The 230,686-nt window shown below is 50.4% G+C and carries 190 protein-coding genes, 18 tRNA genes and 1 pseudogene (1 of these 209 only partly in view); 61 read left to right on the top strand and 148 right to left on the bottom strand.

The features are described from left to right. Positions 1-44: 44 nt before the first annotated feature. The 7 genes from ACJJIM_RS06000 to ACJJIM_RS05970 are packed head-to-tail and all read right to left on the bottom strand — an operon-like array spanning position 45 to position 5,082. The gene (locus ACJJIM_RS06000; protein WP_444912664.1) at positions 45-1,211 is read right to left on the bottom strand and encodes a glutathionylspermidine synthase family protein; all 1,167 of its coding nucleotides are present in this window, start codon (positions 1,209-1,211) and stop codon (positions 45-47) included. 3 nt (positions 1,212-1,214) lie between these two features. Next, positions 1,215-1,829 (bottom strand): DUF1190 domain-containing protein, encoded by a 615-nt coding sequence (locus tag ACJJIM_RS05995; RefSeq protein ID WP_282933397.1) that lies wholly within the window; start codon positions 1,827-1,829, stop codon positions 1,215-1,217. 12 nt (positions 1,830-1,841) lie between these two features. Next, entirely contained in the window at positions 1,842-2,258 is a 417-nt protein-coding gene (locus ACJJIM_RS05990; protein ID WP_282933398.1) for a DUF350 domain-containing protein, read from the bottom strand. A gap of 14 nt (positions 2,259-2,272) precedes the next feature. Then, positions 2,273-2,926 (bottom strand): YjfK family protein, encoded by a 654-nt coding sequence (locus ACJJIM_RS05985; protein WP_413665198.1) that lies wholly within the window; start codon positions 2,924-2,926, stop codon positions 2,273-2,275. Beyond that, positions 2,911-3,981, bottom strand: a complete 1,071-nt coding sequence (locus ACJJIM_RS05980) for a potassium channel family protein (RefSeq protein WP_413665197.1) — start codon at positions 3,979-3,981, stop codon at positions 2,911-2,913. The genes ACJJIM_RS05985 and ACJJIM_RS05980 overlap by 16 nt, the downstream gene beginning before the upstream one ends. 4 nt (positions 3,982-3,985) lie before the next feature. Further along, positions 3,986-4,681 (bottom strand): PspA/IM30 family protein, encoded by a 696-nt coding sequence (locus ACJJIM_RS05975; RefSeq protein ID WP_282933401.1) that lies wholly within the window; start codon positions 4,679-4,681, stop codon positions 3,986-3,988. Further along, positions 4,678-5,082 carry a DUF2170 family protein gene (locus ACJJIM_RS05970; protein ID WP_108732689.1) on the bottom strand — a complete coding sequence of 135 codons (405 nt, stop codon included), beginning with the start codon at positions 5,080-5,082 and terminating at the stop codon, positions 4,678-4,680. Before ACJJIM_RS05970 ends, ACJJIM_RS05975 begins: the two co-directional genes overlap by 4 nt. Positions 5,083-5,230: 148 nt before the next feature. Here ACJJIM_RS05970 and ACJJIM_RS05965 point away from each other — a divergent pair, with 148 nt between their 5' ends. Next, positions 5,231-5,545, top strand: coding sequence for a DUF6471 domain-containing protein (locus ACJJIM_RS05965; RefSeq protein ID WP_108732688.1), 315 nt, complete (start codon positions 5,231-5,233; stop codon positions 5,543-5,545). 123 nt (positions 5,546-5,668) lie between these two features. Here ACJJIM_RS05965 and ACJJIM_RS05960 read toward each other — a convergent pair whose 3' ends face one another. The 7 genes from ACJJIM_RS05960 to ACJJIM_RS05930 all read right to left on the bottom strand — a co-directional run bounded on the left by ACJJIM_RS05960 (position 5,669) and on the right by ACJJIM_RS05930 (position 16,931). After that, complete coding sequence (locus ACJJIM_RS05960; RefSeq protein WP_282933402.1) at positions 5,669-5,971, bottom strand: hypothetical protein; 303 nt, start codon at positions 5,969-5,971, stop codon at positions 5,669-5,671. Between the two features lie 85 nt (positions 5,972-6,056). Continuing rightward, a complete protein-coding gene (locus tag ACJJIM_RS05955; protein ID WP_444912663.1) occupies positions 6,057-8,783 on the bottom strand; it encodes a DEAD/DEAH box helicase in 2,727 nt (908 codons plus the stop codon). 77 nt (positions 8,784-8,860) lie between these two features. After that, positions 8,861-9,412 (bottom strand): GmrSD restriction endonuclease domain-containing protein, encoded by a 552-nt coding sequence (locus ACJJIM_RS05950; RefSeq protein ID WP_413665195.1) that lies wholly within the window; start codon positions 9,410-9,412, stop codon positions 8,861-8,863. A gap of 239 nt (positions 9,413-9,651) precedes the next feature. Continuing rightward, complete coding sequence (locus ACJJIM_RS05945) at positions 9,652-11,853, bottom strand: hypothetical protein (protein ID WP_413665194.1); 2,202 nt, start codon at positions 11,851-11,853, stop codon at positions 9,652-9,654. Positions 11,854-12,149: 296 nt separating this feature from the next. Beyond that, positions 12,150-15,257 (bottom strand): efflux RND transporter permease subunit, encoded by a 3,108-nt coding sequence (locus ACJJIM_RS05940; protein ID WP_413665193.1) that lies wholly within the window; start codon positions 15,255-15,257, stop codon positions 12,150-12,152. A 43-nt stretch (positions 15,258-15,300) separates the two neighbouring features. Further along, positions 15,301-16,365 (bottom strand): efflux RND transporter periplasmic adaptor subunit, encoded by a 1,065-nt coding sequence (locus ACJJIM_RS05935; protein WP_413665192.1) that lies wholly within the window; start codon positions 16,363-16,365, stop codon positions 15,301-15,303. Between the two features lie 38 nt (positions 16,366-16,403). Beyond that, positions 16,404-16,931, bottom strand: coding sequence for a TetR/AcrR family transcriptional regulator (locus ACJJIM_RS05930; RefSeq protein ID WP_444912662.1), 528 nt, complete (start codon positions 16,929-16,931; stop codon positions 16,404-16,406). 152 nt (positions 16,932-17,083) lie between these two features. Here ACJJIM_RS05930 and ACJJIM_RS05925 point away from each other — a divergent pair, with 152 nt between their 5' ends. Further along, positions 17,084-17,473 carry a YchJ family protein gene (locus tag ACJJIM_RS05925; RefSeq protein WP_282933410.1) on the top strand — a complete coding sequence of 130 codons (390 nt, stop codon included), beginning with the start codon at positions 17,084-17,086 and terminating at the stop codon, positions 17,471-17,473. Positions 17,474-17,494: 21 nt separating this feature from the next. On the opposite strand, the gene ACJJIM_RS05920 is transcribed toward ACJJIM_RS05925, so the two are convergent. Then, positions 17,495-17,683 (bottom strand): hypothetical protein, encoded by a 189-nt coding sequence (locus ACJJIM_RS05920; RefSeq protein WP_413665191.1) that lies wholly within the window; start codon positions 17,681-17,683, stop codon positions 17,495-17,497. Between the two features lie 79 nt (positions 17,684-17,762). Then, on the bottom strand, positions 17,763-18,971 hold the full coding sequence (locus ACJJIM_RS05915) for an RtcB family protein (protein ID WP_413665190.1): 1,209 nt from the start codon (positions 18,969-18,971) through the stop codon (positions 17,763-17,765). 429 nt (positions 18,972-19,400) lie between these two features. On the opposite strand from ACJJIM_RS05915, the gene ACJJIM_RS05910 reads away from it, so the two are divergent. Next, positions 19,401-20,132 (top strand): pseudouridine synthase, encoded by a 732-nt coding sequence (locus ACJJIM_RS05910; RefSeq protein ID WP_444912661.1) that lies wholly within the window; start codon positions 19,401-19,403, stop codon positions 20,130-20,132. A 38-nt stretch (positions 20,133-20,170) separates the two neighbouring features. On the opposite strand, the gene ACJJIM_RS05905 is transcribed toward ACJJIM_RS05910, so the two are convergent. The 7 genes from ACJJIM_RS05905 to ACJJIM_RS05875 form a co-directional block, all read right to left on the bottom strand. Beyond that, positions 20,171-21,064 carry a polysaccharide lyase gene (locus ACJJIM_RS05905; protein WP_413665188.1) on the bottom strand — a complete coding sequence of 298 codons (894 nt, stop codon included), beginning with the start codon at positions 21,062-21,064 and terminating at the stop codon, positions 20,171-20,173. 658 nt (positions 21,065-21,722) lie between these two features. After that, positions 21,723-22,985, bottom strand: a complete 1,263-nt coding sequence (locus ACJJIM_RS05900; RefSeq protein ID WP_282933415.1) for a patatin-like phospholipase family protein — start codon at positions 22,983-22,985, stop codon at positions 21,723-21,725. A 159-nt stretch (positions 22,986-23,144) separates the two neighbouring features. Then, on the bottom strand, positions 23,145-24,158 hold the full coding sequence (locus ACJJIM_RS05895; RefSeq protein ID WP_413665187.1) for a YhdH/YhfP family quinone oxidoreductase: 1,014 nt from the start codon (positions 24,156-24,158) through the stop codon (positions 23,145-23,147). 40 nt (positions 24,159-24,198) lie between these two features. Beyond that, the gene (gene sohB, locus ACJJIM_RS05890; RefSeq protein ID WP_413665186.1) at positions 24,199-25,344 is read right to left on the bottom strand and encodes a protease SohB; all 1,146 of its coding nucleotides are present in this window, start codon (positions 25,342-25,344) and stop codon (positions 24,199-24,201) included. Positions 25,345-25,392: 48 nt separating this feature from the next. Further along, complete coding sequence (locus tag ACJJIM_RS05885; RefSeq protein ID WP_413665185.1) at positions 25,393-26,043, bottom strand: cation/multidrug efflux pump; 651 nt, start codon at positions 26,041-26,043, stop codon at positions 25,393-25,395. 45 nt (positions 26,044-26,088) lie between these two features. Beyond that, on the bottom strand, positions 26,089-26,904 hold the full coding sequence (gene nudC / locus ACJJIM_RS05880) for an NAD(+) diphosphatase (RefSeq protein ID WP_413665184.1): 816 nt from the start codon (positions 26,902-26,904) through the stop codon (positions 26,089-26,091). Between the two features lie 14 nt (positions 26,905-26,918). Next, complete coding sequence (locus ACJJIM_RS05875) at positions 26,919-28,625, bottom strand: hypothetical protein (RefSeq protein WP_444912660.1); 1,707 nt, start codon at positions 28,623-28,625, stop codon at positions 26,919-26,921. A gap of 381 nt (positions 28,626-29,006) precedes the next feature. Here ACJJIM_RS05875 and nhaB point away from each other — a divergent pair, with 381 nt between their 5' ends. After that, positions 29,007-30,542 (top strand): sodium/proton antiporter NhaB, encoded by a 1,536-nt coding sequence (nhaB, locus tag ACJJIM_RS05870; RefSeq protein WP_444913384.1) that lies wholly within the window; start codon positions 29,007-29,009, stop codon positions 30,540-30,542. Between the two features lie 116 nt (positions 30,543-30,658). Here nhaB and dnaQ read toward each other — a convergent pair whose 3' ends face one another. Genes dnaQ through ACJJIM_RS05855 form a run of 3 tightly spaced genes read right to left on the bottom strand, consistent with a single transcriptional unit; the run spans position 30,659 to position 32,670 of the window. Then, positions 30,659-31,384: a DNA polymerase III subunit epsilon gene (gene dnaQ, locus ACJJIM_RS05865; RefSeq protein ID WP_444912659.1), complete on the bottom strand. Its 726-nt coding sequence runs from the start codon at positions 31,382-31,384 to the stop codon at positions 30,659-30,661. A gap of 14 nt (positions 31,385-31,398) precedes the next feature. After that, on the bottom strand, positions 31,399-31,836 hold the full coding sequence (rnhA, locus tag ACJJIM_RS05860; RefSeq protein ID WP_413665181.1) for a ribonuclease HI: 438 nt from the start codon (positions 31,834-31,836) through the stop codon (positions 31,399-31,401). Positions 31,837-31,878: 42 nt separating this feature from the next. Then, positions 31,879-32,670, bottom strand: a complete 792-nt coding sequence (locus ACJJIM_RS05855; RefSeq protein WP_444912658.1) for a class I SAM-dependent methyltransferase — start codon at positions 32,668-32,670, stop codon at positions 31,879-31,881. Positions 32,671-32,824: 154 nt separating this feature from the next. Here ACJJIM_RS05855 and gloB point away from each other — a divergent pair, with 154 nt between their 5' ends. After that, positions 32,825-33,604, top strand: a complete 780-nt coding sequence (gloB, locus tag ACJJIM_RS05850) for a hydroxyacylglutathione hydrolase (protein WP_444912657.1) — start codon at positions 32,825-32,827, stop codon at positions 33,602-33,604. A gap of 196 nt (positions 33,605-33,800) precedes the next feature. Next, positions 33,801-35,363 carry a LysM peptidoglycan-binding domain-containing protein gene (locus tag ACJJIM_RS05845; RefSeq protein ID WP_444905765.1) on the top strand — a complete coding sequence of 521 codons (1,563 nt, stop codon included), beginning with the start codon at positions 33,801-33,803 and terminating at the stop codon, positions 35,361-35,363. Between the two features lie 79 nt (positions 35,364-35,442). On the opposite strand, the gene ACJJIM_RS05840 is transcribed toward ACJJIM_RS05845, so the two are convergent. From ACJJIM_RS05840 to ACJJIM_RS05790, 11 genes are all read right to left on the bottom strand, one after another. Then, positions 35,443-37,326: a SurA N-terminal domain-containing protein gene (locus tag ACJJIM_RS05840; RefSeq protein WP_444912656.1), complete on the bottom strand. Its 1,884-nt coding sequence runs from the start codon at positions 37,324-37,326 to the stop codon at positions 35,443-35,445. Positions 37,327-37,445: 119 nt separating this feature from the next. Next, the gene (locus ACJJIM_RS05835) at positions 37,446-37,775 is read right to left on the bottom strand and encodes an HU family DNA-binding protein (RefSeq protein WP_255422880.1); all 330 of its coding nucleotides are present in this window, start codon (positions 37,773-37,775) and stop codon (positions 37,446-37,448) included. 199 nt (positions 37,776-37,974) lie between these two features. After that, complete coding sequence (gene lon, locus ACJJIM_RS05830) at positions 37,975-40,380, bottom strand: endopeptidase La (RefSeq protein ID WP_413665176.1); 2,406 nt, start codon at positions 40,378-40,380, stop codon at positions 37,975-37,977. Between the two features lie 267 nt (positions 40,381-40,647). Next, a complete protein-coding gene (gene clpX, locus ACJJIM_RS05825) occupies positions 40,648-41,934 on the bottom strand; it encodes an ATP-dependent Clp protease ATP-binding subunit ClpX (protein WP_282933429.1) in 1,287 nt (428 codons plus the stop codon). A gap of 162 nt (positions 41,935-42,096) precedes the next feature. Further along, positions 42,097-42,738 carry an ATP-dependent Clp endopeptidase proteolytic subunit ClpP gene (gene clpP / locus ACJJIM_RS05820; protein ID WP_282933430.1) on the bottom strand — a complete coding sequence of 214 codons (642 nt, stop codon included), beginning with the start codon at positions 42,736-42,738 and terminating at the stop codon, positions 42,097-42,099. Positions 42,739-42,926: 188 nt separating this feature from the next. Beyond that, positions 42,927-44,240 (bottom strand): trigger factor, encoded by a 1,314-nt coding sequence (tig, locus tag ACJJIM_RS05815; RefSeq protein WP_413665175.1) that lies wholly within the window; start codon positions 44,238-44,240, stop codon positions 42,927-42,929. Positions 44,241-44,425: 185 nt separating this feature from the next. Then, positions 44,426-44,510, bottom strand: a tRNA-Leu gene (locus tag ACJJIM_RS05810). Positions 44,511-44,692: 182 nt separating this feature from the next. After that, a complete protein-coding gene (gene fadA, locus ACJJIM_RS05805) occupies positions 44,693-45,868 on the bottom strand; it encodes an acetyl-CoA C-acyltransferase FadA (protein WP_413665174.1) in 1,176 nt (391 codons plus the stop codon). Between the two features lie 11 nt (positions 45,869-45,879). Continuing rightward, a complete protein-coding gene (gene fadB, locus ACJJIM_RS05800) occupies positions 45,880-48,036 on the bottom strand; it encodes a fatty acid oxidation complex subunit alpha FadB (protein ID WP_444912655.1) in 2,157 nt (718 codons plus the stop codon). A gap of 299 nt (positions 48,037-48,335) precedes the next feature. After that, on the bottom strand, positions 48,336-48,920 hold the full coding sequence (locus ACJJIM_RS05795; RefSeq protein WP_444912654.1) for a helix-turn-helix domain-containing protein: 585 nt from the start codon (positions 48,918-48,920) through the stop codon (positions 48,336-48,338). Between the two features lie 76 nt (positions 48,921-48,996). Next, a complete protein-coding gene (locus ACJJIM_RS05790; protein ID WP_444912653.1) occupies positions 48,997-50,853 on the bottom strand; it encodes a beta-ketoacyl synthase in 1,857 nt (618 codons plus the stop codon). Between the two features lie 139 nt (positions 50,854-50,992). Between ACJJIM_RS05790 and ACJJIM_RS05785 the strand changes: the two genes are divergently transcribed. Continuing rightward, positions 50,993-51,979, top strand: coding sequence for a GlxA family transcriptional regulator (locus ACJJIM_RS05785; protein WP_413665170.1), 987 nt, complete (start codon positions 50,993-50,995; stop codon positions 51,977-51,979). Here the strand turns inward: ACJJIM_RS05785 and ACJJIM_RS05780 are convergent. Further along, positions 51,959-52,612, bottom strand: coding sequence for a class I SAM-dependent methyltransferase (locus ACJJIM_RS05780; RefSeq protein ID WP_444912652.1), 654 nt, complete (start codon positions 52,610-52,612; stop codon positions 51,959-51,961). The two genes, ACJJIM_RS05785 and ACJJIM_RS05780, sit on opposite strands and share 21 nt — an antisense overlap. A gap of 1 nt (position 52,613) precedes the next feature. Further along, positions 52,614-53,090 (bottom strand): Hsp20 family protein, encoded by a 477-nt coding sequence (locus ACJJIM_RS05775; protein WP_444912651.1) that lies wholly within the window; start codon positions 53,088-53,090, stop codon positions 52,614-52,616. A 146-nt stretch (positions 53,091-53,236) separates the two neighbouring features. Here ACJJIM_RS05775 and thpR point away from each other — a divergent pair, with 146 nt between their 5' ends. Beyond that, a complete protein-coding gene (gene thpR / locus ACJJIM_RS05770; RefSeq protein WP_444912650.1) occupies positions 53,237-53,821 on the top strand; it encodes an RNA 2',3'-cyclic phosphodiesterase in 585 nt (194 codons plus the stop codon). Positions 53,822-53,917: 96 nt separating this feature from the next. On the opposite strand, the gene ACJJIM_RS05765 is transcribed toward thpR, so the two are convergent. Then, the gene (locus ACJJIM_RS05765) at positions 53,918-54,847 is read right to left on the bottom strand and encodes a hypothetical protein (protein ID WP_444912649.1); all 930 of its coding nucleotides are present in this window, start codon (positions 54,845-54,847) and stop codon (positions 53,918-53,920) included. Positions 54,848-55,386: 539 nt separating this feature from the next. On the opposite strand from ACJJIM_RS05765, the gene ACJJIM_RS05760 reads away from it, so the two are divergent. Then, a complete protein-coding gene (locus tag ACJJIM_RS05760) occupies positions 55,387-55,743 on the top strand; it encodes an HPF/RaiA family ribosome-associated protein (protein WP_444912648.1) in 357 nt (118 codons plus the stop codon). Positions 55,744-55,830: 87 nt separating this feature from the next. On the opposite strand, the gene gorA is transcribed toward ACJJIM_RS05760, so the two are convergent. Beyond that, positions 55,831-57,189 (bottom strand): glutathione-disulfide reductase, encoded by a 1,359-nt coding sequence (gene gorA / locus ACJJIM_RS05755; RefSeq protein ID WP_444912647.1) that lies wholly within the window; start codon positions 57,187-57,189, stop codon positions 55,831-55,833. Between the two features lie 241 nt (positions 57,190-57,430). Here gorA and ACJJIM_RS05750 point away from each other — a divergent pair, with 241 nt between their 5' ends. Beyond that, positions 57,431-57,931, top strand: coding sequence for a hypothetical protein (locus ACJJIM_RS05750; RefSeq protein ID WP_444905776.1), 501 nt, complete (start codon positions 57,431-57,433; stop codon positions 57,929-57,931). Positions 57,932-58,009: 78 nt separating this feature from the next. On the opposite strand, the gene ACJJIM_RS05745 is transcribed toward ACJJIM_RS05750, so the two are convergent. The 4 genes from ACJJIM_RS05745 to ACJJIM_RS05730 form a co-directional block, all read right to left on the bottom strand. Continuing rightward, positions 58,010-59,134 (bottom strand): TIGR01620 family protein, encoded by a 1,125-nt coding sequence (locus tag ACJJIM_RS05745; RefSeq protein WP_444912646.1) that lies wholly within the window; start codon positions 59,132-59,134, stop codon positions 58,010-58,012. Further along, the gene (locus ACJJIM_RS05740) at positions 59,131-60,600 is read right to left on the bottom strand and encodes a YcjX family protein (protein ID WP_444912645.1); all 1,470 of its coding nucleotides are present in this window, start codon (positions 60,598-60,600) and stop codon (positions 59,131-59,133) included. Before ACJJIM_RS05740 ends, ACJJIM_RS05745 begins: the two co-directional genes overlap by 4 nt. Before the next feature lie 127 nt (positions 60,601-60,727). Next, complete coding sequence (locus ACJJIM_RS05735; protein WP_444905779.1) at positions 60,728-61,537, bottom strand: GIN domain-containing protein; 810 nt, start codon at positions 61,535-61,537, stop codon at positions 60,728-60,730. Between the two features lie 131 nt (positions 61,538-61,668). Next, entirely contained in the window at positions 61,669-62,091 is a 423-nt protein-coding gene (locus ACJJIM_RS05730; protein WP_413665159.1) for an HIT family protein, read from the bottom strand. 336 nt (positions 62,092-62,427) lie between these two features. Here ACJJIM_RS05730 and ACJJIM_RS05725 point away from each other — a divergent pair, with 336 nt between their 5' ends. From ACJJIM_RS05725 to tcdA, 4 genes are all read left to right on the top strand, one after another. Then, positions 62,428-62,787, top strand: coding sequence for a hypothetical protein (locus ACJJIM_RS05725; protein WP_444896694.1), 360 nt, complete (start codon positions 62,428-62,430; stop codon positions 62,785-62,787). Between the two features lie 138 nt (positions 62,788-62,925). After that, entirely contained in the window at positions 62,926-63,390 is a 465-nt protein-coding gene (locus ACJJIM_RS05720) for an FKBP-type peptidyl-prolyl cis-trans isomerase (RefSeq protein WP_413665157.1), read from the top strand. A gap of 49 nt (positions 63,391-63,439) precedes the next feature. Beyond that, positions 63,440-63,889, top strand: coding sequence for a thiol-disulfide oxidoreductase DCC family protein (locus ACJJIM_RS05715; protein WP_444894339.1), 450 nt, complete (start codon positions 63,440-63,442; stop codon positions 63,887-63,889). After that, on the top strand, positions 63,876-64,676 hold the full coding sequence (gene tcdA, locus ACJJIM_RS05710; protein ID WP_282933452.1) for a tRNA cyclic N6-threonylcarbamoyladenosine(37) synthase TcdA: 801 nt from the start codon (positions 63,876-63,878) through the stop codon (positions 64,674-64,676). Before ACJJIM_RS05715 ends, tcdA begins: the two co-directional genes overlap by 14 nt. Here tcdA and ACJJIM_RS05705 read toward each other — a convergent pair. Then, positions 64,673-65,557 carry a LytR/AlgR family response regulator transcription factor gene (locus ACJJIM_RS05705; RefSeq protein ID WP_444912644.1) on the bottom strand — a complete coding sequence of 295 codons (885 nt, stop codon included), beginning with the start codon at positions 65,555-65,557 and terminating at the stop codon, positions 64,673-64,675. The genes tcdA and ACJJIM_RS05705 overlap by 4 nt on opposite strands. Positions 65,558-65,695: 138 nt before the next feature. On the opposite strand from ACJJIM_RS05705, the gene ACJJIM_RS05700 reads away from it, so the two are divergent. After that, a complete protein-coding gene (locus ACJJIM_RS05700) occupies positions 65,696-66,892 on the top strand; it encodes an acyltransferase family protein (RefSeq protein WP_413665153.1) in 1,197 nt (398 codons plus the stop codon). 1 nt (position 66,893) lies between these two features. On the opposite strand, the gene ACJJIM_RS05695 is transcribed toward ACJJIM_RS05700, so the two are convergent. Further along, positions 66,894-68,552, bottom strand: a complete 1,659-nt coding sequence (locus tag ACJJIM_RS05695; RefSeq protein WP_282933455.1) for an aminotransferase class V-fold PLP-dependent enzyme — start codon at positions 68,550-68,552, stop codon at positions 66,894-66,896. Continuing rightward, positions 68,549-69,337, bottom strand: coding sequence for a TatD family hydrolase (locus tag ACJJIM_RS05690; RefSeq protein WP_413665152.1), 789 nt, complete (start codon positions 69,335-69,337; stop codon positions 68,549-68,551). The genes ACJJIM_RS05695 and ACJJIM_RS05690 overlap by 4 nt, the downstream gene beginning before the upstream one ends. 61 nt (positions 69,338-69,398) lie before the next feature. Between ACJJIM_RS05690 and ACJJIM_RS05685 the strand changes: the two genes are divergently transcribed. Further along, positions 69,399-70,019, top strand: a complete 621-nt coding sequence (locus tag ACJJIM_RS05685) for a LysE family translocator (protein ID WP_413665151.1) — start codon at positions 69,399-69,401, stop codon at positions 70,017-70,019. A gap of 65 nt (positions 70,020-70,084) precedes the next feature. On the opposite strand, the gene ACJJIM_RS05680 is transcribed toward ACJJIM_RS05685, so the two are convergent. Further along, a complete protein-coding gene (locus ACJJIM_RS05680; protein WP_444912643.1) occupies positions 70,085-70,564 on the bottom strand; it encodes a hypothetical protein in 480 nt (159 codons plus the stop codon). Between the two features lie 507 nt (positions 70,565-71,071). Between ACJJIM_RS05680 and ACJJIM_RS05675 the strand changes: the two genes are divergently transcribed. Further along, a complete protein-coding gene (locus ACJJIM_RS05675) occupies positions 71,072-72,196 on the top strand; it encodes a M14 family metallopeptidase (protein ID WP_444912642.1) in 1,125 nt (374 codons plus the stop codon). Between the two features lie 53 nt (positions 72,197-72,249). Here the strand turns inward: ACJJIM_RS05675 and ACJJIM_RS05670 are convergent, their stop codons facing one another. Together ACJJIM_RS05670 and ACJJIM_RS05665 are read right to left on the bottom strand one after the other, a co-directional pair. Continuing rightward, positions 72,250-73,128 (bottom strand): hypothetical protein, encoded by an 879-nt coding sequence (locus tag ACJJIM_RS05670; protein ID WP_444912641.1) that lies wholly within the window; start codon positions 73,126-73,128, stop codon positions 72,250-72,252. 165 nt (positions 73,129-73,293) lie between these two features. After that, positions 73,294-74,808, bottom strand: coding sequence for an MFS transporter (locus ACJJIM_RS05665; protein WP_444912640.1), 1,515 nt, complete (start codon positions 74,806-74,808; stop codon positions 73,294-73,296). A 297-nt stretch (positions 74,809-75,105) separates the two neighbouring features. Between ACJJIM_RS05665 and ACJJIM_RS05660 the strand changes: the two genes are divergently transcribed. Continuing rightward, positions 75,106-76,305 (top strand): phosphatidylinositol-specific phospholipase C domain-containing protein, encoded by a 1,200-nt coding sequence (locus tag ACJJIM_RS05660; protein ID WP_444912639.1) that lies wholly within the window; start codon positions 75,106-75,108, stop codon positions 76,303-76,305. 244 nt (positions 76,306-76,549) lie between these two features. Further along, positions 76,550-78,301, top strand: a complete 1,752-nt coding sequence (locus ACJJIM_RS05655; protein ID WP_444912638.1) for a M28 family metallopeptidase — start codon at positions 76,550-76,552, stop codon at positions 78,299-78,301. 183 nt (positions 78,302-78,484) lie between these two features. Here ACJJIM_RS05655 and ACJJIM_RS05650 read toward each other — a convergent pair whose 3' ends face one another. From ACJJIM_RS05650 to ACJJIM_RS05590, 13 genes are all read right to left on the bottom strand, one after another. Continuing rightward, entirely contained in the window at positions 78,485-80,122 is a 1,638-nt protein-coding gene (locus ACJJIM_RS05650) for an AMP-binding protein (protein WP_282933464.1), read from the bottom strand. Positions 80,123-80,272: 150 nt separating this feature from the next. After that, positions 80,273-80,608, bottom strand: a complete 336-nt coding sequence (locus tag ACJJIM_RS05645) for an SCP2 sterol-binding domain-containing protein (RefSeq protein ID WP_282933465.1) — start codon at positions 80,606-80,608, stop codon at positions 80,273-80,275. 81 nt (positions 80,609-80,689) lie between these two features. Next, positions 80,690-82,483, bottom strand: coding sequence for an acyl-CoA dehydrogenase C-terminal domain-containing protein (locus ACJJIM_RS05640; protein ID WP_413665143.1), 1,794 nt, complete (start codon positions 82,481-82,483; stop codon positions 80,690-80,692). Between the two features lie 178 nt (positions 82,484-82,661). Continuing rightward, on the bottom strand, positions 82,662-83,732 hold the full coding sequence (locus tag ACJJIM_RS05635; RefSeq protein ID WP_282933467.1) for an AraC family transcriptional regulator: 1,071 nt from the start codon (positions 83,730-83,732) through the stop codon (positions 82,662-82,664). 3 nt (positions 83,733-83,735) lie between these two features. After that, the gene (locus tag ACJJIM_RS05630; RefSeq protein WP_282933468.1) at positions 83,736-83,936 is read right to left on the bottom strand and encodes a hypothetical protein; all 201 of its coding nucleotides are present in this window, start codon (positions 83,934-83,936) and stop codon (positions 83,736-83,738) included. A 261-nt stretch (positions 83,937-84,197) separates the two neighbouring features. After that, positions 84,198-85,583, bottom strand: coding sequence for a class II fumarate hydratase (locus ACJJIM_RS05625; RefSeq protein WP_444912637.1), 1,386 nt, complete (start codon positions 85,581-85,583; stop codon positions 84,198-84,200). 58 nt (positions 85,584-85,641) lie between these two features. Continuing rightward, positions 85,642-86,088: a DUF4399 domain-containing protein gene (locus tag ACJJIM_RS05620; protein WP_282933470.1), complete on the bottom strand. Its 447-nt coding sequence runs from the start codon at positions 86,086-86,088 to the stop codon at positions 85,642-85,644. 252 nt (positions 86,089-86,340) lie between these two features. Then, the gene (locus ACJJIM_RS05615; RefSeq protein WP_282933471.1) at positions 86,341-86,775 is read right to left on the bottom strand and encodes a hypothetical protein; all 435 of its coding nucleotides are present in this window, start codon (positions 86,773-86,775) and stop codon (positions 86,341-86,343) included. Positions 86,776-86,952: 177 nt separating this feature from the next. After that, positions 86,953-89,004: an NAD-dependent DNA ligase LigA gene (gene ligA, locus ACJJIM_RS05610; protein ID WP_444912636.1), complete on the bottom strand. Its 2,052-nt coding sequence runs from the start codon at positions 89,002-89,004 to the stop codon at positions 86,953-86,955. 151 nt (positions 89,005-89,155) lie between these two features. After that, positions 89,156-90,172, bottom strand: coding sequence for a cell division protein ZipA (gene zipA / locus ACJJIM_RS05605; RefSeq protein WP_444912635.1), 1,017 nt, complete (start codon positions 90,170-90,172; stop codon positions 89,156-89,158). A gap of 26 nt (positions 90,173-90,198) precedes the next feature. After that, positions 90,199-93,702, bottom strand: a complete 3,504-nt coding sequence (gene smc / locus ACJJIM_RS05600) for a chromosome segregation protein SMC (RefSeq protein ID WP_444912634.1) — start codon at positions 93,700-93,702, stop codon at positions 90,199-90,201. 304 nt (positions 93,703-94,006) lie between these two features. Next, positions 94,007-95,236: a c-type cytochrome biogenesis protein CcmI gene (ccmI, locus tag ACJJIM_RS05595; RefSeq protein WP_444912633.1), complete on the bottom strand. Its 1,230-nt coding sequence runs from the start codon at positions 95,234-95,236 to the stop codon at positions 94,007-94,009. Beyond that, a complete protein-coding gene (locus tag ACJJIM_RS05590; RefSeq protein WP_444912632.1) occupies positions 95,233-95,760 on the bottom strand; it encodes a cytochrome c-type biogenesis protein in 528 nt (175 codons plus the stop codon). Before ACJJIM_RS05590 ends, ccmI begins: the two co-directional genes overlap by 4 nt. A 176-nt stretch (positions 95,761-95,936) precedes the next feature. Here ACJJIM_RS05590 and ACJJIM_RS05585 point away from each other — a divergent pair. The 6 genes from ACJJIM_RS05585 to ACJJIM_RS05560 all read left to right on the top strand — a co-directional run bounded on the left by ACJJIM_RS05585 (position 95,937) and on the right by ACJJIM_RS05560 (position 97,252). Then, positions 95,937-96,012: transfer RNA gene (locus tag ACJJIM_RS05585), tRNA-Val, on the top strand. 49 nt (positions 96,013-96,061) lie between these two features. After that, positions 96,062-96,138 (top strand) — tRNA-Asp (locus ACJJIM_RS05580). Positions 96,139-96,535: 397 nt separating this feature from the next. Beyond that, positions 96,536-96,611 (top strand) — tRNA-Val (locus tag ACJJIM_RS05575). A gap of 48 nt (positions 96,612-96,659) precedes the next feature. Then, positions 96,660-96,736, top strand: a tRNA-Asp gene (locus ACJJIM_RS05570). A gap of 314 nt (positions 96,737-97,050) precedes the next feature. Continuing rightward, positions 97,051-97,126: transfer RNA gene (locus ACJJIM_RS05565), tRNA-Val, on the top strand. A gap of 49 nt (positions 97,127-97,175) precedes the next feature. Next, positions 97,176-97,252 (top strand) — tRNA-Asp (locus ACJJIM_RS05560). Positions 97,253-97,322: 70 nt separating this feature from the next. Here ACJJIM_RS05560 and ACJJIM_RS05555 read toward each other — a convergent pair. From ACJJIM_RS05555 to ACJJIM_RS05545, 3 genes are all read right to left on the bottom strand, one after another. Further along, positions 97,323-97,802 (bottom strand): GFA family protein, encoded by a 480-nt coding sequence (locus ACJJIM_RS05555; protein WP_444912631.1) that lies wholly within the window; start codon positions 97,800-97,802, stop codon positions 97,323-97,325. Positions 97,803-97,944: 142 nt separating this feature from the next. Beyond that, positions 97,945-98,454, bottom strand: a complete 510-nt coding sequence (locus ACJJIM_RS05550) for a GNAT family N-acetyltransferase (RefSeq protein WP_444912630.1) — start codon at positions 98,452-98,454, stop codon at positions 97,945-97,947. A 63-nt stretch (positions 98,455-98,517) separates the two neighbouring features. After that, positions 98,518-99,408 carry a patatin-like phospholipase family protein gene (locus tag ACJJIM_RS05545; RefSeq protein ID WP_444912629.1) on the bottom strand — a complete coding sequence of 297 codons (891 nt, stop codon included), beginning with the start codon at positions 99,406-99,408 and terminating at the stop codon, positions 98,518-98,520. A gap of 101 nt (positions 99,409-99,509) precedes the next feature. Between ACJJIM_RS05545 and ACJJIM_RS05540 the strand changes: the two genes are divergently transcribed. From ACJJIM_RS05540 to ACJJIM_RS05530, 3 genes are all read left to right on the top strand, one after another. Beyond that, positions 99,510-100,025, top strand: a complete 516-nt coding sequence (locus tag ACJJIM_RS05540; protein ID WP_282933480.1) for a PH domain-containing protein — start codon at positions 99,510-99,512, stop codon at positions 100,023-100,025. Positions 100,026-100,084: 59 nt separating this feature from the next. After that, positions 100,085-100,801 (top strand): esterase/lipase family protein, encoded by a 717-nt coding sequence (locus ACJJIM_RS05535; RefSeq protein WP_444912628.1) that lies wholly within the window; start codon positions 100,085-100,087, stop codon positions 100,799-100,801. An 84-nt stretch (positions 100,802-100,885) separates the two neighbouring features. Continuing rightward, a complete protein-coding gene (locus tag ACJJIM_RS05530) occupies positions 100,886-101,344 on the top strand; it encodes a GNAT family N-acetyltransferase (protein WP_444912627.1) in 459 nt (152 codons plus the stop codon). A gap of 73 nt (positions 101,345-101,417) precedes the next feature. Here the strand turns inward: ACJJIM_RS05530 and ACJJIM_RS05525 are convergent, their stop codons facing one another. From ACJJIM_RS05525 to ACJJIM_RS05500, 6 genes are all read right to left on the bottom strand, one after another. Further along, positions 101,418-102,926: a PepSY-associated TM helix domain-containing protein gene (locus ACJJIM_RS05525; RefSeq protein WP_444912626.1), complete on the bottom strand. Its 1,509-nt coding sequence runs from the start codon at positions 102,924-102,926 to the stop codon at positions 101,418-101,420. A 27-nt stretch (positions 102,927-102,953) separates the two neighbouring features. Further along, positions 102,954-103,532, bottom strand: coding sequence for a hypothetical protein (locus tag ACJJIM_RS05520; protein WP_444912625.1), 579 nt, complete (start codon positions 103,530-103,532; stop codon positions 102,954-102,956). Between the two features lie 110 nt (positions 103,533-103,642). Further along, complete coding sequence (locus ACJJIM_RS05515) at positions 103,643-105,775, bottom strand: TonB-dependent siderophore receptor (RefSeq protein ID WP_444912624.1); 2,133 nt, start codon at positions 105,773-105,775, stop codon at positions 103,643-103,645. Between the two features lie 347 nt (positions 105,776-106,122). After that, entirely contained in the window at positions 106,123-107,691 is a 1,569-nt protein-coding gene (locus ACJJIM_RS05510) for an AbgT family transporter (protein ID WP_413665127.1), read from the bottom strand. 80 nt (positions 107,692-107,771) lie between these two features. Continuing rightward, on the bottom strand, positions 107,772-108,779 hold the full coding sequence (locus ACJJIM_RS05505) for a tryptophan--tRNA ligase (RefSeq protein WP_282933487.1): 1,008 nt from the start codon (positions 108,777-108,779) through the stop codon (positions 107,772-107,774). Between the two features lie 121 nt (positions 108,780-108,900). Further along, entirely contained in the window at positions 108,901-109,899 is a 999-nt protein-coding gene (locus ACJJIM_RS05500; RefSeq protein ID WP_444912623.1) for a helix-turn-helix domain-containing protein, read from the bottom strand. 324 nt (positions 109,900-110,223) lie between these two features. Here ACJJIM_RS05500 and ACJJIM_RS05495 point away from each other — a divergent pair, with 324 nt between their 5' ends. Both ACJJIM_RS05495 and ACJJIM_RS05490 read left to right on the top strand, forming a co-directional pair. After that, positions 110,224-110,634, top strand: coding sequence for a rhodanese-like domain-containing protein (locus ACJJIM_RS05495; RefSeq protein WP_413665125.1), 411 nt, complete (start codon positions 110,224-110,226; stop codon positions 110,632-110,634). A gap of 100 nt (positions 110,635-110,734) precedes the next feature. Continuing rightward, positions 110,735-111,115 (top strand): hypothetical protein, encoded by a 381-nt coding sequence (locus tag ACJJIM_RS05490; RefSeq protein WP_413665124.1) that lies wholly within the window; start codon positions 110,735-110,737, stop codon positions 111,113-111,115. 256 nt (positions 111,116-111,371) lie between these two features. Here the strand turns inward: ACJJIM_RS05490 and csrA are convergent, their stop codons facing one another. Further along, positions 111,372-111,551 (bottom strand): carbon storage regulator CsrA, encoded by a 180-nt coding sequence (csrA, locus tag ACJJIM_RS05485; protein ID WP_413665123.1) that lies wholly within the window; start codon positions 111,549-111,551, stop codon positions 111,372-111,374. A 725-nt stretch (positions 111,552-112,276) separates the two neighbouring features. Between csrA and ltrA the strand changes: the two genes are divergently transcribed. Then, complete coding sequence (ltrA, locus tag ACJJIM_RS05480; RefSeq protein ID WP_413662121.1) at positions 112,277-113,575, top strand: group II intron reverse transcriptase/maturase; 1,299 nt, start codon at positions 112,277-112,279, stop codon at positions 113,573-113,575. A 993-nt stretch (positions 113,576-114,568) separates the two neighbouring features. Here ltrA and ACJJIM_RS05475 read toward each other — a convergent pair. Together ACJJIM_RS05475 and ACJJIM_RS05470 are read right to left on the bottom strand one after the other, a co-directional pair. Next, entirely contained in the window at positions 114,569-116,278 is a 1,710-nt protein-coding gene (locus tag ACJJIM_RS05475; protein WP_444912622.1) for a histidine kinase, read from the bottom strand. Positions 116,279-116,648: 370 nt separating this feature from the next. Next, complete coding sequence (locus ACJJIM_RS05470) at positions 116,649-116,849, bottom strand: hypothetical protein (RefSeq protein ID WP_444912621.1); 201 nt, start codon at positions 116,847-116,849, stop codon at positions 116,649-116,651. Positions 116,850-117,308: 459 nt separating this feature from the next. Between ACJJIM_RS05470 and ACJJIM_RS05465 the strand changes: the two genes are divergently transcribed. The 3 genes from ACJJIM_RS05465 to ACJJIM_RS05455 are packed head-to-tail and all read left to right on the top strand — an operon-like array spanning position 117,309 to position 119,684. Further along, positions 117,309-117,809 (top strand): hypothetical protein, encoded by a 501-nt coding sequence (locus tag ACJJIM_RS05465; protein ID WP_444912620.1) that lies wholly within the window; start codon positions 117,309-117,311, stop codon positions 117,807-117,809. Continuing rightward, positions 117,806-118,528 (top strand): 4'-phosphopantetheinyl transferase family protein, encoded by a 723-nt coding sequence (locus ACJJIM_RS05460; RefSeq protein WP_444912619.1) that lies wholly within the window; start codon positions 117,806-117,808, stop codon positions 118,526-118,528. Before ACJJIM_RS05465 ends, ACJJIM_RS05460 begins: the two co-directional genes overlap by 4 nt. Positions 118,529-118,580: 52 nt before the next feature. Further along, positions 118,581-119,684 carry a 3-deoxy-7-phosphoheptulonate synthase gene (locus ACJJIM_RS05455; protein WP_444912618.1) on the top strand — a complete coding sequence of 368 codons (1,104 nt, stop codon included), beginning with the start codon at positions 118,581-118,583 and terminating at the stop codon, positions 119,682-119,684. Positions 119,685-119,872: 188 nt separating this feature from the next. Here the strand turns inward: ACJJIM_RS05455 and ACJJIM_RS05450 are convergent, their stop codons facing one another. From ACJJIM_RS05450 to ACJJIM_RS05420, 7 genes are all read right to left on the bottom strand, one after another. Beyond that, positions 119,873-120,364: a GNAT family N-acetyltransferase gene (locus ACJJIM_RS05450; protein ID WP_444912617.1), complete on the bottom strand. Its 492-nt coding sequence runs from the start codon at positions 120,362-120,364 to the stop codon at positions 119,873-119,875. 137 nt (positions 120,365-120,501) lie between these two features. Next, complete coding sequence (locus tag ACJJIM_RS05445) at positions 120,502-120,990, bottom strand: GNAT family N-acetyltransferase (protein ID WP_413665117.1); 489 nt, start codon at positions 120,988-120,990, stop codon at positions 120,502-120,504. Between the two features lie 241 nt (positions 120,991-121,231). Continuing rightward, complete coding sequence (locus tag ACJJIM_RS05440) at positions 121,232-121,738, bottom strand: GNAT family N-acetyltransferase (protein ID WP_413665116.1); 507 nt, start codon at positions 121,736-121,738, stop codon at positions 121,232-121,234. Positions 121,739-121,892: 154 nt separating this feature from the next. After that, complete coding sequence (locus ACJJIM_RS05435; RefSeq protein ID WP_413665115.1) at positions 121,893-122,504, bottom strand: DUF998 domain-containing protein; 612 nt, start codon at positions 122,502-122,504, stop codon at positions 121,893-121,895. Between the two features lie 1,094 nt (positions 122,505-123,598). Then, positions 123,599-124,117 carry a MaoC family dehydratase gene (locus tag ACJJIM_RS05430; protein WP_413665113.1) on the bottom strand — a complete coding sequence of 173 codons (519 nt, stop codon included), beginning with the start codon at positions 124,115-124,117 and terminating at the stop codon, positions 123,599-123,601. A 30-nt stretch (positions 124,118-124,147) separates the two neighbouring features. Further along, complete coding sequence (locus tag ACJJIM_RS05425) at positions 124,148-124,675, bottom strand: MaoC family dehydratase (protein WP_413665112.1); 528 nt, start codon at positions 124,673-124,675, stop codon at positions 124,148-124,150. 56 nt (positions 124,676-124,731) lie between these two features. Then, positions 124,732-125,583 carry an HpcH/HpaI aldolase/citrate lyase family protein gene (locus ACJJIM_RS05420; protein ID WP_444912616.1) on the bottom strand — a complete coding sequence of 284 codons (852 nt, stop codon included), beginning with the start codon at positions 125,581-125,583 and terminating at the stop codon, positions 124,732-124,734. A gap of 279 nt (positions 125,584-125,862) precedes the next feature. On the opposite strand from ACJJIM_RS05420, the gene ACJJIM_RS05415 reads away from it, so the two are divergent. Beyond that, complete coding sequence (locus ACJJIM_RS05415) at positions 125,863-127,062, top strand: CaiB/BaiF CoA transferase family protein (protein ID WP_444912615.1); 1,200 nt, start codon at positions 125,863-125,865, stop codon at positions 127,060-127,062. A 5-nt stretch (positions 127,063-127,067) separates the two neighbouring features. Here ACJJIM_RS05415 and ACJJIM_RS05410 read toward each other — a convergent pair whose 3' ends face one another. From ACJJIM_RS05410 to ccmA, 8 genes are all read right to left on the bottom strand, one after another. Continuing rightward, complete coding sequence (locus ACJJIM_RS05410; RefSeq protein WP_444912614.1) at positions 127,068-127,667, bottom strand: IMPACT family protein; 600 nt, start codon at positions 127,665-127,667, stop codon at positions 127,068-127,070. Then, positions 127,630-128,214: a DsbE family thiol:disulfide interchange protein gene (locus ACJJIM_RS05405; protein WP_444912613.1), complete on the bottom strand. Its 585-nt coding sequence runs from the start codon at positions 128,212-128,214 to the stop codon at positions 127,630-127,632. The genes ACJJIM_RS05410 and ACJJIM_RS05405 overlap by 38 nt, the downstream gene beginning before the upstream one ends. 15 nt (positions 128,215-128,229) lie before the next feature. Next, a complete protein-coding gene (locus tag ACJJIM_RS05400; RefSeq protein ID WP_444912612.1) occupies positions 128,230-130,221 on the bottom strand; it encodes a heme lyase CcmF/NrfE family subunit in 1,992 nt (663 codons plus the stop codon). Beyond that, on the bottom strand, positions 130,218-130,667 hold the full coding sequence (locus ACJJIM_RS05395; RefSeq protein WP_444912611.1) for a cytochrome c maturation protein CcmE: 450 nt from the start codon (positions 130,665-130,667) through the stop codon (positions 130,218-130,220). Before ACJJIM_RS05395 ends, ACJJIM_RS05400 begins: the two co-directional genes overlap by 4 nt. A gap of 87 nt (positions 130,668-130,754) precedes the next feature. Continuing rightward, entirely contained in the window at positions 130,755-130,997 is a 243-nt protein-coding gene (gene ccmD, locus ACJJIM_RS05390) for a heme exporter protein CcmD (protein ID WP_444912610.1), read from the bottom strand. 1 nt (position 130,998) lies between these two features. Continuing rightward, positions 130,999-131,742, bottom strand: coding sequence for a heme ABC transporter permease (locus tag ACJJIM_RS05385; RefSeq protein WP_282933518.1), 744 nt, complete (start codon positions 131,740-131,742; stop codon positions 130,999-131,001). 14 nt (positions 131,743-131,756) lie between these two features. Next, a complete protein-coding gene (gene ccmB, locus ACJJIM_RS05380) occupies positions 131,757-132,470 on the bottom strand; it encodes a heme exporter protein CcmB (protein WP_282933519.1) in 714 nt (237 codons plus the stop codon). Next, entirely contained in the window at positions 132,457-133,131 is a 675-nt protein-coding gene (gene ccmA, locus ACJJIM_RS05375) for a cytochrome c biogenesis heme-transporting ATPase CcmA (RefSeq protein ID WP_444912609.1), read from the bottom strand. Before ccmA ends, ccmB begins: the two co-directional genes overlap by 14 nt. Before the next feature lie 298 nt (positions 133,132-133,429). Between ccmA and ACJJIM_RS05370 the strand changes: the two genes are divergently transcribed. After that, positions 133,430-134,122: a 2OG-Fe(II) oxygenase gene (locus ACJJIM_RS05370; RefSeq protein ID WP_413665103.1), complete on the top strand. Its 693-nt coding sequence runs from the start codon at positions 133,430-133,432 to the stop codon at positions 134,120-134,122. Between the two features lie 339 nt (positions 134,123-134,461). Here ACJJIM_RS05370 and ACJJIM_RS05365 read toward each other — a convergent pair whose 3' ends face one another. Then, the gene (locus tag ACJJIM_RS05365) at positions 134,462-134,641 is read right to left on the bottom strand and encodes a PA3496 family putative envelope integrity protein (protein WP_108735213.1); all 180 of its coding nucleotides are present in this window, start codon (positions 134,639-134,641) and stop codon (positions 134,462-134,464) included. 410 nt (positions 134,642-135,051) lie between these two features. Between ACJJIM_RS05365 and ACJJIM_RS05360 the strand changes: the two genes are divergently transcribed. Then, a tRNA-Arg gene (locus tag ACJJIM_RS05360) sits at positions 135,052-135,127 on the top strand. A 301-nt stretch (positions 135,128-135,428) separates the two neighbouring features. On the opposite strand, the gene hdeA is transcribed toward ACJJIM_RS05360, so the two are convergent. The 3 genes from hdeA to ACJJIM_RS05345 all read right to left on the bottom strand — a co-directional run bounded on the left by hdeA (position 135,429) and on the right by ACJJIM_RS05345 (position 137,756). Continuing rightward, entirely contained in the window at positions 135,429-135,857 is a 429-nt protein-coding gene (gene hdeA, locus ACJJIM_RS05355) for an acid-activated periplasmic chaperone HdeA (protein ID WP_282933522.1), read from the bottom strand. Between the two features lie 338 nt (positions 135,858-136,195). After that, a complete protein-coding gene (locus ACJJIM_RS05350; RefSeq protein WP_444912608.1) occupies positions 136,196-136,876 on the bottom strand; it encodes a hypothetical protein in 681 nt (226 codons plus the stop codon). Positions 136,877-137,255: 379 nt separating this feature from the next. After that, positions 137,256-137,756, bottom strand: coding sequence for an HNH endonuclease family protein (locus tag ACJJIM_RS05345; RefSeq protein ID WP_444896639.1), 501 nt, complete (start codon positions 137,754-137,756; stop codon positions 137,256-137,258). A gap of 263 nt (positions 137,757-138,019) precedes the next feature. Here ACJJIM_RS05345 and ACJJIM_RS05340 point away from each other — a divergent pair, with 263 nt between their 5' ends. The 8 genes from ACJJIM_RS05340 (at position 138,020) to ACJJIM_RS05305 (ending at position 145,268) form a co-directional block, all read left to right on the top strand. Further along, positions 138,020-138,718: a hypothetical protein gene (locus tag ACJJIM_RS05340; RefSeq protein WP_444905826.1), complete on the top strand. Its 699-nt coding sequence runs from the start codon at positions 138,020-138,022 to the stop codon at positions 138,716-138,718. Positions 138,719-139,396: 678 nt separating this feature from the next. Next, the gene (locus tag ACJJIM_RS05335) at positions 139,397-140,275 is read left to right on the top strand and encodes a CPBP family intramembrane glutamic endopeptidase (protein ID WP_444912607.1); all 879 of its coding nucleotides are present in this window, start codon (positions 139,397-139,399) and stop codon (positions 140,273-140,275) included. A gap of 88 nt (positions 140,276-140,363) precedes the next feature. Next, positions 140,364-140,861 carry a T6SS immunity protein Tdi1 domain-containing protein gene (locus tag ACJJIM_RS05330; protein ID WP_444905829.1) on the top strand — a complete coding sequence of 166 codons (498 nt, stop codon included), beginning with the start codon at positions 140,364-140,366 and terminating at the stop codon, positions 140,859-140,861. Positions 140,862-140,934: 73 nt separating this feature from the next. After that, the gene (locus ACJJIM_RS05325; protein WP_444912606.1) at positions 140,935-141,552 is read left to right on the top strand and encodes a LysE family translocator; all 618 of its coding nucleotides are present in this window, start codon (positions 140,935-140,937) and stop codon (positions 141,550-141,552) included. A gap of 121 nt (positions 141,553-141,673) precedes the next feature. Further along, a complete protein-coding gene (locus ACJJIM_RS05320) occupies positions 141,674-143,482 on the top strand; it encodes a hypothetical protein (RefSeq protein ID WP_413665095.1) in 1,809 nt (602 codons plus the stop codon). Between the two features lie 29 nt (positions 143,483-143,511). Beyond that, positions 143,512-143,811, top strand: coding sequence for a hypothetical protein (locus ACJJIM_RS05315; RefSeq protein ID WP_444912605.1), 300 nt, complete (start codon positions 143,512-143,514; stop codon positions 143,809-143,811). Between the two features lie 34 nt (positions 143,812-143,845). Then, positions 143,846-144,475, top strand: a complete 630-nt coding sequence (locus tag ACJJIM_RS05310; RefSeq protein WP_413665094.1) for an HAD-IA family hydrolase — start codon at positions 143,846-143,848, stop codon at positions 144,473-144,475. Between the two features lie 277 nt (positions 144,476-144,752). Then, positions 144,753-145,268, top strand: coding sequence for a hypothetical protein (locus tag ACJJIM_RS05305; protein WP_444912604.1), 516 nt, complete (start codon positions 144,753-144,755; stop codon positions 145,266-145,268). A gap of 697 nt (positions 145,269-145,965) precedes the next feature. Here ACJJIM_RS05305 and ACJJIM_RS05300 read toward each other — a convergent pair. Together ACJJIM_RS05300 and ACJJIM_RS05295 are read right to left on the bottom strand one after the other, a co-directional pair. Beyond that, positions 145,966-146,053, bottom strand: a tRNA-Ser gene (locus tag ACJJIM_RS05300). Between the two features lie 881 nt (positions 146,054-146,934). After that, positions 146,935-147,022: transfer RNA gene (locus tag ACJJIM_RS05295), tRNA-Ser, on the bottom strand. A gap of 889 nt (positions 147,023-147,911) precedes the next feature. Between ACJJIM_RS05295 and ACJJIM_RS05290 the strand changes: the two genes are divergently transcribed. Then, a complete protein-coding gene (locus ACJJIM_RS05290; RefSeq protein ID WP_413665091.1) occupies positions 147,912-149,309 on the top strand; it encodes an adenylate/guanylate cyclase domain-containing protein in 1,398 nt (465 codons plus the stop codon). A 29-nt stretch (positions 149,310-149,338) separates the two neighbouring features. Here ACJJIM_RS05290 and cyoD read toward each other — a convergent pair whose 3' ends face one another. The 13 genes from cyoD to ACJJIM_RS05225 all read right to left on the bottom strand — a co-directional run bounded on the left by cyoD (position 149,339) and on the right by ACJJIM_RS05225 (position 179,287). Continuing rightward, positions 149,339-149,659, bottom strand: a complete 321-nt coding sequence (gene cyoD, locus ACJJIM_RS05285) for a cytochrome o ubiquinol oxidase subunit IV (RefSeq protein WP_444912603.1) — start codon at positions 149,657-149,659, stop codon at positions 149,339-149,341. Beyond that, entirely contained in the window at positions 149,652-150,278 is a 627-nt protein-coding gene (locus tag ACJJIM_RS05280) for a cytochrome c oxidase subunit 3 (protein ID WP_444894403.1), read from the bottom strand. The genes cyoD and ACJJIM_RS05280 overlap by 8 nt, the downstream gene beginning before the upstream one ends. Beyond that, the gene (locus ACJJIM_RS05275; protein ID WP_444894404.1) at positions 150,279-152,354 is read right to left on the bottom strand and encodes a cbb3-type cytochrome c oxidase subunit I; all 2,076 of its coding nucleotides are present in this window, start codon (positions 152,352-152,354) and stop codon (positions 150,279-150,281) included. Then, positions 152,351-153,316 (bottom strand): cytochrome c oxidase subunit II, encoded by a 966-nt coding sequence (locus ACJJIM_RS05270; RefSeq protein WP_444912602.1) that lies wholly within the window; start codon positions 153,314-153,316, stop codon positions 152,351-152,353. Before ACJJIM_RS05270 ends, ACJJIM_RS05275 begins: the two co-directional genes overlap by 4 nt. A gap of 255 nt (positions 153,317-153,571) precedes the next feature. After that, positions 153,572-154,153, bottom strand: a complete 582-nt coding sequence (locus tag ACJJIM_RS05265; RefSeq protein WP_282933540.1) for a hypothetical protein — start codon at positions 154,151-154,153, stop codon at positions 153,572-153,574. Positions 154,154-154,187: 34 nt separating this feature from the next. Continuing rightward, on the bottom strand, positions 154,188-155,720 hold the full coding sequence (locus ACJJIM_RS05260) for a DcaP family trimeric outer membrane transporter (RefSeq protein ID WP_444912601.1): 1,533 nt from the start codon (positions 155,718-155,720) through the stop codon (positions 154,188-154,190). A 179-nt stretch (positions 155,721-155,899) separates the two neighbouring features. Beyond that, positions 155,900-156,730, bottom strand: coding sequence for an NADPH-dependent 7-cyano-7-deazaguanine reductase QueF (gene queF, locus ACJJIM_RS05255; RefSeq protein ID WP_444912600.1), 831 nt, complete (start codon positions 156,728-156,730; stop codon positions 155,900-155,902). Between the two features lie 7 nt (positions 156,731-156,737). After that, positions 156,738-157,511 carry an ABC transporter permease gene (locus ACJJIM_RS05250; protein WP_444912599.1) on the bottom strand — a complete coding sequence of 258 codons (774 nt, stop codon included), beginning with the start codon at positions 157,509-157,511 and terminating at the stop codon, positions 156,738-156,740. Next, positions 157,508-158,443 (bottom strand): ABC transporter ATP-binding protein, encoded by a 936-nt coding sequence (locus ACJJIM_RS05245; RefSeq protein ID WP_282933543.1) that lies wholly within the window; start codon positions 158,441-158,443, stop codon positions 157,508-157,510. Before ACJJIM_RS05245 ends, ACJJIM_RS05250 begins: the two co-directional genes overlap by 4 nt. Before the next feature lie 203 nt (positions 158,444-158,646). Next, positions 158,647-158,722: transfer RNA gene (locus ACJJIM_RS05240), tRNA-Gly, on the bottom strand. A gap of 33 nt (positions 158,723-158,755) precedes the next feature. Then, positions 158,756-158,831, bottom strand: a tRNA-Glu gene (locus tag ACJJIM_RS05235). Positions 158,832-159,631: 800 nt separating this feature from the next. Continuing rightward, positions 159,632-178,720, bottom strand: coding sequence for a CARDB domain-containing protein (locus ACJJIM_RS05230; RefSeq protein ID WP_444912598.1), 19,089 nt, complete (start codon positions 178,718-178,720; stop codon positions 159,632-159,634). Positions 178,721-178,894: 174 nt separating this feature from the next. Continuing rightward, a complete protein-coding gene (locus tag ACJJIM_RS05225) occupies positions 178,895-179,287 on the bottom strand; it encodes a hypothetical protein (RefSeq protein ID WP_413665081.1) in 393 nt (130 codons plus the stop codon). Between the two features lie 340 nt (positions 179,288-179,627). Between ACJJIM_RS05225 and ACJJIM_RS05220 the strand changes: the two genes are divergently transcribed. Next, complete coding sequence (locus tag ACJJIM_RS05220; RefSeq protein WP_444912597.1) at positions 179,628-180,629, top strand: transposase; 1,002 nt, start codon at positions 179,628-179,630, stop codon at positions 180,627-180,629. 482 nt (positions 180,630-181,111) lie between these two features. Further along, entirely contained in the window at positions 181,112-181,975 is an 864-nt protein-coding gene (locus ACJJIM_RS05215; RefSeq protein ID WP_444912596.1) for a transposase, read from the top strand. A gap of 203 nt (positions 181,976-182,178) precedes the next feature. Here the strand turns inward: ACJJIM_RS05215 and ACJJIM_RS05210 are convergent, their stop codons facing one another. The 22 genes and pseudogenes from ACJJIM_RS05210 to msrB all read right to left on the bottom strand — a co-directional run bounded on the left by ACJJIM_RS05210 (position 182,179) and on the right by msrB (position 205,643). Further along, on the bottom strand, positions 182,179-182,739 hold the full coding sequence (locus ACJJIM_RS05210) for a hypothetical protein (protein WP_444912595.1): 561 nt from the start codon (positions 182,737-182,739) through the stop codon (positions 182,179-182,181). Positions 182,740-182,754: 15 nt separating this feature from the next. After that, on the bottom strand, positions 182,755-193,155 hold the full coding sequence (locus ACJJIM_RS05205; protein ID WP_444912594.1) for an RHS repeat-associated core domain-containing protein: 10,401 nt from the start codon (positions 193,153-193,155) through the stop codon (positions 182,755-182,757). A 377-nt stretch (positions 193,156-193,532) separates the two neighbouring features. After that, the gene (locus ACJJIM_RS05200; RefSeq protein WP_413665076.1) at positions 193,533-194,021 is read right to left on the bottom strand and encodes a hypothetical protein; all 489 of its coding nucleotides are present in this window, start codon (positions 194,019-194,021) and stop codon (positions 193,533-193,535) included. Then, complete coding sequence (gspG, locus tag ACJJIM_RS05195; protein ID WP_413665075.1) at positions 193,996-194,412, bottom strand: type II secretion system major pseudopilin GspG; 417 nt, start codon at positions 194,410-194,412, stop codon at positions 193,996-193,998. The genes ACJJIM_RS05200 and gspG overlap by 26 nt, the downstream gene beginning before the upstream one ends. Before the next feature lie 16 nt (positions 194,413-194,428). Beyond that, positions 194,429-194,815 (bottom strand): type II secretion system protein, encoded by a 387-nt coding sequence (locus tag ACJJIM_RS05190; RefSeq protein WP_444912593.1) that lies wholly within the window; start codon positions 194,813-194,815, stop codon positions 194,429-194,431. A 49-nt stretch (positions 194,816-194,864) separates the two neighbouring features. Then, the gene (locus ACJJIM_RS05185; protein WP_413665910.1) at positions 194,865-195,221 is read right to left on the bottom strand and encodes a hypothetical protein; all 357 of its coding nucleotides are present in this window, start codon (positions 195,219-195,221) and stop codon (positions 194,865-194,867) included. 48 nt (positions 195,222-195,269) lie between these two features. Further along, positions 195,270-195,344: pseudogene (locus ACJJIM_RS05180) on the bottom strand (prepilin-type N-terminal cleavage/methylation domain-containing protein); the annotation flags it as partial. Positions 195,345-195,407: 63 nt separating this feature from the next. Further along, the gene (locus tag ACJJIM_RS05175) at positions 195,408-197,639 is read right to left on the bottom strand and encodes a secretin N-terminal domain-containing protein (RefSeq protein ID WP_444912592.1); all 2,232 of its coding nucleotides are present in this window, start codon (positions 197,637-197,639) and stop codon (positions 195,408-195,410) included. Then, positions 197,636-198,154 carry a hypothetical protein gene (locus ACJJIM_RS05170; RefSeq protein WP_444912591.1) on the bottom strand — a complete coding sequence of 173 codons (519 nt, stop codon included), beginning with the start codon at positions 198,152-198,154 and terminating at the stop codon, positions 197,636-197,638. Before ACJJIM_RS05170 ends, ACJJIM_RS05175 begins: the two co-directional genes overlap by 4 nt. Then, positions 198,154-198,708 carry a hypothetical protein gene (locus ACJJIM_RS05165; protein ID WP_444912590.1) on the bottom strand — a complete coding sequence of 185 codons (555 nt, stop codon included), beginning with the start codon at positions 198,706-198,708 and terminating at the stop codon, positions 198,154-198,156. The genes ACJJIM_RS05170 and ACJJIM_RS05165 overlap by 1 nt, the downstream gene beginning before the upstream one ends. Beyond that, on the bottom strand, positions 198,689-199,228 hold the full coding sequence (locus ACJJIM_RS05160) for a hypothetical protein (RefSeq protein WP_444912589.1): 540 nt from the start codon (positions 199,226-199,228) through the stop codon (positions 198,689-198,691). Before ACJJIM_RS05160 ends, ACJJIM_RS05165 begins: the two co-directional genes overlap by 20 nt. A gap of 2 nt (positions 199,229-199,230) precedes the next feature. After that, positions 199,231-200,073, bottom strand: a complete 843-nt coding sequence (locus ACJJIM_RS05155) for a hypothetical protein (RefSeq protein ID WP_413665069.1) — start codon at positions 200,071-200,073, stop codon at positions 199,231-199,233. Further along, positions 200,051-201,541, bottom strand: coding sequence for a GspE/PulE family protein (locus tag ACJJIM_RS05150; RefSeq protein ID WP_413665068.1), 1,491 nt, complete (start codon positions 201,539-201,541; stop codon positions 200,051-200,053). The genes ACJJIM_RS05155 and ACJJIM_RS05150 overlap by 23 nt, the downstream gene beginning before the upstream one ends. A gap of 1 nt (position 201,542) precedes the next feature. Further along, positions 201,543-202,733 (bottom strand): type II secretion system F family protein, encoded by a 1,191-nt coding sequence (locus tag ACJJIM_RS05145; protein ID WP_413665067.1) that lies wholly within the window; start codon positions 202,731-202,733, stop codon positions 201,543-201,545. A gap of 802 nt (positions 202,734-203,535) precedes the next feature. Next, positions 203,536-203,611 (bottom strand) — tRNA-Gly (locus ACJJIM_RS05140). A gap of 33 nt (positions 203,612-203,644) precedes the next feature. Then, a tRNA-Glu gene (locus ACJJIM_RS05135) sits at positions 203,645-203,720 on the bottom strand. A 118-nt stretch (positions 203,721-203,838) separates the two neighbouring features. Continuing rightward, positions 203,839-203,914, bottom strand: a tRNA-Gly gene (locus ACJJIM_RS05130). Between the two features lie 33 nt (positions 203,915-203,947). Then, positions 203,948-204,023, bottom strand: a tRNA-Glu gene (locus ACJJIM_RS05125). Between the two features lie 118 nt (positions 204,024-204,141). Continuing rightward, positions 204,142-204,217 (bottom strand) — tRNA-Gly (locus ACJJIM_RS05120). 1 nt (position 204,218) lies between these two features. Further along, positions 204,219-204,294: transfer RNA gene (locus ACJJIM_RS05115), tRNA-Glu, on the bottom strand. Between the two features lie 159 nt (positions 204,295-204,453). Continuing rightward, positions 204,454-205,230 (bottom strand): DUF1499 domain-containing protein, encoded by a 777-nt coding sequence (locus ACJJIM_RS05110; RefSeq protein ID WP_282933544.1) that lies wholly within the window; start codon positions 205,228-205,230, stop codon positions 204,454-204,456. Continuing rightward, complete coding sequence (msrB, locus tag ACJJIM_RS05105; protein WP_413665066.1) at positions 205,227-205,643, bottom strand: peptide-methionine (R)-S-oxide reductase MsrB; 417 nt, start codon at positions 205,641-205,643, stop codon at positions 205,227-205,229. Before msrB ends, ACJJIM_RS05110 begins: the two co-directional genes overlap by 4 nt. 186 nt (positions 205,644-205,829) lie before the next feature. Between msrB and ACJJIM_RS05100 the strand changes: the two genes are divergently transcribed. Further along, on the top strand, positions 205,830-207,044 hold the full coding sequence (locus ACJJIM_RS05100; RefSeq protein WP_444912588.1) for a pyridoxal phosphate-dependent aminotransferase: 1,215 nt from the start codon (positions 205,830-205,832) through the stop codon (positions 207,042-207,044). Beyond that, on the top strand, positions 207,044-207,445 hold the full coding sequence (locus ACJJIM_RS05095; protein WP_444912587.1) for a hypothetical protein: 402 nt from the start codon (positions 207,044-207,046) through the stop codon (positions 207,443-207,445). Before ACJJIM_RS05100 ends, ACJJIM_RS05095 begins: the two co-directional genes overlap by 1 nt. Before the next feature lie 34 nt (positions 207,446-207,479). Here the strand turns inward: ACJJIM_RS05095 and ACJJIM_RS05090 are convergent, their stop codons facing one another. From ACJJIM_RS05090 to ACJJIM_RS05070, 5 genes are read right to left on the bottom strand one after another with little or no spacing between them, the layout of a single operon-like run. After that, a complete protein-coding gene (locus tag ACJJIM_RS05090; protein ID WP_444912586.1) occupies positions 207,480-208,421 on the bottom strand; it encodes a class I SAM-dependent methyltransferase in 942 nt (313 codons plus the stop codon). Positions 208,422-208,424: 3 nt separating this feature from the next. Then, positions 208,425-209,576 (bottom strand): ATP-NAD kinase family protein, encoded by a 1,152-nt coding sequence (locus ACJJIM_RS05085; RefSeq protein ID WP_444912585.1) that lies wholly within the window; start codon positions 209,574-209,576, stop codon positions 208,425-208,427. Next, positions 209,567-210,688, bottom strand: coding sequence for a 4-phosphoerythronate dehydrogenase (locus ACJJIM_RS05080; RefSeq protein WP_444912584.1), 1,122 nt, complete (start codon positions 210,686-210,688; stop codon positions 209,567-209,569). Before ACJJIM_RS05080 ends, ACJJIM_RS05085 begins: the two co-directional genes overlap by 10 nt. Next, a complete protein-coding gene (locus ACJJIM_RS05075; protein WP_413665061.1) occupies positions 210,685-211,578 on the bottom strand; it encodes a 5'-3' exonuclease in 894 nt (297 codons plus the stop codon). Before ACJJIM_RS05075 ends, ACJJIM_RS05080 begins: the two co-directional genes overlap by 4 nt. After that, positions 211,575-212,159: an elongation factor P hydroxylase gene (locus ACJJIM_RS05070; RefSeq protein WP_413665060.1), complete on the bottom strand. Its 585-nt coding sequence runs from the start codon at positions 212,157-212,159 to the stop codon at positions 211,575-211,577. The genes ACJJIM_RS05075 and ACJJIM_RS05070 overlap by 4 nt, the downstream gene beginning before the upstream one ends. 293 nt (positions 212,160-212,452) lie before the next feature. On the opposite strand from ACJJIM_RS05070, the gene ACJJIM_RS05065 reads away from it, so the two are divergent. Beyond that, on the top strand, positions 212,453-213,139 hold the full coding sequence (locus ACJJIM_RS05065; protein ID WP_108732560.1) for a hypothetical protein: 687 nt from the start codon (positions 212,453-212,455) through the stop codon (positions 213,137-213,139). A 75-nt stretch (positions 213,140-213,214) separates the two neighbouring features. Here the strand turns inward: ACJJIM_RS05065 and tusA are convergent, their stop codons facing one another. Further along, entirely contained in the window at positions 213,215-213,445 is a 231-nt protein-coding gene (tusA, locus tag ACJJIM_RS05060) for a sulfurtransferase TusA (RefSeq protein WP_282933554.1), read from the bottom strand. Between the two features lie 118 nt (positions 213,446-213,563). On the opposite strand from tusA, the gene ACJJIM_RS05055 reads away from it, so the two are divergent. Beyond that, positions 213,564-213,851, top strand: a complete 288-nt coding sequence (locus tag ACJJIM_RS05055) for an antibiotic biosynthesis monooxygenase family protein (protein WP_413665059.1) — start codon at positions 213,564-213,566, stop codon at positions 213,849-213,851. Here ACJJIM_RS05055 and ACJJIM_RS05050 read toward each other — a convergent pair. From ACJJIM_RS05050 to ACJJIM_RS05035, 4 genes are all read right to left on the bottom strand, one after another. Beyond that, on the bottom strand, positions 213,826-214,464 hold the full coding sequence (locus ACJJIM_RS05050) for an alpha/beta family hydrolase (RefSeq protein WP_444912583.1): 639 nt from the start codon (positions 214,462-214,464) through the stop codon (positions 213,826-213,828). The two genes, ACJJIM_RS05055 and ACJJIM_RS05050, sit on opposite strands and share 26 nt — an antisense overlap. Beyond that, positions 214,457-214,681, bottom strand: a complete 225-nt coding sequence (locus ACJJIM_RS05045; protein ID WP_444912582.1) for a YheU family protein — start codon at positions 214,679-214,681, stop codon at positions 214,457-214,459. Before ACJJIM_RS05045 ends, ACJJIM_RS05050 begins: the two co-directional genes overlap by 8 nt. Before the next feature lie 62 nt (positions 214,682-214,743). Beyond that, a complete protein-coding gene (locus tag ACJJIM_RS05040) occupies positions 214,744-215,556 on the bottom strand; it encodes a class I SAM-dependent methyltransferase (RefSeq protein ID WP_282933557.1) in 813 nt (270 codons plus the stop codon). Positions 215,557-215,572: 16 nt separating this feature from the next. Next, positions 215,573-215,878 (bottom strand): MTH1187 family thiamine-binding protein, encoded by a 306-nt coding sequence (locus ACJJIM_RS05035; RefSeq protein WP_282933558.1) that lies wholly within the window; start codon positions 215,876-215,878, stop codon positions 215,573-215,575. A gap of 131 nt (positions 215,879-216,009) precedes the next feature. On the opposite strand from ACJJIM_RS05035, the gene ACJJIM_RS05030 reads away from it, so the two are divergent. The 4 genes from ACJJIM_RS05030 (at position 216,010) to mnmC (ending at position 219,652) form a co-directional block, all read left to right on the top strand. Further along, the gene (locus ACJJIM_RS05030) at positions 216,010-216,540 is read left to right on the top strand and encodes a glycine cleavage system protein R (RefSeq protein WP_282933559.1); all 531 of its coding nucleotides are present in this window, start codon (positions 216,010-216,012) and stop codon (positions 216,538-216,540) included. A gap of 82 nt (positions 216,541-216,622) precedes the next feature. Next, on the top strand, positions 216,623-217,096 hold the full coding sequence (gene trmL / locus ACJJIM_RS05025) for a tRNA (uridine(34)/cytosine(34)/5-carboxymethylaminomethyluridine(34)-2'-O)-methyltransferase TrmL (RefSeq protein ID WP_444905851.1): 474 nt from the start codon (positions 216,623-216,625) through the stop codon (positions 217,094-217,096). A 14-nt stretch (positions 217,097-217,110) separates the two neighbouring features. Then, positions 217,111-217,650: a flavodoxin FldB gene (gene fldB, locus ACJJIM_RS05020; RefSeq protein ID WP_444905852.1), complete on the top strand. Its 540-nt coding sequence runs from the start codon at positions 217,111-217,113 to the stop codon at positions 217,648-217,650. 13 nt (positions 217,651-217,663) lie between these two features. Beyond that, positions 217,664-219,652 carry a bifunctional tRNA (5-methylaminomethyl-2-thiouridine)(34)-methyltransferase MnmD/FAD-dependent 5-carboxymethylaminomethyl-2-thiouridine(34) oxidoreductase MnmC gene (mnmC, locus tag ACJJIM_RS05015; RefSeq protein ID WP_444912581.1) on the top strand — a complete coding sequence of 663 codons (1,989 nt, stop codon included), beginning with the start codon at positions 217,664-217,666 and terminating at the stop codon, positions 219,650-219,652. Here mnmC and ACJJIM_RS05010 read toward each other — a convergent pair. Further along, positions 219,645-220,280, bottom strand: coding sequence for a DUF502 domain-containing protein (locus ACJJIM_RS05010; RefSeq protein WP_108732551.1), 636 nt, complete (start codon positions 220,278-220,280; stop codon positions 219,645-219,647). The genes mnmC and ACJJIM_RS05010 overlap by 8 nt on opposite strands. Before the next feature lie 9 nt (positions 220,281-220,289). On the opposite strand from ACJJIM_RS05010, the gene ACJJIM_RS05005 reads away from it, so the two are divergent. Beyond that, positions 220,290-221,102 carry a glutaminyl-peptide cyclotransferase gene (locus tag ACJJIM_RS05005; protein WP_444896609.1) on the top strand — a complete coding sequence of 271 codons (813 nt, stop codon included), beginning with the start codon at positions 220,290-220,292 and terminating at the stop codon, positions 221,100-221,102. Here ACJJIM_RS05005 and ACJJIM_RS05000 read toward each other — a convergent pair. Then, on the bottom strand, positions 221,086-221,514 hold the full coding sequence (locus tag ACJJIM_RS05000; RefSeq protein ID WP_157953964.1) for a hypothetical protein: 429 nt from the start codon (positions 221,512-221,514) through the stop codon (positions 221,086-221,088). The genes ACJJIM_RS05005 and ACJJIM_RS05000 overlap by 17 nt on opposite strands. A gap of 153 nt (positions 221,515-221,667) precedes the next feature. Here ACJJIM_RS05000 and recQ point away from each other — a divergent pair, with 153 nt between their 5' ends. Next, positions 221,668-223,473, top strand: coding sequence for a DNA helicase RecQ (gene recQ, locus ACJJIM_RS04995; RefSeq protein WP_444912580.1), 1,806 nt, complete (start codon positions 221,668-221,670; stop codon positions 223,471-223,473). A gap of 98 nt (positions 223,474-223,571) precedes the next feature. Beyond that, positions 223,572-225,083: a CoA-acylating methylmalonate-semialdehyde dehydrogenase gene (locus tag ACJJIM_RS04990; RefSeq protein WP_444912579.1), complete on the top strand. Its 1,512-nt coding sequence runs from the start codon at positions 223,572-223,574 to the stop codon at positions 225,081-225,083. Positions 225,084-225,155: 72 nt separating this feature from the next. Here ACJJIM_RS04990 and ACJJIM_RS04985 read toward each other — a convergent pair whose 3' ends face one another. Beyond that, the gene (locus tag ACJJIM_RS04985; RefSeq protein ID WP_444912578.1) at positions 225,156-227,081 is read right to left on the bottom strand and encodes a cytochrome c peroxidase; all 1,926 of its coding nucleotides are present in this window, start codon (positions 227,079-227,081) and stop codon (positions 225,156-225,158) included. Between the two features lie 377 nt (positions 227,082-227,458). Here ACJJIM_RS04985 and ACJJIM_RS04980 point away from each other — a divergent pair, with 377 nt between their 5' ends. Beyond that, the gene (locus ACJJIM_RS04980) at positions 227,459-227,701 is read left to right on the top strand and encodes a hypothetical protein (protein WP_413665048.1); all 243 of its coding nucleotides are present in this window, start codon (positions 227,459-227,461) and stop codon (positions 227,699-227,701) included. A 114-nt stretch (positions 227,702-227,815) separates the two neighbouring features. Here ACJJIM_RS04980 and ACJJIM_RS04975 read toward each other — a convergent pair whose 3' ends face one another. The 3 genes from ACJJIM_RS04975 to djlA all read right to left on the bottom strand — a co-directional run bounded on the left by ACJJIM_RS04975 (position 227,816) and on the right by djlA (position 230,231). Then, positions 227,816-228,661, bottom strand: coding sequence for an OmpW/AlkL family protein (locus ACJJIM_RS04975; RefSeq protein ID WP_413665047.1), 846 nt, complete (start codon positions 228,659-228,661; stop codon positions 227,816-227,818). Between the two features lie 429 nt (positions 228,662-229,090). Then, positions 229,091-229,399, bottom strand: coding sequence for a BolA family protein (locus tag ACJJIM_RS04970; RefSeq protein WP_282933570.1), 309 nt, complete (start codon positions 229,397-229,399; stop codon positions 229,091-229,093). 46 nt (positions 229,400-229,445) lie between these two features. Continuing rightward, entirely contained in the window at positions 229,446-230,231 is a 786-nt protein-coding gene (gene djlA, locus ACJJIM_RS04965) for a co-chaperone DjlA (RefSeq protein WP_413665046.1), read from the bottom strand. A gap of 236 nt (positions 230,232-230,467) precedes the next feature. On the opposite strand from djlA, the gene ACJJIM_RS04960 reads away from it, so the two are divergent. Continuing rightward, positions 230,468-230,686: the beginning of a hypothetical protein gene (locus ACJJIM_RS04960; RefSeq protein WP_444912577.1), read on the top strand. Its footprint extends 387 nt past the window's final position; only the first 219 of its 606 coding nucleotides appear in the window; it begins with the start codon at positions 230,468-230,470; its stop codon lies off the right edge, out of view.

Below are 230,686 nucleotides of genomic sequence, written 5' to 3'. Positions count from 1 at the left end.
GCAGGCGCCGGCTTGATGTCGGCGCCTGCAGTCGTTGGCGGGCCCTAGAGGATGATATGCGGCAGATAACGGCTCATATCCTGGGTGATCAGGTTTGGATCTTCCCGGATAGACATCCCCGCTGCCAGGTCATCAACAAGCCAGCTTCCCACCAGGGTATGGTTCTTCCCAAACTTGGGGAGAGGATGCAGAGCCTGATAGATAAATCCTTCTTGCCCATAGGGGCCATCGGACAGCAAAGTGGTATCCGCCCCTTTTACTACCGAAATATTCGCCCCTTCTCGTGAAAAGATTGGCTTCTTAACTAACTCCGGGAAATCCGCAGCCTTGTCCAGCTCATCCTCAAAAAAAGAGGGAAGGAGATTCGGGTGCTCTGGAAAAAGCTTCCACAACATTGGCAGAAGCGCCTTATTGGAAATAATCGCCTTCCAGGGCGGTTCCAACCAACGGACATTACTTCCTGCCAACAGGGTCCCGAACTCCTCGCGGAGCATAAATTCCCATGGGTACAGCTTAAACATCCAGGTAATTACCTGATCATTCAAATCGGTAAACTGACCCACTTCATCCCGACCAATATCTTCGATAAAGACAAAATGATTATTGATCCCCGCTTCGGAGGCACAATCCTGTAAATATTGAACCGTGCCCCGGTCCTCTTCCGTATCTTTACAGCAGGCGAAATGCAACTCCCGCCCCGGGGTCAGGAACTGTAAATCATGGAAGCGGTTAACCAGCTTTTCCTGCAGGCTATTGAACTGATCAGACTGTAGCGGCAGAGACCTGCGATCGACATTGTCCTGCAGCCACAACCACTGCCAGAAGCCGGTTTCATACAGAGAAGTGGGAGTATCAGCATTGTTCTCATAGAGCTTTGCCGGCCCCTGTCCGGAATAGGCAAAGTCCAGGCGAGAATAGAGACTGGGGTCGCCGTTACGCCAGGATGTTCGCACAAAGTCCCAGTGCTGCTCGGGTATACAGAACCGCCTCAGCAACTCCTCATCCTCTAGCACACGGGCAACGACATCCAGGCACATCTGGTGAATTTCTTCAGTGGGATCTTCAATGTGCTTTTCTATCTGCTCCAAAGAGAATTGATAGTAGGCGCTTTCATCCCAGTAGGGTTCGCCATACATGGTATGGAAGTGAAACCCAAACTCCTGCGCTCGCTCTTGCCAACGCGGGCGCTCACCAATCGGCAACCTTAGCACAAATCAACCTCCCCAGCCGCGCGAACCACCACTGCTGGAGCGACCCCCTCCCCAGTTGGATTTGGCCGATGCCACTGCACCAAAGCCTCCACGGGAAACAGTTTTGGTAACTTTAGGCTTAGGCGCCGTAGCGCTTTTATCCACCTTATAAGATGAACGGCCATAATCGCCAATGATGCCGCCGTCAGCTGTCATCAGCTTGTCGCGGTAACGGGAACCTGAATAGCGGTAGACCGGGTTGTAGTAGCCATAGTTATAGTGGCGATCCCTGTCATTGAGCATGGAGCCAACCATAAAGCCCGCCATCAGAGGCATCCAGACGCCGCTACTGGTCTCTTGGCAGCTACCGAACTCAGCCTCACACTGAGAGAGACGGGAATACTTGGGCCCGGTGCGCTCCGCTTCCTCAACCGCGCGCTGATAAGCTGCTTCACATTGAGCTTCGTCCAGCTGGGTATTGGCCACACAGTCATCTACTGAAGAGACAACTTTAACTTCCTCATCTGAGGAGCAACCGACCAGGGCAGCCGCTACACCTAAGGCAAGTGGGCGCAGTAAAAAATTGGAGCCACCGCCCTTGCGCATCCTTGCCAGGTTAATATTCTTGGTACGCTTCATTACCACCCCCAATTAGTAGCTCATGCAAGCCGCATTCAATACGCCAACAGCGATTGTAGTTGCAGCCAACATAACACCGGCACTCACCTCTCCATCTTCGATGCGCTCAACAATACGCGGCATAAACCCAAAGCGGATAATGGCAAAAGCAATTAACTGGGCGATCAATGCAACCAAGGCCCAGATGGCGAAATCGACAATAGAAATAGAGTTACTTGCAGCACCACCAACGGCAATTGCAAAACCCAAAACAGCACCACCAAAACCAATAGCGGCAGCCGTATTCTTATCTTCGCGGATCAACTTCCACTCATCGTGAGGCGTCACCAGTGCGTATAAAAATTTAAACGCGATCAAAAGTACCAGCGACAGGCCAAAGTAGGCCGCAAAATGCAAGATACCAGTCAGTAAATCATAAGGCTGGTCCATTAAATATCTCCTTATTATCCGTGTATTGTTATTTGTGAGGGGGTCAGAGTAATGCCGGTGCTAATCACCAGGCTGCGGCTTAAGTAGCCTGCATCCTCTTCTTTCTCTTCAGCTGAGAGAAAAAGGGATTCGGTTTGCTGATCAGACAATTCGCGTTCGAAAAGCATGGTGAATTGATCCGTTACTGAATAATCACCATCTTCATCGTAAGTCTTCTCGGCCATATGCACTGGGTTGTGGTAGTCCCCTGCTGCGGTCCATACACGGCTATAAGAGCGATCCTGAAGGTGATAACTGGGTGCGCCAATATCACTCTTTAACAATTTATTCCAAGCCTGCTCCGAACCAACATCCAGAGTGTCGTAAAAATGGAACAGCTTTACATCGACTACATGCTCATCCCGCTGACCGCCCTCAGCAATCACTTGCAGCCAGGCATCATCATCAGTGTAAAAGCGATAAATCCAGGTACCATCTAGTTCGACAACACCGGCCGCTTTGATGATCTGGGTCGGTGAACAGGATTCAATGGTCAATTCATCGAGTATCAGACGGATGGCCAAAGGGTCCAACTCAAAACTCGCCCCCATTCGCAAGCCCATAATTTCTGGAGTCTTGACCTTTGGAGCGTCCTTTCCCTTTATTTTATTTATCAGTTTGGTAAACATGTACCAACACCTTCTTCATTACTTTTTATATCGAAACAGCTTTTTTCATCGAGCCGCTTTGCAGAGATATAATACAGCATGTCGCCCTCGGTGACTTGATCGGTAAGCCCCGGGTTCACATCAATTTTAACCACGCCCTTTCTACGTACCGCAATTAAGGTCGCGGAGAGATCCCGCTTAAAATGGTCAAATAATTCACCGACAGGAAGAGGCTTCTCACCCCGATATTCAACGCTGTATTGGGTCATGCCGTATGTGCTATCGAGCAACTGTCGGTGCAACCTTGCGGAACCGGGGTCAAGCGAGGATTTTGCCAACATCTCTACAGCGACAGAGGGAATACATTCGATATTGGGACAGTGGGCACGGAGCAATTCACCCACATTTTCATCTTGGAAATAAGCCGTTTTATGGCTGTTCGGGCTGAGCTTGTCGCAGAATAAGGCGGTTGTAAGGGTTACATCATCCAGAGGGTTGTCGATAATAATTCGAGCGGCATCGGCCAACCCTGCCCTCTGCATACCTTCCCCGTGGGAAAACGATTCCACCCGGACAAAATCAATCTTACCCGGCATCGGATTTTCGATATCGGCTTCAACACAGAGGACAATCTCTGCTGCGCTACCGTTTGTTTTGGAGAGTAGCAACTCAATCAAACGGAGCGTTCTGGTACCGTTCCAGCCGATAATTACTGTGTGATCAATATGGTTTGTCATACGCAAGCCCTTCTTGCCGCGATGCACAAATTCTGAAACCGCAAAGCCAATTCTTGTGACCACCATGGCAAACAGGCTGAGGCCCACTGGGATCACCCAAGCGGCAACTACGACTTTACCCTCAGGGGTTACCGGGGAGAAATCGCCGTAACCTACTGTCGATGCGGTAACGACCAACCAGTAAAAGAAATTCTCGCCCGCGACAATATCAGCTTCACCGGCAATTTTGAGCAGCCAATAGGAGATGAAAACATAGCTGCCTACAGCTATGAGAATGGTGGTTACATTTGCCCGAATGAAAAGCGACGCCAGAAGGCGTCGCACTCGATAAAGCAGCACTGTGTTAAGCCTTTTCGCGGCCCGCTAACAGTTGAGCCAACTTATCGCTGCCACTTTTCTGGCCGCCGGGCTTGATGCCCGCCGCTTTCAGCTTGGCATCCAGGCTGGAACCGGTTTCCTCTGAAGCCAGCTCTTCCGCAGCTTCAAGCTCAGCAGCACGCTGCTCCTGCTTGTTTTTGATGCGATCCAGGCTGTCCAGCGCTGTTTTGATCTTGCTGTTCGCACCCATGTGGCGGGAAGAAACCGCTACCTGTGCTTTTTGAACAGACTCAGTCGCTTTGATCTGGTCAATCTGCTGCTCCATACGGCGCACATTGGTTTTTGCCTGGGTAATATTACCTTTCAGCGTACTCTCTGAACTCAGGAATCCATCCAGGATGCTGCGCTCAGTTTCCAGCTGGCTTTCCAGCTCGGTAACACGCTCTGCACACTCAAGAGCGAGTTCGTTATCGCCCTTTTCACTCGCGTTGATTGCGTGAGTGCTATAGGTTTCAACGTCGGCTTGCAGCGCTTGGACCTTACTCTCAGTAAGTTTGCGCTTCGCCATGATTTTGGTCAGATTTTCATCGCAAGCTTTCAATTCTTCCTTCGCCTCGCGCAATTCTTGGTCAAGAATACGAATCGATTGGCTATCCGCTACTGCTTCTGTTCCTTCGTTAACTGCGCCTTTCAAAGCAGTCCAAATTCTCTTAAGGCTCATGCTACACCCTCCGTTTCAAAATGATCGGCAAATAAATCCAGGAAGTCACCCACATTGGAAAACAGGGTCTCAACCTCCTCGATAACAACTTCGTCCTTGCTGGACACCGACAGAGCACCGAAAGCGACGTAGTAGTTCTCACCACCAATATTCTTAATCGCAATGGCTGTCAGGGGCACCAGCTGATGTGTTTGCAGAACCATTTCATTGAGCGCTGCCACATCATCTACCTGGCTCACGGGAAACAGAATGCTCTCTACAACTATCTGCTTCTCGCCAACATAGACAAACGCATCGACGCCTTCATCGTTGGAAATACTGAGGCAATCCCCCTCAGATTCGACCACCCATCCGGAGTGGTTTTCCGCCAATTGGCGCAGGTTCTCATTGTTCCAGGTCATCTCAACTCCCTCGCTGTGGAATATTGGTCACAAATATAGCACCAAAAAATCTGCGGTCAATAACTTATTACAAACTAATGTTGCAAATAATACACACAAAGATAATATTTACCACATTGGTGATAGTGAATAGGACGGAGTAGAGCCCATGGACCACAAGCAAAGCCTGAGCAACCAGCAAGCACTGACCCCTTACAAGCAGGCAATTGCTCGCTATGTGCGCGCATCAATGGCACTAAAGGGCATGCGTTACGGAGATCTCGCCCAAGCACTGGCCGAGAGAGGAATTTCAATGACACCGGAAAACCTGCGCAGCAAAGTCAGCAAGTGCATGTTTTCAGCAGATCTGCTGGCAGCCATCATCGATGCCATGTCGGTGGAGGACAGCGCCATGCTTGAAATCCTCAAACAGGCCCGTGAGCTGCAAGATCGAGGACTCTATGCCGAGCAGGAGAAAAGCTAACACGCCACTTCCTTGGACACCAGTACACGCGATCACACTTTGACTCCGTCGTCAGTAATCAAGCTTACCCGCTGAAGAACCGGGGTATCCACGACTCACCTGCACAGCTCCTTTACAGGTGAGTTAGTAGTGATGCAATTTGACGACTGGCTCACCATTACCACACTTTCCGACAACCTCAGGCTCTGAAAGCTTGGCCCCTGCAGGAATAATCTTATTCGTTGGCCACCAAACAAAGCAGGCATACCTGAAATTGACTGCCCAGTTACAGTAGAGGCGTCCGTCCTCTTCCTCATAGAACCGCGCCTGGCAGAAACTTAAAGTGGGACTTCGCACCCCTTGAACCTGCTGGGGATCAGCCAAAGAAACTTGCACTCCGGCAATTGCAACCACAGAGAGGGAGAGAATCAGCAACCAGGATTTCATAGATCTACTCTGGAATTTTGCTCAAATCTCCTTGAAGACTAGCAGCTGCGGCGTAACTTTCATCTCTGAGCCCTAAGCAGCGGCACTAACCGTCAGGAATAGCAGCTTCAGATACAGGCACTTTTTCCTGCTGAAGGATCGTCAATAACTGCTCGATGCAGCCCTGCCGGTCTTTTAGCCAGTTAATATACGGCAGGGGAAAGACCGGAATGCCCGCCCGATACAATGCCTTGTAGACCTTTACACTAAAGTAAGACTCGTAGTCGCCGGGATACCCAATCAGGTCAATACCGATAAAACGCCCGCTCACAGCACAAACCACATCTACAATCTGCCCAGCCACAGGAAAGCCCACCCAATGGGGAATTTCGTGCTGGGTTAATAAATGGCTAACTTCACTCGCAAAACGACATACGATTTCATCACCCTGCAAATGACTGCCAACGGAGTGTGGAAACTCAACATATTGACGCAAGAGATGATCCGAAGGGAGAGTTTGGGGCTCAATCGACAACGCAACCAACTGCTTTTCTTTTGCCCTGGTAATTGCGACATTAAACACATCCGCCCGGTTTAAGTAGCTGGCTGCCCGCAACGATTGACTATCAATAGCCATGGAGATAAGCATTAAATCTCGCTCCTCTCCTTGAAAACCATAGGGCGTGGCAACGCGCACAGAAAAACTCTGTAACTTCTGCGAGGAGAAGACCTTAATCAACTCCCCTTCCAAATAATCAGCCTGATCCCGATAGGGAGACAAAACACCGACCGACGGCCGAATTGCAGCATCGGCATAGCGCTCGAAATGCGCTTTCAATTGCGCAATAACCCAGTCGCGCTCTACGGTGTTTCTCCCATTTTTTCTCCGGCGCCCTGGCAGTTGATAAAATTCCAGCGCCGACTCTGGTAATGGTTTGGGCCTGGCCCTCATAACTTTCAAGCGGCCGGAGTAAAAAGCATGGTTACTGAATGCGATCAGCTCTGGATGGCTGCGAAAGTGCTCATCCAGCATCACAATAGCTTGTTGAGTGGGGATCACGTCTGAAGCCAAATCCAAAAGTGATTGATCCCTATAGCTCAGTTTTGGCGGCACCCCGGCATCTTTTATCACTCCCTGCCAGATACTTTGCTGCCGCTTGCGGGAAAGAAATGAAACATGCCGCAGTTGTTTACTGTCACCGACAATCACTGCCCGCTCAGCTCTAAACAGGGCCGACAGTGAACTTGCAATATCACACTGGGTTGCCTCATCAAAGACCACCAAATCGAACATGGCGGGCGATAACGGCAGCACTTCATTGAGTTCATCTGCCTCCACCAGCCATATGGGAAACGCCTGCATTACCACCCGCATATCAGTTTGGGCAAAGCGCTCCGCCTGTACTTTTGAAGTTCGAGATCGCAAGGCTTGATTGAATTGGCTCAGGGTACCCCGATTCTTTTCCAGCAGTCTGTGCAATGTATCGCGGCGATAAGTATTCAAATACTGACTTGCCAGGCTTTCAAAGTTGCGCCGACAATCATCAATCGCACCTTGTGATTGCCACAGACTTTTAACACTCAATCGATTTGCAAAGAAGCCCCAGGCATGTCGCGCTACCCACTGAGCAAACCGACCTACACTAACAGCGCGCGCCAATCCCAGCTCTTTGGAGAAGCGCTTCTCCAAGCCCCTCAAGGCTCGATAAGCCCTCTTCAGCTCCCTCTTCACCTGGGCAGGCTTTCTCTCTGGAGGCCCCACCCCCTCTTTCAGCAGCCTATCCAGATGAGCTTTTAAGCTGGGGATAAAACCCCGCTCCTCTCGATGTACATACCCCTGAGTCAGACCGTACTCATCTCGCAACTTATCCCGCACCACATCCAATGCTTGCTGGTTTTTCGATACCACCAAAACACTTTCACCATGCAGCACTCGATCGAGAACCATAGCGGCGATCGTAAAACTCTTTCCCGTACCGGGCGGACCTGAAACTAGGCTAAGAGGAAAGCGAGCCGCATTTTCCAGTGCCCTCTCCTGTGCCCCACTCAACAGACCCGGCAGCATATCCGGCTCACACGCTTTCTGTGCCGTTTCCCAGTGGCACTCTCCCAGCAATGCCTGTAACGGAGGAGATAATCTTTTTTCCCTGCCTAAAAGTTGTAATTCGTGCAGCACTCCACGAGAACCCCTCGATCTATCTGCAAGAATTACCGCACCCGCCGAGACCAGGGACAACTGAATACCCTTCGATACACTTTCAACAGCTGCCTTATCACTCAGGTTAGGCCAGCGCCCCAATTCCTCCACATTTTCCAAAATAGTGTAATGGGCTAGCCAGCGGCCGACGTCAGCCAGCTGTGTCGAGGACAGCGGCGAAGTAAGCACCGGGAAACTATCTGTTATTGAGGACTCAACATCAGGTTTAAGCAGTTGACGTAAAACAGGGAAATTAACGTGAATGTTTGCAGAGTTGATCTCTACAAAACAATCCTCATCAAAATGTAGCTTGGCGGGAAAATAAAGTAGTGGTGCACAGAGCTTGCGTTTTGCGCTTAGTCCAGATTGGAGAGCGTAGTTACCACAAATAAACAGGCAACCATAAATCAGCCGCCGCTCCTTTCGGTAAACATCCACTTGTTCCAGCAGTTTTGCTCCCGCAGTAGCGGAGACAGGTATACGTGGTAACTCATCAGCCCCCAAATAGTCCCGCTCATCTAAGAACAAACGCCGATTCGATTTGAGATTTAGAATATTGTTGAGGGAGAGGTCGTAACTGTCAGCTTGATAGCAGCGCCGAAAGTATTCGATTAACTTCTTGGGGTGGTGCTGCATTGCAAATAACTCCTAGAGGACAACAAAATTCTAACGGATGCCGGAACCTTGTTATACCCCCCGGAGATTACTTGTCCTCAGCCATCCGCCATTAGCGATTGATATTTGCGGCGCTCGCCCGCACTCAGCTGAAGGTCATACTTATCTACGATTGCCATAAACCGCTTGAGGTAAACTTGCTTGACCGGTCCATAGGGCGGCATCCACTTGTCCGGCCCTTTGTGGCCTTTACTTTGGTTACGACCGTCATCAACCAGCCATAAATTCTCGATGTCCTCAGCAAACCGCTGCTTTCGCTTGCGCGTCCAATCAGCTCCCCCGTGATCGTGCGCCCACTTCAGCGGCACAATATGTTCCACATCAAGATCTGAAGCTTTTACAAAGAAGCCGCCTGTGTAGGGATCCAGCCACAAACCGGTGTCTACTTTGCAGTGATTGGAGCGGGTATAGGTTACCGGGGATAGTGAATAGCGAATTAACAACTCATGGCGGGTATCCTGGCAATCCCGATCGGAATCAGACCACTTGGGCAGCCACTCCGCCCGATCATAGGACGCTGCAAAAGCGGAAAAACTGAAGGAGAAAACTACAGCAATGGAAGAAAGCTTAGAAACTGACCGAACGCTCATACATCAACTACCAATCAAACCAGAGCGCTAGGTTACAAGAAAGTGTGTACCAATTGTATGCGGCGGTTCAAATCAATAAGAAATGGTTCAAACGTTATACAAAACACCCCAAATGAAAAAATAGGGCTATAGCAAGAGTAATGAAGAGCAGGATATTTCGATCAATTTTTTTACACCTAATAAAAATGCCCTGCCTGATTAACGCTTGACAGGGCATAATTTATCAATGATAGATTTTGCTACTTGTCCAGCCCTACCGCTTGAGGGATATAGATTGCGTGCAACTGTCCTCCGGCCATCATTTCCTGAATCAATTGTGTAGAGGGACCATTTTTTTGGTCACGCACATTAAAGGAATTCAGGTAACTATCCACTCGACCTTCAAAATCATAGTGAAACTGGGTTGAACTCAAGAACCAACCATCACCCAGAATATCGCCCACATAAATAACCCCGGATGCTTCAGCATCGGTAGAGAGCGCAGCCTCTATCCCGGTATCATCCAGCCCACTGCGAACCTTGGAGGATTGTGAGTAGTATTGACGGTAGGGCTTACTCTCCACATGCTCTTCCAGCAGTGCTTGGTATTCCTCATCGGTAGGCTCAGCTTCCAATTCTCCACTTGCCAGCTGTTTCTCGATCTTCAGATCGAGCTCGTCTTCACTATCGCCAATAATTTCTGGGTTAAATTCGGCAACACGAATCATCTCTCCGGTTTCAGGGTCGAGAACGTAGATTGGTGAGTAATAATTAGATTTATCAAATTGCAACACCAGGCGAGTCTTATTATCGACACCAGCAACCGCTGCCATATTGTCGAAATTCTCATAGTTGTCAGTTATATCGCCATCGGATTTGCTACTCACTACTCTCTTGATGATTCCACCATCTGTTGGATTGGTGATATCCGCAAACTCAAGCTGGTATACACCGTACTTGGCTCCAAAATAAAAGCTATTGGGATCCAATGGGTCCCAATCACCATCTTCCGGAGAACGCCACTGGGAGACCTCCATTCCAGTGGTATGAATACGGAAGGCCTCCTGGCTCATATCGCGAATATCTTCTGGCTTCCCATCTCCGTCGGTATCCTGGCTGGAAAGTTGTACCAACTCAAACATCAATTCGCTATCGTCAAACAGCGCTCGATTGTCACTATCACTAAAATCAACCACCGGCGCGCCATCGCTATCCAAAACCCGAACCGCATACAGCTCACCATTGGTCAAGCCAGCCTTATCAATTTCACTGCCTTCATTGGTTTTTTCACCAACATAAACTGTGAGAAAACCTCCATTGCGATAAGCATCATCTTCATCACCCCGAGGCCGTTCATCATCGACAGACAGCAATATGGTTTTATCCTGTGCTTTATAGTTGGGTACGATATTCTCAAAGCGAGATTTACCAAGTAGTGGCAATTCATAAGCATCACCAGCATTGTCTCCGGTTGTCAAAACAGCGATACCGCGACCGATATAAATTTCCGATTTGTCGTACTCGTAGACAGACTCGATCTCACTCTTGGCTTTCGCCTCACCACTGATGCTACCAAAAGCATCAAATCGAAGGCCTTCATAACCACGCTTCTCAACCAAACCATCGTAATAAGTTTTGAGGCTCTCGCCACCGTCACTCTCTTCGCCGGTCAAGAACATCCGCACCTGGGTACCTTTGCCGCTCTCCGCATTATAGAAAGCAGTTTCAGCTGGCAGAGTTGCGGAGCAGAAACGTTCGAATGCTCCCGTATTCACAAGGTCCCCATCCGCATCAAAATAAGGTTTCATTTGTGTTACGTAGGTATATCCTGGAGATTCAGCAACCTCACCATCCGTGTCATACAGGGTACGCCGCCAGGCATAAACACCTTTAATCAGATCCTCACCACCCTCAATTTCCCCGGAGGTTTTATTGATTACCCACTTTGAAATGAAGGTGCCTGTCGATCGGAGACTGCGATTTGAGTTCTCCAGCACCACCCCGTCACCGCCAACAAAGTTGTAGTGTTCCTGGTTCATAAACAGGGTAAATGTACCGTCGTCATTATCCAGGTACCCCAAACCATCGGGCTCTCCAGACAATACATAAAGGCCATCCGTATCCGCAGCATCGAGACTCGGGTGCTCCTCGAATATAGGAAGCATATCCTGTTGGGGAACATTTTCACTGGAGTAATCAGTGGGGAGATAACCATTGCTAAGCAGATTAATTACCTTAACGTTTTCAGCCGTGGCGACAACATGTGGTACCTGTATTGTTGAAGGACCAATATGCGCAGCAGCCTCAGAAGCAGCAACTGATTCAAATAGACTGACTTCCTCTGGCACTTCCGGATCTGGAGTTACCACTACCGGATCATCATTATCGTCACTACAACCAGCCAAGATTGCCGGTATAACGATAGCTAACGCTGCTCTCTTGAAAAATTTATGATTTTTCATTGCCACTCCAATGCGTTGATTCCCCACCCGAAGGCAGTTCCAGTTATAAAGGCGGCATAGAGTAGTTGTGCTAAATGACAGACTTAATAAGGTTTGATTACAGACGAAGAATAATTTAGTTCAATAAATTTAATTTTCTGCACGAAGGTCTTCATATATTTCAATGGAAAGCTCCCTATCAGAAAACAACCCTATAATTAGTGGATAAAAAACGAAGACAAAAAAAATCCCGTACCAAGCGAATAGTAACTTGGCACGGGACTCTTAGATTAGCCCCAAATTAGGGCTAGCATGTTTTAAACGGATACAGGTTCGCTAATAACCGACTCTTTGCGTTTCTCTTTGGTTTCAGGTTCCCCACCGATTACTTCGTTGGGTCTCACTTTGTGGAATACCGCGTAGAACACAGGGATTGCAATCAGTGTCAACACCGTAGCAAATCCAAGCCCACCCATAATTGTCACCGCCATATCCGCAAAGAAAGCGTCGAATAGAAGCGGGGACATTCCCAAAATAGTAGTGACAGCGGCAAGGAAAACCGGACGCAAACGGCTAACGCTGGCCCGCTGGATAGCTGTCAATCTCGGTAGGCCCGCGTGGGTCTGAACCTCAATCTCATCCACCAATACCACGGCATTTTTAATCAACATACCAGACAAGCTGAGGACACCGAGAAGAGACATAAATCCAAATGGTAATCCCGTCGCCAACAATCCGACAACAACACCGACGAGACACATAGGTACAACCAGCCAGATGATCACCGGCTCACGAACAGTACCGAACAGCAGTATCGACACCAGGATCATAATCAGGAAGCCCAAGGGTAAACCTTTACCTAACGACTTCTGTGCATCGGTAGAACTTTCGTACTCACCACCGAATTCAACCTTGAAGCCTGGTGGCAACTTCATCTCTTCAACCCAGGGACGTATGCGACCAAAGGCTGCCATTGCCGTAACACCTTCAGGCGCATCCGCACTGATGGTAATAGTCGGTACCCTGTTGCGTCTTTGGATCAATCCTTCATCAGCGGTTAACTCGAAATCAGTAATCAACTGTCCTGCCGGAATATAACCCTGCTCATTGGGGCTCCATACCAAGCGGTCTTCCAGTGAACCCACCTGATTGCGATCTCCCTCTGGCATACGGGCAACAATAGGGATAATACGGTCACCGCTTTCAAAGTCGCCAACGGTGTAACCCGCAGTGGCAAACTGAATCATACGACTGACATCAGCATTGGTAACCCCGGCAACTCGCGCCCGCTCATCATCCAGATGTGCGTGCAGAGTAGGCTCTCTGCTGCGCCAGTTGTGACGAATATCTTCCAGTTCTTTTTCACGGAACTGCTGTTCTACACTGACCGCCAAGGTACGCAGTGTCTGGTAATCCGGACCTGAAATACGCACTTCAACATCCGATCCGCCACCGGGACCAAACACCAGGCGTTTGAAAGTAATCAATGCTTCCGGCTGCGCTACACGCAACTTCGCCTTGGCACTCTCTATCAACTGGGGGATTTGCTCCCGGTTTTCAGTGCGAACAATCAACTGGCCATAAGACGCATTGGGTGGCTCGGGAGCATAGGTCAGCATAAAGCGATCGGCCCCGCGACCAGCTACCGCCGTTACGGAGACAACTTCATCCTGTTCCTGGAAGAATGCAGTCGCTTCCTGAAGCGCCTTATCAGTACGATTAATATCACTGCCCTGAGGCATGAAGTAGTTAACATAAAAAAGAGGAGCATTTGAATTTGGGAAGAACCCCTGCTTCACAAACCCGAAAGCAAAGTAGCTGGCCAGGGTCACCACAATAAGTACTGCAATGGTTAGGCCCCTGCGCTTCAACGCTCCTGATAAAGCACCGGAATACATGTTGTAGAAGCGGCCATCGTACGGATCATCCGAGTCGGCTTGCTTACCCGGCTTAAACAGGTGATAACCCAAGTAAGGGGTAATAGTAATTGCCAGTATCCAGCTGAGTAGCAGGGAGATACCAATTACCGCAAACAGGGAGAAAAGGAATTCACCAGTAGCATCATCGGACAGACCGATACCGGAGAAGGCCATAATACCGATAATGGTCGCACCCAGCAGTGGCCAGAAAGTCTGGCGGACTACGCGCCTGGCAGCACTCTTAGGCTCTTCTTTTCTCTGAACCCCCATCAGCATCCCTTCGGCAACCACGATGGCATTATCAACCAACATACCCATGGCGATAATCAGGGCACCGAGAGAGATCCGCTGTAAATTCAAACCAAACAGGTTCATGATTAACACGGTGCCCAAAACGGTCAAACCGAGGACAGTGCCAACCACAACGCCGGAACGCCAGCCCATAAATACACAAAGTACTAGAGTAACGATCACGACAGAAGAAACCAGGTTAAAGAGGAAACCGTCAACACTCTCCTCTACTACCTGATGCTGCTCGTAAATAGGATGGATTTCTACACCCAGGGGCAATGCCTGCTTAATCTGCTCCAGCCTGGCCTCTACCGCCTTGCCAACGTTCACGATATTGGTATTTTCCGCACCGGCCACACCCAGCAGAATGGCCTGCTTACCATCAAATCGGGCAATAAAGCTTGGGCTTTCATCGTAACCGAGAGAAATATCGGCGATATCACGAACGGCCAGCATCGCGGTAGAACCGGGCACGCCGACGAGAATATTACGAATGGATTCCAGGTCACTCGCAGGATTATCAACCAGTATGCGGGTACGTAAATCCTGACCTCCAATCTCGCCAACTTTCTGGGTCGAACTTTCAGATTGCAGTACCTGCGCTAAGTCATCCAGGGAAAAACCAAACTGGGCCAGGCGGGATTCATCAATATCCAGGTAAGCCACTTCGTCGATAATGCCTGAGCGGGAAACCTTGGCAACCCCCTCAACTCCCAGTAACTCCCGGCGAATCGCTTTGGTAATTTCACGCATTTCAGTCAGCGAAAACCCTTCTCCGGTAATCGCATAATAAATACCGTAAACCTCACCAAAGTCATCATTCACAATGGAGGGTAAAGCACCGCTGGGCAGGTCACTTTGAGCATCATTAACCTTGCGCCGCAATTCATCCCAAACCTGGGCAAGTTCCTGCGAGGCATACTGATCTTTGATTTCCACCCGAATTTCAGACATTCCCGGACTTGAGGTGGAAGAGACCTTGTCCAGCTGTCCCATTTGTTGGATGGCCACCTCAAGCTTTTCGGTGACCTCCTCTTCTACACGCTGGGCGCTGGCGCCTGGGTAGAAGGTGTAAACACGGGCTTCCTTGATCGTAAACGCAGGATCTTCGAGGCGGCCAATATCTGAAAGTCCCCAAAGACCACCGATTAAGCAAATCAGCATCAACAGCCAGCTATAAACTGGCTTTTCTATAAATATGTCAGAAATCTTCACAACATTTTCCCTACTGTTAACAGGGCCAGAGCTAACACACTAATTAGTGCTGTGCGTAATTGCGTACTTTTGCACCGTCATAAAGGTGCTGGCCGCCGGTAGCAACCAGTTTCATAGCCGGGCTAATGCCATCTTTAATCTGAACCGACTCACCATCAGTACGCCCGAGGGTCACGGAAGCTTTGGAAACAGACTGGTCTGCATTAATTTGCCAAACATAGGGCTTACCTTCCGGGCCAGTCTGCACTGCTGAAAGGGGAACCCACAGGTCACCACTCGCTTTATTCAACTTCACACTAACGCGAGCGGTCATGCCGGGAAGGATCTGTACATTTTCGGGGCGGGGCATTCCAAACTCGACAACGTAAGTCTGGGTAACGCTGTCTGCCTCAGCCTGGTGCTCACGGTAAGTAAGTGGGAACTCCTTGCCCGGCAAAAATTCAAATTCGGCGGTCATGGAGTTGACTTGCTCTTCATTAACCGTGGCCAACAGCTTTTCAGGCACGGAGATTTGAATTCGAACTTCAGAAATATTCTGCAAACGGACAATTGCCTGGCCGGCCTGGACGTTGGTGTAATTCTCTACCAGCTGGCGAGTTGCCAAAGCATCGAAAGGAACCCTTAGCTGTGTATAAGCCAGGTCCTGCTCAGCACGTTCCAGGGTCACTTTAGCCAAGTCAAAGTTACTTTTCGTTTCATCCAGCTGCTGCTGTGAAATAACTTTTGACCCTGCCAGAGAGCGCTGACGATTGAGGGTTTTTTCCAGCAACTCTACATTTAATCGGGCTTCTTTTACCCTGCGCAGGTAATCCCGCTGATCAAGCTCTGCTATCAGGGTTCCCTTTGGAATAATTTCACCTTCGCGAATTGTGAGCTTGTCCAGCTTCCCACCGACCTGGAAAGATAGATCGACACTCTGCACTGCCTTAACACGACCGGCAAACTGTCGATCTTTGACCTGGTTATTACTGGCAACGGTAGCTACTTTCACGGGCCAGACGTGCTCTGCCTGCGCCTGCTCCGTCTTCGATTCGGAGCATCCTGCCAGAACTGCAACTGCTGCGATCAAAACGGCCAATGAGAAACGCGATCTTGGCGATATATTCATATTCATCATCCACAAACTGTATTAACTGGGGCTGACCTTTAGTTCAGGTCGGCAGAGAGCGCCAGCAGACGTCCCTGTAAACGTTCAATAATCGGGTCTTCAGACTCAACCACACCGAGTACGCGACCCAGGAACATGCCCTGGGCCGCCAGGATTAGCAGTTCCGCCATTTCCGGGTCACGATACGCATCGCAGATATCGCGACGCTGCTGCTCCTCTTTGTCTTTTACCGGTCCCAGCAACATGGGGTCTTCGGCCACGGCGGCGATCAGTGAGCGAGGCAGCCCCTTGTCGTCCTCCATCAATTCAAAAATGCTCTTCAAGCGCGACACCAACAAGCTGTCCCCCGAGGACACAAAAGTGGCAACACTGTCATCTTCACGAGCTATTGCCGCCTCCAGCATCGCCTTCAGGAGTGACTGCTTAGTTCGAAAATGATGAATCAAACCGCCCTTGCTGAGCCCGCACTGTGCAGCCACCGCATCCAGGGTCAACTTGCGCGCCCCGCGATCCCGGACTACTTCTTCTGCTGCTCGAACAATGGCAGCTTTGTCGATTCTCGACACATGACCTCCTGGGCACCATCAATCAAAACCAACCGGTTGGTCGGTATCTTAGCGGCAACATTTCAAAGGTCAAGCTATGCTACGCTCCCTCACCAGAAAACATGGTTAAAAAGTGTTACGAGAGCGTTAAGTTCACGCTGGAGAGATGATTTATGACGGATCGGTACTGCCCCTGTGGATCGGGCAAGCCCCTTGATACCTGCTGCGGACTCTATTTGTCGGGAAAGGCTTACCCCAATAATGCAGAAGCGGTTATGCGCAGTCGCTATACGGCCTTTGCAACCGGAAATTTTCGGTACCTGAAAAAAACCTGGCATCCCGACACCTGCCCAGAACTGCAAGCTGAGGATATTGAAACCCAGTGGACACAATTGGAAGTTATTAAGAGTAAGGCGGGACTAAAAAAATCGATTGTGGAATTTAAGGCTTGGTATACAGAAAATGACCAAGAACACCTGATTCACGAAATTTCACTATTTAAGTTATTTAAGAAGCGCTGGGTATATTTGGAAGCTCTACCCAACTGGCCTGATGGGAAATAGGCTAGCAGAAAACACGGCTAGCTAAAGAGGCGATATCAAAGAAAAAATAGCAGCAAAAGCCTGGGGGCGGGAGTCGCACTCCCGCACCTCTTTACGTAGCTTCTGCTTGCTAGCGAAACGCCCCGAAGATTTTGCCTTTACGTGGGCACCGCCCTTTCTCATTAGCGGATTACGCGCAACATAACTACGAATTTTTTCTTTCTTTTTCATAAAACTTCACCTTTTACTTTTAGTAGATCCACTCTTCCAAATATCTTCTCACTCAAAACTTGTATTGATACCTCCATATTTACCCCTTGATACAAATTACCTGGCGTAGCGTGTGCACCACTTCCACAAGATCGGACTGGTTCTCCATCACCTGGTCAATATCCTTATAAGCAGCAGGAATCTCATCCAGAACGCCCTTATCTTTACGGCATTGCACACCTCGGGTCTGATCTTCCAAGTCCTTTCTGGTAAAACGCTGGCGAGCCGCTGTACGACTCATTTTTCGACCAGCTCCGTGTGCACAGGAATAAAAAGATTCCTTATTGCCAAGCCCACGCACGATAAATGACTTAGCCCCCATAGAGCCGGGAATAATTCCCAACTGATTTCTCTGAGCACTAATAGCCCCTTTGCGAGTCACGAATACATCTCTATCAAAATGGCGCTCGCGAACAACATAATTGTGGTGGCAGTTAATTGCCTCTGTGGTCAAAGTAAACTTTGGCAAGCTTACCTTCAGGCATCCAAGCACAAGCTTCATCATTTCCTGCCTGTTCCAGCGCGCATATTCCTGCGCCCAATTAACCGCCTCAATATAATCGTCAAAATTCTGGCAGCCTTCTGAGAAATAGGCCAGATCCTTATCCGGAAGATTGTGCATATGCCCAACCATATCCCGTCGGGCCAACTGGATAAAATGCTGACCAATAGCATTGCCAATCCCTCGACTCCCTGAATGCAACATCACCCAGACAGCACCACTCTCATCAATACAAACTTCGATAAAGTGATTGCCACCCCCTAATGTACCCATTTGGGTCACCCAGGTTTTTTGTGGCTGATGCAGCTTCTTCAGTAGCCCTGGATGCTTTGAAAACAATCTATCCACACCGGGAGCTAAAAGTTTGCAGGCAGATTCCCTGGCGCTGATCAGTTTATGTCGTCCCTGACCAACCGGCACTTTCACCTCAATGGCGTCCCGCAGTGCTTTCAGATTGTCTGGCAGCTGATGGGCTTGTAGCGAAGTTCGCACCGCATTCATTCCACAACCAATATCCACCCCAACGGCAGCAGGAATTATCGCACTTACCGTTGGGATCACCGATCCTACCGTTGCCCCCTTTCCCAAATGCACATCCGGCATAGCAGCAACATGGGAGTGCACAATAGGAAGCTGGGCAATATTCTTTAACTGCTGCATTGCCTTGGGCTCGATATCATCGGTATAGATTTTTACCGGTACCGTGCCAGGCGGTGCATTTCGATTCAACACTGTTTTTACAGGCATATTTTATCCCTGGATTAATCCACTTAACTGAAACGGCAATCCAAGCTAAAACAAAAAAGCCCCGGCATTTGCCAGGGCTTTTGGAAGGTCTGGCTTGGAAAGCAATATCACTTTCCAAGCTCAAGCACGTGAAAAGTGATTAAACAAATAAACTCTTGATATCTACATTTCGCATTTCACGGCTCCTTAGTGGTGCGATCCACTTCAAAAATACTGCCAATTAGAATGCCAACCTTGAAACTAGATCAGCAATGGAATTTAGGTGCAGTTTATTCTCATTTGGTACCATGTCAAGCCTGTTTTTTGCCTATCGATAAAAATTCTACCCTGAATTCACTAACCAACTTTTACTTTTCAACATAGCTTGAGGGCTCGCTATGCCATAAAATCGTGCTACCGAAATTACAGTCCAGTCGCCACGCCCCCAAAATGACCACTCAAGAACCTACCATTCTCTTTGAAGACGACTACTTACTTGCCGCTTATAAACCAGAGGGGTGGCTTGTTCACAGATCAGAAATAGACCGCCATGAAAAGCGTGTACTTTTGCAATATTTGAGGGACCTATGTGGCAGCTTTCTTTATCCAGTACATCGACTGGATAAGCCTACCTCCGGTGTTATTATTTTTGCGAAAAGCAGCGAGATTGCTGCGCAGGTACAGCAGCAGCTGGAAAGTGATTTATCATCAAAAAAATATATTGCTGTATGTAGAGGGTATAGCCCGGAAGAAGGTGTCATTGACTATGCCCTCCCCCCCGTTGCCGACTTCAAACACCAGAGGAAGCGACCTAAAACGGATCTGCCACGTCAGCAAGCTGTTACACTGTACCGACGCTTGGAGACTATTGAGTTACCTTATGAGGTTGACCGCTACCCGACCAGCCGGTATTCCCTAGTAGAAATCCAATTGAAAACAGGGCGGCGCCATCAAATAAGAAGGCATTTCAAGCATATCCACCACCCTCTAATTGGCTGCCCGAAATATGGAAAGTCAACCCATAATCGTTTCTTTGCCAATAGGCTCGAGTGCTCTCGACTGCTTTTGCATGCATCTGAACTTAAGCTTGAACATCCGGTGAGCGGTTCTCAGCTGAAAATACAATGCGAAATACAGGGAAATTTCTTGCAATTAATTCAGCGATTTAAATGGAAACTTTAATTTATAAAGCGTCCAAGTTACTCAGAAGCCCTCAAGCCTTACATAGTGCATGGGGCGACCTGCCCAGGATAGGAGCACAATGGCGCTGAATTAATAATTTCCGATGTGCAGCAGGCTGAGCTTCCACCATTTAATTGGCCGCATCCGGGGCCGCCACAGGCCCCACACGAGCTGGAACAGCAAGCTCCCGACCCATTGTATATTCCAGCTTTCTCATTTTCGCATACAGCCCCCTTAAGGCCATATATCTTTCTCCCTTGCTTCACTGAAATATTGTCAAAGTAGGCATAGACTTTTTTGGAGGGTGACCACAAAGCTGAACTACCGCCATGAAAAGTACTGAACTGAAATTTATCAATAGCTACCCTATCACTACCAGTCAGCCGCAACCCTTGTTCCTCTACAATTTTTTTTCCATTTATAAACAGCTCGATATATCCGTCAGCATTATTTGCACTGCTATTTAATTGCACAAACAACTCAATCCGATACCAGGTATCCCGCTCAAATCTAAAGCTGTCATTCCCTTGATACCCATCTCCACACCGAGCGACTCTATCCTGATGATAGGTATAGAGCCCAACCCTACCCTCCGCACCAAACTTAACCCGCACACTCCAACTCTTCGGATCAATAGGTACGCATCCTGAAGCCTGTCCCCCACCAGCAAGGCCGTGTAGCTTACCTCCCTTAACAAATTCGAAGTTCCGATGAAACTTCACATCGTAAGCGAGAGTTGCCGATGAAACAGATTTGGCTAACTGGGTTGATGTACTAATTCTCTCCGAACCCTTCTCATAAGGAATATACTGAGCTTCCAGTGCATGCCCATTACCGGGCATTGGAATTAAATTTAAATGCTGATCATCAAACGTAGCCAGTGGCTGCAAATCAAAAGTTCTTCGCAACAAGGTAATATCGGTATATTTCATGTAGGGGATCCCGACCCGATATCTACCAGAATTTGAAATTGCACTGAATCTGCCTTGATTTGATGAAAACCCATATACATAGATCTTCTTTCTTACAAATTTTTTCATTTCCTCATAATTCAAATAGAACTTGAATCCATGGGGAACGCCCTGAGTATCACATATATTGGCAATTCCTTTTGACGACGCCTGATCAGCTCTGGAAATTTTTAATGGAAACCCGCTTCTACTATCGCTACCTAGATAAAGACCAACAGAAACTGACTTGAATACTCCTTTCTGACAAGCCCACCCAGAAACAACCAAGCCTCCCCCCAAATATTCAACCCGATCAACCCTACCGATCATCTGGGCGAAATCCTGATTACCTGTACTAAATGAAAAAAGAGTCACGAGTAAAAACACAGAAAACATCTTGAATAATACCCGACAGCATTGACATCACTATTAAATATAGAAGCTACTTGTTCGGATGAGTAAGGGCGCACATAGCCCGAGAAAATCATAAGAAAGCGCAAACTAAATGCTAAAGGCTTCCTCCGCCTTGGCGGAATAATAATGGATTCAAGGGCGTTTAACGCCCTTTAGAAACTTGAAGAAAAAATATTCACTAAGATGAAAGGCGCTAGTCACGCCAATGAGGGGAGAGAAACTAAGGTCAGTGTTCAGAATTACCGTGAGAAGCCTCTTCTTGAGATTTACTGCGAATCCCAAAGAGCCCCTTGCGCTCAGTTTTACCTTCCGGCTCCGGCTGTAGAAAACTGCGCAATTTATCTTTTTCCCACATGGCATCCTGATAGCCGAGATCGATAAGTTCTTCGATATATGGCCTTTCAAATAATAAATAACTGGCTGCAGAAACACCGCCACCGGGATTGGTCGCACCCGTTGAGCGGAATAACCAGCGTAGCGCCGAGGGAAGGTGACCAAGTTTTCTGCCACTAAGACGCCCTAAACTCTGCGAGGGCTCAATAACAACCGACTCTACCGAACGCAACAATTTCAAATCGGAATGATCTGTTGGATCCACATAGTCAAGTAACATATTTACTCGATCCAGATGCTCCAAGTCTGCCTCCAAGCTATCGATAAATGCGGCATTGAATAACTGAGCAGCTATTTGCGCCATCGAAGGGGACTCCATCTGCGCAGGACTGTTGCGACTCCCCCAATGGGCTGGAGAACGGTTGTCCGACACACCCACCACAAAGACACGCTTGGCACCGAGATGCAGTGCGGGACTAATCGGGGCCATCAGACGAATGGCACCATCGCAAAAATAAACCCCATCCAATTTGACCGCCGGGAAAATGGCAGGAATTGCTGCTGATGCCAATAGGTGGTCCGAGGTTAATTGAGTGGGCACTCCAAAGCGACGAAACCGCTGCCATCCTTTAACATTCTCCGCTCCCTGAAAAAAGCTGACGGACTGCCCTTCACTATAAGAAAGCGCATTAACACTTGTGGCATGCAAATGCCCAGCCGAAATATTTTTTTGAATATTGTCAAAGTTTATCTCGCGCTCAACCAAGCTGCGCAGCGGACTGTTATCCAGGAGTGCCAAAGGTTTTTGTCTACCCACACCTTGGTTCAAGAGCGAACGACTGATAGAAAACAGATTTCCAAGCAAACTACGCCAACTGGTGCGATAAACCTGCTCAACACTAAGCTGCAACCAAACTGAGCACATTCTGTCGACAGCTTCTTTAAAGGTACCTGTATGAGAGGCGAGAAGCATCGCGTTCATAGCTCCTGCAGAGGTGCCGCAGATTATTTGAAAGGGCCGAGGATTATCTTCTGGAACCAGTTCCGCAAGCGCCCTTAAAACGCCCGCTTGATAGGCGGCACGCGCACCTCCCCCAGAGAGAACCAGAGCGTTACGCTGGCCAGGTTTGTTACTTTCACTGTTACTTGTCGACAAAGTTTTCTTCCAATACAACAAGCCCGCAAACAACAGAGTCCGCTTAAAGGCTATTGAGAAAAAAGCCCATATACAACTCAGATTCAGAGTTGTCGGGGATATTTGGTAAGATAAATAGAATCTTTTAAGTGTACTTATTATTCTAAATCGATAGATCTATTAGAGAGCCATATCTACAACGTAACGACCTATTCCATGCCCTCTATTTAAGCGCGCAAGAAACTCTGGAGCCTGATCAAGGCTAATATTCTCCGCAATACTGTCGAGCTTATCGCCGATATACCACTCACTGCCCAACCGCTTCCATACTTCTGCCTTCTTTTCTATTGGCAAAACAGCGCTATCCACACCCAACAAACTAATACCGCGCAAGATAAATGGAAATACATTGGCGTGAAATTGAGCACCTGAAGCCATACCACAAGCAGCCACTCCGCCGCCGTAGCGCAGGGATTTAATGACATTAAAAAGCGTTTCCCCCCCCACAGTATCTACAGCCCAAGCCCACAATGGCTTGGCCATCGCCTTATTGGCAAAAGGGGCCAGTGTATCCCGGTCGAGAACCTTCCATGCACCCAATCTCGCCAAATAATCAGCAGACTCCAACTTTCCCGTCACTGCTGCGACACGAAAGCCTAGCTTCGCCAGCAAGGCGACGGCAACAGAGCCGACGCCCCCGGTTGAACCTGTTACCAGAATCTCTCCATCCTCAGGAGATGCACCGGACTCCAGGAGTTTTTCAACACAAAGCGCGGCGGTAAAACCAGCCGTACCCAGTGCCATAGACTCCCAAGCTGTTAGGCCCTCGGGGACTGGCAAGGCCCATTGCGGAGGAACGGCAATACGCTCTGCAAGTCCACCAGAAGTATTCATGCCCAAATCGTAGCCATTGACCAATAATTCGGCACCCGGTTGAAACGTCTTGCTCCGATCGAACAGCACTTTGCCCACCGCATCAATACCCGGGGTATGGGGGTAAGTATTAGTAATCCCACGATTGCCAAACGCAGATAAAGAATCTTTGAAATTCAAGGATGAATAACTTACGGCCAACAGCAACGGGTTATCGGGAAGCTCAGAAAGTTGACGCTCAACAACAGACTGGTCAAACTTTCCCGAAGCTACTTCGGCAACCTGAATTGCCCGAAATTTTTCATCCCTATCTATTTCCATGGGGTATATCCCGCAACACTATCAACCTGTAACGTTACAACTATTGAGCCTGATGACGCAGAGCTGCCAGCCGTGAAAAGAGACGAGTGACCGCCGATTCCACACCGGCTTCTGCCGCCAGCCCTATTTTCTTAGCAATATTTTTCCGCTCTTTGAATTCCACCTGATATAAGTCGCAGTCCTTAGCACAACTGGTCAAGTATTCATCTGATGTTTTCAGCTCATCGACCAGTCCCAAGGATAGGGCTTTTTGCCCGAACCAAACCTCGCCCGTGGCAACTTTGTCGACGTCGAGTTTTTGACGGTACTCCCCGACAAAGTGCTGAAACAGAATATGGATCTCATCTAAATCCTCTTGGAACTTCTGTTTACCTTCCTCAGTATTTTCACCAAACATGGTTACAGTGCGCTTGTACTGGCCCGCAGTAAACAGTTCGTAATCGATATCATTGCGCTTCAGCAGGCGGTTAAAATTCGGCATCTGAGCTAAAACACCAATAGAGCCCAACATCGCAAAGGGTGCTGCCAGGATACGATCTGCAACACAGGCCATCATGTAGCCCCCGCTGGCAGCCACTTTATCGACAGCAATAGTCAAATGGATACCTGCACTACGAATCCTGGTTAACTGGCTGGCGGCCAAGCCATAGTTCGCCACCATGCCCCCAGGGCTTTCAAGACAAAGGAGAACTTCATCTCCGGACTCTGCCACTTGAAGAATGGCCGTCACCTCTTCACGCAAATGGGAAAGAGCACTCGCTTTGATATCCCCATTAAATTGCATAACAAAGACACGCTTGCGCTCGGAGACCAACTCCCCTTTTATACCCTTAGACTCACGCTCTCCTTCCTCTTTAGCAACGTCGGAAGAAGTAGCAGCACTTTTTTCAGGCTGCTTTTTGCTCTCAGCTTTATGTTTTTTAGCTAGGGCTTTTTCCTGAGTTTTCTTCTCTTTCGCCATTTGCTTTTTACGACGGGCGAATTCGTGCTTATCCATCACAGCTTCAAGCAGTGTTTCTTTAAACTGCTCATAGCGATCATTCAAATGTGTAACTGTGATATGACCCTGAACACGCTCTTTCAGCTGCTCTCGATTTGCAAAAATAAAACCTATCAACACCATTAAGGCCACGACAACCGTAACAATTTTGGCTAGAAAAAGGCCGTATTCAATTAAAAATTCCACTTAGACTCCATTTTCCGTCTTAACTAATTTTTATTTAGCTTCAGTATTTTACTGCCAACCTTCCAGGGCGGAAGTTGCTCGCTGATTAAGGGGGCGAGCCAACAAACCGCTGTGGCTAATACGCACCTCGTAAACCGCACCGTCCTCCATAGGTAGAAATGTGGCACTGCCATATACCGCATCAACAAAGGGCAACTTGCGATCAACACCGCGTACAAACTGCCAGACATCCACGCCATAGTTCGCTCCCTCTATTTCGTGGACAGAACGCTCGCGAGCTCGCTCATCCTGTAGCGTGAGATAGCGACCACTCAACCTGTCCAGACGATAAGCGGGCTTAATTCCCCAGCGGGCTAATGGACCCTGCCACTTGAGCATTCGGGCATCCAACTGCCACTGATCCCCAAGCAATTCAAACTTTTGCGCTATACCATCCGCATCAGAAAACTTGACTTCAAATTGCTGCTCGGCAATTTTTCGAAACGAAACAATGCCAACACTGTGCTCTTCAGCCAGATTTCTATAGCTGTAAACATCTGCAGCAATCAGAACAATCCAAAGGGCAGTTGCAAAAAGAAAAAGACCGGCGGAACCACGTATAAACCCCAGGAACCAATTTCCCGATAACAGGACTCGCGCGCCCCAAAACACAAACAACAACGCCAGGATGGCAATAATAAAGGTAATCGCTATATACATTATGATTTCTACTCCCTGATACTGCGCAACATCTTTAAACCAAGCTTACGGGCGGTTCTTCGCTGCAGCCTTTTCGACAAAAGTGTGGATCAAGCGGCCGGACAGGGTTTGTATGGGCGGTATAGCTGGCAATGAACTGTAGTGGAACCAGTTTGCCTCTTCTATCTCATTGGGGTCCAAGCACAATCCCCCACCTTGCCACTCCGCCAAATACCCGATCATCAACTGCCCGGGAAAAGGCCAGGATTGGCTCCCCACATACTCCAGGGCACCCACTTTGAGCCCCACTTCCTCATAGACTTCACGCACCAGCGCTTGCTCTGCACTCTCACCGGGCTCTATAAACCCAGCGAGGGCCGTATAAGTTGCATTTCCACGCGAGGCATGACGAGCCAAGAGACACTCATCTCCCCGGGTAACAAGCATAATTACACAGGGGGAGATTCTGGGGTAGACAGTGAGATCACAAGCCGGGCAGGTGCGAGCGCGATCATTAGAGTGATAGATGGTAGGAGTGCCACAACGACCGCAAAATCGATGTTGGCTATCCCAATGGGAAATCTGTAGCGCCCGCCCAGCCAATGCAAACATCGGCTCCTCAACCAAAGTCAGCAGGCTGCGCAGGTTTCGCCATTCATAGCCGGCAATTTCAATCTGACGAGACAAAACGTGGACACCACACGCCCGCCCACTTAGCTCTCCCAGATAGTGGCTGGATTGAACAGCCTCCGCTACCAATACCTGGGCGTCATGGAGGAAAAAATCTCCTCGGCAGAGAATCAGCCCATCAGCAATCAGGATATGCTGGGAAAATTCCGGGACTGCCCACACATTACCTGCTGGGACAAACTTATCTACCAAGGAGACCTCCTTAATTATGCGGCCTCAACGGGATAACCCAGAGCAGTCAAGCTTTCGATAGCGAGACTGAGGGATTGAATATCTGCTTGCCTATGCAGCTTTACCTCTCCCAGATAGTATTCAAGGCTGATAATCGCATCGGCAAAAATATGCAAAGATTGCTCTACTTCAGGACCGGCATCATGACGGTCGATAACAGTTTCAACAAAGTTCAGCAAACCTTCAACTACGGCCGCCGCTCTACTTAAGTTGAGAACGATCAAGCCTCCGCGCACTGAGTTCAAAGTAGTGGAAACATTGCGAATATGGCCATGATCAAAGTCGGACTCTGCATAGGCCGCCAGCGCTCTCTTAATCAACGCCAAACCGGCTTCTGCCTCTTTAAGTACAGCCACTTCCGCTTCTGCCAACTGGCTGTGCTCAAAGGCAATATCCGCATGACCGTATTCATCCAGATCAATAGAAGTACTCTGCTTGAGCGCTCTTACCGTGCTATCGACCATCAACACCTGGCCTGTCAGTTTCTGCAGTGCGCTGTCCGCTATGGAACCACCCGCGCCGGAGGCACTCTGGTAATCCGCAACTGCGCTGCGCAGGCTCTCTCCAACCCGCTTGAAGTTGAGCATCTGCAAGGTACCGGCCACTCTCTGTAGAGAAGAAGCGAGGCCATCTTCTGCATCCAAGGTAGTAGTACCAATTAACTCAGCGTCATCCAACATCCGGCGCACACCGGACAACTCTTCCTCTAAGGCGTTAGCAACTGCGGTAATTGCCGTGGCGCCGGGGCCTCCAAGGGTGGCCCGCTCCCGCTCTAATTCTTCTTCGCTGTAATCAAGAGCCTCTGCGGAGAAGGCTTCCAGCAACTTGCCACCAAAACCCTCGGGCTTGGAAAGAGTCAGCCAATAGAGGCACTCTTTCAGCAAAATCGGTGGCGCAGGCTGATCTAAAGCTGTATCACACTCTTTTTGCAAAGCTCGTAGCCAGCGATCAAACATACTGAAAACCATCACTCGGGATCGGCTGATGCGCATTTCCTGGGAGGCCATGCCTGCAAGTGCCGCCCCTGCTACCACCCATAAACGCCCGTTTGGGCGCCCCATGGTGATGCTTGCGATTCTCTCAAGGGCGCGAGACATCATCGTGTACGCTGGGCCCCGAGGTTTACCTCGCAACAGAGCCAACAAACCAACCTGGTACATATGGCGGAATCGGCGAACAAAACTATTCAAGTCTTCCGACATTACCGCAGAAGCCCCGGCACCAGGCACAGCCCCCTCCAAATTACAACGGAAAAAATGACTTTCCGGCACAGGGGGCTGAGACCGGGCCGCACGCAAATTATTGATATAGGGAATCAGCAATTCTGGACGGGCAATGGCACGACTTTGGACAAAATCCAAGTAGCGTCCCATTACGTAAAAACCTGTACCCAGCGCTTCCATCAATTCTTCTGAGGCGCTCTGTCTCTCCTCCAACACCTCTGTAAGCGCTTTGATTTTCTCTTGGGCGAGGAGCTCAGCTGCCTGGAGCTGCACCATCTGCAATACTCCACTGACCTGCCTGAGTGCAGCCAAACTCTGTTCGAGAGCCTGCTTTTGGGAAGTATCCGCGGCAAATTTATCCAAGTGTGAGGCGGCATTATCGATGGTAGCTACCAGCTCATCCTTCACTACATTGACAGAAGTGATATTGATCTTGCGCAATTCAGTCTTTGGCTGCACCGCTGCATTCTTCCTATAATCGAACAAAAAACAACCAGATCCGGATGATTCTGGCCTCATTAAGGGCAATTTACCCCAATAAATAAAAGAGTCCACCTTTCGCCAAACAATTTCCACCGAATAATCGACAAATAACCTAGCGGCGGGGCTGAAGCCCCTAAATTACTTGAATTTTCCAGAAAACCCAGTAGCGTTTGCTACTTTCAAGTTTAAAGCTGTACGTTTTTTTGTGTTAAAGAACAAAAACCAATCAATCTGTGCACAATAAACCCGGGGAAGCACGCAGCGATAATTGAGCTCAGGTATCTATTTCGCATACACCGCCAATTCCCAAAGATTCCATTTTGACCCACACCAATGGGTTAACCAAGGAAGTAAATGATGAACACTTACAACAACACCATTGCGGCATCCGGCGGCGGATTTGGTCGCGCCTTTGCCGAAAATTTTCTCGGCGAAGCGCCTGATTGGTACAAATTGACCATAGCCGCCTTTTTGCTTCTCAACCCATTAATACTGTATGTATCGGGGCCTTTTGTAACAGGCTGGGTCCTTATTGGTGAATTCATTTTTACCCTGGCGATGGCCCTGAAGTGTTACCCACTTCAACCCGGCGGACTACTCGCAATTGAAGCCGTATTGATGGGTATGACAAGCACCGATGCCGTCTACCACGAGGTAGTTGAGAATATCGAAGTTATTCTGCTGCTAATGTTTATGGTGGCCGGCATTTACTTCATGAAGAGCCTGCTTCTATTTGTATTCACTAAAATTTTGATTAATGTGAATTCAAAATCTCTGCTGTCACTACTTTTCTGTGCTGTATCTGCAGTACTGTCAGCATTCTTAGATGCCTTGACCGTAACTGCTGTTCTGATTGCGGTTGCCGTAGGCTTTTACTCAGTCTATCACCGGGTCGCCTCCCAGCAGCCACACCACCACAACGACCACGACCACTCCAACGATGAGCATGTCGTGGAGTATCACCGCGAAGACTTGGACCAGTTTCGAGCCTACCTTCGCAGCCTGATCATGCATGGCGCCGTAGGCACTGCTCTCGGTGGTGTTTGCACCTTGGTTGGAGAACCGCAAAACCTACTGATCGCTGAGAAAGCCGGGTGGGAATTTGTACAGTTTTTCCTGCAGATGGCCCCAGTAACCATTCCAACATTCTTTGCCGGCCTAGTTACTTGTTTCTTTTTAGAGAAAATTAAAATGTTTGGCTATGGAGCCCAGCTCCCTAGCGCCGTACGTGAGGTACTGGTTAATTTTTCCAAAGAGGAAGAAAAGAAGCGCACCTCGGCTCAGGTTGCCGAGCTGTGGATTCAGGGCATTGTCGCTGTGGTTCTGGTTTTTGCCCTGGCATTTCATGTTGCCGAAGTCGGTATCATTGGCCTGATGATTATTGTACTTCTGACCTCGTTTAACGGCGTTGTTCAAGAAGCTAGAATCGGCCACGCGTTTGAAGAGGCACTGCCATTTACTGCACTGCTCGTGGTTTTCTTTGCAATTGTTGCAGTGATTCACCAGCAACACCTATTCGAGCCTGTAACCAACTTCGTTCTCGCACAAAAGCCCGAACAGCAGCCAGGATTGCTATTCATGGCAAACGGTATCTTGTCGATGATTAGCGACAATGTTTTTGTGGCAACGGTTTATATTAACGAAGTTAAAGCTGCCCTCACTGCAGGCGACATTACCCGAGAACATTTTGACAAGCTGGCCATTGCCATCAATACCGGAACCAACCTACCCAGCGTTGCCACTCCCAATGGACAAGCTGCATTTTTGTTCCTGCTGACATCGGCCCTGGCACCTCTCATACGCCTATCTTATGGCCGCATGGTGATCATGGCTCTGCCCTACACCATCGTACTGAGTATTGTTGCTTTGATTTGCGTGGTCTACGCGATCTAAAGAGAGCTTGTATTAGAGACTATCTGGATGGGTGGGGATTGATAATTCCCACCCACTCAGGAAAAGAAAAGCACAATAAACATCAAGGTTAAAGAGAACACCTCTTCATTGATGTGCTACCAGAAGTGTTTGCCCGCTGATTTCTCCAGCAAACCTAGCATCGATTGATGCGCTTCAGCTTCCTGTGGCGTAGCACGCGCTACTAGCAGGGGCGCGCGATCTGCCGATAGGCGACGAATGGCTTCACCCGCCACATCATTTTCCGCCTTCTTACCTTCCTCCCCTTCCGAGGAATCACCCTGTGCCAACACCAAATCGGTTTGGCCACCGGTCATCATCAGGTAGACGTCGGCAAGAATCTCCGCATCCAGTAATGCGCCGTGCAAATCCCGCTGGGAGTTATCGACAAAGTAGCGCTTACAAAGGGCGTCCAGATTGTTTTTCTGCCCAGGGTGCTTTTCCCGGGCCATTGTCAGGGTATCCAAAACCCCACAATGCACATTGACATTGCGCCAGCGCGGATTACCCAGCAGCCTCAGCTCAGCATCAATAAAACCGACATCGAAGGGCGCGTTGTGAATAACCAGCTCTGCACCTTCACAGAAGGTCATAAATTCATCGGCGACCTGAGCGAATACGGGTTTGTCCGCCAGGAATTCATTAGTAATTCCATGGACCTCAATAGCCCCATCTTCCACTTGTCGCTGCGGGTTGATGTACTGGTGATAGTGACGGCCAGTCAACTTCCGGTTAACCAGCTCTACGCAACCAATTTCAATAATACGATGGCCGCTTTTGGGATCGAGACCTGTTGTCTCTGTATCGAGAACCACTTGACGCATATGCAATATTCCCCTCAGGACTCCAGCTCATCGACGCCGCGATTTGCCAACTGATCGGCCCGCTCATTGCCTGGGTGGCCGGCATGACCTTTAACCCAGTGCCACTCCACATCATGCTGGGAGACGCTCTCATCCAACTGCCGCCATAGGTCTGCATTTTTGACAGGCTTCTTACTCGCCGTTTTCCAACCGTTCTTTTTCCAGTTGTTAATCCAGCCGGTAATGCCCTGGCGCAGGTACTGTGAGTCAGTATGTAAATCAACTTTGCACGGCTGTTTAAGAGCCTCCAGAGCTTTGATTGCAGCTAACAATTCCATACGATTATTGGTGGTATGCGCCTCCCCACCAAACAACTCTTTCTCCCGCTCACCGTACACCAACAGGGCACCCCAACCGCCGGGACCAGGATTACCGCGACAAGCGCCATCTGTATAGATAGTAATTTGTTTCAAAACTTACGCCAAAATTAGATATGGGGCCGATTTTCAGCGAAATCAGCGCTTTTGATGCTTCCCGCGTGCTGCAACGCGAGGGCTCGACGGGGTGGCAACCAAAGCGGGCTTTCTCTCGGCCCGCCAATTGATTTTAATAGTGCGAACACGTGCCACTTCTTTGCGGGCGACTATGATGTAAAAGCCCCCCCATGGCAAGTGCAAGCGGGAGCCAAGGCGCTCCATCCAAGCCGTCTTGGAAAGCAATTCCTTTTGCTGTAATGGCAAGCGGAAGAAGCCGCGATCTACCCTCTCAGCCTGCAAGTCCAACAGATTCATCCAGTCGGCAATTCGAGCAGCACGCAGTTGATTTCCGCGCTGGTAAGCCCCCCTGGAAAATAGCAGGCGGGACAAGCCGAGCAAGGAAAACGGGTTAAACCCGACTAGCAGCATATGACCACCGGGTATCAAAACCCTGGCCGCCTCTCTCAATACTTGGTGGGGATGACTGGAAAAGTCCAAAAGGTGATGCAGCAATACTACATCGATTGAATCGGCGGGGAGGGGCAGTTGCTCGAACTCCACTATCGCAGCCCCGCCCTGCTCAGAAGTTGCCCCCAATCGAAAACGATGATTGATACGACTGAAGGCGCCAAAATCAACGGATTGGGTCACGCTGGCCTGTAGAAAGTGATAACCGAAAAAGCCCTCCACTAAGGGTTGGGCCAATGCCAGCTGTTGCGAGAGAATCTCCTCTCCCAGCGAACTGGAAAACCAATGGGATAGCGCTGGGCAGACCTTACCAAGAGGGGATTGCTCCTCATCATTACCAGGCCTGCTCTTTCCGGTCATCATATCTCCATTGATCAATCTAACAGCTACTCAATTCTACACTCGGGCGATGTTTCCAGGGCCTTACTCTAAGTAAACCAGTCCTCAGGTAACAATTCACACCGTCTCACGCCTTCCATGATATTGTTCTGCTATTCAGCGAAAAGACGATTCGATTATGCTATCCATCACGCCAATCCCCGCCTTTAATGACAACTATATCTGGCACCTGCAAAAAGATGGTCAGCACTGGGTAGTCGACCCTGGTGATGCTGTGCCAGTAGAAAAGGCCCTACAGGGGACCAGGCTCAGCGGCATTCTCATTACTCATCACCACTATGACCATACCGGCGGCATCGAAACGCTTTGTCGCCAGTACCAGTGCCCTGTCTATGGCCCCGAGCACATACCTGGTGTCACTCACCCCATTGCCGGTGGAGATTCCTTACAGGTCCTTGGCATGCCCTTCCAGGTACACGCTGTTCCGGGGCACACTCTAGACCACTTAGCTTTGGTTTTGAATGAAACCACAGCAGCAGGCGGTGAACAATTACACCTTTTTTGTGGTGACACTCTTTTTTCCGCTGGCTGCGGCAGGTTGTTCGAGGGCACTCCAGAGCAGATGTACCATTCTCTGCAAAAGCTCAGTAAATTACCCGCCGCAACTTTTGTTTATCCTGCACACGAGTACACACTCGCCAACCTGAAGTTTGCCCAAACGGTAGAGCCTAACAATCAAGCCATTGAGGCAAGGGTTGCTCAGTGCAAAGCCCTGAGAGTAGAAAACAAGCCAACTTTGCCTTCAACTATCGCCCTTGAGCTAGACACCAACCCATTTCTTCGCTGTCAGTATCCGGAAGTTAGGCAGACAGCTATCAATTCGAGACCGGAGTTAAATGACGGAAGCGATAACGTAGATATTTTTGCGAGCTTGCGCGGCTGGAAGGACAACTTCTAAACGCCCAACTTCACCTAAACTCCTCTCAGGCTGGGTGATAAACTAGCAATTCGCATACTTTTTAACCGTCAATATTGACCGAAACTAATTTGCCTAATTAGAATCAAAAGTAATTGACCAAATGCCTGGCGCTTTACCAATAATTGTTCTGAAATGCGTCAGGATGAATTACAAGAAAGACTCGCGGATATCACACATGGTTCACAAGAATTTTGCCGTAGCATTACTAGCCGCTACGGTAGGGGCCTGCTCGCAATTACCGGAACAGGCCTCTGCGCCTGAAACTGAAAATATCCCTGCAGAGGAAACCTCTGTCGCGAGTGACCGAGCTGTTAAAAAACACGAACCCTCTGAAGCGGTCCCTCCCCCCGTAGACATCTGGGCAAGACTTCGTCAGGGTTTCGCCCTGGATCACCACACCAGCGACCCCAAGGTTAAGGAATATATTGCTTACTTCGCCCGCAATGAGGGCTATATGGCTCGGGTAACCGAGCGCTCTCGCCGCTATATTTTCCATGTTGCAGAACAGCTGGAACAGGCAAATCTCCCACTTGAATTAGCGCTGCTCCCCATTGTCGAGAGTGCATACGACCCCTTCGCCTACTCCCACGCACGGGCTTCCGGTATGTGGCAGTTTATCCCGGCCACCGGGCGCTCTTTCGGGCTCGAGCAAAACTGGTGGTATGACGGACGCCGCGATGTCCATGAATCCACCCAGGCTGCGGCAAAGTACTTCAACTACCTGCACGATCGCTTTGATGGGGACTGGGAGCTGGCACTCGCTGCTTACAATGCCGGTGAGGGAACGGTTCGCAGAGCCGTAGAGCGCAATCGTCGCAACGGGCTTGGCACCAGTTATTGGGATCTCAAACTGCCGCGGGAAACCAAACGCTATGTGCCCCAGCTGCTGGCTCTGGCGGAGGTTATATCCCGCCCGGACCATTACAAAATCCCACTGCATGATGTCTCCAACGAGCCCTACTACGCCCGTGTCGATGTAGGCAGTCAGATCGATCTGGCCCAGGCTGCAGAACTTGCAGAAATTGAGATTGAAGAGCTGTACCTACTGAACCCAGGCTATAACCGCTGGGCAACCGACCCCAACGGAAACCACCAACTACTGATTCCAATAGAGACCCAGGAAAAGTTTGAGAGCGCCCTGGCACAACTTCCCAAGGAAGAGAGGGTAAGCTGGCAGCGCTACACCATTGCCCGAGGCGACACCCTCTCCACTATCGCTCGCCGCTACCAGACCACCGTCGGAGCGATACGCGAGACAAACAAACTGCGCAGCAATAATATTCGCGCCGGAAAAACACTGTTAATCCCCAGCGCATCGGGCCCCGCAGGACAGTATGCCTACGCACTCGATCAGCGCGTTAAACGCAAGCAGTCTTCCGGCAAGGGCCAGAAAGTTAATTACACTGTACGCCCTGGCGACAGCCTTTGGGGGATTTCACGCAAGCTGGATGTGACCGTAAAGCAACTGGCCAGCTGGAACAGCATGGCACCGGGAGACACCCTGCGCCCTGGACGCACCCTGGTGGCTTACAACGGCTCCCCCGCAGTATCAGAGAACAACCGCACTACCCGCAAGGTTTCTTACCGGGTACGCAGCGGCGACTCTCTATATCGGATAGCCAATAAATTCAGTATCGAAATCGATGATATTCTCCGCTGGAATAAGATAAATAAGTCCAAGTATTTACAACCCGGACAGCGCTTAACCTTATTTGTGGATAGTGCCAGCAACACTTAAAGCGCACACTACCTTACAGGGAGTTAGCCATAAAAAAACCCGGCAATTGCCGGGTTTTTTTATCGCTCAATAACAACCGTCACTCGGCAGAAGAGGCCAGATCGATTTTTGCCTGATCGGACAAGTAGCGCTGGATAGCTGCTAACTCGGCCCCACCATTTACAGAGGCCAATTGCTGCATCAGTGCCTGACGCTGCTCTTTGCTCTGCTTGGACAGTTCGCCCGGGCGCACGCTGCGCAGATCGAGAACTACCAGATCACCATTATTTGTAGCGAAGCTGGTTACTTCATCTTTGCCAGCAGATGGTGCAGGCAATGCAAATGCCTTGGCATTAATCTCACCGCGCTGAGCAAAACCACCGCGACGAGTTTTATCACTGGTCTCCAGGGTTAAACCTTGCGCTTCCGCCAGTTCTGCAAAACTAGTACCAGTAGCGAGCTTCTCTTTAAGCTCTTCCGCTTGCTTAGCCAATTGCTCACTGGCCTTATCACGCTTCAAACGGTCAACAATTTGCTGGCGAACCTCTTCCAGAGGGTAGGTACCCGCGGGCTTAGAGTCGGTGACCCGCAAAACGACAGAATGCTCATTGTTCAGGTTGATCACATCTGAAGTATTGCCATCTTCCTTCACTTCCACAGAGAAAGCAGCCTCGATAACCTGCCCGTTAGAAAGGACGCCAGATGCGCTCTCGCGCGAAAACAGATTGGCAGTCTTCAGGGGAACACCCAACTCTTCAGCGGGCTCAGCCAGGTTGTCCGCGTTGTATGCCAGATCGGCGAGACGGGACAAGGCGTCAACAAACTCGCGCTCGGCAACGGACGCACGCAGTCGCTTTTCGATCGCCACTTTTTGCTCTTCGAAGCTCGGCGGTTCACTCTGCTCTACTTCCAACAACTTGATAAAGTGAGTTCCACTATCGGTGGTCACTGGAGCAGAAACCTGACCCACTTCCAGCGCGGCCAAGGCCTGCTCGAATGCCTCTGGGAATACATCACCTGTGGTGTAACCCAACTCACCGCCTTCCTCCGCAGAGCCTACGTCTTGGGAGTAAGTCTTTGCCAACTCGGCGAAATCTTCGCCGGCATCCAGTTTGCTCTGAATCTCAGCAATTTTTTCTGCGTCAGCTTCTTCAAGCAAAATATGTGCAGCACGACGGCGAAGTTCCGATGCGAAACCTTTCAGCTCTTGCTCGTACTGAGCGCGAACATCGCTTTCAGAAATATCAATGTTACCGGCAAATACTTCAGGAGTTAGCTCAATATACTCAACCGCCACCTGCTCTGGACGCTGGTATTGCCCTTGATTCTCCTGGTAGTACTGTTCTACTTCAGCATCCGAAACCTGAATCTCTGCTAGCAGGCCTTCAACTGGCATCACCACGTAATCAAAATCACGCTCTTCCATAGAGGCGGCAACAATCTGTTCTGCATCCGCCTGGGTAGTAAAAGCACTTTCAACCACACTATTTGCGTACTGCTCCAGCGCCATATCATTTTCCATAATCTGGCGGAAGCCTGCAGGGCTATACCCCATACGACGCAAAGCATCGCGGTACATTTGCGGATCAAAACTGCCGTTCACCTGAAAAGCCGGAATTCCCACGATCGCTCTGTCGACCGCCGCAGAGCTCATCACCATACCGCTGTCCTGAGCAGCTTGGCGCATCACAGCACTGGAAACCAACTGGCGTAAAACTGGCTCACGCAACTGCTCATCGCTGATTAAATCAGCGGGCACATCTTCGCCGTACTGACTAATGATCATATTGCGGCGATTTTGAATTGCGCGTTGCAAATCCAAGTTTGTAATTTTTTCGCCATTAACCTCGGCTACCGCATCGGCAGCACCTCCACTGGCACCGGTGAAGAAATCAATTCCCCCAATGACCATAATAAAACCGAAAAAGGCTGCGACAATAATCGCGGCTGTCCCTTTCAGGTTGTCACGCATGGACTGAAGCATGCTCAGCTCCGAAAATTAATTGTTTTTAACTACTATCAGATACAAAAAAGGCGCATCCCAACTGACACGCCTCTTTGACATTCAGACTCTTTTACAAAGTCTCAAAGCCTGCTGAAAACTTAGTTTACAGCGTCTTTCAGGGCTTTACCGGCCTTGAAGTTAGGAATTTTTGCCGCAGCGATTTCAATGGGATCGCCAGTGCGAGGATTGCGACCAGTACGAGCTGCACGCTCTTTCACAGCAAAGGTACCAAAGCCAACGAGGGCAACTTGATCACCTTTTTTCAGGGCATCAGTGATGCTATCAACCATTGCGTCCAAAGCACGGCCAGCTGCTGCTTTTGGAATATCTGCAGATGCGGCAATTGCTTCAATCAGTTCGGACTTATTCACGCTTAATCCCTCTGTTCTTTTTAAATATGCTTCGGGTGGTCTACAAAAGACACCCATACTTTAAATTTTTTAGCCTTCGGCAATTTACGCGCCGGGCAATAAGCCCCGTTTTATACCAACTGCCCAGAAGCGGGTCAAGGAACCATGCGGGTTTCCGGGCAGATGCACACTTTTCAAGCAGCGTAGATAGCCTGATTGGCGAAGTTTTGGCCTTGCAAGTTGTAAAGGGGCGACAAAAGTCACCCCATTACAAGAGTCAGTGAGTTTGGATTCCTCGCTGCGAGCGCTCCTCTGCCTTTTTCTGTAAGGCGGAATACTCTTCATCAGACAGGGATTCAGGCTTGTGTTCGAGCGCCAGCTCAAGTACCTGATCGATCCACTTAACGGGCCTAACTACCAAGTCCTGAAGAATATTATCGGGAATATCCTTCAGATCTCGCTCGTTATCAGCAGGAATCAGTACAGTTTTTATACCGCCCCGATGCGCTGCCAATAACTTTTCTTTAAGACCACCAATTCTTAAAACTTCTCCACGCAGAGTAATTTCTCCAGTCATCGCCACATCTGAGCGAACGGGAATATCCGTTAACACAGACACCAAAGCGGTGCACATGGCAATACCCGCCGAAGGGCCATCTTTGGGGGTGGCACCTTCAGGCACGTGGATATGAATATCCCGGGTCTCGTGGAAGTCCGGACCTATTCCCAGTGCCTGGGAGCGAGAACGCACAACCGTCAAGGCCGCCTGAATAGACTCCTGCATAACATCGCCGAGGGAGCCGGTTTTGATCATGCGCCCTTTACCCGGCACAGCTGAAGCTTCAATGTTAAGAAGCTCACCACCCACCTCGGTCCAGGCGAGACCGGTAACAATTCCGATTTTGTCCTCTTCCTCCGCACGGCCAAAATCAAATTTGCGAACACCGAGAAGCTCTTCAAGTTGCTCTGGCTGTATTACAGCCTTCTTCTCTGAAGGATTGCGAACGTGCTCCGTTACTACCTTGCGGCAGATCTTGGCAATCTCCCGGTCCAGGCCACGCACACCCGCTTCACGGGTGTAGTAGCGGACAATATCTCGGATACTGTCATCGGAGAGATCCAGCTCATCATCTTTAAGGCCGTTGGCCTTGCGCTGCTTCGGCACAAGATAGCGCTGAGCAATATTCAGTTTTTCGTCCTCGGTATAACCGGGGATTCGAATAACTTCCATACGATCCAGCAACGGGCCTGGAATATTCATTGAGTTAGAGGTGCAGACAAACATCACATCGGAAAGGTCGTAATCCACTTCCAAATAGTGATCATTGAAGGTTTTATTCTGCTCTGGATCCAAAACCTCAAGAAGCGCTGAGGCGGGATCGCCGCGCTGATCCATCCCCATTTTGTCAACCTCATCGAGCAGGAACAGGGGATTTTTCACTCCAACTTTCGAAATTTTCTGAATCAGCTTGCCCGGCAGTGAGCCAATATAAGTGCGTCGATGCCCGCGAATCTCGGCTTCATCGCGAACGCCGCCCAGGGCCATACGCACATACTGACGATTTGTTGCTCGGGCAATAGATTGACCGAGGGAGGTTTTACCCACCCCGGGAGGACCAACCAAACATAAGATCGGCCCTTTCACTTTCTTCACTCGCTTTTGTACCGCGAGGTATTCCAGAATCCGCTCTTTAACCTCTTCCAAGCCGTAGTGTTCTTTCTCGAGAATTTCCTCGGCTTTAACCAAATCGTGTCTCACCCGGCTGGCTTTTTTCCAGGGCAGGCTCAACATCCAGTCGATATAACTGCGTAAAACCGAAGCTTCCGCAGACATAGGCGACATCATTTTCAATTTAGCCAGCTCAGCGCGGGTTTTCTTCTCTGCCTCCGCACTCATGCCGGATTCGGCAATTTTGTTTTCCAGCTCTTCAATTTCATTGGGCTCTTCGGTGATCTCGCCCAACTCTTTTTGAATCGCCTTCATCTGCTCATTGAGATAGTACTCGCGTTGGCTTTTCTCCATCTGCTTTTTCACACGCCCACGAATGCGTTTTTCCACCTGAATCAGGTCGATTTCAGCATCCATAAGGCCCAGCAAATGCTCCAAACGCTCTTTAACACTGAGAGTCTCCAGAAGCTCTTGCTTCTGAGCCAACTCAAGGGACATATGTGCAGAAATGGTATCTGCCAAGCGGCCAGGTTCATCAATTCCCGACAGAGAGGTAATAACCTCATTGGGGACTTTCTTACTTACAGAAACGTACTGTTCAAACTGAGACATCACAGAGCGCACAAGGGCATCTGCTTCGCCTTCCGGCAACTCCTGCGTCTCCATCGGCGAAACGGTCGCCTCGAAATGGTTCTCCCTCTCCATCACTTCGTGGATATTTACGCGCTCCCCCCCTTCTACTAGCACCTTCACAGTGCCATCGGGGAGTTTGAGTAACTGCAAGACACTGGCAATAGTGCCCACGCGATAGATATCGTCTGCACCTGGGTCATCCTCAGATGCCTTTCGCTGCGCCACAAGCAATACCTGCTTATCCCTGCGCATGGCCTCTTCCAGGGCCTCTATGGACTTTTCCCTGCCGACAAAAAGCGGGATCACCATATGGGGGTAAACAACAACATCGCGCAATGGCAACAACGGATATTCAAGTGTGGTGTCGGATGACTGATCCATAGAACTCCTCTCGGCCCTATCACTGGGTATTTGGCGCGGCATCATGCTGCTGTTGGAATTGACAGCTTAACCTGGGCCACCGCCCTTCAGATGCTAGTAATGGGGGGGAAGGGCCCGAAATACAAGTCTAATCTCGCGACCAATTTGTGCCGAGCTAAGAGTGCTATTCGAGCCAGGAATACCCAGACAGGTAGTTAGATACCCGGGTAATCAGAAAAAACTATAAAAAAAGCCCCAATATTGGGGCTTTTTGAGGTGGGATTTGAACTACTCTTCCGGCGCCGCCTTCTGCGGCTGGGACTCACTCTCATAAACCAGCAGCGGGGCTGATTCGCCTTTAATGACCGCCTCGTCAATCACAACTTTCACCACATTATCTGTGGATGGGATGTCATACATGGTCTCCAACAATACGGACTCCATGATAGAGCGCAGGCCACGGGCGCCTGTTTTCCGCTCCATTGCCTTGGTGGCAACTGCATCCAACGCATCGGGGCGGAAATCCAGTTCTACATCTTCCATCTCAAACAGTTTTGCGTACTGTTTGGTCAAGGCATTGCGTGGCTCGGTGAGAATCTGTACCAGAGCCTCACGGTCCAGCTCCTCCAAAGTTGCGGTCACCGGTAGGCGTCCAACAAACTCCGGGATCAGCCCGTAACGAACCAGGTCTTCAGGCTCCAGGTCGCGCAGGATCTCACCAAAATTACTGGTGCCATCCTTTGATTTAACCTCGGCACTGAAACCAATTCCACCCTTCTCCGAGCGATCGCGGATAACCTTATCTAGCCCCGCAAAAGCGCCGCCACAAATAAACAGGATATTGGAGGTGTCGACCTGCAAGAATTCCTGCTGCGGATGCTTGCGTCCACCCTGCGGCGGCACAGACGCCACAGTGCCTTCAATCAACTTCAGTAGCGCTTGCTGCACACCTTCACCGGACACATCACGGGTAATTGAAGGGTTGTCTGACTTGCGCGAAATTTTGTCGATCTCATCGATATAGACGATACCCTGCTGGGCTTTTTCTACATCGTAATCACACTTCTGCAAAAGCTTCTGGATGATATTCTCAACATCCTCACCCACATAACCAGCTTCGGTCAGGGTGGTTGCATCGGCAATAGTGAAAGGAACATTGAGCAGGCGAGCCAGGGTCTCGGCAAGAAGGGTTTTACCACTACCGGTTGGGCCTACCAGCAAAATATTAGACTTACTGAGCTCTACTTCATCCTTACTTTTAACACCAGACTTGGTGCGCAGACGCTTGTAGTGATTGTATACGGCAACAGCCAGCACACGCTTGGCTCTCTCCTGCCCAATCACATACTGATCGAGGATTTCAGTAATCTCACGGGGTGTCGGCAGGCGCCCTTCAGGCCCCTCCGCAGTCTCTTGTACTTCTTCACGAATAATGTCGGTACACAGCTCGACACATTCATCGCAGATAAAGACTGACGGCCCAGCGATTAACTTCCGCACTTCCTGTTGGCTCTTGCCACAGAAAGAGCAGTACAGCAATTTTCCGCTGTCTTCTCCGCTGCTTTTGTCGGTCATCAAAATACTCCGTCGTCACTGGCCGGCCAGGGCCCTAAATTCAGCTTACCCAGCAAGATGCTGCCTTTTGGCGTGATTTTCAAGTCCCAACGAAAGCCAGCCTGTCAAAAAAACTAACTTTCGCTGAAATCCGCCTCCGGCAAACTTTTAATGTAGAAAAATCTACTTATCGAATGCCTGTCGGCGAGACAATACATCATCGACCAAGCCATATTCCTTGGCTTCATCGGCGCTCATAAAGTTGTCGCGCTCTGTATCCCTCTCAATATCACTGACTGGACGTCCAGAGTGATGCGCCATGAGCTCATTCAAACGATGACGAATCTTGAGAATTTCCTGGGCGTGAATGTGGATATCGCTCGCCTGCCCTTGGGCCCCACCGCTGGGCTGGTGAATCATCACACGGGAGTTTGGTGTTACGAAGCGTTTGCCTTCAGCACCGGCAGTCAACAAGAAGGCGCCCATACTACAGGCCTGCCCAATGCACATAGTGCTGACGTCAGGCTTAATGAACTGCATGGTGTCATAGATAGACATGCCGGCAGTTACCGAACCGCCCGGTGAATTAATGTAGAGGTGAATATCCTTATCCGGATTTTCTGCCTCGAGGAAAAGCAGCTGCGCAACAACCAGGTTGGCCATGTGGTCTTCTACAGGCCCGACCAGGAAGATCACACGCTCTTTTAACAGGCGAGAATAAATATCAAATGAGCGCTCCCCTCTGGCGGTTTGTTCTACCACCATGGGAACTAAACCTGATGCTGAGGGCTCTATCGAAGCTTTTGGAAAATCAATTCGTGCCATAGGTACCATTGCTTCCTTTTGTGGCGTATTCGGCAGGCCAGCGAATAGGCATCGTATGCCCATGCTGAAAAATTTGGTTTTCAGAGCTTAACCGGTCAGGCGAGAGAAAGCCAGCCGGTAAAAAGGAAGGAGATGTAGGGGCGTCACGCTTGAGCGGACGCCACCATACACCTGAATGAAGTGAGAGATTAGCTTTGTTTTTGCGGCTTAATCACTTCGTCGTAGCTGCTGTCAACTTCAGATACTTTAGCTGAAGCCAGTACGTGATCAACAACCTGGTCTTCCAGTACAACAGACTCAACACCAGAGAGCAGCTCACGGTTGCTGTAGTAGTAGTCAACCACTTCTTGCGGCTGCTGGTAGGTAGAAGCCAGCTCTTCAACTTTCGCCTTTACGCGATCGGCATCAACAGAAAGTTCATTCTGCTTAACAATCTCACCGACTACCAGACCGAGAACTACACGGCGTTTTGCCTGCTCTTCGAACATAGTGTCAGGCAACATGCGCTCGGCATCTTCAGCCTTGATCTGACCACCAAACTGCTGAACCATTTGACCACGCAGGGTAGTTACTTCACTGGCAACCAGAGCGGATGGCAGATCAACTGGATGCTTCTCGAACAGCTGATCCATGATCTGGGTCTTAACTTTGTTCAGAGCGGCATTTTTCAGCTCACGCTGCATGTTGTTGCGAACTTCCTCACGGAACTTCTCTTCGCCACCTTCCTGAACACCGTAAGCTTTGAAGAACTCCTCGTTCAGCTCGGGAAGTTCAGGTTTCTCGGAAGAAGTCACCTTGATATTAAAGGTAACAGCAGCACCGCGAAGCTCTTCTGCCTGGTAATCTTCCGGGAAGGTCAGATCAATGTCTTTCTCTTCACCGGGCTTCATGCCCAGAATGCCTTCTTCGAAGCCAGGAATCATCTGGCCGGAACCCAGTACCAACTGGTGGCCTTCGGCCTTACCGCCTTCAAACTCTTCGCCGTCTTTGCGACCAACAAAGTTGATAACAACACGATCGCCCTTTTGAGCTTTGCGCTTGGTATCTTTCCAGGAAGACTGTTGCTTACGCAGAACATCGATCATGTTCTTCACGTCAGCATCAGTAACTTCTGCAACAGGACGCTCTACAGCGATCTCAGCCAGATCAGCGAGTTCAACTTCAGGGTAAACCTCGAAAGTAGCAACGTACTCCAGATTTTCGCCAGCAGCAGTCTGCTTAGCTTCGATGCTAGGCTGGCCGGCAGGTTTAACCTCTTCCTTCTGTACCGCTTCGTAGAAAGAACGGCTCATTACTTCACCCAGAACTTCCTGACGAACGCCGGCGCCAAAGCGCTGACGAACAACCTTCATCGGCACCTTGCCTTTGCGGAAGCCATTGATGCGAACAGTCTTAGCAGCCTGCTGGAGACGCTTATCCACTTCTTTGTCGACAATTTCTGCCGGCAAGTTGACCGTTAAGCGACGCTCCAGACCGGAAGTAGTTTCGATGGAAACCTGCATGTTTATCCTCGTGAGACTATCTCTGTAATCGCGCCGCAGCGCCAACGAATACCGGGTCACCGAGACTTAGTCAGTAACCTCGTAGGCCCAGCACCAAAACAATACTTTTGTGCTGCCGCCAAATACACAAGAAGCCCGCACCTACCCCTCCAGGGCAAGTCACACGGACTTCAAGGCTTTTAATTTGGTGGGGACGGGGAGACTCGAACTCCCACACCTTTCGGCACCAGAACCTAAATCTGGCGTGTCTACCAATTTCACCACGTCCCCAAATCGAACCTGTCGCTAACTCTTTGATATTTAAGCGCTTTCGCTACTTTTTTAGAGCCCATCGCGACAAGGGGTGCAGATTGTGCCACAGCATTTTGGGGTCTTCAACACTTTACTGAACACTTTTCTCATAAAATAAAAAAAGGCGCCTCAAAGGCGCCTTTTTTCGGGGTCTAATTTCCTTAGACTCGCTCTACAACAGTGGTAATACCCTGCCCCAGACCGATACACATGGTAGACACACCCAGGTTGCCGCCCTCGTTCTGCATAACGCTCAGCAGGGTGCCGGTAATGCGCACGCCAGAGCAGCCGAAGGGGTGACCCAGGGCAATAGCGCCACCGTACAGGTTGACCTTCTCATCCATCTGCTCGAGCAGATCCAGGTCTTTCAGCACCGGCAGCGCCTGCGCCGCAAATGCTTCATTCAGCTCAAACTTGTCGATATCACCAACAGTTAGACCCGCTCTCTTGAGCGCCTTCTTGGTAGAGGGCACCGGGCCATAACCCATAATGGACGGATCAACACCAGCCAGCGCCATTTCCTTCACGCGGGCAATAGGAGTCATACCCAAAGCCTGAGCGCGCTCAGCGGACATTACCAGCATCACAGAGGCACCGTCGGTGATCTGAGAGGAGGTGCCAGCTGTTACCTGACCGTGCTTCGGATCGAATGCTGGCTTCAGCTGAGCCAGACCTTCCACGGTGGTGTCCGGACGGATGGTTTGGTCCGTCTCAACCAGGAAAGGTACGCCGTCATCGTCATGACCTTCAATAGCGATAATTTCGCGATTGAATTTGCCAGCCTTGGTAGCTTCAGCCGCGCGATGGTGAGAGCGTGCACCGAACTCATCCATCTGCTGACGCTGGATACCGTGCATCATCGCCAGGTATTCAGCAGTCATACCCATGGAGCCGGCAGCTTTAGCCATATAGCGACCCAGCATTGGGTTGGGGCTAACATGCTCCATCATGTTTAGGTGGCCCATGTGCTCAACACCACCCACAACGTACACATCGCCAACGCCAGCCTGGATGTTGGCAGCTGCAGTATGCAGGGAGGACATAGAGGAGCCGCACAGGCGGTTGACGGTTTGCGCCGGGATAGTGTGTGGCAGACCAGCGCGCAGCAGGATAAAGCGAGCTACGTTAAAGCCCTGCTCATCGCGCTGCATAACACAGCCCCAGATCAGGTCATCGATCTCGGCGGGATCGAGCTTGTCATTGCGCTGCATGAACTTTTTCAGCAGCTCAGCGGACATATCATCGGCGCGAACATGGCGATATACGCCATTCTTCGAGCGACCCATGGCCGTACGCGCGTAGTCGACGATTACGGCATCTCTAGGATTTAAACTCATCGCTATTCTCCTTACTTGTCGCCGTAGTAGGTTTTGCCACTTGCGGCCATTTCACGCATGCGATCGGTCGGCTTGTACAGCTCACCCAGATCGGCGTACTTATCGGCAATCTTCACGAATTCATCCAGACCAATGCTGTCCAGCCACGCGAAGATTCCACCGCGGAACGGAGGGAAGCCAATGCCGTAGATCAGCGCCATATCAGCTTCAGCTGGGGAATCCACGATACCCTCTTCCAGGCAGCGAGCCAGTTCGGTTGCCATAGGCACCATCATGCGCTCGATAATTTCGTCTTTTTCAAACTCGCGACGTTCAGCAACGTGCGGCTTAAGCAGCTCGTAGGACTCTTCGGTAGCCACTTTCTTCGGGCGACCTTTTTTGTCCTGCTCGTAGTTGTAGAAGCCTTTGTTGTTCTTCTGGCCGTAACGACCCGCTTCATACATAACGTCGGAAGCAGCGGTAAAGGTTTTACCCATGCGATCGGGGAAGCCTTCAGCCATTACGCTCTCTGCGTGAACACCGGTATCGATACCGACAACGTCCATCAGGTAAGCGGGGCCCATCGGCCAACCCCAACGCTCCATCACCTTGTCAACGGCCTGGAAGTCAGCGCCATCGCGCACCAGCATGGAGAAACCGGCAAAGTAAGGGAAGAGAACGCGGTTAACCAGGAACCCAGGACAGTCGCGTACAACAATTGCCTTCTTGCCCATCTTGTTTGCGTAGGCAACAACGCGAGCTACAGCGGTGTCGGAAGTTTTCTCTCCGCGAATCACTTCAACCAGCGGCATTTTGTGCACTGGGTTGAAGAAGTGCATACCGAGGAAGTTCTCCGGACGAGAGAGCGGCTCAGCCAGCTGGTTAATAGAAATAGTGGAGGTGTTAGAAGCGATTACAGTGTCTTCGCTTACTTTGGTTTCCACTTCTTTCAATACTGCATGCTTCACCTTGGGATTTTCAACCACCGCTTCCACAACAACATCGATATCGTTGAAGCCGTCGTAGCTCAAGGTAGGCTCGATACGGTTGAGCACTTCACCCATTTTAACGGGGGTCAGGCGCTTGCGATCAACCAACTTGGACAGCAGCTTGTTCGCCTCATTCAGACCAAGATCGATACCCTTCTGGTCGATATCCTTCATCTTGATCGGAGTGCCTTTGTAGGCAGACTGGTAAGCGATACCGCCACCCATAATGCCAGCACCCAATACTGCCGCACGCTCAACCGGCTTATCGGCCTTCTTCTCCCAACCTTTGGCAACTTTACCAATTGCCTGGTCAGCCAGGAACAGCCCTACCAGAGACTTTGCAGTGCCGGTCTGCGCGCAGAAAATGAACTTCTCCTGCTCGATTTTTAGCGCTTCATCACGGCTCAGCTTGTAGCCCTGCTCGATTGACTCAACCGCAGCTACGGGAGAGGGGTAGTTTTTACCCGCCTGCTGCCCCACAAATGCCTTGGTGGTAAAGAAGGCCATTAGCGCTTCAGTATCATTCAAGGGGATTGGAGATTTCTTCAGCTCGCGAATGGCTTTATAGTCCAACTCACCATTAATAGCGCGCTCAAGCAGCTTGACCGCTGCATCTTTGAGCTTGGCAGTGGGGATCACCGCATCGACAGCGTGAGCCTCCAGAGCGGCGGCAGGCTTCTGCTCTTTACCCGCTGCAATCCACTCAGCAGCAACATCAACACCCACTACACGCGGCAGGCGAACAGTGCCGCCCCAGCCCGGAATCAAACCCAGCTTAACTTCCGGAAGGCCAACTTTGGCCTCTTCGCCCATCAGGCGGAAGTCACAGCCAAGACACACCTCAAAACCACCGCCGAGCGCGTAGCCATTAATTGCTACCGCGGTCGGTACCGGAAGGTCTTCCAGGCGGTTGATATTTTCGTTGTTCTGATTCATCAGATCAGCAACGCCCTCTGCACCTGCAGAGAAGGCACCACCAAACTCAGTGATATCAGCACCAACAATAAAGACGCCTTTACCGCTGGTCAGCAGTACACCTTTTACACCATCCGCTGCTTCGATAGCATCCAGCGCTTGGGAGAATTCAGAAACCGTCTGACGGTTAAATTTATTGACGGATTCGCCTTGCAGGTCGAATTTGAGCTCGACGATGCCGTTGTCCAGCATCTGTACCGTGAGCGCTTTGCCACTAAATAACATTGATTGACCTCTTTTATTCTGGGCCGCGATCCTGGGCCCGGGGTCGGAATTTTTGTGCAACCAAGGGCCGCCCCGCACAGCGCGGTGACACTTAGGCCCAATTTGGTCAGCCGTAGTATAGCCAGATTCAAACGATTGTTTGAATACTATTTCTTACAAATGGAGTGGCACCAGGGGTGCCAAAGTACAGAAATTCGCCAGTTTGCGAACGGAATGAAATTAAAGCTGGGCTAGTCTATCTCGGATCGTGCCGCCTTATCAGCCACTTGGCACGAACTCCCTCTTTTCTAAACCATCTTTCAGGAATTGGGCTCTTGAAGGTCGGGATGCCCATAAGCCGGCATCATTGCGCTGACAACTACACAGTCACAGCGACCTGTATTTCGAAAGCGGTGCGGACGCTGAGCATCAAAATAATACCCATCACCGGCACTCAGCAGGGCAAAGTCGGAGCCAACCGTAACCTCCAGGTCACCACTGACAACCACCCCACCAATCTCCCCCTCAGCAGATTCGAGAGAAAAGCCGGTGTCATCCCCAGCCGGAAATACTTTCCACAATAGCGACATGCCGCAGCTTGCTTTTGCCCCTCCAAACAAACGGCAGGACACAGAGCCGTGACCGATCTCAGGCACTTCATTTCCGCGAAAAAAAATTTGCTTTGCGCCCGATATTTCCAAGGAAAAAAAATCGGTTAGCGGCATAGGAATGGCGCCCAATATTTTTTTTAAGGAGCTTACGGAAGGGCTAACCTTTCCCAATTCAATAAAAGAAATTGTTGCGTTGGTTACCCCAGCCCGTCTCGCCAACTCCCTCTGTGAGATACCGTAAATGTGGCGCACCATTTTCAAGCGGGCGCCAACATCCTCTTCAGGATCATCCATGCTCCCCATTAGCTCCTTTTGTGCAATCTCCCTTCAGGTAAAAATCACCGAAATTGAGGCATTATGTAAAAGCCAATCACACCATATCTTCAAAGGGATTTCCATTTGGCAGCTTCACCGGCGGCATTCCGGGTAAACAAATTTCTTCTTCTGAGATAGTTATCTCACTTTCATTGATCATGCCCTCACCAAATCGATAAATAACATCAAGCTCACCACGAGAAGCCTTGGTGTTGTACTTTTCGCTCTGCTCTACAATCTTCTCGTTCAACGCTTGAGACGCCACAATAGCCGATTTGCCATGACGCTTTTCCATCATTGATTTTGTGATCTGCGGGGACAAAATTGTTGCCGTCGCATTATTTCCGCCAAAACCTTTCGAGTTTAAGAACGCTAAATCAAGCGCACCCCTGCCCCTATCGGTATGCTCAAGGGAAATATCCAAATGCTTACAATGAACATCATCGGCGATGTGATCAACGGTGGTCACTCCCGGGAGAATGCCGCGATCAAATACACCTAACGCTGTAACTAACTGATCTCCACTGGCTGAAGCGACGGTATGCCCCAAAAAGGCCTTGACCGCACAAATCGGCCACTCGGCAATGCCAAATGCGCCGGCCAAACGATCAAAAATGGCGGACTCAGTAACCCGATTTTGCGGCGTACTGGAGCCATGGGCCTGCACAAAGCTGCGACGCCGCAAACTTTCCTCGCCCACAATTGCCCGCGCCTCCGCCATTGCCCTGGCCATCGTCAGGTAATTCCCGGGACCCGGCGCAGAAATCGATTTCTTTGTACCGTCGGCATTGGTAAACACACCGGCAACCGAACCATATACGGAAGCACCCAACTCAAGCGCCAGAGCATCATCCATTAAGATGACCCACTGGGTACCCTCACCCAAGGTAAAACCACAGTTCTCACCGAACGGACGACTGGTGCGTCGATAATCAATTTCACCAGGGAAAAGCTTGCGTAAATTCTCGGTAGTGGCAAGAGCACCCATCGTTGAATAACCATCGACAACTTCAGGCACAAGGGGCGCCTCAGCCGCACCAATTACAGCGACCCGCGCCCTACCCGAGCGAATATCTTCAACGCCAGCGCGAAGGTTGTACAGGAAGGTTGCGCAAGCACCGGCAACAGCGCCAGTAGAACCGACATTTCCGAGCACATAAGCGTTAACAAAATCCGCTGGCATACTATTTAGACCAAGCGCTAACTGTTTAGAGCTTACGCGACCACCTCGCAGGCGGGACTGCAATAGACCACCGTTGCCAAATGGGTCCAGCTGACTCATTGCCGAGGCGGCATAGAGTGAAATATTTCCTGGCCCAGCCGCAGATACAACGGTATCCCAATCAACCCCCAAAGACTGCACAGCATCTGATGCACCCAAGAGGGCCAACTGCAGTCCCCTCGGGTGAAATCGAGAATTATATTTAGTGCCCGGTTCAAATCCGGTTGGGAGCTGGCCGGCAGCAGCCACACTTATCTCGCGGTGGCTATCCAACAAAACTGACAGCTCAGCTGTGGTGACACGAACCCTGCCGCCCTGGATATGCTCCAAGTGCCAATGAGCGGGCACAGGCTGCGGAAGCTGCCGGGTGGAAATTTCGAATGTCAGGCCCTGGGGGTTTGCGAGCTGGGCAGACTGATGGAAATGGCACTTGCGGTAGTCGTAATAGCGACTCTCTAGTTCGCGCACCAAAGTACCATCCAACACCTGCTGCTCAAGGGCAGGGTCCAAAATGCCTTCAGCATTGTCTCCGGTACGCAAGCCCATCAGGGCGGCCAGGTCGGAAAGAGTGCTATCCCTCTCTTCCTTACCCAGTTTATCTAGCACGAGGCGAGAGTACCCCCTATGGAAAGAACTACGTCCAGCAGGGTTGAATCCACCGAATGCGGTGATTACGGGAAGGCGCTGCATCCTGACCTCCAGCCAAGCACTTAACACTATAAAAATAAGAGATGCGAGTGTAGGGGGTGGCGATTCTGTCCAGTTATGGGCATACTGGCCAGCAAAATTGAGTGTTTTGGCCAATAGCGCAAGTGCGCATAGATGTGTAATGCGAACAGTAACTTTTCTACTTATCGACCAGATGCTGGCAACCGGTACCGTTCTCCCACTTGAGATGCTCCGCGGTGCGGAGAGTCGCGCCAGGGTTGAGGGCATCAAGGGCAGCCTAAAACTGGTGACCGCCAGTTTGGATGGGGCACCAGTAAATACCCGCTGCGGGTTTACCCTTCAACCGGACGTCGCTCTTAGCGATGCACCAGATAGCGACCTAATCTACATCCCGACCATGTGGCGCAACCCCCGCCCCGCCCTTAAGCGAGGCGGAAAAATATTGGAATGGCTGCGCCAACAGGAAAAACAAGGAGCTGCAATTAGTGCTGTGGGTACCGGAGTTTGCTTTTTGGCCGAAGCGGGCCTCCTTAACGGAAAACCTGCAACCACCCACTGGCATTATTTTGATCAATTTAGCTCAGACTATCCAGAGGTAAAATTAAAACGTCAGTATTTTATTACCCAGGCAGACAAACTTTTCTGCGCGGCCAGCGTCAATGCCCTCGCCGACGTAACGGTTCATATGATCCGTCAACTGTATGGACCGGCCATCGCCAGTCATGTGGAGCGCAATTTCTCTCACGAAATTCGCCGCCCATTTGAAGAGATAGCCTACTCAGAAGGATCTGTTCACCTACACCCAGACGAAGATATCGTTCAAGCCCAGGCCTGGCTCAAAGAACATTGCAATACCGAGGTACGCCTTAGCGAAGTGGCGCAACTTTTCGATATGAGTGTACGATCGTTCAATCGCCGGTTCAAACTTGCTACAGGACAGACACCATTGCAGTATTTGCAAAATGTCAGGGTTGACATGGCGCGCGAGCTTTTACAATCAAGCAATTTATCGGTCAATGAAATTGCTGAAAAAGTTGGTTACCAGGATATGGGGCATTTCACAGCGCTATTTAAAAAATTCCTGGCAACAACTCCAAGTGAATATCGCACCACGGTGCGAGCCAAGCTATTCAGGGTCAATACTTAATTTTCTTAGAAAAATAACATCACTGTGGACAAACTGGAGCTCGGCACCGAGTGACCGAGCTAACCATTCAAATGTCTTCACGCTAAAGAAGCAAATATGTGTAGGGTCTCTGATATAGTGCCAATTGGCGAAGCGCTCTGCAGAAATAACCAGTTTCGTCATCAGGGCCAAAACTCCCCCTGTGCGAAGCCTTTGCCAAAGGTTTTCAAGTTCCTCTCCTGGCCTCACAAGATGTTCTATCACTTCTGTAGCAACAATAAAGTCGTAACTCCTATGCAGCGCCTTCCTGGCCGGCATGTAAAAGTGATCATACAGGTCCACCCGGTGTCCACTCTCCGCCAAAATTCTGGCCAATAAAGGCGCCGGGCCACAACCAAAGTCCAGGCCATGGCATGCTCCACTCAATTCTTTCAGTAACGGCTGCGCGCAACGACTGAGAAATTGATGGTAACCATCATCCTCCATCGAATTTTCATGAAGGTCGTAATAAGCTCTCTCTTTTTCAGGTGTCAGATGGTATTGCGGCGGCACAAAAACGAGCGCGCAGTTATCACACTGATGATAACTACGGAATTTATCCTGATGGTAAAGCTGTACCGCACTTTGGCGGCACAGCGGGCAATGAAGTGACAACTTACGCTACTGCAGCAGTGGATTTAGTCTCACTCTCTTTGTGCTGCAGCACATTACCTTCTGTAATCGAAATTTTTCGTGGCTTCATCGCTTCAGGTATTTCGCGTACCAATTCTATATGTAACAACCCATTAGCCAGTTTTGCATCGGTCACTTTCACGTGATCGGCAAGTTGAAAGCGCCGCTCAAAATTTCTTGCGGCGATACCCCTGTGTAAATAATTTCCCTGGCTATTACTTTCTGGCTTAGTACCGCTAACCACTAAACGATTTTGCTCCACCTGAATATCGAGTTCAGACTGCTCAAAACCAGCGACAGCCATGGAAATTCGGTAGCTATCCTCGCCGGTCAACTCTATATCGTAAGGGGGGTAGGATGGTTGTTTTTGCTCGCTTGTGGTCATTGCATCGAGCAGACTGGCCATACGGTCAAAACCAATTGCAGAGCGATAAAGTGGAGAGAAATCAAAATTACGCATTATCATATCCTCAATTCAGAGCAATATTTAAAACTACGTCCGTCAAATGACCGGACTCTATTCAGGGGCACTTTTCATTGAAGCTACCACCTGTACAACAGAGATATGGGCAGAGGTTTCTAATTCAAGGGTGACAGATAAATTTTATGCCAAAAAATCACAAAAAACCTTTAGAGCCCACTTGTCGAATCTTTATCGGCATCCAGCTGGATAAAACAACACAAGAATTTTTAAATTATTTAACAAGCCTCATCACGGAAAAACAAAGCGCCTTATCCTTAGCCAGCACCCGCTTGATAACCTATAAGAATCGTCATATCACTCTTTGTTTTTTAGGCCAGGTTCCAATAAAAACAATACCGCCGCTAAAAACCGGCCTGACCTCAATCGCTCGAAACACGACCGAGACGAAAACCCGCCTATTTAAACTTGATACCTTCCCAGGCAATGATGCTCATCTAATCGCCGCAGAAATCACAGACACCAAACAATTGGCGACCTTGCATATGTCCGTCAAACGCCTCGCAGAGAGCCTTTCCATACCGACAGAAAACCGGCGCTATCGCCCACATATCACCCTGTGCAGAAACAGGAAGCAATTTCACGGATTTTCTCCAATCGACCTAGAACACCCAATAACAATTAACAATATTACTCTCTACCAAAGTCAACCAAGTCCAGCAGGGAGCCTTTACACCCCTCTACAAACAAACATTCTACAGTCGCGGTAAAACTCCTCCCCACTGGTAACATCTATTTTCTGAAACCCCAAAAAGCAAAAAAGCGAGCCTTAGGCTCGCTTTTTTATTTACTTGTTCACTGAACAATTAATTCAATTCTGACAGCACATACTCTGGGTACATAACCAATCTTGGTCGAGATAGGCGACGCGCATCAAAAATAAAGACATAGCGAGCCCCATCATCCTCAGCCGGAATTGTACGGCGGAATTTCCAAGTGTTAATTTTATAGGTTTGGCGGCCTGACTCAACGGTAGTCACCAAGCGATATTGATTTTCCCCCAAAAACTCAAAGGGCACTCTTTCTCCCCCAATTGGCCGCAACTCAAGATCCCGGAACGTTTTTCTATCATTACCTTCTTCGTCAGCCAGGAGATCACTCAGGCGCGCTGTCTCACGCTTTACATAATCCAATAGATCAGCATCGATCTCACGCTTGGCTACAGTTTTCACTTTAGCGGGCTCCTCGCGCTTTGGCGGCTCGACCTGAGCTTTAATTTGCGGGGGCTTTGGTTTCTCATTAGTAGCAGCAGCTCGTGCCATAGCTGCCCTTCTCTCGGATGCTTCAGCCTTTGCCAGCATATCCTCAACCATCTTGCTAATTTTGTCCTGCTGGGCAGAAATCTTAGCTTTGGCATCAGCAATTGCCTGTTTCTCTTCAGCCAGTTTTTGTTGAAGCTGCTGATGATTTTCTTTAATAAACTCGAGACGGCGTGAACGGCTATCGACACCTCTCTCCGCCATAGCGAAGGCATGCTTAGCCTTCTTCAGGCGACGCTCAGTATCTGAATTGGGATTTGATTCATTAGCCCGGGTCGCTTGATTGAGCTCCTGGCGACTCGCCTCGTATTCCAGGCGTAGGTCATCGAGAGATTTCTGGGCCTGCTCGAGCTTATATTCATAGGAGAGCAGCTCATTTTCGACATCCTCGAGCCCAACACTCCTATTTTCAAGTGACTGCTCCAATCGCGCAAGACGGTTCTTCTCCGCCGTGAGGGGCGTCTGCGCTTGTGCCACTGCCCCACCCATAACTACTAAGCCCGCCAAAAGGAGCGAGCAACACCGCTTTACCGCCATCGTCGTGAACCCATTTCTCGAATTGATGTGTTTCGTGTTTTGGAAGCGCAGCGACTCTGAATCTACGACAGAGTGAAGCTACTGCGCAATATGGTCAATTTTACGCAGGGTGCAAGCTATGAGCAATGACCTTGCGTTCACCTGAGCCAACCAGCTGATCAATAAACCTTCAAATCCACAATATTGAGTCACCACAGTGACATCACTCCAAAATTTATATGAAATTTTTCTGCGATAGCGCTTGATTTTTTTTTTGGCGGGAGCATTATGGATAGCAGGGAGAAGATCGCTGGACTCAGCGGAAACCCGACCCGGACGTAAAACACCCTAAGCTGCTTTGTCAGCAAATAATCGTTGCGATTCCGGCAGCTCGGCGCTTCAACTGCAGCCTCGAACCCTCCCACTAGGGCGCCCTACCTTCTTTACAGCAAACCGCAACAGCGGCCTGCATGGTTTCTTTTAACCGGAGGTATGTGCCCATGAAATCAGCGCCTAACGATAACATTGTGTTCCGCGACATCGACAAGTCAGCCGCCCTGGCGACTACCGTATCCAAGAAGTTAGACAAGCTGGAACGTTATTGTGGCGACATCATACATAGTCGCGTAGTCCTCGAAGCTCCCCATCAACACAAAACTAAAGGTAGACACTTCAAGGCATCACTAGAGCTTGCGATTAGTGGCAATCCCGTGACTATTAGTAGTGAGAACGAATCCATACACCGAGCGGTAAACGACACATTCGCCTCCGCCGAGCGCTGTCTGAAAGAGCGTAGTGAACGCAAGAAAACACGGCGGCACCAAGCCCTACAAGAGGTTGTAGAAGAACCCAGCTAAAAACTGGGGGTCACAAAAAAGGCGGCAAAATGCCGCCTTTTTCATTATTCACAACTGCAACTTATATCTACAGCGTAACAACAGCACCTAACCTGCAACTGGAGTTCTCATGGTTACAAACTCCTCAGCAGCAGTGGGGTGAATTCCAATCGTTGAATCAAAGGTGCTTTTGGTAGCTCCTGCCTTAAGTGCTACGGCCATCCCCTGAATAATCTCCCCTGCGTCATCGCCAACCATATGCACGCCAATCACCTTGTCGTTGGACGCATCTACAACCAGCTTCATCAATGTCCGCTCTGTATTCCCACTCACAGTGTGACGCATTGGTCTGAATTCCGACTTATAAATAGTGACGTCGAGTCCAGAGTCCCGTGCCTCTTCTTCAGACAACCCCACAGTTCCGATATTCGGCTGACAGAAAACCGCTGTAGGAATGTTGTTATAGTCAATTTCAGCCGTCTCTCCCGTGCGCCAATGCTTAACCAAGGCCATAGCCTCCGCCAAGGCAACAGGAGTAAGCTGAGGCTCACCCGTTACATCTCCCAGCGCATAGATTGACCGCACACTAGTTCTAAAATTATCGTCCACAGAGATTGTGCCATCCTTGTGCAAGACAACACCCTGCTCCTCTAGCCCCAACCCTTCAACATTTGCTACGCGCCCAGTAGCGTAAAGCACCATATCCACATTAATACTGGAACCATCATCGGCATGAGCGAGCAAACTGCCATCCTGAAGCTTCTCAATAGAAACAACGTTGTGGTTAAACTTTAAATCAATATTTTTCTTCTGCATCTCATCGCGAACAAAAGTGCGAATATCCCGATCGAATCCTCGCAAGAATAAATCTCTTCGATAAGAGAGGTGCACGTTTGCGCCGAGGCCAGCAAAGATGCCTGCAAATTCAACGGCAATATAACCCCCACCAACAACCAAAACTCGCTTGGGAAAGTTCTCCATTGAGAACACTTCATTGGACGTCAGCGCAAATTCCCGTCCCGGAATATTCGGAATAAATGGCCATCCGCCTGTCGCCACCAAAATACGCTTTGCAGTAATTTCTTTGCCGTTAACAATAACACTGTGAGGACCTTTGATGCTGGCTCTGCCATTTAGGGTTTCCACCCCAGAGTTATCCAGCAAATTGCGATAAATCCCATTGAGTCGAGCAACTTCTTTTGCGTTGTTATCCCGCAGTGTTGGCCAGTCAAACTCAACTCCCCCGCTATTCCAGCCATAGGCTCGAGCATCAGAAAAGCCTGCGGAATAACCACTCGCATAAACAAATAATTTTTTGGGAACACAACCTACATTTACACAGGTCCCCCCCATATAGCGGTCTTCAGCCACAGCGACCTTCATTCCTTGTGCAGCAGCCATCCTACTTGCACGCACGCCACCAGAGCCGGCACCAATAACAAACAGATCAAAATCATACTCAGCCAAAATAAACTCCCACTCAGCTATGCTTCGAATAATTTTTAAACAGCCCGACAATAAGTTTTCTGTGAACAACCATCTCAAGCTGACAATTCTTACTTAATAACCGTTGACACTTGACTTCGCTTTGGATATTCATGTGACTGCTGTCACAGATATCAGCCCGCCAGAGGAAATTGCACAACAAAAAAACCTGAGGCGGATAAAATAACAGTCATTAATAAGAGCAAAACCTATGGGCAATAATATGAAATACCCAAATGCAGTGATGCAGCGCGCCCTATTGCTTACCTCTCTACTGCTCATCAGCAATTTAAGCAGCGCAAAGTCTCATCCATCCTATCTGTCAGAAAAATACTGTGGCGATGTGGTTGAACAATTTGTCGGCTCGGGCATGCGTAGCCTCGACAAGTATATCAACCATAACTTCAACCCCGAATACACCGGGGGAATTCGCAATACCATACAGTTTCTCGAACAGAGGTTGGACTGGCTGAGCGAGTGCGATGATTACTTGACAGACACCACAAAAAGCTCAGTATTTCACAGCAAAGACGACACACAAAAGATCTTCACCGCCATCAGAGAGTTAGCCAAGGAGCTCCAACACGTCCGGTCTGGTGTTGAATATCGGGATGAATCGGGAAATAACAACCCCGCCCCCTTCATACAGCGCCGCTATGAAGCCCTGGCCCAGCTGGTTGATCAACATCACACCCGCATGTTGATGAAAAAACAGTTTCAATAAGTTGCTGACTAAGGGGGCAGATTTTCGCCCCCCTACATCAAATAGTCAGCCCAAGAGATTTGCTTACGATCCCAGTAGCTACTCGGTACCCGCCTTCCGAACCCTTGCTTCCTTTCGCGAGCTAAGCCCAACCATAGAAAACAACTCGGGCATCCTCTCTTTAAGGCCACCCCCAATACGGGCCATAACTGATCTCAGGCGAGGGCGCTGCTTTTCAGTAAAAGGGATTGGCCGACAGCTTTGCATTGTCGCCAGGCCGATACGCGCAACAAACAGACTGGCTCCGACCCCCTGCCCCAAACGCACAGATACTGTACTCAGCATGCTATCGCCAACAAGTTCCGGCCACATTTCACTGATCGCATACTCACTCGCGCCAGTGTAGGCGACCAAAGACAAAACCCTCTTGAACAAGCGCCATCGCACCACAAGAGACGGCTGCACGCCATAAATCTGCGCTACATCATCAATCATTCGCAGTGACTGCCTCAGGGCAACCAGAATATCGATACTGGCAAAAGGGCTCAGCCCAACCAGTGCACCAGTGCTCGTTGAGTGGCGCACGACTCTCCTTAGAGCCTCTTGGTCAAGGGCATTTAAGAAGGTAACCTCTAAATGCTCTAACAACTCACTGCTATCGTAATAGTCAGCTGCCTCATCTAGAACTCGATTGAGCAGTACACCTTGGGGCTTACCGGCAAAATGCTCCTGCAAATTGCGCCTGAATACTTGCGCCTCTTGGTGACTGCGGCAGTCTCGGGCCTCGGCAGCCATTGCCTGAGTTTTTTCAAGCTTGTTCAGTGGGCGCCCCGCTCGGAAAAACTCCCAAACGGAACTACCAATGATTGCACTGAAGCCCGCCATCAAAACAGCCACAAAAAGTCCCAATCCCCAGTGTTTATCGACCGCCCATTGATAAAGTCCATAAAACTCCCATCCGACCACGGCCACCACTACTGCAAGCGCAGAGAGCACTGCTGGCTTTAGCCACTTAAACCGGAAAGTGGGTAGGCGCAACTCGGAGAAAGCAATCCGATCTGGAAGAGACTCTCCAGTGGTTATTGACCTAGGAATCTCCGCTGACTCATCCGCAAGCGGTTCCACCCGCGTCGCATCTCTGTGCGGGACCTCCTGTCCAGGCTCATCTAGCGACTCGATACGTGTTTCGCGACGGTACTCAGTATTTTTATCACTATTAATCAAACCTTATCTCCCAACAGAAGGTTCAAAAGAGCATCCACCCGTATATGTGGAATATGTCCTGCCTGCATTCCCACTGGAGGCCGCAGCTGTGGTGGTGCAGCTCCCGCATAGTGGCTCCACCCCTGCTCTTCATAGGGCGCCTGGGCAAAAATTTCCGCATTCTCAAAACCCAAATACTGCCCTTCGAGGTCATAACCCATCAGCATTCTCCGTCCATTCTTCTGCCCCTCTCTAGAACAGCGAACCGCGGCAATCGCCTCACTAAATACCGGCAAACCCCGGTGACGGGCATCGGAGAAAGTCTGTTGTAACTGCTGGCCTAGAAGCTGCCTCAAAGCATCGTGGTCGGCAGCAAGTACCTGATCGACTTTAGTCGCAGCAAAAAGGAGTCGATTAACCTTTGGGCGCCATAGCTTGCTTAAAAACCCCGATTCGCCATAGCGGAATGTATCGGCAATATGAGCAAATGCCAGACGCATATCTTCCAGGGACTGTTCACCAGCAAATAGAGTGCCAATCATATCTACCAGTACCAGCTGTCGATCGATATGTCGAAAATGGCTGTCTACAAAGGGTTTTACCTTCGTCTGTACATAGCGTTCGTAACGCGCCTGCAAAACCTTAAAAACACTACTCTCAGACAAAGCAGCTAACTGCCCAGCATCTAAACCACGCAAATCCAGGAGTGGAACTACCCCGTACGCCTCCTCGTCTAGCAGCGCTCTACCAGGCTGTAAATAACTGAGATTCAACTTGGTTCGGCAACTCAGGAGATAAGCTCGGTATTCCCACCATAATTCGTCTAAATTTACTTCACTGGCATTCGCCTGGGGGGGCAGTGCTGCCAGCTGAGCTATCAACCGGGGGGCCAGCATTGATCGCGCATCTGTAGAAAATAGGTGTGCTTGATGACGACACCACTCTGCATAGTCCATACGCAATAGCGGCAAGTCCATCAACCATTCCCCTGGGTAGTCACGCAACTCCACTACCAACGTCTTTCTACCATTACCCCGAAAACGGCGCCGGCTGCGTAAATGGATGTGTAACTCCATAGCCGAAGCATCTCTAGTGCTCTGTGGCCAACTAGGTGGCTCAGCCATCAGTGCTGACAGGCAGGTCTGATAGTCAAACGGCGCCAAACCAGAGTCCAGCGCTGGCTTCAACTCTGCCCCCAACAGATCGCCATTGAGTGCAGGGGCAAAACCAGGTAGTTGAGACTTCTCCGGATTGCAGAGTTGGTATATCAGACTGGTGAGAAACGTGGACTTGCCAGCACCACTGAGCCCAGTGATACCGATACAGATGCGTCGGTCCAACAAGCGCTCGGCGGCCCAGTGGGATTTATCCTGGGCCTCTCGGCTCCAGCGCCGTAGCTTTTCTTTTAGTTGTGGGCGAGATTGACTCTCGCGAGACATAGAATCTTCGCGATCCAGCGACACACACTCTGTCACTTTGGGTTCCATATAAAGCTGACTTCCAGAAATGGGGATAGAGAGGATGATGGAAGCTCAAGGATGCCCCCAAAAAGAAATAGGCGCACAGCCTTACTGGCCGAACGCCTTAGATGCAAGGGGGCTCAGGAGCCGCCGCTTAGTCGACCAGCGCTACGTCTCCCGACCCCATTACTGAGAAAGAGTCAGTTCCAGGTCGTTTCAAGACAATATCACCCGACCCCATTATTGAACCGCTGGCATTATCGGCGCGCAGACTGCGGCCAATAAAATCACCTGAACCCATGAGGCGAACGTTCACATCGGCAACTCGCCCGCCAACCAACATATCGCCGGAACCTTGTATCTCCGCAAGTAAACTCTCACCGGTAATAGTACTTATCTTCATGTCGCCAGAGCCAGTCACCGCTACTTCCCCTTTGACAGTCAATGCCTTGTTGAGGAACAAATCACCGGAACCAGTAACATACGCTTTCAAGGATTCTGCGGCGACCTTGTCGATATTGATCATTCCCGAGCCCGTCACCCCCAAAGTTAGGCCTTCACTCTCAACACTTGAAGATCTAGCCTCACCAGAGCCAGTCACCTTAAGAGCCTCAATTTTAGGCATCGTCACGGTGAAGTTAACTTCATCTCCCTGCCCTCGGGATATGGTGACAAATCCAAAAAGATTCTGGGTGTTTTCCTCAACGGATAACTCCAACCTTTCCCCTTTTACCTCAACTTTGACGTAGGGCATTGTGCTGACAGGGCCGACAGCGACAACTTCAAAACTGTCTCCCTGAATCAACTTCAAGTGAGAACTTCCCTTAAGAGACACCTGAGTGAACCCTTCCATATCGAAACGCTTAGTTTCCATTTCTTCTGCCTGGGCATTAGTGCAAAACGCAGCGACTGTGGCGAGGACTACTACCAGCGGGGCAAAGAGTGTCTTCTTCAAAATCATCATTAGAGGAATCTCATCGTTATTACCAGTTCATACCTATGTGACTCAGTAAGCGGGGGACTTGGATGCAGTGTCCCACAAATATTTTGGGGACACCATATGACCATGCAGTCTAAAAAATCAATCTTAACGACCTAGCCGCACTCCGCCTCGCTAAAGCCCAGCTCCTTTAGGGATTGTCGAATCTTTTCCGCCTCATGTGCCAACTGCTCTGAAGAAGCAGGCTTTTGCTTAGAGAAGTCAAAGTCTGACAATTCATCTACGGGTATCAGGTGGATATGGGTATGTGGCACTTCAATCCCAGCGATCATCACGCCCACTCGCTTCGGTGAGTAAGTTGCTTTCAGCCCTTTCGCCACCTTTTGCGCAACCAGCATTAGATGACTCGCCAGCTCCTCCGGAACATCATCCCAATGATTAATTTCCTCAACAGGGATGACCAAACAATGACCAGCCTTAATGGGTGAAATGGTCAAAATAGCTACGACCTTTTCATCTCTCCAAATAAAATTGCCAGGTAAATCGCCATTAATTATCTGAGTAAAAATACTTGCCATAAATTATCTCAAAAGGTTGAAATTTATTATTTGGTGCAAGCGTGCAGTCTAACACCAAGAAGAAAAAATAAAGTGTAAAGGCTTAGAAAATACTTGCGCAAACATAGATTTTCTTCTTTGGCGAAATAAACCCCCAATATGTGACAACCTGTCGAACAGAATGACAATTTTCTTAAACCAAGTTGGCATACTGAAAGAATATGTCTTAGGCTCGTCACCAATTAATGTTGTACCGCCATTGAGCCAATGCACATTGTGCTTCTCGTTACCAAAATACTTTTTCGGCTCTGCGGATAAACTTTAAATCAGTGCCAACTGCTCACCGGGGGGAGAGATATGGAAAGCCTGTTGGATCAGGTCGGTGGTGCTAAATTTGTCAACCGTACAGTCAGTGAATTTTACGGTGCTCTCAGCCACCACCTTTCAGCCTACGAAACTTGTGATTTCCGCAAACAATTAAGTCGTCAAGCTCAGTTTTTGAGCCATGCGTTGTCATCTACACCGGAACCAGACCGGAGTAGTCGCGCCCGTTTTTTAGCCAGGGGGTTAAACCCAGAGCTATTCGATTCAATGCTGGAGTATTTCGAGGGTCGCCTATTGGAGTTGGGCTATCGCCCTGACTTCAGCACACAACTGGTTGCGATCGTAACCAATCTCTATGGAGGTTGTGAGCAGGACCTGTCAATCGCTTGCTAATCTTTATCAGCGGCGCGCACGCACAAGTTGCGGCGCGCCCGCCCTGTCAATACAATTGCGCTTCACAGCCTTTACCCCCCGTTTTATTGCGCAGCGGTAAGCGCTCATTCACATACTCTTTTATATCAGAGATTATTCATGAAGATTGCCAACCACACAGTTGTGGAGATCCACTACACCCTGAAAGATGCTGACGGAACAGTCATTGACTCCTCAGCCAATGGAGAGCCGCTCAAATATCTGCAAGGGGTTGGTAATATCATTCCTGGGCTTGAGCGCGAGATGCTGGAAAAGGCACCCGGTGATAAATTTACTGCGGTAATCGCACCAGAAGACGGTTACGGCGAGCAAAACCCGGAGCTGATCCAAACCATGCCGCGCAGTGCCTTTGGTGGTGTTGAAGAGTTATCTGTAGGAATGGCATTCCGTGCAGAGAGCACCGAAGGTCACCCGATTGAAGTCGAAATTATCGACATCGACGGCGACGAAGTCACTATCAATGGCAACCACCCCCTCGCCGGCGTTGAGCTGCACTTCGAAATTGAAGTTGTTTCTGTACGCGAAGCGACTGCCGAAGAAGTTGATCACGGCCACGTGCACTGATCCCATGATATGAAACGCCGCCAGCCGCGCGGCGTTCCCCCCTTCCCCAATGTCATTGCCAAACAACATCATCCTGTTTGATAGCATCTGCAACCTGTGCAATAGCTGGAGTCAACTAATACTCAAGCGCGACAGAGAGCAGCGCTTTACCCTGTGCCGAGTGCAGTCCAATGCAGGCCAGCACTTCCTTAAACAGCTGAACCTGCCGCTGGACACTTACCAGACCATGATTTTGCTGGAACGACATGGTGGCACTTACCAATCCTTTTACAAAAGTGAAGCGGCACTGAGAATTGCCAGCCGCCTACCACAACCCTGGCGTTTATTGGCCATTTTGCGCTACATTCCCCGCCCGGCAAGGGATTGGCTCTACGACTTGGTTGCTCGAAACCGCTATCGCTGGTTTGGTCAACGGGAAAGTTGCCTATTGCCGTGTGACGCTGACAAACAGCGGTTTTTGGAAGATGTACCTGAAGAGACCCCAGATGAGCTTGTCTGACCAGTATTTACAGCGATTTGGCGGCATTGCTCGCCTGTATGGCGATAAGGCCCTCGAAATTTTATCCTCTGCTCACATATTGGTGATCGGTATTGGTGGCGTAGGGAGCTGGACCGCAGAGGCCTTGGCGCGAAGCGGCATTGGCCAGTTGACGCTAATAGACTTGGATGACGTCTGCATCACCAATACCAATCGTCAGAGCCACGCACTCGCCGATACTGTAGGCCATATCAAGGTCGAGGTGATGGCAGAGCGCCTACGGCAGATTAACCCGGAGATTACAGTTCATACGGAAGAGGACTTTATCGCTAATGACAATTTCTCAGAGCTGATCAATCCTGATATACACCCTATCGATGTGGTGATTGATGCAATAGACTCCGCACGGGTAAAAGCCGCCCTGATCGCTTACTGTAAAGCCCGAAAAATACGCTTGATAACGGTTGGTTCCGCAGGAGGTAAGCGCTCCCCCGATCGCATTGAGTGCGCCGATCTCGGCCGTACAATTAATGATCCGATGCTGGCAAAAGTCCGCCAACATCTATACCGCTTTCACAACTTCCAGAAGAGTCGCAAGCGCCAGTTTGGCATCGATGCGATCTTTTCCACTGAAGCAATGGTATACCCGCAGCCAGATGGGCAAGTATGCCAGCAGAAGAGCGCTATGCAGGACGGTGTTAAATTAGACTGCAGTGGCGGCTTTGGTGCGGCAACTATGATTACCGGCACCTTTGGGTTTTTGGCCGCCAACCGGGCCATCGAGCGACTTCTCCAGGCAAAAAACTAAGCCGGGGTTAATTGAGCCCTCAGCTGATCGCGGTAGCGCCTGCTCACCGGGATCAGCTGGCCGCCAACCAAGTGAATACGCGCATCACCGCTCTCCAGGGGTTCAATCTCCGCAATAGAGTCCAAGCGCACAATATAGGAGCGGTGGATGCGAGCGAATGACCCTGGATCCAAACGCTCCAGTAACTTGGTCATAGTCTCTCTCAGGGGGTAAATTCTATCGCCCAGGTGCAGATTGACATAGTTGCCAGCAGCTTCCACCCATTCGATATCCTGCACATTAACCAGAAATTCTTTTCCCAGCTTTTTCACCAGAAGACGCTCCGGCCTTTCTACTGGCTCAGCAGCATCTCCCTCATCTGGCTCTTCTAGTAAGCGCGCCTCACCCTGTAAACGTACCAATAAGAAGCGGTACAAATAAACAGAGCTTAAAAGAGCGGCATAGGTTTGAATATCTTTGAGATATTCATAGAAAAATTCTACAGGCCAGTTACCAAAGTTATAGGAACCGTCATTAAGGTGGTAAATGACCGTCCTCATAAACACCATGCCGGAAACGTGGACCAAGGACCAAGGCAAAGTGAAAAATAAATGTATGGCCAAGTTCTGCCGAACTATCCCCTTGCGCAGGGGAAAATAATGATCAAGAAGCAATATCAACGGAAATAAGATTGCGATCATTAGGATACTGGTTCCCTCCCACACCAGAAATTCCCATGGCTGAAAAATAGAACCCCAGCGGCGGTGATCAAAGTATGCCAAAGCGAACTGAACAAGCCACTGGCCGACAAAAAACAACACCCAGAACCCCACCTCAAACTGTCGCCGGTGCGTCAAATACTGCTGAACCGTCATTGCTCCTGAACCAGTATAAAAATTCATCGGCAGTCTACCCCCGATTCACCCCCAAAAACCACCACTGGCCCCTAATACCCTACAAATCGGCACTTTGGGATAGCTAATGGCAAATACTAACGGGAGCATAGCAAGCGACTAAAACAGCCTCGAACGACGAAACCTATGCATTCAATAACACAGAGACGCCACGATATTGACGCCCTTCGTGTACTAGCCTTTGGCCTACTTATTCTCTACCACCTGGGAATGGCCTATGTCGCGGAATGGGGGTGGCATGTAAAAAGCAGCTACCAAAGCGAGCCACTACAACTGGTAATGCTAGCGGTTAACCAGTGGCGGATGCCGTTGTTGTTCCTGATTTCAGGTGCAGCCAGCTATTTTCTCTTCCACAAGCTGGGCACTGGGGATTACTTACTGAGAAGAATGAAACAGCTATTGATTCCGCTGGCATTTGGAATGCTGGTGGTGGTTCCACCCCAGGCCTACTATGAAGCGCTAAGCAACGGCATTATTGAGCCTGGATACTTATCATTCCTGCTGAAGTACTTCTCGTTCAGCCCCTGGCCAGAGAATGCCTTTGCTGGAAGTGAGTTTGGCCTGACCTGGAACCATCTGTGGTATCTACCCTATCTGGCATGCTACACCCTGGCCCTTATTCCTCTAGCCCTGTGGTTTAAACACCAACGGTGGCTGGGCCGATTCATGGAGAATATGAAATCTTGGCAACTGCTAATTCTACCGCTTGTACCCATGATGGTGTACGGCCTGGTCCTATTTCCGCGCTTTGGTGGGATAAACTATGCCGTCGTCGACGACTGGTACACCCATGCCAGATTTTTTACTTATTTCTTCTGCGGCTACTTGCTAGTCAGCAGTAGCGCCCCCTGGGAAATACTGGCAAGACTGCGCAATCGCCTGGTTATTGCAGCGCCCCTCACTTTCGCCCTATATCTATTATTTGATCGAGTACTACCTGATAGCAGTATTCCCGCCCAAAAAATACTGCTTTTTATTGTTATCTATACAAATCGATGGGTATGGCTCCTGGCTGTTTTAGCCTGCGCTTATCAATTTCTCAATAAGCAATTCCGTTGGTTACCCTATGCCACTGAAGCGGTTTATCCCTGGTATATCCTCCATCAAACCATTACCGTAATCGCTGTGTATCAACTGGGGCAACTCGCCCTGGGGGCCATCCTGGAGCCCTTGCTAGTATTATTAATCACTATTTTCGGCTGCTGGGCTTCATATGAATTTATCATCCGAAGAAACCCAGTTTTACGGCCGCTGTTTGGTTTAAAGCCTATTTCCAATATCGGGCCTATTGCGGTGGAGGCCCCCATACCCCGCTCCAGTTAAGTTAATGGGAGGTCTGCTCCACCAGATTCAAAGCACGTTGCAGCAATGCGTAAAAACCATTGCTGCGCGATTCACTTAAGTGCTTTCCGAGCCCCAGCTCAGCAAATAACAGGGAAAGATCTCTCTCTCTAATCTCAGTAGCCGTGCGGCCATCGATTTGTGAAAGTAATAACGCACCCAGGCCTTTTACAACCCGGCTGTCGCTTTCCAATCCAAAATAGTGCCTACCACCCTCTGTCCGGTGCGCTAACCAAGCTGCAGACTCACAACCCCGCACCAGGTTTTCCTCGGTACGTATCTCGGGCTTTCGGGCAATAGTTTTACTCCACAGCATTAATTCTCTATAACGTCCCTGCCAGTTGCGCTGGGAAACCAAACTCTCTAGCAATAACGAGGAAAAATCATCCCTGGCCCATTCATCACTCTGAATACTATCCCCCTGTTCAATTGACTTCTGGATCTCACAATACTCTTCCAGGGCCTGCAAAAAAGCCTGAATATCACTATCGGTATTGTAGGCTGCGACTGATGCTCGGACCGTCACCAAATCACCGCTCTCTTTACCTAACAATTGTGCACAGTGATGGCCTACTCTCACTGCAATATCGCGCTCGTCCAGCCAGTGCATTAAATCGGCAGCGCTACCATGAATAGGCACAAAAGAGACAATACCCAGATTGTGGCGCACTTGGCTGATAACCCTAAAATTGGGGGACGCTATCAGTTCGCGATGTATCCATCGCACCAATTTCTGCTCATGCGCCGCTATTGCGACCCTATCTTGCTGCTCAAGAAATTCCAGTGCCGCTCCAAGACCCGCTATTGCCGCCAGCGGAGAAGTGCCTGCCTCAAATTTGTGCGGCAAGCCTGCATAATGACTCGTTTCAAGTTCAACGTCGGAGATCATTTCTCCACCACCCAGCCATGGCGGCATAGATTCCAAAAGTGTTTCCCTACCGTATAAGAAACCAATTCCTGACGGGCCATAAAACTTATGAGCTGAGGAAACAAAAAAATCACAGCCAATTTTCTGCACATCAATCACTTCATGAGCTGCCAACTGGGCGCCATCAACAATCCACATCAAGTGCTTTCTGCGCAGCAATTGCCTCACCGCAGCCAGGTCCGGCCGCAATCCAAGTGCGTTGGAACCACCGGTCAGGGAAACAATCCTTGTGCGCTCATTCAGCACTTCTCCCAGGCGATCAAATTCCGGGACACCCGCTACATGGGGTACATAGCGCAAACTCAAATTGAAACGCTTGGCCGCCATCTGCCAAGGGATAATATTGGCATGGTGCTCCGCTGTTGAGATGACAATCTCGTCCCCAGCCTGCAACTCACTACACAGGCTGTGCGCCAACAAATTCAATGCCTCAGTAGCACCGCGACAAAATACAATTTCCCTTGTGCTGGCAGCATTAACAAACTGTGCCGCTTGGCGACGCACTCGCTCCACCATTTCTGTAGCCTTACGCGCCAGACGATGACTGGAGCGGTGCGTATTGGCATTGCTATGCACATAGTAATCGCGTACAGCATTAATCACTGCCTCTGGCTTCTGCGTCGTTGCAGCATTATCCAGGTATACCAACTCCTTATTCTCCTCTTGAGCAAAGAGGGGAAATGACTGCCTGAATGATTCAGCGGAAAAACTCATAGGGAAAATAACTTCTCAGTATTTCGACAGGTAGCATTGGCGATTTCCCGCACGGAAACTCCCCGCAAATCAGCCAGTGCTTGTGCAATTTTAGAAAGGTTTTCAGGGCTATTACGCATACCCTGCTGACCTGAAAGGGGCATATCCGGGGCGTCCGATTCAAGCAGTAAACTCTCCAGCGGCGCAAGTGACACAGCCCGTCGGGTTTTCGCTGCCCGTGGGTAAGTAATTGTTCCACCGATACCTAGATAGAAGCCGCGCTTCCAGTACTCTTGCGCCATTTGCTCACTGCCACTGAAAGCGTGGATCACACCTCCCCGGGGGAGCTTGAATTGCTTTAACAGCCTCAGGAGTTCATTGTGGGCCCGGTGAACATGCAGAATAATCGGCAGTTCATGGTTACTAGCAATCTCCAAATGAAGCTTGAGAATATCTTCCTGCTTATTCAAGTCAGTGCCGATAGAGGCATCCAAGCCACACTCTCCAACAGCGACACATGAGTATTTTTCAAGGCTCTCACTAAGCCGTACTCCCAACTCCATCAGGTTTTCCCGCCAGCGGGAATCTTGCGGGATTTTCTTCACCCACCAAGGGTGAACACCAGCAGCCATCATCCAACCGGGCTGTTCCGATACCAGAGCGCCCAACGACTGCCACTGAGCCTCGCAAACGCCGGGGATAATAACCCTATCTATTCCGGCATTGAGACATCTTTGCCACACCTGATCCCGGTCCAGAGAAAAAACCTCAAAATCAAAGTGGCAATGGCTGTCTATAAATTTCACTTGTGATACCCATTATTCGCGCGCATATTAGCATGAAGTCGCCTTTTCCTCTGGTACACCTGTGATTGAATCTCTTTTGCCGATCGCCCTTTTTGCTTTCTCAGCCAGTATTACACCGGGCCCTAATAACCTGATGATTATGTCCTCAGGACTCAATCACGGCATCTACAGTTCAACACCTCACCTACTGGGAATTTGGCTGGGATTTCCCGCCATGGTGGTTGCCATTGGCTTGGGACTGGGAACCGCCTTCAATCACTTCCCTTTTCTGCATGAAGTTATTCGCTGGGCAGGCATTGCCTATTTACTCTACCTGGCATGGATAATTGGTTCGACCCGGGAAATGGGTTCTGGAAATTCAAGCCAACCCCTGAGCTTTACCCAGGCGATGGCTTTTCAGTGGATCAATCCCAAAGGCTGGATTATGGCCACTGGAGCACTGGCTGCTTTCACCAGTCCCGGCACAGAAATATGGTCGGGAGTTGTTAAGGTTGCACTGGCATTTATCACCATTGGCGGGCCTTGTGTTGCCATTTGGCTATTCTTTGGCGTTGGGCTAAAACGATTCCTGACTGAACCACGCTACTTGCGAAGCTTTAACATTGCTATGGGATTGTTGCTTGCTGCAAGCGTTATCCCCTTGGCGCTCGAGGGGCTTACCCCCTTTGGCGCAGCCACCTGAAAGGTCTCTTCAACAGCTTAAGCTCGGGAGCCTTCAACTCCCGAGGCGCTCAGAGTTAGGAAAAACTAGCGAGACGCAGCCTGGAAACGGCTTACTGCACGAAGCTCGGCCGAGTCCTGTAACCAAACAATATCTTCAGCTTCTACTTGCTGCCCTGTTATCCCTGATAACTGATCACTGAGTACTTCTAGTCGGGTATTCTCATCGACGCCTTCCACCGGAAGTCGAATCCAGACCTGCCCCTCTTCGTCTGTAACCTCCGCAGGTGCCCCCTGTTCAGTGCGGCTTAAATGGCGATCAAACACCGAGCTGTGACCTGGCGGCAAATAAATAGTGCCATTGGTAATATCGACAGCGAAGGCCACTATGCCCGGCAGCAAGCCAAATAGCAGGCCTGCGCCGTCCAAGATTACGACCGCAGGATCAACTCGCCCACCCGCCTGCCCTTTGCGCTCCGGGTACAGGAAATAGCCACAGGCGCTCAGATTCATCACTGTTACAAGCGCAGCGGATGCCACGATACTTCGTTTAATCACTCTATTCATGGTGTCACCTCTCACGAAAGCCCCCTATGCGGAGCTATTACTTGTTCTTTCTATTCCCACTAATGCCATGGGATCTATTCTCTATCTGTACAAATTCACGTCAGATAGCCCTGAGACAAAAAGATCATCAAATTTACGCCGATCGAAACGTTCGTACAACATCAAGCAGGCTCGATTGCCTAAACTTTAACCAGCACTTGCTGCGGGATGTTAAGGAGATTTACTAATTTCTGACAGTGTGGAGTGACGCACTTGTGATCTGACCGGGCAGTAAGCAGTCGCCTGGGGTCCGACACCGGAAATTTCAGGGAGCAGTAGTCGTAGCAGGTGCCGCCAGGGATTGGCTAAAGCACGGTATCCTTATCGATGCCGTGCTTTTCTATTTCACTAAATAAAGGAGATTTCGTCCTATCGCACCCAAAATTGGCGAGATCCCCTACCTTTCTTCCTGGAAAATTCCCCCTACCGCTGTATCCTGCGCCCAAGAACAAGAGTGGAGCTCTCTACATGTATATCAGCAGCGCCTTTGACAGCGGCAATATCGAAGTTATCAATACCGACAGCAATCCAATTGAGCTAGCAATCCGTCAGGACAACAATTCTGACTTCTACCAATGGTTTCACTTTCGTCTGGAAGGCGATATTGGCACCAGCTATCCCTTGCGCATCGTTAATGCCGGCAAATCCGCCTACCCGGAAGGCTGGGAAAACTACCGCATCTGTGCCTCATACGATCGTCAAAATTGGTTCAGAATTGGCGCCAACTACGACGGCAATACTCTGGACTTCACTGTAACCCTGGATGAACCCAGCATCTATCTCGCCTATTTCGCCCCCTACTCCTGGGAACGCCACCTGGATCTGCTCGCTTGGGCGCAGAGCCACGACCTGGTCAAACTGCAAACTCTCGGTAAAACCCTTGATGAGCGCGATATGACCATGCTCACGGTTGGCAATGCCGACACCGCGAAACATCGTGTTTGGATGATTGCCCGCCAACACCCAGGAGAGAGCATGGCGGAATGGTTTGTTGAGGGCTTCCTGGAAACCTTGCTCGACCATGCCAACCCTACTGCGCAAAGCTTGCTGGCAGATACCGTATTTTATGTAGTACCCAATATGAACCCCGACGGCAGCGTTCGCGGGCATCTGCGCACTAACGCTGCGGGCGCCAACCTGAACCGCGAGTGGCTCAACCCCACAATGGAGCGCAGCCCGGAAGTCTTTTTAGTCAGGGAGAAGATGCTGGAGCTAGGCGGGGATATCTTCCTGGATATTCATGGTGATGAAGCCCTGCCCTATAACTTTGTTGCGGCTTGTGAAGGTATTCCCGGCTATGACGAACGCCACGCCAAGCTGGAAGAGACATTTAAGCAAGCTTATGAGGCCGTCAGCCCCGACTTCCAAACGGAGCATGGATATGAGCTGGATAAACCCGGCGAAGCAAATTTGACAATTGGTACCGCCTGGGCTGGACATCAATTCCGCACCCTGGCTCTAACATTGGAGATGCCGTTTAAAGACAATGATGACCTCCCCGACTTGATCGAAGGATGGTCCCCGGCGCGAAGCCAACAACTCGCTCGCGATATTCTTTTCCCAATTCGCGAAACGCTAAAAACTATGTCTTAATCAGCCCAAGAGCCCCTAGCTTAAAGAGCCAAGGGGCTTTTGCCGACCAAGACTTAGTAAACAGGCTTTTCTATAAACCAAATTATATCGATATGATTAGCCTGCTGACGGCTAATATCCCCGCTTTCAGTATCCAACCAAATTACATCTAGCTCCCCTGAAGAACTTAACTTCGCTCCCCATACCATACTGTTTGAAGTAGGTGGAACCATACCTAATTTTGAAAATTCATCTGATCCGAGATGATGAGGCAACTGCGCAGTAATTTCTCCCCCATTAGATATATGGGCAACAACAGGTATTGCTTGCTCTGCCTCAATAACTGTTCTCTTTTCGGTCTCGGTATTAACACTACCTAACCAACTAATTCGTACTGCTAACCTTCTGCGTATAGCATCCAATAGATTAGAGATCCCTCCAGCAACAACCCTTCCACTATGGTCTTTCTGAAAAGCAACTTCCCAGTTTCGTTTTGGGGGAGTAGTGAAACACCAAACTGAATGTACACGGTCGCTATCTACCCTATTAGAGTGCTCAAAACGCCCTAGTAAAATACCTCGGCTATCTAGTAAACCGTGCCACCGCCCAAACTCAGAAGAAAGCTCTATCCTTGTATCATTAATTCTAGGAACCTGCCGATGAACAGACTGAACTTTTGTTGCCACTTCTCCAGACATAACAGTTGTAAACTGCGCGTCAGACCAATGTGTAAGATCAGACTCTTTATCTCCATTAAAATCCAAATCCCACCCTACTCGTATTGGCACTCCACTTAAGGCAACCCTGGATAGTTCTTTTTTAGAGCCCGCCACTACCACACCATCAAAGTCGACCTCCAAAATAGGATCGTTACAGCTTGCCATCTGTTCAGCATTAACCTCAATCGCCCTTGCTAAAAAGAAAGTCAAAAGTAGCCAACTTTTACTTTTCATCACTATCACCCATGCATACTTTATTTGCCATTGTCGCCTTTAAATGTTACCCACTAAAGAGCTGTTATATTTATACCCCAGCAGTAAGCCCCCTCATCTAAAGAAGGGATAAAAGCAGCATTTTATGAGTTGAATTGACTTTCTATGGTTAGTTTACGCAAGCCTTTACCCTTTTTCTTTTGCCATCTTCAATAAAGCAAGCACAGCCAAAAAAAGAAGAAAAGTAAATACAACCAACCCCCACATCACCGACTGAAAAGCCTGGGCAAAAGCCTCATTAAACATGTTAGCGATGCGACTGTGCAGAGCAGCAGACACCCCAATTGCGCCACGCTCTATCCTTTCAGGATTAATCAGCAATGCATCGATATATTTTTCCAGTGCACTGGTAATCTGCACCCCACTTTCCTGCAATTGATTTAGCAAACTCTGTTTTTCCATTATTCGGAATACAGTACCCACTACAGCCAAACCAAGTGCTGCGCCTATGTTTTGTATGCCCCACAACATACCGGTTGCTATACCTGCACTATTAGGTGGCAAAGCGCCAATAGCGATTGGGGCTGTCGCACTAAATACAAACCCCCAAGCCACACCGAAAGGTATAAAAGCCAGCAAAAGCGTCGAAAAATTGGTATCCACTGAGAATTGTGTCATTACGATTGCCGCAATCAAAATACATATGACACCAATTAAGATTGGAGCCGCAGGTGCGGAATTGGCCGCCATTCTGCCCGCCACAGGAGATACCAAAGCCATCACCAAGGTAATAGGGAGCAAAATCAAGCCGGACATTACCGTTGTATCCTGACGCACAATATGCAAATAAAATGGCAATAAAAAGAAAGCAGAAATGAGAAATATCAACAAGCTGAAATTAGTTAAAACACAAGCGGAAAATAGCGAATTCTTAAAATAGGCAAAATGGATCAACGGTTGCTCCAGTTTTCGCTCAACACGAAAAAGGGCAATAAAACTTAATATAGAAATAACCAGTAACAACAGTATCGGCCAGCTCAACCAACCCACTTGCGCCCCTTCAACTACTAACACCACTAGCGAACCCACACTAAGCGCAAGGAGCATCATTCCACGCCAATCAATATAACTTTTTTCTTTATCTAAATTTTGCGGGCTCCGCATCACAAAAAGACCAAGCACCATACTAACCAACACAAAGGGGATATTAATAAAAAAGATCGACCTCCAAGATAAATACTCACATAGGACCCCACCCAATACCGGACCAAGAGCAAAGCCGACAGCCAATACCGACATCCACCATCCCATTGCAAATCCGGCTTCTTTTTCTACAAAAGTGTGGGACAGCAAAGCAATATTATTCGGCACGATTATGGCAATGGAGACACCTTGAAAGGCCCGCCAGACAATTAACCAAAGTGGATCCTCAGCCAATCCCGCGAAAAGGGAGCTAACTGCAAGTAATACCCATCCAATATTGAGCATCTTCAGGGAGCCCACAATATCCCCCAATCTCCCCATACTGGCCATCAGGATACATAGCATCAACATAAATATATTCATAACCCACTGGGCTTGAATAAAGGATGCACCTAAACTTTGCTGGATTGTCGGCAGTGCAATACTGACAATGGTGTAGTCCAACCCCAATATAAAGGTGGCTGGAAAGGAGCCAAGCAAAACAACCCACTTATTCATTAGTCGCATAATTCCCCTTATGCAGCTTGTTAATTAAAGCAAGGAAAGATCCTGAATAATTTATCGGCATTTATTGCTGAGAGAGCTACACAATCCATCCATTAACAATAGAATTAAGATGTCGCCAGAAAACAACAAGAAACCAACCCTCATCACATAGACAAAAAAGTCCAATTCGTAGTAAAAAGCAAAAATAATAAAACGGTACCTTAAGGCACCGCACACCAATAAAAATTAAAAAATATTCACTAGCGTCTACTGCAAAGGTAGCGCATCTACTCAGTCCGGAGAAAAATAATGAAACACACTATCAGACAGATGATCCTATCGATTCTATTTGTACTTTCCTTCGCCTCTCCCCCCCTTTGGGCCGATAGCATTTCTGATTTCCAAAACAGCTGGACAGGCACAGCCTTGGATCTACAGCGTCAAATAGACAACCACACTCCCATGAGTGAAAACAATATTTTGGGGACACACAATTCTTACAACTCAGAAGTGTATCGCGCCTGTAACTTCTCAGTGGGATGCCGCTACCTGGACCCTCAACAGGAGCATTCCATAAAAGATCAATTGCGCATGGGAGCTCGCTTTATAGAGCTGGATGTCCATTGGACAACGAAAATGGAGAGCCTTTTTTCCTACCCAAAAAGATTACTTCTGTGCCATGGGCTCTGCAGCATCAATGATAAGTATGCGACTGAAGGATTTAACGAAATAAAGGACTGGCTAAATGACAGCGCCAATCAGGACGAAGTCATCATTTTATATATCGAGGACCACTCTGATGGGCGCCATCAAGATCTCTACAACCAAATAACCGATCGATTCGGGGATAAGATTTTCTACAGCGGCGGCTGCCAGAGTATTCCCAGCAATCTGACAAAAAATGATGTGCTTGCTGCAGGGAAACAAGTCGTCGTATGGAAAGATAGCGGCTGCTCTGGAAATGGTGACATGAAGAACATGGCCTTCACCGGATTAGGGGAAATCGGTCGAGTGTGGGAAGACAGCACCACTATTGGCACCATAGGGGAAATTTTTAGCGGTGGTATTGAACGAATCACAGCCGATGATGTTCGCAATGGCTTTGCTATAGGTCACAACATAATCAACCTCGATAATATGAATACGACTGATGGCCGCATCGCTGCAGCTATTTGGTCATGGGATCAGAATGAGCCAAATAACTTGAACAATGAGGACTGCGCCATGCAGTGGGGCAACGGGCGCTGGAATGATGCCAACTGCAGCAACCAATATAGCTTCGCATGTAAGAACACGGCTGACGGTAGCTGGCTGGTCAGCGCCTCCACAGGCCCATTCTCTTATGGTGCCGGGGTGTGCCAGGCACTGGGCAATGACTATGTGTTTTCCGCCCCCACCAATAGCCAGGACAACCAAGCCCTTAAAAATGCCAAGGAAACCACTGGCTATGACAAGGTGTGGATTAACTATCAGGACCAGATAACTGAGGGCCAGTGGCAGCACAATTAACCTCAAAAATCTCGACTTGAAGATTTAGACTGGATAGGAGGTTAAACCCGAGCCTCCTATCCAAGGCGAATTTTATTGAACCCTCTCAAACACAAACCCTGTCACCATATTCAACTAAATTACCAAAACGGGAATATAGCTCTGAGCCCAGTCACACTCTACTCTCCACTGATCGCTGATATGTCGTTAGTTAAGACAAGATCAGGCATAATCTGCCTCCTAACAAGACTGTCAGGACAAAATTATGCGAATTCCTACCACCTGGCGCCGCCTTGGCTTGGCTATAGCCATCGGCGGTGTTATCAGCGGTTGTAGCAAGGGCAACGAAGAAGTCAGCTCACAAGCGCACTCCCATAAAGAACATATCGAGCACAGCACTGAAAAGCTCGATCTAGAAGCTGCTGAGAAGGCACAAATTGATACTGTCGCTGCCGACCTGCACAAGCATGTCGCCGTATTGGCCTCCGATGAATTCGAAGGCCGCGCTCCCGCCAGTAAAGGTGAGGAGCTGACGGTAAACTATCTGGCAGAGCAATTTAAGGCGCTCGGACTTACCCCTGGTGCTGTAGATTCCGACGGTAACCCCAGCTGGTTCCAGGAAGTCCCCATTGTAGAGATGGATATTCAATCCACCCCCCTTACTATTCAGGGCGAAGGTGTAGGCCAGGTTCTAAAACCGATTGACGACATGGTCGCGTTTACCCAGCGCCAAACCAGCGCATCCAGCCTTAATGAGAGCGAATTGGTTTTTGTCGGTTACGGCATCGTAGCTCCAGAAAACAACTGGAATGACTACGCAGGTCTGGATATGGAAGGCAAAACCGCAGTCATTCTGGTGAATGACCCCGGCTATGCCACCCAAGATGAGGCTCTATTTAATGGCAATGCCATGACCTACTACGGTCGCTGGAGCTACAAGTTTGAAGAAGCTGCCCGTCAGGGCGCCGCAGGGGCCATTATTGTCCATGAGAATGGCGCTGCCGGTTACCCCTGGGAAGTAGTGAGCGGCTCCTGGTCTGGCGCCCAGGTAAGCCTTGAAGCAGAAAACAAGAATATCGATCGCGTGGCGATTGAGGCCTGGATCACCAACCAGGCAGCGAAGGATCTGTTCCAGGCAGCAGGTCTCGACTTGGCCGAAGAAATGGCAGCGGCAAAAGCATCGGGATTCAAGCCTAAGTCACTGGAACTCAAAGCCAGCATCGAACTCAGCAACAGCCTTGAGAAGTCCAACTCTCGCAATGTTATTGCTAAGTTACCCGGCAAAAAGTACGCAGATGAAACCATTGTTTACACTGCCCACTGGGACCACTTAGGGGTCAACCGAAACGCTTCTGGCGAAGACCATATCTTCAATGGCGCAGTGGACAATGCCACCGGCACCGCTGGACTACTTGCTCTTGCAGCCCAAGCAGTAAAAGAGGATCAAGCTGATCGCTCCCTAGTATTCGTTGCAGTAACTGCTGAAGAGTCCGGTTTACTCGGCTCCAAATACTATGCCGCCAACCCAGTTGAACCTCTGGAAAAGACAGTTGCCGGCTTTAACTTTGACGCTATGAATGTCTTGGGCCCCACCAAAGACATCACCGTCGTAGGCTTCGGCAGCAGCGAGCTGGAAAATCTCTTAGAAGCAGCCGCCAAAAAGCAGGGCCGCTACCTGGCTGCTGAAGAGCACCCGGAACGCGGCTACTTCTATCGCTCAGATCATTTCAGCCTGGCAAAAGAAGGCGTGCCAATGCTGTATTTTGATTCTGGTAGCGAAAACCATGAGCACGGCCGGGAGTGGGCACAATCCAAGGACAAGGAATATCTCAGCCAGCACTACCACAAGCCCGGAGATGAATACGACTCCAACTGGAACCTGAAAGGCGCCGCTATGAACTTGCAGCTGGGCCTACAATTGGGCCTGAAGCTGGCAAACAGCCGCGACTGGCCCAACTGGTATGAAGGCAATGAGTTCCGCGCTATTCGCGACGCCAGTGCCGAAAGCCGCAAATAACCAAGCAGGATAAACATCCCGCTCTTCCTTGGTGGCACCTCCTCGGTGCCACCAAACTTCCCTCCCCAAACATCAACCCTGCATTAGCTGCAGGTGCCTCTCCGTGAATCGAAACCAATAAAAAAGCCCCACTGTCTCCAGCAGGGCCTTTTATGCGGTTGAACTCTTTAGCTAAATAGCGACTTAAGCAGCGCTAGTAGCCTCAAGCTTTTTCAGCTCTTCATCGCGAAGTTCACGGCGCAAGATTTTGCCCACATTAGTTTTGGGCAAGTCCTCACGGAACTCAACATGCTTCGGCACTTTATAAGCCGTCATATGCTCACGGCAGTAGGCGACAACTTCATCTTCGGTCAAAGATGGATCAGCCTTCACCAGGAAGAGCTTCACCTGCTCACCACTTTTCTCATCCGGGATACCAATAGCGGCAGCTTCAGTGACCTTCGGATGCGCGCTGATCACGTCTTCAATTTCATTGGGATATACATTGAAGCCGGACACAATAATCATGTCCTTCTTGCGATCCACGATTTTGATGTAACCATCATCCTGAATTACGGCCATATCGCCGGTATTCAACCAACCTTCACTGTCGATGGTATCCGCTGTCGCTTCCGGACGCTGCCAGTAGCCTTTCATCACCTGAGGTCCGCGCACGCACAGCTCGCCAGGAGAGTTGTTTGGCAGGTCATTGCCATTCTCATCGACAACCTTGACCTCAGTACCGGGAACAGGAACGCCCACTGTACCCAGCTGAACACCGTCAGTGGGGTTAAATGAAACAACCGGGGAGGTTTCAGTCATACCGTAACCTTCCATGATCATACAACCGGTCATTTCCTCCCAGCGCTTAGCCGTATCGCGAGTTAACGCCATGCCACCAGAAGCTGTTGAGTGCAATTTGCTGAAGTCCAGTTCAGCAAAATCCTTGTTGCGCATCAGGCCATTGAACAGGGTATTGAGCCCAACAAATCCAGTGAAACGCAGGCCTTTCAGCATCTTCACAAAACCCGGAATATCCCTCGGGTTGGGTACTAACAACGAGTGGTTGCCCGTGGAGAAAAGGCACATGCAGTGGATGGTAAATGCGTAGATATGGTAAAGAGGCAAAGGTGCAATATAGAACTCCTCACCTTCTTTCATACCACTGGCAAATGCGATACGAACCTGCTCCATATTCGCAACCAAATTACCATTTGTCAGCATTGCCCCTTTGGCAACTCCGGTAGTACCGCCGGTGTACTGCAGAACCGCAATATCTTCTTTGGTGCGCTCAACATCCTTATGAGGACGCTCAGCGCCTTTTGCCATGGCATCGCGAAAGCTAACCTCATTGGCAAAAGAAAATTCAGGCACCATTTTCTTAACGTACTTTGCCACACTGTTGATCAAGGTACGCTTCAGCGGACTGTGCAGATCCGCAATCTCAGTAACAATAACTTGTTTTACATCAGTTTCAGCAACCACCGCAGCAGCGGTATCGGCAATATTCGCCAGTACTATCAGAGCCTTGGCCCCTGAGTCATTCAGCTGATGCTTAAGCTCGCGCTGCGTGTACAGCGGATTGGTATTTACTACAACCAAACCTGCGCGCAGTGCACCAAAAACAACTACCGGGTACTGCAGCACGTTGGGCAGCTGGACAGCGATGCGATCGCCGGGCTTCAAGTCGGTATGATTTTGTAAATAAGAGGCGAATTTTCCACTTAGCGTGTCAATATCATTGATTGAAAGTGTACGCCCCAGGCATGTGAAAGCCGGCCGGTCACCGAATTTGGCGCAAGCGCCTTTAAAGACATCAAGTATGCTGCGATCAATGTCCAACTCTCTTCTCCCATTCCTGATTGTTGTCGTCGCTTGCCCACAACTTCCGTCTCCATAGGCGAAAGCTGCCATATCTCTTGGCGAGCGAGAATTTATTTATTGTTTGTAGTATCTTTGAGACGGTGAAAAAGAAGGGTTTAAAACCTCTCTTTACCGATCTCCCTCTTCACTATTCGCAGGAAATAAACCTGCCAATGCTGCGGCCAATTCGCGATTTCCAGAATATTGAACATCCCCCAAAAGGAAGGCGTGACGCCCACTTAATTGACCGTCCAATATAGCACTGAGAGTGCTGTTTTCCATTTCCAATGTTAGTTCTGGATTATCAGTCTGACCAAATTCGGAAATCACTTTGTAATTTTTAGATACTTCGGTGACATAAACATAGAAGTCACAGGCATCTGGCAGCCGGAACTGTACCCGAGCCAGCGGGTACGAACAAGCTAAGTGACACAGGCGCTCTTGAACTGAATCCGGCAATTGCATCGGAAATTCTCCGTTTAAGCCGCTTTATTACTCACAAAAAAACCGCCGGCATTTGCCGGCGGTTTTCATTTCAGAGCGGGATCAGAATGCAAAATGCTCGGCATCCAATTCCATCAAGTTGCCTGCTCCACTCAACATGGACGTTGCGTGGCTGGAAGTGCGAGGAAGGATACGCTCGAAGAAGAAACGCGCGGTAGTAATTTTCGCCTTGTAGAAATCTTCTTCTCCAGTGCCCGCTGCCAGTTTTTCATTGGCAACTTTAGCCGCCTGTGCCCACAGGAAGGCCAGCACGGTGTAACCGGAGAACATCAGGTAATCTACAGAGGCAGCACCGACTTCGTCTGGGTTTTCCATAGCTTTGCCGCCAACGTGCAAGGTCAGGTCGCCCCACTGCTTGTTAAGCTCCTGCAATTTAGCAACGAAAGGCGCCAGTGCTTCGTTATCAATTTCCGCCTGGCAGAATTTGTGAACCTGCTTGGTGAAACCGCGCAGCAATTCACCCTGGGTCATCAGAACCTTACGGCCCAACAGGTCCAGAGCCTGTATACCTGTGGTACCTTCATAGATAGTGGAGATACGCGCATCACGAACGTTCTGCTCCACGCCCCACTCGGCAATATAACCGTGGCCACCGAAGCACTGCATACCCAGGTTGGCAGATTCAAAACCGGCTTCAGTCAAAAACGCTTTTGCAATCGGCGTCAGGAACGCCAGCATATCGTCAGCGGCTTTCTTCGCGTCAGCATCGCCTTTGTGAGTGATATCAACCAGCTGTGCGCACTTAACAACCAGCATACGACCACCTTCAGAGAAGGCTTTCTGGGTCATCAGCATGCGGCGCACGTCAGGGTGAACAATAATCGGGTCAGCCGGGCCTTCCGGGTTTTTCACGCCGGACAGAGAACGCATTTGCAGGCGATCTTTTGCGTAAGCCAGGGACTTCTGGAAACCGATCTCGGAGTGAGCCAGGCCTTGCAGAGCAGTGCCCAGGCGCGCAGTATTCATAAAGGTGAACATGTAGCTCAGGCCTTTATTCTGCTCGCCGATCAGGAAGCCTTTAGCACCGTCAAAGTTCAGCACTGCAGTGGCGTTGCCGTGAATACCCATTTTGTGCTCAAGGGAGCCACATACCACGCCGTTGCGCTCACCGGCAGATCCGTCAGCGTTCGGCAGGAACTTGGGTACGATAAACAGGGAGATACCCTTGGTGCCAGCAGGTGCGTCTGGCAGGCGGGCGAGTACGATATGAACAATGTTGTCAGTCATGTCGTGCTCACCGGCGGAGATAAAGATCTTGGTGCCGGTAATCGCGTAGGAGCCATCGTCATTTGGCTCGGCCTTGGTGCGCAGAATACCCAGATCGGTACCGCAGTGAGGCTCGGTCAGACACATAGTGCCAGTCCAGCTACCTTCAACCAGCTTGGTCAGGTAAACCTGCTTCTGCTCTTCAGTACCGTGCTCTTCCAGGGTGTTCATGGCACCGTGGGACAAGCCGGGGTACATGCCCCAGGACCAGTTGGCGGTGCCAACCATCTCGCTCATGATAGTGCCGAGCGAGGGCGGCAGGCCCTGGCCACCGTACTCAGGATCGTGGGGCAGCGCAGCCCAGCCACCCTCTACAAACTGCTGGTAGGCTTCTTTAAAGCCTTCCGGAGTAGTAACTTCACCGTCTTTCCAGGTGCAACCTTGCTGGTCGCCAATTTGGTTCAGCGGTGCAATAACGTTTTCACAAAACTTTGCACCCTCTTCCAGGATGGCATCCACGACATCAGGAGTAGCCTCCTCATATCCAAGTGACTCATAATGCTTTTCTGAGTCCAGCATCTCGCGCATTACGAAACGCAAATCACGCAGTGGCATTTTGATATCGGTCATCCTGATAACCTCAATTCGCTTATGTTTGGGACCGGAGGCAAAACCATCCAGTCATATTTATGACTAATTTCTAAGATTGGTTCATCATAGTAGTAAGCGAGCAGCCCCCTCTATGGCCAAACCCGTCCAAAGCGGTGACAAATCGAGGCGAGAGGATGAAAAAAGGTGACTGGCCCAGTCAAATATCCAGGCCAGCTGCGGCGCGACCACCCCGGCGATACTCGCCTGGCGTAATTCCTGTCCATTTTTTGAAGGCGCGGAAGAAAGCACTGGATTCATCGAACCCAAGCATCTCTGCGATCTGCCCATTGGAAAGATCCGGGCAGCTCAGGTAGTGGAAAGCCGCTTCCATCCGACATTCGTCTTTGAGCTTCTGGTAGGAGGTGCCCTCCTGCTGAAGGCGACGGCGCAACGTGGTGACCGACATATTGAGCCTCTCCGCCACCGCCTCAGCGGCAGGCATGGACTCACTCACGTCCCGGTTCAAAATGGTTTTCACTTTGGTCTTGATACTATTGGCACTGCCGTCGCTGATCACCAGGTGGTAAGGAGCGGTGCGAATAAAGTCCTCAACCATCTGCGGGCTTTGCACCACAGGGTATTCCAGGTAGCGGGTATCATATTCGAGCGCATTAAACGGCTGCTCAAATAACAACTCATTGGCCTCACTCTGCGCGAGACTGCGAAACTCTTCCGGGCAAGCAAATGAGAAGTGCAACCTGGCCAGCGGAATCTCCCGCCCTGCCAGCCAGCAATAAAACCTGTGCCAAACCGCTAGAGTTGTACGCACCACACTGGGGCTCGTGTTATTCAGCAGCTGCTCAAATTCGCCCTTGCCCAGCGAACTGATCCCGCAAATTTCAACCCGCTCGCGCCCATGGCCACCTTCTCCGAGTACCGGCTTCACCTTAAAACCTCGGCAGATTTCCATAAATTCGGCACAGAGCGTAATCGCCTGGCGGAGGGTTGCACAATTCACCACCGCCAGACACAACAAGCGAAAAGACCCGGAACGGACCCTTCCACCGCTAAGCATGCCAAACCACTCATTTTGCGCCAGCCACATCACGCGCTGGTACAAGCGGCCATACTTTACTGCTGAAAATGCGGATACGCCCTGCAATTCAGACTCATCGATATCGACAGAAGCCAAAAGCTCCTTGCGATCACACCCGTGTTTGGTCGCCTCTTCGAGCAGTCGCTCGAGGTAGGCGATAGGGATGCGAATATCCTCTTCCGTTGACGCCATCTATTATTTACGCCTGCGCAACCAATTCAATAAAGCCCCGCACCCAAACGCCAGAGCAATGATGACAAGCAATATCACCAACAGAAGAATGAAATAGGTGACAACATCCTTAACGGGCAGGTCCCAGCTGTAGACTGCCGCCACTACAAAGGCGACACAGGCGAGGACACTGGTAATAAAGGAGCGGCGACTTCTTTTAGCCATGACGATCTGGATACATTGATTTTCAAAACAGGTGAGACTGCCACATTTTGTGGCGCTACCATTGTATTGTCGGCACCCAGTACCGACGCGGCGTCGAATCGTGAGGGATTGGCCGGTTCCTGTCAACGCCGCAGGAGGCACCAATGAGCAGAAGAATGCTGGAACCAGAGGATCGAGCCACGCTGATAAGGCTTTTGCACTGGCTTATGTGCCTGACCGCCATTATATCCTTAATACTGTTGGGAATCGCCTTTTTTGCCCCTAGCTAATCAACCCACCCTTAGCCAAATGGGCGGGGTCTAACAATTCCTCAAGCGTTTCTCTATCCAGGTCCGTCATTTCAACAGCAACATCCAGCACTGGCCTACAGCTGGCATAGGCGGCCTTGGCAATCTCCGCCGCTTTCAGGTAGCCAATCACTGGGTTAAGGGAGGTCACTAAAATGGGGTTGCGGCCCAGGGTTCCCTCAATATGCGCCCGATTCACCGCGAAACTGGCAACGGCTCGATCAGCCAGTAGGGTCGATGCATTCGCGAGCAGGTTAATACTTTCCAGCAGCGTACTGCCGACTAAAGGCAACATAACATTCAATTGAAAATTGCCGCTCTGTCCTGCCACGGTCACTGTGGTGTCATTACCCATCACCCGGGCACAAACCATAGTAACTGATTCGGCAATAACCGGGTTCACTTTGCCCGGCATAATGCTGCTCCCTGGCTGCAAGGCCTCCAGGGCGATTTCGGAGAGACCAGCAAGGGGACCACTGTTCATCCAACGCAAGTCATTGGCAATTTTCATCAGGGAAACTGCCAACACCTTGAGCTGCCCGGACAATTCCACCGACGTATCCTGACTGGAAATTGCGGTAAAAAAGTTCTCTGCCGGGCGAAACTGATGAGATGTGTGGGCGCTGATTTTTTGCGCGAACAGCTCGGCAAAATCCGGGTGAGCATTGAGCCCGGTGCCAATCGCCGTACCGCCTTGAGCCAGCTGGGCAAGCCGAGGCATTACCGCGCGAATTCTCTCCCGGCACGCTTCTATTTGTGCAGCCCAGCCTCCAACTTCCTGCGCCATTGTCATAGGCACTGCATCCATCAGATGGGTGCGACCGGTTTTTACAATACTTTCAAGTTCCGTGGACTTGTCGCACAAGCCAGTGTGCAAATGGCGCAACGCAGGCAGCAGGGTGTCGCGCACTGCAAGCAGGGCGGACACATGAATTGCGGTGGGAACCACGTCATTACTGCTCTGACTCATATTCACGTGATCATTGGGGCTGATGGTTTGATCACTGTGCTTTTCTGCAAGGTGGGCGAGCACCTCATTAACGTTCATATTTGAGCTGGTACCAGAACCTGTCTGGTAAATATCGACAGGGAAATGAGTGGCATACTCCTCATCACCGAGACTGTCGCAAGCATTGATAATGGCCTCAGCCTGCGCTTTATCCAACAACCCCAAGTCCCGGTTGGCCTCCGCAGCAGATTTCTTTATCAGCACAATGGCGCGGATAAACTCTGCCGGCAAGCCGTGACCACTGACAGGAAAATTCTCCACGGCGCGCTGGGTTTGCGCGCCATACATCGCCTCAGTCGGCACCTGAACTTCACCCAGGCTGTCCTTTTCAGTGCGGAATTTGCCACCCATTTCACTCTCCCCAGATGCGCTTAATGCATCGACAGAAGGTTATTTAGCCGCTGCAGCCCTACTCGACCACGACGGTAATTTTCTTGGACATCACAGGCTCTTTATGTGGCACATGCATATAGTTGCCCAGAACCAGTTGTAGCGTATGCTTGCCGGGCGGCAAGGTAACTTGAGTCTCGGTTTGCCCGCCGCCAAAGTGAATGATGTTCTTACTCGCCGGCAAAGGCTTGCTCATATCCGGCATATCATCCACATCAATCAGCAGATGATGGTGGCCGGTATTCTCTTGATTGGTACCCGCCGGTGCCACACCCATACCAGACAAACCAAACTTCACCGTAAATGTCTGGGGCACCTTCTCTCCATCCTTCGGCGAGATAATATAGACCTTGGCATCTGCTGGGGCCTTACTGCTCATATCCATTTTGCTTTCGTGCTCGGACGCATGTAACAGCGGCGATAGCATCAGTGCGCTGGCAAACAGCAGAGAACTGGATTTAATCATGTGTATTCCTTCCTGATAGGGCGCCCAGATCGCGCCAATTCTTATAATCTGGCTTTACAGCTTCTCGGCCGCGGCATCTTGGTACCGTTCGGCAAAGACACTTTAACAGACCAAAGTTTCAGTTCCAGAGACTATCAGGGAATATAGTTGCGGAAAGAAAAAGAGAGATAGGATTTGTGACAGGGCTGCTTATTTAAATCTGCTTTGCGGCAATTAGGCAAGAGAAGGCCCGGGCCAACCGGGCCAGAAAAATCAGATACTCACCCTACCCTCTTGGGTCCATTCGCAGCGAACCTGCATATCGCCACTGCCAGGCTCGTGATAGAGGCCAGCGGACTCCCAGCTGAAAGAGTGAACGCCGGAAAGCTCAGTTTCCAAATGCACAGTTGCCGAAACCCAATACATACTCTTCAGCAACTCTTCAAACTTCTGTATCCACAAATCCCACTCGTATTCTACCGCCCGATAGGAAGCGCCAAAGTGGATAACATCGGTTTGGTACTGAGATTGCTTCACCTTAATGGTGGGAATAGCAAACATATCCCGGCACAGGAATGGCCATTCATCAGCACTGGGCAGAGCGAGCACAGCATTGCGGTTCACCCTGCGCCGATCGCTGCCGCCAGCGAGGCTATTGCTGTCTTTGATACATCCGTAAACGATGGATTCCTGATCGCCCTGAAGCATTAATTCCATTCCTTACCACAGTGCCACTGGACATCAGGTACCCAGGGCAAAACAGATCTAAGGCATCAACTTTAACGGCGAAGCGACCAGAAAGCCACAAAACAAAACACGAACCTGCAAAGTGCTCAAAAGTTCGGCTATTCAGTTACTAATGGTGCCCCGCCTAAAATACCAAGACTAAATCTCAAAGCCCCTTTCGCGCAGCATATCCAGAAGCGCCTCTTCATCCATAACCGTGATACCCAGTTCCTGCGCTTTGGTCAATTTTGAGCCGGCGCCTGGCCCAGCAACCAGAGTGCCGGTCTTGGCGGAAACACTTCCTGCGACTTTCGCACCCAGCCTCTGTAAGTAGTCTTTTGCTTCACTGCGGGACAGGGTTTCCAGTTTGCCGGTAAGCACCCAGGTTTCCCCTGCCAGGGGCTGATCCTGCTCGTCACTCTCCTCCGCTTGCCAATGCACACCCGCCTGCTGCAGTGCCTCCACCTCTTCTTGGGCATGAGGTTGCTGAAAAAACTCAGCAACAAAATGAGCGACCACTGGGCCCACATCTTCAACTTCCTGCAAAGCCTCGACATCTGCCGACATTAGCGGATTCAATTCGCCAAAGTGCCGCGCCAAATTGCGCGCTGTCGCCTCACCCACTTCTCGGATACCCAGGGCATAGAGGAATTTAGGCAGCGTGGTCTCTTTACTGCGCTCCAGAGCATCGAGGAGGTTCTGGGCAGACTTTTGCCCCATTCGCTCAAGTCCCGCCACCTGCTCCAAGGTGAGGTGGTAGAGCCCGGACACCGAATGTAACAAGTCCTCATCTACCAGCTGCTCTACCAGCTTGTCTCCCAGCCCATCAATGTCCATCGCTTTGCGCGAAGCGAAATGCTTGATGGCCTGCTTGCGCTGGGCACTACAAATCAGGCCGCCGCTACAGCGGACCACCGCCTCACCGGGCGTGGATTCCACCGGCGAGCCGCATACCGGGCAATGCGTGGGGAACTCAATAGCGTGGCCTCCCGGCTTGCGCTTGCTCTCCACTACAGAAACCACCTGCGGGATAACATCTCCGGCACGGCGAATAATGACAGTATCACCCACCTGTACGCCGAGGCGCTCGATCTCATCTCGATTGTGCAGAGTTGCATTGGAAACGGTAACGCCGCCGACAAAAACCGGCTGCAGGCGAGCAACCGGGGTAACCGCACCGGTGCGCCCTACCTGGAATTCAACATCCAATAATTCAGTCATTTCCTCCTGAGCGGGAAACTTATAGGCCATGGCCCAACGGGGTGCGCGGGCAACAAAACCGAGACGGCGCTGCAGGGGAATACTGTTGACCTTAAAAACAATACCGTCAATATCGTAAGCGAGGTCCTCGCGCTTCTCGCCGATTTCCCGGTAGTAGTCGATGCAGCCCTGAATATCTTTAGCGACGCGCATCTCCCGATTTGTACGGAAGCCCCAATGCCCCAGCAACTGTAAAGTCTCAACGTGCTTTTCCGGCAGCTCACCCCCCTCTACAAGACCTGTGCCATACACACACAATTCCAGCGGTCTCTGCGCTGTTATGCGGGAGTCCAATTGACGCAAACTACCGGCAGCGGCATTTCGAGGATTTACGAAAAGCTTCTCACCCGCTGCGGCCGCTTTGCGATTCAATTCGGCAAAGCCCGCTTTCGGTATATAGATTTCCCCGCGCACCTCCAATACACCCGGATACTTTTCAATACCATCTGCTTGACGCAAACGCAGAGGTACAGATCCCACGGTGCGTACATTCTGGGTGATATCTTCACCGGTGGTGCCATCGCCGCGCGTTGCAGCTCGCTCAAGCACGCCGTCGCGATACAAAAGGCTGATAGCGATACCGTCTAACTTGGGTTCACAGGCGTATTCCACCGGCCCTTTACTGTTGAGGCGCTCACACACCCGGCGGTCAAATTCCAGCAACTCTTCATCATTAAAGGCGTTATCCAAAGACAACATCGCCACCTCATGGCGAACCTCCTGAAAAGAAGAGAGCGGCTCTGCGCCGACCCTCTGGGTGGGAGAATCCGGAGTTAGCAGCTGAGGGAATTCACTTTCCAGGTCCTGCAACTCGCGCAGGCGCCGGTCGTACTCAATATCCGGCAACTCGGGATCATCAAGCACATAGTATTGGTGATTCGCACGCTGGAGGATTTCATGTAATTCCTGAACACGTTCGCGCACTTGAGGGGAAATAGTTTGATGAGTCATCGGCAATTCGAGTGAATAAAAATAATAGTTAGAAAATTATTTCGATTTTACATGCAAATACGGCCCGAGCTTACGGCTAATTTCCAAAATGAAAATCAGCCGGCATCCCGGGCCGCATTAAAAATGGCAACAATTATTTAGAGATTGCGAGCTAGCTTTGCGCCATCGCTAAAGTCCTGCGACGCTGGTACTCCACAACCCGCTGACGATAATGCTCCGCCGTTTGCGCGGTAAATACACTGCGATTCTCATCCTTCAATTCGCCACCGAGCAGCTCGGCAATTTTGTATGAGGTGGAAAGCAGTTGATCGAAAGCTTTAATCGCCTCGCCTTCCACAGGTAGTGTCAGGAACAGGCTAACACCCGGCGTGGCAAATTCTTCCATCTGGGCCAGGTCGAAAACGCCGGGCACAACAATATTGGCGAGACTAAAGATAATGGCCCCATCAGCACCGCCGTGCTCATGGTAGTGAAAAATATTCATTTCACCAAAGCGCATGCCACAGGCAACCATTACCCGAAGTAAGTCATTGCCCTCGAAGTAATCCCCTTCTGGCGCCATTACATTAATCACCAGCACCTCACGGGTGGGAGCACCTTCACCCACACTGCCAGAGCTTGGAGACTGAGAAGATCGTTCGGGTTGAGAATCCTCATGCACCGCTTCATGCTCAGGACTGTGAGCGCTATCCATCGCATTTAGGCTTTCAGCCTCATCTAATGCAGGCTCATAGCGTTGCTCTTCACCGACCGACTCCATCAGGGTGGGGACTTGCTCTTCCAAATCGAGGATACCCTGCTCTTCCGGACTCCTCTGGGGATTGCTGCCAGCGAGCGGCTTGCGCGAGGAAATAAAGCTCTCCTGCACCTGGCGATTCACATGTAGCGCATCCTCTAGCGGACGGCGCTGAACAACGCGAGCCTGCCCGGGCAATTCGCTGTTTGCGGGCTTGGGCTCCCGCGTCTCCAGGGGTTTGCGGACCGGGGGCTCTTCTTCAGCCTTCTCTGAGACCGGATCAGCTTCATTTTTTACTTCAGATTGCATGGCCCGCGACAGATTGCGGGAGACCTTAACTGCCGCGCGCTGCCGCAAGATCGCCCGGCGTATGCCATCGACCACAACGACCAGCAGAACGACAACCAGGATTGTAACCAGCCAGTTATCCATTTTTTAGCGCCTCTCCCTTTACGCCCTTATGCAGAAGCCAGCTCGGCTGCTTCTTCCACATTCACCGACACCAGTCGGGATACACCCGGCTCGTGCATGGTAACCCCCAGCAACTGATCCGCCATCTCCATTGCGATCTTGTTGTGGGTAATATAGATGAACTGAACGTGTTCTGACATTTCTTTAACCATTCGTGCGTAACGACCAACGTTAGCATCGTCAAGGGGAGCATCCACCTCATCCAACATACAGAAAGGTGCTGGATTCAGACGGAAAATCGAGAATACCAATGCGATCGCCGTCAGCGCTTTTTCTCCACCCGAGAGCAGATGGATTGTGCTGTTGCGCTTGCCCGGCGGGCGGGCCATGATCGCGATACCAGTATCGAGCAGATCTTCACCGGTAAGTTCCAGATAGGCATTACCACCACCGAAAACTTTCGGGAAGAGTTCCTGCAGGCCCGCATTTACCTGATCAAAAGTTTCCTTGAAGCGGGTTCTCGTTTCCTTGTCGATTTTCTTAATTGCATTTTCCAGGGTCTCCAGCGCTTCCATCAGATCCCCATGCTGGCGATCCAGGTAGTTCTTGCGCTCAGACTCCTGCTTGTATTCATCGATAGCGGCGAGGTTAATCGGCCCGAGGCGCGAGATACGCGCGGCTACCAATTCCAAATCTTCCTGTACCTGTTTAATCGTCAGATCGCCAGGTAACTGCTCGAGCAGCTGATCGATATCGTGCTCGCTCTCGCGCAGCTGCTCTACCAATCCGTTTCGTTGCACTTCCAATGTCTGCGCAGCGAGACGCTCCTGCTCAAGCTGCGCGCGCACCCCCTGAAGAGCCGCCTCCACTTTGTGGCGCTCCTGTTCCTGCTCACGCAGGCCGGTCTCCACTTCTTCCAGCTTTTTGCGCGCATCGGCGAGTTCCGTTTCCACCTCAATACGCTCGCCGAGTTTTTCTTCCAACTCAGCCTGAAAATCCTGGGAGGGGTCCTGGGTCTCCTCCATTTGCTCCTGCAATTGCTGACGACGACTGCGCAACCTTTCCAGCTGCTCACTCATCACCTGCAAAGTGCGCTCGAGAGACACCATTTGGGTGCGCACTGACTGCTCGCGCATAGCCAGTTCATGGGCGCGATCCTTGTCCTCCCGCGCGCGCTGGCGCAAGGCATCCAAAGCTTCGCGCAATTCCTCCCGGCGTGCCATTAGCGTTTCACGACGATCGGTATCATCGCTCATCGCTTCGACAGCTTCCTGCAGCATTAGACGAGCTTCCGACAGGGACTCCCCTTCCAGCTTCTGCTGCTCACGCACCTCATCGATTTCCTGCTCAATTCGGATACGGCGCTCATTCATCTGCTCCGCACGCGCCCGTCGGGCGGACAACTGGCTGCGCAGCTCTGCCTCGCGACGCCCGAGCTGGTCGGACTCATTGCGAGCCTGTTCGATGGAGCGCTCGAGATCGACCGTTTGCGTGCGCAGGGACTCGCGTCGCTCGGCAATACTTTCTATCTGCTCCTCACACAGGGCCAACTCCTGCCCCAGGGTTTCAAGATCCTGCTTGCGCGCCAGGACCCCGGCCTCTGCATCACTGGCGCGATTCACTCGCAACCAGTTGGGGCCGAGCCAGAGCCCATCGCGAGTCACAATAGACTCATGAGCTCGCAAACTCGCGCGCCTGGACAGCGCCTCAGTCAAATCCTCTGCGGTATAAATTCCCGCCAAGATGCCGGAGAGAGAGGCCGGCCCCTGAACCATATCCTGCAGCGAAGGAAGTGCTCCCTTCGCACTGCTATTTACAGCACTGTTATCGATCAGAACCGCTTGACCGCTTTCCAGTGCCGCCAATCCTTCAGCCACGGACTCGAGCTGTTCGACACACACCGCCTGCAATTGGGGGCCGAGGATAGTTTCAACTGCGGTTTCCCAGCCGGGCTGGGCTTTAATCTGGTCGGCGAGCCGGGGCTTGTCAGCCAGGGCTTGCTGCTGCAGCCAATTCTCAACTGCCTTGCCTTGCCCTAAAGCAGCTTGCTGCAAGGCTTCCAGAGACGCCTGACGGCCTCGCCCGGTTTGCAGCTGCAAGCGTAACTGATCAAGTTCGGTAGCCAGCTCCCGCTCCTGCACACGGAGACTATCCAGAGACTCGCGACGCTCTGCCGCTTCCTCGCGGCGCTCTTCAGCCTGCATTTCCAGCTCGGCCATCTGCTCGTTCAGCTGCAGCGTCTCTTCATCGTCGTCAGAGACCTGGAGGCCGGACTGCTCCGCCAATAGCTTGTTGACCCGCTCCAGCAGCCGCTGGCCAGAAGTTTCCAAGTGCTGGATGCGGGATTGCTGCACCTCAGCTTTCTGACGGGAGCCAGAGGCACCCTGGTTAAACTGGTCCCACTCGTTCTGCCAATTGCGCATCTGTTCTTCAGATTCGAGCAGTGCCGCAGCAGATTCCTCTTCTGCTGCCAAGACCATCTCCAAGTCCGGCAGAATAATCTCAAGCTCCTCCTCAAACTGGGCCGCTTTTTCGCGATCCACTTCGAGGTTGGTCTCTGCCTCGCGATACTCTTGTTCGGTTTGCGCCAAATCAGAATGCAGGCGAGTAGAGCGCTCACGAGCGTGGGCAATGCTCTGCTCCAAGCGGGCGATATCTCCACCGACGGCGTAGAAGCGCCCCTGGACTTCGTTAAAGCTGTCAGATAGCTCGTGGTACCCCACGCGCTTTTGCTCAATGCCTGTGTCACAGGTGACCTGGCGGGTAACCAGCTCTTCAACGGTGAGTTCAAGCTCACCTATTTGTTGCTGCTTGGCCTTGGATTGGTCATCCAGTTCGCGGTATTTAAGCGCCTGAAGATTAGCCTTGTGGCTGCGCTCTTCCTCTTTAAATCGGCTGTATTTTTCCGCTGCTGCGGACTGTCGCTCCAGTCGGGACAACTGGCGATCCAGCTCATCGCGGATATCCGTGAGGCGCTCAAGGTTTTCAGAGGTCCGTCTCATCCGGTTTTCGGTGTCCCGGCGGCGCTCCTTGTATTTGGAGATACCGGCGGCCTCTTCGATATAGACGCGCAGCTCTTCGGGCTTGGCTTCGATCAACTTGGAGATCATGCCCTGCTCAATAATGGCGTAGCTGCGCGGGCCCAGACCGGTACCCAAGAAGAGATCGGTTACATCGCGGCGGCGGCACTTCTCGCCATTCAGGTAATAGGTGTTCTGCGCTTCCCGGGTTACCTTGCGCTTGACGGAAATCTCCGAGAAAGAGGCATAGGCTCCAGAAAGCTTGCCCTCAGAGTTATCAAATACCAACTCAATCGAGGCCTGCCCCACGGGCTTGCGGCCACTGGAACCGTTAAAGATAACGTCCGTCATCGAATCGCCGCGCAGGTTCTTTGCGGAGGATTCCCCCATTACCCAGCGCACCGCATCGATGGTGTTGGATTTACCACAGCCATTGGGACCCACCACCGAGTTGAGGTTTGTCGGAAAATAGACAGTGGTAGGGTCAACAAAAGACTTGAAGCCCGCTAGCTTGATGCACTTCAGACGCATGTATTTATAAACTCGATATTTTTCTCTGCCGGGCGGGACACCAAACCTTCAATCTTACTTGGTGTCGCCAGAGCATTCAGCGCTATTCTTCACAGTAATGTTCAGTCGGGATTATCAATCCGACCAAGCAGCGGTCAAGTCAAACATGACGATCGCTACCAAATGCCAACTTGCCCCAATAGAACTCATCAATATCGGGGCAATGTGAGCTTGAGGCCAATTAGACGCAAGAATGCCATCCGGCCGCAAATAAAAATGAGGCCACAGCTTACACTGTGACCTCATTTTCGACAGTCACAGCCAGTTACAGCTGACTATCGATGGCTATTGACTGAGTCTCACTCCAGCGGGATTTAGGCAATTCACTAATCATTCCCTGCCAATCCCCCGGGGCCGGACGCGCATCTCCCTTAATGGCCAATCGCGCTACCAACTGCACAGAGTCGACAGTGGCGATGGAGCTTCCAGGCATCATTGCTCGGGACTCATCCAGCACAACCTCTGCCGGTAACTGCCCAGCCGTGAGGCGCACAATAGCCAGAGGCATCGGGCTCGCAGCACTGCGTGCATAGATAAATACCGGGGTAGATTCTGGGGCTTCAACTCCCTCCCCCAAACTGACCTGAACTCGAATCTGCGGGCCTTTCTCTTTCGTTTCTACCTTTGCCTGCACCGCTACAGCTTCACCGCTGTCTGCCAAAGCGCTTTCGGCCCTGGCAACGCCAGCCTGAAGCGCCTCTGCTGCTGCAGATCCTGGGGGAAGCTGGCTAAGTGCTAGCTGCCAATGCTGGCGAGCCTTGCGGTAGTCCCCATCTTCAAAAGCGGCAATACCCGCCAAGCCCAGCACAGTGCCATTGGATGGCTGCACCTGTAACACCTGCTCAATCAAGGAGCGGATTTCATCGGTAATCTTGGAACCGCCTTCAAAAAACAGCGCTTGCGCCAGCTCAGCTTTAACATTGGCCGCCTGGGGCTCTCGAGCCACAACATAGCGATAGGAGTCTACCGCCCCAGCCAAATCGCCACTCACCAGTAGCCGCTGCGCCAATATATAGCGACTGCTAAGATCATCTGGGTGAGTTTTAGCCCGCTCCTGCAACTGGTGGGTGATTTTTGCCTCTTCTTCCGAAGAGGTGTGCCCACTCTGACTCGCCACCATATCGCGATACAAAGCTACTTCGGACGGCCGGTCGGAAAACCCGTAGGCAGCCGCTGCAATTGCAGGCACCAAAACCGCCAGCCCGATTAGCAATCGGCCGCCACCCTGCCTGGCCTCACCAGATTGACTCTCCTGCTGAGCCGCCAGCAGTTCCCGCGCGAGATCTGCCTCCAGCTGGGCAAACTGCTTTTCATCCATCGCACCGCTCTGCACCGCAGTGCGAAGTTCTTTACTGCGCTCCCGGTAGAGCGCTGCCATAGCCTCTCGCTTGCTACTACCGCTGCGACGTCTGCCTGCAGCCCTCAAAGCAGGAATCAGAAATACAAAAGCTACCAACAGTAGCAGTAGGGCTACACCAAACCAGATATCAATCATTTACCTTCCTTCCCGCTATTACCTTCATCTACAGCTCCATCTCCCAACAACTGCTTTAATCGACGCCGCTCATCATCAGTGAGTTCCCCACTGCCGTCATCTTGGCGAGCCCCGGTACCACTTTTTGAGCGCATCACGATCACAATCAAGGCCAGAAGCCCGAAAACGGCAAAAACTCCCGGAGCCAACCACAGGATCAAGGTATTTTTCTGAACAGGTGGGCGGTAGAGCACAAAATCCCCATAGCGGGCCACCATGTAGTCAACGATTTCCTGGTCCGTAAATCCTTCCTCCAGCAAACGGCGGATTTCACGGCGCAAGTCCAAGGAAATAGACGCATCGGAGTCTGCCAGGTTCTGGTTTTGACATTTGGGGCAGCGCATCTCTTCAATAAGCACGCGATACCTTGCATCCAGCTCGGGAGAGGACAATTTTTGTGTCTCCACTACCGCATGTGCAGCGATGGACAGGCAAAACATACCGAATGCCAGTACAAGTTGGGCCAGCCAGGTCTTCTGTGTCACAGCTTTTCTCACGCTCTAACTAACGGGAATTGGGGCGATTATAACAGTGTCACCCCCCGGCGGACACGCCCACGAATTCACACAAAAGCGCGTTAACTCATTGAAAGACAAAAAAAAATTCAAAAAAGACGTTGACGCCACGAAGAATATCATTAAGATACGCAGCTCCTGACACGGGGTGGTTAGCTCAGTTGGGAGAGCGACGGCCTTACAAGCCGTAGGTCACAGGTTCGACCCCTGTACCACCCACCACTTCTCTTACTCTTGCCCGGCAAGAGCAACCAAAGAGAAGCAGGAATGCGGACCGGTAGTTCAGTTGGTTAGAATGCCGGCCTGTCACGCCGGAGGTCGCGGGTTCGAGTCCCGTCCGGTCCGCCATATACAAAAAAGCCCTGCTCGCAAGAGCGGGGCTTTTTTGTTTGTGCCTCACATCTTTTCATTTTTCTAACATTTTATTTTCAGTTGCTTACGCTGGAAATTTGAAAGGGCCACAAAAAAATAACCAAATCTCAGCGTAAAAAAATAGTGCGAGCCCAGTGCCGGCAAAATTTTTCTGCAACAATTTTCTCTAGCCTGAATTTTTATTTTCTGAATTTCTGCGCAGCTGATTTTGATCGATAAAAACAGTTTAAAAAAACCCTCAAAAAACCCCCTAATTAATTAATTTTTAAACAATTTTTGGGTGTTTTTTATTCTTAAAAAAATTTTTAAAAATCTCCCAACAAAATTGTTGACCGCAAAAAAAATATCATTAAGATACGCAGCTCCTGACACGGGGTGGTTAGCTCAGTTGGGAGAGCGACGGCCTTACAAGCCGTAGGTCACAGGTTCGACCCCTGTACCACCCACCACTTCTCTTACTCTTGCCCGGCAAGAGCAACCAAGAGAAGCAGGAATGCGGACCGGTAGTTCAGTTGGTTAGAATGCCGGCCTGTCACGCCGGAGGTCGCGGGTTCGAGTCCCGTCCGGTCCGCCATATACAAAAAAGCCCTGCTCGCAAGAGCGGGGCTTTTTTGTATATGAAAAACTCAAAACCACTTTTCAATACACAACCACCTCCCCGCTCCCCGCCACAAACTATGCAGACCGACTAACAAAATTAATAGAAAGCCGGGGCAATGAAAGTAGCACCCTGTTTTATTACCAAATATTGCCAATAGACGAGCAGCAATTTCTTCAAACACATCCCCGCTTCTCACACTTAAAGCCAGGCGCAAACTTTTTTAGAAAAACTTCCCTAAGTTGTTGACCTAAGTAAAAAAATCATTATGATACGCAGCTCCTGACACGGGGTGGTTAGCTCAGTTGGGAGAGCGACGGCCTTACAAGCCGTAGGTCACAGGTTCGACCCCTGTACCACCCACCACTTCTCTTACTCTTGCCCAGCAAGAGCAGCCAAAGAGAAGCAGGAATGCGGACCGGTAGTTCAGTTGGTTAGAATGCCGGCCTGTCACGCCGGAGGTCGCGGGTTCGAGTCCCGTCCGGTCCGCCATATACAAAAAAGCCCTGCTCGCAAGAGCGGGGCTTTTTTGTATGCGCCAATTAGAAAAGAGTTTGGTTTTTTAAACTTCAGCTGAAGCCGCCTGGCTCTCCTCCCATTCCCCATCCACTGCTTCTTCGCCGCCATGCAATAGATGCATCAATCGCTCCAGCTCCGGCATTTCGTTAAAGCACTCCGCCTCACCAGAAATTTCATCCCAGGATGCTTTGGATTCAGTGCAAAGATGGGCCACGACCTTCCCATCGATATCCCCCTCCAGCAATCCAGCAGGCACCCAGAAGTGCGTTGTATTACTCATTAAGTGAGGAACTGTACTTCCGCATCCACCGCAAAAGTCAGATCGATAGCCCGTAGGAGTCCGGAATGAAGAGATTCTGTCTAAGCCCCGCACCCAGCGAAACTGATCCCGGCTAATAAACATGGCCGTATCCGAGGCGGAACCACTCAATTTGCGGCAGAGCGAGCAATGGCATTGGTAAAGGTTTGGAATTGGCTCTTCCAGCTGGAACTCAACCCCACTGCATAGGCACTTCCCATTCATCCCTTTCTCCTTCCGCAAAACTGTTATTTGAAGTCGTCCATGAAATCGCAATAGGTTAGCAACAATATCTCAGTCCTACCCAAGACTCCTATAGACACACAGTGAAGTAAATGCCATTTGGCGCCTCATTCAACGAACATCATTAAATATCCAAGGATCTGGGGTTTAGCTTCGCCGTGAGGATATGATCCTCCCAACATCCATTGATCTTAAGGTATTTTGCCGCCCTACCCTCGACAACGAAGCCCAATGTCTCCAGCAGAGCTGCCGACCTATCGTTACCAGGCATGTAGTTGGCCATCACTCTATTCAAATTTAAGGTGTCAAAAGCATAATCAACGACATAACGACACAAGCTCCCCATTAAGCCCCGCCCCTCGTGGGACTGGTCAACTGCATATCCCATATTACAGGCCTGAAATGGGCCTCGGATGATATTCGTCAAGGAGCAAACGCCCAGTAACTGATCACACCCGGACTCCAATGCAGCAAACTTTAAAATTCCTCCAGAGCTTATGCGTCGAATCCAGGACCCGGAACTGTGAAAACTGGGCTCGCGAATGGGCTCCCAGCGCTTCAGGTGCTCCTCATTAGATAAGTAAAAAGCAGATATGGCGGGCGCATCTGTCACTCCAAGCAAACGTATTTCCACCAGTCGATTACCTCACCATTCACATTCTGATTAAGCTCAATCAACTCATTCATACCGGCACTACTATTCAATTGACGGTAAAGAGTCCCGCTGACCGGGAAGCTCACGAAGAAATTCCCAACCCCGGGTCCTGCCGCTCTCATAACCTTCCTCGAGCAACTCTGCTTCCTGGGTAAAACGCTTAACCGGGAAATTGTCTGGAGGCGCAATAACCGAAACCTGGCACCCCTCTGGAGGCACCTCGATAAACTCCAGAGCCCGATTATATTTCTCCCCCCTCTCTAGCACGGCCTCAAATAGCCGGGCATGATCACGGAAAAACTGTTTGATAAATTTTGGAGCAGGCCCCTTAATTTTCCGATACCCCAGAGGGCGCGAGAGAATAACTGTTATATTTCTGGCCCCCTGCTGATAAGCCTGAATAATCGGTATCGAATCAGCCAGACCGCCATCGGTCATAGGCTCCCCATTCACTTCAGGAAACCCCCGGTAAGCAACCGGAATGGCGCAAGAGGCCGGGAAGACCTCGTGCATGTTTTCCGGAGTTACTTTCAGGTATCTAGCCTCCCCCGTGTTGATACTGGTAGTCACGGCATAAAGCGGTATTCCATTCTCAACATAACTATCGACACTGAGCGGAATATCCTGATATGACGCATGCCACAACCAGCCAATGTCACAAAAATGACCGCCTCGGAGATAGCGGCGCCAGTCAATGAAGTCTGCCCGCCGGGCATGGTCCATTAGTATTTGCCGACTTCGCCCATGGTTTCCCGCCAGATAACCAATCAAATTGGTGGAGCCTGCGGATACACCGATCGCAAAATCAAATGGCCGATAGCCCGCCTCCAAAAATGCATCCAATACGCCTGCAGCGAAAATCCCCCGCATAGCGCCCCCTTCGACCACAAGGGCTGACTGGGAATTCTCGTTAATCAAAATACAGTCTTCCATAGCGAGCAACCGTTAAAACCAAACCATCTCTACCTTTGCCAAGCAGATTCCAATAGCACTATGATTGAGGCATTCAGGTAATCCGTTGAGTTAAACCAAGTATGCCAACAATCGCGTTTAAAGCGCCGTGGAGCCGCCAGCTCCAAATTATCAGTGCCATATGCACATTACTCCTACTGGGACTGCCGCTCTTTCTGGCATCGAGAGCACCAGCTGCTCCATCTACCCTCTATAGCATTGCCATAGCACTTCCGCCTGCAATACTGGCTCTCAGCGCCTTCTTTGCCATCCGTGGTTACGCCATCAAAAATGGCAACCTCTTGATATTGCGCCCGGGTTGGAAAACCACCATCTCCTTGGAGGGGCTATCTGAAGCATTCCCCGACTCAACCGCCATGCAAGGATCAGTCCGCATCTTTGGCAATTCCGGCTTATTTGGCTATATAGGCCTGTTTCAAAACCAAAAGTTGGGGCGCTATCGTGCATTTGCTACCGACCAGCAAAAATCTGTCGTACTGCGCCTGGCTACACAAACTATCGTGATCACCCCCGATAAGCCGGAGCGGGCAGCGGACATTCTCCGCCAACACTGCCAACTTCAACCCAATCCAAATTAATTGCTCCGACAACAACGCCACACGAATAGGCACAAGAAGTCGACAGGAAGTTCAAACCGATGAAAAAATTCGCTTTTATAATTGCCGCCGCATTTACGCTGCTATCAGCAAGTGCTCACTCCGCCTGTGTGATTTTATTGCATGGACTAGCCAAATCAGATAGCTCAATGGAGAAACTGGCAAAGGCCATAGATGCCGAAGGTTTCCAAACAGTCAATATTGATTACCCTTCGACCAAGCACTCCATTGAAACCTTGGCCAGCATGGCCATAGCGCCTGCTGTCGAGGAGTGCGGTAACGCGCAAGAAATCAATTTTGTCACTCACTCCATGGGCGGTATTCTGGTAAGGCAATATCTACATTCAGCTGAAATCAAAAACCTGAATCGCGTTGTCATGTTGGGCCCACCCAATAAAGGCAGCGAAGTAGTTGATAAACTGGGAACATTCCCCGGTTTCAAGTTTATGTTTGGGGATGCTGGGCTACAGCTAGGTACCGGCGAGATGAGCGTCCCCAACAAGCTCGGTAGTGCAGATTTTGATGTAGGTATTATTGCCGGTACTCGCAGCATCAACCTGATTCTATCCCGCCTTATCCCAGAAACCGATGATGGTAAAGTCTCCGTATCCAGCACAAAACTGGATGGCATGAATGATCATCTGCAAATGCCAGTGACCCATGTGTTTATGATGAAAGATAAAAAAGTTATCTCGCAAGTTATCCATTACCTCAAGCATGGATTCTTTCATAGAGCCGGCAATCAGGTATCCAATTAAAATTAATCGATCTTATAAATAATCTATACCTTTTAACTCCAATCACAATACAAAATTAGTGACAATAATTTGGAATTCACCTTTATGCAGTGGCAATGGTGCAGCTTTAAAGAGCTTACGCTCAGTCAACTTTACGAAGTTTTGCGAGTAAGGCAGGAAGTTTTTACGGTAGAGCAAGACTGCCCCTATCAGGATGCCGATGGCAAAGACCAACACTCCTGGCACCTGATCTGCTGGGAGGGAGACGAAAGCAATCCGCAGGTAATGGCTTACCTGCGAGTTGTTTTCCCTGGCCTTAAATACCGGGAACCTTCGATAGGAAGAGTATTAACCGCAGAAGCCAGTCGCGGAACAGGCCTGGGCAAGGAGCTGATTCGCCGAGCCGTAATGCACACATGCGAAGAATACCCCAACACTGGTATTCGCATTTCAGCTCAACAACATTTGGATAGATTTTACGGGGAGTTTGGCTTTGAGCAGGTGTCTGAGCCATATCAGGAAGACGGCATCCCGCATATCGAGATGTTACGCCCTGCCAATTAATTAAAAGGGATCTTATAGGTCCGATGGAAGTTTTGGGGGCCCTGCAGAGGCACTGCGAGCCCCCCAAAAAAATCTAGTTGCTACCCAGTGGATTGGCACCGGCAGATACAGGCTCACTATCCGGCTGGCGCACCCTGCTATAAAGGCAAGAGGCCGCGATTCCAGCAGCAATTAGCAACCACACAGCATTAACGACCAGTGATGCTCTCACAAAGGAATCCTCACCAAACTGAGCAACGTGCACTACAACTGCACCGACGCAGGCGATAATTGTGGCAATACGCAGAGACAAAGACCACTTGGCCACTGTCCCCATGAAGGCAGCCGCAACGCTTAACGCCAAGGTCACCAGCCAGAACACCTGCGCAGCATTTAGCTTAAACGCCAGATAAGTCACCGCACTCAGAGCAATCGCAAATGGTACACCCCATACCTGAGCCATCCAGACTCGCTCCAAACGTACGGCGGGATTGCCGCGCTGACGCTTGCGAACAAACCAGATATTGATGCCGGATACCACCAGCAAACACATCCCCACCCCCAGCAGGAAGTAAGCAATTTTCACAGGGAAACCGGAAAAGTGGCCAAAGTGTAAACGGTACGTAGAAAGGTAAACCTGCTTAGCCGCGTCTCCCTCAGACCAACCCTCTTTTTCAATCAGGCTGCCATCGGGATTAAAATGGTAACGCTCACCCCAGACCAAACGCTCTGGAACCCGGGTCCACACCTCAACAACCTGGCCTTCACGTCCAGGAAATGCCACTTCTAAACGAGTCCGCTCTTCTTCCGGTGCGATACGATCCATTGTTGCCAGAATTGCAGCATAATCCGGATAATCAACTTCAGGGGCGTTTTCCTCCATCACCGGATGATCCGCGTAAAGCATGTGCTCTACCTTTTCCGTATCACCCTCAAAGAATACGCCGGCAATTGCAAAAGCGGCTACCTGGGACAACCCGATAAAAGCCCCGGTAATGGCTATGGCAAGATGAAAGGGAGAGGCCCAAACCCCCAGGCGATTGTGCAAATCCACTTGCTGAAGACGCTTGGAGCCAGAAAGACGGAAAGAGAAAGCGTCTTTAATAATTTTGGGATGGGCCAGCAAACCGGAGACGATCAGAGCGGACATGACCATCCCGATCAAACCAACCAGGATGACTCCATAACCAACAGGAAGGTTGAGCGCGTAGTGTAGGTAGGCCAGGAAATGGGTCCACTCATGCTCCACCTTGCCCAGCAGGGAACCATCTTCAGCGACATATCGCTCCATATCGCCAACTTCAACCATCAATCTGGGCTTATCCTGATTGGGGATGGTGAAGGTAATTGAATCGAGATCCTCTTTTTCCAGCTTAGCTAACGCAATAGCATTTTCTGTAGCCGTCCGATACACAGAGGCTTCAACATTGAGGTTCTCCAACTCGGAGGCCTGCTCCCAGCGTTCGAACTCATTGTAAAAAACCGCCAGTGTTCCGCTGACGCAAACAATATATAAAAGAGTGGATACCGCCAGACCGAGAACTGAGTGTCCATCGGTCATATCACGGACAAAGCCAGGGGTCGGTTTAAAGGAAAATTTCACGTTAAATTCCTACTCAAGTCCGTTGATCTATGCTGCCGAAGCGGGAAGCGCAAAGGTCAGCAACAAGCCGCTGACCACCGAGAAAGCCAACATGGCAGCCGAAGGACGCAGAAGCTTTTTATCGGCACAGCACCAAACCATCGCCAGGGTCCAGATTATCACCGACAGGAAGGCTCCGCCGACCAAGCGGACAGTTTCAGAAAATCCGGTAAAACCAAAGAAAAGCAGACCGGCGATCAAACCACTGGCTGCGGGCAAAAGAAAGGCAGCCATAAAACGCAAGAAGCCCCGCAACCACAATGGAAGCAGGGCTTGAGATTCGGGTGTTCCCGAGCGCTGTTTTTCAACGGGCCTAGGGCCACTGGGCCAGTCACCCTTAAGAGCCAATAAAGCAAAGGCTCCGAGCATCACTATTAAAGTGGCAATACTGATCCCATATTCCACCCCAACAATTGAGCTCCACCCAAAAGCCGACAACACCATGGCTCCCCAGCCACCCCAACGGCGCACGGGCTCTGCCCCTCTGCGGGACCAAGCGGAATAAAGGAGCAGAATCCCGGCCAAAGCAATGGCGCTGGAGACTCCTGCAATCATATAAAAAGACATTGGCATAACCATAACAGCGAGAGACTCGCCTCTCGTCTGGTTGCTTAAACGTAAAAAAGGGAGCCCGCCCACAGACTCCCCCTGCGGACAGGCTCCCAGTCTACACTAACTTAAAAAATGTAGCGTGCTTCTGCAGTTACATAGCGACGCTCACCGTAGAAACAGTCACCGCGACTCAGGCAAGCAGTGGTGTGAACCTCGTCAGTTAGGTTCTTTGCATTTAACTGGAACTTCCAGCTTTCCAGGGTATATCCGATAGCTGCATCATATAAAGTATATGACGGGTTATAGGATGGGAAGGTTCCGGTTGAATCATTGATACCTGTTGAACTCTCACCAACATATCGAACACCAATACCTGCATTCAAGCCGGGTAGTAGACTGCTGAAGTCATAATTACCCCAAACAGAAAACTGTTCTTCAGGGACAGCTTCGATATCCTCATCGATATTGAGGCTACTGTAGTTGGCAACCAGGCTCAAATCACCAAGCTTACCTGCTGCCTCCAGTTCAAAGCCATCGAACTCTGCTTCGCCAAGCTGGGTTTGGAAGCCCTCATTCTCGTAATCGTCTACTAGCAAATTCTTCTGCTTGATTTCAAAAGCAGAGGCTGTAATCAACAGATTGGTGCCTTCAGGTTGGTATTTGATACCCGCCTCTACCTGCTCCCCCTCAACCGGCTTGAACGGCGTCTCATTCGCATCAGAATCGTTTACAGGCTCGAATGATTCAGAGTAGCTAACATAAGGTGTAATACCGTTATCGAAGGCATACATTACACCAAAGCGCATAGTGGTAGCATCATCCTCAAATGAAGAGTCACCAGACTCGGACTTCGCAGTATCGCGACGAACTCCAGTGGTGATAATCCAGTTTTGAATGCTCATTTGATCCTGGAAGTAGAATCCAAGCTGCTCAGTATCTGTACTGCTCTCAAACCAGTAATCGGTTAAGCCTTCCAAGTCATTCAAGCTACTCAGACCAGTAGGCACGTAACCGTAAACCGGGTTAAAGATATCAATGGTTCCGCCGTAGCCATACAAATACAGACGATCATTGGTTGTTGTTGCATCCTGGCTGTCCAGACCAAAAGAAACCTGATGCTCCAATGCGCCAGTGGCAAACGCCCCTGACATACGCAAATCGAAGATGAGCAGATCGCTTGTCGCATCGCTCATGTAGATAGTACGTGTTGCTTCACTGATATCCGGGTTGAGGCGAGTGGCATCAAAGTTGGTCCACATAGAGTTGTAATCAACATCCCCTTCGGAGTAGCGCAATCCGGCATTTAATGCCCAGCTATCACTGAAGCGGTGATCAACCCAAACACTATAAGAAGTTTGCTCGGTATCGTATTTATCCCAGCCCGGCTCACTCAAGAAAGTATCGGTAGGGATATCACCATTTACATTATCAATCCGGGTTCCGCCCCAAGGTAGAAACGCGGTAGTGGTACCAGACTCATCCTTTTGATACGTGGTCAGGAAGGTAATTTCAGTATTCGCACTTGGACGCCAGGAAACTGAAGGCATAAACAGAGTGCTGTTGTCATCCACGTGATCAACTTGAGCATCTGCATCTCTATCATAACCAACTACTCGATATAACCATTGCTCGGAACTATCTATTGCTCCGGTCACATCGCCAGCTACAACCATACGATCATAGTCGCCAGCCTGGACCATAACTTCGCCACCAAACTCGCTCTTAGGGCGCTTAGAGACCAAGTTGATAATACCACCGGTAGAACCCTGCCCATAAAGAACAGAAGATGGGCCTTTCAGGATTTCAACGCGTTCGAAAGCATATGCATTGGCGCGTGAGCTAGTGTAGCTACCAAAGATAGACTGCAAGCCATCGATAAACATAACTGGATCTACGCCACGTACTGTCGACCAGTCACCGCGCGCATCCACACCATAAGTCCCGCCATTAACGCCTGCGACATACTGCAAAGCATCTTGTACAGACTTGGCGCCAATCGAATCAAGAAAGTCTTTGTCGCGCAAGGAAATCGAGAATGGGGTCTCATCAACAGGGATATCCAGCTTACCAATGGAGGTCTGTCGGGAGAGGTTCAACTCACCAACGACATTAACCTCTTCAATACGCTCATCTGTGTTGTCCGCAGCGAACGCCACAGAAGAACCGCCCGCAGCAATAGCCAGCGCCAATAAAGAGCGGCTGATTCCAGAAATTACAGGAGAAGCTTTTTGCATACTTTTAATTCGAGCGGTACTCATGGAGATCCCTCAACGCCAACTGAATTTGGATGGATCACAGTCTAACTGTGACCCAGGTAACTGGGCGCGAATCCTAATAGGAATCGTTATCATCTACAACATTATTGGAACATTTTTTTACTAAAAAGAGCGATGACATGATTAGGGACAAGAAATACGGCATTAAAGGACAGCATTGCAGTCTCCAGGCTGCACTTTCGTACCATCAGGATGACTTGATGAAATGAATAAAAGCAGACTCTAAGGCAGGAAAAATATTAAGTGGCTGCCCAGCAGCAACCACTCAGATTGAGATTGTAGATATCGGGACTTGATTTAGAGAGACTTAGACAAAGATCCCCGACCTCTTAAGGGTAGGTATAACTAGCCTGCACTCCCAAAGGCATTCCCAGTGTCCAGTAAGCCACCAGGAACAGCGACCAGCAAATCAGAAACACAATGGAGTACGGCAACATGATGGATACAAGTGTCCCAATGCCCGTTCCCTTCACATAGCGCTGGCAGTACACAACCACCAAGGGGAAGTAAGGCATCAGCGGAGTAATAATATTCGTGGAGGAATCACCTACCCGATAAGCCGCCTGGGTGAGATCAGGGGAGAAACCGATCTGCATCAACATAGGCACAAAGATGGGGGACAGCAGCGCCCACTTGGCAGAGGCAGATCCCACAAATAAGTTGATAAAGGCTACCAGTACAATAATGCCCATCAGGGTGATCGGGCCCGGCAGCTCCATCGCCGCGAGCAAGCTCCCTCCCTCTACCGAAAGCAGCGTGCCCAAACCGGAGCGGGCAAACTCAGAGATAAACAACGCACAGAAAAAAGCCATCACGATGTAATAAGCCATGGAGCCCATGGTTTTGGACATCGCATCAATAACATCCTTACTCTGGCGGAAGGTACCGGCCGCATAGCCAAACACCACACCGGGAATCACAAACAGCAGGAAGATCAGCGGTACAATCGACTTCATAATTGGCGCAGTGAAGGAAGCTAATTGCCCTTCTGCATCGCGCAAAGCTGAGGTTTCCGGCAGCATCCAGGCCACAAGCCCGACGATACCTGCCACCATCACAGTAACCGCCAAGTACATCGCTTTTTTCTCGCGAGCCCCCAGCTCCTGCATTACCGGCATATCCGCTTCATCGCCATCAACCTTCACGCTCTTCAAGCGTGGCTCGATCACTTTATCAGTCAGCCACCAGCCCAGCAGTGTCACCAATAAGCAAGAAGCTGAAGTAAAGAACCAGTTGTTGAGGGGGTTAACCTGCATATCCGGATCGGCAATCTGAGCAGCCGTCTGGGTAAAGCCTTGCAATAGAGGATCGATAGCCGAGGGAACAAAATTGGCAGAGAAGCCACCAGAGACACCGGCAAATGCTGCCGCGATACCTGCCAAAGGATGGCGCCCCGCCGCGTAGAAAATCACACCTCCGAGTGGAATTACTAACACATACCCCGCGTCTACAGCGGTGTGACTGACGATGGCTACCAAAATCAACATAGGTGTCAACAGCATCTGCGGCGTTACCGCCAGCAGCTTTTTCAATACCGCATTGATAAAGCCACTCTGCTCAGCCACACCGACCCCCAGCATGGCTACCAACACCACCCCCAGGGGCGCAAAACTAGTAAACGTAGTTACCATACCAGATAGGAAGCGGGCCATTTCACTACTGGAAAGCAGGTTGGTTACCTGTATCGCCTCGCCGGTAGCGGGGTGTAAGGCTTCGAAGTTAACACCGGAGAGAAGCCAGGAGAGCACCCAGATTCCCACCATCAAGATCAAAAACAGAACAGCGGGATCGGGTAATTTATTACCGACAACCTCAATAAAATTGAGCGCTCGATTAATCCAGCCATTTTTATTATCGGCACTATTGCCGGCATCAGGATTTGCCTGAACGTTTTCCATGTTTGTACCCTGTACATTTATTATTTTTTATTAAAAAGGAGGCCGATACTCCACGGCCTCCTGCTTTTTCAGGAAAAGCTCTAACCTATCTTGCGGATACCAACCGCGTGACGCAACTTCTCGATAAAGGGCGCAGAGTAAGCGCGAGCCTTAATAGCCCCCTTCTCCAGCTCCGTTTCAATTTGGTCTGGGTTAGCCAGCAGCTCATTGTAGCGCTCGCGAGCCTCACCGATCTGGCCGTTCACCAGCTCAAACAACTGCTTCTTGGCCTCACCCCAGGCAATGCCCTCTTCAAAAGCTTTGCGCATTTCAGCTGTCTGTTCTTCGCTGGCAAATGCCTGCCAAACCTGGAATACAGTGGAAGTATCCGGATCTTTTGGCTCGCCCGGCTCCAGCAGGTTGGTTTTGATCTTATTAATGTGCTTTTTCAGCTTTTTCTCAGGAAGGAACAGCGGAATAGTGTTGCCGTAACTCTTACTCATTTTGCGACCATCCAGGCCTTGCAACACCGCTACGTGGTCGTCAACTACCGCTTCTGGTAAAGCGAAGTGCTCACCGTAGTGGTGGTTGAAACGCTGGGCAATATCCCGGGCCATTTCGATATGCTGTACCTGGTCTTTGCCCACCGGCACCTTATTGGCGTTGAACATCAGGATGTCGGCAGCCATCAGGATCGGGTAACTATATAGCCCCATGGTGACGCCAAAATCGGAATCTTCGCCATCGGCGCGGTTGGCATCTACCGCTGCTTTATAAGCGTGGGCACGGTTCATCAGGCCCTTGCCGGTCATACAGGTGAGCAGCCAGGTTAATTCAGGAATCTCATGGACGTCGGACTGACGGTAGAACACCACATTGTCGGTATTCAGGCCCAAGGCCAGCCAGGTTGCAGCGATCTCCAGGGTGGACTGATGGACCTGTGCCGGGTCCTGGCACTTAATCAGTGCATGGTAATCGGCCAGAAAGTAGAACGATTGGTTGTTTTCATCCTGACTCGCGGCGATCGCCGGGCGGATTGCACCCACATAGTTCCCCAGGTGTGGAGTACCGGTTGTTGTAATACCGGTTAATACGCGCTGTTTCGTCATAATTCCTTCGTAGTCTGTACTGTCATCAGGCAATAGAGACCGAATCATACCCCTTTAGTGCCCAGGGGTGTATCAACCAAAGGTACCGACTCCCCATAGCCGTACCAACACGCGGCCAACGTTAAGCCTCAACCGCCACTTTGGAGGAAACCTGGAATTGGCGCTGATATTCACTGGGAGAAATCCCAAACGCCCGACGGAAATGGTGACGCAAGGTCGCACTACTCTCAAAGCCAGCCAGTTGGGCTGCTCTGTCTACAGACTCCTTACCGGACTCCAGCGCCTTCTGCGCCGCCCGCAAGCGCTGCTGGATCAGCCACTCCTTAGGAGCAATTCCCATCGACTGGCGAAACTTTCGGTCAAAACTACGGCGGGATAAATGAGCGCGCTGCGCCATATCATCAATTTTGATAGCGCCATCCAAATTGCCAATCGCCCAATCCAGCGCAGCGGAGAAGTGATCCGGCCGTTTGGCAACCGGCATCTCCACATATTGGGCCTGGCCACCCTGCCTATGGGGTGCCATCACCAGCCGACGAGCCACCGAATTGGCCAATTCATAACCATGGCTGCGCCGCAAAAACTCAATCCCCAGATCGATGGCCGCACTACTACCCGCAGCGCAAGCCAGTGCATCCTCCCACACATAGAGAACGTCTCCCACATACTCCACCGCAGGAAAGCGCTCACGAAAACGATCCGCAAACAACCAGTGGGTAGTCGCCTGCCGACCATCAAATAGTCCCAATTCCGCAGGCAGAAAAGCACCGGAGCAAAAAGTAAGAATCTGGCGGCTGGCAGCGGCAAACTCAGCCACCGCCCTATGTACGCGCTCCAAATAAGCATCTTGTGGTTGTGCATTGGTCGACCAACAGGGAATCACCAGCAGATCATAATCCATCAAACTCTCTGCCCGTCGACAAGCCAGAGCCAGACCGCCGGTCGCAAGAGGGTTTTCCTCAGCGAAAGTCACAATTTCACCGGTGTAGAGCTCGCTAAGTTCAGGTCGGGGTAGGCAAAAGAGTTCGGTAGCGCAACCGAGTTCGAAGAGTGAGACCTGCCGGTGAGCGAGAACAGCCACTTTCTGGCTCTTATTAGGCTTTTGTGCCAACGTCGACATAGGTACCCCTAACCCTCAGCAGTTAAGTAAATTAGGTTAACGAATAAATCCAACCCAGCATACCCCGTTGAGCAGTTATTGAAAGCAATGCTGGGAATAAAACCCTCAACCTTTGAAGCATAATTTAATAGGTAAATCACCATCATCCTCAAATAAGTAAAGCCGAATCCCACTAGCCAAAACCGACCCACAAGTTTGCACGCAGAATTGGCGCAAAATTAATGCTATCTGGCTCAGAGGTAGATCGCTCGGAAGCAACCAAAAAGGGACACTATCGCCACTTGGAAACCTGACGAACCACCGAGAAATCACCGGGAGTAATTTATGAGTTCAGCCGTAAGTAGAGTGCCCGCTGCCAACAGCCAAGATGCGCTAAACCACTTCCAAAACCTCCTATCTTTTGAAACAGACTGCTGGGATGTACACCACGCAGTCAGCCAAAATCGCAAGGATTTCGTACTTTTAGATGTGCGAGGTGAAGAGGCTTATAAAAATGGACATATACAAACAGCCGAATCCTTACCATACAGCCGTATCAATAAAGACAGGCTGAGCGAATACCCTTCAGATATTTTATTTGTCGTCTATTGTGCAGGCCCACACTGTAATGCGACAGAAAAAGCAGCTATCAGGCTGGCCACACTTAACAGGCCGGTCAAGAAAATGATCGGCGGCATCACCGGATGGCTAGATGAAGGGTTTACCCTCACCCAAGAAACAGCCAAATCCATTTAACTCCTATTGTTAGCCCCTTACAGGATGACATAGCTTGGCATAAGGATGTGTCAAGCTATCAAACGCCGACTCAAAGAAATACTGATTAAATGGTACTGATATGTTTGTTCGCCATGCCCACCCCACCGACTGTTTTTATCTCTACAATATGATGCGCTGCTTAGCCAGGCATAATAATTCAACTGACTCTTTCCATATTACCCAACTTGAATTGCAAAATAGGTTGTTTCAGAGGAAAGAGCATCAAGTGCTGGTTGTGGAACAAGACCACAACCTTGAGGGGTATATCAGCTTTAATATTATTCCAGAAAATGAAAGCTCGGCGGCCTGGGCTATTATCAGTGAGCTATATATCGGGGATTGCGATGCAAACCAAAAAGAGGAGATTACCCAAGCCTTATTAAGTGCAATTGCAAAAGAAGCTCGGAAGTATCGCTGCATCGATATAAGGTGGAAGGTATTTTCAAAAGATCATGAATAAAAACTGGCTTTTTAGCAAGGATTGCAAGTTCAACTTGTAATATAAAACAGTTGGAGAATTCTAAAGTTCACCTAACATAAAACAATTAGCCCTTCCGCCACCTAACTAGCTTTGATATTCAAAAGAGCCCTTTGGCAGCAAAGAGACACTCGAACCAGAGTGCGTATATCGCCTGCCAGCCAAAGGCTAAAACTTTATGTTTGGAGTCTAGCTTCTTAATCGCCTACCCCCCAGAATTGTCCCCCTTACGACATATTCAAGCCTCCAATTTCTGTTTCTTTTTGATCCTCACATAGACTTCTTCACGATGGATAGGCAGTGACTTGGGTGCGCTTATGCCTATCTTAACTTGATTACCTTTTACCTCCAGCACTGTGACTGAGACATTTGCTCCAATTCTTAGATACTCACCTGTCCGTCGCTTTAAAATCAACATACTCATTTCCTTCAATAATCAAAGTTTGGGCACTTCCGGGATGGGGGAACTTGTGATTCAACGTTTGGAGGAAATATGGGGTGGTGCGCGAGGGCGGTAGGCACAGAAGAGGAAAAGGCGGGCGCTAGACTTCCAGAGCTTGGGAATTGGTCCCAAACTACTGAATGTACTCCACTTTATTGAAGACGAGCGGGTATCTAGCGTATGATGCATATAGCCAGTGCGTCCTGAGTATTTTTTTTTATTTATTTTTTTATAAATAAAAAAATACGTGCTATCCAGGAGATGGAGGTCGGCCCTCCGTTATCGCTTTGCAGGAAGTGGTAACAAACCGCCTCAAGGTGATCGGAGTAAAGAGCTTTGGTTAGAAGCGATTGAGGAAAAGGCGTACGAGATACGTCAGGTATGTTGTGTAGAGACGAATGCAAATGAACCACTGATGAGGTGTCGAAAGCGTATTACCAAGATGATGTCAAAACCCGTGCACTGGCTAAGTGCGGGGATAAGCTTGGAGGTTACCTGTTTACCGACCGAGTGGCATCCGGCATAGAGGTGGCGTGAACACACAGCAGGCTTTTGGGTGGAACAGGAGAACCTGTCGTCCAGGTGTTAAGGAAGAGCGTCAAGTAGAGGCCCTACAAGACGTTGAGTACCAAGACTGGTCACAGGGGCGGAACAACCCGTAGTAGTGGAGAAGCGGCTGTAATGGACGTGGAGCGAAGGGGTTGTCGTATTCGGCGACTAACCGTGTAATCAACCCAGATGGGGAGGAATTAACGATTAGCGCAAAGCCATTCAATATTCCCAAGCGAGCGGTTTGGGAAGCGTGGAAGCAGATCAAGGCTAATGGCGGCGGAGCGGGGATTGATGAGATAACGATAGAGCAATACGAATCGAGTCTCGTCAAAAACCTTTACAAGCTATGGAATCGGATGTCATCTGGCAGCTATTTTCCATCAGCCGTCAAACGAGTGGATATTCCGAAACTCGATGGCAGCCTGCGACCACTGGGTATCCCCACAATCGAAGATCGCATTGCACAAATGGTGGCTAAGCAACTGCTGGAGCCAGAATTGGAGAAGGTATTTCACCCTGACTCCTACGGCTATCGGCCAGGCAAATCTGCTATAGACGCAGTGCGTCGAGCTCGACAACGATGCTGGGATAGAATCTGGGTAGTTGATTTAGATATCAAAGGTTTCTTTGACAATATTAATCACGAACTTCTGCTGAGGGCATTAGATAAACATAATAATCATCGGTGGGTCAGACTCTATGTACAGCGCTGGTTAACGGCTCCAGTACAACATCGGGACGGACAGCTTGAAGAGCGAACACAAGGTACTCCACAAGGGGGTGTAATCAGCCCGCTACTGGCAAACTTGTTTTTGCACTACACGCTGGACGCCTGGATGGTGAGAACGCACAGAGATATTCCTTTTGAGCGTTACGCGGATGATGCTGTTTACCATTGTCGTAATCCTCGTGAGGCGGATCGCTTACTGGCGGCTCTAAAAGCACGCCTGGCTACCTGCGGGCTTGAGGCTCATCCAGAGAAAACGCGCAAGGTCTATTGCAAGAATAGTAATCGTAAAGACTCCCACCCAGTGATCCACTTTGACTTTCTGGGGTTTCGATTTGGTCCCAGAAAAGCAAGGAATCGCCAAGGACAGATCTTCACCGCATTTAGTCCTTCAATGAGCCCTAAAGCTTTCAAGAGGATCAAGGATAAGGTTAGGCAGTGGCGTGTGATTAACTGGGTGGATCGATCACTATCTGAAATGGCAAAGGTACTTAATCCCGCAATACAGGGTTGGCTGAACTATTATGGTCACTTTGGGCGGAGATATGGTGTTTATCGGTTACAGAAGTATCTTGATCAAACGCTGATGCGTTGGGCTAGGAAGAAGTTTAAGCATCTGAAGCGAAGCTGTTTCAAGAGTTGGGCCTTTATTGGAAAGGTTCGTCAACAAATGCGCGGCTTGTTTGCACACTGGAGAATGGGAAGATTGAAAATGTGCTGAATACGAAGAGCCGTATGAATTGAGAGGTTCACGTACGGTTCTGTGAGAGGTCGAAGGGGAAGTTCCTTTGGTCTACTCGACTTTTGATACTGAGCTTATCAATTTGGTTAGCTGGCCCTGGGTGTTGGTAGCACCTTGGGTCAGCGCCTTTTACTTACTCTTATGTCACGCTACCGTTCTCCTTTTAGGGGATGGGTCTTTTAGAAAATTCTTGGTTCTCCCGAGGCATTCACTTTCTAAAGCCTTTCAATCGACTCACTTAATTACGATCAAAACACTAAAAATATCTATCGATTTTACGCAACTTTGACATTAAAACAAACTTAATAAATTCCAATAAGATCATTTTTGTGCCTATATTCTTTTATGTATCGGGCTTGTGAAACCTCAACTAACAACTGCTATTTAGACTTGGATCATCCCTGTGACTTTTCGAAAGCTTGAAGAATCAAGCTCTCATTACCGTAGCAGGGAAGAGTTTTCTGAATTGGGTTCAAATTCCCATTAAACCAGCTTCACAAACAGCACATAGTGCGTTTTGGGCTAGTGATCGTGCAGGCACTCTAATTTATAACCGTGTGAGCGATAATGATTGGATATGCTCGCAATCAATTGGGGGTAGCTAAAATTATCTTTTTCAAATTCACCCTAGTTTAATAATACTTGAAATCAAGATACCCAACACCAAAACGAAAAACCCTAACCTTTGACAACCAAGAAAGAAGTTAATCATTAACTAGCAAAAAGAAAATCCAATCACCTACCATTGCTTGCTAGATATGCAAAGTAAATAGAATATTCAAAGTATAGGGCTAAAAAAATTTAGCCCTAATCTCTCGATCGTACCAACAGTAAAATTCAGAGAGAGAAATAAAGGAAAGAAATTGAGGTCTCACCTTACAGAAGACAGGTTGGTAAAGCATGGTTGGACCCACGAATATGGGTCCAACTGATATAGAAATATTCCTAGAGATTGAGAAAGATATCGTCTAACTAGTAGATATAAATAGCTCCCGCAGCATCCGCATCATTTAAATCTGGATCAGCCATAATCCCAGTATCCGAGCCCTGCTCTTCTGGAGCGCCCACTACCAGGGTATCACCATCGCCACTTAAAGCGATTGAAGTTCCAAAGTAGTCACGCTCATCGGTGTTATTAGCTTTCAGGTAAGTGCTCTCAATCCACTGCCCATCAACCATCGAATACATATAGGCCGCACCCGCCCTAGATGCCGAGTTGTCATTGCTATCAGCATAGAAACCTATACCAGCACTACTCTCCTGAGCACCTACCGCAAGTAGTGAGCCATCATTGTTCAGGCTAATAGACGTACCAAAAGCATCATCTTCATTGGTGTTACTCGCTTTAAGGTAGGCACTTTGGTACCAAGAATCTTCTTCGTATGAAAATAGATAGACAGCGCCATTATTGAAGCCATCGCGATCATCAGGGTCCTCTGAAGCACCGGCCTGAAGTGGGGCGCCCACAGCGAGCAGGTTGCCGTCGCTACTAAAACTAACATCCCAACCAAAACGATCACCCACTCTTGCACTATCTGCAGTAAGCAGCTGTTGCTGAGCCCAGCCTCCATTATTGGAGAAGATATAAGTTGCTCCCCTGCCACCATGCCCACCAATAGCACCAACCGCCAGCATGGAACCATCATCACTCAAGCTAACGGATGAGCCGAAGTCCATATTTGAATTGCTATCACTTGCCTTCAAGTAAGCTTCTTGACTCCACTCAACCCCAGAATACTGGAAGATATATACTGCACCAGAATCCAAAGCTTCGTCATTATCAGGGCCACTATTGACACCGGTAGCACTACTATCTTCAGATGGGGCTGCAACTGCCAAGGTTGTTCCATTACCACTTAGACTCAACGCTCGCCCAAAAAAATCATAGTAGTCATGATTATCTGCTCTTAGTTTAGCGCTGTGAGTCCACTCCAAATCCTCACGGGTGAATATATGAACTGCGCCAGCCGAAAAGTTATCATCCTCACCATTTTCTTTGTAGGCACCAACAGCTAACGTATTTCCGTCGCCACTGAGACTCACTGCAGATCCAAATGCAGCTCCACTTTCAACCTCTAAAGCTTTTAAAACAGCTCGGTAAACCCAACCATCTTCATCATAATCAAAAATATATACAGCACCTGACCCGCTAGCTGCATTATTAAATTCATTTAACCCATTACTATCTTCGCCAGTCGCACCAACAGCTATGGTAGAGCCGTCGTCACTAATCGCAACGGACCAACCAAACTGGTCACCGGCTTCGGCATTACCAGCCTTAAAATAACCAATACTATCGACAACTTCCTCATCAATCGATATTTCATTTGAATCCAGGCAAGTTGTATCATCACAGCTTTGCAATATATAGCGAGCATTCAATCGCTCAAATAGAGGCACCTTAATTTCTACAATTTCAGAGCCTGCAGAAATTTTATCGCTAACTACTTCATAGCCAGATTGCCCATCTTTGTTCTCAAGAAGTTGATAATAGGTAGCCCCTTCAACATCCGACCATTCAAAAGTGAACACTTTTGCTGAGTTGAAATATAGGTAGGGAGTCGCCGCTTCTGAGATCGAGGAACCTCCGCCACTATCATCTCCTCCTCCAGATGAGCTGCCCCCACAAGCGCTCAAGATCACACCACATGCAATAACTACCGAACTGCTTTTAAACTTCACAACATCCCTCCCCAAGGAATATGGATTGAATCGCGCGCAACCCTACCAAGCTTCAGTGAAAAGGAAAACCAGAAATAAGATAAAGTGAGAGGCGAAGGAGATTAAAAAGTAAAGTTATAGTTACAATGGTTGATGTCGTGATAACTTGGGAGGCTATATTTCAAGAAAAATAGTTTCTTGCACTCCCCCAAAAAACACATAAAGACAAAAACACAGCAAAAAGAGACACATTATCGAAAGCGAGTAATAAGCCAGAGCAAATTAAAATAGAAACGCTAAATAAATTAGCTCATTCATAATCGAAATGTAAATGCGTAAAAGTAAAACGATTGAGATGTGATTTTTGGCCTTTGACCACTTTTTCACACTCTTAAAATGGTGAACCAGCTCTTTCATTAAGCAAAGTAGCTGTGACACTTATCAATAAGCGGTCCTCCCGTTCATTAAATATCAGGTCGGTTATACCCAACCTAAAGAATACCACTGCATTGACCAGAATATCCGACCCCAAGCCATCAGTTAGCAAGCCCTTACAAATACAGGCAACCTCATTAGGATTAATAATATCCATGGAAATGCTCTAATAACCATATTCAGCACATGGAAATTCAATATAGAAATCAAATACTGAAGCTCTTTTTTTGCAAAATAAATCGGCTATAGGGGGAGGTAGAGGTAAGCGCCCCCACAGAATTGCGAATTCCTGCCGTCTTAGCCTTGGCAAACAACCCGCGACACCTACTCATAAAGCCACTTGAAGCTACCAGTAGTAACCTGAGCTACCCGCTAGTTAATTTCTGTAGAAAATCCATTGCTTCACAATCCCACATAGGAAGCAGTGGATAAAAAATAGTCAGCGCCATAAGCTAAAGATCAACGAACCCCCAGGCTTGGAAGAAAACAAGCCGCCACTTCACCAAGCCCTAAATGATAATAATTTCTATTTGCATTTGGCGCCTAGCTGAGGTAGCCTAGCGACCCATCATTACTTCTTCTTAAAAATTAATATCGGGGATAGACCCTGTATTTATTGCTTAAGCTTAGAAACACAGGGACTGTCATTACTGCTGTCATGAACTCAAATTTATTTTCATTCTCCGCTCCAATTCTTTTTGGGCTTGGCAGCCAGTCGCAGAGTTCGGAGGTAAAGAAGCAATGGATAGGCAGCTATCGCCTAATTCCCATCACAAAAACATGGATCGGTTCCAACTGGGAAGCGACGCTAACTCACATTAATAATGTGAACCATATACAACACCATGGTCGAACAAGCAGCCTATGGGCTACCCAATATTTCACAGGCAATACCTTTGATAATTTTGGGGTTAGTATTCTAGATAAAATACTTGTCTCTATGAGCGGGACTCTTTATTTTTTCTCTGCAACAGTTGGTATTGTTACCGCTAGCTCTCTAGGATCAAATGACTTAAAGGGTGCTGTATATGAAAAAAATCACAGAGAAGAACCTCTTCGCCAAGTACCTCCTCCAAGACAAAAAGATATAGATACTGAAGAAGCTATGACATCATGAACCAGGACCCCTTTAATGATAGTTACAACTCAATATCTGCGTTTTTAGGTGGGCTTCAAAATATCGAGTCCAATCACTTTTCTGGTTGCCTGATAGAAACCACTTTTAGCGTGAGAAACTATTGTGACTCATTTTTTGAACTGCTTAATATTCCTTTTTCAGATGTATTAAACAACGCAGTCCCGTCCCGGCAGGCCGAATTTCTTGCTGGTCGAGCCTGTGCTCACTTTGCTCTCAGCAAGCTAGGTATGCCGGTAAAAGAAATCCCTGTAGGAAAAAACCGCTGTCCAGTATGGCCAAAGGGTGTACAAGCTTCTATTACCCATGCTAGCAACCGAGCAATCTGTGCAGCCAGCACTACGTCTAAAGGACTTGGAATTGATTATGAAACAATTATTTCAGATAAAACTGCCGAAGAAATCAAACACAATATAGTCAGTAATTCAGAAGTAAGGCTACTATCAGAGAGCGGTTTTCCTCTGGAACAGTGGCTAATAATAGCTTTCTCAGTGAAAGAAAGCCTTTTCAAGGCGCTATATCCAAAAGTCGGAAAGTACTTTGACTTTCTAGATGCTGAAATTACTGCACTATCGCCCCAGCAACAAAAGTTAGAACTAAGAATTTTGCAGGACCTCTCCCCCAGAGTTCTCAGTGGAAGCACCTATACAGCCACCTATCAACCCCATCAAGGCGGCATATTAAGTATCGTTGAATATTAATCACCACCGACTATACCGACAGCACTTCCGTTAAGAAGAGAAGGACAATTTTATGTCTGACGTTCCAGCTATTCTGAGCGCACGGACTCATATGAAACTCCCGGGTAATGACGAGCTGATCCAAAAAATGCCCTGCCCGTCTGATACCGCTTTAGCGATCGAGCGAACTCGCCACCAGGTTGCCAGAATACTAAGCGGTGAAGATGACCGCCTACTGGTTGTAGTCGGTCCGTGCTCAATTCACGACCCTGAAGCTGCGCTAGACTATGCGCAAAAACTGTCCGAAATTCAAAACCAGTTTGAAAGCAGTCTTTGTCTTGTCATGCGTACATATTTTGAGAAACCGCGTACCACCGTAGGCTGGAAAGGTTTTATTTATGATCCTCATTTGGATGGCAGCGCCGATATGCATACCGGGCTCACCAAAGCCAGGGAGTTATTGCTCAACATCAATGCTCTGGGACTAGGTACTGCCACTGAATTCCTGTGCCCTCTGAATGCACTCTACATAGCAGACCTGATTTCCTGGGGAGCTATCGGCGCTCGTACCACGGAATCACAAACACACCGGGAATTAGCCTCTGCACTTCCCTGCCCTATCGGATTTAAAAATAGTACTGACGGAAATGTCAAAGTTGCAATCGATGCAATTCAGGCAGCTCAATCTCAACAGATATTCTGTACCACAACCCACAATGGAAAACTTGAAGCTATTCAGTCTACAGGCAACCCTAACTGCCACTTAATTCTTCGTGGAGGAAGAAGGCCCAATTACCATACTGAGGACATAGAACAGGCGATATCTCAGCTTGACTATGCATCGCTCCCCACCGGCATTATGGTGGATTGCAGCCACGGCAACAGCCAGAAAATACACACCAATCAAATGGGTGTTGCGGAATCTCTCTGCGATCAAATCAGTACAGGGCAAAGAAATATTTCAGCAGTAATGATTGAGAGCTTCCTCGAAGAAGGAAGCCAAAAAATTTGTCCCTGGGACAAAATGACTTACGGACAATCGGTTACTGATGCTTGTATCGGCTGGAAGGATACTTATCAGGCGTTAGAGATGCTTTCTGAAGCCGTTGTCAGACGCCGCTATCTATTTACCACCTCTCACAATATGGAAATAGAATTAAATCAAGGTGCTATGTAATAGTATTACAGGAACATTTAAGTTGCCAATCCCCCGAGGTGATAGCGGCACTGGCAACCAGTGCCAACTTTTTTAGCCTCTGGCCCAGATTCTATTTGTAAGTAATGCAGCCCAATAGGTACGACCTAAATTTTCAACGACCCAAGAAAGAAACTAAGAAAAACACAACAAGGTTCAATTTATTTACTTTAGAGCGTAAGAAACATTTCATGCCAACTCAAGCCACCATGAGTAGAATCAGACTTACCTTGATGAATAAACCCACATTTAGAATACATACCAACAAGTTCATCTTGACATATCAAATAAATTCTCTTTTTTCCTAGCTCACTCATAGAGCTAATAAAGCTGCTCAAAAGCTTATTTGCCATACCCTTACCCTGATATTTGGGGTGAACCACCAGGGACATAATAACAATATTTTCCCCGCTCGAATCATGCCCCACCAGATCTTTAAACTCTTCATTAGACAATTCTACGTTGTGAGCTGCTCCTGAATTAATAAAACCTATAACTTCCTTATTATTCTCTATAACAAGAAAACCTTCGGGGTAAGTCAAAATTCGCTTTAAAATCTTTTCTTTTGTTGCTGCCTCGCTTCCTGCGTAAGATACAGATTCAATCTCAAAGCACCTAGCTAGATCCCTCTCATTCGCAGAGCGAATATTAATTTCAGACATCCTTGAGCAAAACTCCATGTTCATAAACCAAAATAAAGGTATCCCTCCTCTCAAAGGTACCAGAGGGCATACTATCAACAGTTATATCAACCTTACCTTTCGTAGTATATAGCCTTCAACCACTAGGTTATATTGAACTAAACTACCTTAGCCATAAGATAGACATCAGCATACTCACCATTTCGAAATGCATAATTTTTTGCAGTGCCTTCGACCTCAAATCCATACTTCTTATATAGACCTATAGCCTGTTCATTATCAGTATAAACCTCTAACTCTATACGGCGAACGGCAAGCCAGTTAATAGATAAGTTGAGCATTGCCTCTAAAAGCTTTGAGCCAACCCCACTCTTTTGATGCTCTTCACTTACTGCCATACCTATATTTGAGACATGCTTTCGCCTTGGATTCGAGAATACCTCCATTCCAATTTGACCGACGATCATCCCATCCAGGACAGCTACGATGCTATAAAAGTTATCGGGGATATTCCCCAGAAACTTTTCCCATTTATCTATTGAAGGGTATGGGACTTGAAGTGTTCCCGCATAGCAGGAAGACTGAGCATATATATCTTTAATTTCAGGAATATCTTCTTTTCTACTATGTCTAATTTCTATACTCATGGACCCACTCTCGTATCACTTAATATAAATTCTACCTGCTTATTAATTTCGGTAGAGATAACTTTCCTATTCTGACGCATATCCACAACCACGCCCCACCTGAATAAAGTTAGCGTCTCTCAAAAGCTGGATACGCATTTGCTCGTATATTCATTGTCATGGCTATAGAACATACAATCTTACTCGTCCGCCCATTTCTATCTGTAAAACGGTGGAAGGTCCATCGCAGTACAGCTGGCAGTTAAGCTCGAGCCGAGAATGCTTTGTGATATACAACCTCTCCGCTTGGAAAATCGTCATCAAACGACAGTGCCTGGAAGTACTCTACGGGTACATCAGGTAAAACCAGTCCTTCGACAACTTTGAAGCCAAAACGCCCGTAATAAGTAGGCTCCCCCAGTACAACGCAGCCTGCCGCACCTTGTTCTTTGAGGTCAACCAGGGCGCTCCGAACAAGCTTTGAGCCAACTCCTCTGCTCTGATACTCAGGTAGTACTGAAATCGGCCCGAGCCCGAACCAGTTGGCGGAGCCATCAGAAATAACAACTGGAGAAATGGCAATGTGGCCTATAATATCTTCATCCACTTCAGCCACCTTTGATATAAATAATGCGTCAGCTTGGCGAAGGGCCTTCACGATAAACTGCTCAGAGTGATCAGTATGCGGAGCATCCCGAAAAGCCAAGGTAGTGACTCTGTGGATTGGCTCAATATCTCTTTTACCCTCTTTGCGTATCTGAATATCCAAATTTTTCTCTCTCTAATTTTTTTAAACTATTTTCCCAGCTTTGTTATATTGAAATTTTTCTTTAAATTGACACTCTTTCTATCTCCCGCAAGTAGATTACTTTTTGAGTAAATTCCTACGGTTCTTTATTCATCTGATTTGATACCTTAACGCATTACGTAACAGGCATAGAATATGACGCAACTTGTCCATGCACCTTCTTTTTGGCCGACGATGAAAGCTGATAAGCTGCCAGGCCATACCATATCAAAGTAACTGCCACCCAAATCCTTTGTGTAACTCCTTTGTATTCAACAGGCATATATCCGTAACTAAAGAACCAAAAGAAAGCAACGTGAATCAAGGTTACAAGTACGCATAAATCCTGGAATTTCTTTGAGATATAATAATTGCGCATCTCTAAAGCAAATATTACAGGAACAACCATTAAGATACTTGTTAGCCCATATACATCATGCAATGGACTATTCATAATAAAGAGCCCCGCAAAAATCCATGTCACACCAAATGCAAACATCGTTAAGAAAGTAAATTTAGCCTTTACGAGAGACAAACAAGCCAGTGAAAATATACACATAGAAAGACCAATCAATATATCTGTAAGCCTATGTGAATATGAAAAGAAAGGTGACTCCAGAGCTAGCTCACTAATATGCTGAGTCACAATACTATAGCCTGGCAAAAACAACCCCAAGAAAATATTATACAGTGCAAACACAGGTATCAGCATTGCCTGCCTAATGAATATCAAATCCCGATTACCCAAAACTCACTCCATCTTGTAGAAAAATTAACATCCACATCTCAGACAAGCCAGCGCTACCTGACTGCCCAATGCAGGCTCATGTGATCGAAAAACACGGCATCAGCTTATCAAGTAACACCCTACATTGTGACGTAAAGTTGCCGAGAATACGCATGACAGCGATTTATAGCCAATAAGGCATTTTCCAGGATACTCTCTTCAACACTATTGCCAAATAAGAGCGCGTACCTAGAGTTCTCCGAATCTTGTATTTTGAACTCGTACTCAATATCGAAGTGCTCAGCTAAAATATCCTCGATATAATCGAGATGATCCCAACTGAAAAACTCTAAACACATGCCAAAATCTGGATCACAGGAAATTCTAAGTTCTTTCAATAATGTCGATCTATCAACCATAGTCACTTAATGCCAATCACTCATGGAGAGGCTCGAAGCGCTGCCCCCAGAAAGCATGATAGCCTTAGTACTTACCAGATGCATTCTTCTTAACAGGCACTTCTGATCTGTAGTACTTCATATGTATATTTATCTAATTCATCTTCATTTGAATAAATATCAGGGTAAACTACCCTGTGCTCTTTTATCAATTTGAAAATCTTACACGTGGCTTTCTTGCTTTCACTATCTACAGACGGTAAGCACCCATCACTAATCATGACAAATGTGTCAACTGACATTCGCAGCATCTCTGAGTCACTGCATAACTCCCTTTGTCTGTTCCTACCTACTGAGTTAAGATATTTATCTTTAAGGGTATACAAAGAAGCTATTTGTCACTTTGTACAAAGGTACCCCTAAAGACATCTTACAGCCGCACAATATACCAACATTTTCCTCGTTTTGACGACATACGTAAATCTGCATAAATCAATCCGTTTACACAGATTTTACAATTGATGTAACTATTCCCTTGAAGTATTAGCAACAGGCGGGGACGGTACAGCCACTATTTAAAATAGTGTAAGCAGGGATATACTAGGATACTCTTTTCGATCCATCGCTATACTAGAAAGCTTCTTGAATTTTACTACTTGCGCTATACCACTCTCGACAATCCAGAGTAGGAAAAAAGCGCCTGGCTAGGCTGCGAAATCAGTATCCAGCAGCCTTATAGGGACCAAAGTTCTTACGATAAACAAGTAACGTTCGCTTGTAGGCGCAAACCCATTCACCATGTTGATTTTGAGCGCGGGAATATATGCTAAGCAACCCCTGTTCAGGCCTTGATTTTGACTCCCTTTTGGAAAGTATCTCAGATTCGAAGTATAAAGTATCTCCCACATAAACTGGCTGCAACTCACAGTCACTCATCTCCAAGTTGGCTACAACCTTTCCAAACGTCCTAGTTGTATGCGCCATTGCGCTTAAAACAAATGTCTCCAATACTCGTTGCCTATCACCATAAACTCGACGCGCATATACCTTATCAGTGATAAACGGGCTGAGATCGAATGAGCGAAGTGCATAGTCGACACAGCTAGCTTCAGTGAAGGTTCGACCTGGACGATGCTCGAATATTTGCCCCACTTCAAAATCTTCAAAGTCTATTCCGACCGTTTCTATATAAACGTTATCTTCTACTTCCCGCAAAAAATTAAATGACTCTTTCATTGAGGTCACCTAAATATGGAAAATGGAAACTTAGTAGCCGTTCGCAGAGAAAGGCAGGTGATTGCGTTTGAAGATCAACATGTCACACTGTATTTCGCAAATAGTCTTCTTGTCTTGATTCTTTCCAAATATAACAATTTCTACCAGCCCCGCGTCGTCATACTCACTACCTGCCTGGACTTCGAGAACCTTACTCTCAGAATACAAGGTATCACCGCCATAAGCGGGTGCCACCATGGAAATTTTTCTCCAACCAACAATTTTTTTCCTTCGATTGTAGGTCTTCCAGATCAAACCCATTAGCTGTTGAACCGCTAAAGTAGTATCGATTAACGGCTTACCGAATTCAGTTTGGGCGGTGTAACACTCATCAAAATGCAGCATGGCTTGATTTAAGGTCTTGATGCACTCTTCCTTATTATCGTGCTGGCTAATGGTAACGCCAGGCCTATGGTGAAAAACCTGCCCTACCTTAAAGTCTTCAAAATCGAGACCGTAACGCTCTCGATAGCGATTTTTACCGGTTTTTATATACGCAGGAAAATGATAGCGGGGCATAGAAACCTCTTGCCTTACCGTAAGGCTCCGGTGAGTTTGGCTCTGCTACAGTACGGTCACAATCCCTTCGAGGCCGCCACAGTTTTCAGTGCCCGCTCAACCACGGGCATATCCACCATCTGTCCATCAACTACAAGAACTCCACCATGATTTTCTTTATAAGCTTTCAGTACTCGCTGAGCATGAGAGAGCGCCTCACTAGATGGTGCCAACCCTTGGTGAATCGGTTTAATTTGCTTTGGATGGATGGCTATTTTTCCAGAAAACCCCAGGGCGGAGACCCTCTGTGTTTCCTCAATTAGGCTTCTTTCATCATCCAGCTCCAAATAGGGGCCATCTACAGCATCAATGCCTGCAAATGCGGCAGCCTGAACCAGCCGCCCCCTGCCATATAAAAGAGCATCCCAGCTCATATCTGACCCCACTGTTGCACTGTAATCAGCCGCGCCAAAGGCCAAGCAAACCACCTCCTCTACCTGGGCAATACTCAACGCATTCTCCAAACCTTTTGGGGATTCAATCAGGGCTATTATTCGAATCGTTTTATGGGAGGGGGCCATAACCTGGCAAAAACCAATCACTTCTTCTGCTGATTGAACCTTGGGAAGAATCACAACATCTGGCAGTTGCGGCAGATCTAGCAGCATCAACATATCCTTGATGCCGCAATCGCTGTCGAGCTGGTTGATTCTCAACGCGCGCTGAGTGGGAATAATATCCTTTCCTATAAAGAAATTGACCACCTGCTCCCTTGCAGTATCTTTATCTTCCAGGGAAACGGCATTTTCCAAATCCACACAGGCAATATCGGCTCCGCTGGCCATTGCTTTTTCATAGCGATCCGGCCGGGTCGCAGGGACAAACAGGACGCTGCGAAAATACTTGCTTCTCTTAGTCGCACTACCCATCTGGCGGCACCCTCTCAACAATTTGACACATAGCCGGATATCCGTTCCCGGTGCCCTTCTCCGCACCCGGATTCTGAACAATCCAGTAGCTCACCAAAAGACTAGCAACTCTGTATTAAATCGCGACACTCACCTTCATTGAGCCCCGCCTGTCAGGCAGGTCACTAAAATACGAGTGACCAGTTATCCCCAATATTTACCAACCAATCCCACCGAATTTACAACTCCTGTTCTATGCTGAGGGATACGGCGTATCTATATTTAGTGGAATTTTCCGACATGTTACCTCTCGCAGGCTTGCGGATTGTCGCAGTAGAACAATATGGTGCAGGCCCTTTTGGCACCTTATATCTGGCAAATCTGGGAGCGGAAATCATCAAGGTCGAAGATATCTCCCACGGGGGGGATGTAGGCCGTACCGTAGGCCCTTACTTCTTGGAAAATGAACCTGGGGATAATAGCAGCCTTTTTTTCCAGGCTTTCAATCACAACAAACGCAGTTTATCCCTCAACCTGTCCTCTCCCCAAGGGCAGGAAATCTTGCACAAATTAATTCTTAGTGCAGATGCACTGACCGACAATCTACGGGGAGACGTACCGGGCAAGCTGGGTATTACTTACAAAAAACTGGGAAAGCTGAACCCCAAGATCGTTTGCGCCCACTTGACTGCCTACGGCCGCAGTGGCGATAGGGCCAAGTGGCCGGGATATGATTACCCCGTGCAGGCAGAGGCAGGCTATTTCAAGCTAACTGGTGAACCTGACAGTCCACCTGCCCGGTGCGGCCTGTCCCTGGTGGATTTATCCACCGGGGTGGCTCTCGCGCTGGCCGTTGTTTCTGGTGTACTTAATGCCAGGGAAACCGGCAAGGGGCGAGATATCGATGTCAGCCTTTTTGATAACGCTTTATATAATTTAAGTTATGTGGCCATGTGGCAGTTAAATGCGGGGCACAACCAAAAGCGGGTGCCGCGATCAGCACACTTTTCCCTAAGCCCTTGTCAACTTTATAAGACAAAGGACGACTGGATTTACCTGATGTGCAATAAGGAAAAGTTCTGGAAATCCCTGTGTCAATGTATTGAACATCCGGAATTAGCTGACGCACCCAAGTTTGTAAATTTCAGGGAGCGCAGGAAAAACCAATCGGAGTTAACCGAAATACTGGATGAGATACTGTCAAAAAAAGATACCGCAGAGTGGCTGAAAATTTTAGCTGGCCAGGTGCCAGCCGCCCCGGTATATGACGTTGAGCAGGCGCTAACAAACCCCTTTGTTTCCGATACCGACCGCATCCAAACAATACCCGGTGATCACGGCAAGGATATTAAAATACTGGCGCCGTCAATTCGCTGCGATGGAGAGATGGTTAATTTCAAGCGGGCACCTACCCTGGGAGAGGACACCAAGGATATCCTGGCTGAGCTTGGCTATTCCGGGGCAGAGATAGCCAAGCTCGCCAAGTACGGCATCATTTGAAAGAACTATTGATCATCGAGAAGCTGAAAGCCCTCTGCCAATAGTTGCGCCTGCAATTGCGACCACTGATCCTGGGGGAGTGAAATTGGCACGGTGACATCACTGGCATATTCCGCCTGCCCACAACTCCCCTGGTGACGCCCTACCAAAAAGCGCAGGCGAGCTTCCTGGGCAAAATCACAGCAAACCGAAACATGCATTAGGGGAACAAAGGGCTGCAACGGAATATCTTGCAGCGCGGCACCTACCGCACCGCGATAGGCGCGCATCAAGCCACCCACCCCAAGCTTGGTACCACCAAAATAGCGGGTCACTATAGCGCCCACATTACCGACACCCTGTTTCAACAGCAATTCCAGCATTGGTCGCCCCGCGCTACCACCGGGCTCGCCGTCGTCATCTGCTTGCATTACTTCCGGGTTGGAAGGGTTGCCGATCACCAACGCGGTACAGTGGTGGCTTGCATCGGGATATTGAGCGCGGACAGTTTCCAGCTGTTGCTGAAAAGCCGCTTTATTCTCTACTGGCCCCAGCCAACAAATAAAACGGCTCTTCTTTTCTTCTGTCTCACTGACAACGGGAGATGAGGGAATCTGATAACTCACCGACAATTTCGTCCCAGCGCTGTTTTTTTAATTTTTCGTACAAAGGCTGGAGCTTGGTCTGCCAGACTTTATTGTCGACAACGCCAACGTGTTTGCAGCGAATAGTCCCCTCGGAATCCACCAGGAAAGTTTCCGGCGCACCGAAAACACCGAGGTCCAGAGCCAAACGGCCATCTCTATCGGCGAGGCTATACAAGTAGGGGTTGTGGAATTTCTCCAACCACTTGATTGCTGCCTCATCCTCATCTTTGAGGTTAACGCCCACGATCGGCACACCCTGCTCAGCCAGAGCATTCAAATAGGGGTGCTCTACCCGGCAAGCTACACACCACGTGGCCCACACATTCATCAAATGCGGGCCATTGGGAAGATCTTTCTTCTCTACAATTTGGCTGTTATCCGCCACTTTTTGCAAAGAGAATTCCGGCACAGGTTTATTCAGCAGGGCCGACGGCATTTCCTGTGGGTCCAGGTAGAGGCCCCGCCAAAATAACAAGGCCAGCACGACAAATATTACCAGGGGCAAAAAGAGTTTGAGTCTAGACATTATCCTTTCCAACTATTACGCCGTAGCAACATTGCCTGTAACTTCTATATCTACAGGTTTAGCGGCTTTCGCTTTGCGATAGCGCTTATCCGCTACAGCAATAGCTCCACCAATCGCCATCAAAAGCGAGCCCAACCAAATCCATACCACAAAGGCTTTGTACTGAAGTCGCACAGCCCAATCACCGCTTGGGTTAGACCTGTCCATCGGCTCACCGAGGGCCACATAAATATCGCGGAAGAGTCCGGTATCGATCGCCGCCTCTGTCATGGTGTTGCCACCAGAGAGGTAATTGCGTTTCTGGGGATGCAGCTCTGCAACCGGCTTCCCGTCCTTGCTGACATGCAATACACCTTCAAAGGCTCGGTAATTAGGCCCCTGAACCATACGAACACCGTCAAATTTGAAGTCGTAACCGGAAACCTGGAAACTGTCCCCAGCACCCATACGCACATCTTCCTCAATACTGTAAACGGTGGTCAGTACTACCCCCAACACCGAAACTGCCAGGCCGATATGTGCGATATGCATCCCGTAGTAACTGGCTCTCTGACGCTTAAGGCCGGCAAAGAATGAGCTGGAGTTGCGGGTTTTAGCCACGATATCAGCGATGCTGGAAGCAAAGACCCAGATACCAATAAAGATTCCCAGCGCCGCTCCCCAATGGAAATCTCCCAGGGCCAGGGTCCACAGCAACGCAACTACCAACGAAGCGACAAATGGCAAACGCCATGCGCTCAGGAGTTTGTCCCAGCGGCTGTCTTTCCAGTTGGCGCGCACGCCCATCCCCACCAGCAGGCAGAGAACAACCATCAGTGGCACGAAGAAAAGATTAAAGAAGGGCGGACCCACACTCACCTTGCCCCAGTTCATGGCGTCGGCCAGAAGCGGGTAAAGAGTACCGGTCAAAACCATGCCCATAATCAGCATCAACAGAATGTTATTGCCAAGCAGGAAGGTTTCCAAAGAGCGGAAAGAGAAAACGCTACGGGCGCTGACTGTCGGTGCGCGCAGGGCAAATAACAGCAGCGAAGTGCCGACAATTACAGCCAGGAAGCCCAGAATAAAGCTGCCTCGCAGTGGGTCAGTAGCAAATGCATGCACCGAGGTAATCACCCCTGAGCGCACCAGGAAGGTGCCGAGCAGGCTGAGACTGAAAGCGAAAATCGCCAGCAGGATAGTCCAGCTCTTAAACAGCCCACGCTTCTCAGTTACCGCCAAGGAGTGCATCAAGGCAGTCCCTACCAACCAAGGCATCAGGGATGCATTCTCAACCGGGTCCCAGAACCACCAGCCACCCCAGCCCAGCTCGTAATAAGCCCACCAGCTACCCAGGGCAATACCCAAGGTCAGGAAGCCCCAAGCCACAGCCGTCCAGGGTCTTGCCCAACGGGCCCACACCGCATCCAGCTGTCCACCGAGCAATGCCGCAATAGCAAAAGCAAAGGCTACTGAGAAACCCACATACCCCATATAAAGCAAGGGCGGATGGAAAATCATACCCGGGTCCTGCAACAGCGGGTTCAGGTCAGAACCTTCCATCGGCGGGAATGGCAGGGTGCGATCAAATGGGTTGGAGGTAAATAGAATAAACAGGAAAAACCCGATCAGTACAAAACCGAGTACGGATAAAACCCGCGCGGAAAGCTCTGGGGGCAGCTGCTTACCAAACAGCGCTACTGCCGCAGCCCAACCAGCCTGAATCAAAAGCCACAACAGAATGGAGCCCTCATGCCCACCCCATACAGCGGTAACTTTGTAATAAACCGGCAGGATACTGTTGGAGTTCTGTGCTACGTAATTAACCGTGAAATCACTTTGCACAAAAGAAGTGGTCAGGCAGGCAAAAGCGATCAGAACGAACGCAAAAATACCCAGAGCCAGCGGACGCCCCGCATCCATCCACACAGGGCGCGATGAATAGCTACCGGCCATCGGCACTGTTGCGAGAGCAACCGAAAGCAGCAAGCCGACAATTAACGCAAAATGGCCCAGCTCAGGGATCATATTTTCGCTCCATCGGAACAACCTTCATGGGAAACCATGGTGTCGGCTACTTCAGGTGGCGTATAAGTTTCATCGTGCTTGGCCAGAACCTGGTCCGCACGCAGAACACCGCTTGGCATCAACTGGCCGGTAATCACTGCTGCTTCGCCTTCGGCAAATAGATCCGGCAGGATTTTGTCAAAGACTACGGAGAGTTGAGCCTCGCCATCAGTAATCACAAACTGGACTTCCAGGCTATCAGTAGTTCGCTGCACACTGCCCGGGACAACACAGCCTCCCGCGCGAATCCGCTTTTCCACCGGGACTTCACCCGCTGCAAAGGCCTTGGGGGCATAGAAATAATCGATATTGCCGCGCATCGCAAAGGCTACAAAACCTACTGCTGCACTGGACAATACCACCAGGACAAGTACGAGTATCAGGCGTTGCTTGCGTACAGGGTGCATTGTCTAAGTCCTACTCCATAACTATTTAATTCTATTGCGCTGATAGGTTCTCCATCGCCCTATCCACTGGAACCCGGCAAATTGAAATTAAGCCGGTTCCTCTGCTGTTTCTTTCTTTGTGGTTACTGTGCGCTCACTCACTGCCTGGCGGCGGCGCTGGGCAATTTTCTGCTGTCGCACCAGCTCTGCCTTCAGGCCGCGGCGGGCAATGTAAGGGTAGAGAGCCATCCCCGCGAGACTCAGGAAAGTCACCGCGTAGGACACCCACACAAATACACCGTGGCCGTCCATCGTCAGGAAATCAGCCAGGTTGGCAAATTGAAACTCCACTTTATCGACCTCCCGCCAGTTCTTCCTGTACCCACTTGGTGCGCATCTCGCGCTTGAGCAGCAGAGTGCGGGTGTGAGTCAGCAGGGTCCAGGCATACATACAGTAGAAACCGATAATCATGGTCAGCAACGGGTAGAACATGCTCGGATCAATACTGCTGGATTCGGTCAGGCGAATGGTCGCGGGCTGGTGCAAGGTAAACCACCAGTCTACGGACTTGTAAATAATCGGGATATTCACGGTGCCCACCAGGGCCAGCAACGCAGAAGCTTTGTCGGCGACTTGCTCCCGGTTCACTGCGTGGGTAAGTGCCATAACGCCGACATAGAGAAACAGGAGTATCAGCATTGAAGTAATGCGGGCATCCCATACCCAGTAAGCACCCCAGGTAGGTTTACCCCACACAGCACCGGTAAATAGCGAGACAAAGGTCAATACCGCACCGATCGGCGCGGCAGCGCGCATCACGGCAAAGGAGAGCTTCATCTTCCAGATCAAGCCGATAGCACCGCTGATCGCCATAATGTAGTAACCGGCCAGAGCCAGGAAGGCGGCGGGTACATGGATAAAGATAATGCGGTAACTATTGCCCTGCTTGGCATCTTCTGGGGCAAAACCTAGGCCCCAAACACTGCCTACAGCGAGCAATACAACACTAGCCAGCGCCAGCCATGGCAGCCAGGCTTCAGTTTTTTGATAGAACCAGCGGGGCGAACCCAGGCGGTGAAACCATTGCCAAGCCAAGAAAGACCTCCAAATCAATTATCCAGGCTAATACGTATTGCACCCGCAGCAGCGAGTGGCGCCAGTGCCGCAGCAGCCGCTAGGAGTGCTGCCAATATCGCCAGTTGGGCGCTGTAGGCATAGCCATCAATTGCCGCCTGTACTGCGCCGGTGCCGAAGATTAGCACGGGCACATACAGCGGCATAACAATTAGTGCCAAGAGCAAACCGGGGCGGCGCAAGGCAACAGTGAGTGCCGCACCAATGGCCCCGATCAAACTCAAACTCGCAGTTCCCAGCAATAGGGAAACCAGCAAACAAACATAACCATCCACGGGCAGATTCAGCATTAAGGCGAGCAGCGGCGACAGCAATGCCAGCGGCAAGCCTGTGGCAATCCAGTGCACCAGGGATTTTGCAAGAACCGCAAAATAAAGCGGTTGTGGTAACAGGGTGAGCTGCTCCAGGGTGCCATCTTCGAAATCACCTTTAAAAAGGCTTTCCTGGGATAGCATGGTGGACAGTAGAGCCATTACCCAGATCATGCCCGGAGCCATCTTTGCCAGAAGTTCGGGCTCAGGTCCTACCCCTAACGGCAAAAGTGCTAAAACCGTCACAAAAAACAATAAGGGGTTGGCAATATCTGCTCGTTTTCTCAGCGCTAAGAGCATTTCAATCCGGAACAGCGCCATAAAACCGGGGCCACTGCGCACTTCGCTCACCGGCGTTTGGACATCAACTGTCGACATGCTCTCCCCCAAAATCCTCAAAAGGCTCAGAGACTGAATAGTCAGACAAATTAACCTCACTGAGTCCGGCTAATGACAGAGGTTGGTGCGAGGTCAGCAGAATTGAACCACCGCTATAAAGATGGACCGCCATTTGCTCTTCCAATGCAGCAACACCCACAACGTCGAGGGCGGTCAGTGGCTCATCGAGTATCCACAATCGAGGGGAATCAGGTAGAAATAATCGCGCTAGGGCAACACGGCGATTCTGGCCGGCGGAAAGGGAGTGGCACAAGCTGTCCTCAAAGCCGGTCAGGTCGACTTTATCGAGCGCATTAAGCGCGTCCTCATGGTCAGCACCATACCAGGTGAGGTTTTCCAGCGGAGTCAGGCCACTACGCACTCCGCCCCTGTGCCCGATATATAGTAAGGACTCACGCATCGCCGAGAGCGATTGCGGGTAGGCGGTATCACACCAAAGGATCTCTCCAGTGAAATCACTGCTACTGCCAATCAAAGTGCGTAGCAAGGTCGTTTTACCCGCGCCATTACTACCTTTGATTTGAATTGCAGCGCCGCCTTGAAGAGAAAACTGAAGGCCCTCAAACAAGCGCCGACCATCCCTTTCGCAGGCGAGATCTCTCACTTGCAGCACAACTTGGGACTTAGGGGTCACAGACATTCCAGGATAAAACCGCTCTGACAAATCTGAACGGCATTATACCGGCACCAGCGCTAATTGCATTGTCTCAGCGAGCAACATTTTAGCAACCCTTGATCTTTCGCAAGAATGCCCACTGATTCACACTGAAAAGCGCTATTTAAATTGGCACTGAATTATAGTTTTGGTATTTTCACACCGTCGTGAGATTCAGTACCTGTTTCTCGCTGTACCCTCAAGGAAGTGGGTAATCTCAGAAGTCGACATAAAGCTGGACCCCCAAAAGGGCCAATTCTTCTGCTCGTAAGGATGCGTGTCTATGAACAATCTCGCCACCCATATCGATCCCTGGCTCGACGCTACTACTTTGATTGGCCAAGAAAGCCAGATTCACCAACAGCCATTTCCTTTCTTCGTTGCCAAGAACTTGCTGGCCGAGAACCTGATGGCATCCTTTATCAAAGACTTCCCAAAGCTTAAAGGGGCCGGCTACCTTCCCTACGATAGAAGCAGTTGTGGCACCACAATAAATGAACTGATTGAACAGTTTAGGGCTCCGGAATTTGCCGATGCTATTGGCAACAACCTGGGTATTGAGAATCTTTCTCAATACCCAACCTATGTTTCCATTAGCCGTACACTCAAGAAACGCCACGGCCGCATCCATACCGACGGACAGTCAAAAATTGCTACCGCCCTGCTCTACCTGAACCCGGAGTGGTCCTTGGACGGCACAGGCTGCCTGCGCTTCTTAAAAAGCGGCGATAACTTTGAAGATACCGCAGCCCCAGAGGTAAAACCTTCGTACGGTACCCTGGCCGCATTTAAGCGAGCCGATAACTCGTTCCACGGACACTTGCCTTTCGAAGGTAAAAGATTGGTTATCCAGGTAGCCTGGTTAGTCAGCGATGCTGACAAAAACAGAAAGGCCAAGCGCGGCAAATTAGCTTCAAAACTCAAGCGTCTGCTGGGCTGGTTTGGAGGCAACTCTGCAGCCACACAAAATATGTAGCTACAGCCAACTCAATACCTACGATAGAGCCCGCATCCCTTACGGGCTCTGTACATACATACCTTCTTCCCTATCTCCGTAGCACCCATTGCGAAAATAATAAACCTAACAACTTTAATTAGTGGAAAATACAATACAGGTAAACAGAGCCCAACAATTTAAAAACACAGAGAAGAGCCAGGGGAAAATAGAGGTGACTTGGGCAGGAAAGGCAAATTTTCAATAAAATCTATTAACTACGCAGAGTACAGTTTAAGCAATCCTATTTTTAGATTACTTTAATTTATTATCTGCACCCTGCATAGCTGGCTGTAGCCGTTAAATTTTCAGCATATTTCGTTAGTCGAAGTCATAGTCCATTAATTCACGCCTTAAACGCTTTTCCTCCAATTTGTCTTCTACCATTCGACGTGCGTCGCGTGGTGGCTGAGAGGTAGCTTCCTTCAGCACTTCAGTTGCAATTTGTGGAATACCCACATTATCAAAATCTAGGCGTCTTTCGTTAACGTGGCCGCTCATACGAAACTCCATAATCTTGATTAGAGAAAGCAGAAATATCCTTATCGCACCAAGGGTGCAATTGCAGGTTATCCAGCTCAATCAATCGTGGTCAAGCAATAATTTATCAAGTGGAAATGCGGCTTTCACGTCAAAACTTTCCAACTGATCCCCGAACAAAGCTATCCGCAAAAATCGCCATTTCGAAGTCAAAGTAGCGAAGAAAAAAGACAGATTTATGAAGGTTTTTCGAAAATTTTAAGAAAAGGGAACGACGGGAATAGCAGTAACCGAGTGGCGCCAATGTTACCCTCAGTGACACAGCAAATTGGTACGATTTGATGGAAGGTGAGTTAATGGTGAAAAGCATGACATGACACAGGGCTTTCCACAGGCTAGAATAGCGCCGCTCTTCAGCAGTGCTGACACCCGCCCCCGTCGGTTAACAGGATAAACCACGGACCTCCTAAGTCCGGACTGGTGGTTCGAGTCCACCCGGGGGCGCCATACATATCAAGGCAAATTAGCAAACGCCTGCCTTTGCCGAATGCATAAACAACGCCAGGAATAACCCAGCCAACAGCACCCCACCCCAGAAGAGCCTGGTAGAGCGGCTAATTGTTCTCCCGCGCCTGGCTTCGTTTCTTACAGTCTTTCCCATATCACAAATCCATTTGCCTACTTTTCGTCCATTCACCATAAATACTAACCGAAACCATTTCGCTGGTGAATCTCCATCTCAGGATAGACAAAGCCCGGCACAAGCCGGGCCCAGAACAATAGCAATGCAAGTATTGACGAACAGCGCCTACTGGTTAGTCCCGTTTGTGCCACTGCCACCATTACTATTGTTCATCTGAGTGCCATCCTGCATTTTTTTCTGCATCTTCATCATCTGCTTTTCAGCTTTGTCCTTCTTGTGGTGCATCCCCACCTTGTGCCACTCATCTTTGAACTTAGCCCAGAAAGATTCTTTTGGCGCTTTGGTGCAGGCGGTAATCACCATCGGCGTCACTTTTTCTGTGCCTTCAATATCCAGCATATCCCCCTCTTCCGTGCCTTTCTTGGCGTAGGCGGCAGCCCAATAAACTGCTTTAGGCTTGAACTCATCGTCGATAGCCAGGAAATCCGCACAGGTCCAGTCTTTCGCCGGCTTCTTGGGATGGTTATCCGCGAAGGCAGCAGAAGCAGCAAGACTGGCAATTACCAAAGGAAGAATGAACTGCTTACTTTTCACAATTAGATCTCCAAAATATCCAGGGTTATCACCCCGTGAATCAATTGCAGGTAATGTGCAATCCGCTCGCTACCCGCGGGCCGGGGAGGACTGGCCGGCAAGTCACTAAAATGACTGCAACAAACAGCGAGGCAAGGAATAGCCCCAGATTCACCAGCCTTACGACAGCGGAAACGCAAGCCAAGACACTGAATCAACGAATGCTTGGCCCATTGAAAGGATAGACGCATTTTTCATTTTTTGGGGAAAATCAAAAACACTTTCTTACCCACTTGCATACAAACTTTATTGTCCAGACGCATTCCATGTGAAGAAGCAGGCTTTACCTATATACACCTTTAGCTATTAGCGCTCGGAATAGAGTTTGCTGCCTCCCATTTTTGACTGTGCCTACCCAGCCTTAGCAAAGAGAAACCTAGCCAAATAAACCAGACTATTTGGGAAATTCCGAATATTTCTGTAAAGATATCGTCCGGATAGATAGTCGCAATTCCCGCCACTCCCACTAGCACTCCGATAAAGTTTAATGGCCGAGAAAAAAGTCCAATTTGCAATGCAGCAATGCTAATTAGCAGAACCCAAAGTCCACCCACCAACTCATTGCCACCACCAAGACTTTCAACCATCAAGTATATTATTCCCCAGGTATCGAAAGCCTTCTGAACACTGACCTCCATAAGCCCCAAAGCATAGGCGAGCCCTATATTTGCGATCATACCGCTCGCTATGACAAGGCCCACCCAGACTGCTCCAAACAAGGATGCCAATGCAGCAATCTCCCTCCTCTTACTTTTTAGCTTTTCATATAAGCTAACTACCACACAGCCCAGTAATATCGCAAAGACCAAGTACATTAGGGTATAGGCAATATTAAAAATCAGTTGATTTTCTGCCAAGAACGTCATTTTTTCTATGGGGCTCCCATCCGATGGAAAAGACCAAAAAGCACCAAAGAATACAAAAGCACTAATATAAATTAACCCCATGCCAAACGCTGACATACCCGCAACTCTATCCATAGCTCTCCCCTATCATCTTTTAACTCAATTCAATGCCCGTAAATATCGCTTCAATTATGTAACCCAAGGAAGCCAAATTCGTAACACCCCACCCTATCTAAGCGGCAAGTAATCGCAGAAATGAATATTCAGCAACAGAAGAAAATCACAGTGCTTTAACCGAAGTGTACATTAATGCCATTTCTGACTAGCGTTCATACCAGAACATGTAGGTTAGGTGGATAGCTAAATATCACTATTGCCAACTAACCCGAAGGAGATAATAGGATGGGGAGCAAGGAGTGAAGGATCTAAATAATCCGGAGATCAGTGATTTCCATCAGGAGCCGATTTACTTAAAAATCAGCTCAATGTCAGTTCTAACGTTAGAGTGTCGTATTCAGTCGCCAAGCCGATACTTACGGGCCACAACCTCAAACTGACGAATATAAATGGCTTGGGCTGGCTTATAGGGCGGCAGCCACTGATCGGGCCCTTTATCTCCCTTACTGCGATTGTGGCCATCATCAACCAGCCACAAATTTGCAGGGTCTTCTGCAAAAGCTTCGCGCTGCTCCCGGCTCCAGCTAGCACCACCGTACTTATGAGCCCAAGATAGCGGTACTATATGCTCCACATCCAGATCCGAAGCTTTTTCAAAAAACTGTCCCGTATAGGGGTCCATCCACAGGCCTGTAACCACTGTACAGCTCTTCTCATTGCTGAAGGCAACAGGAGCCAAAGAGAGACGGATCAATAGCTCCTGGCGAGTATTCTGGCAATCACCATCGACATCAGACCACCGTGGCAACCACTCACTGCGATCATAAGATTGAGGGGTTACTTCATAACACCCGCTGAGGGTCAGCATGGACACTATTAATAAAGACTTGAGTCGCATAAAGCTAAACTGCGGCTAATTACTGCTGGGGGAGCATTTTGATTATAGCTTTGAGCTCCGTCAAGAAGCCAATCCACTTTGACATGAGCACAAATCGGTACAAGTGTGCTGTATCCACCCACTCCAACGAATGAATATCATTAAGCTAATATACGACTGAAAAAATTTAGATGGTTAAGAAATCGGTATGTAGTAACAATAGCTATCCCCTATACTACTTAAAGGTCGAGAACCATTACAGCAAGGATATAAGAGGCAGAATAATGAAGTTATCTTTAGCACTAATTTTCATCACACTTCTTTCTGCCAACGCTTCATCTCAAGTCAACATCCCTGGCACCACACTCCAAGAACGGATATTTGAACTAAATCCCCCAGTAATAGATTCACCCACGATGTCCTTTTCGGAGATTAGACAGAATATATTAAAACTCAATCAGTTTATTGGTGGATACCCACCCAGTTTTACAAATGATAAAGAAAGAGAGTTGATCTATCGAAAATGGCTTGTATTAGTTTCCGAAGCAGAAGCTTTTTACACAGTACATAATGGCTCAGAAGAGTCGCTTTACCTGCTATCAGAACTTTACCGACAGGGCCACAACATGGATGTAGAGGGTAGCGCGGAAAAAGCATTCAATAACCTAAGTGCGTGTCTTCACACTTTTAAAAAGTCCGTGATGTGCAACTTTTCAGCATCCTATTTCTACCTGTCAATTGACCCCGCATACTTAGACAAAGCAGAGCTAAGCTTATCCATACTAAAAGAACATTTTAGTCCCAATCTTAACAGTGAGGTCGAATCTGGTTATGTATTCTTGCATATCTATCGCCAAGACATCCCCAAAGCAAAACAGCAAATCGACTTCTTTATCCAAAAATTCCCCAACTCTAGCAGAGTCGCAATGTTTGAAAACATAAAACAAAATTTAGGCGATACCATAGAGTGGAAACAACATTAACCAATGCCCTTTTATAACTCAGGAGCAGCACAGCGCTTCACATTAAACGGCTCAATAACTAAATCGCCGGACACTACCTATACGTCACTTTCCGAGCGATGTCTTACCCTCTAGGTTACTTAACAACATTAAGCTATAGAAAGGAGGACGTAGCCCCTTCATTGTACAAGTGTACAGGCATTCAACCACATATAGCACCTCAACTACTTCGGTTAGCAGTTATTAACCTAGCGGCTACAGTCATGGCCTAACTTCTATCAAATACAAAATACTTACCTGAGGCGAATACACTTGTTTTAACAACTCTAAACATCCCATACAGAATGTCATTGAACGAATCTACAAGAAAATACAATGACCCGTCTGGTAAGATCAAAACCGCTTAGGTAAAAGTAAGGAAAAACTGATCGAATTCACTATAATCGAATAGCTCAGTAAAAAATCCAAGGAACATTAATTCGAGAGACAGTTAATAGGCTATTCCTCCCACATTTAGAAAATATGATTCAGAAAATGTAAATTTTACCTTACCTCAATAACAGTACTCTGCAGGGCAACCTTCAAAACCTTACGCCTCTTGTAATCCCCACTCATTAACAGTACAAAAAATATCCTATTTCGCACATAGACATACTACAGATTAGCCATTTTCAAGATAACACGGAGTTAACGATCTAGATGAAAGAATCGCTGAGTTCGATCAAAATTATCGTTGTTTTTTTAATTCTCACAGCGAGCCTCTACCCTATCGGATACTGGCTAATTTTTCACATGGAAAGCGCAGTACCCTTAATGCTTTCTGTTGGGCTTGCCACGGTCACAACATGCTTGATATTCAAGAAGAGCCTGGGCTCCTTAGGATGGTCTTGGGGAAGCTGGAAATATCAGTGGTTAAGCTATTTGGTACCCTTGGGCTATGTAGCAGCTGCCTACCTCATTATGTGGATCTTAGGTTTCGGGGAGTGGTATAACTCAGAATACGTTACGGCACTAAGAGAAGGGTATAAAGTAGATGGCTGGAGTGATACCAGTGTAATCCTCTTTAGATTCTTAATTACTGCGAGTATCAGCTTTATATTGATACTGCCTGGAGTTTTAGGAGAGGAGATTGGATGGCGTGGATTGCTTGTACCTGAGCTCTCAAAGCTTATGTCCTTCTCAGGGATCGCACTAACCTCTGGGTTTATATGGGCCGCCTGGCATTGGCCCATGATGGTAGCAGGTGTCTACGGGAATGAAACAGCCCCTCTCAGCTATCAGTTGTTTTTCTTTACGCTAGGCTTAATGTCAATGTCAGTCATCATGACTTACGTAAGATTAAAGACTAACAGTGTTTGGCCTGCCGTTATTTTCCACATGAGCCACAATGCATTTATTCAAAAATTCTTCAATCCATTGACCCTACAAAGCACAGATTCAGGTTGGTATCTCAATGAATTTGGTATGGTTTTACCTGTAGTTATTTTTTGTATCAGCATTTATTTCTGGAGAAAGGGCCAACAAGAGTTCGGCTCCGCTCAATCTGCAAGCGAACTGCTGTCTCCACAAAAATCTTGACGTAGCGCCATGGATGTGTGACAGAGGCTTGGATTAAGAACAATCATGAGTTTTGGGCAATTTTACCGCAGGCATATAGAAATACATTATGGATAATGAAGTAGATATTTTTGCTCCAGTTACTGATCTAGGAAAAAGAGATGCCCTTGAATGCTGGAGATGGCTAGTTGGCAAAAAGGCCTCCATGTGTCTTCTGACCTCCATGGGGGATTTATTCTTCAAAAGGAAGGAAGGCCTACTGAACAAGGAACGTGTCTATTTCCTAGATACTGGCACAGGAGAAATGGAACTTGCCGCTAAATCCTGGAATGCATTCCGAGAGATGATGGCAGCAATGAAAGATATTCCGGGCCACTGGTTTAAATATAGATTATTACTTGAGTTAGTGGAGCAACCATTAACTCAAGGTTGTTGCTATTCACCAATCCAACCACCGATAATGGGCGGGGAGTACATTACAGAAAATTATCAATCTATATCTTGGGAAGTCCATCTAGATCTGTTAGGACAGATACATGAGCAACTCAGCGGCCTTCCCCCAGGAACACCAATAGCTAGTGTAAGCTTAAAAATTGAAGAAGATTGAGAGGCCACCATTCAAAAGGGTTATCCCTAAATCCAGTATTTAAATCTATAATTTCATGTCAGGACTTGTCCTTATGATAAGCATTGAGTTTTTGATTACCTCTTTTATCGTTGTGTTGATACCGGGAACGGGAGTTCTATATACAGTTGCTGCGGGGCTATTCATGGGTAAAAGAGCAAGTATTTCTGCAGCGTTAGGTTGTACGCTAGGCATCATCCCCTCTATCCTTGCTTGCATCATGGGGCTGTCCGTAATTATTCATACCAGTGCATTAGCATTCCAGTTTGTAAAATATGCAGGAGTTGTATACTTATTGTACTTAGCTTGGTCAATGCTTAAATCCAGCAGTTCCCTGACTCTAGAAGAAAATCAAAAGAAACAGAGTTTAACTTCAATTGCTTTCAAGGGATTTATGATTAATATCTTAAACCCAAAGCTAACCATCTTCTTCCTGGCATTCTTACCCCAGTTTATTCCCTCTCAAATACAGAGCCCCGTAGATAGTATGTTGATTCTTGGACTTGCCTTCATGGCTATGACCTTTCTGGTTTTCATTGTTTATGGCTTACTAGCAACAGTCATTCGAAATTATGTTATTCACTCAGAAAAAATTAGTATTATTATCCAACGAGTCTTTGCTGGTAGCTTCGCAGCTTTAGGGCTCAAACTCGCCTTTACGAGCAGGGAGTGAGCCCCTCATTAACAAAAACAGTAAAGCGATTACTTGCATTAAATTTAATGTCACTTCAGGCATGCCCGATTCAAGCTTACCTCTAAGAATCTCAATCGTAAAAGAATAAGCACAAACAAGTATGAAAATTTTTTTGGCCCTTTCAGTACTCGGATTTTTCTTGACCCCATCACCTGTAGTAGCCGTTTCAAAGGCAGACCTTATGACCAACAGTGCTATTGGTCAAATGCCCTCCCAGTCCTTTCCCTCTAGCGGCTCCGAATATTGGATAGAGCGAGAACAAGCAGTAAGTTTTGCAAAAACCGATGACTGGGAAAAAGCTATTCCCTTGCTCGAAAAACTAACCGCCCAATATAAAGATGATGGAGACACTTGGTTTTTACTCGGGCATGGATACATCAAGACGAACCAATGTAACAAAGCAATTCCCTCACTCAAACGAACCCTAGAACTAGGGACAATCATGTCGGGGATAAGATCAGCTTCATCCCCCTCTAACGATATAATGATTAAAATTGCACAATGTCATTCCAAAATGAAAGAGAAAGACCAAGCACTGGGCTGGATTCAAAAAGCACTCGACTCCAGATGGGATGACCGGAAAAGTCTCATTGGCAGCAGCGATTTTCAACACATATCTCAAGACGACATGTATAAGGAGCTTTCAGGGGAAAGCCAGCTGGAAAATTTATCGAGAGATGAACGCTGGATGACAGATTTAAACTTCCTAGCTGATGAAATATTACGCCTACATGTTAACCCCTACCATCACTCATCAAAGGAAGATCTAGCATTACACATAAACGAAATTAAAACAGAAATCCCCCACTTAACCGACCAACAAATCGTATTTAGAATGATGGCGCTACTTGCCAGCTTAGGGAATGGACACAACTTTATTGTCCCAACCCACTCTAGGAATGGCTCATTCAGCAAGTTACCAATCCAGCTCTATTGGTTTAATGATGGGATATTCATTGTAGGCGCCGATACCGAATATAAGCATCTTGTAGGGAAAAAACTCCTTTCTGTAGCCAACCAGCCGATAGATGCAGTAATGAAAAAGATTGCCACTGTAAATGCCCGCGATAACGAAATGCAACAATACTGGCTGGGGCCTTACTATCTGGCCTTACCGGAGGTTCTCGAGGGTTTAGGCATAGTAGAAAGTGCATCGAAGATCCCACTAACTTTGGAAGAAAAATCAGGAGCCAAAGAGCAAGTAGTTCTATCAGGAAAACCTTTCAACTTTACAGGTTTTCCAACCTTACCCGCACCTAATAATAGGGACAACTTACTTTACCTAAGGAACAAGAAAGAAAACTATTGGCTTGAATACAATTCTGACAATGATCTCCTATATTTACAATTTAATAGGGTCGCACAAGATAAGTCACACCCACTGGACGTATTCAGCAAAAAGATCACAGCATTCACCAAGGGTAGAAAAGTCAAAAATCTTGTTCTAGATTTGCGTCACAACAGCGGCGGCAATGGTTCTATTATCCCTCCCTTAACAAGATCGTTAATTCATTTTTCAGAAAATAGCGAAGAGAATAATCTATTTGTGATTATTGGACGGAATACCTTCTCCGCTGCACATTTGTTACTTGCAGACCTCGATCGCTTGACTGACATCATCATTGTCGGTGAACCAAGTGGGAGCAGACCCAACCATTTAGGTGAAGCGGGATGGTTTAAACTTCCTTACAGCGGTGTCTGGGGAATTATTTCATCTCAATATCATCAGGCCTCAAAGGCCGAAGATCATCGTATCTGGATTGCACCACATGTTCCCGCAACACTCTCATCTGAAGAGTATTTCGCAGGAGAAGACCCCGCAATAAATCATATAATTAGAATAATAAGCCACAAAAAAGAAAAAGCAGCAATACCCTCACCAGGGTCAGTTATCACGGCAGGATTTTAGAGTAAATTATACAAAGGAAACGGATCAACATGTCTTTAACTTGGGTTATTGTAGGCTCATTTCTTCAATTGTCTTTTTGCGGATTCCTTTTTATGATGGCCGCATTCGCTGGAGGTGGCGTAGCTAATAGAGGAAATTTATCAAAACTATCATCAGTGATACTTGCGGCTTCCCTATACTTACTACCCTCAATTAGCATACTTGCCGCCGGTATTGTTATATACCAATACAACCATGGAGGGGACGCCTCCTCTTATTGGTGGCACTTCATGCCTATTGCGGCGGCGGCTTTATATATCATTTATATAAACTCACTATGGGAAAAATAGCGTAACATAAAAGAAATCAATAGGAGCTTCGTCCGTGAGCAAATGCCTACTTTTTGATAACGACGGCACCTTAGTTGATAGCGAGCATCTCTCCAGTATTGGCTTAGCTATGATGTTCGAAAATTACAGAATAAAACTAGATGCTGATGAACTGGTCATAAGATTTCGGGGTTGGAAACTGGCAAGCATTCTATCCCTATTAGAAGAAGAGAATAATATCAAACTGAAAAGCAATTTTGTTGCAGCTTATCGCGATATAGTCACAAAACTCTTTATCAGAGAGTTAAAACCTGTTGAAGGTGTAGCAGACGCTCTTGAGGCACTTGATGGTGAGAAAGCGGTAGTATCTAGCGGCCCCCTGCAAAAAATCAAGCATGCATTAGATATATGTGGGCTATCTAAGTATTTCGGAAATAATTTATTCAGTTCATATGAAGTAGGCATATGGAAGCCTGATCCAGGCATATACCTACATGCCGCAAAAAGTATGGGCTACCATCCTGAGAACTGCTCCGTTATAGATGATGGACCAGTGGGAGTTCAGGCTGGTATAGAAGCAGGCATGAAAACTTACTTTTTTAATCGTCTTAACGAGGAATCTAATACCGTTGGTGTAGTGTCCTTTCAAGCGATGAGAGAGTTACCAAAACTAATAGGTAACTAATCCCCCAAGAACACTATACCTTTAGTTTATTACCATCATTCATTCAAGCTCATGCTACAACCGGTCATCATGGGCGGCAGAGAAAAGATGGTTCCCGGCAAGCAATATCTATTTGGCTCTTTGCCCATGGGAGATACAATTTAGCCATTAACAGTAGTGCAAAATATAGACAGAAAACCTATCATTCCATGTCTAATAGGATGTCGGTTTCACACGATACCTTCAGCACTAACCCTTGTACCCATCCTCACAAAACCTATATCTGGCTACAGTAAGAATGTTCTCAAAGTTATTTAAAAAGAGTAAACCACGAGTCTATCTGGATAAAATGATTGCCGTCTCACAGAATGAATTTAGCAAGATTGGTGCTTGGGGGGCTTTTAAGGGCGAAGATTTAGAGGCGGGCATTCGTCATAGGCTGGTAGAAATTTTCTCCTTACCACATATATCGAGTCGAATAGAACCTAAATCCAATGATTTAGCACTAGAGGTTGTAGTCTTAAAAGTAAGAGGGGGTGAGTTTGACACCGCATACTTTGGAGAATTTGGTGCAATGCCTGTATTCTGGCGGCCAAAGATTGAAGTCGCAGATCGACTCTATTACGCCGACTCCAATAAAACACACTCCTCTTATAGGGCTCGAGAGAAAATGCCATGGAGAGAATATTTTTCAGGAGTATTCAGCCTAAGAGGGATGCTCAGATATAGGCCTGTTTTTGGAGCAAAAGAGCTAGAACCTATTCTCTATAGAGCATGTGAAAAGCTGCTTGCCAGTATGGTGAAGTCAGTATGAAATACTGTAAATTTAGGCAATCCGCTACTACTTACGGACTTATTTTTTCTGCGATAGAGATATCACAGCCCTAAGTCAGGATATTAAAGTAACCAGGACTTTTGAGAGTTATCGAGAGGGTGATTTTTAAGTATAGCCAGATTTGCAGATAAGCTACTAGACTGAAGGGGCTTATCAACCCCATACCCTTTCGAACTTAATAATAATATTAAAAGACCCACTTGAACTGGCCTTGAAGTAACAATTAGGCACGGCTTGTGAAGGGTACTGCACTAAATCGTATACTTAACAATAACCTTAACTTTCTGGTGATTGTAATGCTCAAAATCAAAGAAGCCGCCGCTTTTATTCTAGTCGCCTCCCTAATGGGGTGCTCCTCAGATACTCCAGAGGATCCCAAACCCATCACACCGGTCGGTTCAGACAAGGATGCCCACGGGTGTATAAACTCAGCCGGCTACCTTTGGTGTAGCAAAACTAAAGAATGCGAACGACCATGGGAACTTGCAGAGAAGGCTGGCTTTGCTAACACTCCCAGCAATTTTGATGAGTATTGCGATAATAAATAGGGTCTCTGCCTAGCAGCCTCCTCCGTCTATAGGAGAAAGCAGTGACAGCTAAGGTCTTTGATACTCAAGACTAAAGAACAAAAGCTTCAGAAATAAAAAAGCCCGGCATAAGCCGGGCTTTTAGAAGATGGCGGTGAGGGAGGGATTCGAACCCTCGATGCCTTGCGACATACACACTTTCCAGGCGTGCTCCTTCGACCACTCGGACACCTCACCAAATTGTCACCCCCTACGAGGGCCTTCCGCCTTAAAGCGGCCTCTCCTTCCAGCAAAACCCTTAAGTAAATCAATAGGATAGCTGTTATATCGTCGAGAGAGTGCGCACTTTACCCAAATGTCGAAGAAAATTCCAGTGGAATCTGGGGTGAATGTGTACTTACCTTTTTCTTAGTGCTCATGCTCAGCTACTAGCGGCTTCCCTGGGGGGCTACATAAACCATTGGAGGGCACCCTAAGTATCTCCCACACCAACGCCAAACTGCCAACAATGTTTGGAAAAAGCTTTGCGCCCGTCCCTGTCAGGGTTTGTTTGTTGCGTTATAGCTGATTGATACCGGCAGTGTAACTCTCACTTATAGACCGACGGCACAAACTTCCAACAAGCCACTCTAAATGAAAGAAAAAATAGGAAGCAGAGAAGGTTGTTGAATAAGAAGTTTTTACTCAGCAGGTACAAATTTCATTTAGATAATTTGCCTCAATAAGAGCCAAAATATAAATATGTATGACTTTAACCCTAAAAAGTAGACGATGGCGCTGCAGGGAAAAAGCAAGGAGAAGAGCTAACGCACAGTTTAAATTCCCTCAAAACTAACTTAGCCCACAATTTAGACAGCAGGGATAATAGCAACAAAAATGAGGATCTATATAAAATACTACAGCAGAATGAGTAAAGAGGCCTTTGTGCACCCCCTTAAATCTAACAGCTCATCAATTATAAACGCAGTAGTATTTGGCAAACCCTTCTAAGATGAGATCCCCCCTTAGCAAAGCCCAAAAATCCCTGGGCTGACGAGTAGAACCGCCAAAAAAGACATAGAGAAACCAATCGAAAGGCAGAAACAAAAAAGCCCGGCATAAGCCGGGCTTTTAGAAGATGGCGGTGAGGGAGGGATTCGAACCCTCGATGCCTTGCGACATACACACTTTCCAGGCGTGCTCCTTCGACCACTCGGACACCTCACCAAATTGTCACCCTTCGCGAGGGCTCTCCGCGTTGTAGCGGTCTCTCTCTTCAGCGAAATCTTCAAGGAAATCAGGAAGATAGCTGCTGTGTCGTCGAGAGAGCGCGCACTTTACCCAAATGTTCCTTGTTGTGCAAGCACTAATGCGAAAAAAGTCTCTCTGGCTGTTAAAACGGGGCATCATGAGGGAGCTCAGACTATCCGCTACAAGTCACCACGGCTATTTGCCCCCTCAAATGAGCCCCTCAGCTATCGCAGGTTTGGTGGCTAGACTCTGTGAGTCGTTTGACCCAGGCTCTATATTAGTCCGACCAGCATTAGTTTTCCGGCCGGCCCTGCCCCTTCGGTTCTCCAATATAAGGGCTGTACAACTTATGTAACCCCTTGACTCAAAGGTGAATATAAGCGCGGCTTTATCTGAGGCCGGTACCCAGCCCCTTAAAGCAGCCATAGGAAAAATTGTCTTTTACTGACACTCCCCTTTTCCCTTCACCTGGTACAAGTCGCTCGGATTCCTGAGCTCAGATTGATCTAGGTTAATAATGTCGGAAAAGCACCCTGTCATAATCCTTGGCCTGCTGTAGAGTCAGTGGTCGCTATCTATATAAACCTTGATACGCAAAGCCCTAAGGTACCCTCCCTGCCTAAACTGCAAATCTGCCATGAAAATTGGGAGGTTCTGAGGCTGGAGGTGCGGTAATATCACTGGCAACAACAACGAGAAAAATATCACTTGCATGCACAGTTTTTTCGCATTCTGTTCCTCGGAAGAGTAAACTGCGCTGCTGGAGTCACGGCGTTGCTATACGGTGGATGGGGAAATCGGAGCCACCCTATCGCCAACGCGCAAGGTGTTCACTTTCTGCTCAAACGGACAAAGAACAACACAAATGCAGGACCAGCTTGAGGAGAGCACGGGGCGGAATGTTAACCCTCGCTACTCCACCTATTTTCGCACCCTGATTTTATTTGCCGCTGCCGGTACCCTGGCAAACGCGGTGAATTGGGATGCGCCATGGCAATCAGACAAGCTGGTTATTAGCGGATCTGCTCTTTTTATCATTGCTTATACCGCTCTCGCCCAATTTATCCTCTACAAAACTGGCGATAAAAAGGCACTGAAAACCCGCCGCTGCCTCTCTTTCCTGGATACAGTACTGATCGGCATCACCATCTCCCTGGCGGACTTCAGCATGCTGCCCTCGCTGCTGCTGGTTACCATGGTCCAGCTGAATGCCCTCACTGGGGGCGGCGGTGGTCGCGCTTGGTTTGAGCACAATACCGGCTTATTGGTTGGGGTCGTTATCGGGTACCTGATGCACGAACCATCCCTACTGGTGAGCGCTGACCTCACTATCAGCACCGTAAGCCTGATCTGTATTCTGGCCTATTTATGCGCCTATGCATTCTTTACCCACCGCCAGATTGGCCAGCTTAAGGAAGCCAATCACTCCCTGATGGTTGAGCAGCGCGTTAGCAAGGTTCGCTCCTACAAGCTTTCCAAATACCTGCCACAAAAGCTGTGGCGCTCTGTCACTACCGGGGATGAAGAAGCTCTGGTGACCCAGCGAAAGCTCCTCACCGTTTTCTTTTCTGACATCAAAGACTTCAGCCAGCTCACCGAGGAGTTAGAGGCAGAGACCTTTACCCAGCTGCTCAATAATTACCTCTCTGAAATGGCACGCATCGCTGGGCAATACGGCGGCACTATCGATAAGTTTATCGGCGATGCGGTAATGGTTGTTTTTGGGGACGATGAGAGTAAAGGACCAAAGTCAGACGCTCTGCGCTGCGTAGCTATGGCCCTGGCGATGCGTAAACGCGTACGTGAAATGAAGCAGGAATGGTATAACAAAGGTATCTCGCGCCCCCTGCAGGTTCGTATGGGTATTAATACCGGCTACTGTACTGTCGGCATTTTTGGTACCGCTAACTACCAGTCTTACACGGTGATGGGTACCCACGTTAACCTCGCTTCGCGATTGGAAGGCGCCGCCCAGCCGGGAGAAATCCTGATTAGCCACGAGACCTGGGCCATGATCAAACACACGGTAATGTGCCGGGACAAAGGGCATATCACCGTAAAAGGTATTAGTACCCCGGTGAAGGTTTACCAGGTTACTGATCTGCGTAAGAACCTGGGCGGCCAGCAGAGTTACCTGGAGGAGCATGCCCCCGGATTCTCAATGCATTTAGACCTGGATAAAATCCGAAATTACGATAAGGAAAAGGTCTTACAGTCCCTACAAAAAGCAGCATCCAACCTGAAGAGCAAAGTCATTATCTAATTTTATAAAAGGTGCGTAAGCGTAAAATTCTACATAGTAGTATGCATACGCACCGCCAGGTTCCCCATAATCCAGACTGTACCTAACACAATAATCAAAAGAATTAAGCTAGAGAAAAGGATTAACGCCAGGTTATCCCTCCGGTCCCGTTGGGTCGTTACGTTCAAGAAATATTTTAATTGCACCACCAGCTGCGCAACCCCTAGTAACGCAACCAGAATCAAAACACTTTTATTCTCCCTTCCGATCGTCAGCACTGCGGCAAAAGCCGCTAGAGTGAGCACAATAGACAGGATATAACCTGTGATATACAGCCGCAGGTGTTGTGCAAAAGTCGGTTCTTTAGCCATAGACCCAGCCACCGAAATAAACCACGGAAAAAATTCCGATCCAAATCAAATCGAGGAAATGCCAGAACAATGCCAGGCGCAGAAAGCGCAGCTTTACGACATCCCCCAATCCCATAGTGAAAACCTGAACGATCAAAACGATCATCCACAGACAACCGAAAGTGACATGGAGACCGTGCAAGGGCACTAAGCCAAAAAAGGCTGACAGGTAACCACTGCGCTGTGGCACCCCTCCCTTCTCGGCCATCCCGGCAAAGTCGTACAGTTCCAATGCCAGGAAACCCATGCCCAGCAACAGGGTTATCACCACCCAAAATAGAAAGGCAGCGCGACTGCGTTCATGCTTAACAATAACTGTCGCAATACCCGCAGTGAGGCTGCTGGTTAGAAGAAGCATCGTTTGGGCGAACAAGCTGCCGAAATCAAAAAGCTCCTTCGGGCCCGGCCCTCCGGCGGTAGCGCCCACCATGGTGATATAAATCGCAAATACCACCCCAAAGAAAATCAGGTCGCTCATCATGAAGACCCAGAAGCCAAAGATCACCATATCGGGATCTCTGTGGATGGCTTCGTGGGGATTGATGCTGCCCGGGCTTTTCGGTGAAGAGACGGGATTCATTTAGATCTCCAGCTTCGCAAGGCCGACATTTCGCGGGGAATCTTCCAGGTCCCGGCTCACTGCCTCGCTCTTCTCGACCAAGGCCAACCAAGCTTCCGTATCCTTCTCTAACTGACTGGCAGGAATAATATATTCCGTTTCTTTGCGGAAGGTGGCCGCGATAACTGCAACCAAAATGGTTAATGCGGAGATCAGTGCAAGCCACCAGATGTACCAAACCAAGGCAAACATCAAAATTCCACTGACAACGCACAAAATAAATCCGAGAGGGTTATTTTTAGGGAGCTCTATGTCTCGATAGGCTTTAGGCCGCTTATAGGCTTCACCGTGCTCCTTAGCCTCAGTAAATGCATCCCGATCAGTAACCTTGGGTATTTCAACAAAGTTATACGCCGGTACTGGAGCGGGAGAGTTCCACTCCAGGGAGCGTCCATCCCAAGGATCACCCACAGGAACCTGGGTTTTCTTTCGGTCCCTGATACTTACGATAAATTGAATAACCAGCGAAATTAAGGCCGCCAGAACAATCATTGCGCCGATAAAAGCAACGATCATATAAGGCTTGAATGTGAGATCGGCATAGCTGAATGATCGTCTTGGCATCCCCAATAAGCCGGCGCCATAGAGCGGGAAGAATGTCACCATAAATCCTGCAAACCAGAGATAGGCTGAGCGTTTACCCCATTTATCATTAAGGCGGAAACCAAATGCTTTGGGGAACCAGTAGTTGTACCCTGCCAAAATTCCAAACAGCACGCCGGGAATCAGAACATTGTGGAAATGCGCCACCAAGAACAGTGTATTGTGCACCTGGAAATCGACAGTGGGGTTAGCCAGGATAACGCCGGAGAGGCCACCAATCACAAACAGGATTAAAAAGCCGATGGCATAAACCATTGGAGTGGTAAAGCGTATTCGACCGCGATACATGGTCGCCATCCAGTCGTAAACTTTCACCCCGGTCGGCACCGCGATCAGCATAGTCGCTATACCAAAGGCAATATTGATCGTCGGACTCTGCCCCATGGTAAAAAAGTGATGTAACCACACAGTAAAGGACAGGATCGCAATACACATGGTGGCAATCACCAGGGATTTATAGCCGTACAGGGTTTTGGCCGAATAGGTAGAAAAGACCTCGGAAAAAATACCATAGGCTGGCAACACCAACAGATAGACCTCAGGGTGACCAAAGAGCCAAAACAAATTGGCATAGTTCATCATATTTCCACCGAGGTCATTGGTGAAGAAGTGGAAATCCAGGTAGCGATCCAAGCCCAACATTAAGGCGGCAACGCTAAGAGGTGGCATTGCGAAAATCATTAGAATGGAGGCACAGAGTACGGTCCAACAAAACAGTGGCATACGGAATAGGTGCATTCCTGGACCACGGCATTTATACACGGTGACGGTGAAATTAATCCCCGTTAATGTCGTCCCCGCCCCAGAAAATACGATCGCCCATATCCAGTAGTCAGGCCCAACCCCAGGGCTAAAATCCGCCCCCGTATAAGGCGGATAAGCCGACCAACCCCCAGTAGAAAACTGCCCCACCACCAGAGAGACCATCAACAAAATACCAGAGGAAACTGTCACCGCCAGGCTGATTTGATTAAGTACCGGGAAGGCCACATCACGGGCACCAATTTGCAGCGGCATAGCGAAATTAATAAGGCCCACCAAAAACGGAACTGCCACAAAAAACACCATTATGGTGCCGTGTGTACTGAACAACTGGGCAAAGTGATCTGCATAGAGGAAGCCTTCCGGTGCGGCGGCTTGCTGAGCACGCATTACCATCCCCTCCAGCAACCCTCGAACCAACATCACGATCGCAAAAGCGATATACATAATGCCGATTCTTTTGTGATCAGTGCTGGTCAACCAATCCCGCCAGAGTGTTCCCCAGACTTTAAACCAGGTCAATAAAAACAGGATTCCCACTGTTGCCAGTATTACTATCGAGCCCGCCACACTGGCAACGGCCTCACTGACTGAGGGCCGCTCAAGAAACCCGCTAAATACCAGAGAATCCCAATTGAGCTTACCCAGCCAACCGTAATCCAAATTGTTCATGGCTGCGCTCCCTCGGCATCATCCTCGCCTCGGCCGAATTTTCGGGTGCCGGGCTGCTCTTCTATGCTCAGCGGTTTACCGGAGTGATAACGCATTACTATTTCGTGAAAAAGGTCTGTGCCCGGCAAGTTAAAATACAGTGTATTTTCTGGCATCTTGCTATTTCCCAAGACTTTGTATGCTTGTTTTTTGGTATTTCGCTGTGCCAGGCGGTTATAATTTTCTGGACTCAGGACAATCCCACCCGTCCGTACTTGCTTTACCCAGGTTTCAAAGTCCTCATCAGTCACAACCTTGACTGCAAAATTCTGGTCGACAAAACCATTGCCGGTGTATTGGGTATTCTCCCCTCTGGTGTCGCCGGTTTTTGTACCGATAAAATTGAGCTTTGTCGTCATACCCGGCATCACATAAATCTGCCCAGCCAGTGCAGAAATAAAGAACGACTGCATTACCGTATCACTGGTCAATATCATTGAGACTGGAGTGTGTACTGGTACGACCAATTCACCGACTGTTGCAATATCCAGCTCCGGATAGATAAATAACCACTTCCAGTCGAGCCCTACCACCTGCACTTTTACCGGGGGGACAACGCCCTGTATTTCCTTGTAGGGATCTAGCCTCGCCGTTGCACGCCAGAGCATCACTGACAGCACAATTATGACCAGGAATGGCACACCCCACATAATTACTTCGAGCGGGCCATAGGTTTCCCATTTTGGCGCATAGAATCCATGACCTTTTTTTCTTCGGTATTTAAAGAGGATTACTGGCACCAGGATAAATACCGGGAGAACAGCGACCATGGTGAGTGCCATAGCCCAAAAGAAGTGTACTTTCTGCTCCTCTGCCACTGGTCCCAACGGCATCAAAAAGGTTTCAGAAGCACTGGCTGAATAGGGGATTAATAAAATTGAGAGAAAAACTGGCAGAATAAATAATAATCGTGGAGCATGCACATCAACACATCTCCAGTACCTTAGATACGCACGCCAAAAAACCACAGGGGCTTTTAGATTCCAATCCATGGTAAAGCCTACCGCCAAAAGTAGTTAGCCGGCATCTATTCCAGCTAACGCTTTGAATTCCCTTTCGAACCATTGAACGCGCACTCTTTGATAGGCCCATCAATGGTTTGTCTCACCAGAATAGCTGAATACAACAGTTTTATTGGCCTGGAGAAAGGTTCGATAAAAATCACGATAAATTAGCGGCTATAAAACGCCATTGCCAGACATAGTGCGAATCATCACCTCTACAAACTCACGCAAATCTCTCTCATTGGGATGGCGCAGCTCCTCCCCTGAATACTTGTATAAAAAAGTATCCGACTGAACCGACCAATAAACTTCGTCACTAGGCGCCGAATATAGGCGTGTCTCCACAACAGCAACCTGGGAGTTGCGGATATTCGGGTTGATCCGTTTTAATGCCAACAATTGGGTAACCAATAAAGTGTCAAATCCTCTCTCCCGGAGTAAGGGTGCAATCTCCCCCATTGAGGGAACACCAGTTATTGCCCCCAGAGCACTCCAGGAATGCGCATCAATACCCGTATCCTGCAGTTGCATGACCCACTCCCTTTCTACCTGCCCACCGACTATCGGCCTCGGTACCAGGGTATATGCGAGTACCAGGGTTTTTCCTAAGCTTTGAATACCAATATATGGGGACTGCCATACCCGCGTAACCACGGTACTGGCTGAAGTCCATCCGAGCAGAAGAGAAATCACTGAAAGGCTGCATAACAACCGAATAACTCGTGCTTGAAATACCTTCTCTCGTTTGACTCGCATATACCTGAACACCTCGTTTAAACACTTTACTTTTTTAAAACGTCATTCGGGTCGTAAATTGTGTCCGCACCAAAGAGCCCCTATCGCCATCTTTGTCTTTGCGAGCGCCGTAGAGCACCTCGATTCCCGTCAACCAACGGGGAAAAGGTAACCAGACAATATTGATACTGCGGTATTGGGTTGCTTTGTAGGCCTCACCGGGTTGGAAGTCCAGATTATCCTGTCTTACCCTGCCGTAGGTCGCTACGGTATATAGGCAAGGAGTCCACCAGTGCTGGTACCCCAGATACCAGGCTGTAGTGTTTAGTGCCTCTACCGAGTTATCAAAAAAATCATAAGCTGCATCTGGTGGCGCGTCATTAAGTAGACCGCTATATCCCGCACCGAGGGACAAAGAGTAATAAAGAACATCCTTGGAAAGTACGCCGGGCATATTGAAAGTGCCGCTTAAATTTAATCCCCAGCCGGTAGTTGATACGGCTGAATCCGGATCGCCACTCGCACGCAAATCCCTTAATACCAAACCCGCTTGTACCTGGGACCTAGGCAAGTCCGACTCCAGCGCAAATACCGCATCGGGCCAGCGGGCAACCTCGGTTGCATCCTCGAATATTTGTGAATCCGGCGCTTCAATAGCCACTTTAAAGTAATACTGTGGCCCGTACCTCTTAATCCATCGGACCATTGAATGGCGCAAGCCAAATGCCGAATTAGGCCCCTGGAAATCCAGGGTATTGGGGACCGCTTCCAAGTTCGCGAATGTTGACCACTGCTGCCCCACAAGAATACTGCCCCCCCAAAGCGCATTACTCACTTCTCCATAAGCTTTGCGCATACGGGGGTTGGGAGTGGTAACACTGGAGTCCTGCAGGAAGTCCATCGAAATCAGGGTTTTAAATTCACGTCCCTCCCAGTGCTGCAGGGTCTCAAATACCAACCTGGAGGTCTGCACGGTAAATTCTGTCTGCCCGTCCGCTCCCTCTGCTGCCGTTTTATCGAAAGTCACAATATCGGCAGGTACAAATTGTGCGGGGCTGATGATCGCGTCGGTATCATAATTGACATCCAAGTCCGCAAAGCCACTGATCTTCGCTTTCATCGTATTTCCCAACAAAGGAATGGAGCCAGGCCACTCCGTTGTCGCATTGGCAATCACATCTTCGATGTCACTGGGGTCAGGTACCGCCTGATCAGACTGGGCCCGCGGCGGAGGCAGCGAACCAGGTGGAACTTCCTGGCGTATTTCCTCAATCTGTCGCTGTAAATCATTCATGTCCTCCTTGCTCACCGGTGCTTCAACGGGCTGTATAGGAGTTACTTCCAGAGACGGTCGGGATGGTGGTGCCCGTTGCATTTGCTCAATTTGCCGACGCAGGGCTTCGAGGTCTGCCTGTTGTTTCTGAATCTGAGCCTGCTGCTCTTCCAGCTGCTGTTGCTGGGCCTCAATCACCCGTATCAGATCATCAGCTTTAACATAAACTTCTGCAGTGGAGGATTGGGAAAAAAGAAGTGGGGCAAAACCGATTACTACGGCAGGAATTACTGGGGACTGCGTATTAATCTCCATCTGTCAGCCTCAACTCCACCTCCTGTGGGGCGGCCAACACAACTGCACTGTCGGTTTCCCCGGCCTATCTGGAAAGCGTAGCTTAAGAGACCGCAGCGCCAACCCAGGTCGGCCTTAGGAAAAGAGTGATATTGAAGGGCCGTACCACCGGAGACTCCGGTGGTACTTAAGAAAGGAAGTTACTGACGGGCAAAACGCGAAGGCATACGTTTCTCAATGCGAGTCGATCTCAGCGGATTAATATCCAAGCCGCCACGACGGGTATAGCGGGCACATACAGTTAACTCGGTAAATTCCGCCAACTGTTGCAAGTCGCAAAAGATACGCTCGACACAGTGCTCGTGAAAATCCTGGTGTTCGCGGAAGGAAACAATATAAGCCAACAGTGCCTCTCGCTTTAGTGCCGGCCCTTTATAGTCCACAACTACTGTCGCCCAATCCGGTTGTCCCGTTACCGGACAATTACTGCGCAGCAAGTGGCTATAAAGAACCTCACTCACATCTTCCTCACCGCCTTCGAGGGCGAGGAGTGCGGGGTCCGGTTCGTAATTATTCACTTCTATATCGAGATGATCCAGACAGTAGCCCTCTGGCTTCTCAACTGCCAGCGCTGCATCTTCCACATCCATCAGGGTAACGCCGACATTTGCCCCCGCCGTTGCAGAGAGATCCCGCACCAGGGCATCCTGTACCAATCTCCAGGATTCAAACTTGCTCTGGTTGAAAGAGTTTAAATACAACTTGAAGGATTTTGACTCCACCATGCAGGGGCTTTCCGCAGGAAAACTAAAACGAGCCACCGCCACCTGTGGTTTGCCCCTGGGGTTCAGCCAGGAAAGCTCAAAACCCCACCATTCATCCTCTCCAAAGAAAGGCATTGCGCCGGCAGAGAGTCCCAACTGGGCTCGGGATACTGAGCGTTGAATTGGATGGAGCAACTCGGGGTTGTAAGTGGATTCATAGGTGGTCTCCTGCCCCAGGGGCAGGTTTTGCCAGTCTTCTCTTGTCATAAATTTCTCAATGTCTCAGTCGCTTACCGTGGCTCATCAGATAAATGGCCCAGGATGCCAAAAGCGCAATAAATACCAGGACGCCAAAAAATGCCCCGACAACATTAATATCGGAAACACCCAAAATGCCGTAACGGAAGGAGTTCACCATATAAAGAATTGGGTTCAATTTCGACAACCCCTGCCAAAAAGGCGACAGCAGGTCGATAGAGTAAAACACGCCTCCCAAGTATGTGAGGGGAGTTAATACAAAGGTCGGAATAATAGAGATAGCATCAAAACTATTGGCAAAAATAGCATTGATAAACCCAGCCAGGGAAAACAGCACCGCCGTCAAAAATACAATCGCTACCGTGACAAAGACGTGCTCTACCGTCAGCGAGGTAAAAAACATCGCTACGAGAGTCACTATCAACCCCACCATTAATCCCCGTGACACGCCACCGAGAACATAGCCCGCCATAATCACCCAGTTCGGCGTTGGCGAGACCAAAAGCTCCTCCACACTGCGCTGAAATTTAGCGCTGTAAAAAGACGAAACTACGTTGGCATAGGAGTTGGTAATCACCGACATCATGATCAAACCCGGTACAACAAACTCGATATACGGATACCCCCCCATATCACCGATTCGCCGACCAATCAGGGAGCCAAAGATCACAAAGTACAGTGACATAGTGATTACCGGCGGTACCAGGGTCTGTGGCCATATACGCATAAAGCGCCGGACTTCCCGACGGTAAATAGTGCTGAATGATATCCAGATTAATCTGCCCTTCACTCTTCTAGCCCCGACATTTTTTCTTCCGACAACATGGACAGGAACAATTCCTCCAAGCGATTAGCGCGATTTCGCATACTGGTAACTGTGATGCCCTGCCGCTGCAATGACGCAAACACCTCGGTCAGAGATTGCCCCTTTTCAATAGTGACTTCCAGTGAGTGATTGTCCCGCAAACGCCCTTCATAACCGGACAAGTCCGGGCACTCAGTGAAAAATTCCGCGCAATCCAAGATAAAGGTTTCCCGGTTCAGGGTTTTCAGCAGTGACTTTATCGAAGTGTTCTCGACAATAGTGCCCTTGTCGATTATCGCTATATTGCGACAGAGGCTCTCGGCTTCTTCCAGGTAGTGGGTGGTGAGGATAATTGTGGTGCCCTGCTGGTTTATTTTTTCCAGGAAACTCCACATGGAACGCCGCAGCTCTATATCCACTCCGGCTGTGGGTTCATCCAGAATCAGCAACTTCGGTTCGTGAATCAGCGCGCGGGCAATCATCAATCTGCGCTTCATACCGCCGGAGAGCATGCGCGCCTGGGTAGCGCGTTTATCCCACAGGCCCAACTGTTTCAGGTATTTCTCAGTGCGTTCTTCAGCCAGTTTGCGCGGCATACCGTAAAAACCGCCCTGGGTAACGACAATGTCGAACACTTTCTCAAACTGGCTGAAGTTAAATTCTTGTGGCACAACACCTAACAGGCGCTTGGCCGCAGCAAAATCGACGTCGATATCCTCACCAAAAATCGACACTGAGCCACCGCTTTTGCGCACAAGGGAACAGATGATACCGATGGTGGTGGACTTCCCCGCCCCATTGGGGCCCAGCAGCGCAAAGAAGTCTCCCGGCTGCACGTCAAAACTGATGCCTTTCAGGGCCTGGAAACCATTGTCGTAGGTTTTCTGTAAGTTATGGATCGATAGCGCAGCGCTCATCTTGCACTCCTATAGTGGGGAGCGTTATTCAACGCGCTTGCCCGAATAATTTCAACCTGAGGGGAGCTAGGGTTTTTCATACACGTCACTTGGTGGGATGAACCGGAACTTGGAGGAGTCCTGGGCAAAAGTAACCGTGCAGAAGATAAGAATTACTATATCGGAAAAACAAAAAGCCGCTCGATTGAGCGGCTTTTTATTTTTGGAGCGGGAAACCGGGTTCGAACCGGCGACCTCAACCTTGGCAAGGTTGCGCTCTACCAACTGAGCTATTCCCGCAATTGACCCGGTAGCATTGCTACCGGGTCGTATTGGCATCCCCAAGGGGAGTCGAACCCCTGTTACCGCCGTGAAAGGGCGGTGTCCTAGGCCTCTAGACGATGGGGACAGAAACTTTGCACGGCTACCTGTTAGGCCTCGTGCTGCCACGCTGTCCATGGCATTGCCAATTTTCATTGGCTTCACTTTCAACATCTGTAAAAGAGACGTATTCAGTAAATACTGGATCTCCAAACGAGATCAGTAATATCTCTCTAAGTCATTGATATACAAGGATTCTTTTTGTTTCCCTGTCTCAACGAGGCCGCAACTTTATCCTCGTTCTCCGGCCCCGTCAAGCAATTTTTCCAACGATTTCTATGGAAATTCACTCAAGTCGATGGCGCGCCCAAGTGGCACTCAATGTGACCTGGGAATTCACTGTTCCCTGCAACACAGCCCCCTAAGAGTTCACCAGAGCTAAAAGCTCATGCGACACCTTGAGCTCGTGCAAAGTGTTAATGAAGATCCAAACAGAAAGGAACCCCATACTGAAGCGATGATAAGAGGAGGGAGGCTTGCTAGACACAACCCTCGACTGCCACCATGGTACCCACGCTCTCCAGTAACACTTACTGAGCTAAGGGACCCGACGAAAGTCGGTAGCTTCTCCTCGGACGCCACACGTCTGGCGCACTTGATGCAAGTAGCAGTGGCTGACCAATACCCCCTCAAACCAATTGGGAACTCCGAAATTGCAGCAATATCCGCCGCTATCCCGGAGTGATCTGCCACTTATCACTTGAATAGCTCCTAATCCAAGGGCTACAAACCTGCAACCCTCGATTATTTACTTCTTGCCTCTACACGCCTCAGGCTCCAATAGGGCGGATGAACCGGTTTAAAACTTGTTAAATCCTAAAACCCAATTCACTCCCAGAAACCCAAGGTATGTCCCGAATCACCATCACGGTGCCATTTCCAGGGATGGCCCGGGGGTACAGGGCCAGCCACGTATGGTAGACGGGTCCAAGCGGCCTGATAAACCTTCAGTAATTCACCGAGTCGCCGGTCCAATTCTTCGCTATTTAAAACGTCCGCGATCGCAATAGCACCCAGAAGCCAATGTACAGCCCTTCCGGCATCACTCTTCTCTTGCAAGTCGATACTTAGCGCCACTTTGACCTTAGCAATCGCAATATTTCTGTATAAGCGCTTAATTCCATAAGCTTCAAATGACTCAAGATAATGAATCAGCTCATTACCGAGCTCAACGGACGATTGCTGAACCTCGAACTCAATCCCCGCTGTATCGCTGGGAGGCAGACTGAAATCACTGCCAGCTATAGCACGTCCATTAAGCTGATATTTTCCTGCCTCATTCGTCAGACCAACAAAACCGGAGAATTGGGTTTCGCTGGAGCCCTCCAGGTAACGCAACCACCTCGCGGTTTCATCAGAAATCTCCCCGTCGTCGCCAAGGTCGGTCCAAAGGCCATCACCGAGCAAATCGACTTCGAGGGCAACATGCATAGACGACGAAACCTCAGAAACCGTCCATTTGGATTCCACGATTCCACCAGGTACCAGAGAGGCTTCGGCCGGCATCGTATATTCAACCGCTTCCCCGATAAATGCCTTCACTACATCTTCAGGCAAGGCCGCAGGGTTGAAAGGCACCAGTGCTACCTTGCCCTCCGCATACTGGTTGAAGATTACTCCCGGTACCGATTTACAGCCCCCACCAGATCCACAACCATATCTAAGACGACCTCTCCCCATCCCTCTGAGCGGCACATATTGCAAGCCTTTTGTATAGGATGGGCTCCAGTTGCCGGACAGAGAACCGAAGTCACCATCCAGTTCAACAGCATCCACTTCTTCCAGCGAGCCTTTGAGGTACCCTCCAAACAACTTATTCCAGCGCCTCACAAAACCTGGATGCGTCGAAACAACAGTAAGTCCGGTGCCCGCAGCTACTGCACCACGCACTTCCAGGTAGATCTCTCCGCTTAGGGCCAGGCCAAGGCCCAATTCCACGTGCGGAGCCCCAACGAGAATGCTGCCAAATTGTTGGCTTCTCAATTTTGTAAGGAACTCGGGCGCACTGCGGACTACCACATACTCGAAGCCGGCTTCATCAAGAGCAACTGCTACCAGTGTGTTTAGTGCTTCGATATCGTGACCGTAATGTGCATAGTGTGGATCGTGACCACCGTGCCCCCCTCCTACACAAGAAGGATGCTTGTGAATATCCCTCTCAGGGAGCCAGACCAGTACTCGTTTGCCCGTAACCAACTGGGCAGAGAGGGAAAGATCGGCTGTCGGCGCATAGGTTAAGGTGTAATCCGTAGTCTCACTCCGGTTGCCCGCATGATCCTCCGCCCAAAGGCTGAAGGCATTGGCACCGGTAGCGAGTGAAACACCAGCGAACTCGAATACGCCTTGCGTATCAGCGTGGGTCACCCGAACCTGCGAACCATCATTGAGTGACACGAGGCTTTCCGCTTCCGCGTTACCATGAAGTGTCGCCACATTAGTGTCCACGGTAGCGCCACTCAAGGGTTCAACTACAAGCGGCGCTGCCGGCGGAGTCAGGTCAAGCGTGAATTGCCATGAAACCTGACTCAGGTTCCCTGCAACATCAACTGCAGTGGCCTCCAGCAGGTAACTGCCTTCTGCTGCAACCTCACTGCCTGACACAAACGGCTGGCCGTTCAAACTGAGGTCTAATGTTGCTCCCCCCTCATCGGTGACCGTTACTATCGGTGTGACCGCAGTATTGTAGGAAGCCCCGTCAGTAATACCCTCGACAAAGATCTGCGCCGGGGTGGTGTCCATTTGGAATAGCACGATCCGACTGACAAAGTTGTCGGCCATATCCCGCGCAGTGATTTCCAACTGGTACTCGCCATCCTCTTCCAGCGTAGAGCCGGAGGAGAAACTAGTACCGTTCAACATCACACTGGTTTCCACTAAATGCAAATCAGTGACTTGCACCTCAGGGGAGACTGCCGTGCTGTACACCACACCATCCTCCACACCGTTCACCACAATTGTCGGGCTGGTGTTGTCGACGGTGAAGGTAGAACTAAGTGCGTCACTGAGGTTACCCAACTCATCTGCGGCCTTGGCCTGCAGACCGTAGTCGCCATCTGGCAGGCCACCCATGGGGGCCAAATATTCACTGGCCAAGGTCTCGCTCTTTTCGACTTCTTTCCAGTCGCCGTCATTCAGGCTAGCTTCAACCAGCTCGACACTGGAAACACTGTCAGCAGCATGCAGGCGCACATAGTTCGCCACACCTTTCACCACAGCCCCATCTTGCGGATAAACCAGGGAGATTTCTGGCGGTTCACCGTCGACAACACTTACTGCAGCACGAGCAAGCTCTGAGCTATAGGTTATGCCCTCGTAGACAAATGTGGCTTTCAACACAACCTGGTAATTACCAATAGTCTGATCGCCAGATAGGCTGGCCAGGCTATTGATCACCGAGCCTTTATCAACGTTGAATACCGCTGCGGCCATGTCGACGACACTTCCATCCGCGACACTCGTCAACTCAACTTGGATACTGGCACCAGAGGCACCACTATTAGAGGCGTTGCTGACAGTGTATCCCACTTCGATCGCATCCCTCTGAGGCACCGTTGTCGCGTGCAGTTCCAGCGCACCCTCAAGCACCGGCGCCGCCGCCCGCACGGCGAACTGGGTTTGTGCTTGCGATACCACTTGAGATGCCTCCACCAAGGCAAGTGTCGCAGTGTAGGTACCGGCGGACGCCCCATCTACAGCCCAGTCCACACTGGACACAGACTGTCCGGCCGGCATGATCTCTCCTACTTCGCGATCGCGGGCAAACACCTGCGCACCAGAGGGATCAGTCACAGAAATCTGCAACATACCGCCACCAAACGCCTGATTGGTACCAATATTCTGGAGCACCGAGTTCAGCCGTACGGATTCATCCGGTCGGTAGCTGCTCGCCCCACTGGAGATTCCAGCGACTATTTCCGTGTCCGGGAGAATCTCAAATGCGATCTCACGACTAACAGCGATCCCAGCTTCAGACACTAAGGAAGCCAGCAGCTTGTAGTCGCCAGCCCAGGTAGTGCCCGTATTCCAGGTAAACTCCTGCTCTACCCTACTGCCATAAGCCAATCCACCCAGCTGTTCAAAGTACAAAGTGGATACTGTGTTACCTGAGGCATCAACCACCGAAACACTGAGATCCCCCTCTAGCACAGCACCACCATTGGTCAGCGTTACACGCCCGCTAACCGGCGTATCTGCGCTGAATCGGTATGGAGTGGACCCAGATCCGTAGAACTCCAATTCCAATAAGGGAGCGGCTTCCATAAGTACATCGACGGTCGCCAGCGAGGTATTATTGGATTCAGATATTTCATCAATTGCGAAATCCGGATCAATCTTGGCTACCAATTGGTAGCGGCCGGCTTCTTCCGGTTGCCAATAAAGCGACGAAGAAATTGATGCGCCTGCAGGTAGCGGCGCTACAGCCACATTGCCAACCGCCTCGACCCTGCCATCCTCATAGACCGCCGAAACATCCACTCTCGTACCCAAAGAGCCGGCGCTTCCAATATTTCCAATCTCAATTGCCAGTGATGTATCGGCTCCAATTGGGAGAATTACGGGAGACGGTTCAATGGTGACGCTCAGGTCTGCAGATTTCTGACCGAGGCGATTAATCACCAGAGGATCACTGTCCAACGACAGATTTCCTACCGGATCCATTGCAAAGGCTGTAAACAAATTCTCGCCAAACTGCAGCGGAACACTACTGAAGTTAAAGATTCCCGATTCCGGTATCAAATGAGAGCCGACGGGTGATTTATTGCAAAGCCCACCAATGCTGGTCCAAAAACAATCAGACTCAAGCTGAGTAACTTCTGCGGTCTCAATATCATACAGAACATAAATCTCCTGCCCTGAGGTGATCAAGGAGGGAACCTCAATCACGGCCTTGCTTCCATCCAAGGAAACCGACTGCGGTGTGGCGTAGAGATATTCAGGTAATAGTTGAACGACCGACTTATCAACCGTATCGACAAGATAAGTCTCATCCCTGCCCGAAGTAAGATTTCTAGAACTAACGAGAACCTTTCTCCCATCCTGACTCTGCCCAGAACCGCTCAGCACCGATGCAGAATCAGAGTCCGGGATATCGGCAATATAAGTGTTTTCTTCCGTTCGCAGTTCATAGGAGTAAAGGCGCCATACTTCATCAGAGCCGTCCTCTTCCTTCGCAGTGTACGCAATCCTCTCGCCGTCAGCAGAGATCGAAAAACTCCTAGGGGAAAGCAGGGGCAAGTTTACCCACGAAAAATCTTCAAGTGACAACAAGCCATAATTGCCAAACCAACCGCGGGCAACAACAGCATTCTCGCTGGGAACAAATCCTTCGATATCAACCGCATCGTCGAGAACACCATTAGTTATCTCAGTGATCTGGCCGGTTTGTATATCCCACTGGTAAATCGCGGGTGAATCGTACTCAGCGATATACAGAGAGTCGCCAGCCAGAACTGCTTTTCTGACATATGGATCTATGGCTACTTCGTAAAGTGCATCCATATCCATCTGGACCCATTCCCCATCAGAGAAAACAAGCAGTCCATCATAAAAAGATGATCCGCTTTGTCCCCATACTTGTCCCCATACTAAAACTCCTCCATCAAACCCTCTGATCACCTCATCAATATCGGCAAATGGCAAATCCGTGGATCCATCCAAGGCACTGGCGTTTACAGTTGAAATAACCTCGCCATCCTTCATCAGGAAAACTTCGGCACCCACTTCAGCCAGTCCTGTAACTCCAATATTTCGGCTCACAAGATTGTGATCAAGTGCAGTGCTCGGCATTTGGATCGCCGTATCAGAAATTTGGGTATCGCGAGAGGTCACCTCTACCTCAGCGGACTGCAGCCCCAAATTCTCAAAAGAATCGACCGCTCTAACCACGTAATAGTAGGTAACCTCATTCGCAACATCCCTATCGACGTAGGAAAGGCCTGAAACCGATGCCAACTCAGCATAATCCCTACCGGCAGTCAGTGAACGGTATAGCTTGTATTCAATAGGGGCTGTTTCCGGAGCGGGTAACCACGTCAGGCCGATGTAACCTGTGGTCTCATCATTCTGTGCCTGCAGCGCAACAGGGGCTCCAATAGGAGCAACGTTAATGACGAGGTCTACTTCATTGGAAGCACTGCTCTCGTTCCCGGCAGTATCTTTGGCAAATACCCGGTAACGATAGGTACCATTGCTGAGTCCAGGGTCTGAGAAGGCGAGGATATCGCTAGTAACGGTGCCAATCAGCACACCGTCGCGCTCAATCATGTAGCTCTGGACATCAGTGGACAAGCTCGCAGACCAACTCAACTCGGCAGTGCTTTCATTGTCCACGCCAGCAAGTACCACAGCCTCTGGGGCCACCACGTCACCGACAGCAACCTCCGCCGCTTCGGAAAGAGGACCTGAAATACCCCAAGTATTAACAGCGGAAACTTGATAAGAAAAATAGCCATTGCTTACATCGTCATCGACCTCTTCAACTCCCGCAACCGTTGGCAACGCATAAAAGTTGATGTCATCCAGACGAATTTTTCCGTAACGACTATATCCTACGGGTTCCTTGAACCGAATCTGGATCTTGTCGGTCAGGTAGGGGTGTTGCAAGGCAACACTATCTGTAGAACTACTTCTGGTATCTGTAAATTGTCTGAGTAATGCCCAGTCATTTCCATCCCATCCATAGATGTCATATTGAGAAGCTTGATAGTAAGAGGAAGATGAATACCAGCGAATATCCAACTGCGTTAACAGGTGCCGCCCAGAGAATTCCAACTCCAGAGTGACCGGTAAATTTGTTGGTCGCCAGTAGGACGAATTATCGTTAATTGCCTTCAAGGGGGAATAGGAACTGTAATAGCTGTTCGGCTCCGCTGTCACATTGTCTACGGCAGGTTCATAAACCTGACTAATAGCTTCCCCATCTTTATAAACCCGGTAACCGAAAATCTCTTCCTCGGCAGGATTCTGCTGCCAACTGATATCAACAAGAGATTCGAGTACATTTTCTGTAGCGGCCACATCCTGTACAGCCGAGGGCGAAGGCGCACGGAAAATTGCACGTTCGACTAATTTACTCCTGTTACCGGAGCTCGCGACAGCCACGAACCGCAACCTATTGTCTCCAGCATCAAGAACAAGGCCCGTGAAATCTACGTACCCAGTATCACCGGTCGCCGCAACAGCAAGCGCAACCCAATCAGCCCCGTCGAACTTCTCAGCAATCAAATCATGATTAGGTAGGGTCTCCACATTGACTGTAATTTCCGCTTCCGCCGTCGGCGTCCAGGGGTAACTTACAACTGGAGTAAAGACCGTCGCCTGGACTTCCGGGCTCGGATCAGCTTGGTTCCCAGCCATATCAACTGCAACAATCGTATACAGGTATTCGCTGTCTGCTACGTCTTGATCCAGGTACTGGAGACCTTCAATCGGTGTGGGGGTCAATTGCGTCTGGCTACTTCCCCTGTGTCGATAGACAAGGTATCCCGCCAGATCCTCATCAGTTACTTCAGACCAACTTAGCGAGACCTGTCCCCCATCTACTGATAGGTCCAGGTCAGCTACTTGTGCCGGCGCCACCAGGTCAGCCTTGATCACCGATTGAACTGCAGGATTGGTATCCGTGTTGTTGTTGGTATCCGTGGCCACGGCGCGCAGCTCATAGTTACCGTAGGGGAGTGCGGAAGTATCCCAACTTTGGGTGAACGGCTCGCGCGCATCCACTGCAAGTTGTTGCCATGTGGTCTCACCGCTGGCGCGATACTCGAAGCTTACCTGGGCCACATCGTTAGCATTGACCTCTGCAGATACTTCAGCCGCGAACTCAATTTTCGCATTTGCCTCGGGTGTAGTGATCACGGCCTGCGGAGCACCCAATTCAATACTTGCCGTTGCAAGGTTGGACGCGTCACTAACATTTCCAGCCAAGTCGATAGCGTATACAAGATAATTGTAATTCCCATCGACCAAATCGGATTGGCTTGCAGAGGTCCCTTCCTGCGCATAAGGCAACAGGCCATCCAGAACAACTTCCGACACTCCCACCAGCTGGTCGTCCTTGAACAAAACGTATCCAGCGAGATCATCAATACCGGTTACCGGGTTCCAGGTAAGGTCTACTTGGTTTCCGCTCACGGAAGCAACCAGGTTTTCCGGAGCAGGAGGCGGCAGATTATCTGGATAAACCAGTATCTCGACACTACCCACATTCTCATTCAGATCTTCTGCTTCCAGCCGCAGCCTATAACCGCTGGGATCGTTTGCAGCCAGAGTGTCCCACTGAGCCAACTCCTGCCCCTGCAGAGCCAGCGAGGATTCAATTAGCAGCGTGCTATTGCCCTGTATATCTTCAACATACAGACGATAAGTCTTGAAATCCGACTCACTGTGCGCAGTTCCGATAATATCAACAAGCCCGGATACCACGCTTTCTGTTGCGGGTGAGATGATCCGCACATCGGGCGGTGTCAGGTCGAGAACCACATCAATGGTGTTCGACGGTTCACTCTCATTACCGGCATTGTCGACAGCGACTACGTGGTACCGGTATTCACCTTCAAGAAGCCCGGTATCTGCATACACAGTTTCTGTTAAAAGCTGTGAGGTAATTTCCTGGCCATTCCTGTAAACCAGATAACCGGCCAGGTCCTCATCATCAACCGACGCCCAAGTGATATCGGAGCGGCTTTCATCCTTTGCAATGGAAACCTCTTCAAGCAGCGGGACTTGAGGTGCGGTCGTATCAAGGACGTACGGCCTTACTGTTCGGGTTTGGTTACCGGCTTTATCGAGGCTGTCGAGTTTTACCGTGTAGATACCATCAGCCGGAAGTTCGGCCCAGTGCCCCAGGGAGGCTCCCGAAATACTGGCTGTTCCCAGCGATTGAATCCGGAATGCGGAATCCTCAACATTCTCCACCCGGCCCGGGGCAATGGATACTTCAAACTGCTTGAGATTGGTATCAGCAACAGAACCGACAAAACCAGACTCGCTGCTGTAATACCCAAGCTCTTCCGGCAGACTGAACTCTGCTAGTGGAGCGGTGTTATCGATTTCGATACTAAGTTCTGTTGTGGATTCATTACCGGCGAAGTCCACGGCCAAAAGCACGAGACGGTATTTGCCGTCCAACACCTGCCCGGTCCGCCATTCCAGTAGCGTGCCATCTATATCCGCACTACCCTGTAAGAGTTCTGTGTCGGAGCTCTGCTCGTCCACCAGCGTTAGCGTATAGGACTCCAAATAGTGGTCCTGTACCGAGCCTACAACCTCCTGATCGCCGCTCAGGTAGCTACCTTCAATAATGCTATCAATCCTGGTAGCCGGTGCCGTCTGATCAATCACCAGACGGGTGGTATCCAGAATATGATTGCCGGCTTTATCGGTGACTACCGTTTTCAACCAGTAGTCGCCCTCTTCCGACAAGACATTCGAGCCGCTATCGATCAGCACTGAAGACGCAACAGGAAACTCACCTGATGCCACGATCTCTCCTGCTACAGCCGGATCTTCCGCAATGGATATGGCATAACTCTCCAGATTAGAGTCATTGATACTGCCAATAAGGCTGCCACCGATACCGACCCAAGCAATATTCTCTTTAAGCCCCTCAAGCGCCATTGAGGGCTGCAAATTATCCAGCACGACGGAACCTCGTTCCTCCTGCTGTAGCCCTGCAGTGGCTTGGCTTTCGACAGACAATACCAGCTCATACTGGCCATCCGGCTGCACAGCAGAATCTATACGACCGTCCCACTTGATGGTTCTGATACCCTTGTCGAAGGCTACTGCATCGACAACCGTCGTGCCGCCAACAGCCAGTGTAGCCACGACAGGTTGTTCAAAGTGCACCCGCACACCGGAGAAATCCTTGACTCCATCCTCATTGGGCGAGAAGAAGGGCTCTATAACTTCGAACTCAGATATCAGATCTGTACGCTCCGGAATATTGAAGACGTAGAGAACCTCCGATACATGGCCAACAATATCGGTAGCCACGATGCGGAATTCAATATCGCCAATTAGTCCAAAGGTATTCCAATTTGCTGCAAGAACCCCGGCGTTGACCGATCTAGAGGAAGAGGCAATTTGTAAATAGCCGTTTTCCATAGGATCACGATACTCGACCGTGTATACCGCCATGTTCTTATCGACTGCAGTTCCCAATACATCGACGACCAGCCCTATCAGGTCACCAGCTGTCGGATAACTCAGGCTTACCAAAGGCGCAGTGTTATCAATTTCTATCGCATACTCAGCTTTACGGCTATTACCACAGGCATCAGTTACACGCAGGCGCAACAGGTAGAGCCCATCTGCAAGCGGCTCACCACTCAGGCCTCGTCCATCGAACACAAGGGCTGTTTCCCCTGCGAGCGCAGAACGGTTTTGCACTGGTGTAGCGACCAGATCACCGAGCAATAAAATTTGCGGTGACTGCTCTGATGCGGAAACGAGAGAATACACCTCCAGGTCTGCCTCTACGGCCTCGCCAACTGAGAATTCGGTATAAATTTCCGAGAACTCACTGCCCAGAAGGGGCGCAAAAGCCGGAACCGCGGGAAGTGCCTGATCGGCATAAAAATACGAGCCCGAAGTGTTAGCACCGCCGGTAACCTTTGAAGAGAATCCGACCACATCGGCATCTACCTCAATCTCTACGGAACGGCAGGCACGGATTCCACTCCAGTCATAAGCGGAATACTGGAATTCCAGCGTACCTGTATGTTTTGTCGGCAATACGCCGAGCGAGCCGAATGCGGAATAGGTGCCCGCGTCACCAAAGCGGATAGGAACGTTGGCGTTATAAGCTGAAGGCCAGGGGGGCTCTACGCTACACCGTTCCTCCCCAATAGCGGTAGTCGGGGTGCCCGAAAAAGATTCGCCGCAGGTAAACACTTGCTGAGCGATTCCATCAATCTCGGCATGGATAGCGGTCGGGATATTGCCATTGATTAACTTACTTGCCCCATCCGCACGCACAAGATCGGAAGCGGCAACACCGTAGTAGGTCAGTGGTGTTTCACTCGAAATACGCCCCGACACAGGGACAATATTGGCCTCTTCATCGTAAAGGGGTACCTGGACCGCGCAGACCTGCTCTCCCGCCAGCGGACTATCGATTTCAATAACAGGTGCGGTCTTGTCGATATAAGCAGTCAGTTCTGTCTGGTAGTGCTTTCCTCGCGTATCGACATATTCGATTCGGAACTCCTCTTCCCCGCTAATGAAATCACTGGTGTCGAGCGCAAATTCGTAGCTCTCACCGAGAGCCGGCTCGTTCACATTGTATAGCACATCAGTCCATTCCCCAGTGATTTCATCTCGCCTGGCGATAGACAGGGACACGAATTCGACTTCTTCGAGCAAGGCGCTCACAAGCGGGCCCGGCCATTCTGAGATGCTGTCCGCAGTCACCTTGAATTGCAGAATATTGGCCAACGGCATATCGCAATCCTCAGCAAGCTGGGGCTCCACCGTCGCATACACTTCTACGCAGGGGACATCTAAAACTTCCGTTAGAGTGGCGCGAATTTCATCGGATTCGTCAACCGATGTTTGAGGATCGTCCGGGTTATAGACTCTGGCTGTCAGGTTATAGCTCTGACACTCTTGAAGCACAGAGGCATCCAGCGCATAGGCATATCCCTCATGCCCATCCGGGAAGGTAAAGGGCAGCGCGGTATGGCCGGTGATTTGCGCACTGGAAACAAAGATTTCCGGCGCATTCTCCGCGCTTGCGAACAATTCAATCTTGCCGATCTCATCCCGTGATTGGGTCGAAACCAGTACGGCATACTTTTCATACTCGGCCGGGATAGCGGCAATCCACAGGTGATCGTGCCAACCGGTGTATGCCGGTAGACGCTGTATCTCTTCGAGGCTCGGCTCCACCTGGTTATAGAAGTCCACTGCCGGCAAGCGGCGCGCAGGCCGGCTAACGCCCGCGCTCACATCTATGTCAGTACTCGACCAGCCATCGCCAATAACCTCAATTTCGGTGATACCGTAAGTTGCCACCTGCCCCGCAATCCCGATCTGGTTGGAGACAAATTCATTGCCACCCATATCCTTGATGCGAACAGACAGCCGGAAGTTGCGCCCATCGCCCAAATCAATGTCCGTTGGATCCCACACTATGTGGAACTCCGCTTTGGACGAGGCGTATGCGGTATCCGGCGCAGCATAGGCCATACAATCTCCAGACTCTGCATTGCAGTCTGTCGCACTAACTAGAAATGCCTCCACAGGTGTAACAATCGTTGGATTACCGACTAGAATGCCCTGATCATCGGTTTCATCCAGTAGGACATCTATAGAAGCAACGGGGCTTTGCAGGGTTGATACCAGCTTGATCAAGGCAGGTGCAATATCCGGCAAGGATGGCTCCAGCCGGCGATCCAGACCCGTATCGAGAATTGCGGAGCCAAGAGGCTTCAACCGCATCAGGTCACCGGATACGGCCGCTTGGTATTCCACTGGCTCCAGCTCGGCTCCAGTGATATAGAGCTTGTTTTTCTTTAGCGATTGCGGAATGGGCAGGGTACTGGTATTCCCAGCATAATCAGCCACTACAAAACGGTAGTCGCCTCCTTTTAGCTCCCCAGTCGTCCGCTCCTGATCTTCAATGCGTGGCAATAGAATCGAAGGCTCCTGGTAACTGATCTCCACCGGCAGCTCAATCCAGTGGGTATCACCATTTGCCCTGTACTCAAGGCGCTGACTTTCAATACCGAAGTTGTCATACAAACTGGCGGCGATATTCCTGTCGAGCGCAACTTTACAAAGAAGATCCTGGCTCTCGCCGTAGTTGGGAACACAGGTAGGCTCGCCTTCCACCCAGACCGGCTGCGGCACCAGCAGATCCGCCACCAGTGAATCGATAACTGGCAGAGTATTATCGAGGACAAAGCGGTACTCAAATTTCTGAACCCTGAAAAAGTACTCGCCCTCGGCAACAGCCTGGCCGGCATCGTTGCGGCCGTCCCAGTAAATGACTTCCTCGGCACCAATATCGGTGTAAGACTGCTCAAACCTGCGCACCGTGTTGCGGTTTGCATCGAGTACTTCAACCAGCAGGTTCACGGGCTCGGCAACAGTGAAATTCAGTTCCACAGTATCCTGCTTGCCGTCGCCGTTCGGCGAGAAATAGGCGGGCTGGCGGAAGACGTTGCGGATACTCGCCGACTCAGCAACAGTAACCGACTTGATTTCCCGGCGAGAGTTGCCGGCCAGATCGTTGACGGTCAAGCGAATATTGTAGCGTCCGATCTCTGGAGCTACCCAGGTCGTGAACTTGCCATCGATCACTGGTATGCCTGAAGCGGGGGCAAGTTGCTGCCAGTTGTCCGGGCTCTCCTCGGTCGAATATTCCAAGGTGTAATTAGCAAAATTCTTGTCGACAGCGGAGCCGCGCAAAACCACGCCTCCCTCCTCACTCGTGCGAATTGCAATCAGGTCAGCAGCACCATTTAAAAGTGATTTAAACTGCTTAAACCCGAGTCCCTCATCCCATTGGGTTAACTCGCTATCCCCAATACAACCATCACTTTTCCATGAATACATGGACAGCAATCTACCCGTATCAGAAACTGATGGGGCGTGCTTAGCGCCGAGAAATTGATGATCGGAAAATACGTATCGGCTCTCGAGTGGCTGATCAAAATTAATAAGGTTCAGGCCCGAATCAGAGTATGGATGATATCCCCCCAATAATACTTCACGTGCCCCTGGCAACCACTCCAATGTGCTGTGCAAGACGTTAGAAGTCCACTCATCCAGATCTACAAGATTCCACATAAAAACGGGCATTTCCTCATCAAAGAAAAAGCCATTTTCAGCGCGCTGTAAATTTAACCAATCAAGGTATTGATCCTGATCAACCTCAGCCGCAGAGCCGAATGCATGTATTCGGTACTGAATAACTTCACCCGAATCTTTTCCGATTTCCTTAAGTGGAATATCAAATTCGTAGTAATGATGCTCCCAAGGAGCGTTTTCCGTTTGGATAAAACTAACCGCACCCCAGGTACTATCGAGCCCATTGATAACAAAGCTTTTCCAGCCGTTATCGGTCAACACCTCAACGCTGGCCCAATCATCAATCCCATCAGTGTTGTCAACCGTAAAGTCCACAGCCACCTTTAGAGATTGATGATCCGAGCCAATGTAACCGTATACCACCTCACTAGGATGCCCCGTGTGTGGCCGTGTCAAGTTCGTAAATGCCGGCTCACCGAGATTGTCCTGGGAATCCATCATCCCATCGACAGAAATATTGGCTCCACTTCCCAGCAGAAATTCGTAATAGTCTTTTTTATTCGGATAAGAGAAATGCACCAAAGGCAGTTTGGACGGCGATGATTCTCTCGCAGTAAATACCAGACTATCCAATTTGGAGTCTGAAGCCAGGTTCCAGGTGAACTCTACAGTTTGATTCCACACATCTGCCCAACGGTTATCCGCTGCCGCAACCAGCTCTGTCAGATCATGGCCCGTCTGTTCAGAAATCACAGTATCTGGAGCACGATTCACCCCATCCACCACTAGAGCTACCTTTTCAATTTGAGCCTCTTCATGGCCGATTTGCTGAATCTTGATTCTTACCTGAAGATCTTCACCTATATTGTCCTGATTTACCGGGACCACGGCGGTGCGCATATTCGCACCCAAGTGTTTTTCGGCAATATGCTGCCAATTTTCACCATCCCATACGCTGACATGAAAGGATTGAGGCTCACACTCCCAACCGGTACAAAGCAGGAACGGCAATGGAGCGGCCTTAGCTTTTTTCTCCACATTTCCCGTTTTTATATCCACCACATAAAGGCCGCCGATATCGGTGTAATCCGGCCCGGACAACGTATAATAAGTGTACTTAGCTTCCTCACTGTAAATATCACGAGCCACATCCATCGCCAGAAGAAATCTGGCATGATCTTCTATAACAACTGCAAACTCATTGCCTTCAGGGCTCCACTCTACGGCCCGAAAAATACCCCAGTATTTGTGCTGATACATCGCACTCAAGGTATTGAGGTAATCGTTGCGCACCTGCTCAGGTAGTGAATACTCCTGGATCAGCAGGCCATTCTTGTCGAGAAGCTGAACTCCACGGCTTATATGCTGAACCACTGCTAGCCTATTTCCATCCGGGGACCAGCTTGCAAGTGAGGCATCCCCCAAGCCGGTTATCGAATTTGAACTCAGGTCTACCAGATAAGTTTCCGGCCGAGACTGGGGATAGAAATCCTCAACGTCCCAACTGTCTGCCTCCTCATAATTACCTCTTTTTCTTGCCAATATCCTATCAGCGCTTTTATTGGCCTCCAGGCTCAGAGCATTGGATTCCTCATCTGCCGGAATAGCACCTATTAGCTGACTGGTGAAGAGCGGATCTTTCAGATCAATACGGTGAATCTCATAGCCAGATCGATTATAAGAGTAGCCATTTGCCTTTACATAAACGATCTCGTCACTTCCATTAGCAAAAACTGCATCACCGATATGAGGTCCATACCTCTCTCCGGAAAACTCATTGATCAAATTGAGGTCGCTTCCGTCGATATTGGATAGGTACAAACGGGAAAGGTAATCACCATCGACATAAGTAAGAGTCGAGACAAGCAGTTTCTTACCATCAGGTGAAGGCATCAAGTTGACAATATCGCGACTGTCAATTTCTTCAAAAGAGATTATTTCCAGAACTTGTGTTCCATCACTTAGCGCTCTATAGATCCCAGATGGATACTTAACATATTCATCGGTGTCATACGTCTGACCGTCAACAGAGTAAGGCTCTAAGTAAGTTGAGAAATATACAAATTGATCGTCATTGCTATACGCAAGGCCGTCACGGAAGGCAGATATAGAAGGCTCTCCTCCGCCATTTGAAAACCGGGAAAAATTGGGTTGCTGAGTTGTACCAATACGACATGAAAGGTCGCGCTCCAATCCATAGGGAGTGTCAATTGCCTCTGTCAGCGACGAACGGTTGGTGTCAAGCACGACTGAAGTCTCGCCGAGGATATCTCCCTGTGAACTTCTCACCATAAACCGGTAGACACCATCGGCCGCAACCGCACCACTGTCACGTCGTCCATCCCAGCTTACATTGCCGGCACTAACCGCTTCGGAAAAGGGCTCTGTCCAAGAACGGGCAACACGCTCGTATTTGTCCTGCAATTCTACGTAGACATTCTCGCTGGTCTGAAGATTGAAATAGAATTCGGTGGAGTCCTGAATGCCATTGCCGTCCGGAGAGATATACTTTTCGGAAACGTAGAAATTGCCATCCTGGATCGAAATCTGACGTGTCGCCTCGTTGTTCGCCGTGCTGGACTCGCGAATCGCATTATCCGGGTCGACAACTACCCGCAAGTCTTGTCGACCCTGTGCGTCGAAAGTCACTGGTATTGTGGCAACGGACGCGCCGTTGCCGGCAATCTGGGATAGGGTCGTGGTGCCCACTAAGGCACCCTCTTTGTAGAGCTCCACCTCAACCGTTTCGGCCGCTAGGTTGCCCTGGTTGACGACGGAAATATTTACATCCACGGTATCGTTCAACTTGGGAAACACCGGGTCGAGCACGATATCGCTGCTACTTACAAGCAGGTCTGGCAAACTTTTTACTGGCAGTTTCAGAAACGCCAGATTGTCACCAATGCCCAGCTCATCAATTTTGTTATCCGGGTCCACCTGTATGTAAATGACTCGATCCGCGCTTGTCGGTATTTCCGCCCACACGAACTCTACAGGCACACTTTCCCCGCTAGCGACCGATGGCAGTATTTCTGTCCCGAGCAAAACGCCAGCACTATCTGGGTCGCCATCGTAGAAGGCTACTTCGACCGAGGTAGCGTCTTCGTTGCCGGTATTGCTCACCGAACTACTAATCGAGACACCCTCCCCTTCAAAAGCCGGGCTGGTGCTGAACTGGATATCTTTATAGCTGGTCACCAGGTTGGTGCCCTGTTGAATACCAGTATTAAAAGAGAAGGTTACGCTGTTGTTGCCCTCATCCAGTTCGGGCACATCGTTGGCCGGATCGATTTCAACCACCAGATTCAGAGCGCCGATAGCATCCACGCGCCAGGGGATAGTTTGGCTCGCGGTCTGGCCGGCTTCGATGGCAATGGTACTGGTATAGATCTCTTGCGCGCCGCTGCCCGTGTTCACAAGGTAGCGTACATTGACTGAAGGAGAATCCTGGGTGCCGCGGTTACGGATATCCACCGAGAATTCCGCATCGGTATTGATAAACGGGCTGGCTGGCGCTACGGAAATATCTTCGGCAAAAACAGCCAGGTCCAATGCCGGCTCGGATGTCACCGACACCACTGCCTGGTTATTGCCCTCTTCCTGCTCCGCAAATTCATTGGTCGGATCGACCACCAGGGTATAGGCCTGGGTGCCGGGCGCACTGATGGTGCCGACCAGGTTGACTGCCGCAGAGGTGCGGCCGCCCAAGGTTAACTGCTGGCTGTCCTGCAGTTCTCCGGTGCCGACCTCACCACGCCAAAGCTCCACAGTGACACTAGTCGCCGCCTGAGCGCCCACATTGCGCAATACGGCGGAAACTGCCACTGAGTTCGGCAGCAGCTGTGTCGTTGCCGGAGTAACTGCCAGCGCGCGGGCATCAAGCTCCAATTCCACGCCGTCTACTGGCGCCTGCACAACGACCGATACACCACCGGCATTGTCTGCCTCATTGCGCTCTGCCACAGCAGCATCGTTGTCTACCACCAGGTAGATCTGATGCAAGCCACCGCTCACGCCGCTGGCGTCGGTGGTATCCCAGTAACCGTGCACTTCCCACGAAGATTTGGGGGAGGTGCTACTGAGCGGAATGGGATCGCCCAGGGCAACGCCACCGTTTTCCGGGTCGCCATTGTAAAATTGTGCAGTAACCGGATCGGCCTCCAGTACCGAATCGTTACGCACTACTGCGAGCAGCTCTGCCAGTTCGCCGTCGCGGGGACTCGCAGGTAGGACCTGAACCTGCTCAACCAACAGGTTCGTCATTTCCAGCTGACGGAAACTGCGCGCGGCCATCGCAGACGCGTAAACGCTACCTCCCCAGCTGCCCGCCTCTGTCTGGCGGTCCGCTAGGTACTGCTGTGCCAGCGACAGGTCGAACGAAGCCTGCAGTTCCAGCAGGCTGGCAATACGGATCACTTCTGCGGTCAGATGGATGGCACTCTCGCCCGAACCGAAGCCGCCATCGGCGTTCTGTTGCGCTACCAGCCACTCTCCGGCCTGTTGCGCTGCAGTATCCGCTGGGTTGGCTGCCAACAGGGCTTCCGCTACCGATATAGTGGTGGCAGTATCCGCAGCGCCGCCGACCACCGCTGGCCAGCCGCCAGCCGGCAGTTGCGTCGTTTTCAGATAATTAATCGCCTGCAGTACGCCGTCCATATCCCCGTGACGCAAAAGCGCGCGCACAGAAAGTGCCGTATCCAGTGGGTCGCTGCTCAGACCAGCCTTCAGCGGCCACCCCCCATCCGACAGCTGTACGGCCTTCAATTGCTTGAGCAGGCCAGAGGTGAAACTGCCTGTATCTGCCACCAGCAATGCGCGCGCCCAGGAGTCAGTATCAACCAGCGGCTGTGCCTGCAGCCATTCCATCGCTAGTTGCCGGTCGTAGGCCCGGCCGAGGTTTTCCAGGACTTCGATCACCGCTGTGGTATCCCGCAGGCGGGTTGAACTCTTATCCGCCCAGTAGCCCTCAGCAGTCTGCTGCGCATTCAGCCATTCAATACCGGCCTGCACATTGCCTCCGTCTTGGCGGCCGGTTTCAATATCCGCGCCGACTTCTTCGGCGGCGCCAATGTCCGCGTCCTTGCCCTCGGGGAAGATATTGGCAATGCCACGCCCACCCGTCAGGATAGCGAAGCGCTCAGAATAGGCCTTGCCTACCTCGCCGATACGCGTCACATCGATATCCCGCGCTTCTTCCTGAGCATCCACCAGATAGATAAACGCGAAATTGAATTTTTTCTGCGCGTCCGCCACTGCCGGGACCCGCTCTCCTTCAGCGGCGATCACGTCCTGGATGGAGAAGTATTCCCGGGTACCAGTGACGCTGACCCCCTGGCGGGAAATGTCGTAACGCGTATACTCAGTGCCGTCCTGCGGCTGGATCACGTAAAAATCCGGCACTTCCTCCGCCGTGTTGATGCCCATCAGGTAGAGGTCGAGTGGGCTGTAGAAGCGCCGTGCGGCTGTCGCTGTAAAGCTGCCATCGCCATTGTCACGCCAGCGGTGGCCGTACTCCACCGAGGCACCGGAGTCGAGAAAGAAATTCCAGTGGGCGTCATCCTTGCCCAGCAGGACATCGCTGACCTCAGCACCATCTTTCTGGACGTTGATTTTTATCCCCCAGTTGTGCAGCGTCTCGTGAGCAAGAGTCGACAACACATCCTCATACGCAGGCTCTAAAGGATTCAGTTCGTAGCGACTGGCGGCTGCCATATCGATATAACCCCGCAGGCGCCCATCACTACCGTATAGATGGCTGAGGTCAAACTGCGACATGCCGATACCCTGCACGTCGTTGCGAACACCGATATGGAATGCCAGGGCATCTTCAGTTTCATATTCGAATGCGGAGAAAACAACGAGGAAGTCGTAGATATCCGGATGGTGTTCGTAAAACTCCTGCGCGATCACCGCGCGCGCGGACTGATTCAGGGTGCCGTCAGGAAGTTTTTTGTCCAGGTTGCCACTGAAGCGCATCACGGAAATACCGTTGCTGTCCTCAACGAACTCCGCCAGATAGGCCCCCTGGGGAATATCGAAAGGATCGCCTCCTCCCGAAGCTCCGGCCACACCCTGCGCGCTCCAGCACAGGCTGATGGTCGCTAGGGCAGCGCCCAATACTTGGTTACCACGGCTAATCCAATTAGCAAACCCGAACATAGTTTCCCCTAGGTGGCAAGTCTCTTACCGCAATGCAATTCTGTTTTTTGTACGCCGACGCTCTATTTTGTTGCGTCGATTTTTCCCCTCTGCGCTACCGAATGCGCAGTGCTCCCCCTCCGCTGGCATCTGCCGCAGAGAGAAGTAAGTCTCAGAGGAGTAAATTTGGGCCGGTTACGGCTTGTCCGTAGGGCTGCCTTCGCCCACCAAACTCTCGGTCAAACCCGGCACCAGGGCCGTAGCCGATGGCTTTGAGGACAGCCGCTGTATGCGTGACTCTTCGCTATCCTTCGCCACATAGATCCACAAGAGGTCTCCCGCCTTGTCAGCGCTACCGCGCTCCTGCAGCACCAAGCGGTTACCGAGGATTTGCCGCACGGTGTAGCGGTCATCCACCAGGGTGTCCCCCGGAGCAACCAGGCGAACTTTCTCCTGTGGCAGCTTGATCACCGCCTTCTTGTCCGCCACCGCAGTGGTAATCACCTTGATGCCCTGCAGCGACTGGCCTTCTTCCGCCAGCACAGAAGCGCAAAACAAGAGTGCAATACCCGGTAGTATTTTTTTCATCAGTCCATTCCAGAAAAATAAGCGGTCTTCAAATTGTCAATATCGGCCGGACCAATCCGGCAATTCGGTCAAAACAGGTGTAAGTCAGGATTAAAACGTTATAGGGCCAAAAAGGGAGGGGCCAAAAAGGGACACCCATTAAACTCAGGCTAATACGCGCCAATTAATTGCAATGCCCGCAAGCCTATAAAATACTGTTCATGCATCCACCTGTACGGAGCAACAGGTATCGGCCAAAAAGGGACACCCATTAAACTCAGGCTAATACGCGCCAATTAATTGCAATGCCCGCAAGCCTATAAAATACTGTTCATGCATCCACCTGTACGGAGCAACAGGTATGACTCTTCCTCGCCGGGCACTGGTGTCGCCGGATACCACACCCTATTACCACTGTGTCTCGCGCTGTGTGCGGCGGGCTTTCCTGTGTGGGCGGGATTCCAACACAGGGCAGTGTTTTGAACATCGCCGTCAGTGGATTGAGGATCGCATCCTGACAATGTCCAACGTCTTTGCGCTGGACGTTTGTGGCTACGCTGTCATGAGCAATCACTATCACCTGGTACTGCATATCAACCAGGACAAGTCTGCTGCCTGGTCAATGGATGAGGTAATCCGGCTCTGGCATCAACTCTTCAAGGGCTCTCTGCTCTCACGTCGTTTCGAACGCGGTGAGCGCCTACACCCTGTGGAGTTCGAACTCCTATCGAAGTTGGTGGAAACTTGGCGCGCCCGACTGACCGATATCAGTTGGTTCATGCGCATTCTCAATGAATCCATCGCCCGCGAAGCTAACCGAGAAGATCGCTGTACCGGACGTTTCTGGGAGGGCCGGTTCAAGTCCCAAGCACTTCTGGATGAGTGTGCACTGGCTGCCTGTCTGGCTTATGTAGACTTGAACCCGGTCCGCGCCGCAATAGCGGAAACACCTGAAGCCTCCGATCACACCTCGATACAGCAACGTATCCGCGCCGCTCGGGAGGGCCTGCAGCCTCCTGCGCTCTTTCCCTTCGCCGGTAATCCCCGGGCATCTATGCCTGATGGATTACCGTTTGCCCTACGGGACTATTTAGAGCTGCTGGATTGGAGCGGACGACTATTGCGAAGTGACAAACGCGGCGCAATCGCAAGCTGCCAGCCTCCGATCCTGCAGCGTCTACAAATAGACTCGCGCCAGTGGCAGTACCTGACCCGCAATTTTGAAAGTCGATTCCGCAGCCTGGTTGGTACCGAGACATCGGTTCGCCGGGCCTGTGAACGGCTTGGCAAGCGCTGGGCGCAGGGCATTCGTGATTGCGCCCATTACCTTTCCCCAAACGCATCACCCACCGCTCCATCCTGACTTTTACCTGTTGTTAAAAAACACCTCTGCAGGCTAGCTGCGAGGTTTCCTATTGTGTCGGCAATGCAACTCGAAGCTTTATCTGCCACCAACACCTATCTTCAAAAAAATCTATCTTCTCGAACCTTGATTGGACTTCTTATCAGCCCGCTCACAAAGCAAAGGACAATTTATGGGTGTCCTTTTTTGTTCTTCCGAGACATCAGTTCGCCGGGCCTGCAAACGGCTTGGCAAGCGCTGGGCGCAGGGCATTCGTGATTGCGTCCATTACCTTTCCCCAAGCGCATTACCCGCCGCTCCATCCTGACTTTTACCTGTTGTTAAAAAACACCTCTGCAGGCTGGCTGCGAGGTTTCCTATTGTGCCGGCAATTCAATTCGAGGCTTTATCTGCCACCAACACCTATCTTCAAAAAAATCTATCTTCTCGAACCTTGATTGGACTTCTTATCAACCACTCACAAGGCAAAGGACAATTTATGGGTGTCCTTTTTTGTTGTGACAATGTCCAACGTCTTTGCGCTGGACGTTTGTGGCTACGCTGTCATGAGCAATCACTATCACCTGGTACTGCATATCAACCAGGACAAGTCTGCTGCCTGGTCAATGGATGAGGTAATCCGGCTCTGGCATCAACTCTTCAAGGGCTCTCTGCTCTCACGTCGTTTCGAACGCGGTGAGCGCCTACACCCTGTGGAGTTCGAACTCCTATCGAAGTTGGTGGAAACTTGGCGCGCCCGACTGACCGATATCAGTTGGTTCATGCGCATTCTCAATGAATCCATCGCCCGCGAAGCTAACCGAGAAGATCGCTGTACCGGACGTTTCTGGGAGGGCCGGTTCAAGTCCCAAGCACTTCTGGATGAGTGTGCACTGGCTGCCTGTCTGGCTTATGTAGACTTGAACCCGGTCCGCGCCGCAATAGCGGAAACACCTGAAGCCTCCGATCACACCTCGATACAGCAACGTATCCGCGCCGCTCGGGAGGGCCTGCAGCCTCCTGCGCTCTTTCCCTTCGCCGGTAATCCCCGGGCATCTATGCCTGATGGATTACCGTTTGCCCTACGGGACTATTTAGAGCTGCTGGATTGGAGCGGACGACTATTGCGAAGTGACAAACGCGGCGCAATCGCAAGCTGCCAGCCTCCGATCCTGCAGCGTCTACAAATAGACTCGCGCCAGTGGCAGTACCTGACCCGCAATTTTGAAAGTCGATTCCGCAGCCTGGTTGGTACCGAGACATCGGTTCGCCGGGCCTGTGAACGGCTTGGCAAGCGCTGGGCGCAGGGCATTCGTGATTGCGCCCATTACCTTTCCCCAAACGCATCACCCACCGCTCCATCCTGACTTTTACCTGTTGTTAAAAAACACCTCTGCAGGCTAGCTGCGAGGTTTCCTATTGTGTCGGCAATGCAACTCGAAGCTTTATCTGCCACCAACACCTATCTTCAAAAAAATCTATCTTCTCGAACCTTGATTGGACTTCTTATCAGCCCGCTCACAAAGCAAAGGACAATTTATGGGTGTCCTTTTTTGTTTTTTTGTTTGTTCTATTTATGGGTGTCCTTTTTGTTGTTCCATTTCTCGTTATTTACCAACTCTAAATCTCCCCCCCCGCGGTAAAGAACTCTTGCCTTTTTACTCTCTAACTTTTTCGATAAGTCAGACCCGACATATACCGAAAAGCGCGCATCAGTTCGAAACGGCGCATCTTTTTCAATCCACATCCGTATTTGATTGAATGTTTTCGATAACTGTTTGGTGGAATCAGGTCCTGACGAACCATCCTCATCATAAAACAGTCTTCCTGGAACACAATTATCAATCGAATTCCAACTTGTTCTTATCCATTCGATACACAAACCTTCCCGAGGGAGCACATGGAATAGTTCCTTGCCCTCCACCTTTTTAATATTACTCATTACCACTGGAAAAAATTTCTTTAAAAAAATAACCTGTTGCTGATCTTGACACCCACCCAAAACACACGGCTCAACAAATTCCTCCTCCATCATTCGGGGAAGACACATGAAATCACCTAGCCGATTAAACCGATCAATGAACGCTTCCTCATCAACCATAGACTGAGCTATTCCAATCTGCTTAGGCATCATCCACTCCTCAAGTTATTTCTCACCATTCCAATTTTCCAAATTCTGAGGGTTCTTAATTGGTGGTGAATCAGGGTTATTTTTATCCCAAAAATAGATATCTTCGCCCGCATAATCGCGAGACTTGATTATATCTTCAATCGCTTCTCTCTCTCTTTTGATAGGGTCACCACGAAGATTTAAACCACCTACTTGGTGAATTTCACCCTCACCAGCCGCATCTGCCGCTCGGTTACCAAACGGCACCTCTGTCTGAAAACCTCGTTCCTTTAACTTCTGTTGAACTTCTTGGTGCCCAGCACCACCAGCCCGGCCGCCGCGGCTTCTAGTAAACCAATCACTGTATTCTAGAGTTCCGCCTTGCTCTTTATAGCGCTGGAAGCGCCACTCATCGCCTTCTGCAGTACCTTTTTCAGGCTTAACAGATTCCTTCAAGTAATTTATCGAGTGCGAGATTCCAGACTGATCTGGATAACCCTCTATCCAGCCTTGCTCAACACTTTCGCCTTCCCCATAACCAGAAGAACCAGCCAACTCGTAAACCCAAGCAGGGAACTCAGTGTTCCTCGGACCTACATCGGTTTCTTGCTCAGATCCCGGAATTGACGGCAAGGATTCCACCGCCGGATTCTCATAAGTGCCTGGGCTCAGCTCACTTTCCGCTACCACGGAGTATTGATCGTCAGAGGAACCAGCAAATAACTGTAGCTGCCATATCTGCAACTTAAGATAATAAGCGGCTACCGTTCCAATATTTTCTTTCGCATTATTGAAAGCCTGATTCATCAGGCTGTATCTCGCATCATGCGATTCAATCATTTCCTGGCCAGTCGGAAATGCAGCAACTCCGCTTGCTCGCCTTACAAGCTGCTTAGTAGCAGCTCTCTGAAGCGCAGTAGTTTCGGCTCGACGAGCCGCAATCGCTTCCGCAGAATCTAATGCAATTACTTCCGGTGAATTACCATCCGGATCTACATAAACCGTCGGATTCCCATAAGCATAAAGATACTTATGCAAACTAGGCGCAATGGTATTGTCACCCTCCCAAGCATCCTGACTCAGGAATCTCCCCGTATCCGGATCATAGAAACGCGCCTTGGCATAAATCAGCCCGGTTTCTTTATCTTCTTCATGCCCGGTAAAGCCAAAGCGGTTCCAGGAGCTGCCGCTCTCGCTGCGCTTATTGCCCCAGGCGTCGTACTGGTAGCGCGCTTGCAGGGTGCCGTTGGCGCTGGTGAGGTTGCTGACGCTGCCCAGTGCGTCGAACAGGTAGAACTGGGTGCCCTCGGTGATATGGGTCAGACTGAGTAATTTATTGGGGCCGTAGTTGTATTTGGCCAGGGTGAGGTTGTTGGCGTCCGATTGGGTCAGCACGGACAGGCCGTCGTAGGTGTAGCGCTCGGTGCCGCGCTCGCCTTCTTTTTCTATGCGAAGGCCGCCGACGTCGTACAGGAACTGGCCCACAGTGGAGCCGCCGATCATGACCTGGCGCAGGTCGTCGCGGGCATCAAAAATAAAATCGCTGGTCTCTCCGGCTTTAGTCTTGGAGACCTGGTTGCCGTTGCCATCGAAACCGTATTTGACGTTGTTGGCGGCATCCAGGTTGTCGGTGATATCCGTTAGCTGGTTGCGCTCGTTGTAGCTGTAGGTCAGGTCTTTTTCCGTCTGGCTACTAGTGCTGTTGACGGCGATTTCAGAGACGCGGTTGTAGACGCTGTCGTAGCTGTAGCTCACGGTGTGGCCGCTGCCGGCGGGCACATCCGGGTAGGTGACACTTTCCAGGCGGTCGAGGTCGTCGTAGTCGTAGGTGGTGATTTCCTCGCCGTTGCCGTTGGTTTCGCGCTGTTCTGTGCGGTTGCCGTTATCGTCGTATTCGTAGGCAAAGCGGGAGACCAGGCCGCCGTTCTGGGTGTGCTCGATGGTCTCAGTGCGCCCGGCATTGTCGTAGGTGTAGCGGGTCTCGGTATTGTTGGGATAGCTGACCTGCTCAACCAGGCTGGAGCGGTCGTAGGTATAAGTGGTGGTGCCACCCTCGGCCTGGGCCTGGTAGAGGCGGTTGAGCGAGTCGAAGACGTAGAGGGTGTGCTTGTTGTCCGGGTCCGTCAGTCGGGTGCGGTTGCCGTTGTTGTCGTAGGCATAGCCCAGGGTGCGGCCGAAGCTGTCGGTCTTGGTAAGCTGGCGGTCGAAGTCGTCGTAGGTGTAGCGGGTGACCACATCCCCGTGCAGGCCGTCGAAGTAGCGCTCGGTGGTGCTGAGCAGGTTGTTGTTGGCATCGTAGGCACTCACCACCTGTTGGATATCAGCACTGCTGGAAATCAGCGGGCGGGCATAGTTGCGCTCCGTCTCGCGATTGAGTTCGTCGTACTGGTAGCTGACGCTCACACCATTGGCGTCGGTCATGGCTTTGAGGTTGCCATTGCCATCGTACTCGGTGTACTCGACGCGGTTGGTATCGGCATACTCGATGGCTGTGCGGCGATTGAGGGCGTCGTACTCGTAGCTGGTGCTGTTCAGCTCGGCGTCGATTTGCTCGACCAGGTTGTTGTCCCGGTCGTAAACGAAATCGGTGATACCGCCGAGATAGTCGTGGATCTCGTCCAAGCGGTTCAGGGCATCGTAGACATAGGTGGTGCTATTGCCCTTGGACTTCTCCACACTGGTGCGATTGCCGTTCAGGTCGTAGCTATAGCGGGTGGTCTCCTGCTCGCCGTTGGTGACGTTGTCGAGACGGTTGCGCTTGTCGTACAGCCAGGTGGTTTCCCGCCCCTCCGGGTCGCGCCGGTAATCGCGGTTGCCCATTGCGTCATAGTGGTAGCGGTTAATCGCGGCCAGCTCACCACTTTCCACCAGTACCAGATTGCGGCCGTCGTACTCCCAGGCGGTTTTGTTGCCCTCGGCATCCTCCTCAATCAGGGTGTTGCCAACCTCGTCGTATTCCGTGCGCAGTATCTGGAGTCCAGCGCGGGTAACCTGGGTCTGGCGGTCTTCGGCGTCGTACTGGTAGCGGGTCTCGATATTGCGCTTGTCGCGCGTTACCAGCAGGTTATTGTTGAGGTCGTACTCGTCGTAGTAGATAAACTGTTCGAGTGGGTCCTCTTCCGAGATAACGCGGTTGAGGGCGTCGTATTCCCAGGTGGTGGTATTGAGATTCCAGTCAGTAACGGTCTTTTTATTGCCGACTTCGTCGTAGGTGAGTGAGCGCTCCTTCAGCAGCGGATCGATGGTTTTTTCCAGGCGGTTGAGCACATCGTAGCGGTGCTCGGTGATGTCCTGGTCCTCGGCGTCGATCTCATAGGTGAGGTTGCCGTGGGTATCGTAGCGCTTCTCTAATGTCCGCCCCAGCGGCTGGTATTCAAAGGTCAGCTGGTTAAAGGCGTTGTAGTCGTAAGTGGTGACATTGCCGTTGGCGTCTTCACTGTAGGCAAGGTTGCCATCGGCGTCGTAACGGTTCTCGCGCACCAAGTGGCCGATATCGTCGGATTTTGATGTGAGGCGATTCAGCTCGTCAAACTCCGAAACCAGGGTATTGCCATTGGCCAGAATTTCCTGGGTGAGGTTGCCGACTTCGTCATATCGATAATCGGTTACATAGTCCTCGGCGTCCTTGAGTCGCTCCAGGCGATTGCGATCGTCGTATTCCCGCACGATGGAGAACTGCCGCGCATTCAGCTCCAGGGTGCGGTTGCCGACCTTGTCGTAATCGTAGAGGGTGATATTACCCTCGCGGTCGATCTTCCGCTGTACCCGGTTCAGGTCATCGTAGGTGTAGCGGGTAGCCTGTCCGTTACCGTCGATTTCATAGATCAGGTTGCCGTTCTCATCGTAGCGCCACTCCAGGGTGCGGCCCAGCGGTTGGCGCTCGAAGCGCTTGCGATTCAGCCCGTCATATTCGTAAGTGGTAGTGTGGGTGCGCGCGTTGGTGAGAGAGAGGACATTGCCCTCCTCGTCCAGCTCCAGATCCGTCACCTGCTCCAGCGCATTGGTAATCTTATTGCGGCGATTGTAGTCGTCGTAACCGTAGCTGGTGGTGCGCCCTTCGGTGGAGTACTCGCGGGTGATATTACCGGCATCATCGTACTCTCGTTTTAGCACGCGGCTTTCTGGCATATTGACCGAGGTCTGGCGGTTGGCACCGTCATAATCATAGGTGGTGACATTGCCGCGAAAATCAGATTCCGATATCAGGTTGCCTACCTTGTCGTAATCCAGCGATTTCGAATCCTGCAAGTGGTTGCGAATCTCCACTACCCGGTTTTCGCCGTCGTACTCCCAATAAGTGGTGTGCCCGCGACCATCGGTCTCGGTCTTCTTGTTGCCCACCAGGTCGTAGGTGTAGCTGGTGTCATCATCGAGCGGGCGAATGACGTCTGTCAGCTGGTTAAGGTCGTTGTAGGTGTAGGAAATCCGGCGGCCTTCCTCGTCTGTTTCCCACAGTTTCTGGCCGCGAGCATTCCACGCGGCTTCAGCCACGCCACCGAGGGGGTCACGGGTATAGATAACATTGCCCCACTCGTCGTGGTTGTAACGCCATAGTTTACCGCGGCGGTCCTGGTAGGTTTTGCGGTTGCCCAGGTCATCGTAGGTAAAGTACTCGGAGGTAGCATCCGGGTAGTCGACGCCGGTCAGGTTGCCCCGATCATCGTAGTGGTAATCAGTGCGGTGATCGTTGCGGTCGATACGCGCTGCCATCAGGTTCTTGATTTGACCGAACTGCCCCTTGCTCACATAGGGGGTCATCAGCGGCAACCTGCCCACCAGCTTTTCCACCACCTGGTTGCCGTCTTCGTCGTAGGCAAATTCGGTGGTGACGTTGCGCTCATTGGTGGTGTTGGCGATGACTACCTGCTGTAAATCCCATTCGATTTCGCGGGTACCGTTGGGCGCCTTAATCTTAGTGGCAGCGCCGTAGTCGTTCAGGGTGTAGGTGGTCTTGTTGTATCGACCATCGGTGACTTCAGTTTCCAACAGACCGCCATTGCGCTCATTGCGACCGGGGTACTCAAAACTGGTGGTACCGCCCTCTGGACGCGTAATCTGCAAGGTAGCGGGTACCGGGGCGGAGCCTACAACAATGGCCTGGTCGCCCAGCAATGGTGGCCCGGGAAATTCGTGAACCCCATGGGAATAATGGGTGATCTTGTCGTTTTCATCGATAACCTGGGAGATGGCACTTCTCAGGTAGAAATCGTCCAACACACCATTAAACTGAAAGCTCTCATCCACCTGGTACTGATAGCGCTGGCTGCGGCTGGCCCTACCCTTCTCATAACGGCTTTCTATCAAGCGTCCTCGGCCGTCGTATTCGTAATAGATGGAAAATTCTTCGGAACCGGACAGGGCCGTGACCCGTTTCAACAAGTGGCGCACCTCCCAGCCGGCGATACCCACCTGGTATTCAAAGCGCAGGGTGCGGCCAGAACTATCTTCTACGATATCCAGCTGCGGCTCACTGGAACCACTATAACCAAATTTGATCAGGCGACCGTTGGTACCGCGTATATAGTCCAGCATCGCCTTTTGGGTACCGAGGCGGTGGGTATAGTGGTACTGGGTGCCGTCCTTACTATAAAAATCCCAACCACCCACGGAGCTGATCAGTGTGCCGTGATAACCGCGACCAGGTGCGTAGCCCCCGTTGCCATCCGGGTAGAAAGTGATCCCGCCACCGTCTCCACCGTGCACAGTGACCACACCGCAACCGCGATGCAGCACAAAGGACTCAAGGTTGTGATTCCACCCCATTCCGAGGCTCGAAGTACTGGTATTTCGGCTGCTATAGGAGCGGCGCAGGGAAAGGTCTGGCCCGCTCCAGGGTAGCTGCACGTCTGTCGCGGAGAGATTCAGCTTGCCATCGAAGAGGTCAACTCCTTCCACCATGGCATGGCCAACCGGCAGTTGATCCAAATACTCACGGGAGATAATTGCCTGGCCCGGATAAACCTCTTCCCTTCCTGTAGCTTTGGATACCAGACGCACTTCAAAATCGTAGGTACCGGGCCTGAGACTCCGGTCCGTATAGGTAAATTCGTGGTAACCCGCACTCAAATCGCTGGGGTCCAGGACTTCATCCGCACCTATGGGCGCATTTTCGCCAGTGAAGGTGATGGATGCTTGCGCATCTTGGGACAGACCCAGCTTGAACTTAAGTGGCGACTCGCAGACAAAACTATTACTCAGGTCGACCAGTGTGCTGGCAGTAACAGTGGTTGAGATTACTCCAACTTGCGGCTCCGGGGCCGACTCTTCAAATGCGGAGAGATGCTCGAGGATTTGCTGGTCGAAAGTGATCGGTTGCCGATTGCCATAAACGCGCTTGTAATTCCACCCGAGCCCGCGGTTGAAAACCACCTGGGCTTCGTAGTGGGAATCCACATCGAATTCGAGGTTGCTGAGCAGCGCGCCGCTGTGGGTTGTGTAGGAGTTTTCGCCTACTGAGCGGGTGAGCGGCAAATCGTAGACCACGCTCCCGTCCCTGTAGATCAGCAGCGCCGCATCTTCGATGCTAATACTGGCGGGATGGTGTGCGATTTCCATCCTGACCGGATTGATTACGCGACCACCCAAATCCAACATAATAGGGCCGCCAGTGAATGCCTCTATCTCGTCTATGGTAATACCAATGACATCGGAGCCGTGGAACTGTACCACTTCCTCGTCTGGGGTGGCCGCGTCCGTGTCAAACACCACGGAATTGCTACCAGGTGTTTCTGCAGTGGTGACTGTATAGCTGAATACTTCGTTACCGTACTCACTATAATGGTCGGTAACGGAAATGGGCTGCGAGCTCTCTGAGACAATATTGAGACCGTCATCTTTTTGTTGATGGATCAGCATGGCTTTGGTGACATACCAACGTTCAGCATCAACTAAGTGAGTATTTTCTACTGAGACGAGATACATAGGCGTCTCGTAAGTATCCCCGGCCAGCACCATAGCCCCATTACTATGCCAGACGTAATCCCACGGAGCCGAGCGGATATATAAAGTCTCACCCTTGTCAGCCCAGCTGAATTCATAGGTAAAGAGGGTGGGCCGTCCAGTCCCACCCCAAGCTTCGGTGTCTAATTCGCCAGTAAAAACCGCGAACCCGGCAATACCCTCCGCAGTAGTCACTGCCGAAGAATTCTGAGCGGCCCCGCATTCTCCCAGCTTCGGCATTCCCACATAATCGATCACGCATGTATTGCCGATAGTGTAAGCCACCTGCGCTGGAGCCAGGAGCCACTCTGGGGCAGGATCGCCATATCTGTCAAAAGCTTCAGAAGACTTAACCGTAGCTACGACCGACTCGTTAGACACCGGGTTATCGAAGGCATCCCGCACCTGAACCTGGATTTTGAGATCGACCATACGTGCGTTGGACTTCACCACCCAGTCATTCTCGTCTAACAGCATCTCAAACTCTACCGGATCGCCTGGCCAGACTAATGCCTGAAACAGCTGCGGTGCCCGCAATGTATTAGAGATATTGCCCGAGACATCTTTGACATCGACGCGCGCGGAAACAACCGCAATACCGGCCTGGGTATTGTACTTATGTCCCTGCTCCCTGTACGCGAAAAGCGGATTAACAAAAGTCGTCTCTGGCAGCGTGAAATCTACTTCGGCTACCCCCTGTGCGGAAGTTTGTACGGTAATTTCACGCTCGCCGTTGAAACTGCCGAGGCTTAGGTCATCTATAGCGAAAGTCACCGGAGCACCGACGATGCGGCGACCGAAGAGGTCACGAACCATTACAGACAGAGGGCGCTCTAACAGCTCACCGGCAGCGCCCTCCTGGTAGTTGGTATCGGGCAAGATATCGATGATAGCGGCAGCACTGGGGTCGAGGTTAACCTCGCTCAGATAGGGGGATTGCAGAATTGCCTGCAACAGACTGGGCCAAGTAGTGCTGGCATTGGCACCTCCGGCAATACCGCCGGAGAGGAAGTAACCGGCGGCACCGGTCGAGGTATTCTCCACCTGCCAGGCGGCACCCTGCCATTCGCCCACCTGCACTTCCTCAGCCGGGACCGTAACCTGGTAACCCATCACCAGCCAGCCGCGAATATCTGACTTGACGACCTCAGCGATGTTTAAGGAGTCTACCTGAGCCTCTTGCTCCGGGGTGATGGTCAATACCGTTTGGTTTTGCTGGTGCGCGTAGGCGATCGCCTTGTCGGCCGAAACCGCAGCCACCCCTAAGTTTTGCTCGTAAACACGGTGCTCCAGGTAGGAGCCATCCACTGCGGACAGACTGATAAAATCCTTCGCAGACATGGCATCATCGAAGACCGGTACCACAGCAACCTTGCGATAGCTCGCATCCAGGTTGACGCCCTGCCATGACAGCTGGTGCGGCCTGCCCAGCACCTCCTCGGCGACGACGGCATTGGAGGAGAAAACCACATCGGGCACTGGACGCACCAGCCGCACGCCAGTGGCACCGGACAGCTCTCGTTCACTCTGGTGCCAGGCTGCAAGATAGCGTCGGGCTATCTGGCTCAGAACACTGGCTGCGGTGCGTTCAGTTTCCTCGCTCTCGGCAATAGAGGCCTGGGCAACTACACCAACAGCATGGTAATTACCGGCAATAACGGTTTTGGCAATAGTATCGCTGTAACCTGGGCCGGAAATTTCCAGCTGGATACGGTGCGCCTGCGCCATCGGAATCGGCTGTTCGCCGACGGCCGTGATAATGCCATCGACCTGGATCTGTGGGCGCAGCGAGACCAGGTAGGCAGGCACGGAACCCAGCCCACCGTAACGATTTACCAGGTTCTGCTCATCAATGGTGGACGCCATATAAGAAAGTGTGACGTCCCGGTTGGACAGTGCCGATACCGGCAACTCCGCCACCAGGCTTTCGGAGCTGGTATTGCGGTTATTGGTATAAAGTCGGAATGTCACCTTGTGCACGAGTTCAGCAGGAATCTCCGCGCTTTCCAGGAAAATCCGCTGCACCGTATAGGGCTCACTATTCGGCAGGTAATTGGCAACCTCTTCTACCTGTCGGGCCTGCGGCGACAGTTCATCCAGTGAAGACCCCTGCTCTGCGAGGCCTGCATCCAGTTCACTGACAAATGCAGTGATAGGGCTTACTTCTTCAATATATTCGGAAAGGTAACGCTCAATGGTTTGCCTCGGGTCCAGTGCTACCCGAGCCATGGGATTTCCGCCGACATTGACCTCAAATTCGGAGGCCGCCGGGAAAAGCGGCAACCAGGCACGACCACTGGTATCGACCACAGCACCACGGTAATTGGCATAGGGCACTAATGCCACGACCCAGGTGTACTCCACCGCGATGGCTTCCAGCTGCCCGCCACGAATCACCGCTTGCGCGGGGTATCCTGCGGCACGCACCAGCTCGAGGGCCCGCTCGGCACCGGAAACCGCGAGAGAGTTCTCTACAGTTTCGACCGGTATCTCTACCACTCCGCGCACGTAGCGGGAAGGGATAGAACTAGCGCGCAGCAGTGCAACCAGCAAGCTGGCCTGATCTATGTCGTTACCGGCCATTTGCCTCAGAGTTTCCTCGGCTCCTTTCATTGAGCCGTAGTACCACTCGAGCGACACAGTCGATTTCACGAAATTGAAAATCGACACCGGGTCGTAGTTGAGATCCCGGGCCTTGGCCAGAACAGACGCACTTAGCGGCGCCTGTGACGAAGCCGAAAGATCTGCTGAAGAGGGTATCTGCGTAGCCGCCGGGTCCTGGTAACTGGAAACTATCGCGGGCGCAGAGGAGATGGCGATGGAGGCGGGCGCGAGCGGCTCATATGGCAACAGCATATCCCGCAGCACTGGATAGGATTGAGGAACCTGTAATTCACGGAGACCGTCGATCATCCCGGCCAGCTGGAACTGGCTGTATAGATGACCAGCATGGTCTATCCAGCCCGCTTCTTCCGGGTCAAACGAAAACAATTCTTCGAGCAGGCTGACAAACGGCTGCACTCGCTCCCAATAGGCGTCATGAGTAGCTTGTGCGCGCTCACGACCCTGCTGGGACAGTTCTGGGTCAGCAATAGTCTCGCGAAGTTTCGCATCGACAATTAGGTGGTACGCGACAAATGCATTGAATTGGGATTCCAACTCTCGATACTGGCGATTTTCTGCCGGTGCAAGCTTGTCGAAACTATCCAGCAACTGCAACGTCGTCAGCAGGCTTTCCAGGCTTCTCCCGAACTCCCTACTGGCTGCGCTTTGCGGGATTTTGACTGCACGGGATTGCTCTCGGATAGCTGTCCACTGCACCTCATCAAGCCCCAGCGGCTTGCCGGAGATCAGGCGATCAACCACCTCTTCCTGGGAGGGCAAATCAGCGCCCGCCAAGTTGCTATCGATTTCCCCCGCGCTGACAGAGACACATCCGAGTGATAGAGCTGCGCTAATAACCGCGCGCACAATTATCGAGAGCCGACCAGATTTCATCGCGAAGGGTACCCGTACAATCCATTGTCCATCCGCTCATGGGAATGGAAACATCCTTTTGGCGATAGCTTGGATTATGGGCACATAAAGTTGGAGATATAGTGGCTGGGACCAAAGCAGGTCCAACCGGCAGGAAAGGCTCGCGCAATAGACACCAACCATCCCTTGACCATCTCCCCCAGACAATCAAGCGATCGATTTTTCAGCGCGTAAACCTACAGAAAAAAAATGCGCCAAGCAAGAAAATCGCGCCTCCAATTAGAAAAAAATCCTAAAAAAGTGTAATTTGCACGAAGGTACAGCAATAAAAAACTAAAAAAAGGAGAAAACATCCCAGAAAAGCTCTCGCGCACTTTCAACGCATAAGACTCTACTTATCAGTTTCTGCCGGTGGATACCGCTGGCTCAGGTGCGTAGCGAAACTCCCACTCTGCATGACTGCCAACCCCGGCAAAGGCTCGATCTTCCCAGCGGAAATTCGCCTGGCGGAAAGGCCGCGCCTGTGACCGACTGCGCACGCCAACAATACTGCCACCCGGGCCGCGGATAACTTCCATCGAGTCGCCAGTAATAGGGTCCTGATAAAGTTTGCGGATGTGCCGGACACGGTGAAACCTGGAGTCCTGCAAAAGGTCTTCCAATTTTCTAGGGTACTGCCGGTTCTGAGCGGCGAGGTAATAACTCTTTATTGCCCGGCGGTATTGCTGGCCCACAAACAGAAGCTCCTGTTCTTGTAGCCTGCGAATGGAGCCAGTCACATTTTCTGCGGCAATCGCAGAGACAACACCCACCGCCACGGTTAGCGCAAGCACCGCAGGCAAAGCGAAACCCTCCTGTGAGCTACTCCCAACTGTTGATATCTGCATTGTCACCTTCACCACCCTGGGCGCCATCTCTCCCGTAGGAAACTATCTCGTAGCCACCGTTTCGACCCGGCGACTTGTAGACATATGGCCGACTCCAGGGATCCAGCGGTACTTCCTTCTTTAGGTATGGCCCCTGCCAGCCTTCAGCACCCGCCGGCTTTACCCGCAGCGCTTCCAAGCTTTCCGCATCGGACGGAAACTCACCGACATCAACAAAGTACGCATCCAGCGCTCCAGTAAAATTCTGAATTTGCGCCCTGGCCACCGATGCCTTGGCCGGGTTGACTCGCTTATAGAGACTTGGTCCCACCAATGCCGCTAGCAGACCTACAATGACGAGCACGATCAACAACTCCATCATGGTAAAACCTAACTGAACCTTGAATTTCACGATTTTTTTCCTTCTATTACCAGTCGCAGTAGCAAGAATCATCCAGGGCCTGATCGTTCGATCCGGAATGGACATCCACCACACCATCAATATCACTCTCTGCCGAATACTCCTCGACCCAGCCATCATCGCGACCGGAAATGGGCTCTACCGGCACGAAGCGTATATATCTTTCACTGACCAGATCCGCCAGGCTCACCGGATACTGCCCTTTGTCCGCATAGTAGGCATCAAGCGCCCCCCGCAAGACGAACAGATTCTCCTTCAGAGCGGATTCTTTTGCCCGTGTAATCCAGGTGGTCACCAGTGGCGCACTGAGCGAGGCAAGCAGCGCCACACAGAGCAGTACCACTGCCAGCTCGACAAACGTAAAGCCCCGTGCGGGGCGAGTGCGCATTTTCATCGCCCCCTCCATTGTTTTTTTGTATTCATTCCTTTCATTCACCGTTCCGTCACCAATCTCGGTAACTACTGCCGTCCAGTGCCTGTAGATCGTGTTTCACACGGATATCGAAAACATCATCACCTGACCAGATTTCGCTATCATATTCATCTTGATAACCCCGGATTTCCCAGTGCCCGACCCGATCACCACCCTCCTCAGCGAAAGGGTCCGACGGAATCCGGCGCAGATAGCGCAAAACCTTGTCGGCACCGCCGGTGGCATTCACGCCCTCGGTCAGAGTCTCCAGCGTTTCCGGAAAGCAGTCCCGACTGACCCCAGGCTGCGCGGGGGAAAACAGCCCTGCGCGACAGTCATCGTTGAAGCGGTCTATGGCTTCACGCATAAGGATTAGATTTTTCTTCAACGCCACTTCCTTCGAACGTCGAATACCTACATCGACCACCGGCATCGCGACGGCGGCAAGAATCGAAACAATTGTGAGGCAAACCAGCATTTCCACTAGCGTCAGCCCTGCAGCAGCAGACATTGTCGGCAGTGCCTGAAACATCCCACGATCTGCTGCACCGTCGCTATTTTTACCCATGCGCACTTACTCGCTGACAGTCACCCGGGTACCGCCGGTTTCGATTTCCGCCTCCAGGTCTCCGGGCTCAGCCACGGTCGCGGACCGGACCAATACGAAGCTGCGGCCGCTGCGCTTGCCCTTGAACAGCACCTCCAGAGCCTGGGGATCAGTCACCTCTCCTGTTCGCACTGTGAGAGTATTGCTGCCATTGAAATCCACCCTGGTATCATCAACCGGTGATTCGAATCCGACGTAGTCCAGAATCGCCGGATTGAACACCAGATTGAAATTCAAATCCGCCTTACCTTGCTCAACACTGGCAACGATGGGTATAGAGAGGTCTTCATCTACAGCGAGACTGTACTCAACATCTTCCGGCCGCACCGATATCCTGGCCGGTACATCCCTGGACTCTATGGGCTGCGCATTGCCCGCTGTCACCTCGCTCCCGGTTTCAATACCTTCCGGATTGGCGGATATTTCGTTATCAAATACCACTTCAAAACTTTCTTCACCGCCGTTCACCATCATCGGCGGCTGCTCTGGAGTTCGAAGCTTTAGCCGGCTCAGCTCGGTGGAACCTCCGAGCCTAATCCGGTTCTCCGTGCCGATTGATATTCGGCCCGCGTGCTGGAACGGAACACTGCGCACCACTTTCGGGGTTATCGTCAGCAATACATCTGTTCTTGCATCACTGTCATCACTGGACTCAAACAGCGCGCTCACCCCCGGGATGCTGCTCAACCCATCAACACGGGAAAAAGTGCCCCTCTCTTCTTCACGAATCAAGCCACCCAGGATCGCGGTCTCGCCGCTGCGCACATGCATTACGGTTTCTGCATTTCGGGTACCAATCCGGTAGGCCGGCTCATTAGCTGTACCCAGGTTTTCCCCGAGTGAACTCACCTCCAGAGCGAGAGTGATGGTTACATAGTCGTCGGCATGTAGCCTGGGCTCCACCTGCAGGCGAATTCCGATCTCTTGATATTCGTAGGTGGTCCGCGTCTGCCCAGTGGCATCCTGGATCTGTGCCGAGCGCAGGGGTACCCGGTCGCCAATATGGATCTTGGCCTTCTCCCGATCCATTACCCGCACCCTTGGGTTTGCCAGTGTAGTCGCGTCCACATCCTGCTTGAAAAACCTCATCGCAACAGAGGGCACATTCAACAGTGCGTTTGTGGACAGTCCATCGAGAATACTTCCGGTCACCCCAGTCGGCTCGAGAGGCAGCCCCAGGGAATAGCTGCCGTAGTCCATACCCAAACGCTCAGCCTTGTTCAGATTGATCTCCAGGATCTCGACCTCTAGCACCACCTCGCCACGGGAAGTGTCATGTTGGGAAATCAACAGGTCCACGATATCGAGTTTTTCGGGTAAATCCCGCACCAGCAAACTGTTTGCCGCCTCGTTGACGGTGACTTTGTTTAGCTGGAGCACCCCCTTAATTATCGAGACCATATCCTTAGCTGGGATGTTATTCAGGTGGTAAGTGCGCAGTTGCAGGTCGTCATATTGCTTGCGTCGATCGGAGGAGTCGGAGAACACCAGCACCGTCGACTGGTCGATCACCTTGAAAGTATTCTTTGTCATCGACAGCAGTGTCAGGAATGCCTCTTCGAAGCCCACCTGCTCAACTTGCAGGCTCACAGGGGTATCCTTGACCGAGCTGTCCACAATAACAGTCACACCAAAAGCGTCGGCGACAAATCGCGCCGCCGTGGGGAAATCAATTTTGTCAAAATCCAGGTCGATCTTCAGATCACGATTTTCCTGCCGCGCAGCGCCATCGCGAATCACCGATTCAAAGTACTGCACCTCTTCGCTGTTTGGAAATAGTCTCTTGGCTTCCTCTAGAGAGCGCTCTGCGGCAGCGTAATTCCGCGCTTCCAAACTCTGTCGAACAGCATTAATTTCCCTGGCATACGCTGGGGCAGATTTGGCGCGTGTCAGTCGCTCCCGCAAGTGCTTATTGTGGGGATCTACGGCCAAGCCTTCCTGATAAATATCAATCGCGGTTTCATGGTGTCCTTGGCTCAGCGCCTCGTCACCTAAGGCGGAGTAGTACTGGACTGCGCTCAGCTCTGCATCTCGCACGACCATTGCCAATCGCACATTGCCAGGATCCTTCTGCAATTGCTCTCGACCAACCTGCACACGCTCGCGGGGGGATGTGATCCCTTCAAGGTATTGCTTTTGCTCACTCGGCCCGGAAGCACAACCAGCAAGCAAGCCAACCAAAATCAACTTACGAATCACTGCGAACCACTTCCGGTAACACTGTTAATGTAAACTCTCTTGTCATCAATTCTCTGCACCACAAACTGACCATCAATCACATCACCCGACGAAACAAAGTAGTGTTTCCCTCCATACTTCACTAAACCCCTTTTGACCCCAGCAATCTCAGCCACCGACAAGAGTTCGAACCTCGCGCTCTGGGCTGGCCGCCGCTGTGATTCCCCCAGATCAGCTGCTGACTGCCCGGCACTGCGGCCACCGATTACTCCAGAAACGACCTCCCGATTTGCAGGTTCCGGCTGCACTTGCTCCTCAGCCAGTACCTCTCCCTTACCAGCCTCCGACCCAGCTGTAAATAAGTCGACCGCGCCGATCTGGTAGCTCCGACCAAAGCGGATCACTTCTGCCTCTGGCGAAGCTCCATCGACGGAATTGGCCCCCGGAATTTTGCGGCCGGCACTCTCGGGCCAATATTTGATCAGGTTGGCCAGTAGCAGCAGCGCGCATACAACGGCAGCAGAAATTTTCTTCATTACAATTCGCCGTACAGACTTAACTCAACAGAAATTGATAACGCTTCGCCTTTCTCTGCTTTGAGCTCTACTGCTTCGACCTGGGCCAAATATTCGATCGAGTCCAGTTGACGGACGAAAGTGGCGAACGGGATGTACTCGCCCACCAAGCCCAAGCGGCCAGAAACCTGCCAGGTACCAACCTCGGAGTGCTCGATATCCCCGTAATTTTCACGGCGCATGGTGAGCCCTGCACTACCAACCAGCGCCCCTATCTGTTCGACCGCCGATGAGCTCTGGTAAGGCAACGCAATTTTTCTGTGCATCCTGTCTATATTTTCTCCGTGCTGCGCCACTTGCTCGAAAAACTGCGCATCCCTCTGCAAACGGTAATAACGCTCCAGGACATACCGGTATTCCTCTTCCACTTCTGCGTGATGATTCTTTGCCGGCAGGTAATAAAAAAAACCTACTGATAACACCAAAAACAACACGGTTATATTGCCCAAGAGAAGGCAACGGATCAGAGCAAAACCCAGTAATAAATGCAGGTTGTTACTTTTTCTCTTTAACATGCACTAAATACACCTTGCTGCCCTGGTCATCTACCTCGCTGGATTCAAGGGTCACATCCCAGCCAGCACCTGCCTCTCCTGAAGCCGCCAGAGACTCGATCCAGGTAAACAATTGTTCCGACTGACGAGAGGTCACCTTTACTCGCACAAGCCCCTTTTTCCGGTCAAACGACAAGGACCGCAGTTTCAGGCCGTCCGCGTGGCTAGCCTCCAAACTTTCCAGTACTGCCTCAAGACGCAAACCTAAAGGCACCACTCGATTTAGGGCGGCGAGTTTTCGCTTGATCTCCGCCGCTGGCTGACTGAGCGCCAGCTTTTCTTCAATACGCTGCGATGTGCTGATATAGCGCTCTGTGAGTGCGCGAGTCCGGGCCGTCTCTTGATGCAGGCTGGCACCGCTCAGCAACATGCCGAGCAATGAAATCAGTCCCACCAATACCAGGCCGCCCAACCCAAGGGTGGCGAGGGTCGCACGCAGTAGCCAGTCTCTGCGGGCCAGGTTAGTAATCGCTGCCTCCATTACTAAATACCGTGCAATTGCTTGTATACAGTCTCTTCTTTTACAGAGGCCGTGACACAGTCTTGGCCAAGAAGGCCCGGCACCGCTTCGATAAACCCGTCACTAACCTTGATCATCGGCCGCACACCTTCTGCAAGATTTCTCCCAAAGTGTCTGACCAGACCAGCAAACTCCGTCAAGTGCGCCGGCAGCTCGCCATCGGCGAACACACTCTCCATATCGGGTTCAAAATGAGATCGCTGGAATACCAACTGTCCTTCCACCACAGCAATATGGGACCACCAACGCCCAAACCCCAGGCACAGTAAACAGACCGGAGCCGTTGATATCGTTGCCAGCGCAAACGCATGCAATGCTGGGTACACCCCAGCAACCAACGCCTGCTCCTCCAATTGTCTTATCAGCTCGGAAATGCTGTTGTGATGGCGAAAATATTGAACAGAAGACTCAGTGTTAAATAAGTGTGCCGTCCAATCACCGTCACCCCCGGAAAATGTCTGGCCAGCTTTCCATATCCCATATTCGCGGCGCTTGCGCCCGGCAAATGCGTCACTGATAGCCCACTGGCGATAATCTACAAGGTGGTCAGGGAGGTACAATGATAGGTAGGGAGTTGCCATACCCTGTTCCGCCAACGCACGCTTTAAAAAAATCGGCGTGCTGGACACCGCACTTTGTAAACCCGGCTCCATTTCCTGTTCAACGCGGGTTGTCGACCAAGCTCCATCGGCCCAGCGGGAAAGCCACAACTCAACACGCCCATCCTCAAGGAATATTGACGCCCTACCGTTCCGCCGCTGGTAGGATTCGAGCAGCTTCCGTTTAAGGTAAGGTAACACGGTCAATTTCGCTCCTTGAGGTCAGACCGGCGCGAAGCAAACGGACTGCAACGGCCCTAAGGCTATTGTCCGTGCTAACACTAGCGGCAAGCACTTCCCTACTGTTGGGGCTCGCACTCAATTGCACACGTAACTCGTCAGTGATCTCAATAACCTCGCAGATAATGGTCCGCCCGGAATATCCCGTAGCTGCACACTGCGCGCAGCCTACCGCCGTGTATTCAGCCCACTCGGTAGCCACACCAGGCGCCTGGATCTTGCAGTGTTCGCATAACAGGCGAATCAGCCGCTGGGAGACGATGCACTTGACCGCTGTAAATAGGGCGTTTCGGTCCAAGCCGATATTTTCGAGTCTAAACAGTACATCCCGAGCGTCGTTAGCATGCACGGTACTCATAACCAAGTGCCCGGTCAGGGCAAGCTGGAGCGCTATCTTGGCTGTCTCTTGATCTCGGATTTCGCCCACCAGGATCTTGTCAGGGTCATGCCGCAGAAGCGAACGCAGGCCCACGGAAAAAGTCAGGCCCTTGTCTTCATTAACAGGAATCTGCATAACCCCTGGAATCTGGTACTCGACAGGGTCCTCAATGGTGACGATTTTGTCGTGGCCGGTGTTGATCTCACAGATCGCCGCATGCAAAGTAGTACTCTTACCGCTGCCGGTAGGCCCAGAGACCAGTACCATCCCATAAGGGGCGTGGACGGCCTTGCGGATGATGTGCAGCGATGCTCCTTCCAGGCCAATATCCTCAAGACCATGGTGCTTGAGGGACTGGAGGTTCTTTTTGTTATCCAGAACACGGATCACAGCATTTTCGCCGTAGGCAGCGGGAATAACAGAAACCCGGAAGTCGATCTTGCGGCCCTGGTAAACCAGCTTGAAACTGCCATCCTGGGGCACACGCCGCTCGGAGATATTCAAGTCGGAAATCACCTTGATTCGCGAAACCAGACGGGGGCCAATATTTGCCTCAAGGGGATCTGTAGCGGGATAAAGCTGACCGTGGATACGGTACTTGACCTCGACGCCCGCCTCGTAGGTTTCGATATGAATATCTGAGACCTCTCGCGCCAGAGATGTCACAATCAGTGTGTTGAGCAGCTTGACCACCGGTGCATCATCAAGCCCGCCGATGGCGTCGATATCCTGTAGTACTTCCCCCTCGGAATTTTCAACCACCAGCTTGAGGGCTGCGTCATTGGTGGCGGTCCTGAGCTGCGTGCCGGCGCGTTTCAGATGCTCGAGCACGGACATAAAGCTCTCTTCAGAGCAGCGACGGAAAAATACCCGATTCTGCAGCCGGTCCTCCGCTTCCTGGTGGACCAAAGGATCGTAGTCGGCGTAGCCAGCCAAATATCGCAGATTGCCGCTTTTAGTAAGCGGTAAACACTTCCGCTCTACCCACCAACGGGTGTCTGTGGCCCCCTCTACCAACGCAATATCGATATCTTCCAGGCTTAGCGGCTCGGTCACTTCAGATCACCTCCGCCATCATAAATACCGGCATATACATGGCGATCACTACCGTGCCAACAAGCAGCCCTATCACCAGCATGATCATGGGCTCTATCAGAGATGCGAACTGCGCAATGATATTGTCCAGTTTTTCCTTGTAACGAATAGAAAGGCCTTCGAAAACACCGGCCAAGTTGCCAGATCTCTCCCCAATTTCCACGAGCTTCAAATCCCGCCCGACAAAAAAGCCCGTGGTAGCCATTGCCTCACCTAGCCCTGCGCCATTGTTCACTTCGTTGCAGATGGTTTGAAGGGAGGGGCCGATATGCCCCCCCTGAAAGGAGCCCGCCACCTCCCGCAGAGCCACAGCAACTGGCATACCAGAACGAATGGATGACTCCAACATTCCGTAAAAGCTGATCAAGGTGGAATAACGGCGGATGCCGCCGTAGACAGGAATAGCTAGCGACAACTTTGCAAGCGCATTTTTCACACGCCCAGAGTTGTCCAGTTTCTTGAGGGCAACAGCAGAGGCAACAAAACCTGCTACCAAGGCCGCAATAAATAGCGGTAAGCTCTCGGAAATCGCAATCACGGCCCGCGTCAGCCCTGGCAACTCTGAATTAAATCCCGCCAGCATCTGTTCGAACTTCGGCACCACAAAAACGAACAACACCAGAATGGCAACAGCTACAGTACTTAACAGAAAAATTGGGTATGCCAAGGCCTGGCCTATAGACCTCCTGACCTGGAGGCGCTTGGCAACCAGCTCCCGGTAGGCGTCGAGAGCATCGACAAGGTTGGACTGTCGCTCCCCAGATTTTACTGCCCGTACAAAATCAGAAGAGAAGATCTCAGGATATCTTCCACAGGCCTCGTAAAGTGAAGAGCCTTTTTCGACATTTGCAGCAACTTCACGCAAATGACGGTTCAGCTCTTTCCCCTGCTCTTCCTCACAGAGAATGGCAAGAGCGGGCATAAGCTGGATCCCTGCCCTTAGCAACGCGATCAACTCTTCAGCCAAGTCTTTCAGGTCGGCTTCGGTCACCCGGTTACGCCGAAGGGTTACCTTGCGAGTGGGCTTAATCTTGATTACGAAGACACTAGCTTGCTCAAGATTCGCTCGAGCCTGCTGATCGGTGGATGCAACAATGACGCCGGTAAACGGCTTTCCGTCTCCCCCGAGGGCCTGATAGTGGTATTCGGGCACTGCGACATCCTTGTCAACGTTGATTTATGCGCAAAACAAAACGGCGGCAACATTAGCATAAAAATAACGCTTAACTAAACACTAGAATCCAAAGCGACTCGCAGATATATGTAAGCTGAAACAATGTACCAATACACGATAAAGCTGGCCTACTCTAAGCCTCTAAATCAACGTCATTTATTTGCGGTGCCCGCGGTTGCTAACTCTCCTCCAATCCCCCGATGGGGTGGGGGCGCGGCAAACTCTGCCTACGCCTGGCAGTTCAGTTAAGGATGCAGCCACCTCTGCCCCCCCCCATGAAAGCTATTGAGTCAATCATTCCGCATCGTTTAGTCGAGTTCATTCAGATTGGATATCGCCCTACTGATGGCTAGCTGCTCCAACTGAAGGCTATTGAGCCCACCCGTAACTGGGTGCAATTATCGTTGGATAATGGGGGAGTAATACGCCCCCACTCAGTACTCACACCACATACTGCCCCTGAATACAGTTCACAACAGTGGTTTCAAGGCACCCCTTCATGCCAAGGCCATCCACCTCGGAAAGATTAAAGAATGCAGGCTTTTTTGATGACCTTACCCAAACAGAAAATAAGATCAGGAAGCACCATCAACGTGTCCCTTAGTGAAAACTCAAGTTTCCCGCTATCCGCTGCCCCCGCAACACCAATCCGGAACGCCCGGCCCTGGCTTTAGCTTCAAAAAGGCTCAAAGTTGATGGTTTGGACTGAAATGAAAAAAGGGGCAAAAGCCCCTTTTTAAAATGACTAACAATCGTCAATCGACGACTGTAGATCAAGAATTGGAGCGGGAAACCGGGTTCGAACCGGCGACCTCAACCTTGGCAAGGTTGCGCTCTACCAACTGAGCTATTCCCGCAATTGACCCGGTAGCATTGCTACCGGGTCGTATTGGCATCCCCAAGGGGAGTCGAACCCCTGTTACCGCCGTGAAAGGGCGGTGTCCTAGGCCTCTAGACGATGGGGACAGAAACTTGCACTTCGACCTTTCGATCCGGTGCTGCCATGCTGTCCATGGCAATGCCACTGATTTCTCGGTGGCGTGCTCTCCGAGTTGACTAGAGATCATCTCGCAAAGCAGAAAATTGGAGCGGGAAACCGGGTTCGAACCGGCGACCTCAACCTTGGCAAGGTTGCGCTCTACCAACTGAGCTATTCCCGCAATTGACCCGGTAGCATTGCTACCGGGTCGTATTGGCATCCCCAAGGGGAGTCGAACCCCTGTTACCGCCGTGAAAGGGCGGTGTCCTAGGCCTCTAGACGATGGGGACAGAAACTTGCACTTCGACCTTTCGATCCGGTGCTGCCATGCTGTCCATGGCGATGCCACTGATTTCTCGGTGGCGTGCTTTCCGAGTTGACTAGAGATCATCTCGCAAAGCGGAAATTTGGAGCGGGAAACCGGGTTCGAACCGGCGACCTCAACCTTGGCAAGGTTGCGCTCTACCAACTGAGCTATTCCCGCGTGGCATCCCCAAGGGGAGTCGAACCCCTGTTACCGCCGTGAAAGGGCGGTGTCCTAGGCCTCTAGACGATGGGGACCCAGAAACCTTCTGTCGTTTCGCTCCACCTTTGAGTGTAGCCCTGCGTCAGAAGTGGGGCGCATTCTATGGATCACCGCTAAACCTGTCAACACTCTTTTTGATTTTTTTTCTTTTGTTGTCAGACACTTACAAAACCCAGCCATTTCTGGAGTGCATTCTAGTACCGCTCTGTGCCAGTTCCCTCGAGCACCAGCGCGTGCAGGTGCAACTCTTCCAGAAATTGGCGGATACGCTTCGCATTGGTACCTAAGTCACTGACCCCGACTCGGGAGCTGGAACGCACATCGACTTTGGAGCCACCACCCACGTCAGCGCTGACCCGTACAACGATATCGTCCGTAAAACCGAGGATCGGTGTTTTCGCTACAGCCTCCAGGTGGCCCCGCTGAGGCTCATAGGAAACCACTTTCCAGCCCAGGTCTTCGGCCACTTCAGCAGCGATCTCAGTGGTACGAGCTATCGGGAAGTCCACGTGCAACGGCATTATATCGGCATATATATCTGCCTCCCGCTGCAATTCGGCCACCTTCTCTCCACCGTATTCGGCACTGTTGTCGCCTTTCTGGCGCAACTTCAATACCTCTTGATACTGGGGGGGATTGCGGGTATCGGTACTGATGTCGTGAATTCTTGGCACATCGAAGTTGCCCTTGCCTACGGTTACCAGAGGTATTGCCACCGGCAGCAGTCCGAGCAACGCCGCCCACAGAGCATTGCTGCGCACCAACGGCTTGCTCTTGCTCACTCCCCAGACAAAAACAAACAGGCTCAGTAGCGCAATTGCCAAGGCTGCACCGCCAGAAAACACAAATATTTTGAAAACCACAGAGAAGTGCAGCAACCCGTAACGCAAAGCGGCAGCCGCAAGGACGATCAGCAGTAACAGAATCCACTGCACCCGCAATAGCCAATTACTCCAGTGTGATTCCGTCACTCAGTGTCATCCTCCGTTTCATCACTGCCCTGGTCCAGCTTCACCGATAGAGAGTTCACACAGTAGCGAAGTCCCGTATCGGTGGGGCCATCGTCGAACACATGACCGAGATGGGCATCGCACTTACTGCAGCGAATCTCTACACGCTGCATACCGTAGCTGCTGTCAGGCAGCTCCTTCACCGCACCTTCATAATGCTCCGCATCAAAGCTGGGCCAACCACAACCGCTCTCAAACTTTGACTGCGAGCCGAATAAAACCTCGCCACAGCAACGACAACGATAGACGCCATCGTCAAAAACATCCCAATATTCGCCGCTAAACGGCGCCTCTGTCCCACCTTCCCGGCAGACCTCAAACTCCTCATCTGTAAGCTTATCCCGCCAGTAGTTCTCATCCATCTGTTTTGACATACTCTAGTGTTTCCGTAATCAATTGGGGTTTCCGGTCAGGCGTCACTTTGTGGCAATGCCTATATGTATCGGTTCCCGGTTTCCCGCAGGAGTGGTACCTACCGCTGGTGGACATTACCCGGTTTTCGCGCACTGAACTCGCGGCCCTGGGCCGCTCCTGCTCTGCAATAGAGCTTCCAGGTCACCATGAAGGACATCAATAAATCAGAAAAACTGCACGGCGTCTGCTACGAAATTCGCGGCCCCGTGATGGAGCAGGCCCAGCGCATGGAAGAGGAAGGCCACCGCATCCTCAAGCTGAATATTGGCAACCCTGCCCCCTTCGGTTTTAACGCCCCCGACGAGATTATCCAAGACGTCATTCACAATCTCTCTGAGGCACAGGGCTACGTCGAGTCCAAAGGGCTCTTCGCTGCGCGTAAGGCCATTATGCAAGAGTGCCAGACCCTGGGTATCCCGGGTGTCGAGATTAACGATATTTACCTGGGCAACGGCGTCTCCGAACTGATTTCCATGAGCACCCAGGCCCTTCTCAATAATGGCGACGAAATGCTGTTGCCAATGCCCAACTACCCCCTGTGGATGGCCGCCACCAACCTCACCGGTGCCAAGCCGGTTCTCTATCGCTGCGATGAGGAGTCCGGATGGCTGCCTGATATTGAGGATATCAAAGCAAAAATCACTTCAAAAACCCGGGGCATAGTGGTTATCAATCCCAATAACCCCACTGGCGCCGTTTATCCCCGGGAACTACTGGAGGATATTGTCGAGGTTGCCCGCAGTCACAACCTGGTGATCTTCGCCGATGAGATTTATAGCAAGATTCTCTACGACGATGCGGAATTTACCCCGATGGCCAAACTGGCCCCGGACGTGCTCTGCCTGAGTTTTAACGGCCTGTCCAAGTCCTACCGCCTGGCCGGCTTCCGCTCTGGCTGGATGGTTATCAGCGGCACCAAACACAGGGCCAAGGGTTTTATCCAGGGGATGGAAATACTGGCTTCTATGCGCCTGTGCGGCAATGTACCCGCCATGTTCGCAGTACAAACCGCTCTCGGTGGCTACCAGAGTATTAACGATTTGGTCCTGCCCGGCGGGCGCCTACGCCAACAGCGAGATATGGCCCACCGCATGCTCAATGACATTCCCGGTGTGAGCTGTGTCAAACCTAGAGGTGCTATCTACTTGTTTCCCAAGCTGCATCTGGATCATCATAAGATCGAAAATGACGAGCAGCTGGTGCTGGATTTCCTGCGCCAGGAAAAAATACTACTGGCTCAAGGCAGTGCCTTCCACTGGGATGCACCGGACCACCTGCGCATTGTCTTCCTGCCCCGTGCCGACGACTTATCGCATGCGATGGAACGCCTGGGCGACTTTTTGGAGCGATATTCCTGCTGATGCTGGACGATTTACATATTCACGATTTTTACCGGGATGCCGGCAGAGTACTGCTGGCAATGTTTAATCAATTCCCGGTACCGGCAACCGTTTACGTGGAAGATATTTCCGGCCCCGACTCACCGGATGAGTACGGGCTGCACTCCCCCCGCCATTTAGCCTGCCTGGGGTCCATGACCTGGCTTAAGCAGAGTGGCTATATCAACTTTTCCCAGCTGGTGCGCCAGGAGGCAATGGAGGATGCGGTATTAACCCACAAGGGTTTCCTGCTAATGATTAATGCCGGAGCTGAGTCCGGGCAGAGCAACGCCCAGTTGCTCAACAGCGCTGTGCGCGAGGGATCATCAGGCCAGTTGCAGGCGCTGATGGAGCGCTTGATGCGGGAGTTTGCCGCGCTGTAAGGGGCTCCTTAATGCGCGGCATTGGCAATCGCCATTACTGGGACTGGCGACGATATTTAACGTGCAACATTTTTAGGGCAGCATCCGGGTCCCGATCAGGGAAGTCCGGGTTTTGTTCCAACCGTGCAACGACTTCATAACCGCTGTCAGATCCGAGGATTAGCTCTCTAAACTGGGCTTCGCTGTGCCGGGGCGAGTTGATCACCATCAGAAGATCCGCCTCAGCGGCGAGACAAGCGGGCAGCTGCTTCAGCAACTTTTCATAATTCTGACTGACATCGAAGCGACCTTTTTGTCGCGTCGGCGGATCGACAATGCCCAGGTCAAAGGGGCCGCGACGGTCGAAGCGCTTGAATTGACGCAGTGCATCGAATTGCAGGAACTGAACCCCTTTGAGCGACAGCCCATTAACCTCGTGATTTTCCCGTCCGCGATTTAAAACACCGCGATTGACATCCACATTTACAATATCGATATCACCTGCCGCTCGCGCGACCGCAGAAAAGGCACAGGTGAAAGCGAAAAGATTGAGCATTTTTGCTGACGTCTGCCCAGCCCTTGCACGCACCTGCTCTTCAAGCCAGGCCCTGCCCGGCTCAATATCCAGGAAGAAACCCACATTTTGTCGATCAAACGTGAGGGGAAATTTAAGGTCTCCACGCTGCGCGACCGGGTCTGTTACCGGCTCTCCAAAGTGCCACTGTAAAGGTGCCCCAGGGAGATAGCGTCGCTGTGCAGCAACTCCTTGATAACCTCGCCCCTCAGCCATTTGCCAGAGCTTTTCACACAGCTCTACTTCACCTTCATATTCTTCAAAAAAAGTCACCAACAAAGCGGGGGAAAAGCTGTCAACGCAGACCTGCTCCAAGCCCTCATAGCTGCGACCCCGGCCGTGAAAAAAACGGCGGCTGTCGCCAACATTTTGCCCTAATTTATTTTCTACCTGCTCCAGCAGTAACTGCCAATCTGCACTCATCGCTTATTGAATATCCCCGTTACTCAGTGGATAAAGAATGGCATCCCGGTAGCCGGTAACCACTCGAATAAAACCACTCCACCGTTTATCAAGCTTGGGGTTACCGCTATCGATTAATAGCGGGCGCCCATGCAATTCTGTAATTTTTGTTTTAGTCGCAACCACGATTAAATTATCGCGCCCAACGCGCCGCAGTACATTGGCTGACAATTGTTGGTTACCCCGGCCAATTAAATGACCCTGGCCACCAATGGCGGTGAGAATGATTTTTACCGGCCCGCTGTGATCGGCGATAGCCTGTTCAATTTGCGGCGCACTGACATCCAGCTGCAACAACTGGCCATTCAGTAATAAATCCACCCCCAACAGGGTTCCCTCACAGCCCAACTCGCTGAGGATTGCCAATGTAGTAGAGCCTGGGCCAACGACATACAGGGTTTGCGGGTCCAGGTCTTCGGTAATCTCTGCGGCGATATCCGCAACTGCCAGCTCTTCCACTTCACGGCCGGCATTTTTTACCGCCTGTAAAAACTGACCTTCCTGGGGCACCAGCAACTCGCCGTAGTAACGCGTGGTTACCCGCCCACTGCGGAATGACTGCTCATCAATATCCCGCACTTCACGCTCAGCGAGGTCCACCAGCTGCCCCGCCATCAGACGGCGCAAAACCTCGCCACCCGCTTTAGGGGAAATCGCAAAACAGGCGGAATGCATTTTCACTCCGGCGGGAATACCCAGTACCGGGAAATTATCTCCCAGCGCATTGACGATATTTCTCGCAGTGCCGTCACCGCCAATAAAAACAATGAGGTCTGCACCATTGTTGCGGATAGTAGCTGCTGCACGCTCTGTATCTTCCGGGGAGGATGGCGAGCACTCGGCCACGCCCACTTCACAGACAGAAAAACCGAGTTTACGCGCTGTACTGGCCCCCATATCGCCGGCAAAGCACAGGATTTCCAGCTCATCCTTAAAGGGTTTTAATTCCTCAAGGGCCAGCGCCGCACGCTGATTTGCCTGGGGTTCGATACCTGCGTCCAGCGCGCGTTGCACCGTTTCGGCACCATCGCTCCCCTTGAGACCTGCCGGGCCGCCAATGCCAGCCCAGGGGTTAATAATTAAACCAAGCTTTTTTACTTGCTTACTTAACTGCACGCCAACCCCAACACTTCCAGTTGCCGCTTCTCTTCGTCACCCAATGTCTGGGCTGAAGTTTTGTAGTGACTGAACTCCAGACGCTCGGGGTACTCTTTACGCAGCAAATCAAAAGCCTTCTCCATCGGCACATCACCTGCTGCAGCCGCGCGCAGGCGGCGATCGTCCGCGCGGGGGTTGTACATCTGCAACAGTAATTCTTCTGCTGAGTCTCCCGTGACCTCTTTAAATGTAACAGCCGGCTGACATTCCGCAGACATAGGTGCAATACCCAATTCCCGGCACAAGGCCTCGCGAATCATACGGGTGCCGGCCAGCTTCCCATCCAGGCTGTAACCGGCAATATGCGGTGTCCCCAGATCAACATGCTGCAATAATTCAGTATCGATATCCGGTTCGTTTTCCCATACGTCCAGTACGGAAGTAAAACGCTTGCCCCGCTGGATTTCCGCCAGCAGTGCCCGGTTGTCTACCACCCCACCCCGGCCGGCGCTAATCAAGACGCTGCCATCGCGGAGCTGGCGCAACTGCTCTGCTCCAATCATATGGAAACTGGGGTAGGTGCCGCCCTTAACCAGCGGTGCGTGAAGGCAAACAATATCCTGGCTCAGCACCTTTGCCAGCTCACTCGCATCCGGGTTTTCCGGTAGCCAGGGATCGTAAACTGCGCAGGAAACCCCGAGGGCATGCAAGCGCTGTTGCAATAATCCGCCCACATTGCCGCAGCCCACTATGCCGAAGCTGCGCCCATGCCAGTCAATTTCCAGTGCCGCCAGGGTGCAGAAAACATACTCCACCACGGAGTTGGCATTGCAGCCAGGCGCGGCGCTCCAGAAGATCTCATTGCGTTCCAACCACTGGGTATCCAGGTGATCAGTGCCTATGGTGCAGCTGCCAACAAAGCGCACCCGAGTCCCCTCTAGCAGACTTTGATCAACCTGGGTGACCGAGCGCACCAACAAAATATCCGCATCAATTAATTGTTCTCGGCTCAAGGTGCGGCCGTGGTAGCGCTCCAGCGTTCCCAGATCACCGAAATACTCCTCCAACGCAGGAATATTCTCATCGGCGACAATTTTTAATCCCGCACTCTGTGCAGCGCTATCCGTCATGTAAGTTCTCCATCAACACCCGCTAAGGTGCGTTCAATCTTCTTGCTCAGGCCGCCGATACCAAATTCCTCCGCCAGGGCTCGGGCCAGATAGACATCCACCGGCTGTGGGCACAAATCTGCCAGCTTTATATCCAGGGGAACCCGCTCCTCAAGACTGGTCAGGCGCTTGGCGAGGTGCAGCTGCTCTTCGTATTCCTCTATCCGGGCCACCAATCCCTTGGCTCCGCGAATGGGCATTGTGGCAAGGGTATCGAGCTGCTCCAGCAACATTTCTATAGTGTCGAATGTCTCTAACAGGCGTGCCGCTGTCTTTGGGCCAACGCCGGGTATCCCGGGAATATCATCGCTGGTGTCTCCCACCAGGGCCAGATAGTCGGGAATCTGTTCCGGGCGCACACCGAACTTTTCCCGCACGCCCTCGCCATCCAGGTGCCGGTCGTTGGCAAAATCCCACAGGGATACAGCGCCCCGAGCCAGCAGCTGCCCCAGATCCTTGTCCCGGCTCACGACCACTGGGTTATGCCGGTGCAGCTTCCGGGTTAACGTGGCCAGTATGTCATCGGCCTCGTAGCGCTCACTGGAAAAGCTGGCAATACCCAGTACCTCAGCCATTTCCCGGCACGCCGCCAGCTGGAAAGCCAGGGCTTCATCTGGCAGTGCGCGACTGCACTTATAGTCCGGGTAAATCTCATTGCGAAAACAGCTTCCCAATGATTCGTCGAAGGCGCAGGCAATATAGCCCGGTTGTCGCGCCAACATATCCAACAGGAAGTTAGTAAAGCCGTAAACGGCTTCAGTGGAGTAGCCACTGCGACTCTCCCAGTTGGGCGGCAGCGCAAAGTAGTAGCGAAAAATATATACCGATGCGTCTATGAGATAACTATTCAAGAGAGATCCGCCAATTGGTAGCTGCCCCGGTCAAAAGGATTGGGACAACCGAATTCCTTCATCAGGGCTTCGGCGAATGCACAGGCCCGAGGGTTGGGCCGGGTATCACAATAGTCCAGAACTTGCTGCCAGATGGCCTTTTTAAACGGGTCGCTGGCGCCCAATCCATTCTCCAGATTGTCGGCGCTCACGCGGAACTTGAGTCCGCAAGCCCGTGCAAAGATCCATTCAAGGGCCTGTGGCTTGACCTCTACCTGCTCGAACTCAGCCTGCTGGTCGGCACTGCGACCATCCGGCGCATACCAGTAACCGTAATCTGGCAACTGCCGCCGGGCCTCTCCGGCGACACACCAGTGCGCGACTTCATGCAAAGCGCTGGCGGCATAGTCCAGGGTGAACTCTACCTGGTGGTAGGGTTGACCTTCCCCCCTGGGCCGGTAATAGGGCTCGCAAAAGCCCCCGCGAAGTCGGGTATTGAGCCCATTTGGGTCTGAAAAACAGTGATCGAAGACTCTGACGATACGATCAGCCATTGGCAGTTTCGTAGGAACAGAAGCCATTTCTGCGGTTGCAACAGGCAAGGCGTTCTCCGGGATACCTCAAAGGCGGGGACTATATCAACGCCTGCGCCCCGATCAAAGCGCAGGCGCTTGCGGGGCGCAAAAGGCGCTGGTTGTATTTCGGCAAATCAACATATACCTTTAGGAACAGGGATGCCGCAGAGGGCGTGTCCTTCTAGCGTCTCCCCGAGGAGGGAATTAAAGCAATCAAACACCCTCCTGCCCCAGTCTTCCTTCAGAGGTAGGGCATTTCGCTGTCGCACCTTCATCTGACGTGGAGACGGTATACAACCGGCCCTGCAAGGAGGTGTTCCATGACAGACCACAGCATCAACAATGTGGTTGACCTCTTCACCGGCGAGCCCATCGAAACTTCTGCGGACAGGCGCTTTATTCGCCTATCGCCGGAGCTAGACGGCTTGGAAATGCTCTACTCCAACAACTCCAGCGGCACAGATCTATATAGCCTGAAAGTTTTATGCTGGGGTCTCAAAGCAAATGGCGAGGTCGTAGGCCTCGTTCCCTGGTTAAACACCATAGTGGCCTGTCCCGACATCAAGGACCCTCTCGACGGACGCTTTGAGGGCTACTATGACCCCGGCATTGAGGAAATCTTTCATCAGCCCCCCATTCACAAGATCGTCGAGCTGGAGACTGCGGCGGAATACTTTGAATACGAGAGCAATAAAGCTGAGGAAGTACTCCAGGAGATCCCCGACACCATCGGCACCCACGCTGTGTTTATGGATGAACAGCGCGAGAACCTGACACTGATTGAGGTCGTCAGCTGGAGGTTGCACGCCGACGGGGAGATTCACGGCATGCTAATAGACCACGATATCGTTGAAACCACTCCGGTTTTACCGGGGGATCACTGCCTGTACCCCGCGCAGGAGAGCGAGGGATTCCGGTACTTTTTCCAACACCATATCGCTAACAAAATTAAATCCGAGGACCCCGAAGCCCTGGCCGCTATCGCTGCCCTGGTGACAGCTCCCTAGGGACTGTTGGGTCTTAATATTCAGGAGTGTGCCAGCCCCCGCCAATGGCATGGGGGCTGGAGCAACCGCGACCCGCTATTCCGCTTTTTTAATCCAGTAGACAAATTCGTCATTTTCCTCTGCGTGCTGTACCAGCTCATATCCAAGAAATTGGCAGAACTTGGGCACATCCCGCTGAGTGGAGGGGTCGGTAGCAACCATTTTCAACACTTCACCATCGGCGACATTGCGCACCGCTGAATGCAGCATCATGACGGGTTCCGGGCACAGGAGGCCACGGGCATCTAAGGTGTGATCTGACTTCATAGGTATCATTGTGCGCAATTTTGCCGCCGTCGTCATCTCCAGAGGCATGAGGGCCGCGCGGTAATTCCCCTGCGCCCGCACTAAAATCCTCATAGGGCTAACGCAATTCGGGCTGACAATGATCTACGTGTTGATAGAACGGGAAATTGCGGCAGAAATGCAGGGCAGCTATGAAGAGGCCGCCCGCAAAATCCTCACTTGCGCCTACCGCACCGTAGGCTTTATCGAGGGGCAGACCTATATCGAGAAGGGCAATCCCTTGCGGCGCTTTACACTCTCCAAATGGCAATCTGAACTCCATTGGCAACACTGGTATACCAGCCAGGAGCGCCGCGCACAGATGAATCTACTCAACCCACTGATGGTGCGGGAAGAGCGCATTACTGTCCTGGAGATCGCAGCATAAACTGGGCGGCCAACTCTACTGCGGATTGCCAATGCTGAAGCTGGTTAAAACCGCTGGCGCGACGGGGTTTAAAGTCGTGATCGCCATCTTCCAGCCACTCGACCTCAATGGTATTCGCCAATCCGTAACCTTCTACCTCAGCCCGACTGCCTAATGGGTCCCGATCTCCCTGTATCACCAAGGTCTGGCAGCGAATATCCACCAAGTGCCCGGTACGCAGCTTTTCCGGCTTTCCCTGGGGGTGAAACGGATACCCCAGGCATACGGCACCGGCAATCGCCTTCTGCCCCCAGTATTCATCCGCCAATAGACTCGCCACGCGCCCGCCCATGGACTTACCACCGATAAACAGGGGCAATTCGGGGCCTAACTGGACGATTTGCTCGCGGAAAGACTCTTGCAGCTGGGGCATGGTATTGGGTGGCCGCTTACTTCCCCCGGTGCGCCGCTGCGCCATATAGGGAAACTCAAAACGGACAACTTCCACACCCTGCCCACACAACCCCTGCGCCAGGAACTGCATAAACTCACTGTCCATCGGCGCCCCGGCGCCATGGGCAAACAGAAAGCGCACAAGGGGCTCTCTCGGGCTATCGATCAACCATTCAGACATCGGGGGGCAGGTCCTCGGCCAGGACCAGGTTTACGGTTTCTTCACCGGGCTCAAACCAGATCACCACTTGGCCGGATTGCAGCTGGCGACGCAGGCTGGCAACTTTGTCCACCAGTTCCACTTCACGCTCACCGTATTCGGTGCCCTCGCGAGTGGCGTACTCTTCCAGCAAACTTTGCAGGGAATCGGCATCTAGTTGTTCGAAGGGAATAATCATACAGCGACTAATTCAGGTAGGCTGGGAGCAGCCATAGCCACCCCCAGAATATTGTAAAACGATCAGGACTTGGGTTTGCGGAAGCGCAGGGTCATACGATCGCTCTCGCCGATAGCGAGATACTTTTCACGGTCCTCTTCACCCAAGCGCATTACCGGTGGTAAGGTCCATACGCCTTTGGGGTGGTCAGCAGTGTCTTTGGGGTTCGCATTTACCTCGCTGGCCTCTTCGAACTCAAAGCCCGCTTTTTTAGCCAGGTCGATAACATACTCCTGGGTGACATAACCACTTTTCACCATATCTTCCAGGCTGGTACCTGGCTTGGCACGGTGCTCAACGATCCCCAGAACACCACCGGGCTTCAGCGCGGCAAAAAAGCTGGCAAAAGCTTCATCGGCATAATCACGATACATCCAGTTGTGCACGTTGCGGAAAGTTACTACGGCATCGGCACTGCCTGCCGGAGCAATCTCGCGACCGGTTTGTGGGGCAAACTCAGTCACAATTACTTTCTTGTAAGCCTTATCGTTAGCAGCCAGCTTTGCTTTGAAGTTCTTCAGGGAGCGCTTGAAGTAGTCGGACTCACTATTCTCAGGGAAGTGCGCCGCGTATAGGGTCCCCTTCTTGCTCAGGTAGGGCCCGAGAATTTCGGTATACCAACCGCCGCCCGGGGTAATTTCCACTACCGTCATATCCGGCTCGATCCCCATAAACTCCAGGGTCTCCGCTGGGTTGCGGTACTGATCGCGGGCGACATAATCCTTGTTGCGATGATCCCCCTTAATGGCAGCAGAGAAATCTGCGGCCTGGGCTGTGCCCGCCAAAGCCAGGGCACCGGCCAGGGCCACCAGGGATTTCTTAAAATTGCTCGTCATAGTTTTTCCTGTGTTGTTATCGTTGGTCCAACTTCATTTGCACACTGTCGATCTTATCCTGCATAGATTGCTCGCGGTCAATACGAGTTCCCAATTTCAGACTGGAACTGATTCGGTCGGCGCCCATTTGATGCACTCGCTCGTGGCACTCTTTAACTGCCGCCATCACCTTATCCCAGTCCCCCTCGATATTGGTACCGTATGCGTGCAGGCGATAGGAAAGCCCCGCCTCTTCCAGCACCCGTTCACACTCAGCAACGTATTTACTGACGGAAACACCAACGCCGATAGGGATCACACATAAGTCCGCAATCACGTTCATCAACAGTCCCTCGTTAAAGTACTTGGATATTGGTTTCAAAATAACGCTTTTGAGATTGGCCGATAGAGTTATTCGACGAGATCCTATTACAATGTCAGCTCAACGTCTCTCGTGAAGCAAAGGAACCCTATATGCAACAGCATCTCGTTATCTCCATGATCTCTGATGACAAGCCCGGTGTCGTGGAAAAGCTTTCAGCAGTTATCGCAGATAACGGCGGCAACTGGGAAGACAGCCATATGGCCCACTTCGCTGGGAAGTTTGCCGGAATCCTGCGGGTGGCGGTGCCCGCAGATAAAAGTGAGACACTAAAAGAAGCGTTGTCAGCCCTGGCAAACGCAGGCTACAACCTGGTCATTGAAGATGCCATTGCAGTATCCGCCAAACCCCAGCAAACGCTGACGCTGAAACTGGTTGGCAACGACCGTCCCGGCATAGTCCGCGAGATCTCGCGCGCCCTTACCGCCCACCATATCAATATGGAGCATCTGGAAACCACTTACGGCAGCACGCCCTGGAGCGGTGAGCCCCTGTTTAATGCCGAGTGCACCATCAGTGTGGCCGAAGACATAGATCTCGACGGCCTGCGTGACGATCTGGACCAGATTGCCAATGAACTCGGGGTCGAGATCGATTGCGAGGAGATCGCCACCCCCATCTAATTGTGGAATAATCCGCAGCCGTACAGGGCCGGGCACTGCTGTCCGGTCTAGCTAGAAGTCTCTCCAGCGCAAACGCCACCTCATGTTCAAGATTGTTCTATACCAACCTGAAATAGCGCCAAATACCGGCAATATTATTCGACTTTGTGCCAATACTGGGGCAGAGCTGCACCTTATCGAGCCCTTGGGTTTCGATATGGATGACAAACGCCTGCGTCGCGCCGGCCTCGACTACAGCGAGTACAGTCGCGTGGTGCGCCACAAGGACTGGCAGACCTTTATCGATAGAGAACAACCCGCCAGGGTGCTGGCGCTCTCCACCAAGGGAAGCAAAAGCCATACCGCGATCGAATTCCAGGCGGATGACGCCATTGTGTTTGGCCCGGAGACCCGGGGGCTACCCGCAGAGTTCCTGCAAGCAGTAGGGGCCGAAAACACTTTGCGTATCCCCATGCGTGCCGAGAGCCGCAGTATCAACCTGTCCAATGCCGCCGCCATTGTTATCTACGAGGCTTGGCGACAATTGGATTTTAGTGGCGCCGTGTCCCAGCAGTAAGAAGTTCACCTGTTATGCAAAGTTCCCAAGCCCCAATCGGACTCTTTTACGGTTCCAGCACTTGCTATACCGAAATGGCTGCGGAGAAGATCCGCCAGTGTATCGGTCCTCAATGGATTGATATCCACAATATCGCAGAGGCGGATATTGGCCTCGCCGAAGACTACGACTTCCTTTTGTTCGGCATTCCCACCTGGGACTACGGCGAACTGCAAGAGGACTGGGAAAATATCTGGGACGACTTGGCCGCGCTGGACCTGCACGAGAAAAAGGTCGCGCTGTTTGGTCTGGGCGATCAGGAAGGCTACCCCCAGTGGTTCCAGGACGCCTTGGGCTATTTGCATTCACAGCTCCTCGCCTGCGGTGCCCGTGCAGTGGGCTATTGGTCCGCAGAAGGTTACGAGTTTGAAGAGTCCAAGGGGCTAACCGCCGATGGCAGCCAGTTTGTCGGGCTGGCCCTGGATGAGGAGAACGAATTCGATCTGAGCGAGGAGCGTATCCAGCGCTGGTGCGACCAGGTAATGCGCGAGTTTGGCTTGCAGGATGAGGGCTGACGGAAGTCTTATTGTGAGCGAACCGGACAAGAAGTACGCAGAAATTGAATGGCGTGAAGACGGCCAGCCGCTGTCTCGCGCCTACGACGACATCTATTTTTCCAGCGCCTCCGGCCTGGAAGAAACTCGCTACGTTTTCCTGCAGCAAAATGCCCTGGCTGAACGCTGGCAACGGCTCGCAGAGAACGGCACCTTTACCATTGCCGAGACAGGCTTCGGTACCGGCCTGAACTTTCTCGCCGCCGCAGAGCTTTGGCAGAAAACGGCACCGGAAAGTGCTCGCTTGCACTTTATTTCGGTCGAGAAGTTCCCACTGCGTCCCAACGACCTGCGCCGGGCACTGGATCTCTGGCCACAACTGGCCCCGTTCGCCCAGCCCTTGATCGATAGCTACCCTCCCCTGCTGGCCGCCGGTATTCACCGACTGCACTTTGGCCCGATCAGCCTGACCCTGATTATCGGGGAGGCAAGTGAGGCCCTGAACAGCTTGCGCCTGCAAAGGGACAGCGATCACCAGGTAGACGCTTGGTTCCTGGACGGTTTTGCCCCAGCCAAGAACCCGGATATGTGGGCACCGGAGTTGTTTAACAACATGGCCGCTCTGAGCAGTCCCAGCGCCACTTTCGCCACCTTTACCTGCGCCGGGCTGGTTAAGCGCGGACTCCGCAATGCCGGTTTTTCCCTGCGCAAGGTTCCCGGCTTCGGGCGCAAAAGAGAAATGCTGTGTGGCACTCTGGAGAGCCCACAAGTGAGCGAAACCAGAGAAACTCCGTGGCACCTGCCTCACCAGGAAAGCAAGCGTCCTAAAACCGTCGCTATTGTCGGCGCGGGAATAGCCAGTGCCACTATTGCCCGGGCACTGGCAGAGCGCGGCATCGATGTTCAGGTATTTGAGCAGGGTGAGGAACCCGGCTCTGGTGGCTCTGGGAATGACCAGGGAATTCTATACGCCAAGTTATCTCCCAAGCCCGGCCCCAACGGAGACTTCAATCTCCACGCTTTGATGTTTGCCCAGCGCTACTATCGCAGCCGCTGCTCTAAAGTGAGCCACTTCAGCGGTCTGCTTCAATTGGCGCAAACTGAGCGGGAACAGCAATTACAGAGTCAGGTTGCCGCCACACTGGCGGAGAGCGATGGGCAGCTATTGGCTGAACCTGTCGATGCTCGAGCGGCCAGCTCCCTGGCAGGCGTCGACCTACCCGTGGGTGGACTGCACTTTCCTCACGCCGGGTGGATTGAACCGCGCAAAGTCTGCGCCACTTTATTACAGCACCCAAATATCAACCTGCACAGCAACAGCTTGGTAAAAGGGTTAGGGCGAGAATCGAGCGGTTGGTCAGTAAAAACAGACCGCAGTGACTTTCAATTTGATGCGGTAGTTCTGTGCGGTGCCAATGATATTCGCCAATTTGCCCCTGCGGCGGCCCTCCCCCTGAAGCCAATTCGCGGGCAGGTGTCCAGAGCAACGGCCACTGAAAATTCTTCGCAGTTACAAATGGCTTTGTGCGGTGAGGGTTATATCACTCCTGCCTATCAAGGGCGTCAGAGCTTTGGTGCCACCTTTAAGCTTAAGGAGACCGCTACTGACCTACGAGTTAGCGAGCACAGCGAGAATCTACAAACCCTGGCAGAGCTACTGCCGCAAATAGCAGATGAGTTCTCACAACAGTCTCTCACTGGCCGAGCGGCTTTGCGCGCAGCGACCCCCGACTACCTACCCTTAGCCGGCCCCCTACCGATCTGGGACTCTATCAGCGATACCTATGTCGCACTGCGCAAGAACCGCAAGCAGTACGTCCCCGAGCGGGCTGACTACCAGCAAGGCCTCTATGTAATGGGAGGCTTGGGTTCCCGTGGCTTTACCTACGCACCACTAACAGCCGAGGTACTGACTGCCTGGATGCTCAACGAGCCCCTTCCGGTCAGCGCAACCCTGGCCAAAGCACTGCACCCGGCTCGCTTTGCCATTCGCGATCTGGGTAGAAACCGAGATATCAAGTAGAGGGGACTCCAGTCTCCTTCTTCTCTGAAGACAGCAAGTTGGCACTGCCGGAACCACAGGCGACGATCGTCTTCATCGCCGCCTCAACACTCACGCCGGGCAGTATTTCTACGCACTCTGCCGGTACGTGAAACACAAACCCGGAGGTGGGTACCGGCGCTGTGGGCACATAGACGGTCATATCTCCATTGGGGTGTTGAGAAGTGACAATTGCGGTGACAGTGAGCGGATTATCAATGCCATGAATGCGGACCTTGGCTACCGGCCCCGCCAACACACCTTCACCACCGCCACCAATAAACTGGATCACCACATCTTTGATGGTGCTGTAACCCGGCGCCAGGCGTCCCAACCAGTGATCCACATGGCGGTGCAACCAGCTGCCAACACTGGTTTTCACCAACAAACCAATCGCGAAACAACCACCAAGGATCAGGGCTATCACCACGAGCCTGGCAAGGGTATTCTTAAATTCTGTATGCGCCTCAAGCCACACCACAGCGGGAGCTACAAGATCACTAACTTGACCGAACAGCCACTGAAACAGCAGGACAAAGATAGCTATAGGCAGCACCACTGCGAGTCCACCCAGCAGCGTCAAAGTGATAAAAGTTTTAATTCTGGTCATAGGCTATTGATGAACCGACTTCTCGTGAACAGCTGGATACTGTTATTGCTTTACGCCCCGTGGCTGCAAAGTGCAGCTGCAGAGACACAACTCCAAACAATCCCTTTTTCCATCCTGGAAGAGCGCCAGCGTGGAGGGGACCATTTCACCCAGGGGCTTTTCTACGATGGTCAACGCTGGTGGGAGAGCAGTGGTCGCTACCGCCGCTCCTGGCTCGCCGAGTATACCGATCCTGGCGCCAATCCAGTAAGACGCAAATGGCTGGCTAGGAATCGTTTCGCCGAAGGGCTCACAGTTCTCCACGATAAACTTTACCTGCTGACCTACAAGGCGGGAGAGGTCCATGTCTACCACGCAGACAAGCTCCAACATTTGAAGGTCATGCACTATCGAGGCGAAGGCTGGGGCCTCACCAGTAATGGCCAGCAGCTGATTATGAGTAATGGCAGTGGCGAACTGGTTTTCCGCGATCCCGATACTTTTGAGGTAGTGCGACACCTCAAAGTTCAAGGCGGAGGTAAAAATTGGTCCAGACTCAATGAATTGGAATTTGCCCAGGGCCTGATTTGGGCAAATATATGGCAAGAAAAACAGATTATTGCCATCGATCCGGAGAGTGGCCAGGTGCGCGGCATTATCGATCTCAGCGCTCTCAATCCGGCCGGCAGAAATCACCCTGACACCGTGGCCAATGGGATCGCCTGGGACAAAGCCAAAAATGGGCTCTGGATAACTGGAAAGTACTGGAAACAGCTCTATTTGATTCGCCCTGCAGGACTGGGCTTTGAGCGTACCAGTAGAGTTTCTAACGCTGATCCGTAACGGTCAGCACCCCCCCATCCCGGAGATAGTCCATCGCAGACAACTGCAACTGCAAGCGATAGCCGTGCCCCCGGCTCTGTAGGCTGACGCCTTCCAAACTCGCCTCGCCGTCATACAGCGTGGTGAATTTCCCTTCTTCATTTTCCCACTGAATATTTTCAACTTTTTGCATACCGGGTAACTCGAGAGTGACCACTGTGAACTCTTCCGGCAAAGGCTGTAGCTCAACCTGGGCAACACCCGATGCGGTCGCCAGGGAAAATGCCAGTTGGTTTTCCGGTGCTGTCTGCCACCCCAGGTGAGTGTCAGCAACAACAGATTGAACCAGATTATGTGGGGAGGTGGAGGCGCACCCCAGAAGTCCGGCTGGAACCGTCAACGACAACACAGTTGACAAAATCAATGTGCGCATAGCCCTATCCTTAGCTTGCCGCTGTGATGGCGTAGGATTATAACCCGCGAAATATGTCACAGGAGTAAAGCCGTCAATTTCATTCAATTTCAGCGGCATACTCATCAATAAACATACCGCGCGCGATCGAGCCACAAGGTATACTCCCCGCCCATGAATTCTCCACAACATATTCTCGAACACGTTTTTGGCTATACCGATTTCCGCGATCCTCAAAAAGCAGTTATCGACACACTGGTAGCCGGCAATGATGCCCTGGTATTAATGCCCACCGGCGGTGGTAAATCCCTGTGCTACCAGATTCCCGCCCTGGCGCGCCCCGGGTGTGGAGTTGTTATCTCCCCCCTGATTGCCCTGATGCAGGACCAGGTAGAAGCTCTTCAGGAAGCCGGCATCCGCGCCGCTTACTTGAATTCATCAGTGGCCTACGACGAAATCCAGGCAATCGAAAGCCAGCTATTACACGGTGAGCTGGATCTCCTCTATCTGGCCCCGGAGCGGTTGCTACAGCCACGAACCCTGTCATTACTGCAAAGGGTGGAACTGTCGCTGTTTGCCATTGATGAAGCCCACTGTGTTTCCCAATGGGGGCACGACTTTCGAGCCGACTATCTGCAACTCAACTGCCTGCACGAACAATTCCCCCGGGTACCCCGTATTGCCCTGACAGCAACAGCAGACAAGCGCACCCGTGCAGAAATTGCTCGCCGCTTGGACTTGGAAGAGGCCCGCCACTTTGTTAGCAGCTTCGACCGTCCCAATATCCAGTACCGCATTGAGCCCAAGGACAACCAGCGCCGCCAACTGCTGCAATTCTTACAGAATGGACACCAGGACAACGCAGGGGTTATTTACTGTCTGTCCCGAGCCAAAGTGGAGAACACTGCGGAGTGGTTGAGCCAGCAGGGTTTCACTGCACTGCCTTATCACGCCGGGCTACCCGCCGAGACCCGCGCCGAGCACCAGCGCCGCTTCCTGCGTGAAGAGGGTGTCATTGTTGTCGCCACCATTGCATTTGGTATGGGGATTGATAAGCCGGATGTGCGTTTCGTTATTCACCTGGACCTGCCCAAGAGCATAGAAGCCTACTATCAGGAAACGGGCCGTGCGGGCCGCGATGGTGGGGCCTCAGTTGCTTTACTCCTCTACGGTCTCGAGGATGTGGTAAAGATCGGCCAGATGGTGGAGTCCTCAGAGGGCAGCGAAGAGCACAAGCGCCAGGAACGCAGCCGCCTGAATGCCATGCTCGGGCTGTGTGAAATCACCAGCTGCCGCCGCCAGGCCCTACTGGACTATTTTGCGGAACCCCTGGACGAACCCTGCGGCAACTGTGACACCTGTCTGCAGCCGCCTGCCACCTGGGATGCCAGTGAGGCAGCGGTAAAACTACTCTCCTGTGTCTATCGCACCGGACAGCGCTTTGGCGCCAGCCACGTGATCGATGTACTGCGCGGCTCCGAGAACGAGAAAGTCCGCAAATTCGAGCATGACCAGCTCTCCACTCATGGCATCGGCAAAGACCTGAGCGCAGCCGAATGGCGGGCAGTCATGCGGCAGCTGATTGTTCGCGGCTACCTGGAGGTCGAGGGGGAATTCCAGGGGCTGAGGCTCACTGAAATTTGTCGCCCGCTGCTGCGCCGGGAGGAGACTCTTAATCTTCGCAAGCTTCCCCCAAAAGCGGCGCGCTCGCAGAGCCGTGACAGTCGCAGCCTGGATGATCTCAGCCCAGAAAACCAAGTGCTTTGGGAAGCCCTGCGCAACTGTCGCAAACAGTTGGCAGAAGAGCGCGGCGTGCCGCCTTATGTCGTCTTCCACGATGCGACCCTGCGCGGTATGGTACAAGCCCACCCACAAACACGCAGTGAGCTATTAGCGGTCTCCGGCGTTGGAGACAGTAAGCTCGAACGCTTCGGCGATGCATTTTTGGCGGTTCTCAGGGATTTTCCCAAACACGAATAACTCCGAACAGTCGGGAGCTTTTCCCCAAAACACAGAGCTGTGTTACAAAGGGGCAAAGCAATAGAACAATAATTGATAAACCCGACTGAGAGAGAACTATGAAAGTAATCGGCCACCTGATTAATGGCAACATGGTTAATAACACCGGTGCCGCAGGTAACTCCGAACTCCAAGAGGTCACCAACCCCTCCACCAATGAAGTGATCGCCCAGGTTTCGTTAGCCTCTAAAGCGACTGTTGAAGAGGCCATTAGCGCAGCTGAAGCGGCCTTCCCTGCTTGGCGAAACCTTCCGACGGCCAAGCGAGTACGAATTATGTACCGCCTGCGAGACCTGCTGCAGGAGAACGCCGCAAAGATTTGTGAGCTGATTACCCTGGAACACGGCAAAGTCCTCGACGATGCGATGGGGGAATTACAGCGGGGCATCGAGAATATCGAGTATGTTTGCTCTACTCCGGAAATGCTAAAGGGCGAGCACAGTAAAAATGTCGGACCGGCAATAGACTCCTGGAGCGAATTCCAACCGCTGGGTGTTTGTGCCGGCATAACCCCCTTTAATTTCCCCGCTATGGTTCCCCTGTGGATGTGGCCCATGGCAATTGCCTGCGGCAATACCTTTGTGCTAAAACCCTCCGAACGCACCCCCTCCTCTGCACTGTTTATCGCGGAGCTGGGTATAGAGGCCGGCATCCCCACAGGGGTATTAAATGTGGTCAACGGCGGTAAAGAGGCCGTCGATACGCTCTTGACCGATAAGCGCGTCCAAGCGGTGAGCTTTGTGGGATCGACACCGATCGCAGAGTATGTCTACAGCACAGGCACCGCCCATGGAAAAAGAGTGCAAGCGTTTGGTGGTGCCAAGAACCATGCGATCATCATGCCCGATGCCGACCTGGACAACGCTGCCGCTGCTCTGATGGGCGCAGCCTATGGTTCCTGTGGTGAACGCTGTATGGCCATCTCTGTCGCTGTAGCGGTAGGTAATGAAACCGCCGATGCCCTTGTTGAGAAGCTCAAAGTACAAATTGCTGATCTGAAAATCGGCGATGGTATGGACAGCCAAAGCGATATGGGGCCACTGGTAACCCGGCAACACTTACAAAAAGTGGAGAGTTATATTGCCGCTGGTATCGAAGAAGGTGCCGAGTTGGCTGTAGATGGGCGCAACCAAACCGTTTCCGGTTTTGAAAATGGTAATTATCTAGGTGCCTGCCTGTTTGATCGAGTCACTCCGGAAATGTCGATTCACAGCGGGGAGATATTTGGCCCGGTACTCTGTGTGATGCGTGTCGAGTCCATGCAAGAGGCAATGGATATTATCGATGCTCATGAATACGGTAACGGCACCTGTCTATTTACTCGCGACGGTGAGGCCGCACGCTATTTCAGCGACAATATTAAAGTTGGAATGGTCGGTATCAACGTACCTCTGCCGGTACCGGTAGCACACCACAGTTTCGGTGGTTGGAAGCGTTCACTGTTTGGTGACCTTCACGCCTACGGCCCCGATTCAGTGCGTTTCTACACCAAACGCAAAACCATCACCCAGCGCTGGCCTGCCAGTGGGGTGAGGGAAGGTATTCAGTTCAGTTTCCCCTCAAATCAGTAAGCATTAGGGTGGCAGCCCCCCAGATTTCCCCTTCAAAAAAAGTGCCCGATTTTGCCGGGCACTTTTTTCTTACTATAAAGAGTTCCCCTCCTGATCTACCGCATCCAGCTGACGGCCATCCGGACCTCCATCTCTCGGCGGAATCAATACATCGATTTCTGGAGTCCCCGGTAACGCACTGGGATCAGTCAAAGCCCGAAGAAACTCAGCTAAAATTTCGATTTCGTCATCGGACTCGCCACGATTTGCTGGGCTATCACCAACCAAGTCCATGGTAAGCTGATAACCATTAGGTGCGACAATATCAACACAACCGCTGCCCAAATACTCGAACTGCTCCAGCTCACACAAATCTGCAACAGTATCGGTCAAGGGTGTGCCAGTATCATCAACACCAAAATAACTTTGGATGGAATCCAAAGTATTGAAGTAATGAGAGATATTTCGCTCTAAACTGCCAAACTGTCCCGCGTGCCCCCATGGACCGGAAATGGAAACATTGAGAAGCGACGGCACCCTATATCTTTCCAAATCGCTACCATCTTCATTGGTACCGACTCCAATTTGTGGATAGCGAAATCCCCTGGACGTTTCCAAAGTAAAAAATGGCCCATCATGGCATTGTGCACAGGCAGTGTTGGTGTAAAACAGGATTCCACCACGTTTCTGCATCTCAGTCATGGCATCATCATTGCCATCAAGGAAGTCAAAGAAAGGGTTATCAATAAATAGCTGGGAAGCCTGGTAGGCAGCCAAGGCTTCAGACACCCGCAGGAAAGTTTTTTCGCTATCCCCAAAAGCGTCTTCGAAAAGTGAATCCCACTCATCACTCAAACCAGACGCAATACTCTCGCGATAATCGCTATCACTGGCAAAGCTTCCCCGCTCACCCATTTCCCCTGCTGTAACTACAGGAAAGTGGGCCTGGGCCATCAACAATGTCAGGGAATTACTGGCTATCTCTTCAGAAAAACTATTTACGTCATCAGAGACATCTCCATCATCAGTTCTGACCTGATTGGCTAAATAAGTAGCTTTGTCCTCAATGTTGTTAATACCTGTTCTGAAACTGACTCTCCTATCCCAAAAAAGGCTATCCGACCAAATAGCAGAATTACAGGTGGGGGGCGAGTTACGCGGTAAAAGCGGCATCAGATTGCCATCGCTTCTACCGGGCCCCAATAAGTCAGGATTTACCGTATTTACACCAATCGGTAACGACAAACCATCACTGCCACAACCCAGTGTGGGGTGGTGACAAGATGAGCACGAAGAATCGTTATTCAAGCTCAGGGATTTACTGTGAAATAAGCGCATTCCCAACTCAATAAGTGCGGGATCTTCCTCTCTGCGCAGCCGCGCCACATAAGCTCTTAATGCACCTACTCGATCTCCCAGGCTGATAACCTCTGCAGCAGCCCTAAGACACTCATTCAGGTTTTCTGTAGCTATATCCCATACATTGCTAACTCGCTCACCCGCCGTACATTCATCGAGACGTGCAATTGTTGTATTTACTTCTGCAAAGGTTGTATCGACGGAGGTGCCGTTATACCAGTCATCGTCTCGATCGCTATCCAGTGTCCTTGCAATATCCTCATTTGACGGCTCACTGTAGCTACCGTCACTGACTTTCACGGCAGCGCTGTAGCTATATTTTGTACCGCTGGACAAACCACTATCTTCGAACCGCTCAGCCTGCGTCTCCGCTATCTCTTCACCATCGCGATATATTAAATAGGAAACATCACCACTCTCATTTGGCTCCCAGGAGATACGGATAGTGGAAGCCGAAGTCGTGACGGCAATTAAGTTAGAGGGAGACTCCAAATCTGTAGACACCTGCCCCCCACTGGAACCAGAGCTATCGTCACCTCCAGAGCTGCCACTGCTCCCTCCACCGCCACACCCCCAAAGCAGGAGCACCGCAAAAACAGCCAGGATACGCGTATTTACAGACAACAATAATTTTAAATACTTCTTAAAAAATAAATTCATCTTTAGTTTTATTTATTGGTTAAATAAACGAGCTCCAAATTACTCAACAATCAAGGAGCCTCTTGCGCAGGATTATCAATTCACAAAAAACAGAGTCAACAACAACATTAAACCTCCATAAAAGAATGAGAACCAATCGAGCATTATTTTTTAAAAAAACCCCCAAAAAATAAAAAGAAGAAACACACTTCGAAAGTGACCAAAACCAGGCTCTCATCCACAAAACCCAAAATGTAAGCAACACAAGTAATCGCACCAAGAACAATCAAGCACCATTAAGAGAACACTTACCACACAGATAACACCTCCAGACTTCAAGTTAATTACTTTATATTTGGAAGATGGGATCATCTGCTTACCAACAAACGAGAAAAACAATGAAAATAACAGGCCTCACTGTCGCACTAATTGCTGTACTTCTCTCTGCCAACCCAGCACATGCACAGGAGGATGCATCCTTTAAGAAATGTAAAAAGTGGCAACAAAAAATTGAGCACTTCCGCGAAGAGAGAAAAGATGGCGGATCAGGAGAGCAGATGGAAAAATGGAAAGACAAGATAAGAAAGCTGAGAGAGAAATTTAAAGAATATAAATGTGATCAATATAAGCGTCACTTGTAATCAAGGATTGATAACTGCAGCACCCAAGAAAGGTTAAGCGCCTTCCCCTTAATATCAAATGTGCGTTAAATAAAAAAAGGACGCCGAAGCGCCCTTTTTTGGCTGCATGACTGATTACCAGTGGAAATCAAACTTGTAGCCTACACCAATATTGAATGACCAGGGGTCAAAGAGATAATCACCACCAAATCTGTGGCGATAGAACTCATTGTCATCATTGGTATCGAACCAGAAGGCATCCACCTCAATATCGGTATCTACATCATAGTAAATAGCGGCAAGGTTAATCAGCCAGCTACTATCATGACCGAAATTAAAGTCGACACCAATTTGCCAAGTGTAACCCCAGTTATCACCCAGGTTTACACGACCATCCCAGGGCCGGAAAACTTCAACATCATCATCGAAATCCCACCAACCCCAATGTCTCAGGCGCTCATCGGTAAAGTCGGTATAGTTAATACCTACTCCCATATAAGGCTGAACCATGCAGCTGGGATCTAAAGGATAATAGTTCAGATAAGCAGCCGTGATTTGAGGCTTCCATCTAGCGAAATCGCGACGGCGGTGGAACTCATCAAAGTCCGGGTTAAAACGACGTAACCAGGGTCTGTTATCTCCTCCTGTGTGGCGGTCACCCTCGGTGTAACTCAGGGATACACTCATATGGTCGGTAGCCCGCCACTCTACATTGATAAACCAGCCCCACTCATCACTGGGATCAATGTTAGAGCGGAATGCACCCCAGTCGTCAATAAAGTCATCTGGCCCTTCGAGCCATCTGTCAGCAAAAGTGGCATTGTCCGAATTAGGCGAGATATAGGCCCCACCAATTCGAACCTTAAACTCCTGGGTCTTTGGTGGGGGGGGGGCATAGCCAGCCGGTCCTGCCGAAGCGACACTAGAGATTGCTAAGGCGAGGGGCGTCATAACGGGGATCAGAATACGCGTCATCTTCATTTGTGGTAACTCCATTGATATTCAGCAGATCAAACAGCAATCAGCCCAATCAATGGTCAGTCTAGTCGCACGAAGTAACAGGTGTAGAAAAAACAAACAAATGTTGGCGTGTAAAAAAGTATTTATTGTTTTCTGGCACTTAAACCGCTTTTTGGCGTTTAATTTTCCCGAACAAAGTATGATTTTTAAAATGGATAGGCGCCTCTTGAAATTCTAGCGGCCACCAGAGCAAGAGAGATATGAAGAGATCTAAATTATTAAACAAAAAATAGACGCCATTTCACCACTGATTCTTACAACCAGCAAAAGCTTATGAGGGCTTTCGTGACGCAAAAAGAAACTGAAATTTTTTGAATGGCTGCTTACATGAAAAACGCGACAGGCCCCAGAACTGGAACCTGTTTGAGTTGTTTTAAATAAAGCGCTGAATTACGACTTTTTTCCACCACCCTGGCATTCAGGACTCTGAGGGGCCTGTCCCTCCCACTCTTCCGGGCTGTAAGTGTGCAGAGCCAGAGCATGTATTGGGCCAGCCATTTCTTCAGACAAAGCCGCATAGACTTTTTGATGGCGCTGCACTTTCCTTGCCGAATTAAACGCCTCACTCACCAAAACGACCCGAAAGTGCATTTCAGAGCCAACAGGCACATTGTGCATATGGCTTTCGCATTGCACTTCAATATGCTGAGGCGAAAATTCCGCAGTCAGTTTATCTTTAATTGTCTCAGCAAGACTCATCTATCAACTCCTTTATTTGCGATACAGCAAGGCTACTTTCCAGAACCTAGCTGACAACCTTAGCCTGTTGCTTTCTCGCCTCAACAATCGCTTCATAGGCAACAGTAATACTTTTCATCTGATCATCAGCATGACGCATAAACTCTTCAGGCAACCCCTTAGAAGCAATTTTATCTGGATGATACTCTGCTGCTTTTCGGCGATAAGCTAATTTAAGCTCTTTATCGCTGGTCTCCGGGGTACAACCCAACACTGCGTAATGCTGCTCCAGATTTGCAGCCGTACTCCTACCCCCGTGAAAAAACTCATTTTGCATTGCCGCAAATAAAGATTCATGCAAGCCAAGATCAACAGTGATGCGTTTTAAAATTTCTTCTTCTGCGCTATGTAATTCACCATCGGCATAAGCAACAGCAAATAATAGGCGATACACCATTTCCCGCATTGCTTGATCGCGAACCAGCTGGCGATACTGTTTTGCGTAATCGTAAATGCTGTACTTATCAGTCTTGGCATTTTCAAAAATACGGATTGCATGCTTGCGCTCCTCAGTGCCCAGACGGAGGTTGTTTCTAATAAAGCCCTCTATAAACTCCACTTCAGCTTTAGAAACCAGGCCATCTGCCTTAGCCATTTTTGCCAGCATCGAAAATAGAGTCACGATGAAGATTGTCTGGGCTCCATCCCTGCTCAGAGCCGAAGCAGCCTTCCCGAGGCGCTGCTGCAAACTGGAACCAAATGAACTGCCGATCCAGGCTCCCAATGCCGCACCAATTGGGCCGCCAAACATAAAACCAAAGCCTGCACCTAACCCCGCCCCTAACCAGGACATACACTCTCCTAGACGCTAAAAGTCGCGCCCGCTATATAAGAATCAAACAAGTAAAACGCGCCTATCATACCACGTACTATGGCGCCTTAATCCCCAAATATGAATCGCTGGTCACAACCCAATAGAAATGAACCCGCCAGGTCTATCTTTTGACGCGGCAATCAATCTCGAAACTATCACTAGTCCTCAGGCCCAATTATGTTTGAGAGTGAAAATCGAACTTAAAGGCAAGCCGAATGAAAATGCGGCCAGACACAGCTCTCTTTCGCCCCCTATTGGCTTTGTGTGCCATAGCACTCCTCACGTTAACCGGTTGCGATCAACATCGAGGTGCATCCCAGCAAGAGGAGGCCAGCAGCACTCCAGGGCACCAGGACTGGGAAACTATCGTAGAGGTCCTTCTGCATCCCCGCTGCCTCAATTGCCACCAGTTGGAGATGCCACTTATAAATGAA

The organism is Microbulbifer maximicatervae (SeqCode) (assembly GCF_052467615.1).
Note: the sequence above shows the minus strand (reverse complement) of the source record. Positions and strands in the feature narration are given on the sequence as shown.

Excerpts from the sequence above, each read along its gene's own strand:
- recQ (WP_444912580.1), top strand. The coding sequence starts at position 221,668 with ATGAATTCTCCACAACATATTCTCGAACACGTTTTTGGCTATACCGAT.
- ACJJIM_RS05970 (WP_108732689.1), bottom strand. The coding sequence starts at position 5,082 with ATGACCTGGAACAATGAGAACCTGCGCCAATTGGCGGAAAACCACTCC.
- ccmI (WP_444912633.1), bottom strand. The coding sequence starts at position 95,236 with ATGATTGATATCTGGTTTGGTGTAGCCCTACTGCTACTGTTGGTAGCT.
- ACJJIM_RS05305 (WP_444912604.1), top strand. The coding sequence starts at position 144,753 with ATGTTCTCAAAGTTATTTAAAAAGAGTAAACCACGAGTCTATCTGGAT.
- ACJJIM_RS05010 (WP_108732551.1), bottom strand. The coding sequence starts at position 220,280 with ATGACCAGAATTAAAACTTTTATCACTTTGACGCTGCTGGGTGGACTC.
- ACJJIM_RS05100 (WP_444912588.1), top strand. The coding sequence starts at position 205,830 with ATGAAGGACATCAATAAATCAGAAAAACTGCACGGCGTCTGCTACGAA.
- ACJJIM_RS05220 (WP_444912597.1), top strand. The coding sequence starts at position 179,628 with ATGACTCTTCCTCGCCGGGCACTGGTGTCGCCGGATACCACACCCTAT.
- ACJJIM_RS05415 (WP_444912615.1), top strand. The coding sequence starts at position 125,863 with ATGTTACCTCTCGCAGGCTTGCGGATTGTCGCAGTAGAACAATATGGT.
- ACJJIM_RS05845 (WP_444905765.1), top strand. The coding sequence starts at position 33,801 with ATGGTTCACAAGAATTTTGCCGTAGCATTACTAGCCGCTACGGTAGGG.
- ACJJIM_RS05715 (WP_444894339.1), top strand. The coding sequence starts at position 63,440 with ATGTCATTGCCAAACAACATCATCCTGTTTGATAGCATCTGCAACCTG.
- ACJJIM_RS05505 (WP_282933487.1), bottom strand. The coding sequence starts at position 108,779 with ATGACGAAACAGCGCGTATTAACCGGTATTACAACAACCGGTACTCCA.
- ACJJIM_RS04980 (WP_413665048.1), top strand. The coding sequence starts at position 227,459 with ATGAAAATAACAGGCCTCACTGTCGCACTAATTGCTGTACTTCTCTCT.
- ACJJIM_RS05260 (WP_444912601.1), bottom strand. The coding sequence starts at position 155,720 with ATGGAGATTAATACGCAGTCCCCAGTAATTCCTGCCGTAGTAATCGGT.
- ACJJIM_RS05965 (WP_108732688.1), top strand. The coding sequence starts at position 5,231 with ATGGACCACAAGCAAAGCCTGAGCAACCAGCAAGCACTGACCCCTTAC.
- ACJJIM_RS05760 (WP_444912648.1), top strand. The coding sequence starts at position 55,387 with ATGAAATCAGCGCCTAACGATAACATTGTGTTCCGCGACATCGACAAG.
- ACJJIM_RS05350 (WP_444912608.1), bottom strand. The coding sequence starts at position 136,876 with ATGGATAGAGTTGCGGGTATGTCAGCGTTTGGCATGGGGTTAATTTAT.
- ACJJIM_RS05630 (WP_282933468.1), bottom strand. The coding sequence starts at position 83,936 with ATGGCTAAAAGAAGTCGCCGCTCCTTTATTACCAGTGTCCTCGCCTGT.
- ACJJIM_RS05935 (WP_413665192.1), bottom strand. The coding sequence starts at position 16,365 with ATGAATATATCGCCAAGATCGCGTTTCTCATTGGCCGTTTTGATCGCA.
- smc (WP_444912634.1), bottom strand. The coding sequence starts at position 93,702 with ATGCGTCTGAAGTGCATCAAGCTAGCGGGCTTCAAGTCTTTTGTTGAC.
- ACJJIM_RS05450 (WP_444912617.1), bottom strand. The coding sequence starts at position 120,364 with ATGTCTGAAATTAATATTCGCTCTGCGAATGAGAGGGATCTAGCTAGG.
- ACJJIM_RS05405 (WP_444912613.1), bottom strand. The coding sequence starts at position 128,214 with ATGTCTAGACTCAAACTCTTTTTGCCCCTGGTAATATTTGTCGTGCTG.
- ACJJIM_RS05700 (WP_413665153.1), top strand. The coding sequence starts at position 65,696 with ATGCATTCAATAACACAGAGACGCCACGATATTGACGCCCTTCGTGTA.
- cyoD (WP_444912603.1), bottom strand. The coding sequence starts at position 149,659 with ATGGCTAAAGAACCGACTTTTGCACAACACCTGCGGCTGTATATCACA.
- ACJJIM_RS05515 (WP_444912624.1), bottom strand. The coding sequence starts at position 105,775 with ATGAGTACCGCTCGAATTAAAAGTATGCAAAAAGCTTCTCCTGTAATT.
- queF (WP_444912600.1), bottom strand. The coding sequence starts at position 156,730 with ATGACAAGAGAAGACTGGCAAAACCTGCCCCTGGGGCAGGAGACCACC.
- ACJJIM_RS05080 (WP_444912584.1), bottom strand. The coding sequence starts at position 210,688 with ATGACGGATAGCGCTGCACAGAGTGCGGGATTAAAAATTGTCGCCGAT.
- ACJJIM_RS05290 (WP_413665091.1), top strand. The coding sequence starts at position 147,912 with ATGCAGGACCAGCTTGAGGAGAGCACGGGGCGGAATGTTAACCCTCGC.
- ACJJIM_RS05510 (WP_413665127.1), bottom strand. The coding sequence starts at position 107,691 with ATGGAAAACGTTCAGGCAAATCCTGATGCCGGCAATAGTGCCGATAAT.
- ACJJIM_RS05210 (WP_444912595.1), bottom strand. The coding sequence starts at position 182,739 with ATGCCTAAGCAGATTGGAATAGCTCAGTCTATGGTTGATGAGGAAGCG.
- ACJJIM_RS05040 (WP_282933557.1), bottom strand. The coding sequence starts at position 215,556 with ATGACGAGCAATTTTAAGAAATCCCTGGTGGCCCTGGCCGGTGCCCTG.
- ACJJIM_RS05730 (WP_413665159.1), bottom strand. The coding sequence starts at position 62,091 with ATGGCAAGTATTTTTACTCAGATAATTAATGGCGATTTACCTGGCAAT.
- fadB (WP_444912655.1), bottom strand. The coding sequence starts at position 48,036 with ATGTTATTTAGTGGCAAAGCGCTCACGGTACAGATGCTGGACAACGGC.
- ACJJIM_RS05160 (WP_444912589.1), bottom strand. The coding sequence starts at position 199,228 with ATGGAGGCAGCGATTACTAACCTGGCCCGCAGAGACTGGCTACTGCGT.
- ACJJIM_RS05620 (WP_282933470.1), bottom strand. The coding sequence starts at position 86,088 with ATGATTAAATCCAGTTCTCTGCTGTTTGCCAGCGCACTGATGCTATCG.
- ACJJIM_RS05920 (WP_413665191.1), bottom strand. The coding sequence starts at position 17,683 with ATGAAAAAGAAAGAAAAAATTCGTAGTTATGTTGCGCGTAATCCGCTA.
- ACJJIM_RS05035 (WP_282933558.1), bottom strand. The coding sequence starts at position 215,878 with ATGAACGTGATTGCGGACTTATGTGTGATCCCTATCGGCGTTGGTGTT.
- fldB (WP_444905852.1), top strand. The coding sequence starts at position 217,111 with ATGCAAAGTTCCCAAGCCCCAATCGGACTCTTTTACGGTTCCAGCACT.
- ACJJIM_RS05655 (WP_444912638.1), top strand. The coding sequence starts at position 76,550 with ATGCGAATTCCTACCACCTGGCGCCGCCTTGGCTTGGCTATAGCCATC.
- ACJJIM_RS05055 (WP_413665059.1), top strand. The coding sequence starts at position 213,564 with ATGATCTACGTGTTGATAGAACGGGAAATTGCGGCAGAAATGCAGGGC.
- fadA (WP_413665174.1), bottom strand. The coding sequence starts at position 45,868 with ATGAGTTTAAATCCTAGAGATGCCGTAATCGTCGACTACGCGCGTACG.
- ACJJIM_RS05985 (WP_413665198.1), bottom strand. The coding sequence starts at position 2,926 with ATGTTTACCAAACTGATAAATAAAATAAAGGGAAAGGACGCTCCAAAG.
- ACJJIM_RS05455 (WP_444912618.1), top strand. The coding sequence starts at position 118,581 with ATGTCTGACGTTCCAGCTATTCTGAGCGCACGGACTCATATGAAACTC.
- ACJJIM_RS05720 (WP_413665157.1), top strand. The coding sequence starts at position 62,926 with ATGAAGATTGCCAACCACACAGTTGTGGAGATCCACTACACCCTGAAA.
- ACJJIM_RS05425 (WP_413665112.1), bottom strand. The coding sequence starts at position 124,675 with ATGCCCCGCTATCATTTTCCTGCGTATATAAAAACCGGTAAAAATCGC.
- ACJJIM_RS05910 (WP_444912661.1), top strand. The coding sequence starts at position 19,401 with ATGACCACTCAAGAACCTACCATTCTCTTTGAAGACGACTACTTACTT.
- ACJJIM_RS05535 (WP_444912628.1), top strand. The coding sequence starts at position 100,085 with ATGAAAAAATTCGCTTTTATAATTGCCGCCGCATTTACGCTGCTATCA.
- zipA (WP_444912635.1), bottom strand. The coding sequence starts at position 90,172 with ATGGATAACTGGCTGGTTACAATCCTGGTTGTCGTTCTGCTGGTCGTT.
- ACJJIM_RS05835 (WP_255422880.1), bottom strand. The coding sequence starts at position 37,775 with ATGGGTGTCTTTTGTAGACCACCCGAAGCATATTTAAAAAGAACAGAG.
- tcdA (WP_282933452.1), top strand. The coding sequence starts at position 63,876 with ATGAGCTTGTCTGACCAGTATTTACAGCGATTTGGCGGCATTGCTCGC.
- ACJJIM_RS05680 (WP_444912643.1), bottom strand. The coding sequence starts at position 70,564 with ATGAATAGAGTGATTAAACGAAGTATCGTGGCATCCGCTGCGCTTGTA.
- ACJJIM_RS05955 (WP_444912663.1), bottom strand. The coding sequence starts at position 8,783 with ATGCAGCACCACCCCAAGAAGTTAATCGAATACTTTCGGCGCTGCTAT.
- ACJJIM_RS05370 (WP_413665103.1), top strand. The coding sequence starts at position 133,430 with ATGAACAATCTCGCCACCCATATCGATCCCTGGCTCGACGCTACTACT.
- ACJJIM_RS05315 (WP_444912605.1), top strand. The coding sequence starts at position 143,512 with ATGTCTTTAACTTGGGTTATTGTAGGCTCATTTCTTCAATTGTCTTTT.
- ACJJIM_RS05345 (WP_444896639.1), bottom strand. The coding sequence starts at position 137,756 with ATGCGACTCAAGTCTTTATTAATAGTGTCCATGCTGACCCTCAGCGGG.
- ACJJIM_RS05230 (WP_444912598.1), bottom strand. The coding sequence starts at position 178,720 with ATGTTCGGGTTTGCTAATTGGATTAGCCGTGGTAACCAAGTATTGGGC.
- ACJJIM_RS05975 (WP_282933401.1), bottom strand. The coding sequence starts at position 4,681 with ATGAGCCTTAAGAGAATTTGGACTGCTTTGAAAGGCGCAGTTAACGAA.
- ACJJIM_RS05695 (WP_282933455.1), bottom strand. The coding sequence starts at position 68,552 with ATGAGTTTTTCCGCTGAATCATTCAGGCAGTCATTTCCCCTCTTTGCT.
- ACJJIM_RS05050 (WP_444912583.1), bottom strand. The coding sequence starts at position 214,464 with ATGTCTGAATGGTTGATCGATAGCCCGAGAGAGCCCCTTGTGCGCTTT.
- ACJJIM_RS05640 (WP_413665143.1), bottom strand. The coding sequence starts at position 82,483 with ATGACCGATATCAAAATGCCACTGCGTGATTTGCGTTTCGTAATGCGC.
- ACJJIM_RS05735 (WP_444905779.1), bottom strand. The coding sequence starts at position 61,537 with ATGATGATTTTGAAGAAGACACTCTTTGCCCCGCTGGTAGTAGTCCTC.
- ACJJIM_RS05340 (WP_444905826.1), top strand. The coding sequence starts at position 138,020 with ATGAAGTTATCTTTAGCACTAATTTTCATCACACTTCTTTCTGCCAAC.
- ACJJIM_RS05320 (WP_413665095.1), top strand. The coding sequence starts at position 141,674 with ATGAAAATTTTTTTGGCCCTTTCAGTACTCGGATTTTTCTTGACCCCA.
- djlA (WP_413665046.1), bottom strand. The coding sequence starts at position 230,231 with ATGTCCTGGTTAGGGGCGGGGTTAGGTGCAGGCTTTGGTTTTATGTTT.
- ccmA (WP_444912609.1), bottom strand. The coding sequence starts at position 133,131 with ATGTCTGTGACCCCTAAGTCCCAAGTTGTGCTGCAAGTGAGAGATCTC.
- ACJJIM_RS05945 (WP_413665194.1), bottom strand. The coding sequence starts at position 11,853 with ATGAAAAATCATAAATTTTTCAAGAGAGCAGCGTTAGCTATCGTTATA.
- lon (WP_413665176.1), bottom strand. The coding sequence starts at position 40,380 with ATGGATCAGTCATCCGACACCACACTTGAATATCCGTTGTTGCCATTG.
- ACJJIM_RS05500 (WP_444912623.1), bottom strand. The coding sequence starts at position 109,899 with ATGTCGACGTTGGCACAAAAGCCTAATAAGAGCCAGAAAGTGGCTGTT.
- csrA (WP_413665123.1), bottom strand. The coding sequence starts at position 111,551 with ATGTTGATTTTAAAGCGACGGACAGGTGAGTATCTAAGAATTGGAGCA.
- ACJJIM_RS05400 (WP_444912612.1), bottom strand. The coding sequence starts at position 130,221 with ATGATCCCTGAGCTGGGCCATTTTGCGTTAATTGTCGGCTTGCTGCTT.
- ACJJIM_RS05200 (WP_413665076.1), bottom strand. The coding sequence starts at position 194,021 with ATGCAGATATCAACAGTTGGGAGTAGCTCACAGGAGGGTTTCGCTTTG.
- ACJJIM_RS05265 (WP_282933540.1), bottom strand. The coding sequence starts at position 154,153 with ATGCGAGTCAAACGAGAGAAGGTATTTCAAGCACGAGTTATTCGGTTG.
- ACJJIM_RS05950 (WP_413665195.1), bottom strand. The coding sequence starts at position 9,412 with ATGAGCGTTCGGTCAGTTTCTAAGCTTTCTTCCATTGCTGTAGTTTTC.
- ACJJIM_RS05725 (WP_444896694.1), top strand. The coding sequence starts at position 62,428 with ATGGAAAGCCTGTTGGATCAGGTCGGTGGTGCTAAATTTGTCAACCGT.
- ACJJIM_RS05790 (WP_444912653.1), bottom strand. The coding sequence starts at position 50,853 with ATGCAGCGCCTTCCCGTAATCACCGCATTCGGTGGATTCAACCCTGCT.
- msrB (WP_413665066.1), bottom strand. The coding sequence starts at position 205,643 with ATGTCAAAACAGATGGATGAGAACTACTGGCGGGATAAGCTTACAGAT.
- ACJJIM_RS04975 (WP_413665047.1), bottom strand. The coding sequence starts at position 228,661 with ATGAAGATGACGCGTATTCTGATCCCCGTTATGACGCCCCTCGCCTTA.
- ACJJIM_RS05495 (WP_413665125.1), top strand. The coding sequence starts at position 110,224 with ATGAGTTCAGCCGTAAGTAGAGTGCCCGCTGCCAACAGCCAAGATGCG.
- nhaB (WP_444913384.1), top strand. The coding sequence starts at position 29,007 with ATGAACACTTACAACAACACCATTGCGGCATCCGGCGGCGGATTTGGT.
- ACJJIM_RS05395 (WP_444912611.1), bottom strand. The coding sequence starts at position 130,667 with ATGCACCCTGTACGCAAGCAACGCCTGATACTCGTACTTGTCCTGGTG.
- ACJJIM_RS05995 (WP_282933397.1), bottom strand. The coding sequence starts at position 1,829 with ATGAAGCGTACCAAGAATATTAACCTGGCAAGGATGCGCAAGGGCGGT.
- ACJJIM_RS05660 (WP_444912639.1), top strand. The coding sequence starts at position 75,106 with ATGAAACACACTATCAGACAGATGATCCTATCGATTCTATTTGTACTT.
- dnaQ (WP_444912659.1), bottom strand. The coding sequence starts at position 31,384 with ATGCGTCAAGTGGTTCTCGATACAGAGACAACAGGTCTCGATCCCAAA.
- ACJJIM_RS05275 (WP_444894404.1), bottom strand. The coding sequence starts at position 152,354 with ATGAACAATTTGGATTACGGTTGGCTGGGTAAGCTCAATTGGGATTCT.
- ACJJIM_RS05005 (WP_444896609.1), top strand. The coding sequence starts at position 220,290 with ATGAACCGACTTCTCGTGAACAGCTGGATACTGTTATTGCTTTACGCC.
- ACJJIM_RS05645 (WP_282933465.1), bottom strand. The coding sequence starts at position 80,608 with ATGCAATTGCCGGATTCAGTTCAAGAGCGCCTGTGTCACTTAGCTTGT.
- ACJJIM_RS05030 (WP_282933559.1), top strand. The coding sequence starts at position 216,010 with ATGCAACAGCATCTCGTTATCTCCATGATCTCTGATGACAAGCCCGGT.
- ACJJIM_RS05795 (WP_444912654.1), bottom strand. The coding sequence starts at position 48,920 with ATGGATGATCCTGAAGAGGATGTTGGCGCCCGCTTGAAAATGGTGCGC.
- ACJJIM_RS05090 (WP_444912586.1), bottom strand. The coding sequence starts at position 208,421 with ATGAGTGCAGATTGGCAGTTACTGCTGGAGCAGGTAGAAAATAAATTA.
- ACJJIM_RS05635 (WP_282933467.1), bottom strand. The coding sequence starts at position 83,732 with ATGGCGTCAACGGAAGAGGATATTCGCATCCCTATCGCCTACCTCGAG.
- ACJJIM_RS05330 (WP_444905829.1), top strand. The coding sequence starts at position 140,364 with ATGGATAATGAAGTAGATATTTTTGCTCCAGTTACTGATCTAGGAAAA.
- ACJJIM_RS04985 (WP_444912578.1), bottom strand. The coding sequence starts at position 227,081 with ATGAATTTATTTTTTAAGAAGTATTTAAAATTATTGTTGTCTGTAAAT.
- ACJJIM_RS05045 (WP_444912582.1), bottom strand. The coding sequence starts at position 214,681 with ATGATTATTCCCTTCGAACAACTAGATGCCGATTCCCTGCAAAGTTTG.
- ACJJIM_RS05445 (WP_413665117.1), bottom strand. The coding sequence starts at position 120,990 with ATGAGTATAGAAATTAGACATAGTAGAAAAGAAGATATTCCTGAAATT.
- ACJJIM_RS05665 (WP_444912640.1), bottom strand. The coding sequence starts at position 74,808 with ATGAATAAGTGGGTTGTTTTGCTTGGCTCCTTTCCAGCCACCTTTATA.
- ACJJIM_RS05095 (WP_444912587.1), top strand. The coding sequence starts at position 207,044 with ATGCTGGACGATTTACATATTCACGATTTTTACCGGGATGCCGGCAGA.
- ACJJIM_RS05470 (WP_444912621.1), bottom strand. The coding sequence starts at position 116,849 with ATGGATATTATTAATCCTAATGAGGTTGCCTGTATTTGTAAGGGCTTG.
- ACJJIM_RS05065 (WP_108732560.1), top strand. The coding sequence starts at position 212,453 with ATGACAGACCACAGCATCAACAATGTGGTTGACCTCTTCACCGGCGAG.
- ACJJIM_RS05365 (WP_108735213.1), bottom strand. The coding sequence starts at position 134,641 with ATGAGCGGCCACGTTAACGAAAGACGCCTAGATTTTGATAATGTGGGT.
- thpR (WP_444912650.1), top strand. The coding sequence starts at position 53,237 with ATGCCAAAAAATCACAAAAAACCTTTAGAGCCCACTTGTCGAATCTTT.
- ACJJIM_RS05165 (WP_444912590.1), bottom strand. The coding sequence starts at position 198,708 with ATGTTAAAGAGAAAAAGTAACAACCTGCATTTATTACTGGGTTTTGCT.
- trmL (WP_444905851.1), top strand. The coding sequence starts at position 216,623 with ATGTTCAAGATTGTTCTATACCAACCTGAAATAGCGCCAAATACCGGC.
- ACJJIM_RS05855 (WP_444912658.1), bottom strand. The coding sequence starts at position 32,670 with ATGATGACCGGAAAGAGCAGGCCTGGTAATGATGAGGAGCAATCCCCT.
- ACJJIM_RS05245 (WP_282933543.1), bottom strand. The coding sequence starts at position 158,443 with ATGAGCGCTGCGCTATCGATCCATAACTTACAGAAAACCTACGACAAT.
- ACJJIM_RS05895 (WP_413665187.1), bottom strand. The coding sequence starts at position 24,158 with ATGGAAATAGATAGGGATGAAAAATTTCGGGCAATTCAGGTTGCCGAA.
- ACJJIM_RS05905 (WP_413665188.1), bottom strand. The coding sequence starts at position 21,064 with ATGAAATATACCGATATTACCTTGTTGCGAAGAACTTTTGATTTGCAG.
- ACJJIM_RS04990 (WP_444912579.1), top strand. The coding sequence starts at position 223,572 with ATGAAAGTAATCGGCCACCTGATTAATGGCAACATGGTTAATAACACC.
- ACJJIM_RS05705 (WP_444912644.1), bottom strand. The coding sequence starts at position 65,557 with ATGAATTTTTATACTGGTTCAGGAGCAATGACGGTTCAGCAGTATTTG.
- ACJJIM_RS05335 (WP_444912607.1), top strand. The coding sequence starts at position 139,397 with ATGAAAGAATCGCTGAGTTCGATCAAAATTATCGTTGTTTTTTTAATT.
- ACJJIM_RS05280 (WP_444894403.1), bottom strand. The coding sequence starts at position 150,278 with ATGAATCCCGTCTCTTCACCGAAAAGCCCGGGCAGCATCAATCCCCAC.
- ACJJIM_RS05840 (WP_444912656.1), bottom strand. The coding sequence starts at position 37,326 with ATGCTTCAGTCCATGCGTGACAACCTGAAAGGGACAGCCGCGATTATT.
- ACJJIM_RS05740 (WP_444912645.1), bottom strand. The coding sequence starts at position 60,600 with ATGGAACCCAAAGTGACAGAGTGTGTGTCGCTGGATCGCGAAGATTCT.
- ACJJIM_RS05615 (WP_282933471.1), bottom strand. The coding sequence starts at position 86,775 with ATGCTTCAGGGCGATCAGGAATCCATCGTTTACGGATGTATCAAAGAC.
- ACJJIM_RS05925 (WP_282933410.1), top strand. The coding sequence starts at position 17,084 with ATGACGGATCGGTACTGCCCCTGTGGATCGGGCAAGCCCCTTGATACC.
- ACJJIM_RS05225 (WP_413665081.1), bottom strand. The coding sequence starts at position 179,287 with ATGAAAAAAATACTACCGGGTATTGCACTCTTGTTTTGCGCTTCTGTG.
- ACJJIM_RS05785 (WP_413665170.1), top strand. The coding sequence starts at position 50,993 with ATGCGAACAGTAACTTTTCTACTTATCGACCAGATGCTGGCAACCGGT.
- ACJJIM_RS05885 (WP_413665185.1), bottom strand. The coding sequence starts at position 26,043 with ATGTATATAGCGATTACCTTTATTATTGCCATCCTGGCGTTGTTGTTT.
- ACJJIM_RS05555 (WP_444912631.1), bottom strand. The coding sequence starts at position 97,802 with ATGAATGGGAAGTGCCTATGCAGTGGGGTTGAGTTCCAGCTGGAAGAG.
- ACJJIM_RS05325 (WP_444912606.1), top strand. The coding sequence starts at position 140,935 with ATGATAAGCATTGAGTTTTTGATTACCTCTTTTATCGTTGTGTTGATA.
- tig (WP_413665175.1), bottom strand. The coding sequence starts at position 44,240 with ATGCAGGTTTCCATCGAAACTACTTCCGGTCTGGAGCGTCGCTTAACG.
- ACJJIM_RS05915 (WP_413665190.1), bottom strand. The coding sequence starts at position 18,971 with ATGCCTGTAAAAACAGTGTTGAATCGAAATGCACCGCCTGGCACGGTA.
- ACJJIM_RS05490 (WP_413665124.1), top strand. The coding sequence starts at position 110,735 with ATGTTTGTTCGCCATGCCCACCCCACCGACTGTTTTTATCTCTACAAT.
- gloB (WP_444912657.1), top strand. The coding sequence starts at position 32,825 with ATGCTATCCATCACGCCAATCCCCGCCTTTAATGACAACTATATCTGG.
- ACJJIM_RS05775 (WP_444912651.1), bottom strand. The coding sequence starts at position 53,090 with ATGCGTAATTTTGATTTCTCTCCACTTTATCGCTCTGCAATTGGTTTT.
- ACJJIM_RS05625 (WP_444912637.1), bottom strand. The coding sequence starts at position 85,583 with ATGGGTGGCAAATTCCGCACTGAAAAGGACAGCCTGGGTGAAGTTCAG.
- clpX (WP_282933429.1), bottom strand. The coding sequence starts at position 41,934 with ATGACCGACAAAAGCAGCGGAGAAGACAGCGGAAAATTGCTGTACTGC.
- tusA (WP_282933554.1), bottom strand. The coding sequence starts at position 213,445 with ATGAAGTCAGATCACACCTTAGATGCCCGTGGCCTCCTGTGCCCGGAA.
- ACJJIM_RS05170 (WP_444912591.1), bottom strand. The coding sequence starts at position 198,154 with ATGAAGAAAATTTCTGCTGCCGTTGTATGCGCGCTGCTGCTACTGGCC.
- ACJJIM_RS05420 (WP_444912616.1), bottom strand. The coding sequence starts at position 125,583 with ATGGGTAGTGCGACTAAGAGAAGCAAGTATTTTCGCAGCGTCCTGTTT.
- ACJJIM_RS05670 (WP_444912641.1), bottom strand. The coding sequence starts at position 73,128 with ATGAAAAGTAAAAGTTGGCTACTTTTGACTTTCTTTTTAGCAAGGGCG.
- ACJJIM_RS05960 (WP_282933402.1), bottom strand. The coding sequence starts at position 5,971 with ATGAAATCCTGGTTGCTGATTCTCTCCCTCTCTGTGGTTGCAATTGCC.
- ccmB (WP_282933519.1), bottom strand. The coding sequence starts at position 132,470 with ATGTCGACAGTTGATGTCCAAACGCCGGTGAGCGAAGTGCGCAGTGGC.
- ACJJIM_RS05540 (WP_282933480.1), top strand. The coding sequence starts at position 99,510 with ATGCCAACAATCGCGTTTAAAGCGCCGTGGAGCCGCCAGCTCCAAATT.
- ACJJIM_RS05545 (WP_444912629.1), bottom strand. The coding sequence starts at position 99,408 with ATGGAAGACTGTATTTTGATTAACGAGAATTCCCAGTCAGCCCTTGTG.
- ACJJIM_RS05675 (WP_444912642.1), top strand. The coding sequence starts at position 71,072 with ATGTATATCAGCAGCGCCTTTGACAGCGGCAATATCGAAGTTATCAAT.
- ACJJIM_RS05190 (WP_444912593.1), bottom strand. The coding sequence starts at position 194,815 with ATGAAAATGCGCACTCGCCCCGCACGGGGCTTTACGTTTGTCGAGCTG.
- ligA (WP_444912636.1), bottom strand. The coding sequence starts at position 89,004 with ATGACTCATCAAACTATTTCCCCTCAAGTGCGCGAACGTGTTCAGGAA.
- ACJJIM_RS05460 (WP_444912619.1), top strand. The coding sequence starts at position 117,806 with ATGAACCAGGACCCCTTTAATGATAGTTACAACTCAATATCTGCGTTT.
- ACJJIM_RS05990 (WP_282933398.1), bottom strand. The coding sequence starts at position 2,258 with ATGGACCAGCCTTATGATTTACTGACTGGTATCTTGCATTTTGCGGCC.
- ACJJIM_RS05750 (WP_444905776.1), top strand. The coding sequence starts at position 57,431 with ATGAAATACCCAAATGCAGTGATGCAGCGCGCCCTATTGCTTACCTCT.
- ACJJIM_RS05530 (WP_444912627.1), top strand. The coding sequence starts at position 100,886 with ATGCAGTGGCAATGGTGCAGCTTTAAAGAGCTTACGCTCAGTCAACTT.
- ACJJIM_RS04970 (WP_282933570.1), bottom strand. The coding sequence starts at position 229,399 with ATGAGTCTTGCTGAGACAATTAAAGATAAACTGACTGCGGAATTTTCG.
- ACJJIM_RS05205 (WP_444912594.1), bottom strand. The coding sequence starts at position 193,155 with ATGAAATCTGGTCGGCTCTCGATAATTGTGCGCGCGGTTATTAGCGCA.
- clpP (WP_282933430.1), bottom strand. The coding sequence starts at position 42,738 with ATGGCACGAATTGATTTTCCAAAAGCTTCGATAGAGCCCTCAGCATCA.
- ACJJIM_RS05000 (WP_157953964.1), bottom strand. The coding sequence starts at position 221,514 with ATGCGCACATTGATTTTGTCAACTGTGTTGTCGTTGACGGTTCCAGCC.
- ACJJIM_RS05430 (WP_413665113.1), bottom strand. The coding sequence starts at position 124,117 with ATGAAAGAGTCATTTAATTTTTTGCGGGAAGTAGAAGATAACGTTTAT.
- ACJJIM_RS05520 (WP_444912625.1), bottom strand. The coding sequence starts at position 103,532 with ATGTCTTTTTATATGATTGCAGGAGTCTCCAGCGCCATTGCTTTGGCC.